Source organism: Streptomyces sp. NBC_00094 (assembly GCF_026343125.1).
Classification (GTDB): domain Bacteria; phylum Actinomycetota; class Actinomycetes; order Streptomycetales; family Streptomycetaceae; genus Streptomyces.
Map to the genome: position 1 here is coordinate 511159 of NZ_JAPEMB010000001.1, position 230686 is coordinate 741844.

Annotated in this window: 170 protein-coding genes, 4 pseudogenes and 2 riboswitches (1 of these 176 cut by a window edge); of the genes and pseudogenes, 100 read left to right on the forward strand and 74 right to left on the reverse strand. The window is 72.8% G+C overall.

Annotated elements, in window-relative coordinates; all coding sequences use genetic code 11:
- From dhaK to OG580_RS02375, 10 genes are all read left to right on the forward strand, one after another.
- Positions 1–151, forward strand: partial view of a dihydroxyacetone kinase subunit DhaK gene (gene dhaK, locus OG580_RS02330; RefSeq protein ID WP_267041957.1) — the 3' portion only. The gene continues 842 nt to the left of window position 1, outside the view; the window shows 151 of its 993 coding nt (coding positions 843–993); its start codon lies beyond the left edge, outside the window; the stop codon is at positions 149–151.
- Positions 152–177: 26 nt separating this feature from the next.
- Entirely contained in the window at positions 178–798 is a 621-nt protein-coding gene (dhaL, locus tag OG580_RS02335) for a dihydroxyacetone kinase subunit DhaL (protein ID WP_267041958.1), read from the forward strand.
- Entirely contained in the window at positions 795–1202 is a 408-nt protein-coding gene (locus OG580_RS02340; RefSeq protein ID WP_267041959.1) for a PTS-dependent dihydroxyacetone kinase phosphotransferase subunit DhaM, read from the forward strand. The genes dhaL and OG580_RS02340 overlap by 4 nt, the downstream gene beginning before the upstream one ends.
- 110 nt (positions 1203–1312) lie before the next feature.
- Positions 1313–1546, forward strand: a riboswitch (cobalamin riboswitch).
- Between the two features lie 28 nt (positions 1547–1574).
- Positions 1575–2273, forward strand: a complete 699-nt coding sequence (locus OG580_RS02345; RefSeq protein WP_267041960.1) for an energy-coupling factor ABC transporter permease — start codon at positions 1575–1577, stop codon at positions 2271–2273.
- Positions 2270–2839: an energy-coupling factor ABC transporter substrate-binding protein gene (locus tag OG580_RS02350; RefSeq protein ID WP_267041961.1), complete on the forward strand. Its 570-nt coding sequence runs from the start codon at positions 2270–2272 to the stop codon at positions 2837–2839. Before OG580_RS02345 ends, OG580_RS02350 begins: the two co-directional genes overlap by 4 nt.
- 6 nt (positions 2840–2845) lie before the next feature.
- Complete coding sequence (cbiQ, locus tag OG580_RS02355; RefSeq protein WP_267041962.1) at positions 2846–3595, forward strand: cobalt ECF transporter T component CbiQ; 750 nt, start codon at positions 2846–2848, stop codon at positions 3593–3595.
- Entirely contained in the window at positions 3592–4470 is an 879-nt protein-coding gene (locus OG580_RS02360; RefSeq protein WP_267041963.1) for an ATP-binding cassette domain-containing protein, read from the forward strand. The genes cbiQ and OG580_RS02360 overlap by 4 nt, the downstream gene beginning before the upstream one ends.
- 96 nt (positions 4471–4566) lie before the next feature.
- A complete protein-coding gene (locus OG580_RS02365; RefSeq protein WP_267041964.1) occupies positions 4567–6600 on the forward strand; it encodes an NADPH-dependent 2,4-dienoyl-CoA reductase in 2034 nt (677 codons plus the stop codon).
- A gap of 66 nt (positions 6601–6666) precedes the next feature.
- Complete coding sequence (locus OG580_RS02370) at positions 6667–7206, forward strand: PadR family transcriptional regulator (protein ID WP_267041965.1); 540 nt, start codon at positions 6667–6669, stop codon at positions 7204–7206.
- Between the two features lie 206 nt (positions 7207–7412).
- On the forward strand, positions 7413–8804 hold the full coding sequence (locus OG580_RS02375; RefSeq protein ID WP_267041966.1) for an NAD(P)/FAD-dependent oxidoreductase: 1392 nt from the start codon (positions 7413–7415) through the stop codon (positions 8802–8804).
- A 28-nt stretch (positions 8805–8832) separates the two neighbouring features.
- Here OG580_RS02375 and OG580_RS02380 read toward each other — a convergent pair whose 3' ends face one another.
- The gene (locus tag OG580_RS02380) at positions 8833–10173 is read right to left on the reverse strand and encodes a DUF2252 domain-containing protein (protein ID WP_267041967.1); all 1341 of its coding nucleotides are present in this window, start codon (positions 10171–10173) and stop codon (positions 8833–8835) included.
- Positions 10174–10354: 181 nt separating this feature from the next.
- Between OG580_RS02380 and OG580_RS02385 the strand changes: the two genes are divergently transcribed.
- A complete protein-coding gene (locus tag OG580_RS02385) occupies positions 10355–11116 on the forward strand; it encodes a GntR family transcriptional regulator (protein ID WP_267041968.1) in 762 nt (253 codons plus the stop codon).
- Between the two features lie 102 nt (positions 11117–11218).
- Here the strand turns inward: OG580_RS02385 and OG580_RS02390 are convergent, their stop codons facing one another.
- Complete coding sequence (locus OG580_RS02390; RefSeq protein ID WP_267047859.1) at positions 11219–13021, reverse strand: rhamnogalacturonan lyase; 1803 nt, start codon at positions 13019–13021, stop codon at positions 11219–11221.
- A 306-nt stretch (positions 13022–13327) separates the two neighbouring features.
- Between OG580_RS02390 and OG580_RS02395 the strand changes: the two genes are divergently transcribed.
- Positions 13328–14836, forward strand: coding sequence for a DUF4246 domain-containing protein (locus OG580_RS02395; RefSeq protein ID WP_267041969.1), 1509 nt, complete (start codon positions 13328–13330; stop codon positions 14834–14836).
- 96 nt (positions 14837–14932) lie between these two features.
- On the opposite strand, the gene OG580_RS02400 is transcribed toward OG580_RS02395, so the two are convergent.
- From OG580_RS02400 to OG580_RS02410, 3 genes are all read right to left on the reverse strand, one after another.
- Entirely contained in the window at positions 14933–16258 is a 1326-nt protein-coding gene (locus tag OG580_RS02400; protein ID WP_267041970.1) for a phytase, read from the reverse strand.
- A 259-nt stretch (positions 16259–16517) separates the two neighbouring features.
- Positions 16518–18047: an amino acid permease gene (locus OG580_RS02405; protein WP_267041971.1), complete on the reverse strand. Its 1530-nt coding sequence runs from the start codon at positions 18045–18047 to the stop codon at positions 16518–16520.
- A gap of 70 nt (positions 18048–18117) precedes the next feature.
- The gene (locus OG580_RS02410) at positions 18118–19092 is read right to left on the reverse strand and encodes a hypothetical protein (RefSeq protein ID WP_267041972.1); all 975 of its coding nucleotides are present in this window, start codon (positions 19090–19092) and stop codon (positions 18118–18120) included.
- A gap of 303 nt (positions 19093–19395) precedes the next feature.
- Between OG580_RS02410 and OG580_RS02415 the strand changes: the two are divergent.
- The 5 genes and pseudogenes from OG580_RS02415 to OG580_RS02435 all read left to right on the forward strand — a co-directional run.
- A pseudogene (locus OG580_RS02415) lies at positions 19396–20826 on the forward strand (FGGY family carbohydrate kinase); the annotation flags it as partial.
- A gap of 233 nt (positions 20827–21059) precedes the next feature.
- Positions 21060–22478 (forward strand): FAD-dependent oxidoreductase, encoded by a 1419-nt coding sequence (locus OG580_RS02420; protein WP_267041973.1) that lies wholly within the window; start codon positions 21060–21062, stop codon positions 22476–22478.
- A complete protein-coding gene (locus OG580_RS02425) occupies positions 22475–23698 on the forward strand; it encodes an FAD-dependent oxidoreductase (RefSeq protein ID WP_267041974.1) in 1224 nt (407 codons plus the stop codon). Before OG580_RS02420 ends, OG580_RS02425 begins: the two co-directional genes overlap by 4 nt.
- Before the next feature lie 125 nt (positions 23699–23823).
- Positions 23824–24294 carry an NUDIX domain-containing protein gene (locus OG580_RS02430; protein ID WP_267041975.1) on the forward strand — a complete coding sequence of 157 codons (471 nt, stop codon included), beginning with the start codon at positions 23824–23826 and terminating at the stop codon, positions 24292–24294.
- Positions 24295–24682: 388 nt separating this feature from the next.
- A complete protein-coding gene (locus OG580_RS02435; RefSeq protein WP_267041976.1) occupies positions 24683–25132 on the forward strand; it encodes an SUKH-3 domain-containing protein in 450 nt (149 codons plus the stop codon).
- Between the two features lie 442 nt (positions 25133–25574).
- Here the strand turns inward: OG580_RS02435 and OG580_RS02440 are convergent.
- Positions 25575–26392, reverse strand: a protein-coding gene (locus tag OG580_RS02440; RefSeq protein WP_267041977.1) for an IS5 family transposase whose coding sequence is annotated in 2 segments (ribosomal slippage) — positions 25575–26050 and positions 26050–26392 — 819 coding nt in all. Because the reading frame shifts where the segments join, the coding sequence is not laid out codon by codon here.
- A gap of 115 nt (positions 26393–26507) precedes the next feature.
- Here OG580_RS02440 and OG580_RS02445 point away from each other — a divergent pair.
- Positions 26508–26933 (forward strand): hypothetical protein, encoded by a 426-nt coding sequence (locus tag OG580_RS02445; RefSeq protein WP_267047860.1) that lies wholly within the window; start codon positions 26508–26510, stop codon positions 26931–26933.
- A gap of 42 nt (positions 26934–26975) precedes the next feature.
- Positions 26976–27355, forward strand: a pseudogene (locus tag OG580_RS02450) (transposase family protein); the annotation flags it as partial.
- A gap of 296 nt (positions 27356–27651) precedes the next feature.
- Here the strand turns inward: OG580_RS02450 and OG580_RS02455 are convergent.
- Positions 27652–28239 carry a hypothetical protein gene (locus OG580_RS02455; protein WP_267041978.1) on the reverse strand — a complete coding sequence of 196 codons (588 nt, stop codon included), beginning with the start codon at positions 28237–28239 and terminating at the stop codon, positions 27652–27654.
- Positions 28240–28292: 53 nt separating this feature from the next.
- On the reverse strand, positions 28293–28472 hold the full coding sequence (locus OG580_RS02460) for a hypothetical protein (RefSeq protein ID WP_267041979.1): 180 nt from the start codon (positions 28470–28472) through the stop codon (positions 28293–28295).
- A gap of 287 nt (positions 28473–28759) precedes the next feature.
- Here OG580_RS02460 and OG580_RS02465 point away from each other — a divergent pair, with 287 nt between their 5' ends.
- On the forward strand, positions 28760–28996 hold the full coding sequence (locus tag OG580_RS02465; RefSeq protein ID WP_267047861.1) for a hypothetical protein: 237 nt from the start codon (positions 28760–28762) through the stop codon (positions 28994–28996).
- Positions 28997–29024: 28 nt separating this feature from the next.
- Here the strand turns inward: OG580_RS02465 and OG580_RS02470 are convergent, their stop codons facing one another.
- Positions 29025–30290 carry a cytochrome P450 gene (locus OG580_RS02470; protein ID WP_267041980.1) on the reverse strand — a complete coding sequence of 422 codons (1266 nt, stop codon included), beginning with the start codon at positions 30288–30290 and terminating at the stop codon, positions 29025–29027.
- A gap of 71 nt (positions 30291–30361) precedes the next feature.
- The gene (locus OG580_RS02475) at positions 30362–32389 is read right to left on the reverse strand and encodes a TrkA family potassium uptake protein (RefSeq protein WP_267047862.1); all 2028 of its coding nucleotides are present in this window, start codon (positions 32387–32389) and stop codon (positions 30362–30364) included.
- 407 nt (positions 32390–32796) lie between these two features.
- On the opposite strand from OG580_RS02475, the gene OG580_RS02480 reads away from it, so the two are divergent.
- Complete coding sequence (locus OG580_RS02480) at positions 32797–34089, forward strand: D-alanyl-D-alanine carboxypeptidase family protein (protein ID WP_267041981.1); 1293 nt, start codon at positions 32797–32799, stop codon at positions 34087–34089.
- 301 nt (positions 34090–34390) lie between these two features.
- On the opposite strand, the gene OG580_RS02485 is transcribed toward OG580_RS02480, so the two are convergent.
- Together OG580_RS02485 and OG580_RS02490 are read right to left on the reverse strand one after the other, a co-directional pair.
- The gene (locus OG580_RS02485; protein ID WP_267041982.1) at positions 34391–36778 is read right to left on the reverse strand and encodes an excinuclease ABC subunit UvrA; all 2388 of its coding nucleotides are present in this window, start codon (positions 36776–36778) and stop codon (positions 34391–34393) included.
- 166 nt (positions 36779–36944) lie between these two features.
- Entirely contained in the window at positions 36945–37187 is a 243-nt protein-coding gene (locus tag OG580_RS02490) for a DUF5133 domain-containing protein (protein ID WP_267041983.1), read from the reverse strand.
- 138 nt (positions 37188–37325) lie between these two features.
- Between OG580_RS02490 and OG580_RS02495 the strand changes: the two genes are divergently transcribed.
- A complete protein-coding gene (locus OG580_RS02495; protein WP_267041984.1) occupies positions 37326–38363 on the forward strand; it encodes an NAD-dependent epimerase/dehydratase family protein in 1038 nt (345 codons plus the stop codon).
- 47 nt (positions 38364–38410) lie between these two features.
- Here OG580_RS02495 and OG580_RS02500 read toward each other — a convergent pair whose 3' ends face one another.
- Complete coding sequence (locus OG580_RS02500) at positions 38411–39274, reverse strand: glutathione S-transferase C-terminal domain-containing protein (RefSeq protein WP_267041985.1); 864 nt, start codon at positions 39272–39274, stop codon at positions 38411–38413.
- A gap of 493 nt (positions 39275–39767) precedes the next feature.
- On the opposite strand from OG580_RS02500, the gene OG580_RS02505 reads away from it, so the two are divergent.
- The 4 genes from OG580_RS02505 (at position 39768) to OG580_RS02520 (ending at position 44011) form a co-directional block, all read left to right on the forward strand.
- Positions 39768–40223 carry an Rrf2 family transcriptional regulator gene (locus OG580_RS02505; RefSeq protein WP_267041986.1) on the forward strand — a complete coding sequence of 152 codons (456 nt, stop codon included), beginning with the start codon at positions 39768–39770 and terminating at the stop codon, positions 40221–40223.
- 276 nt (positions 40224–40499) lie between these two features.
- The gene (locus OG580_RS02510) at positions 40500–41813 is read left to right on the forward strand and encodes an acyl-CoA dehydrogenase (protein WP_267041987.1); all 1314 of its coding nucleotides are present in this window, start codon (positions 40500–40502) and stop codon (positions 41811–41813) included.
- A gap of 238 nt (positions 41814–42051) precedes the next feature.
- Positions 42052–42924 carry a universal stress protein gene (locus OG580_RS02515; RefSeq protein ID WP_267041988.1) on the forward strand — a complete coding sequence of 291 codons (873 nt, stop codon included), beginning with the start codon at positions 42052–42054 and terminating at the stop codon, positions 42922–42924.
- A 139-nt stretch (positions 42925–43063) separates the two neighbouring features.
- On the forward strand, positions 43064–44011 hold the full coding sequence (locus tag OG580_RS02520; protein WP_267041989.1) for a CAP domain-containing protein: 948 nt from the start codon (positions 43064–43066) through the stop codon (positions 44009–44011).
- 17 nt (positions 44012–44028) lie between these two features.
- Here OG580_RS02520 and OG580_RS02525 read toward each other — a convergent pair whose 3' ends face one another.
- From OG580_RS02525 to OG580_RS02545, 5 genes are all read right to left on the reverse strand, one after another.
- Positions 44029–45504, reverse strand: coding sequence for a sigma-70 family RNA polymerase sigma factor (locus OG580_RS02525; protein WP_267041990.1), 1476 nt, complete (start codon positions 45502–45504; stop codon positions 44029–44031).
- 197 nt (positions 45505–45701) lie between these two features.
- Positions 45702–45992 carry a hypothetical protein gene (locus tag OG580_RS02530; protein WP_267041991.1) on the reverse strand — a complete coding sequence of 97 codons (291 nt, stop codon included), beginning with the start codon at positions 45990–45992 and terminating at the stop codon, positions 45702–45704.
- Positions 45993–46111: 119 nt separating this feature from the next.
- Positions 46112–48337 carry an NADP-dependent isocitrate dehydrogenase gene (locus OG580_RS02535; protein WP_267041992.1) on the reverse strand — a complete coding sequence of 742 codons (2226 nt, stop codon included), beginning with the start codon at positions 48335–48337 and terminating at the stop codon, positions 46112–46114.
- Between the two features lie 45 nt (positions 48338–48382).
- Entirely contained in the window at positions 48383–49453 is a 1071-nt protein-coding gene (locus OG580_RS02540) for a phosphatase PAP2 family protein (RefSeq protein WP_267041993.1), read from the reverse strand.
- Positions 49454–49598: 145 nt separating this feature from the next.
- The gene (locus OG580_RS02545) at positions 49599–51449 is read right to left on the reverse strand and encodes a glycoside hydrolase family 15 protein (protein WP_267041994.1); all 1851 of its coding nucleotides are present in this window, start codon (positions 51447–51449) and stop codon (positions 49599–49601) included.
- Between the two features lie 235 nt (positions 51450–51684).
- Between OG580_RS02545 and OG580_RS02550 the strand changes: the two genes are divergently transcribed.
- The 9 genes from OG580_RS02550 to OG580_RS02590 all read left to right on the forward strand — a co-directional run bounded on the left by OG580_RS02550 (position 51685) and on the right by OG580_RS02590 (position 64524).
- On the forward strand, positions 51685–52374 hold the full coding sequence (locus tag OG580_RS02550) for a glycosyltransferase (RefSeq protein WP_267041995.1): 690 nt from the start codon (positions 51685–51687) through the stop codon (positions 52372–52374).
- Positions 52375–52985: 611 nt separating this feature from the next.
- Positions 52986–53735, forward strand: coding sequence for a dolichyl-phosphate beta-glucosyltransferase (locus tag OG580_RS02555; protein WP_267041996.1), 750 nt, complete (start codon positions 52986–52988; stop codon positions 53733–53735).
- 5 nt (positions 53736–53740) lie between these two features.
- A complete protein-coding gene (locus OG580_RS02560) occupies positions 53741–55276 on the forward strand; it encodes a glycosyltransferase family 4 protein (protein ID WP_267041997.1) in 1536 nt (511 codons plus the stop codon).
- Positions 55273–57684 carry a lipopolysaccharide biosynthesis protein gene (locus OG580_RS02565; RefSeq protein WP_267041998.1) on the forward strand — a complete coding sequence of 804 codons (2412 nt, stop codon included), beginning with the start codon at positions 55273–55275 and terminating at the stop codon, positions 57682–57684. The genes OG580_RS02560 and OG580_RS02565 overlap by 4 nt, the downstream gene beginning before the upstream one ends.
- On the forward strand, positions 57681–59540 hold the full coding sequence (locus tag OG580_RS02570; RefSeq protein ID WP_267041999.1) for a glycosyltransferase family 4 protein: 1860 nt from the start codon (positions 57681–57683) through the stop codon (positions 59538–59540). Before OG580_RS02565 ends, OG580_RS02570 begins: the two co-directional genes overlap by 4 nt.
- Positions 59522–60478, forward strand: a complete 957-nt coding sequence (locus OG580_RS02575; protein WP_267042000.1) for a PIG-L deacetylase family protein — start codon at positions 59522–59524, stop codon at positions 60476–60478. Before OG580_RS02570 ends, OG580_RS02575 begins: the two co-directional genes overlap by 19 nt.
- Positions 60475–62145, forward strand: a complete 1671-nt coding sequence (locus tag OG580_RS02580) for a glycosyltransferase family 39 protein (RefSeq protein WP_267042001.1) — start codon at positions 60475–60477, stop codon at positions 62143–62145. Before OG580_RS02575 ends, OG580_RS02580 begins: the two co-directional genes overlap by 4 nt.
- On the forward strand, positions 62132–63247 hold the full coding sequence (locus tag OG580_RS02585) for a glycosyltransferase family 4 protein (RefSeq protein ID WP_267042002.1): 1116 nt from the start codon (positions 62132–62134) through the stop codon (positions 63245–63247). Before OG580_RS02580 ends, OG580_RS02585 begins: the two co-directional genes overlap by 14 nt.
- On the forward strand, positions 63244–64524 hold the full coding sequence (locus OG580_RS02590) for a beta-galactosidase (RefSeq protein ID WP_267042003.1): 1281 nt from the start codon (positions 63244–63246) through the stop codon (positions 64522–64524). Before OG580_RS02585 ends, OG580_RS02590 begins: the two co-directional genes overlap by 4 nt.
- Before the next feature lie 67 nt (positions 64525–64591).
- Here the strand turns inward: OG580_RS02590 and OG580_RS02595 are convergent, their stop codons facing one another.
- From OG580_RS02595 to OG580_RS02615, 5 genes are all read right to left on the reverse strand, one after another.
- Positions 64592–65398, reverse strand: a complete 807-nt coding sequence (locus OG580_RS02595) for a class I SAM-dependent methyltransferase (protein ID WP_267042004.1) — start codon at positions 65396–65398, stop codon at positions 64592–64594.
- Positions 65398–70002: an aminotransferase class I/II-fold pyridoxal phosphate-dependent enzyme gene (locus OG580_RS02600; RefSeq protein ID WP_267047863.1), complete on the reverse strand. Its 4605-nt coding sequence runs from the start codon at positions 70000–70002 to the stop codon at positions 65398–65400. Before OG580_RS02600 ends, OG580_RS02595 begins: the two co-directional genes overlap by 1 nt.
- 256 nt (positions 70003–70258) lie before the next feature.
- Positions 70259–71293: a LacI family DNA-binding transcriptional regulator gene (locus OG580_RS02605; protein ID WP_267042005.1), complete on the reverse strand. Its 1035-nt coding sequence runs from the start codon at positions 71291–71293 to the stop codon at positions 70259–70261.
- A 106-nt stretch (positions 71294–71399) separates the two neighbouring features.
- Complete coding sequence (locus OG580_RS02610) at positions 71400–71729, reverse strand: putative quinol monooxygenase (RefSeq protein ID WP_267042006.1); 330 nt, start codon at positions 71727–71729, stop codon at positions 71400–71402.
- A 45-nt stretch (positions 71730–71774) separates the two neighbouring features.
- Positions 71775–72545 carry an IclR family transcriptional regulator gene (locus OG580_RS02615; RefSeq protein ID WP_267042007.1) on the reverse strand — a complete coding sequence of 257 codons (771 nt, stop codon included), beginning with the start codon at positions 72543–72545 and terminating at the stop codon, positions 71775–71777.
- A 281-nt stretch (positions 72546–72826) separates the two neighbouring features.
- Between OG580_RS02615 and OG580_RS02620 the strand changes: the two genes are divergently transcribed.
- The 3 genes from OG580_RS02620 (at position 72827) to OG580_RS02630 (ending at position 76516) form a co-directional block, all read left to right on the forward strand.
- Complete coding sequence (locus OG580_RS02620; RefSeq protein ID WP_267042008.1) at positions 72827–74566, forward strand: VanW family protein; 1740 nt, start codon at positions 72827–72829, stop codon at positions 74564–74566.
- A 169-nt stretch (positions 74567–74735) separates the two neighbouring features.
- Positions 74736–75767: a serine hydrolase gene (locus OG580_RS02625; protein WP_267042009.1), complete on the forward strand. Its 1032-nt coding sequence runs from the start codon at positions 74736–74738 to the stop codon at positions 75765–75767.
- A 101-nt stretch (positions 75768–75868) separates the two neighbouring features.
- Positions 75869–76516 carry a GNAT family N-acetyltransferase gene (locus OG580_RS02630; RefSeq protein ID WP_267042010.1) on the forward strand — a complete coding sequence of 216 codons (648 nt, stop codon included), beginning with the start codon at positions 75869–75871 and terminating at the stop codon, positions 76514–76516.
- A gap of 28 nt (positions 76517–76544) precedes the next feature.
- Here OG580_RS02630 and OG580_RS02635 read toward each other — a convergent pair whose 3' ends face one another.
- Positions 76545–79517: a BTAD domain-containing putative transcriptional regulator gene (locus OG580_RS02635; RefSeq protein ID WP_267042011.1), complete on the reverse strand. Its 2973-nt coding sequence runs from the start codon at positions 79515–79517 to the stop codon at positions 76545–76547.
- Positions 79518–79652: 135 nt separating this feature from the next.
- Here OG580_RS02635 and OG580_RS02640 point away from each other — a divergent pair, with 135 nt between their 5' ends.
- On the forward strand, positions 79653–81098 hold the full coding sequence (locus OG580_RS02640; RefSeq protein WP_267042012.1) for a glyceraldehyde-3-phosphate dehydrogenase: 1446 nt from the start codon (positions 79653–79655) through the stop codon (positions 81096–81098).
- A gap of 95 nt (positions 81099–81193) precedes the next feature.
- Positions 81194–81288, forward strand: a riboswitch (ZMP/ZTP riboswitch).
- Between the two features lie 34 nt (positions 81289–81322).
- On the forward strand, positions 81323–82480 hold the full coding sequence (locus OG580_RS02645) for a phosphoribosylaminoimidazolecarboxamide formyltransferase (protein ID WP_267042013.1): 1158 nt from the start codon (positions 81323–81325) through the stop codon (positions 82478–82480).
- A gap of 9 nt (positions 82481–82489) precedes the next feature.
- Here OG580_RS02645 and OG580_RS02650 read toward each other — a convergent pair whose 3' ends face one another.
- Both OG580_RS02650 and OG580_RS02655 read right to left on the reverse strand, forming a co-directional pair.
- On the reverse strand, positions 82490–84175 hold the full coding sequence (locus OG580_RS02650) for a glycosyl hydrolase family 8 (protein WP_267042014.1): 1686 nt from the start codon (positions 84173–84175) through the stop codon (positions 82490–82492).
- A 113-nt stretch (positions 84176–84288) separates the two neighbouring features.
- On the reverse strand, positions 84289–85503 hold the full coding sequence (locus OG580_RS02655; RefSeq protein WP_267042015.1) for a S8 family peptidase: 1215 nt from the start codon (positions 85501–85503) through the stop codon (positions 84289–84291).
- Positions 85504–85836: 333 nt separating this feature from the next.
- On the opposite strand from OG580_RS02655, the gene OG580_RS02660 reads away from it, so the two are divergent.
- Positions 85837–86328 carry a GreA/GreB family elongation factor gene (locus OG580_RS02660; RefSeq protein ID WP_267042016.1) on the forward strand — a complete coding sequence of 164 codons (492 nt, stop codon included), beginning with the start codon at positions 85837–85839 and terminating at the stop codon, positions 86326–86328.
- Positions 86325–87152 carry a hypothetical protein gene (locus OG580_RS02665; RefSeq protein ID WP_267047864.1) on the forward strand — a complete coding sequence of 276 codons (828 nt, stop codon included), beginning with the start codon at positions 86325–86327 and terminating at the stop codon, positions 87150–87152. Before OG580_RS02660 ends, OG580_RS02665 begins: the two co-directional genes overlap by 4 nt.
- 18 nt (positions 87153–87170) lie before the next feature.
- Here OG580_RS02665 and OG580_RS02670 read toward each other — a convergent pair whose 3' ends face one another.
- From OG580_RS02670 to OG580_RS02680, 3 genes are read right to left on the reverse strand one after another with little or no spacing between them, the layout of a single operon-like run.
- Positions 87171–87806 (reverse strand): DUF1345 domain-containing protein, encoded by a 636-nt coding sequence (locus OG580_RS02670; protein WP_267042017.1) that lies wholly within the window; start codon positions 87804–87806, stop codon positions 87171–87173.
- 3 nt (positions 87807–87809) lie between these two features.
- Positions 87810–88625 (reverse strand): family 1 encapsulin nanocompartment shell protein, encoded by an 816-nt coding sequence (locus OG580_RS02675; RefSeq protein WP_267042018.1) that lies wholly within the window; start codon positions 88623–88625, stop codon positions 87810–87812.
- Positions 88622–89671, reverse strand: coding sequence for a Dyp-type peroxidase (locus OG580_RS02680; protein ID WP_267042019.1), 1050 nt, complete (start codon positions 89669–89671; stop codon positions 88622–88624). The genes OG580_RS02675 and OG580_RS02680 overlap by 4 nt, the downstream gene beginning before the upstream one ends.
- Positions 89672–89842: 171 nt before the next feature.
- Here OG580_RS02680 and OG580_RS02685 point away from each other — a divergent pair, with 171 nt between their 5' ends.
- On the forward strand, positions 89843–92203 hold the full coding sequence (locus tag OG580_RS02685) for an FdhF/YdeP family oxidoreductase (RefSeq protein WP_267042020.1): 2361 nt from the start codon (positions 89843–89845) through the stop codon (positions 92201–92203).
- Here OG580_RS02685 and OG580_RS02690 read toward each other — a convergent pair.
- Together OG580_RS02690 and OG580_RS02695 are read right to left on the reverse strand one after the other, a co-directional pair.
- Positions 92187–93812, reverse strand: coding sequence for an FUSC family protein (locus OG580_RS02690; protein ID WP_267047865.1), 1626 nt, complete (start codon positions 93810–93812; stop codon positions 92187–92189). The genes OG580_RS02685 and OG580_RS02690 overlap by 17 nt on opposite strands.
- A gap of 220 nt (positions 93813–94032) precedes the next feature.
- The gene (locus OG580_RS02695) at positions 94033–95253 is read right to left on the reverse strand and encodes a molybdopterin molybdotransferase MoeA (RefSeq protein WP_267042021.1); all 1221 of its coding nucleotides are present in this window, start codon (positions 95251–95253) and stop codon (positions 94033–94035) included.
- Positions 95254–95326: 73 nt separating this feature from the next.
- Between OG580_RS02695 and OG580_RS02700 the strand changes: the two genes are divergently transcribed.
- The 4 genes from OG580_RS02700 to OG580_RS02715 all read left to right on the forward strand — a co-directional run bounded on the left by OG580_RS02700 (position 95327) and on the right by OG580_RS02715 (position 99724).
- Positions 95327–95503, forward strand: coding sequence for a hypothetical protein (locus OG580_RS02700; protein ID WP_267042022.1), 177 nt, complete (start codon positions 95327–95329; stop codon positions 95501–95503).
- Positions 95504–95847: 344 nt separating this feature from the next.
- Positions 95848–98178: an FdhF/YdeP family oxidoreductase gene (locus tag OG580_RS02705; RefSeq protein ID WP_267042023.1), complete on the forward strand. Its 2331-nt coding sequence runs from the start codon at positions 95848–95850 to the stop codon at positions 98176–98178.
- Between the two features lie 70 nt (positions 98179–98248).
- Positions 98249–99184, forward strand: coding sequence for a LysR family transcriptional regulator (locus OG580_RS02710; protein WP_267042024.1), 936 nt, complete (start codon positions 98249–98251; stop codon positions 99182–99184).
- A gap of 102 nt (positions 99185–99286) precedes the next feature.
- Entirely contained in the window at positions 99287–99724 is a 438-nt protein-coding gene (locus OG580_RS02715; protein ID WP_267042025.1) for a nitroreductase family deazaflavin-dependent oxidoreductase, read from the forward strand.
- 77 nt (positions 99725–99801) lie between these two features.
- On the opposite strand, the gene OG580_RS02720 is transcribed toward OG580_RS02715, so the two are convergent.
- The gene (locus OG580_RS02720) at positions 99802–100227 is read right to left on the reverse strand and encodes a MarR family winged helix-turn-helix transcriptional regulator (protein ID WP_267042026.1); all 426 of its coding nucleotides are present in this window, start codon (positions 100225–100227) and stop codon (positions 99802–99804) included.
- Positions 100228–100341: 114 nt separating this feature from the next.
- On the opposite strand from OG580_RS02720, the gene OG580_RS02725 reads away from it, so the two are divergent.
- The 8 genes from OG580_RS02725 to OG580_RS02760 all read left to right on the forward strand — a co-directional run bounded on the left by OG580_RS02725 (position 100342) and on the right by OG580_RS02760 (position 110613).
- A complete protein-coding gene (locus OG580_RS02725; RefSeq protein WP_267042027.1) occupies positions 100342–101106 on the forward strand; it encodes a crotonase/enoyl-CoA hydratase family protein in 765 nt (254 codons plus the stop codon).
- Positions 101103–103106: an acetoacetate--CoA ligase gene (locus tag OG580_RS02730; RefSeq protein ID WP_267042028.1), complete on the forward strand. Its 2004-nt coding sequence runs from the start codon at positions 101103–101105 to the stop codon at positions 103104–103106. The genes OG580_RS02725 and OG580_RS02730 overlap by 4 nt, the downstream gene beginning before the upstream one ends.
- Positions 103103–103987: a 3-hydroxyacyl-CoA dehydrogenase NAD-binding domain-containing protein gene (locus OG580_RS02735; protein WP_267042029.1), complete on the forward strand. Its 885-nt coding sequence runs from the start codon at positions 103103–103105 to the stop codon at positions 103985–103987. The genes OG580_RS02730 and OG580_RS02735 overlap by 4 nt, the downstream gene beginning before the upstream one ends.
- Before the next feature lie 20 nt (positions 103988–104007).
- A complete protein-coding gene (locus OG580_RS02740) occupies positions 104008–104868 on the forward strand; it encodes an amidohydrolase family protein (protein WP_267047866.1) in 861 nt (286 codons plus the stop codon).
- 190 nt (positions 104869–105058) lie between these two features.
- Positions 105059–106018: an adenosine kinase gene (locus OG580_RS02745; RefSeq protein WP_267042030.1), complete on the forward strand. Its 960-nt coding sequence runs from the start codon at positions 105059–105061 to the stop codon at positions 106016–106018.
- Positions 106015–107547 carry a GMC family oxidoreductase gene (locus OG580_RS02750; RefSeq protein WP_267042031.1) on the forward strand — a complete coding sequence of 511 codons (1533 nt, stop codon included), beginning with the start codon at positions 106015–106017 and terminating at the stop codon, positions 107545–107547. Before OG580_RS02745 ends, OG580_RS02750 begins: the two co-directional genes overlap by 4 nt.
- Complete coding sequence (locus tag OG580_RS02755; protein WP_267042032.1) at positions 107544–108488, forward strand: aldo/keto reductase family oxidoreductase; 945 nt, start codon at positions 107544–107546, stop codon at positions 108486–108488. The genes OG580_RS02750 and OG580_RS02755 overlap by 4 nt, the downstream gene beginning before the upstream one ends.
- Before the next feature lie 88 nt (positions 108489–108576).
- Positions 108577–110613, forward strand: a complete 2037-nt coding sequence (locus OG580_RS02760; RefSeq protein ID WP_267042033.1) for a radical SAM protein — start codon at positions 108577–108579, stop codon at positions 110611–110613.
- 91 nt (positions 110614–110704) lie between these two features.
- Here the strand turns inward: OG580_RS02760 and OG580_RS02765 are convergent.
- From OG580_RS02765 to OG580_RS02780, 4 genes and pseudogenes are all read right to left on the reverse strand, one after another.
- Positions 110705–113758: pseudogene (locus tag OG580_RS02765) on the reverse strand (alpha-amylase family glycosyl hydrolase); the annotation flags it as partial.
- A gap of 221 nt (positions 113759–113979) precedes the next feature.
- A pseudogene (locus tag OG580_RS02770) lies at positions 113980–117024 on the reverse strand (alpha-amylase family glycosyl hydrolase); the annotation flags it as partial.
- Positions 117025–117095: 71 nt separating this feature from the next.
- Positions 117096–118055 carry a dTDP-glucose 4,6-dehydratase gene (rfbB, locus tag OG580_RS02775; RefSeq protein WP_267042034.1) on the reverse strand — a complete coding sequence of 320 codons (960 nt, stop codon included), beginning with the start codon at positions 118053–118055 and terminating at the stop codon, positions 117096–117098.
- A complete protein-coding gene (locus OG580_RS02780; RefSeq protein WP_267042035.1) occupies positions 118052–119116 on the reverse strand; it encodes a glucose-1-phosphate thymidylyltransferase in 1065 nt (354 codons plus the stop codon). Before OG580_RS02780 ends, rfbB begins: the two co-directional genes overlap by 4 nt.
- Positions 119117–119369: 253 nt before the next feature.
- Here OG580_RS02780 and OG580_RS02785 point away from each other — a divergent pair, with 253 nt between their 5' ends.
- From OG580_RS02785 to OG580_RS02850, 13 genes are all read left to right on the forward strand, one after another.
- A complete protein-coding gene (locus OG580_RS02785; protein ID WP_267042036.1) occupies positions 119370–120671 on the forward strand; it encodes an aspartate aminotransferase family protein in 1302 nt (433 codons plus the stop codon).
- Positions 120668–121693 (forward strand): ATP-binding cassette domain-containing protein, encoded by a 1026-nt coding sequence (locus OG580_RS02790; protein ID WP_267042037.1) that lies wholly within the window; start codon positions 120668–120670, stop codon positions 121691–121693. Before OG580_RS02785 ends, OG580_RS02790 begins: the two co-directional genes overlap by 4 nt.
- Positions 121690–122505, forward strand: coding sequence for an ABC-2 family transporter protein (locus tag OG580_RS02795; RefSeq protein WP_267042038.1), 816 nt, complete (start codon positions 121690–121692; stop codon positions 122503–122505). Before OG580_RS02790 ends, OG580_RS02795 begins: the two co-directional genes overlap by 4 nt.
- The gene (locus OG580_RS02800) at positions 122502–123302 is read left to right on the forward strand and encodes an ABC transporter permease (RefSeq protein WP_267042039.1); all 801 of its coding nucleotides are present in this window, start codon (positions 122502–122504) and stop codon (positions 123300–123302) included. Before OG580_RS02795 ends, OG580_RS02800 begins: the two co-directional genes overlap by 4 nt.
- 8 nt (positions 123303–123310) lie before the next feature.
- On the forward strand, positions 123311–124990 hold the full coding sequence (locus tag OG580_RS02805) for a phosphotransferase (protein ID WP_267042040.1): 1680 nt from the start codon (positions 123311–123313) through the stop codon (positions 124988–124990).
- Positions 124987–127107: a glycosyltransferase gene (locus OG580_RS02810; protein ID WP_267042041.1), complete on the forward strand. Its 2121-nt coding sequence runs from the start codon at positions 124987–124989 to the stop codon at positions 127105–127107. Before OG580_RS02805 ends, OG580_RS02810 begins: the two co-directional genes overlap by 4 nt.
- Positions 127100–128218, forward strand: coding sequence for a sugar phosphate nucleotidyltransferase (locus tag OG580_RS02815; protein WP_267042042.1), 1119 nt, complete (start codon positions 127100–127102; stop codon positions 128216–128218). Before OG580_RS02810 ends, OG580_RS02815 begins: the two co-directional genes overlap by 8 nt.
- Before the next feature lie 12 nt (positions 128219–128230).
- Positions 128231–131287: an HAD-IIB family hydrolase gene (locus OG580_RS36120; RefSeq protein WP_323182546.1), complete on the forward strand. Its 3057-nt coding sequence runs from the start codon at positions 128231–128233 to the stop codon at positions 131285–131287.
- Positions 131288–131355: 68 nt separating this feature from the next.
- On the forward strand, positions 131356–133458 hold the full coding sequence (malQ, locus tag OG580_RS02830; RefSeq protein ID WP_267042043.1) for a 4-alpha-glucanotransferase: 2103 nt from the start codon (positions 131356–131358) through the stop codon (positions 133456–133458).
- A complete protein-coding gene (locus OG580_RS02835) occupies positions 133436–134647 on the forward strand; it encodes a sedoheptulose 7-phosphate cyclase (protein ID WP_267042044.1) in 1212 nt (403 codons plus the stop codon). The genes malQ and OG580_RS02835 overlap by 23 nt, the downstream gene beginning before the upstream one ends.
- Positions 134644–135012: a cupin domain-containing protein gene (locus tag OG580_RS02840; protein ID WP_267042045.1), complete on the forward strand. Its 369-nt coding sequence runs from the start codon at positions 134644–134646 to the stop codon at positions 135010–135012. The genes OG580_RS02835 and OG580_RS02840 overlap by 4 nt, the downstream gene beginning before the upstream one ends.
- On the forward strand, positions 134993–136078 hold the full coding sequence (locus tag OG580_RS02845; protein WP_267042046.1) for an ROK family protein: 1086 nt from the start codon (positions 134993–134995) through the stop codon (positions 136076–136078). Before OG580_RS02840 ends, OG580_RS02845 begins: the two co-directional genes overlap by 20 nt.
- Entirely contained in the window at positions 136075–137019 is a 945-nt protein-coding gene (locus tag OG580_RS02850; RefSeq protein WP_267042047.1) for a sugar nucleotide-binding protein, read from the forward strand. The genes OG580_RS02845 and OG580_RS02850 overlap by 4 nt, the downstream gene beginning before the upstream one ends.
- Before the next feature lie 7 nt (positions 137020–137026).
- On the opposite strand, the gene OG580_RS02855 is transcribed toward OG580_RS02850, so the two are convergent.
- From OG580_RS02855 to OG580_RS02865, 3 genes are read right to left on the reverse strand one after another with little or no spacing between them, the layout of a single operon-like run.
- A complete protein-coding gene (locus OG580_RS02855) occupies positions 137027–137869 on the reverse strand; it encodes an ABC transporter ATP-binding protein (RefSeq protein ID WP_267042048.1) in 843 nt (280 codons plus the stop codon).
- Entirely contained in the window at positions 137866–138966 is a 1101-nt protein-coding gene (locus tag OG580_RS02860; RefSeq protein WP_267042049.1) for an iron chelate uptake ABC transporter family permease subunit, read from the reverse strand. The genes OG580_RS02855 and OG580_RS02860 overlap by 4 nt, the downstream gene beginning before the upstream one ends.
- A complete protein-coding gene (locus OG580_RS02865) occupies positions 138963–140024 on the reverse strand; it encodes an iron ABC transporter permease (protein WP_267042050.1) in 1062 nt (353 codons plus the stop codon). The genes OG580_RS02860 and OG580_RS02865 overlap by 4 nt, the downstream gene beginning before the upstream one ends.
- Positions 140025–140222: 198 nt before the next feature.
- On the opposite strand from OG580_RS02865, the gene OG580_RS02870 reads away from it, so the two are divergent.
- Both OG580_RS02870 and OG580_RS02875 read left to right on the forward strand, forming a co-directional pair.
- Entirely contained in the window at positions 140223–141959 is a 1737-nt protein-coding gene (locus tag OG580_RS02870) for an ABC transporter ATP-binding protein (RefSeq protein WP_267042051.1), read from the forward strand.
- Positions 141960–142000: 41 nt separating this feature from the next.
- The gene (locus tag OG580_RS02875) at positions 142001–143857 is read left to right on the forward strand and encodes an ABC transporter ATP-binding protein (protein ID WP_267042052.1); all 1857 of its coding nucleotides are present in this window, start codon (positions 142001–142003) and stop codon (positions 143855–143857) included.
- A gap of 57 nt (positions 143858–143914) precedes the next feature.
- Here OG580_RS02875 and OG580_RS02880 read toward each other — a convergent pair whose 3' ends face one another.
- The 4 genes from OG580_RS02880 to OG580_RS02895 all read right to left on the reverse strand — a co-directional run bounded on the left by OG580_RS02880 (position 143915) and on the right by OG580_RS02895 (position 161663).
- On the reverse strand, positions 143915–144130 hold the full coding sequence (locus OG580_RS02880) for an MbtH family protein (RefSeq protein ID WP_267042053.1): 216 nt from the start codon (positions 144128–144130) through the stop codon (positions 143915–143917).
- Positions 144127–158874 (reverse strand): non-ribosomal peptide synthetase, encoded by a 14748-nt coding sequence (locus OG580_RS02885; protein ID WP_267042054.1) that lies wholly within the window; start codon positions 158872–158874, stop codon positions 144127–144129. Before OG580_RS02885 ends, OG580_RS02880 begins: the two co-directional genes overlap by 4 nt.
- A 179-nt stretch (positions 158875–159053) precedes the next feature.
- Positions 159054–160070 (reverse strand): iron-siderophore ABC transporter substrate-binding protein, encoded by a 1017-nt coding sequence (locus OG580_RS02890; protein WP_267042055.1) that lies wholly within the window; start codon positions 160068–160070, stop codon positions 159054–159056.
- A gap of 198 nt (positions 160071–160268) precedes the next feature.
- Positions 160269–161663 (reverse strand): lysine N(6)-hydroxylase/L-ornithine N(5)-oxygenase family protein, encoded by a 1395-nt coding sequence (locus OG580_RS02895; RefSeq protein ID WP_267042056.1) that lies wholly within the window; start codon positions 161661–161663, stop codon positions 160269–160271.
- A gap of 248 nt (positions 161664–161911) precedes the next feature.
- Between OG580_RS02895 and OG580_RS02900 the strand changes: the two genes are divergently transcribed.
- From OG580_RS02900 to OG580_RS02910, 3 genes are all read left to right on the forward strand, one after another.
- Entirely contained in the window at positions 161912–162859 is a 948-nt protein-coding gene (locus OG580_RS02900; RefSeq protein ID WP_267042057.1) for a methionyl-tRNA formyltransferase, read from the forward strand.
- Positions 162860–162876: 17 nt separating this feature from the next.
- Positions 162877–163704, forward strand: a complete 828-nt coding sequence (gene ddaH / locus OG580_RS02905) for a dimethylargininase (RefSeq protein ID WP_267042058.1) — start codon at positions 162877–162879, stop codon at positions 163702–163704.
- 165 nt (positions 163705–163869) lie between these two features.
- Positions 163870–164931 (forward strand): winged helix DNA-binding protein, encoded by a 1062-nt coding sequence (locus tag OG580_RS02910; RefSeq protein WP_267042059.1) that lies wholly within the window; start codon positions 163870–163872, stop codon positions 164929–164931.
- Between the two features lie 15 nt (positions 164932–164946).
- Here the strand turns inward: OG580_RS02910 and OG580_RS02915 are convergent, their stop codons facing one another.
- Positions 164947–165846 carry an NAD(P)-dependent oxidoreductase gene (locus OG580_RS02915; RefSeq protein ID WP_267042060.1) on the reverse strand — a complete coding sequence of 300 codons (900 nt, stop codon included), beginning with the start codon at positions 165844–165846 and terminating at the stop codon, positions 164947–164949.
- Between the two features lie 108 nt (positions 165847–165954).
- Here OG580_RS02915 and OG580_RS02920 point away from each other — a divergent pair, with 108 nt between their 5' ends.
- Positions 165955–166305 carry a helix-turn-helix domain-containing protein gene (locus OG580_RS02920; protein WP_267042061.1) on the forward strand — a complete coding sequence of 117 codons (351 nt, stop codon included), beginning with the start codon at positions 165955–165957 and terminating at the stop codon, positions 166303–166305.
- Between the two features lie 177 nt (positions 166306–166482).
- Here the strand turns inward: OG580_RS02920 and OG580_RS02925 are convergent, their stop codons facing one another.
- Entirely contained in the window at positions 166483–167346 is an 864-nt protein-coding gene (locus OG580_RS02925; protein ID WP_267042062.1) for an alpha/beta hydrolase, read from the reverse strand.
- Positions 167347–167644: 298 nt separating this feature from the next.
- On the opposite strand from OG580_RS02925, the gene OG580_RS02930 reads away from it, so the two are divergent.
- Positions 167645–168613: an XRE family transcriptional regulator gene (locus OG580_RS02930; RefSeq protein ID WP_267042063.1), complete on the forward strand. Its 969-nt coding sequence runs from the start codon at positions 167645–167647 to the stop codon at positions 168611–168613.
- 58 nt (positions 168614–168671) lie between these two features.
- On the opposite strand, the gene OG580_RS02935 is transcribed toward OG580_RS02930, so the two are convergent.
- Positions 168672–170042 carry a family 43 glycosylhydrolase gene (locus OG580_RS02935; RefSeq protein ID WP_267042064.1) on the reverse strand — a complete coding sequence of 457 codons (1371 nt, stop codon included), beginning with the start codon at positions 170040–170042 and terminating at the stop codon, positions 168672–168674.
- 545 nt (positions 170043–170587) lie between these two features.
- Here OG580_RS02935 and OG580_RS02940 point away from each other — a divergent pair.
- Positions 170588–171514: a hypothetical protein gene (locus OG580_RS02940; RefSeq protein WP_267042065.1), complete on the forward strand. Its 927-nt coding sequence runs from the start codon at positions 170588–170590 to the stop codon at positions 171512–171514.
- A gap of 127 nt (positions 171515–171641) precedes the next feature.
- Entirely contained in the window at positions 171642–172097 is a 456-nt protein-coding gene (locus OG580_RS02945; RefSeq protein ID WP_267042066.1) for a peptidase inhibitor family I36 protein, read from the forward strand.
- A 115-nt stretch (positions 172098–172212) separates the two neighbouring features.
- Here the strand turns inward: OG580_RS02945 and OG580_RS02950 are convergent, their stop codons facing one another.
- The 5 genes from OG580_RS02950 to OG580_RS02970 all read right to left on the reverse strand — a co-directional run bounded on the left by OG580_RS02950 (position 172213) and on the right by OG580_RS02970 (position 176698).
- Entirely contained in the window at positions 172213–172716 is a 504-nt protein-coding gene (locus OG580_RS02950; protein ID WP_267042067.1) for a DUF6069 family protein, read from the reverse strand.
- Positions 172717–172904: 188 nt separating this feature from the next.
- Complete coding sequence (locus tag OG580_RS02955; RefSeq protein WP_267042068.1) at positions 172905–174158, reverse strand: MFS transporter; 1254 nt, start codon at positions 174156–174158, stop codon at positions 172905–172907.
- Positions 174155–175624: an NAD(P)-binding domain-containing protein gene (locus OG580_RS02960; protein ID WP_267042069.1), complete on the reverse strand. Its 1470-nt coding sequence runs from the start codon at positions 175622–175624 to the stop codon at positions 174155–174157. The genes OG580_RS02955 and OG580_RS02960 overlap by 4 nt, the downstream gene beginning before the upstream one ends.
- Before the next feature lie 226 nt (positions 175625–175850).
- Entirely contained in the window at positions 175851–176234 is a 384-nt protein-coding gene (locus tag OG580_RS02965) for a helix-turn-helix transcriptional regulator (RefSeq protein ID WP_267047868.1), read from the reverse strand.
- A 134-nt stretch (positions 176235–176368) separates the two neighbouring features.
- On the reverse strand, positions 176369–176698 hold the full coding sequence (locus OG580_RS02970; RefSeq protein ID WP_267042070.1) for a metalloregulator ArsR/SmtB family transcription factor: 330 nt from the start codon (positions 176696–176698) through the stop codon (positions 176369–176371).
- A gap of 298 nt (positions 176699–176996) precedes the next feature.
- Here OG580_RS02970 and OG580_RS02975 point away from each other — a divergent pair, with 298 nt between their 5' ends.
- Both OG580_RS02975 and OG580_RS02980 read left to right on the forward strand, forming a co-directional pair.
- The gene (locus OG580_RS02975; RefSeq protein ID WP_267042071.1) at positions 176997–178157 is read left to right on the forward strand and encodes a permease; all 1161 of its coding nucleotides are present in this window, start codon (positions 176997–176999) and stop codon (positions 178155–178157) included.
- Positions 178158–178278: 121 nt separating this feature from the next.
- Complete coding sequence (locus OG580_RS02980; RefSeq protein ID WP_267042072.1) at positions 178279–178806, forward strand: GNAT family N-acetyltransferase; 528 nt, start codon at positions 178279–178281, stop codon at positions 178804–178806.
- A 48-nt stretch (positions 178807–178854) separates the two neighbouring features.
- Here the strand turns inward: OG580_RS02980 and OG580_RS02985 are convergent, their stop codons facing one another.
- Positions 178855–179160 carry a helix-turn-helix transcriptional regulator gene (locus OG580_RS02985; protein ID WP_267042073.1) on the reverse strand — a complete coding sequence of 102 codons (306 nt, stop codon included), beginning with the start codon at positions 179158–179160 and terminating at the stop codon, positions 178855–178857.
- A gap of 263 nt (positions 179161–179423) precedes the next feature.
- Here OG580_RS02985 and OG580_RS02990 point away from each other — a divergent pair, with 263 nt between their 5' ends.
- A complete protein-coding gene (locus tag OG580_RS02990; RefSeq protein WP_267042074.1) occupies positions 179424–179858 on the forward strand; it encodes a VOC family protein in 435 nt (144 codons plus the stop codon).
- Between the two features lie 248 nt (positions 179859–180106).
- On the forward strand, positions 180107–180709 hold the full coding sequence (locus tag OG580_RS02995) for a hypothetical protein (RefSeq protein ID WP_267042075.1): 603 nt from the start codon (positions 180107–180109) through the stop codon (positions 180707–180709).
- Positions 180710–180952: 243 nt separating this feature from the next.
- On the opposite strand, the gene OG580_RS03000 is transcribed toward OG580_RS02995, so the two are convergent.
- The 4 genes from OG580_RS03000 to OG580_RS03015 all read right to left on the reverse strand — a co-directional run bounded on the left by OG580_RS03000 (position 180953) and on the right by OG580_RS03015 (position 183926).
- Positions 180953–181330, reverse strand: a complete 378-nt coding sequence (locus tag OG580_RS03000; protein ID WP_267042076.1) for a helix-turn-helix transcriptional regulator — start codon at positions 181328–181330, stop codon at positions 180953–180955.
- Positions 181331–181417: 87 nt separating this feature from the next.
- Complete coding sequence (locus OG580_RS03005; protein ID WP_267047869.1) at positions 181418–182470, reverse strand: ArsO family NAD(P)H-dependent flavin-containing monooxygenase; 1053 nt, start codon at positions 182468–182470, stop codon at positions 181418–181420.
- A gap of 68 nt (positions 182471–182538) precedes the next feature.
- Entirely contained in the window at positions 182539–183621 is a 1083-nt protein-coding gene (arsB, locus tag OG580_RS03010; RefSeq protein ID WP_267042077.1) for an ACR3 family arsenite efflux transporter, read from the reverse strand.
- Complete coding sequence (locus OG580_RS03015; RefSeq protein ID WP_267042078.1) at positions 183618–183926, reverse strand: helix-turn-helix transcriptional regulator; 309 nt, start codon at positions 183924–183926, stop codon at positions 183618–183620. The genes arsB and OG580_RS03015 overlap by 4 nt, the downstream gene beginning before the upstream one ends.
- A 70-nt stretch (positions 183927–183996) precedes the next feature.
- Here OG580_RS03015 and OG580_RS03020 point away from each other — a divergent pair, with 70 nt between their 5' ends.
- The gene (locus tag OG580_RS03020) at positions 183997–184416 is read left to right on the forward strand and encodes an arsenate reductase ArsC (protein ID WP_267042079.1); all 420 of its coding nucleotides are present in this window, start codon (positions 183997–183999) and stop codon (positions 184414–184416) included.
- Positions 184417–184433: 17 nt separating this feature from the next.
- A complete protein-coding gene (gene trxB / locus OG580_RS03025; protein ID WP_267047870.1) occupies positions 184434–185411 on the forward strand; it encodes a thioredoxin-disulfide reductase in 978 nt (325 codons plus the stop codon).
- A 172-nt stretch (positions 185412–185583) separates the two neighbouring features.
- Here trxB and OG580_RS03030 read toward each other — a convergent pair whose 3' ends face one another.
- From OG580_RS03030 to OG580_RS03045, 4 genes are all read right to left on the reverse strand, one after another.
- Positions 185584–186996: a GH1 family beta-glucosidase gene (locus OG580_RS03030; RefSeq protein WP_267042080.1), complete on the reverse strand. Its 1413-nt coding sequence runs from the start codon at positions 186994–186996 to the stop codon at positions 185584–185586.
- 115 nt (positions 186997–187111) lie between these two features.
- A complete protein-coding gene (locus OG580_RS03035; protein WP_267042081.1) occupies positions 187112–188203 on the reverse strand; it encodes a DUF1996 domain-containing protein in 1092 nt (363 codons plus the stop codon).
- Positions 188204–188345: 142 nt separating this feature from the next.
- On the reverse strand, positions 188346–190469 hold the full coding sequence (locus tag OG580_RS03040) for a discoidin domain-containing protein (RefSeq protein WP_267047871.1): 2124 nt from the start codon (positions 190467–190469) through the stop codon (positions 188346–188348).
- A 247-nt stretch (positions 190470–190716) separates the two neighbouring features.
- On the reverse strand, positions 190717–192912 hold the full coding sequence (locus OG580_RS03045) for a discoidin domain-containing protein (protein ID WP_267042082.1): 2196 nt from the start codon (positions 192910–192912) through the stop codon (positions 190717–190719).
- 214 nt (positions 192913–193126) lie between these two features.
- On the opposite strand from OG580_RS03045, the gene OG580_RS03050 reads away from it, so the two are divergent.
- The gene (locus OG580_RS03050; RefSeq protein WP_267042083.1) at positions 193127–194173 is read left to right on the forward strand and encodes a LacI family DNA-binding transcriptional regulator; all 1047 of its coding nucleotides are present in this window, start codon (positions 193127–193129) and stop codon (positions 194171–194173) included.
- An 18-nt stretch (positions 194174–194191) separates the two neighbouring features.
- Here OG580_RS03050 and OG580_RS03055 read toward each other — a convergent pair whose 3' ends face one another.
- From OG580_RS03055 to OG580_RS03075, 5 genes are all read right to left on the reverse strand, one after another.
- A complete protein-coding gene (locus tag OG580_RS03055) occupies positions 194192–195355 on the reverse strand; it encodes a phosphotransferase family protein (protein WP_267042084.1) in 1164 nt (387 codons plus the stop codon).
- 138 nt (positions 195356–195493) lie between these two features.
- Positions 195494–196888 carry a GH1 family beta-glucosidase gene (locus OG580_RS03060; protein ID WP_267042085.1) on the reverse strand — a complete coding sequence of 465 codons (1395 nt, stop codon included), beginning with the start codon at positions 196886–196888 and terminating at the stop codon, positions 195494–195496.
- Positions 196889–196923: 35 nt separating this feature from the next.
- Positions 196924–197763 (reverse strand): carbohydrate ABC transporter permease, encoded by an 840-nt coding sequence (locus OG580_RS03065; RefSeq protein ID WP_267047872.1) that lies wholly within the window; start codon positions 197761–197763, stop codon positions 196924–196926.
- A 73-nt stretch (positions 197764–197836) separates the two neighbouring features.
- A complete protein-coding gene (locus OG580_RS03070; RefSeq protein WP_267042086.1) occupies positions 197837–198829 on the reverse strand; it encodes a carbohydrate ABC transporter permease in 993 nt (330 codons plus the stop codon).
- An 11-nt stretch (positions 198830–198840) separates the two neighbouring features.
- Complete coding sequence (locus OG580_RS03075; RefSeq protein WP_267042087.1) at positions 198841–200145, reverse strand: extracellular solute-binding protein; 1305 nt, start codon at positions 200143–200145, stop codon at positions 198841–198843.
- Positions 200146–200316: 171 nt separating this feature from the next.
- Between OG580_RS03075 and OG580_RS03080 the strand changes: the two genes are divergently transcribed.
- A complete protein-coding gene (locus OG580_RS03080) occupies positions 200317–201714 on the forward strand; it encodes an ROK family protein (RefSeq protein ID WP_267042088.1) in 1398 nt (465 codons plus the stop codon).
- Between the two features lie 81 nt (positions 201715–201795).
- On the opposite strand, the gene OG580_RS03085 is transcribed toward OG580_RS03080, so the two are convergent.
- The 3 genes from OG580_RS03085 to OG580_RS03095 form a co-directional block, all read right to left on the reverse strand.
- Complete coding sequence (locus OG580_RS03085) at positions 201796–203142, reverse strand: M1 family metallopeptidase (protein WP_267042089.1); 1347 nt, start codon at positions 203140–203142, stop codon at positions 201796–201798.
- Between the two features lie 44 nt (positions 203143–203186).
- The gene (locus OG580_RS03090) at positions 203187–207101 is read right to left on the reverse strand and encodes a Pls/PosA family non-ribosomal peptide synthetase (RefSeq protein WP_267042090.1); all 3915 of its coding nucleotides are present in this window, start codon (positions 207099–207101) and stop codon (positions 203187–203189) included.
- A gap of 199 nt (positions 207102–207300) precedes the next feature.
- Positions 207301–208590, reverse strand: a complete 1290-nt coding sequence (locus tag OG580_RS03095) for an NAD(P)/FAD-dependent oxidoreductase (protein ID WP_267042091.1) — start codon at positions 208588–208590, stop codon at positions 207301–207303.
- 258 nt (positions 208591–208848) lie between these two features.
- On the opposite strand from OG580_RS03095, the gene lanL reads away from it, so the two are divergent.
- From lanL to OG580_RS03115, 4 genes are all read left to right on the forward strand, one after another.
- Positions 208849–211596, forward strand: a complete 2748-nt coding sequence (gene lanL, locus OG580_RS03100) for a class IV lanthionine synthetase LanL (RefSeq protein ID WP_267042092.1) — start codon at positions 208849–208851, stop codon at positions 211594–211596.
- A gap of 47 nt (positions 211597–211643) precedes the next feature.
- The gene (locus OG580_RS03105; protein WP_267042093.1) at positions 211644–211799 is read left to right on the forward strand and encodes a VenA family class IV lanthipeptide; all 156 of its coding nucleotides are present in this window, start codon (positions 211644–211646) and stop codon (positions 211797–211799) included.
- Between the two features lie 135 nt (positions 211800–211934).
- Entirely contained in the window at positions 211935–213032 is a 1098-nt protein-coding gene (locus OG580_RS03110; RefSeq protein ID WP_267042094.1) for an ATP-binding cassette domain-containing protein, read from the forward strand.
- Complete coding sequence (locus OG580_RS03115) at positions 213029–213901, forward strand: ABC transporter permease (protein WP_267042095.1); 873 nt, start codon at positions 213029–213031, stop codon at positions 213899–213901. The genes OG580_RS03110 and OG580_RS03115 overlap by 4 nt, the downstream gene beginning before the upstream one ends.
- A 9-nt stretch (positions 213902–213910) precedes the next feature.
- On the opposite strand, the gene OG580_RS03120 is transcribed toward OG580_RS03115, so the two are convergent.
- Positions 213911–214372, reverse strand: a complete 462-nt coding sequence (locus OG580_RS03120; protein WP_267042096.1) for a VOC family protein — start codon at positions 214370–214372, stop codon at positions 213911–213913.
- Between the two features lie 221 nt (positions 214373–214593).
- Here OG580_RS03120 and OG580_RS03125 point away from each other — a divergent pair, with 221 nt between their 5' ends.
- Positions 214594–214935, forward strand: coding sequence for a WD40 repeat domain-containing protein (locus OG580_RS03125; RefSeq protein ID WP_267042097.1), 342 nt, complete (start codon positions 214594–214596; stop codon positions 214933–214935).
- A 96-nt stretch (positions 214936–215031) separates the two neighbouring features.
- Positions 215032–215370, forward strand: a complete 339-nt coding sequence (locus OG580_RS03130) for a co-chaperone YbbN (RefSeq protein ID WP_267042098.1) — start codon at positions 215032–215034, stop codon at positions 215368–215370.
- Between the two features lie 151 nt (positions 215371–215521).
- Here OG580_RS03130 and OG580_RS03135 read toward each other — a convergent pair whose 3' ends face one another.
- Both OG580_RS03135 and mgrA read right to left on the reverse strand, forming a co-directional pair.
- Positions 215522–217843 (reverse strand): M9 family metallopeptidase, encoded by a 2322-nt coding sequence (locus tag OG580_RS03135; RefSeq protein WP_267042099.1) that lies wholly within the window; start codon positions 217841–217843, stop codon positions 215522–215524.
- Positions 217844–218117: 274 nt separating this feature from the next.
- Positions 218118–219110, reverse strand: a complete 993-nt coding sequence (gene mgrA / locus OG580_RS03140; RefSeq protein WP_267042100.1) for an L-glyceraldehyde 3-phosphate reductase — start codon at positions 219108–219110, stop codon at positions 218118–218120.
- A 138-nt stretch (positions 219111–219248) separates the two neighbouring features.
- On the opposite strand from mgrA, the gene OG580_RS03145 reads away from it, so the two are divergent.
- Positions 219249–220136, forward strand: coding sequence for a LysR family transcriptional regulator (locus OG580_RS03145; RefSeq protein WP_267042101.1), 888 nt, complete (start codon positions 219249–219251; stop codon positions 220134–220136).
- A 187-nt stretch (positions 220137–220323) separates the two neighbouring features.
- Here OG580_RS03145 and OG580_RS03150 read toward each other — a convergent pair whose 3' ends face one another.
- The gene (locus OG580_RS03150) at positions 220324–220833 is read right to left on the reverse strand and encodes a sortase (RefSeq protein ID WP_267042102.1); all 510 of its coding nucleotides are present in this window, start codon (positions 220831–220833) and stop codon (positions 220324–220326) included.
- 331 nt (positions 220834–221164) lie between these two features.
- On the opposite strand from OG580_RS03150, the gene OG580_RS03155 reads away from it, so the two are divergent.
- On the forward strand, positions 221165–222250 hold the full coding sequence (locus OG580_RS03155) for an IS630 family transposase (RefSeq protein WP_267042103.1): 1086 nt from the start codon (positions 221165–221167) through the stop codon (positions 222248–222250).
- A gap of 105 nt (positions 222251–222355) precedes the next feature.
- Here the strand turns inward: OG580_RS03155 and OG580_RS03160 are convergent, their stop codons facing one another.
- On the reverse strand, positions 222356–224017 hold the full coding sequence (locus OG580_RS03160; RefSeq protein ID WP_267042104.1) for an FAD-dependent monooxygenase: 1662 nt from the start codon (positions 224015–224017) through the stop codon (positions 222356–222358).
- A 232-nt stretch (positions 224018–224249) separates the two neighbouring features.
- Here OG580_RS03160 and OG580_RS03165 point away from each other — a divergent pair, with 232 nt between their 5' ends.
- The 7 genes from OG580_RS03165 to OG580_RS03195 all read left to right on the forward strand — a co-directional run bounded on the left by OG580_RS03165 (position 224250) and on the right by OG580_RS03195 (position 229562).
- Entirely contained in the window at positions 224250–225371 is a 1122-nt protein-coding gene (locus OG580_RS03165) for a SchA/CurD-like domain-containing protein (protein ID WP_267042105.1), read from the forward strand.
- Positions 225372–225436: 65 nt separating this feature from the next.
- A complete protein-coding gene (locus OG580_RS03170; protein WP_267042106.1) occupies positions 225437–225907 on the forward strand; it encodes a cupin domain-containing protein in 471 nt (156 codons plus the stop codon).
- Entirely contained in the window at positions 225904–227172 is a 1269-nt protein-coding gene (locus OG580_RS03175) for a beta-ketoacyl synthase (protein WP_267042107.1), read from the forward strand. Before OG580_RS03170 ends, OG580_RS03175 begins: the two co-directional genes overlap by 4 nt.
- On the forward strand, positions 227169–228416 hold the full coding sequence (locus OG580_RS03180) for a ketosynthase chain-length factor (RefSeq protein WP_267042108.1): 1248 nt from the start codon (positions 227169–227171) through the stop codon (positions 228414–228416). The genes OG580_RS03175 and OG580_RS03180 overlap by 4 nt, the downstream gene beginning before the upstream one ends.
- A gap of 24 nt (positions 228417–228440) precedes the next feature.
- Entirely contained in the window at positions 228441–228701 is a 261-nt protein-coding gene (locus tag OG580_RS03185; RefSeq protein WP_267042109.1) for a phosphopantetheine-binding protein, read from the forward strand.
- Between the two features lies 1 nt (position 228702).
- Positions 228703–229182: an SRPBCC family protein gene (locus tag OG580_RS03190; RefSeq protein ID WP_267042110.1), complete on the forward strand. Its 480-nt coding sequence runs from the start codon at positions 228703–228705 to the stop codon at positions 229180–229182.
- A gap of 47 nt (positions 229183–229229) precedes the next feature.
- On the forward strand, positions 229230–229562 hold the full coding sequence (locus OG580_RS03195; RefSeq protein ID WP_267042111.1) for a TcmI family type II polyketide cyclase: 333 nt from the start codon (positions 229230–229232) through the stop codon (positions 229560–229562).
- 93 nt (positions 229563–229655) lie between these two features.
- On the opposite strand, the gene OG580_RS03200 is transcribed toward OG580_RS03195, so the two are convergent.
- Positions 229656–230684, reverse strand: coding sequence for a methyltransferase (locus OG580_RS03200; protein ID WP_267042112.1), 1029 nt, complete (start codon positions 230682–230684; stop codon positions 229656–229658).
- Between the last annotated feature and the right edge of the window lie 2 nt (positions 230685–230686).

Consider the following 230686-nt stretch of genomic DNA (forward strand, 5'->3'; position numbering starts at 1 on the left):
CCGGGTCCCGGTGGCCCGGACGCTCGTCGGGAACTACGTGACCTCGCTCGACATGGCCGGCTGTTCGGTGACCCTGTGCGAGGTCGACGAGGAGCTGTTGCGGCTGTGGGACGCGCCCGTACGGACTCCCGCGCTGCGGTGGGGTCGGTGAGACGACGGATGCCGGAGGGGAGCGACATGGGCGAGACGTTCGGCGCGGAGTTCCTGGTGCGCTGGCTGGAGGCGACGGCCGGTGCCGTCGACCGTGAGGCCGACCGGCTCACCGAGCTGGACTCCGCGATCGGGGACGCCGACCACGGGGCCAATCTGAAGCGCGGGTTCGCCGCCGTGACGGAGCTGCTGGCGAAGGAGCCGCCGGCGACGCCGGGCGCGGTGCTCGTCGCCGCCGGGCGGCAGCTGATCTCCACGGTGGGCGGGGCTTCGGGGCCGCTGTACGGGACGCTGCTGCGTCGCACCGGGAAGGCGCTCGGCGAGGACGCGTACGTCGGCAGGGAGCGGCTGGCGGAGGCCTTCGCCGCCGGTGTGGCCGCCGTGTCGCAGTTGGGCGGCGCCCAGGTCGGCGACAAGACGATGCTGGACGCGCTCGTCCCGGCCGTGGAGGCGCTGCGGAGCTCGTTCGGGGCGGCGCGCGCGGCGGCCGAGGAGGGCGCCCTCGCGACCGTACCCCTCCAGGCCCGCAAGGGCAGGGCGAGTTATCTCGGGGAGCGGTCGATCGGGCACCAGGATCCGGGGGCGACCTCGTCGGCGCTGCTGTTCGCGGAGCTCGACGGGACGGCCCGGGCGGAGGGGGTCTCGTGAGTGCGGCGCAGGTCGGCATCGTGCTGGTCTCGCACAGCGCGGCGGTCGCGGCCTCGGTGGCCGCGCTCGCCCAGGGGCTCGCGGGCGGCGGCGGGACGGCGCCGATCCTGCCGGCGGGCGGGCTCCCCGACGGCGGCCTGGGGACGAGCGCCGAGCTGATCACCGCGGCGGCGAAGGCCGTCGACCGCGGTGCCGGGGTGGCGCTCCTGGTCGACCTGGGCAGCGCGGTGCTGACCGTGAAGGTGCTGCTCGCCGAGGGGGACGAACTGCCCGAGGGGTCCCGTCTGGTCGACGCGCCGTTCGTCGAGGGCGCGGTCGCCGCGCTGGTCACGGCGAGCGCCGGCGGGGATCTCGACGCGGTGGCCGCCGCGGCCTCGGAGGCGTACGCCTACCGCAAGGAGTGAGCGCGGGCGATCCGGCGGGCGGGGTGGTGGCCGTCGCCCGCCGACACGCGTCGCGTTCGGTGCGGTCGCGGGCCTGACGGCACCACTCCGCGCTACCGCCCGGGAACGCCGCGTTGTGATGTACCTGGTCAACGCACTAGTGTCGCAGGGCCTTGGTGTACGGGAAACCGGTGCGGTACCGGTGCGGCCCTCGCCACTGTGATCGGGAGTTCCGGCTCCACACCCGGGGGAGACACCCTCGGGCAAGCCACTGGACCGATGCGGGAGACCGCCGCGGTGTGGGAAGGCGGAGCCGGGGCGTATGACCGTCAGCCAGGAGACCGGCCAGGGTGCGTTGTCCATCCACGAGGTGCTGGAGAGGGTCTCCCGACCATGCATATAGCCGAGGGGTATCTGCCCCCCGCACACGCCGCCGCCTGGGGTGTCGCGGCCGCTCCGTTCATCGTCCACGGGGTCCGCGCGCTCACCCGCGAGGTGCGGTCCAACCCCGAGTCCACCCTGCTGCTCGGCGCCTCCGGCGCCTTCACGTTCGTCCTGTCCGCGCTCAAGCTCCCCTCGGTGACGGGCAGTTGCTCGCACCCGACGGGTACGGGTCTCGGCGCGATCCTCTTCCGGCCGCCGATCATGGCGGTCCTGGGCACGATCACCCTGCTCTTCCAGGCCCTGTTGCTCGCCCACGGCGGGCTGACCACGCTCGGCGCGAACGCCTTCTCGATGGCGATCGTCGGTCCGTGGGCCGGGTACGGGACCTATCTGCTGGTCCGCCGGTTCGGCGCGCCGCTGATGGTCGCCGTCTTCTTCGGCGCGTTCGTCGCCGATCTCTCCACCTACTGCGTCACGAGCGTGCAGCTCGCACTCGCCTTCCCGGACCAGGGCAGCGGCGTGATGGGGGCCCTGGCCAAGTTCGGCGGCATCTTCGCCGTCACCCAGATCCCCCTGGCGGTGAGCGAGGGCCTGCTCACCGTGCTCGTGATGCGACTGCTCACGCAGTCCAGCAAGGGCGAACTGACCCGGCTGGGTGTCCTGGGGCGGACGGCCACGAAGCGACGCGAGGAGGCGACGGCGCGATGAGCCTCACCGTCAGCCGGAACACGAAGATCAACGCCCTGCTGCTGCTCGTCGTCGCCGCACTCGCCGTGCTGCCGCTCGCGCTGGGGCTCGGCGACCACAAGGAGGAGCCCTTCACCGGGGCGGACGCGGAGGCGGAGACCGCCATCACGGAACTCCGACCGGACTACGAACCGTGGTTCAGCCCCTTGTACGAGCCGCCGTCCGGGGAGATCGAGTCGGCGCTCTTCGCCCTCCAGGCCGCGCTGGGCGCCGGCGTCCTCGCGTACTACTTCGGCGTGCGGCGCGGACGCCGACAGGGCGAGGCCCGCGCCGTGGCGTCGGCTGCTGCCCCCGGGACGGATGTCCCGAAGGCAGCCGGTGCATCGGACACCTCGACGGCCGCCAGTGGAGCGCGTACCTCGACGGCCGCCGGTGAAGCTGATCCCTCGACGGCCGCCCGTGAAGCTGATCCCTCGACGGCCGCCCGTGAATCGGGCGCCTCGGCGGCCGCCGGTGCCCCGGGCGCCTCGGGCGCCCCTGGGAGCGCCTCGTCCAGCGCCTCCCCCGTCAGTGGCAAGGACGCGTAGCCGACCATGCTGCCGATCGACGCGGCGGCGCACAGCAGTCGCTGGCGCCGCCGCCATCCCGCCGAGAAAGCCCTGCTCGGCTTCGGTCTGACACTGTGCGCGGTCTGTCTGCCGCCGTGGCCGGGTGCTGTGCTCGTCGCGGCGGCCACCCTCACGGTGCTGCTCGGGCCGGCCGGGGTCGCGGGCCGTCAGTTGTGGCGGGCGTTCCGTGTGCCGCTCGGTTTCTGCGTCACGGGAGCGGTGCCGCTGCTCTTCGAGGTGGGCGGGGCGCGCGGGTTCGTGGCCCTCGCCCCCGGCGGTCCCGTCCACGCCGGCGAGCTGCTGCTGCGGACCGCTTCGGCCTCGCTGGGGGTGCTCCTCTTCGCGTTCACGACGCCCGTCTCCGACGTGCTCCCCCGGCTCGTCCGGGCGGGGGTGCCGGCCCCCGTGGTGGACGTGGCGCTCGTGATGTACCGGATCATCTTCCTGCTGCTCGACTCCCTGTCCAAGATCCGGCAGGCGCAGGCGGCGCGCCTCGGGCACACCACGCGGGCGGCGACCTGGCGTTCGCTCGCCGGGCTCGGTGCCACCTCGTTCGTCCGGGCCTTCGACCGGGCGCAGCGCCTGCAGTCGGGGCTCGCCGGACGCGGTTACGACGGGACACTGCGGGTCCTGGTCCCCGCCGCCGCGGTCTCCCGCCGGTTCCTGGCGACGGCGGCCGGGCTCCTCTGCGGGCTCGTCGCCCTCACCCTCGTACTCGAAAGGTTTCTGCCGTGACGTCTCCGACGACCTCCCCGACGGCCTCTCCGCTGCCCGTCGTGGAGCTGGTGAGGGCGGGTTTCGCCTACGAGGACGGGCCGGCGGTCCTGTCGGGTGTGGACTTCGCCGTGCCGGAGGGGCGGGCGATCGCGCTCCTCGGGCGGAACGGCAGCGGCAAGACGACGCTGCTGCGGCTCCTCAGCGGGGGCCTGCGGTGCGGGAGCGGGGGGCTGTTCCTGGACGGGGCGGAGGTGTCGTACGACCGGAAGGGGCTCACACGGCTGCGGACCACGGTGCAGCTGGTGGTGCAGGACCCGGACGACCAGCTCTTCGCGGCCTCGGTCGGGCAGGACGTGTCGTTCGGGCCGATGAACCTGGGGCTGCCCGAGGAGGAGGTACGGCTCCGGGTGCGGGAGGCCCTGGAGGCGCTGGACATCGTGGCCCTGGAGGACCGGCCGACGCATCTGCTGTCGTACGGGCAGCGCAAGCGGGCCGCGATCGCGGGCGCGGTGGCGATGCGCCCCCGGGTGCTGATCATGGACGAGCCGACGGCGGGGCTCGACCCGCACGGGCAGGAGCGGCTCCTCGCCGCCCTCGGGCGGCTGCGCGCGTCCGGTACGACGGTGGTGATGGCGACGCACGACGTGGATCTCGCGCTGCGCTGGGCGGACGAGGCGGCGGTTCTCTCCCCGGCCGGCCTGCGGACCGGGCCGGTCGCCGAGCTCCTCGCCGACGACGCCCTGCTCGACGCGGCGCGGCTGCGACGGCCCTGGGGCACCTCCGTGGCCCGGCTGCTCCGCGCCCACGGTCTGCTCCGCCCGGGCGCGCCCGAGCCCCGTACGCCGGAGGAGCTGGACGCCTGGTCGGCTGTCGCACCACTTGCTACCGAGTAGTAGATATCACGTCCCGAATCTTCTGCAACTAGTTGCACAACGGTCGGGGGTCCCCTAGAACGGAGTCGACCGATCCTGCGCGAGGAGGCGCCCCTCATGACCGTGACCCCGTCCCCCACCCCGTACCCGCATCTGCTGAGCCCGCTCGACCTCGGGTTCACGACCCTGCCCAACCGCGTGATCATGGGCTCGATGCACATCGGTCTGGAGGAGACGGAGCACGGCTTCGAGCGCATGGCCGCCTTCTACGCGGAGCGTGCCCGCGGCGGCGTCGGCCTCATGGTCACCGGCGGCATCGCGCCCAACGAGGCCGGCCGGCCCTGGGACGGCGGCGCCAAGCTCACCACCGCGGAGGAGGTGGCCGAGCACCGGCTGATCACCGACGCCGTGCACGGGGAGGGCGGCCGGATCGCGCTGCAGATCCTGCACTTCGGCCGGTACGCGTACCACCCCGCCCTCGTCGCCCCCAGCGCGATCCAGGCGCCGATCAGCCCCTTCGTACCGAACGAGCTCAGCGACGCCGAGGTCGAGCAGACCGTCGAGGACTACGTCCGCTGCGCCGAGCTCGCCAAGGAGGCCGGGTACGACGGCGTCGAGGTGATGGGCTCCGAGGGCTACCTGATCAACGAGTTCATCGCCGCGGCCACCAACCGGCGCACCGACCGGTGGGGCGGCTCGTACGAGAACCGCGTCCGCTTCCCGCTGGAGATCGTCCGCCGGATCCGCGAGCGGGTCGGCACGGACTTCATCCTCGTCTACCGCCTCTCCATGCTGGACCTCGTCCCCGGCGGCTCCACCCTGGAGGAGGTCGTCCAGCTCGCCAAGGAGATCGAGGCGGCCGGCGCCACCATCATCAACACCGGCATCGGCTGGCACGAAGCCCGCATCCCCACCATCGCCACCTCCGTGCCGCGCGGCGCCTACACCTGGGTGACGAAGAAGCTGATGGGCGCGGTCTCCGTCCCGCTCGTCACCAGCAACCGCATCAACACCCCCGAGATCGCCGAGGAGATCCTCGCCGACGGCCGTGCGGACCTCGTCTCCCTGGCCCGCCCGTTCCTCGCCGACCCCGCCTTCGTCGCGAAGGCCTCGGCCGGCCGCGCCGACACGATCAACACCTGCATCGGCTGCAACCAGGCCTGCCTGGACCACACCTTCAACCTGAAGACCGCCTCCTGCCTGGTGAATCCGCGCGCCTGCCACGAGACCGAGCTCGTCCTCTCCCCCACCCGCCTCGCCAAGCGCGTCGCCGTGGTCGGCGCGGGCCCGGCCGGACTCGCCTGCGCGGTGTCGGCGGCCGAGCGCGGCCACACCGTCACCCTCTTCGACGCCGCCGCCGAGATCGGCGGCCAGCTCAACATCGCCAAGCGCGTGCCGGGCAAGGAGGAGTTCGACGAGACCCTGCGCTACTTCCGCGTGCAGCTGGCCGAGCACGGCGTCGAGGTGCGCCTGAACACCCCGGTCGACGCGGACGACCTGGACGGCTACGACGAGGTCGTCGTCGCCACCGGCGTCTCCCCGCGCACCCCCGGGATCGCGGGCGTGGACCACCCGAGCGTCGTCAGCTACCTGGACGTCCTGCGGGACGGCGCGCCGGTCGGCGAGCGGGTCGCGATCATCGGCGCGGGCGGCATCGGCTTCGACGTCGCGGAGTTCCTCACGGACGGCGGCGAGGGCGCGAGCCAGGACCCCGAGACGTACTTCCGCCAGTGGGGCGTGGACACCTCGTACGAGAACCGGGGCGGCCTGCGCGCCCCGGAGCGGAACGCGCCGCCGCGCCAGGTGCACCTCCTGCAGCGCAAGAGCTCCAAGGTCGGCGCCGGCCTGGGCAAGACGACCGGGTGGATCCACCGCACCGAGCTCAAGCACCGCGGCGTCGCCATGGTGGCGGGCGTGTCGTACGACCTGATCGACGACGAGGGCCTGCACATGACGATCGACGGCGAGGCCCAGCTGCTGCCGGTCGACACGATCGTGCTCTGCGCCGGCCAGGAGCCGCGGCGGGACCTGTACGAGAAGCTGGTGGCGGCGGGCCGTTCGACGCACCTGATCGGTGGCGCGGACGTCGCCGCGGAGCTGGACGCCAAGCGGGCGATCGACCAGGGCACGCGGCTCGCCGCGGCGCTGTGACCGCGGACGCCCCGTGACCCCCGCCGTACCGTGATCCGCGTGGCCGGCCGAACCTAGGATGCGAGCATGTCCCTCCCGCACGCGATCCTCACCGCGTTGCTCGAGAAGCCGTCCTCCGGCCTCGAACTGACGCGCCGCTTCGACAAGTCGATCGGCTACTTCTGGTCGGCCACGCACCAGCAGATCTACCGCGAGCTGGGCAGACTGGAGGAGGCGGGGCACATCCGTGCCCTGCCTTCCCCGGTACCGGCGCGCGGGCAGCGGAAGGAGTACGAGGTCCTCCCGGCCGGCCGGGCCGAGCTGGGCGACTGGGTCGCCAGGTCCGAGGACCCGAAGCCGATGCGGTCCGCCCTGCTGCTGCGGATGCGGGCGGCGGCGATCGTCGGGACGGCGGGGCTCCGGGCGGAGCTCGAGCGTCATCTCGCGCTGCACCGCGAGCAGTTGGCGGAGTACCTCGCGATCGAGGAGCGGGACTTCCCGGCGGAGCGGCGCCACACCGAGCCGGACCGGCTGCGCCACCTCGTCCTGCGGGGCGGGGTGGACCTGGAGCGGTTCTGGGTGGAGTGGCTGTCGAGCGCGCTGGCCGAGCTCGGGCCTGAGGCGTAGCGCCGTCCGAGACGTGGCACCGTCTGAGGCGTGGCACTGGCCGTCTTCTCTCGACGGTCATCGTTTCCATGTGGCGCGCCGGGGCGCGCGCGAGGCGTGCGCGACGCATGGGACGTACGAGGTCAGACGAGCCCTCGCGGTACGCGACGCCACCCGCATCGCCGTGGATACTGGACAGTTGTTGTTCCACGAACGAAAGGGTGGGCATGGCGGACGACTTGGGGCACCGCGCGACGCGTCACGCGGTGGTCATCGGGGGAAGTCTCGCTGGACTCCTGGCCGCACGGGTGCTGGCGGAGCACGCCGAGCGGGTGACGGTCGTCGAGCGCGACCGCTACCCGGAGGGCCCGGAGGCCCGGCCCGGCGTACCGCAGGGCCGGCACCTCCACGTCCTGATCACGGGCGGACAGCAGGCGTTCGACGCGCTGCTCCCCGGCTTCACGGACGAGCTGAGGGAACTCGGCGCGCCCAAGGTGGGCATGCCCGAGGACATGGTCCAGTGGCAGAGCGGCAAGTGGTTCAGCCGGACCCCCGCGACCGCGCACTACTACTCGGGCGCGCGCCCGCAGCTGGAGTGGCTCGTACGGAAGCGGGTGTTCGCCGACCCGCGCGTCGAACTGATCGAGGGCCACGAGACCGTCGGGCTCACCGGCGACTCCTCGCGCGTCCGCGGCGTACGACTGCGGGAGCGCGGCGCGGGCTCCGAGAAGGAGACCCGGGTCCTGGAGGCCGATCTGGTCGTGGACGCCTCAGGGCGGTCCACGAAGGCGGCGGACTGGCTGGCGGGGATCGGTGCCGAGGCCCCGCACGAGGAGACCATCGACACCGGCCTCGCCTACGGGACCCGGGTCTACCGGGCCCCCGCCCAGCCCCTGGACAGCGACGCCGTCGGCTACTTCATCGTGCCCGACCCCGGCCAGGAGTACGGCGGTGTGGTGCTGCCCGTCGGCGACGGCACCCATCTGGTGACGCTCTCCGGGCTCCGCGGCAACGAACCGCCCACGGACGAAGGCGCGTTCGAGGAGTACGCGAAGCGGTTGCCGCATCCGGTGATCAGCGACTGGCTGGCGACGGCCGAAGGGGTGTCCCCGGTGTACGGCTTCCGCGCGACCTCCAACGTCCGGCGCCGCTACGACCGTCCGGGCCGCCGCCCGGCCGGTTTCCTCGCCACCGGCGACGCGCTCTGCGCCTTCAACCCGATCTACGGCCAGGGCATGGCCGTCGCCGCCCTCTCCGCCGTCGCGCTGCGCGAGGCGCTCGCCGACCCGAAGCGCACCCCGACCACACGGCGGGTACAGGGCGCCCTCCTCGACGCCTCCCGGCAGGCCTGGGACATCTCGACGGGCGCCGACAAGAAGATGCCCGGCGCCCTCGGGGACGCGGCGACGCCCGGCGCCCTCGACAAGGCGGTCGAGTGGTACATGGGCCGGGTGCAGCAGCGGGCGGCGGGCGACCCGGTCGTCGGCGCGCCCTTCCGCAGGGCGCTCACCCTGACCGCCCCGCTCACGACGCTGTTCGCCCCGGCGGTGGCGAAGGCGGTGCTCTTCGGCCCGGTGCCCGAGACGCCCGCGGAGCCGCCGCTGCGCCGCGACGCGTAGGGAACGGCCGCCCCGGGCCCAGGACGGTTCAGGCGCCCGGGGCGGCCGCCACCATGCCGGCCGCGATGGCGGCGCCGAGCGCCGCGTAGTCGTCGGCGTTCTGGCTCGCGTAGGCGAGGGAGAAGTCGGCGATGGAGCGGTCGAAGACGTCCGAGCCTCCGAGGTAGCCGGCGATGGCGATCCGGTCGCCGGAGCGGGCGTGGGCGCGGGCCAGGGCATAGCCGCAGAGGCGCGCGTAGCTGCGGAGCGTGGCCGGGGACATGGTCTCGACCTCGGCCGATCCCTTCATGTCGCGCAACTGCCGCCAGTAGAAGTGCCGCTGACCGGGTCCGGTCATCCAGCCGAGGAAGATGTCGCTGGCGGCCTGGGTGAGGCGCTGGCCGGAGACGACGCGGCGGCCCTGGTGGTCGTGGGCGGTCGGCGTCAGGTAGGGCTCGAGGACGGAGGGGCCGGCCTCCTTGATCTGGAGGAAGAGCGGGTCGTCGGCGTCGCGTCCTTCGAGGAGGAGGACGAAGCAGCGGGTCCCGACGCTGCCGACCCCGACGACCTTCCGGGCCGCGTCGACGAAGCGGTAGCGGTCCAGCAGGAGGCGGCGCTCCTCGGAGAGCGAGCTGCGGTAGTCGCTGAAGACCTTGCCTATGGTGACGCGGTCGATGTCCGCGGCCCGCTCCAGGAGCGGCGGGTCCTCGACGATGCGGCGGACTCCGGATCCGTCGGTCGCGGTGAGCTTGGAGAGGGCCTGGAGGCTGGTGCGGCGGCGGGCCCGGGCGAGCCGGTTCGCGTAGCGGGCACGGTCGTCGCGGCGTACGAGGGGAAGCACGTCGTCCGCGGCTATCCGCTCGTACCAGACCGCGAGTTCACCGAGCCCCGCGAGACGGATCATGTTCGTGCGGTACGCCTCGGTGGCCACGAGAGCGGCGCGGTGGGCCTTGGCCTTCGTGCTGCCGTTCTGGAGGGCCGCGACGGTGACGCTGGCGGCGAGCCGCTTGACGTCCCACTCGAAGGGGCCGGGGAGGGTCTCGTCGAAGTCGTTCACATCGAAGAGAAGAGCCCGTTCGGGTGAGGCGTACACGCCGAAGTTGAGCAGATGGGCGTCTCCGCAGAGCTGGACGGTGAGTCCCGTGTGGCGCTGGGCGCCGAGGTCGGCCGCCATGACGGCGGCGGCGCCGCGGAGGAAGGCGAAGGGTGAGACGGCCATCCGGCCGTAACGGAGGGGCACCAGGTCGGGCAGTCGGCCGACGGACTCGCCTTCCAGTACGGCCAGCGGGTCGGGGCGCTGGGATGCGGGGATCCAGCGGCCGTGCGAGGAGCGGGGGACGCGCTTGCGGGCCGCCCGCCCCCGCTCGGCACGCTCCGACGGTGTCGTCATCCGGCCTCACCCGTCCTCTTCCCCAGCCGCGGACCGCCCCGCCGCCTGGACCCCATTACACGGCGCGGCGCTCCTTTCGGCCACTCTGCGGGGCCGCCCTAGCGAAATGGTTTAGACCAATGATAGGAATTGATCACCGATACGGCCCATGCGGTCACGCTGTGCTTAGAGAGGGTTGATCATGGCCGAGCCCGATGCCGAGGCGGCGGAAGTGCCGCTCTATCTCCGGGTCGCCGCCGTCCTGCGCGAGGATCTCGCCCACCGGCGCATCTCCCCCGGGAGCCGGCTCCCTTCGGAACGGTCCCTGTCCCAGCGCTATCACGTCAACCGGCAGACGGTACGCAGCGCGCTCCAGCTCCTGCGCGACGAGCGCCTGGTGGTCACCGACCGCCGCGGCACCTTCGCTGCCGCCGGCGGCACCGATCCCGAGCCCGCCGCACCCGCGCTCCCGGTCCGGCGGCCGGCCTTCCCGGGTGGCCCACGGGTGAGTGAGGCCCTGGTGCGGGCCTCGCTCGCCTGGGAGCCGCCACCCACCCCGCTGGCCTCCCGGCTGCTGCTCGCCCCCGGGGAGCCGACGCTCGTCCACCGCCATCTGGTGCTCGGGCCCCAGGGGGCGGCGCTCCAGCGGGCGGTGTCGTGGTTCTCCCGGCCCGCGGTCCACGAGATCCCCCAACTGGCCCGCTACCGGCGGGTGAAGGCCGCCCATCACCAGCCCGACCTGCGGCTGCTGTACCACTGGATGCACCAGGCGGGACTGCGGATCACCCACCGGGAGTCGGTCGGCGTACCGTCCGGACCGGGCGGGCCGTACGACGCGTCCGGCGGCGCGGCCCGGCTGGTCGTCCACCGGGTGGTGAGCGACCAGCACGGACACGCGCTGGAGATCACGGACATCGATTTCTCGGCCGCCTCGGCCGCCTGGACCTACGAGTTCAGTGCCTGAGGAAGACCGGGTCCCGCGAAGACGATCCCGGAGGGTGTCGTGCCCTCAGGGCCAGGGGGTGCCGTGCCCTCGGGGGTGTCGTGCCCCGGGCGGTCTCGTCCCCTAAGGGGTCGTGATCAGCGGCCTCGGCGGGGTCCGCATGCCGTTGCCGATGTGGAAGCTCGGGTGCGGGGGCTGGTTGTAGGCGGTGTTCTGCCAGGCCAGCCCCGTGCGGTACATGGTGTCGTGCAGCAGCGTCGTGATCCGGGTCCCCGTCTCGTACGGCGTCGAGTAGATCCGCAGCGCGGTGTTGTCGCCGGTGCGCCACACCACCTCCTCGCGCCAGTCCCCGAGGATGTCCCCGGAGAGCGCGGGCGTGGCCTTGGTGGTGTTGTTGGACGCCACCGAGGCACCCGTCAGCAGCCGGGTCTCGCCTGACGTTCCGTACTTGTCGATGCGGGTGCCGTCGAGGAGCTCCCGGGTGGTGTCGCCGTCCCACCAGCTCAGGAAGTTCGTGGACGAGGGCTCGCGCCCCTTGGTGGCCCCGGCCTCGTCCCGTACCGACGTGTCGGACGAGGACCACACCTCGGCACCGTCGTTCCCGGCCCAGATGTCACCCGCGACGCCGCGGCCGTTGTCGCAGCAGGCGGCGAGCTGCCAGCGTACGGCGCCGTTCGCCGGGTTGATGTACAGCTGGGCGGGCTGCGAGGAGGACTCCGACACCTTGAAGTACTCCAGGCCGGCCGTCCCCGGGTCGAGGTCGCCGAGGTGCTGGGCATCGCCATGACCCGTGCGCGTGGTCCACAAGCCGCTGCCGTCGTCGTTCACGGCCATCGCGCCGTAGACGATCTCGTCCTTGCCGTCCCCGTCCACGTCGCCCACGGACACGCTGTGAGAGCCCTGGCCGTCGTAGCCCTTGCCGGCGTTCGTGGAGCTCGACGAGTCGAAGGTCCAGCGTCGGGTGAACGCGCCGCCGCGCCAGTCCCAGGCGGCGATCACGGTACGCGTGTAATAGCCGCGCGCCATGATCAGCGAGGGCCGGGCTCCGTCGAGGTAGGCGGTGGCCGCGAGGAAGCGGTCGACCCGGTTGCCGTAGCTGTCACCCCAGGAGGAGACGGTGCCGCGCGCGGGGACGTAGGCGGTGGTGCCCATGGCCGCGCCCGTGAGCCCGTCGAACATCGTCAGGTACTCGGGTCCCGCCAGGACGTACCCGCTGCTGTTGCGGTGGTCGGCGGAGGCGCTGCCGATCACCGTGCCGCGCCCGTCGACGGTCGCGTCGGCGGTCTTCATGGCCACCTCGGCCCGGCCGTCGCCGTCGTAGTCGTACACCTGGAACTGTGTGTAGTGGGCGCCCGAGCGGATGTTGCGGCCGAGGTCGATCCGCCACAGCCGGGTGCCTTCGAGCGTGACGCCGTCGACGATCGTGTTGCCGGTGTACCCGGACTGCGAGTTGTCCTTGGCGTTCGTGGGCTGCCACTTGAGGACGAAGTCCAGGTCGCCGTCGCCGTCGAGGTCGCCCACGGAGGCGTCGTTGGCCTCGTAGGTGTAGGCGACCCCGTCGGGGGTCGTACCGCCGGCCGGCGGGCTGATCGGCACGTCCTTGTAGCCGGTGCGGAACTGCACGGCATGTACGGAGTCGCTCTGCTCGACGCCGCCGACGACCGCGCGGACCGTGTAGTCGGCCGTACTCGGCGCACCCTCGTGGAAGTAGTTGGTGGACGCGGTGACGGGTGTGGCGTTCACCTTCGTACCGGCCCGGTAGACGTTGAAGGCGACGGAGTCCGGGTCGGTGCCCAGCCAGCGCCAGCTGACGAGGTTGCCGGTCCCGGTGTGGACGCTCACCACGCCGCGGTCGAGCCGCTCGGCCTGCCGCGCGGTGGCGGCGGAAGCGGTCCCGGTGGTCGCGGTGAGCGCGGCACAGGTCAGGACGCCGGCCGCGAACGCGGCGGCCAGTCGGCGGGCGACGACGGGGAAATGCGGGTACTGCACGAGTCCTCCTGCGGGGGGGAAGAGAGCCGTTGCGTACCTCCCAGTCGTCGCCGCGCCCGGATCGGTTGCCCGTCGGCCGGTCGTCCCTCGGGCGATTGCCCGTCGGCCGGTCGTCCCTCGGGCGATTGCCCGTCGGCCGGTCGTCCCTCGGGCGGTTGCCGTCGGTGAACCTCCGCAGCTGCGGTGTCAGTCCGCTGACGTATCCTTCCGGCCACCGCACACCGACTCGGAGGACCGAGAGAATTGACCGGCCTGTCTGCTTTCCCGCTGCCCTTTCGTGTTTCCCGTTCCCTGCCGTTCGCGACACCCCGAACGCTGCGGGAACTCCAGATGATGCAGTGCAGCGCGCACATTCGGGCGAAGCCCGGGTGGTTCGACAAGATGAACGACGCCGACATCGTCGCCCGGTGGACGCAGGAAGCGGCCGCGCAGGGACTCACCGAAGCGCAGGTGCGATACGTCCTGGCCGAACTCGCGCACTACGCCGCGCTGCGGGACGGACGCACGGGCATCGAGGTGTCCGCCGTCGATGGGGTGTGGCAGTCGGACACACTGGTCGACGACAAGCTCAGGTCCCGACTGCGCGAGGCGGTTCGGGTTCTGGAGCAGGTCCCCGACGCAGAACAGGACTGGCATCCCGGATCCGACGGCCAGGTGCTGGATCTGGTGCATCCCTCACTGTTCTGCCTGGTGAGAGAGGTGAGCGGCGGGCCCGAGCGGGCTTGGCTGAACCCGACGGAACGCTACGCGAAGTACGAGTTCTCGGAGAAGTTCCAGTGGCTGCCCACGGACGTCGAGGTCGGTGACGACGGCGACGTCGCCTTCCGTTCGTACGTCAACAACGTCCACCCCGAGGCTCATCACGAACTGGCCTCCGTCCTGCCCGATCTGTTCGCGCGCATGCGCCCGCTCCTGGAGAACGTGCTCACCGATCTGCGCCATCCGCGGCCCCTGCGGATCGAGGCCGATCCTTACGGGTGGTACGACTCGGAGCCGGAGCATCCGGACAAGTCCTCCTACAGTGACGACGGGGCCTACGCGGAAGCCCTCGACGCATGGGAAGTGGCCCAGGAGGACTGGTGGGACAACCGTCGCCCGGTCATCCCGGACGCCCCGGCCTTCACCCCGCCCGAGCCGCCCGACGCATCCGCCCGAGTCGACCTGCGCGGCCGCCGCCTCCAGGTCATCGTCAAGCTCGCCACGATTCATCTGACCCCGGAGGATCCCGAGTACCCCGGCGGTTCCTGGCATGTCGAGGGGATGATGAACGAGCGGATCGTCTCGACCGGCATGTACTACTGGGACAGCGAGAACATCACCGAGAGCCGACTGGGTTTCCGGGCGGCACTCGACGACCCGGCCTACGAACAGAACGACGACAACGGCCTGCGCGAGGTCTACGGCCTGGAGAACGAAGACGCACTGAACCAGGTGCTGGGATCGGCGTCGACCCCGGCGGGCCGCTGCCTGGCGTTCCCGAACATCCTGCAACACCGCGTCGACTCATTCAGCCTCTCGGACCCCACCCGCCCGGGACATCGCAAGATTCTCGCGTTCTTCCTGGTCGACCCCTCGGAAAAGATCGTCTCGACATCCGATGTGCCACCGCAGCAACCGTGGTCCGACACCTCGACCATGACGCTTGAACAGGCCAAGAGCTACCGCGAACAACTCATGCAGGAACGCAAGTTCTTCGTCGACGAACACAACGAGCAGCTCTACGAACGGGAATTCTCCCTCTGCGAGCACTGAACCCCCTCCAGCCCTGTGTCCCGGGATGAAAGGGGTTCAGTCGACGGCCCGTCAGGCGCCTGTCAGTGAGGCGCTGATCCGTGAGGCGCCCGTCCGTCAGTCGGTGTCGCGCGGGTCGAAGGACTCGGTGTCGACGGTCAGCGGCTCGGAGAAGGCGCCGGCCACCGACTCCCACGGGGTGAACTTGAAGTTGGTGCCCTCACGGTCGCCGTCGGCGGGGGTCGCCTCGCCGTCGTGGGTGATCAGCAGACCCTTCGGGAAGTTCCGGCCGAGGGGGACGTTGACCACGGTGCTGCCGTCGGAGTGCTGCACCCCGTCGGTGGCCGGGCCGTCGCCGATCGCGAAGGAGCCGAGGTAGGCGTTGCCGCCCTCCCGGTCGTAGGCGGCGAAGGTGTTGTCGCCCTGGCTGGAGGCGAGGACGTAGCCCGCGCCGTCGCCGGCGTGGTAGACGGTGACGCCTTCGGCGTCCGCGCTCAGGTGCTCACCGCCGAAGCCGGGGTCGTGGGCGGTGTCGACGACGCATTCCTCCTCCTCGGAGTCGTACGTCCACGGGGTGCCGTACTCACGGACGCGGTCGAGGAGTTCGGGCTCCTCGAACTCGGCGTCGTCGAGCTCGACGCGCCAGAGGCCCACGGCCTCCTGGGCCGCGTAGAGGACGTGCTCCTCCTGGTCGACGGCCATCCCCTCGACCTGCGGGCGCTCGCCGGGGTCGGCGCAGGGCCGCCAGGACGTCCCGTCAGGGAGGGGGAAGGAGCTGGGCAGGTCGAGGGTGTCCTCGGTGCGGTAGCCGACCCGGCCGCCGCGGTCCTCCAGTTCGAGCAGGCGCAGGCTCGTCTCCTCGCGCCGCGAGACGACGACGTAGGCCTCGTCGTCGTCGCTGTACGCGGCGAGACCGTACGTGGTGTGCTGCTCGTCCACCTCGGACTCGTCGGCGGCGAAGACCGGCGCCACGTCGGCGGCGGTCACGTCGCGCAGGGGCGGGAGGCCGGCGGCGACGGCGGCGGGGTCGATGGCGTAGGCCCGGACCCGGTCGCGGCCCCGGTCGCTGACGAGGGCCAGGTCGGTCTTCCGGCCGGCCAGTTCGAAGCCGTAGACGATGTCGACGTTGTTGAAGCGGCCGGGCGCGGCCTCCTCGCCGGGGGCCTGCGGTGCGGCGATGTGCTGGAGCCGCCGTCCGTCGAGGCCGTAGACGTCGAGCCCGGCCTCCTTCAGCGTGCCGATCACGAGGCTGCGGCCGGGGCGCTGGGGGTCGACCCAGACGGCCGGGTCGTCGGCGTTGGCGTTGCCGCCCGCCTCGTCGTCGTACACGGCGGGCGTCTCCACGCGTGCCGTGACGGAGACCGGGCCCGGCTGGGGGGTGACGGAGGCCGCGGTGACCACCGCGAGGGCGGCGGCCAGAGCGGTCAGAGCGGAAGCGCTCACGATACTCCTCGGTAGCGATTGCGGACGGGCGCGACGCTACGGGCGCCGGGTGGATCGCCGGGTACACCGTCGTGAACACGGGGTGCACCGTGAACCCCCGCCACATGTGCGGGGGTTCACGGGTGCGACGGGACGGGTGTGCGTGGGGAGTCCGCACACCCGGGGCACTCGGGACGCCGGGACCCCGCGACCCCGGACCCCGGGGCGCCGGGACGCCGGGACGCCGGGACGCCGGGACGCCGGGACGCCGGGACGCCCTCTAGACGATGCCCTCCGTGATGTCCGCTTCCTCGCGAGCCGTGCCGTACGCCGTCGGGGTGCCGTACGAGCGGCGGGCGACGTACCACCAGACGCTGGCCAGGACGAGGACGACGGCGAGCGCGATCACGGCGTAGTTCATCGTGTCGACGGTCACCGGGGACTTCTGCGGCAGGCAGAACAGCACGGTCACCAGGGCCACCCAGACGACGGCGGTCCAGCCGATCGGCTTGCTCCAGCGGCCCAGGCTCCACGGGCCGGGGGTGAACCGGTCCCCGGCGCGCAGGCGGAGGTAGATCGGGATGGCGTACGCGGGGGTGATGCCGATGACGTTGATCGCGGTGACGGCGCCGTAGGCGGTGGCGGAGTACAGCGAGGGTACGGCGAGCAGCGCGGCCACGACGACGGCGAGCCAGACGGCCGGGACCGGGGTCTGCGTGCGGGTGCTGACCTTCCGCCAGATCGCGCTGCCCGGAAGGGCGTTGTCGCGGCTGAAGGCGAAGACCATGCGGCTCGCCGCGGCGACCTCGGCGTTGCCGCAGAAGAGCTGGGCGACGATCACGACGAGCAGGAGGGCGGTGGCGCCGCCGGATCCGAGCGCGTCCAGGAGGATCTGGGCGGGCGGGACGCCGGTGGCGCTGTTCTGCGTGGCGGCGTAGTCCTGGATGGCGAAGCTCAGTCCGGCGAGGAGGGCGAAGCCGGCGATCCAGGAGACCCAGATGGCCCGCACGATGCCCTTGGCGGCGGTGACGGAGGCGTTGGACGTCTCCTCGGAGAGGTGGGCCGACGCGTCGTAGCCGGAGAAGGTGTACTGGGCGAGGAGCAGGCCGATCGCGGCGACGTAGAACGGGTTGGCCCAGCCGGTGTCGTTGACGAACTCGGTGAACACGAACTCGACGGACTGGTGCCGGTCGGGGACGAACGCGAGCGCGCCGACGATGACCGCCACGCCGGCCAGGTGCCACCAGACGCTGATCGAGTTCAGGACGCTGACCAGGCGGACGCCGAAGAGGTTGAGGACAGCGTGCAGCAGCAGGATCGCGAGGAAGATGAGGAAGGTGGACTCCGGGGTGGGGACGAAGCCCCACTGGAGGTTGAGGAAGGCGCCGGTGAAGAGGGCGGCGCCGTAGTCGATGCCGGCGATGGCGCCGAGAAGGCCGAGGAGGTTCAGCCAGCCGGTGTACCAGCCCCAGCGGCGGCCGCCGAGCCGGTCCGCCATGTAGTAGAGGGCGCCGGAGGTCGGGTAGGCGCTGGTGACCTCGGCGAGGGCGAGGCCGACGCAGAGCACGAAGAGGCCGACGCCGGCCCAGCCCCAGAGCATGACGGAGGGGCCGCCGGTGCCCATCCCGAAGCCGTAGAGGGTCATGCAGCCGGAGAGGACGGAGATGACGGAGAAGCTGATGGCGAAGTTGCCGAAGCCTCCCATCCGGCGGGCCAGGACCGGCTGGTAGCCGAGCTCTCTGAGGCGCGCCTCCTCGTCCTGGGCGGGTGGTGGCTTGCGTATCGCGTCGCTGGGTGCCGTGCGGGCCATGGGGTACCTCCGGGGGACGGGCGGTGAGCGGGGGTGGGGGTCGTACGTACGGGGGCGCCGCGCGGGCGCGTCAGTCGGTGAGACAGCGGCTGCGGGCGCGCAGGAAGACCTCTTCGGCGAGGGCCCGGTCGTCCGGATGGCCGGTCCGGTAGGCCCACGGCAGCGTCACGTAGTACGGGCCGAGCGCCGCGAAGACCCGGGCCGCGTCGTCGAAGCGGAGGGCTCCGTACAGGGCGTGCGCCAGGTGGTTCAGGTCGAGCAGGGAGGCCTCTTCCGTGGCGCAGAAGAAGAACCAGGTGTCCAGCGCGCGCTCGGCGTCCCGTACGGCGTCCTCGGCGACCCAGTGGAGGTCGAGGGCGCGCTCGTGGCCGCGCTCGCGCCGGTAGCGCTCGACGCGCACGTAGAGCGGGAGCGCGTGCAGCGCGGAGCCGACCGGTGCGGAAGAAGCGGCCCACTGGGCGTAGTTGACGGCCTCGGAGAGCGGTCCGGGGCTGCGGGCGTAGACGAACTGGAGCATGCGGTGGTGGGCTTCGCGGTTGTACGGGTCGCGCTTCTCCGCCTCGGCGAGCAGCCCCCAGGGGCCGGGGGCCAGCATGGGGGCCGGCGGGGAGATCCGGTGCTCGGCCATGCGCTGGCGTCCGTCGAGGGCGGCGAGGGCGAGGAGGCCCACCCAGGGCACGGGGTCGGCGGGGGCCAGTTCGGCGGCCTCACGACAGGCGGTCCAGGCCTCCTGCCAGAGCTCACGCGTGCGGGCGTGGCCGGCACGGTGGGCGCGGACGGCCCGCTCGACGGCGACGCGGCTGCGCATCACGCCGGCGGCGATGCTCCCGGGCTGCTCGGTGCGCCAGATGTGAACGACGTCCGTGCCCGCGGCGACGGTGGCGAGGACCTGGGTGCGCCGCGTCCAGCTGTCCCACCCCGAGGTCTCGTCGAGCAGTCGGGCCATGGCCACCCAGCGGCCGGTGCGCAGGTCCTGGACGGCGGCGCGCAGGGCGTGGTCGTGTCCGGCGGGGTGGTAGACGGGCCGGAAGCCGTGCGCGGCCATCAGGGGGTGGGGCGTGGTGTGGGTGACATGGTTCCTCGGTGGATGGAGGGGGTGGTCAGTCCCCCGACGGGCGTCCCTGCCGTTGATCGGCGATCACTATAGAGGGCCCTGGACTCGACCACTCCACGCTCTTCCGTGACAGTAACTATTAAGACAGCGACTGAATTTGACTTACTGTCAGGTAGGGGGAGGCGACCTGACGGTGTTGATCGCGGACGCTTGACGAGGGGCCCCGACGACGGCACCCTGACCCTTTTCGGTGATCGGACGATCACCCTCCGAACCTGCGACAGGAGCACCAGAATGACGGCCGGCCCGGTACTCGCCGTCGACCAGGGCACCTCGGGCACCAAGGCGCTCGTCCTGTGTCCCGAGCGGGGGGTGATCGGCAGCGGCACGGCCCCGGTCCGGCCCCGATACCTGCCGGGCGGCCTCGTCGAGGTCGACCCCCGTGAGCTGTACGACTCCGTCGTCGCGGCCGGGCGGGAGGCGCTGGCCCAGGCGGGCACCCCGGTCGAGGCGGTGGGCCTCGCCAACCAGGGCGAGACCGTGCTCGCCTGGGACCCCGCCACCGGCGAACCGCTCACGGACGCGCTCGTCTGGCAGGACCGCCGGGCCGCCTCCGTCTGCGACGGACTCGACGAGCACGCCGAGCTGCTGCGCCGGCTGACGGGCCTGCCGGTGGACCCCTATTTCGCCGCGCCCAAGATGGCCTGGATCCGCCGTCACGCCACCGGCGCCGGAGTCGTCACCACGAGCGACTCCTGGCTCGTCCACCGGCTGACGGGCGCCTTCGTCACCGACGCGGCGACCGCCGGCCGTACGGGACTGCTCGATCTCGACTCGGTCGCCTGGTCGGACACGGCCCTCGACCTGTACGGCCTGGGCGGCGAACGGCTGCCCCGTGTGGTGGACTGCGACACGCCGGTCGGCACCACGACAGTGTTCGGGCCGCCGCTCCCGCTCACCGGCCTCCTGGTCGACCAGCAGGCGGCGCTGCTCGCGCAGAGCGCGAGCGACCCGGCCGCCGCCAAGTGCACGTACGGCACGGGCGCCTTCCTCCTCGCGCAGACGGGGCCCGCGCCCCGGCGCTCCACCACCGGCCTGGTGAGCTGCGTCGCCTGGCGGCTCGGCGGGCGCGTGGCGCACTGCCTGGACGGCCAGGTGTTCACGGTGGCCTCGGCCGTCCGCTGGCTCACCGATCTCGGCGTCCTCTCGGGGGCCGGGGAGATCGACGCGGTCGGCGGGGGCGTGCCGGACGCCGGCGGGGTCACCTTCGTCCCCGCGCTCGCCGGACTCGCGGCGCCGTGGTGGCGGGGCGACGTGCGGGGCTCGCTCACCGGACTCGGCCTGGACACCGGCCCCGGCCATCTGGTCCGCGCGCTGTGCGAGGGCATCGCCGCCCAGGTCGTGGAACTCGCCGCGGCGGCGGAGGCGGACCGGGGCGCCCCCCTCACCTCACTCCGCGCGGACGGGGGCCTGACCCGGTCCGCGTTGCTCATGCAGACCCAGGCCGACCTGCTGCAACTCCCCGTGGAGGTCTCGTCGTTGCCGGACGCCACGGCCCTCGGCGTGGGCGCGGTGGCCCGCCTGGGGCGGCACCCGGGGCTCTCGCTCCGCGAGGCCGTGCCCGACTGGAAGCCTTCGGCGGTGTACGAGCCCCGGATCTCGGGCGACGAGGCGGCCGCGCGCCTCGCCCGGTTCCGTACGGAGGTGTCGGCACTGCTCGACCGCGGGGAGGCGTCCGGCGGCGACACGGGCGGAGCGGGCGCGGGCGGAGCGAGTGGCATGAGCGCGGATGGCGCGGGCGCGGATGGCGCGGGCACGGATGGCGCGGGCACGGGTGGCGCGGGCACGGGTGGCATGGGCGCGGGTGGCGCGGGCACGGGTGGCATGGGCGCGGGTGGCATGGGCGCGGGTGGCATGGGCGCGGGTGGCATGGGCGCGGGTGGCGCGGGCGGCCTCGGATGAGTGTCACGCGTACGGGACCGTTGCCCGTCGGCGAGGAGGCGGAGTACGACGTCGCGGTCGTCGGCGCGGGTGTCGTCGGCTGTGCCGTCGCCCGGGCCCTGGCCCGCCACCCCCTGCGGGTCGCGCTCGTGGAGGCCGCGAACGACGTCGGCGACGGTACGTCGAAGGCCAACACCGCCATCCTGCACACCGGTTTCGACGCCGCGCCCGGCACCCTGGAAGCACGGCTCGTCCGCGACGGGCACCGGCAGCTCGGCGCGTACGCCCGGGAGGCCGGCATCCCCGTCGAGCCGCTCGGCGCGCTCCTCGTCGCCTGGGACGAGGAGCAGCGCGCCACGCTCCCCCGCCTCGCGGAGAAGGCGGAGCGCAACGGGCACCGCACGACCCGACTGCTCACCGCCGACGAACTCCGCTCCCGCGAACCCCACTTGGGGGAGGGCGCGCTCGCCGCGCTGGAGGTGCCGGGCGAGTCGGTGATCTGCCCGTGGACGACCACCCTCGCGTACGCGACGCAGGCCGTCCGCTCCGGGGTCGACCTGCATCTCGACTGCCGGGTGGAGAAGGTGCGGACGGGTGATCCGTGGCACCGGCTCGTGACCCGGCGCGGAGTGCTGCGGACCCGCCTCCTCGTCAACGCGTGCGGCCTCCACGCCGACGCCTTCGACGCGCTCCTGGACCGCCGCGACTTCACCGTGACCCCGCGCAGGGGCCAGCTCCTCGTCTTCGACAAGTTCGCCCGCGACCTGGTCCGACACATCCTGCTCCCCGTCCCGGGGCCGCTCGGCAAGGGCGTGCTCATCTCGCCCACGGTGTACGGGAACGTCATGCTCGGGCCCACCGCCGAGGACCTCGACGACAAGACCGCCACCGGCACGACGGCGGAGGGGCTCACGGGCCTGCGCGAGCAGGGCGGTCGGATCCTTCCCACGCTGCTCGACGAGGAGGTCACAGCCGTCTACGCGGGGCTGCGGGCCGCCACCGGGCAGGAGGACTACCGGTGCACGGCCCACCCCGGCCTGCGGTACGTGACGGTGGGCGGGATCCGCTCCACCGGGCTCACCGCGTCGCTGGCGATCGCCGACCACGTGCTCGGGCTCCTCGCCGACTGCGGCCTCGATCCCGGGCCGGAACGTCCGCTCGCCCCGGTCCGCATGCCGAATCTCGGCGAGGCCTTCCCCCGCCCGTACCGGGACGCCGAACTCATCGCCCGGGACCCCGAGTTCGGCACGATCGCCTGCCACTGCGAGCGGGTGACCCGAGGCGAGATCCGGGCCGCCTTCGCCTCGGCCATCCCCCCGGCGGGCCCCGACGGGCTGCGCCGGCGCACGCGCGCCCGGGGCGGCCGGTGCCAGGGCCACTTCTGCGGCGCGGAGGTACGGGCGTTGAGCGAGGAGTACGGGAAGGGGGCCCGGTGAACCGTACGGTCGACGTCCTCGTCGTGGGCGCGGGCCCCGCGGGCCTCGCGGCCGCCGCGCGGCTCGCGGCGGCGGGCGCGGGCCGGGTCGAGGTCCTGGAGCGGGAGCGCGCGGCCGGGGGCGTACCACGGCACTGCGACCATCCCGGGTTCGGCGCGGACCACCGGGGACGACCACTGGACGGCCCCGCCTACGCGCGCCGCGCGGTACGGTCGGCGCTCCGAGCCGGAGCGGTCGTCCGCACCGGGGTCTCCGCCACCGGCTGGGCCGGACCGCTCACGCTCGACGTCACGGCCCCGACCGGGCTCGAACGGATCAGGGCCCGCGCCGTGGTTCTGGCGACGGGCGCACGCGAACGTCCGCGCAGCGCCCGGCTGGTGCCGGGCACGCGCCCCGCCGGGGTCCTGACGACCGGCGAACTCCAGCAGACGGTCCGGCTGTTCGGCCCGCCCGACGCTGCCGCGCGCGAGCGCGTCGGGCGGCGGGCGGTCGTGGTCGGCGGCGATCCGGTGGCCGGCCACGCGGTGCGGACGCTGCGCGCGGCGGGCGTGGAGGTGGCGGCGGTCGTGACCGAGCTGCCGCGAGCGGCTCCCCACGTCGGGGCCGTACCCGTCCTGACGCGCACGGTGGTGACCGAGCTGCTCGGACGGGGCCGGCTGACGGGTGTCGCGGTCCGGGCGCGCGACGGCCGGACGTCCGTACTGCGCTGCGACACGGTGGTGTTCACCGGCGACTGGATCCCCGACCACGAACTGTCCCGAACCCGCGGCCTGCCCCCTGCGCCGGGCACGCGCGGACCCGCGACGGACGGCGCGTACCGCACGGCCGCGCCCGGGGTCTTCGCCGTCGGCAATCTGCTGCGCGGGGTGGAACCGACGCAGGTGGCCGCCGCCGAGGGGCGCGCGGTCGCCGCCGCCGTCCTCGACCTCCTGGCGGGGCGCCCCCGGCCGGCCGCCGGGGTGCCGGTGACGACGACGGGACCGCTGCGGTGGGTGACGCCGGGTCTCCTCGGCCCCACGGCGGCGCCCTTGCTCCTCCGTCCGGACCGACGGCTGATCCGACCGGTCCTGACCCTCACCCAGGACGGCACCCCCCTGCGGCGAGAGCGACTGCGCGGGGAGCTCGCGCCCTGGCGATCGGTACGGCTCGGACCCGAGTGGACCAGCGGCATCGACCTCGCGGGCGGGCCGGTGCTGGTCGGCGCGGAAGAAACACCCTAGGGGGTGTCTTGCCTATCAGACCGGGCTCGCGGGGTCTGGCCTGATCGACAAGACACCCCCGAGAAGTTGCTCCAGAGCGTGACATGTCACGACGGAACCTGGAGCCGATCGGCCAGACTGGGTGCATGTCGGACAAACGCAGCGCGGGTCTTCTGGTCTTCCGTCGTACGACGGGCGGGGGTGTCGAGGTCCTCATCGGGCATATGGGCGGGCCCATCTGGGCCTCCCGGGAGCAGGAGGCCTGGTCGATTCCCAAGGGGGAGTACGCGCCGGACGAGGCTCCCGAGGCCGCCGCGCGACGGGAGTTCCTGGAGGAGCTGGGGCTGCCCGCTCCCGACGGCGCGTGGATCGACCTCGGTGAGGCTCGGCAGCGCAGCGGAAAGCTCGTCACCGTCTGGGCGGTCGAGGGGGAGATCGACCCGACCGCCGTCGTACCCGGCACCTTCACCATGGAGTGGCCGCCCCGGTCCGGCGTCCGGCAGGAGTTCCCGGAGATCGACCGGGTCGGCTGGTTCACCCCGGAAGCGGCCGCTCCGTTGCTCGTCGTCGGGCAGCGGGTGTTCCTGGAACGGCTGGCCGAGCACCTCCGCGGCTAGGGGGTGTTGACGAAAGCCGAAGGACGGCAGTGACTGTCGGCCGCCGCCAAGTGGTGGTTCCCGGAGCGCCGGGCGGGATTGCGGTGGGCGGGTCAGAGGCGTTCGTAGGCCGTGAAGGGCTTGAGGGGGTCCCGGTAGGCCCCGTAGCGGGCGACAACGAGGTGCGTGCAGATGCACGGCAGAGGAGGGGACCATGCCAATCCCGCATGCCCAACGGCCGGCCGGTGGGCATGTGCGGCGGGCCCGAGATGTGCACGAACGCTCTGAACGGCGATACCGATCTGAAGAACCTCGCTATCGTGATCGGCAATCACAAGGGCAAGAGGTTCCCCGTATGCAAGAGCTGCGGGGCATGGGTGCCAGGCATTCCCAGAGAGGTGCACACCGGATGAGTGACGAGCAGAGCAGCGCGAGGGAGGAGTCCCTCCGCAGGGCATTCGCCGGTGCCCTGCGCGTCGAGTGCGGTCCCGTGGACGTCGAGGCGGCCCGCCTGGTCTACCAGGAGGCGGGATTCGACGTCACCGACGAACTCGTTGAGTTCCTGGGAAAGTACGGCGAGACGGCGGTCTTCTGGCCATCGCATGTCACCGGGAACGAGACGTCGCTGACGATCTCGGCCGCGGAGGCATTCGCGCCGAACGTGCGGTACTTCGAGAAGCGTCTCGGCATGTCCGCCCTGCCGGTGGGCATCGCCTTCTCGACCGAGGAGATGGTTCTGCTCGCAGAGAACGGTGACATCGTCCTCGGTGGTGACGCAGGAGTTCAGCGGGTCGCGCACGGGTACGAGGAAGCCGTGCGGGCCCTGATCTCGGGCGACTGGGACATGACATTCTTCTAGGACTTGTCCGGCCGATCCAGGGTCCAGCCGATGTAGCTTGGTCGGGGACGCGTGGTCCCTGTGTTCACAGCCCCTCTGACTGAGAAGGCCCTTCAACGGGAAATCTGTGGGTGCCAGGTCTGCCGGAGACGGGCAATGCGGTCCAGCCCTGGCGCCGATAGCCTTCCTGCAGGAGCGGCAAGGCGACACCTGCCAAGAGTTGATCCAGGGGGTAGCAGTGACAGCGTTGTTGGTGCTGTTCGGAATATTCGGTGCGATTGCTGCTGGTCTCATTGCTGTCATCTTGAGACGCGGGAACAATCGCCCCGACACCGTCGACGGCCTCCTCATCGAAGAAGAGGCTCGGCAGCGAGCACATCGCTCCCGTGTCTCCTTCAACTCACGTGCGGCACACAGTTCTCTTCCGACCATGGGCGACAGTCAGCGACGCTAAGAGGATGTCTCACGTGGCGAGCTTCGCCAGTCTCTTGTAGCAGGTCAGGGCTGCGGCGAGGCCGAGGAAGGCGAGGAAGTGGCTGCCCTTTCGTTCGTACCGGACGGTGAGGCGGCGGTAGCCGAAGAGCCAGGAGATCGAACGCTCGATCTTCCAGCGGTACCGACCGAGCCGCTCGCCTGACTCGATACCGGGACGGGCGATCCGCGCGACGAGGTTCCGGCTGCGGAGCCAGCGGAGGTGCTCTGCCGAGTAGTACGCCTTGTCGGCGCGGACCTTCACCGGCTTCCTCCGACGTGGTCCCCGCCAGGACCGGACGGCGGGGATGCCGAGAATCAACGGCTTGAACGCCTGGCTGTCGTGCACGTTGGCGCCGGACACCGCGACGGCCAGCGGCAGGCCCTGGGCCTCGGACAGCACGTGCAGTTTGCTGCCCTTCTTGCCGCGATCGACCGGATTCGGCCCGGTCAGCGAACCCCCCTTTTCGCCCGCACCGACGCGGCATCGACGATCGCGGACGTCCAGTCCAGCTCACCCCTGGCGCCGAGCTCGTCCAGCACCGCCAGGTGCAGCCTGCGCCACAGCCCGACCTCGGTCCACGCGGTGAACCGACGGTGCGCGGTGGCCGGCGAGACACCGAACGACTCCGGCAGATACCGCCACGCACACCCGCTCGTCAGCACGTACACCACGGCCGCGAACACCGCCCGTTCATCCACCGGAGCAGTACCACCGCCCTGCGGACGGGACGTGAACCTCGGCATCAACGGAGCTGCCAGCTCCCACAGTTCGTCGGGAACCAACCGACGCGACAGATCAACCCTCACGGTGCAGCATCATGCCGCACCACCGAAGCACCACGTGAGACATCCTCTAAGGCTTGTCCCGTATAAGGGTGTGAGCTGGGGCTCTGCCTGACGGTACGGTCGTCGGGTGGAGTCGATGAGAGTGAGCGAGTGCCCGTTGCACGGGGTCGGTGTGCGTCCTGATTACCTGGTCGGGCGGCGGCTTGAGCAAGTGGTGGCTTCGTGGCATCTGTACGGCTCGGAGGCTCCGTCCGGCCCGCTGGACGTGTGGCTGATCGACAGTGAGGCGGTCGCCACGCACATCACGACCGGTTCGGACTGGTGCCTGATCGTGGAGACGTCGACCCCCTCCGCGGGATACGACATGGCGGAGTCAGGTCGCGTCGAGGTGGCGCCGATCAGCGGCGAGACCCCGTTCGCGGATCACCTCGGCGAGACGGTACTGGCAGTCAGCGAAGAGGGTGCCCCGGACAGCGGGCGGCTCGCACTGGAGATCTCCTTCGCCTCTGGCCGTGTCCGGTGTGAGACCTGGTCCGGAGATCTCCGCCTGTCCAGCAAGTGATCAGCACACCAGCCACGGCGGGAACCGTGTGAGGCTCCCGCCGTGGCTGGTGTGATCACGGCGTCGCAGCCGTCCTGGATAGCCCCGTTCACCGGGTTGAGCCCCCGCCGTTTCGGCACGTTGGTGACACAGCTGCGGCACGAAGGAGCTGACGCGGTCCGCAGAGGCCGGCCGTGGAGCCTGCCGCTGGAGGACCGGGTGCTGCTGGTCACGGCGTACTGGCGCACCAACTTGACGTGCGGCAGCTCGCGCCGCTGTTCGGCGTCTCAAAGTCCGCAGCTGACCGGATCATCAGCCACCTCGGTCCCCTGCCCGCGCTCAGGCCCCGCAGGCGGTTCCGTAAGGACACCGTGCTCATCGTGGACGGAACCCTGGTCCCCACCCGCGACCACACCGTGACCGAGCGGTCGAAGCACGATCGTGGAGTCGACCGAGATGTCCCAGCCGATCTCACCCGCCGCATCGGCCGCGGCCATTCCCGCCGCCGGCACCCGCACCGACCCGCCGCCAGTACCCGCCTCAAAGGGGGCCGAACCGCCAGAACATCAGGGCGAAGCCGCGTGGCAGTCGATGTCCGTCGCCGCAGGCGGCTGCGCCCACACGGTCGTTACCGGCCGCAGTCCTTCAAGAAGGGTGGTCAGCACCGCTGATCCGGGGCCACTTCCAGCTTGCAGATCTCCTGGGCGATCGCCCGCTTGGGTAACGACCTCGTGCATGGTCAGCCGTCGAGGAGGAAGTCCACCGCCATCACGGCGTGGAGGACGATCACGGCGCTGCAGCAGAAGACCAGGACGGCGCCCGCGTAGGTGTTCGCCAGGTGCGTGATCGGCAAGACGCCCCCTAGCACGTCCGCTGGGTCCTCCGGGGGTGGGCCACGGTGATCGTGGGTCCGGCCTCGCCGTGCAGGAAGCCGCGGTACGTCCCGGTCGCGTCCCGGGTAGATGTACGCCCCGCGGGACATCGTGGCCCGGGTGGCGGTCACCATGACGCCGTGCCGGTACAGCAGGCGTTCCCGCCGCGCGCGGATCACCCCGTACAGGCCCAGCCAGGCGAAGCCGCCGATCGGGACCGTGAGGAGCACCAGGTCCCACTTTCCCAGCGAGCCGGCCACCACGCAGAGGACGACGAGCGCCAGCAGGTGCCACAGCGTGCCCCGCAGGATCCGGCGGTGGAACCTCGTCCGCCAGGTGGGGGCGAGCGAGCGGACCACGGCGAACGGGGCCCCGTCGACGTCGTCGCTGTCCGTCCGGTTCGCCAGGATCGCGTTGACCCCGTCGGCGAATGCGGTGGCCGCTGCCTCGTCCACGTCGTCGATGCGGTGGACGCGCGGCGTCGCCCCGGCCTTCGCCCGCAGCTCGATCAGGACCGAGCGGCCCTCGGCGCGTATCCGGCCCGGCCGGCGGGTCCGGCGCGGCTCCGGGGCGCGCTGGTCGTGACAAGTGCGGCGCCGTCGGGCGCCGGGGTGTCGGGGAGGGCAGCGGTGACGGCTCCAGGAGGGCGCCGCGCGGCATGCCGTTCGGTGGCGGGCGTGGTCGTCACGGTCATCCTGTCAGCTGCCTTCCAGGCTGGAGGTGACGCCGGCCTGGTGAGTCGGACAGGAGATTGAGGGGGCCTCTGGCCAGGCTCTTATCAGGTCGTGTTCCACCTGGCCGGAGCCATGGAGAACGGATCCCGGCGGCCGGACCGAACAGTCGCAGGACAGCCCGGCAGGACGTCGGTCAGACCCTGGGCCACGACCGCCGAGACCCGCTACGAGCATCAATGTCAGACCCATGCGAGAGGGTGGTGAGCGCCGAACTGTCGAGAGGGAGCCCGACATGATCACGATGACCGCCAGTGAGCGTGCGGCGGCGCAGGCGTACCTGCGCCTGCTCGAATCCACTCAGGCCGTGCTGACCGACCCGCAGCTCGCCCCGTACGCGGGGCTGATGCTCACGCATCCGATGGCGGAGGCCGACGAGGCGCTCCGTGCGGCGGGGCTCTCGGGGAACGAGGACCGGCTGCTGCGCCTCGTCTCCTCCCTGCGGGCCTCCCCCGCGAGCGCCTGGGGGCGGAGTGGTTAGGAGGGGGAGCGGTGAGGAGGCGGGGTGGTTAGGAGGCGGGGTGGGTGCGGACGGGGAGTGTTCTGACGCTGTTGCCGACGAAACCGGAGTGGCGGGTCAGCTCGGGCTCCGGGATCGCCAGGTCCAGGTCGGGGAAGCGGGTGAAGAGGGCCTCCAGGGCGATCGCGGCCTCCATGCGGGCGAGCGGGGCGCCCAGGCAGTAGTGGGGGCCGTGGCCCAGGGAGAGGTGCTTCGTCGCCGTCGCGCGGCTGCCGCGGGTGATGTCGAAGCGGTCGGCGTCCGGGCCGTGTGCCTTCTCGTCGCGGCCCGCCGCCGAGTATCCGGCGAGGACGGGGGTGCCCTTGGGGATGAGGGTGCCGTCGACCGTGAGGTCGCGCGTGGGGTAGCGGAACGGGAAGTAGCTGACCGGGCTGTCCCAGCGCAGGGTCTCCTCCACCACGTCCGCCCAGGAGGCCCGGCCTTCGAGGACGAGGGCGAGCTGTTCGCGGTGGCCGCAGAGTGCCCGTACGGCGTTGGTGACGAGGTTCAGGGTCGTCTCGTGACCCGCGATGATCATCAGGAGAAGCGTGCCGATCAGCTCGGGCTGGCTCAGCCTGTCGCCGCCCTCGTCCCGGGCGGCGATGAGCGCGCTGGTGAGGTCGTCGCCCGGCTCACGGGTCTTGTCCCCGGCGATGGAGGCGAGGAGCTCGACGAGTTCGCGGTTGGCGGCGACGGCCTGCGCGGGTTCGGTGTCGGTGGCGACGACGACGCTGGAGAGGTGGTGGAGCCGGCCCTGGTGGGCCGGGTCGACGCCGAGGAGTTCGCAGATGACCCCGAGTGGCAGCGGCAGGGCGTAGTGGCGGCGCAGGTCGGCCACGCCTCCGCCGGAGCGGGCCGCCTCGGCCAGTCCGTCGAGGAGCGCGGCGGTGAGGGCCTCGACGCGCGGCCGGAGCTCCTCCACCCGTCGGGCCGTGAACGCGCTGCTGACCAGGGCGCGCAGTCGGCGGTGGTCGGCGCCGTCCGCCGTGGTCATGCCCGGCACGGTGGCGAAGGTCCGCAGCGGCCAGCCGTCGGGTATCCGGCCCTCGGTGAGGGCCGTGAAGTGCTGGGCGCCCTTGGCGACATCGGGGTCGGAGAGGAACTCGCGCAGGGCGTCGTGGCCGAGGACCGCCATGCCCTCGATCTCGCCGGGCAGGACCACGGAGGTCACGGCACCCTCGGCGAGGAGCCGGGCGTTGGCCGCGTGCGGGCAGCCGCCGGCCGAGTCCATGCGGTGCGGCGGCCTGCCGGGGGCGGCGCTGTGCTCGGTGTTCACGGAAGGCACTCCTGACTACGGCGGGGGGGGTGTGGCGGGGGCGATGCGGCGGGCGGTCAGATCCTAGGAGATCAACCCGTGCCTGGTTGTGCGGTGTTGGCGGAGGCATGGCCCTCGGCGCCGCGGGGGCCCGTCGTGTGCCCGCGGCCGAGGAGTTCCGCCAGGCCGCGGCGGGTGGCGGCCACGATCACCCGGTCGCCCGCGCGGAGGACCCTCCCGGGTTCGAGGCGCCAGCCCTGCCCCCGGGCCGCCGCGCCGGAAGCGGAAGCGGAAGCGGAAGCGGAAGCGGAAGCGGAACCGTCCGGGACGCCGTACGCGCCGTACGCGGTGCTGCTCCGGTCCAGGGCGATGACCCGCCAGGATCCGGGCCGGAAGGCCTCGGCGACCGTGCGGTCCTGCAGCAGCGAGTGGTCCGCGACGTCGACCGCGGCGAAGAGCAGGACCCGGCGCTCGACGGGTACCGCCCCGAGGACCTGGCGACCCATCATGGCCCCGGCGAAGGCGGGCGCCGCCAGGTGGGAGACGCTGCGGCTGCGGGTGAGGGCGGCGGGGTGCGCGGTCCGCAGGGTGCGGTAGACGGCGGTGGCGAAGTCGTCGTCGTACAGCCGGAGCACGACCCGCAGGTCGGGGGTGACGGACCGGGCGGAGAGCGCGGCCTCCAGGTTGGTGATGTCGACGCTGGTCAGGGCGAGGAGGGCGCTGGCCCGGTGGATGCGGGCGGCTTCCAGGACGCCTTCCTCCGTGACGTCGCCGATGACCGTGGGGACGCGGAGCCGCCGCGCCACGGCGACGCCGCGCGCCTCCGGGTCGGACTCGACGCATACGACGGGGATGTCCATCCTGCGCAGCCGGGCGAGGACCCGGGTGCCGACCTTCCCCAGGCCGAGGAGGACGACATGGCCGGAGAGCCCGCGCGGCGGCCGGCGCAGGGTCGTCGCCGTACGGAACGTACCGAGGCCTTCGAGGAGGGCGGCGACGATCACGGGCAGCAGGAGCAGCCCGACGAACCCGGCGAGGATCTGCAGGACCTGACGGCTGGTCGGCTCGCCGACGGCCGGGTCGCCGATGGCGAAGATGTCGAGGAGCGTCACATAGGCGGCGTGCAGGGGATGGTCGCCGGTGGTGAAGGTGGAGGCGAGGGCCAGGGCGAGGACGGCGGCGGCCGCTCCGGCGAGGGACCAGCGCAGGCGCCGGGAGAAGAGCGAGGCGACGGGCAGTCCGGAGCCGCCGAAGCGGCCTGCCGGGAGACCCGGTCCGGCCGGGGTGACCGCTTCGAGGGTGACCGAGGCCCGGCCGGTGGCGGCGGCCACCGTACGGTCGTCCGGCAGGAGGCGGGGGCCCTCCTCGCCGCTGCGCTCGGAGCCCTCGCAGCCCGCCGGGTCGCCGGCCGTGGCGGAGAGCAGCGCGAGGGTGCAGAGGCCGGGGTCGGGGGCCTGGCCCGCGGCGGGCGGGGTCCGCTCGACGGCGTGCAGCAGCAGTCCGCCCGCCTGGACCACCTTGCTGGTGCCCGCGACCGCCGCCGCGGCGAGCCCGGGGGCGGCCGTGTCGGCGTCGGAGAGGACCGTGGTGGCGGCGTCGAGCTTCTCGGGGTCGAGGCCGGGTTCGGCGACGGCCGCGGCCTGGTCGAGGAGGGTTTCGAGGTGCTGGCCGAGCTTGCGGTTGTAGAGCCGGATGACGAGGCGCAGCCGGGGGTTGAGGCGGCGGGCGGTGAGCGCGGCCCGGATGTTGGTCTCGTCGTCCTCGTGGACGAGGGCGAGCGCGGCGGCGCGCTCCACCCCCGCGTCCACCAGGGCCCGGTCGTCGGCCTCCGGGGACTCGACGATCCGCAGGGAGCCCGCGGGCTCGCCGGCGTCCGCGTCGGTGCCGGAGGCCCGCGCGGTCCCGGCCGTCGGCGTCGCCCCGGCTCCGGCCGCCGTGGTGGTCCGCGTGACGGCGGCGGTGACGCGGCCGAACAGGGCGAGCGCCCGGCCGGTGCGGGCGAGGGGCGTGCGGGGCGCGTCGGGCCGCGCCGGTACGAGGAGGGTGACCCGCTCCCCGTACACCCCGTGCAGTTCGCCCGCGAGGCGATGGGCGAGGGCGTCGCCCCCGCAGACGATCATGTGCCCGGCGGGAGCCGTACGGGGCTGTCGCTCGGTCCGGAAGGCGGGCGCGGCGAAGGGACCGGCGAAGGACCCGCCGGCCGGGGGCGCCGACGGCGGGCCGCTCGGTGCGCCGCCGGGCGGACTCCCCGGGGCCCGCGCGGGACCGGGCACCGGCCGGGATGCCGGCTCTGCGGGAGGCGCTCCCGCGCTCTCGGGCGGAACGGCGTTGCTCTGGTGGGGGTGTGAGGGCACGTCACCAGCATGCCCTGTGCCACCGACACCGCGTGCGGCGGCCGTTGCGCCCCGCTCGTCGCCCGGCCCCTCCCCCGGGCGGACGCACGACGCGCCCCCGTACGCCGCACGTCGCTACGCCGGTCGGCGCACTCCGCCCTGCGCGCACCCCTCCTTCTTCCTACGGTGACTGAATGATCGTCACGTCAGCTGTCCGTCATGCTGCCGCCGGTACCGCGGCGCTGCTGTTCGTGCTGCCCGTTCCGGCGGCCACGGCCTCCCCCGCCTCTCCCCTCTCCGTCGCCTCGCCAGTCGCCTCGCCAGTCGCCTCCTCCGTCGACGAGCCGACTCCTCCCGCGCGGCGGTTCGTCGACCCGGCCCGGCTCGACCGGCACGGCACGCAGGTGCAGCGACTGCCGGGTGCGCCCGCCGTGCCGTCGCTCTCGGCGCTGTCCTGGGTGGTGGCGGACGCGTCCTCGGGCGAGGTGCTCGCGGCGCGGAACGCGCACCGGAAGCTGCCGCCGGCCAGCACCCTCAAGGCCCTGTTCGCCCTCACCGCGCTCCCCCACCAGGACCCCTCCGAGCAGCACACCGTGGCCGATTCCGAGCTGACCGGGATCGGGGCGGGCAGCAGCCTGGTCGGGGTCAAGGAGGGGTACACGTACAAGGTGTCGGACCTGTGGAACGGGGTCTTCCTCAGCTCGGGCAACGACGCCGTGCACGTCCTTGCCGCGATGAACGGCGGCTGGGAGTCGATGTCCCGGCAGATGCAGGAGAAGGCCAGGTCCCTCGGCGCCCGGGACACCCATGTGGTCTCCCCCGACGGGTACGACGCGCCGGGGCAGGTGTCCTCGGCGTTCGACCTGGCGGTCTTCGGGCGGGCCGGGCTCCAGGATCCGGCGTTCACGCGGTACTGCTCCACTCCGTACGCGGACTTCCCCGCGGGTTCCTGGTCGTACGGCATCGCCAACACCAACCGTCTCCTCACGGGCGCGGACGGGGTGGCCCGCTACCCGGGGCTCCTCGGCATCAAGAACGGCTACACGACCAACGCGGGCAACACCCTGATCTCCGCCGCGCGCCGGGGCGGCCGGACGCTGGTCGTCTCGGTGATGAACCCGCAGGGCGGCGGCGGTCTCACCGTGTACGAGGAGGCGCGCTCGCTCCTCGACTGGGGCTTCGAGGCGGCGGGGCGGGTCCAGCCGGTGGGCTCGCTGCTGCCGGGCCGGACCCAGGGCGCGGCCGAGGCGGGCGGCCGGGCCCGGTCGGCGGGTCGGGACGGCGACGTGGCGGTGGCCGCGGCCGGGGCGGCCGGCAGGGCTCCCCGAGCCGGGGCGGAGGCGGCGGCCGCGCCCCGTGGAAGCTCCGCGGGCGAGGAGGCGCCGTCGGGTCCCTCGGCGGGGCTGCCGCTGGCCCTGGTCGGCTCGGCCTGCGCGGCGGCTCTCGCGCTGTGGGGATGGCGCCGCAGGGCGGCCCAACGGCCCTGACCGCACCGGGCCCGCGGGGGCGGAACACGCGGGAGCGGGGGGCGAGGACCGCCGGTCGTGCGGCGCCACTGGAGACATCGGACGGTCGTGTCGGCGACCGCCCGGTGGGCGCGCCGCACGGTCGGCTCACCGCGTCGGGGGCCCGCCGCGGAACGCAGGGGCCGGGCCGACGCAGCACGCCCGGGGGCCGACGCGGAACGCCCCGGTGCCCGACGCGGAACGCAGGGGCCAGCCGAGGGCCGACGCGCGGAACGCCCCGGGGCCCGACGCGGAACGCCGGCCCCCCCCCGGGCACCCCGTGTCAGGCCCCCACGTACTCCGCGAGGTGCTCGCCCGTGAGGGTCGAGCGGGCGGCGACGAGGTCGGCGGGGGTGCCCTCGAAGACGACCTTGCCGCCGTCATGGCCGGCGCCCGGGCCGAGGTCGATGATCCAGTCGGCGTGGGCCATGACCGCCTGGTGGTGCTCGACGACGATGACGGACTTCCCGGAGTCGACGAGCCGGTCCAGGAGGCCGAGGAGCTGCTCGACGTCGGCGAGGTGGAGGCCGGTGGTCGGCTCGTCGAGGATGTAGACGCCGCCCTTCTCGTTCATGTGCGTGGCCAGCTTGAGGCGTTGCCGCTCGCCGCCCGAGAGGGTGGTGAGCGGCTGGCCGAGGCTGAGGTAGCCGAGGCCGACGTCGGCGAGCCGCTCCAGGATCTTGTGCGCGGCGGGCGTACGGGCCTCTCCGGCGCCGAAGAAGGCCTCGGCCTCGGTCACCGACATCGCGAGCACCTCGCTGATGTCGCGGCCGCCGAGGTGGTACTCCAGCACCGAGGCCTGGAACCGCTTGCCCTCGCAGTCCTCGCACGTCGACGCGACGCCGGTCATCATCGCGAGGTCGGTGTAGATGACGCCCGCGCCGTTGCAGGTGGGGCAGGCGCCTTCGGAGTTGGCGCTGAACAGTGCCGGCTTCACGCCGTTGACCTTGGCGAACGCCTTGCGGATCGGTTCGAGCAGTCCGGTGTACGTGGCGGGGTTGCTCCGGCGTGAGCCGCGGATCGCGCTCTGGTCGACGGAGACGACGTCCTCGCCGACCGGGATCGACCCGTGCACGAGCGAGCTCTTGCCGGAACCGGCGACACCGGTGATCACGGCGAGCACCCCGAGCGGGATGTCGACGTCGACGTCCCGGAGGTTGTGGGTCGACGCTCCGCGGATCTCCAGCACGCCGTCGGGCTTCCGCACGGACTCCTTGACGGAGGCCCGGTCGTCCAGGTGGCGGCCGGTGATGGTGTCGCCGGCCCGCAGCGCCTCGACGGTGCCCTCGAAGCAGACGGTGCCGCCCTGCGTACCGGCACCGGGGCCGAGGTCGACGACGTGGTCGGCGATCACGATCGTCTCCGGCTTGTGCTCCACGACGAGCACGGTGTTGCCCTTGTCGCGCAGGCGCAGCAGCAGGTCGTTCATCCGCTGGATGTCGTGCGGGTGCAGGCCGATGGTGGGCTCGTCGAAGACGTAGGTGACGTCGGTCAGCGAGGAGCCGAGGTGGCGGATCATCTTGACGCGCTGCGCCTCGCCGCCCGACAGCGTGCCCGCGGGCCGGTCGAGCGAGAGGTAGCCGAGGCCGATCTCCACGAACGAGTCGAGAGTGTCCCGGAGGGCGTCGAGCAGGGGCGCCACCGACGGTTCGTCGAGGCCTCGGACCCAGACGGCCAGGTCGCTGATCTGCATGGCGCAGGCGTCGGCGATGCTGACCTTCTCGATCTTCGATGCCCGGGCGCCCTCGCTGAGCCGGGTCCCGTCGCACTCGGGGCACGTCGTGAAGGTGACCGCCCGGTCGACGAACGCCCGGATGTGCGGCTGCATGCCCTCCTTGTCCTTGGCCAGGAAGGACTTCTGGATCCTCGGGATCAACCCCTCGTAGGTCATGTTGATGCCCGCGATCTTCATCCGCGTGGGTTCGAGGTGGAGGAAGTCGTGGAGTTCCTTCTTGGTGTACTTGCGGATCGGCTTCTCGGGGTCGAAGAAGCCGGACTCGCTGTAGAGCCGGTAGTTCCAGCCGCCCGGCGTGTAGCCGGGGATGGTGAGGGCGCCCTCGGAGAGCGACTTGGAGTCGTCGTAGAGCTGGGTGAGGTCGATGTCGGAGACCGAGCCGCGGCCCTCGCAGCGCGTACACATGCCGCCGGTGCGCTCGAAGGTCGCCTTCACGGCCTTCTTGGCGCCGCGCTCGACGGTGATCGCGCCGCTCGCCCGGACCGAGGGGACGTTGAAGGCGTAGGCGCTGGGCGGGCCGATGTGCGGCTTTCCGAGGCGGCTGAAGAGGATGCGCAGCATCGCGTTGGCGTCGGTGGCCGTGCCGACCGTGGAGCGCGGGTCGGCCCCCATCCGCTGCTGGTCGACGATGATCGCGGTCGTCAGTCCTTCGAGGACGTCGACCTCCGGTCGCGCGAGGGAGGGCATGAAGCCCTGGACGAAGGCGCTGTACGTCTCGTTGATCAGCCGCTGCGACTCGGCGGCGATCGTGTCGAACACCAGGGAGCTCTTGCCCGAGCCGGAGACGCCCGTGAAGACCGTGAGCCGGCGCTTCGGGATCTCGATGCTGATGTCCTTGAGGTTGTTCCCGCGCGCGCCGAGTACCCGGATCGTGTCGTGGCGGTCGGCGGCGTGCGGCGCGGCGGACTGCTCGCCCGTCCTCGGGGCCTGGCTCATCGTGTCTCCTCTGTCGGACGGGGGTGTGAATGCGTGATCATCGCATCGCGCCGTCTCCGACGTCGGGAGAATCGCGATGCCCACGCCCCGCCACGCTATCCGGGGCCCGATGGCCACGCTTCTCGATTCCTGATCGATCGGCCGCCTCCCGCCCCGTCCGCAGAGGTCAGGCCCCTTGCAGTCCTTCCAGGGCCTGCCGGGACGCGGGCCGGCCGTGGGAGACGTACCGCTCGGCGGCGCGGACCGCCTCGTGGGCGGTGCGCTCTCCCATCAGGACGCACAGGGTGTACGCCGTGTCCTCGAAGCGCCGGCGGACCGACAGGTCGCACGGCCTGGCGAGCACGGACCGCTCCTGCGTGCGGTAGTGCCGCAACAGCCGGTCGACCGTGTTCCTGTCGGGCAGCAGCATCGCGCTCTCCTGTCACCTGTCTCCCGAGTCGCTCCATCCTCCCGGTCGTCGCCCACGCTCGCGACCCGCGCGGGCACGCTCCGTGACGGAGCGGGCTCCGGAGTGCGGTTCCGTCGCCCATGGCGGAGGGTCGAAGACATGAACCCGAGCACGCGACAGCGGGTGGTGGTCACCGGCGCCACCGGCAATGTCGGTACGAGCCTGGTGCGGGCGCTGGCCCGTGAGCCACGGGTCGGTTCCGTCCTCGGCCTCGCCCGCCGCAGGCCCGGTCTGGAGCTGCCCGGTGTGGAGTGGGCCGAGGTCGACCTGTCCCTGGAGGGCGACGAGCCGCGCCTCGCCCAGTACGTGGCGGAGGCGGACGCGGTCGTCCACCTGGCCTGGCGGTTCGGGCCGACCCACGATCCGGTGGAGACCTGGCGGACCAACGTGCTGGGCGCGGTGCGCGTCTTCGACGCGGTCGCGGCGGCGCGGGTGCCGGTCCTCGTGCACGCCTCCTCGGTGGGGGCGTACTCCCCCGGCCCGCCCGGCGGAGCGCCGGTGTCCGAGTCCTGGCCGACGCACGGCTGGCCGGGCGCCGCGTACACCCGGGAGAAGGCGTACCTGGAGCGGGTCCTCGACACCTTCGAACGCGACCATCCGCTGACCCGGGTGGTCCGGATGCGCCCGGCCTTCCTCTTCAAGGAGGAGTCGGCGAGCGGGCAACGGCGGATCTTCGCCGGACGGTTCTTCCCCGGGCAGCTGGTGCGGCCCGACCTGCTGCCCCTGCTGCCGGAGTTCACGGGACTCCGCTTCCAGGTCCTGCACACGGAGGACGCCGCGGACGCCTACCGGAGGGCGCTCCTCAGGGACGTCCGCGGCGCGTTCAACCTCGCCGCCGAACCGGTCATCGACGCCGAGACCCTCGGCCGGCTCCTGCACGCCCGGCCGGTGAAGGTCCCGGCCGGCGCGGTGCGCGGCGCCCTGTCGGCGGCCTGGCGGCTGCGCCTCGCACCGGCCTCCCCCGACCTCTTCGACGCCTTGCGGCAGATGCCGCTGCTCGCCACCGAGCGGGCCCGGCGGGAGCTGGAGTGGGAGCCGTCGATGACCTCGCTGGAGGCCCTGGAGGCGTTCCTCCGCGGGGTCCGCACGGGCGCGGGCGAGGACACGGCCCCCTTGGCGGGCCACCGCGTCGGCTGACCCGGCCGGGGCGGACCCCTCGATGACAGGGCGTCGGCCCCGGTGCCTCAGCGCGTGGCGGACGGCCAGTCGACGATACGTATCCCGGCGCCCGCGGCCTCGCGGCCCCGGCAGTGGGAGCGATGGCGGCGCAGTACGGCATCGATGTCGAGGTGGCGGGCGAACTCGGGCCGGGAGGCGAGCCGTTGGGCGTACGCCCAGAGCTGCGGGTGTCCGGCGACCCGGTCCATCGCGGCGGCGTCCAGGTGCCAGCGATGGACGGTGTCGAGCTGGACGAGGGTGACCCAGACGTGCACGTCGGCGGCGGTCGGCGCGTCACCGAGGACGTACGGGCGGCCGGTGAGTCGGCGCTCCAGGGAACCGAGCGCCGCGAAGAGGACGGTCAGCGGGTCGCGGTGGGCGGCCTCGCCGTCGAGGCCGAGCTCGCCGGCGCGCTGGGCGGCCCGGTTGACACTCCGCTCGCAGAGGTCGGCGACGGCGTCGATCTCGGCCCGGTGTTCCTCGGGCAGCAGGTCGGGCCCTTCGCCGCGGAAGCGCAGGGCGAGGTCCCGCAGGATGTCGGGAACATGGGTGCTGACGATGCGCCCGGTCCACCCGTCACTGAGTACGGGCGCGGCGGCCGGCCCGTCGTACAGGTGGGCGCTCGCCTCGTACAGCGGACGGAGCGCCTCGTACCCGCCGTCGGGGGTGTCGGGGGTCTCGGGGAGCACGGTCAGCGGCAGCGTGTCGTCGAGGCCCAGGAGGCCGTGGGTCAGGGCGATGCCCAGACAGCCGGGACTGGACGGTGCCAGATGGAGGCGGTAGCGGTGCGGTACCGCGTAGTGGCCGCTGTGCTCGTCACGGCCGATCCGGCCGCGGAAGGCGGGCACGGCGGAGGCGGGCAGGAGCGAGGAGGGGACGACGACGGACATGCTTCTCCCTGGAGGGTGCTCGGTGCCGGGTCGGGGCGGCGCGCGGCGGCGACGGTCGCGAGGACGCGACCGCGGCGGCCACCGCGCGGGGCCCGGAGGCGGCAGGGGTACGGGAAGGAGGAGACGGGCGGTACGCGCTGCGGCCGTGCCCGGTCCCGTGCGCCGGAACGCGGCGGTACGGGGCGGGACGGGAGCGGTACGGGTGGGCCGGCCGGTTCAGCGGACGGGGTGGACACCCCGGCGGGAACGGCGACTCGCGGCGCTGCAGACCCGCAGCAGATCGATGTGGCGGCGGGAGGTGAGCGGCAGGGGGCGAGGGAGGGGTGCGGCGTGCGAGCTGTCTCGCCGGCCGGTGCACCCCATGGTTCCCTACCCGTCCACTCGGAATTCCCGTCCATGAGTCTCCGACCGGTCGGCCGCGCCGTCAAGGGTGCGGGACGCGCCACCTGCCGGACGTACGGATCCCGTGGGGCCCGTGCGGAATAATGCGCGCATGCGCATTTCAGCCAAGGCCGACTACGCGGTGCGGGCCGCCCTGCAGCTCGCCGCCGCCCGGGACTCCGGGCCGTTGAAGGCCGAGGCGATCGCCGAAGTCCAGGGCATCTCGCACAAGTTCCTGGAGGGGATCCTCGGCGACATGCGCAAGGGGGGTCTCGTCCAGAGCCAGCGCGGCGGCAACGGCGGATACTGGCTGGCCAGACCGGCGGAGTCGATCTCCGTCGCGGACGTGATCCGGTGCGTGGAGGGCCCCCTGGTCTCCGTACGCGGGGAGCGACCGCCGGACCTGTCGTACACGGGGCCCGCCGAGTCCCTGCTCCCGCTGTGGATCGCGCTCCGGGCCAGCGTGCGCGCCGTGCTCGGGGTGTCGCTCGCGGAGGTCGCGGCGGCCGAGCTGCCGGCCGGCATCACCGCGCTCGCGGCCGACCCGGAGGCCTGGACCAACCCCTGACCGGCCCCTGACCCACCCCTGACCCACCGCTGACCGGCCCCTGACCACCCCTGATCGGCCACGCGCCCGCCCGGGTCCGTGGTCAAGACTCCGCGGCACCCGTCGACTTGACCCTCCCTCACCCCCACCCCCCTCACCCCTCACTCCCTCGCCCCTTCAGGTCTCACTCACCAAGACACGCATGTCCAGCCTGCGGACGCCTCTTGGGGCTGAGGGATGACGTCTGCCACTATCCCTATCGTTCCAGTGGGAATACTAGGGATCGGATGAGGTGACGTGACTACGCCGAGGAAATCGCCGAGGAGAACCGCGATACGCGCCACCTCCGCACCGGCCGACCGGCCTGCGGACGACGCGATCTGGCCCCGCGTCACCCGGGAGGTCGCCGACGACCTCGCCGTCGACGCACCCGCCAGGGACCGGGCCGGCAAGGCCCCCTTCGACGAGGTCGCCCGGCTCCAGGAGGCCGGGCTGCCCGCTCTCCTCACGGCGCCGCGCGCCGACCGGCGGGGCGCGGACTGGCGGGCCGCCTCCGCCGTCGTCCGGGAGATCTCCGCCGCCGACAGCTCCGTCGGCGAACTCCTCGCCCACCACTACGTCCTGTCCTGGAGCAGCCGCTTCTTCGGCCCCGCGCCGGACACCGGCTCCGTGCCCGCGCTCGACGCGCGGACGGCCCAGGAGCACTGGCTGCTCGCCGGCGGCGTCGAGCCGCCCCGCACCGGGACCGACCCCGGGCTCACGCTCACCCCCGCCACGGGCGGCTGGATCCTCGACGGGCGCCGCGCGTTCACCTCCGGCGTCGCCGTGGCCGACCGGCTGGTCGTCGGCGCCCGGCCCGGCGGCACCGGCGACTGGCTGGTCGTCCTGGTGGACCCGGCGCATCCCGGGGTGTTCACCGACCCCGGTACGGAACGGGTCGGACAACGGCTCTCCGGCGCCGGCACCGTCACCTTCGACCACGTCCCGATCCCCGCCGAGCACGTGCTCGGCCTGCTCCCGTACGACGAACACGCCGTCGCCCCCTTCGCGACCCTCGCCCCGCTCGCCCTGCGCCTGCTCCTCGTCCAGGTCGGACTCGGCATCGCCGAAGGGGCCCTCGCCGAAGCCCGGGACGTCAGCCGCGCCGGCCAGGCCGGGCCGGTCCCGGTCCCCCTGGAGCGCGACGGTTCGTCCGTCGCCGGCGCCGATCCCGTGGGGCCGGGCGACGACCCGTACCTCCTCCTCGCGTACGGAGAGCTGGCCACGGCCGCGCACGCCGCGTCGGCGGTCGTGGAGCGGGCCACGGACGCCCTGGCCCGCGGGCTGCTCGCCGGACCCGCGCTGGGCCCGGAGGAACGGGCCGACATCGCCGTGCTCGTCGCCGCGGCGGAGACGCTCACCGGCCGTGCCGCCGTACGCATCACCACCCGCGTCCTCGAACTCGTCGACGGCGCGGAGGGCGCCGACGCCCAGGGGGGCGGACCGGGCTTCGACCGCTTCTGGCGCAACGCCCGCGCGCTCACCGCCCCGACACAGCCGGCCCTCCGGCTCCGCGACATCGGCGACCACTACCTGAACGGCACGCACGCGCGGCTCACCCTGCCGGCCTGACGTCGACGGCACGACGGCGGCCGACCGGGGAAGACGACCGGCCACGGACCACCGGCCACAGACCACCGACGGCAGATGGCCTGACGGCTTGGCGGCCTGACGGCGCCGCAGAAGGGACCGACGGTCCGGCATGTCGGGACGTCCGTCCCTCTCCTCGGGCCCCCCTTGGGCCCAAGCTGGTGGGAGGAGGGCCCGGCCGCGTCGGCGGGCCCGGCACGCTACTGACGGAGGCAGTCCGATGAGTCGTGAGATCGTCGCAGGAGTGGACGGTTCCCCGGAGAGCATCGCCGCGGCCGACTGGGCCGCGCGCGAGGCCCTCCACCGGGGGCTCCCGCTGCGGCTCGCCCACGCGTGGCGCTGGGAACCCCTCGACATCCCCCTGGTCCAGGACCGGGCGAGTCAGGAACGGGCCGCCGACGAGGTCCTGCGGGAGGCCGAGGCGACGATCGCGCGGAGCCATCCGGACGTGACCCTCACCGCCGAGGTCATCCGCGACACCCCGGTCGCGGCGCTGCTGGGCACCGAGGAACGCGCCGAGATGCTCGTCATCGGCTCGCGCGGTCACGGGGCCGTGGCCGGTTTCCTGCTCGGCTCGTACGGACAGCAGATCATCGCCGCCGCCACCGGGCCCGTGGTGGCCGTCAGGTCCCGCGACGGCCGGCCCTCCGAGCCGCCGGTGGGTGACGTCCTCGTCGGGCAGCTCGGCAGCCCGGAGGACAGCGCCGCGGCACTCGGCTTCGCCTTCGCGACCGCCGCCGCGCGCGGGGCGTCGGTGCGGGCCGTCCGTGCCTGGAGTCTGCCGCCCCTCTACGCGTACAGCCCGGCGTCGATGCGGCTCGCCGACGAGGCCGGCGGGCTCGTCCCGTACGAGGAGAAGGCGCTGCGCGAGGCGTTGGCGCCCTGGCGGGAGCGGTACCCGGAGGTGCCGGTGACCGAGCACGTCGAACTGGGCAGTGCGGGGCAGGTGCTGCTCTCCGCCGCGGGGGCCGCCCGGCTCCTGGTGGTCGGCCGGCGGGCCAGGCGCGGCGCCGTCGGTCCGCGGATCGGTTCCGTGGCGCACGCGGCGCTCCATCTCGCGCCCTGCCCGGTGGCGGTGATCCCGCAGGGCTGAAAAGCTCCTCCGTGGATTGACGCGCCGGATTGACGAGGAGTGTCGGGGCGGCCTGAGCCGGAAAGTGTTACCGCCGTCGCCCCGGTGGCTCTCCCCAGCGCCGGACCGTCCGGCGACCTCGGCGAGAGAGCGGAGCTCCATGCGGCACCACGACCACCCCGGCCATCCCGACGAACCTGAACGCGTCGACCACCTCGACCTTGTCGGCCATCGTGAGCAGCCCGATCACCCTGCGCGGGACGGCGGGCGGCACCGCAAGAGCCCCGGGGCGCGGCGGCGCGCTCCGCGCCGGCCGGGCTTCCGTACCGCTGTCAGCGTCGCCGGGGCCGTGGCCGTCGTCCTGACCGTGGCGGCCGGGGTGTACGTGGCGTCGCCCGCCCCGGCCGCCGGCCCGTCGACCGTCGCCGCCACTGCCGCTGCCGCTGCCCCCGCCCCCGCCGGATCCGCGTCCGCCGGGTCCACGTCCGCCGGGTCCACGTCCGCCGGGTCCACGTCCGTCCCGGCCGGTCAGCGCCGGGAGGTCGTGGCCGCTCCCCCGGCTCCGGCGACGAAGGCCGGATCGCAGCCGGAATCCGTGTCGGCGCCGGATGCGAAGCCGGAGTCCGTCTCCGCACCCGCACCCGCACCCGCACCCGCACCGGAGAAGCAGACCGAGCGGCGGACCGGCGAGACCACCGACACCGACGCGGCTGCCGGGAAGGGCTCGGAGTTCGTCCAGGAGGTCGTCGCCCTCGCCAACGCCGAGCGCCGGAAGGCCGGTTGCGGTCCGCTGCGCTCGGAGGGCCATCTGCGGACCGCCGCCCAGGGCCACGCCGACGACATGGCCGAGCGCGACTACTACGAGCACGACAGCCCGGAGGGCCGTGACGCGGGCGACCGGATCACCGGCGCCGGGTACACGTGGTCGACGTGGGGGGAGAACATCCATCGCGGGCCGAAGACCCCGGCCCGGGCGATGGAGGACTGGATGGACAGCCCCGGCCACCGCGAGAACATCCTCAACTGCTCGTTCAAGGACATCGGTGTCGGGGTGACCCTCACCGCCAACGGCCCCTGGTGGGTGCAGAACTTCGGCGCCAAGCGCTGAGCCCCGCCCGTCCGGGTTCAGGAGGCGGGGGCCGCCAGCTTCTGCACCCAGATCGTGCCGCCGGGACCGGGCGCCGACGCCACACCGGTGTCCCGGTACCGGCAGTCCAGCATGTTCTCCTCGTGCATCGCCCCGTCGGTCCAGTCCTCGACGACCGCCGTCGGGTCCTTCGCGCCCTGGGCCAGGTTCTCGGCCCAGGCGCTCCAGTCGTACCCGGCGGCGGTGATCCGGGCGTCCGCGAACTCGCCCTCCGGGCTGCTGTGCCCGTAGTAGCCGCGCGCCGCCATGTCGCGGGCGTAACCGCGGGCCGCCGCGACGAGCCGGGGATCGGTCCGCAGCGGGGCGCAACCCGCCGTCGCGCGGAGCCTGTTGACCTGTGCGGTCACGCGTTCCCCGGTGGTGGTCACGGCGGTGGGGGACGCGGTGGGGCGGGGTGTCGGGGTACGGGTCGTGGGCGCCGCGGCCGGGGTCGTGGCGGGCCGGGTGGCCGGGGCGGCCTCGGTCGTCGCGGGTACGGCCGCCGGTGACACGGGCGCCGGGGGCGCGGCGTGGGGACGGTCGGGTGTCACCCGTACCTCCGGCGCCTCCGGTACGAGGAGGGTGAGCGCGCCGAGGACGGCGACGGTCGCGGCGCCGGCGAGGCAGGCACGGCGTACCGGGGTCCAGCGGCCCACGGGCTCGGCGGCGAAGGGTTCCGCGCTCCGGCCGGCGGCGACCGTCGCCGCGAGCGGCGGTACGAGGCCGATGCCGACGAGCAGGCCCTCGACGGGGACCGGTCCGCGACGCCCGGCCGCGTGGCCCGTGCAGGCGGCACAGGCGCGCAGGTGGCGGGCGGCCCGTTTGCGCCAGAGCGGCGAGGGCCGGCCGTCCCAGGAGGACAGGGTCCCGGCGAGTTCGGGGCACGGCGGGTCGGCGTCGAGGGCGCCGACCACGGCCCGGCCGGTCTCCAGGCGCTCCTTCATCCGCTGGACGCGGACGGCGGCGTGCTGCGGGGAGACGCCGAGGCCCTCGGCGAGTTCGGCGCGGGTCAGTTCGCCGGCGGCCTCCAGCCACCACAGGGAGAGGAGCTCGCGGTCCTCGTCGTCGAGCCAGCGGGTGGCGCGGGCCACGTCGCGCCGCTGTCCCGAGAGGCCGAGGCGGAGGATGGTGAGCTCGGTGAAGTCACCCGACGGGTCGGCGAGTTCCGCGGCCCGGTCGAGGCCGGGCACGGGAGCCTGTCGCCGTTCGTGCCAGCGGCGGCGTATCCCGTTCATGGCGATGGCGACGACCCACGAGCGGAACCGGGCCGGGTCGCGGAGACCGGCGAGGCCGTCGAGGGCGCGGACCATCGTCTCCTGGACGATGTCGTCGGTGTCGGCGTGGCCGTCGAGGGCGCGGCCGACGACGTTGTGGACGAGGGGCAGGTAGGCGCGCACCAGCTCGTCCCTGGCGCGCGCGTCACCGGACCTGGCCGCCTCCACCAGTGCCGTGGTGCGGCGCTCGTCGCTGTGCATGAGTCTGCTCCCTCAACCGTGGTCGGAGTCCCCCGTCGTTCGGAGATCCCTGGGAGCGGGAGGGATAACACTTCTTTGTCGGACCGGCGGCCCGCGGCCGTCGCGGGCCGTGCCGGTGGCCGCCGTGCCGGTGGCCGCCGTGCCGGAAGCCCCTGCGTCGGTGGCCGCCGGCGTCACCGCTACACCGGTGGTCGCCGCTACACCGGTGGTCGGGGCAGCGACGGGACCGTGGCCCCGTTCCCCTTCCGTACGGCCTCCACCACCGCCTCGTGGAGCTCGCGGCTATCCTCCTCCGTCGTACACGGAACGGGACTACCCGACATGGTGAACCAGTCGGATGCGCCGCTGTACTGCACGGCCACGCGTGCCTCGGACTCGGCCCAGGTCGTGTGCACGGTCAGATCGCCCGTGACGACACCGCCCTCGTCGGTCAGCACCCCACCTCGCCCGGTGTAGACACCGGCGGTCGTCCAAGATGCCCAGCTCATCCATCCAGGTTCACACCCGGACGTCATATGCGCCACCGACGGGACCACCCCGGCCGGAATCGTTCCGGCCGGGGCGGTACGCGGCGCCGCCCGAGCGGGGCCGTGTGTCGCGCGCCGGATCAGGCGAGGGACGCGAGGGCCTCGTTCAGGGTGGCGGACGGGCGCATCACGGCCTCGGCCTTGGCCGGGTCGGGCTGGTAGTAGCCGCCGATCTCGGCCGGGGAGCCCTGGACGGCGACGAGCTCGTCGACGATCTTCTGCTCGTTGGCGGCCAGCGTCTCGGCGAGCGGGCCGAAGGCCTTGGCCAGCTCCGCGTCCTCGGTCTGGGCGGCCAGCTCCTGGGCCCAGTACAGGCCGAGGTAGAAGTGGCTGCCGCGGTTGTCGATACCGCCGAGGCGACGGGTCGGCGACTTGTCCTCGTTGAGGAAGGTGCCGGTGGCGCGGTCGAGGGTGTCGGCGAGGACCTGGGCGCGGGAGTTGCCCGTGGTGGTCGCGAGGTGCTCGAAGCTGGCGGCCAGGGCGAAGAACTCGCCGAGGCTGTCCCAGCGGAGGTAGTTCTCCTTGACGAGCTGCTGGACGTGCTTCGGGGCGGAGCCGCCGGCGCCGGTCTCGAAGAGGCCGCCGCCCGCCATCAGCGGGACGACCGACAGCATCTTGGCGCTGGTGCCCAGCTCCAGGATCGGGAAGAGGTCGGTCAGGTAGTCGCGGAGGACGTTGCCGGTGACCGAGATGGTGTCCTCGCCGCGGCGGATGCGCTCCAGCGAGAACTTGGTGGCCTCGACCGGGGAGAGGACCTTGATGTCCAGGCCCTCGGTGTCGTGCTGCGGCAGGTACTGCTCGACCTTGGCGATCAGCTGGGCGTCGTGGGCGCGCGCGGCGTCCAGCCAGAAGACGGCCGGGGAGCCGGTGGCGCGGGCGCGGGTGACGGCGAGCTTGACCCAGTCCTGGATGGGCAGGTCCTTGGTCTGGCAGGCGCGGAAGAGGTCGCCCTCGGCGACTTCCTGCTCCAGGACGACGTTGCCCGCGGAGTCGACGAGGCGGACGGTGCCGGCCTCGGCGATCTCGAAGGTCTTGTCGTGGGAGCCGTACTCCTCGGCCTTCTGCGCCATGAGGCCGACGTTCGGGACGGAGCCCATGGTCGACGGGTCGAAGGCGCCGTGGGCGCGGCAGTCGTCGAGGACGACCTGGTAGACGCCCGAGTAGCTGTGGTCCGGGAGGACCGCGAGGGTGTCGGCCTCCTGGCCGTCCGGGCCCCACATGTGACCCGAGGTGCGGATCATGGCCGGCATCGAGGCGTCGACGATGACGTCGGACGGCACGTGCAGGTTGGTGATGCCCTTGTCGGAGTCGACCATCGCCAGGGCGGGGCCGGCGGCGAGCTCGGCGTCGAAGGAGGCCTTGATCTCCTCGCCGAGACCGTGCGGGAGGGACTCCAGGCCCTTGAGGACGCCGCCGAGGCCGTCGTTCGGGGTGAGACCGGCTCCGGCGAGGACCTCGCCGTACTTGGCGAACGTCGCCGGGAAGAAGGCGCGGACGACGTGGCCGAAGACGATCGGGTCGGAGACCTTCATCATCGTGGCCTTGAGGTGCACGGAGAAGAGCACGCCCTCGGCCTTGGCGCGGGCGACCTGCTCGCTGAGGAAGGTGCGCAGCGCGGCGGCGCGCATGACGGCGGCGTCGACGACCTCGCCGGCGATGACCTTCAGCGGCTCGCGGAGCTCGGAGACGGTGCCGTCGGCGGCCGTGAACTCGAACCGGAGGGTGTCGTCCTGCGCGATGACGGCGGACTTCTCCGTGGAGGCGAAGTCGTTCTCGCTCATCGTGGCGACGTTCGTCTTGGACTCGGGGGTCCAGGCGCCCATGCGGTGCGGGTGGGCCTTGGCGTAGTTCTTGACCGAGGCGGGGGCGCGACGGTCGGAGTTGCCCTCGCGCAGGACCGGGTTGACGGCCGAGCCCTTGATCTTGTCGTAGCGGGCGCGGACGTCCTTGTCCTGGTCCGTCTGCGGGTCGTCCGGGTAGTCCGGGAGGGCGTAGCCCTGCGCCTGGAGCTCGGCGATCGCGGCCTTCAGCTGCGGGATGGACGCCGAGACGTTCGGCAGCTTGATGATGTTGGCGCCGGGCGTCTTGGCGAGCGCGCCGAGCTCGGCGAGGGCGTCGGCGATGCGCTGGCCCTCCTCCAGGAACTCGGGGAAGACGGCGATGATGCGGCCCGCGAGGGAGATGTCCCGCGTCTCGACCGTGACGCCGGCCTGCGAGGCATACGCCTGGATCACGGGCAGGAACGAGTACGTCGCCAGGGCGGGCGCCTCGTCAGTGTGGGTGTAGATGATGGTCGAGTCAGTCACCAGGGTTCTCCAGCTCCACGTCTGCGTATGCGAGATTGCTCGACATCAAGATATCTCGTGATCGCGGTCCTCCGTAAAGGGCCCCACGGGGACGTCGTCGTGCGGGACCCCGGAAGCCTCCACGAAGGGGCCGCCGAGCCGGTACGGGGTGGGGGCTCCGTCCACGTCGACGCGGCGGAGCAGGGCGAGCAGGATCAGTCCGGCGGCTGCGGTGACGCCTGCGGCGAGGGCCTGTCCGCAGCGGTGGGCGAGCCGGAGCTCGGCCGGGTCGTAGGGGGCGGTGGCGGGCAGGGCGAGGGTGTCGCCGAGGAGCCAGAGGCCGGCGGCGAGCCCGGCGGCCGCGAGGGCGGCGAGCGGGACGGTCGCGAGGAGGGCGCGCGGGAGCGGGCCGCGGGGGGCGGGGCGGACCTTGCCCTTGCGGGCGAGGACGGCGAGCAGGCCGCAGAAGACGGCGAGGACGACGAGGGCGGCGGCGATGAGGTCGCCCGGGCGGTGGTCACCCGCCGCGACGGTGTACGCGCCGACGGCTCCGGCCCAGACGGTGCCGGCGAGGACGGTGAGTCCGCGCAACCGGTACGGGACGACGAGCACGAGGCCGAAGGCGGTACCGAGGGCGAGGGTGGTCTGCGCGCTGGGGAAGCCGCTCTGGAGGAGTGCGCCGCCGGCGTCGAGGAGACGGGGGCGGGGCGCGTACCGCTGGAGGAGTCCCGTCAGCGCGAGGGAGGTGACGACGGCGCCCGCGACGGCGCCGGTGAGCGCGTACCGCTTGCGCAGCAGGCCGACGGCGAGCAGCAGGACGCAGCCGAGGACCAGGGAGAGCGTGGTGAGGCCGGCGAGCGAGGGGTGCTCGCGGAGCACGGTGGCGGCGGCGGTGTCGGCGCGCCGCCCGGTGAGGGCGGCGTCGCCCCACCGGCGGCCGGTCGCGGTGAGCACGAGGCCCGCGTAGACGACCGTGAGGAGGAGGACGGACCCGAGGCAGGCACGCCGGGTCCGGGCGCGGACCCTGGTGCTGAAGGAGCCGGCGGCCTCGCCGGCCACGGCGGCGTACCACCAGGTGTCACCGGTCTCCAGCGGCCTCGGGGAGCCGCCGGCGCGGAGCCTGTCGTAGGAAGCCATGCCCCGATTCGAACCCACGCGCGGCCACCTCGCCCGCTGGGCTCACCCGAACGACACGCCGAAGGCGGGAACCGCCCTGGCGGGGCGTGCGCCTGCCCGGGCCCGCGCACGTCTTCTCCGGAGGGGGAGGGACGTGTCTCGTCGATCAGGCCGCGGTGAGACGGCGGGGGGCCGTACGGTCGTGGCGGCGCGTGCCGTACAGAGTGAAGGCCGTGTTCACGAGGGCCACGTGGCTGAGTGCCTGCGGCGTGTTGCCGAGCTGGCGGCCGGCCACCGGGTCCCATTCCTCGGACAGCAGTCCGACGTCGTTGCGGATGGCGAGCACCCGCTCGAAGACGGCACGGGCCTGGTCGCGGCGGCCGGTCGCGGCGAGGGCGTCGGCGTACCAGCACGTGCAGGCGACGAAGGCCCCTTCGGTTCCGCCCAGGTCGTCGAGGCGGTGTCTCCCGCCGTCCCGGACGTCACCGTACCGGCGGAGGAATCCGCGCTCGTCGAGCCGCCCCATCGCCGCCACGGTGCCGAGGACCCGGGGGTCGTCGGCGGGGAGGAAGCCGAGCCGGGGGATCAACAGGGCGGTGGCGTCGACCTGGTGGCTTCCGTAGTACTGCGTGAAGGACTGCTGTTCCTCGCTCCAGCCGCGGGCGCAGATCTCCGCGCGTATGTCGCCGCGCAGCGCCTGCCAGCGGCGTACGGAACCGCGCAGACCGGCGACGCGGGCGAGGCGGACGGCGCGGTCGGCGGCGACCCAGGACATCACCTTGGAGTGGACGAAGTGGCGGCGTGAGCCCCGGACTTCCCAGATCCCCTCGTCGGGTTCCCGCCAGCGCTTGCCGACGTACTCCAGGAGCGCGGCCACCAGGGCCCAGGCCGGCGGATCGAGGGCGACTCCGGCCCGTACCGCCGAGTAGACGGTGTTGAGCACCTCGCCGTAGATGTCGAGCTGGAACTGGTCGACGGCCGCGTTGCCGAACCTGACGGGGCGTGAGTTCTCGTAGCCGGGAAGCCAGTCGGCGTACGTCTCGGGGAGCCGGCGCTGTCCCTCGACCCCGTAGAGGGGCTGGAGGTCTGCGGGATCGCCCGCGACGGCCCGGAGCAGCCAGTCCGTCCAGGCCAGTGCCTCCCGGCGGAATCCGCCGCGCAGCAGACAGGAGAGGGTGAAGGTGGAGTCGCGCAACCAGCAGAAGCGGTAGTCCCAGTTGCGCTGTCCGCCGACGCTCTCGGGAAGGGAGGCCGTGGCGGCCGCGACGACGCCGCCGGTGGGGGCGTAGGTGAGGGCCTTGAGGGTGAGGAGGGAGCGGAGGACGGCCTCCCTGGCCGGCCCTTCGTAACGGAGCCCGGACGCCCAGTCGTTCCAGAAGGCGAGGGTGCGCAGGAGGGTGGCGTCGATCTCGGCGGGCGAGGCGGTGGGGGGCACCGCGGTGTGCGAGGGGCGCCAGTCGAGGACGAACGCGACGCTGCTCCCGGCGGTGACGGTGAACTCGACGGTCGTACGGTCCAGGGTGACGACCGGGTCGGCGCCCGGGCCGCAGGAGAGGTACACGGCGTCGGGTCCGGCGACGGAGGCGACGGTCCGCCGGTCCACCGCGCGGGTCCAGGGCACGATGCTGCCGTGGTGGAACCGGAGTCTCAACTCGCCCCGCATGGCCACCCGTCCGGCGATCCCCTCGACCACGCGGACGATTCTGGGCGCGCTCTCGCGCGGGGAGGCCGGGAAGCGCGGGGGCATGAAGTCGGTGACCCGCACGGTGCCGCCGACGGACTCCCAGAGCGTGTCGAGGACGAGCGTGTCGCCCCGATAACTCCTGCGTGTGCAACGGGTGTTGCCGACGGGGGCGAGGATCCACCGGCCGTGACCGGGATCGCCGAGGAGGGCCGCGAGACAGGCAGGCGAGTCGAAGCGAGGCGCGCACCACCAGTCGACGGACCCGTCGGTCCCGATGAGCGCAGCCGTCTCCAGGTCTCCGACGAGGGCGTAGTCCTCGATTCGCCCTGCCATGACCGGATTGTATGCCGTTCAGAATTCTCGCGCAGAAATGAGGCAGGGCATGCTTTCGCGGTGCGCCGCATATTCTTCCCTTTTCCTTGACGGCGTCGCCTTCCGCGCAGGATTCTGAAGTGCGCGGGTTCGCCGCAATGCGCGGTTCGCCGCGCGGAAAGCCGCACCCATGAGCAGTGACGCGCACCCTCTCCGCCGGTCGACAGACCGGGCGCCCGGTTCCGGCACGCGCACCGTGAGTCTCGTCCTGACGGTCCGCCCCGACGGACGGGACCCGGGACACGCCCTCGACCTGCTGCTCGACCAGGTTCCGGAGGACGTGCGGGACGTGGTCCTGATCGGCGGAGCGACGGGCGTGGGACCCGCGCGGGACGGCATGACCGTCCGGACGCTCGGGGCCTGGGACTTCACGCGGGGTGACATCCCGCACGCGGGACTGCGCGCGGCCACCGGGGATCTGATCGTGCTGATGAACGCCGACGGCAGCATGTCGCCGCACGAGATCCCGCACTACCTGCATTACCTGGAAAGCGGATTCGATTTCGTGAAGGGTTCCCGTTTCATCGCGGGCGGGGACGTCGCCGACTATCCGCTCGCACGACGCCTCGGCCACCGAGCCCTGCTGCGCGTCGCACGCCGGCTGTACGGCCAGCAGCTCACCGATCTCTGGTACGGGTTCTGCGCCTTCCGGCGGGGCTTCGTCGACCTCCTCGATCTGCGCGAGGACGGCGTCGAACTCGGAGCCGAGCTCGTGACCCACGCCCTGCACTACGGGCTGCGCGTCGCCGAGGTGCCCAGTCGCGAACTGCCGCGCCTCCATGGCCCGTCGCACCCGCGCACGGTCCGCGACGGCGCCCGCATCCTCGGCACGCTCCTCGAAGAGCGGCCGCACAACGCCCTGTCCCGATTCGCCCACGGTCGCTGACGGCGCCCCCACGGCTACCCCGGCCCTCCTCCGGTTGACGAATCACACCCGAGAGGCTAAGGGTGGAAACAGCATCATTTCATCCCAGAGCAGACCCTCGGTTGGGTCGGTTGCCGGAAGAGGCTCGTCGTGACCTCACTCCACATCAACCGCGCGCCGGCGGCACTCGCTCCGCATCCCCTGCGGCGGGTGACCGACTGGCCCCTCGCCGAGGCCCGGCGCCGTCCGGCCTGCCGCGCCCCCCACCGCCCGACCGCTCACCCGGCTCGCCGGGTCTCCGACCGGCTCCGCGCCGGCGCCCCCACACCCCTCAGCAGGGCGTGCAGGCCCCGGGGCGCCGCCCGCCGCCGACGCGCTCGTACGGTCAGGACGCACGCCCCGCGCCGCGACGGTTCCGGCGGCCCAACGGGATCCGGCGATCCCTCGGAGTCCGGCGATCCCTCCGGGTCCGACGGCCCACGCAGGCCGGCCGGCCCTGACGGGTCCGGCGGCCCGCCCGCCCCGGCCCACGGCAGCAGCCGTCTCCTCGGCCGACCCGCCGCCCCCGCCCTGATCCCCCGCCCGACCGCGCGACCCGCGCGCCGCGCCTTCCCCCGAGGAGGCGAGGCGTGATGGCGACCTCGCGCACCCACGAACCGCTCCCCCGCCGGCTCGTCCGCCCGCCGGTGGAACTGGAACTGCTCATCCCCGCCTTCAACGAACAGCGCCGCCTGCCGTCCACGGTCAGCGCCACCGTCGACTACCTGAGCGAACGGCCCTGGTCCTCGGCGGTCGTCGTCGTCGACAACAACAGCGCCGACGGCACGCTCGACGTCCTCGACCGCTTCGCCGACTCCCCCGTGCCCGTCCACGCCATCGGCTGCAGCGACCAGGGCAAAGGCGCGGCCGTCCGGCGCGGCATCGAGACCTCCTCGGCCCGCTTCATCGGCTTCGCCGACGCCGACAACGCCACGCCCGTGGACACCCTGGACCGGGTGATGCTCCTGCTGCGGGCCGGCCACGGTGCCGTCATCGCCTCGCGCCACATGCCCGGCGCCCGGCTCGACGTGGAGCAGTCGGCGCTGCGGCGCGGCGGCGGCCTGCTCTTCCGGACACTGGCGCACCTGTCGCTGCCCGGCGTCGCCGACACCCAGTGCGGCTTCAAGTTCTTCAACGGCCCGCTCGCCCGCGCGATCGCGCCCCGGTGCCACATCGACGGCTTCGCCTTCGACGTCGAACTCCTCGCCCAGGTCGTGCGCGCCGGGCGCGACGTCGTGGAGGTGCCGGTCGTCTGGCACGACGTACCGGGGTCGACGTTCTCGGCACGGCGCGACGGACTGCGCTCGATGGCCGACCTCCTCCGGATATCCCTGGCCCGGTGATTCCCGTGACCGCACCGACTCCCGCGACCGCACTCGACCGGCTCGCCCGCACCGACCTCGCCTTCCTCAACTGGCGTGACCCGGCGCACCCCGACGCGGGCGGGGCCGAGGCGTACTGCTGGGAGATCGCCCGGCGGTTCGCCGCGGCCGGCGCCCACGTCACCCTCGTCTCGTCGCGGTACCCCGGCTCGCGCGCCCTGGAGTACCGCGACGGGATCCGCATCGTGCGCGGCGGCGGGACGTTCGGCGTGTACGCGGCGGCCGCGGCGCACCTGCTGCGGAACCGGCACGCGTACGACGCCGTGATCGACTTCCAGAACGGCATCCCGTTCTTCTCCCCGCTCTTCACGCCCCGCTGGACCGCGGACATCTGCGTCATCCACCACGTCCACCAGCACCAGTTCGACACACGGTTCCACTGGCCGATGAACGCCGTGGGCCGGGTCCTGGAGAAGCAGGTCAGCCGGCGGGTCTACCGGGGACGGCCGGTGGTCGTCGTCTCGCCCTCGACCCGCGAGGGCGCCCGGCGCGAACTCGGCTTCGGCAACCCCCTCCACATCGTGCCCAACGGCCGCCCGGGGGCGGCGGCCTCGGCCCCCGCCGGGCGGCGGTCCGACGGCCCCGCGGTCACCGTCGTCAGCCGGCTCGTCCCGCAGAAGCGGGTCGACCTGATCCTGCGGGCCGTGCCCGCGCTGCTGCGGCGACGGCCGGAGCTGCGCGTCGACATCTGCGGGGACGGCCCGGAGGCGGAGGCGCTGCGGAAGCTCGCCGCCGGTCTCGGCATCGCCTCGGCCGTCGTCTTCCACGGGCACGTGACGGAGGAGCGCAAGCAGGAGCTGTTCCACCACGCGTGGCTGACGGTCGTGCCGTCCGTGGCGGAGGGCTGGGGGCTCGCCGTCATCGAGGCGAACACCGTCGGCACCCCCGCCCTCGCCTTCGACGTGCCGGGGCTGCGCGACGCGATCAGGCCGGGCGTCAACGGCTGGCTGCTCGACCCGGACGCGGAGCTCGCGGACGGGATCGCCGGCGCCCTCGACGAGCTGTCCGCGCCGGAGGCGCGGCGGCTCGCGGCGGCTCGCTGCCGTGCCTGGGCCGCGGCCTTCTCCTGGGACCACAGCGCGGAACGGCTCGCCCAGGTCGTCCTGGAGGACCTCCAGCGCATCCACCGGCACCGTCGCTCCCGGCGCTCCGTGAACGACCTGTCGGTCGTGACCCGTTTCTCCTCCCCCGACCCCGACGCCACGGAGCGGGCGGTGCGGAACTCCCTGCGTCAGACGGACGCCTGGAGCCGCGACGGGAACGTCTTCCGCGTCCTGCTCCACGGCTGCGACGAGGTGCGGGCGCTCGGCGCGCTGCGCCGACTGGACGTCGCGGAGGCCGACGTCACCCTGGCGAGCGGCCACGACGTCCTGGTGGGTTCGGCGGAGACCGGCACGACCCACTCCTCCCGGCCCGGCCCGACCGGCACGACACAGCCCGGCACAACCCGCTCCCCTCAGCCCGGCCCGACCGGCACGGCACCTCCCCGGGGGCCGTCGTGACCTCCGTCGGCCGTGTGGCGTCGCGCCCGCCCGTCCACCAGGACGAGGTCAGGGCCGTCCACGGCGCGCGCTGGATCGCCACCGCCGCCGTCGCGGTCGGCGCGCTCAACTACGCGTACGCGCTGGTCCTCACACGGCTCCTGGACGTCTCCGAGTACGCCACGTTCGCCGCGGGTCAGGGACTCCTGGTGTGCACCGCGGCCATCGCCGTCGTCACCGTGCCGTGGATGCTGGCGCAGGCGCTCGCCCGGGCGGGTTCGGACACCGAGCGCGCCGAGGCGGTGCGCTTCGCCGTGATCACGTCGGTCGCGGGCGGCGCCCTGGCTGCGGTCGTGGTGGCCTGCGTGGCACAGGAGTTCGCCGGCCCGGTGACGACCCTCGTCGTCGCGTGCGCCACCTTCGCCGTCTACGTGACCAGGGTGAGCGCCGGATGGCTTCAGGGCACCGAGCGGATGCGGACCCTCGCGGTCCTCAACACCACCGAGGCCTGCCTCAAGTTCGGTGTGGGGCTGTTCTTCGTCGTGGCCCTGGACCTCGGCGAGGCGGGCGCGCTCGCGGCCTTCGGCATCGCCGTCCTGCCGTTCGCGTTCTTCCTGCCGCACCGGTTCCGCGGGGCACCGCGGCGCCCCTGGCGGTCGGTGACCGTCGACCGGGAGCTGTGGCGGCGGGCGGTCGGGATCGCCTCGCTCCAGGGTGTGGTGGCGCTGCTCGCGGCCGTGGACATCGTCCTCGTCGCGATGCTCCCCACCGACCGTGCGGCGGCGGCCAGTTACCAGGCGGCGGTGATGCTCGGCCGGATCCCGCTCTTCCTCGCGGGTGCCGTCTCGATCGCCTTCCTGCCCGCGCTCTCGCGGCGGCGGGCGGGCGACCCCCTGACCGCCGCCGCGCTGCGGATGTACCTCACGGTGGCGCTGCCCCTGACGGTGGTGGCCGCGACGGCGCCCGGGGCGCTCCTGACGGCGGTGTTCCCGGCCGGCTACACGACAGTCTCCACCCTCATGGCCTGCACGGCGACGGCGGGTCTCGCGCTCGGCGCGCTCGCCCTCCTCGTGACCTTCGCCCAGGCCGTGAACGACTACGGGTGTCTGCGGACGCTGCTCGCCGGGCTGGTCCTGTACGTGACCGCGCTGGTGACCGGCTGGGCCGTCGGCGGTGTGCTCGGCATGGCGATCGGCGGACTGTGCGGGACGGTCGCCACCCTCGTACTGATCGCCGTACGGCACGCCCGACGGCACGGTTTCGGGATCGCGGAGCGGCCGTTCGGCCGCGTGGTGGTGCCGATGCTCGCGCTCGCCGGAGCGCTCGTGCTGATCCGTCCGTACACCCTGGTCTGGCTGGCCGCCGCGGTCGCGGTCACGGGCGTCGCGCTGTGGCGGTTCTTCGGCCGGCGGGGCGACCCGGTCCAGGCCGGAGAGCCCGGCGGGGCGCCCCCCGCTCCGCTCGCGGGTTCCGTGCCGTACGAGCCGGGGGCCCGGGCCGCGGTCCACGACGAGCACGCCGTGCGGCTCCTCGTCGACACCGTATGGCGGGGCCTGGTCCGGCCCGCCGGTGACGAGGAGCTGCGCGACGCGCTGGCCGCGGCCCGGCGCAACCAGGTCGAGGGCCGGCTGGCCCGCGCGTACCCCCGGCAGCTCGCGGCGACGGTCGCCGAGGTGGAGAGCGCGACCGCCCTCTTCCGCCGGAACCTCGTCGAGTCCACGGGTCGGCTGCGGGCGGCGGGCATCCCCACCGTCCTGATCAAGGCCGATCTCGACGGCGACTACGTGTACGGCAACTTCGACCTGGTGGTGCCGCCGGGACGGCTGCGGGCGGCTCAGGACGCGCTCGACGGCTGGTACGTCCAGCGGTCGACGTACTGGCTGGAGCGGACGACGAAGGTGCTCCTCGAACCGCCGAGCGGCCCCGCGGCGCATCTGCACGGCGCGGTCTGCTGGTTCGGGGTGCCGGTGGTGCCCACCGAGCGGCTCTTCGCCCGGGCCGAGCACCCCGATGACCCCGGCTCCTCCGACGGCCACGCGTGGCTGACACCGTGCCCGTCCGACCGGCTGCGCATCTGGCTGGCGCACGCGCTGTTCCAGAACCTGACGCTCGACCTCTCCGAACTGCTCGCGCTGCGGTCGCTGCTGCGCCCCGACGTCCTGGCGGAGGCGCGCCGCGAGACCCTCCGCGAGGGCTGGAGCGCGGGCGGCCGACGGGCGCTCGACACCGCCGTCGCGGCGATGGCACGGCTCGACAGGGGCGAGTCCGTCCCGCTGCCGCTGCCCCTTCCGGTGGCGACCTCACTGCGGGTCGGCGCCGAACACTCCGGTCATCTCCTCGTCGAGGGCCGGCTCCGCGCCGCGACCCGCGAGGCGTCACTGCGGGTACCGCTCGTGGTGGCCAAGAAGCTGAGGAGGCGGGTGCCGTGACGACCTCACGAAGCGTCCTGCTCGTCGCGGTGTCCGGTCCGGACGGCGCGGGCAAGTCCTCGCTCGTCCGCAGGCTCGCGACGCTGCTCGGCGAGCGGGGGATCCCGGTCGTCACCACGCACTGCTACGGCTGCTTCCTGTGCCGCAGGTTCCCGGTTCCGCCACGGGTGGGGGAAGAAGGAGAACACGGTGAGCGGTGGGCACGGCGGGCCGCGGATCCCGAGCGCCGGGGATCCCTGCCTCGCCGTGCCCACGCGTTCCTCGACGCCACCGAACTGGCGGTCCGGATCGCGGCGGCCCGGCTGGCGGCGACCGCGCGGGCCCGCGGCCGGCAGGCCGTGGTCGTGACCGACCGGGGGCCGCTGGACGGGCTGGTGAAGTTCGACCTCCCCGTGTCGTCGGCGGCGGCGGGCACCTTCCGCCGGATCGCCGGCCGCTACGGTCTGACGGTCCTCGTGGAGACCGGGCCCGACACGCTCCTCGGGCGCGGCTGGGAGGAGGGCGCCGGCTCCCCCGCCGCCTGGTGGGCCCGCTACCGGGCCTGGTCCGTACGGCTGCCTCGGGTGGCGCGCGTCGACGGCGAGCGGGCCCCGTCGCTCGTCGCGGCCACCACCCTGGACCAGATCCTCGACGTGGTGCGGGAGCGGACGGCGAGTGACGGGATGGGGGAGGAGGCCGGCGGAGGCCCGGAGCGCGGAACCGACGCGCGACCGCACGTGGTCGTGTCGATCTACGACGACGCCGACAACCCCGACTACCGGGGCGGCGGTGCCCTGGTCGTCGGCAAGGTCGCCCGCAGGCTCGCGGACGACTTCCGCGTGACGGTCGTGACGGCGGGCCGCCGCGCCGGGACCGAGTACCGCGACGGCATCCGCTACGTACGGCTGCCGGTGTGCCGGGCGGGCCCGCGCGCCGGGCAACTGGTGTTCCTGACGCTGCTGCCGTTCGTGGCCCGCCGCATCCCGCACGACCTGTGGCTGGAGAGCTTCACTCCCCCGTTCTCGACCAGCTTCCTGCCCCTGGCGACCCGCGCCCCCGTCGTCGGCATCGACCAGGGCCGCAGCGCCGAGGCGTTGTGGCGCCGCTACCACCTGCCGTTCTTCCTGGTCGAGCGGCTCGGGCTGCGCTGCTACCGGCACATCGTGGCGATGAACGCGGCCGACGGCTCGGTGATCCGGCGGCTCAGCCCCCGTGCCGACGTCCAGGTCATCGCCAACGGCGTGGAGCCGCGGCTCCTCGACGAGTCCCGGCTCGGCAACGGGCAGTTCATCCTCTTCCTGGGACGGATCGACACCTGGGTCAAGGGCCTCGACCTGCTCCTCGACGCCTACGACCGGGCCAGGCCCCCGCTGGAGCTGCTGCTCGCGGGCAGTGGCACGCCGGCCGAGGAACGCCGGCTCGCGGCGCTCGTCGCCGCCCGCACCCGCGGGCGCGAGCCCCGGATCCACTGGGTGGGGTACGCCGAGGAGGAGCGCAAGCGGCAACTGCTGCGCGACAGCGCCTTCCTCGTGGTTCCCTCCCGACACGAGACGTTCGGGCTCGTGGCCCTCGAAGGCATGTCGTACGGCAAGCCCGTCCTCCACTTCGACCTGCCCGCCCTGCGCTGGATGCGCGACGGCGGCGACGTGGCCGTCCCGCCGTTCGACGTGGCGGCCCTCGGCGAGCGCATGGACGAGCTGGCCCGCGACGAGGCACTCCGCCGCGGCCTGGGACGGCGCTCCGCGCTCGCCGCCAAGCACTACACGTGGGACGAGATGACGGGCCGCTATCTGGCCCTGGCCCACCGGCTCCTGGACACACCGGCCCCCGCGCGGCGGCCGAGGAAGAGGGGTACGTCATGGCAGACGACCCGCTGACCGGCTTCGTCCGGACCGTCGTCGGATCCGGCGCCCCGCTGCTCGTCCTCTCTCCGCACCTGGACGACGCCGTACTCTCCTGCGGCGCGCTGCTCGGCTGGGCGGGACGGCGGGCGCCGGTGACGGTCGCCACGCTGTTCACGGAGGCCGCGCCACCGCCGTACACCCTCTCGGCCCGGCAGTACCTGAAGCAGACGGGGGCCGTGGACGCGGAGGAGCTGTTCGCCGACCGGCGGGCCGAGGACCGGCGCGTCCTGGCTCTGCTCGACGTCGGATCGCTCCACGTCGGCCTCGTCGACGGGCTGTTCCGCCGCCTTTCGCGCCCCCGCGCCGGTACGGAGCGGCTCGCCCGGCTGCTGCCCGAACTGGCCCATGTGTACCCGACGTACCGGCTCCACCTGTCCCGGGGCCGGGTCTCCCCGCGCGACGCCGACACCCTGCGCGCGGTCGGCGAGACCGTCGAGGCGCTGCTGCCCGCGCGCTCCGGCGGCGTGGTCCTGGCGCCGCTGGGCGTCGGCGGACACGCCGACCACGTCCTCGTCCGTACCGCCGCGGAGCGGAGCGGCCGCCGGGTCGTGTACTACAGCGACTTCCCGTACAACCAGTACGCCGCCGCCGACGCCGGATTCACCGGGCGTCACCGGCTCGTGGCCCGTGCCTGGGAGCGGGGCCTCGACCGGAAGGCCGAGTTGATCCGGGGCTACCGGACGCAGGCCGACGCCCTGTTCCCCGAGGGGCGGATCCCGTGCGTGGCCGAGGTGTACATGCTGCCCGAGACCGATCCCGAAGCGGCCGCGGATCCGGGCGACGCGGAACCGGGCGGTACGGCACCGGGCGACGCGGAGGCGGCCGGTACGGAACCGGCCGCTTACAGGTCCGCACGTGACGCCGCCCCGGAGGATGCCCGCCGGGCTCGTACCGCCGGAGGTGTGTCGTGACGATCCCGCGGACGATCCCCTCCGCCACCACCGACGCGACACGGCCGGCGACGATGCCCCGGGAACCGCGCCCCCGCACCGTACGCATGCCGGTGCCGACCGTCGTCTGGGCGGCCCTCGCCGCCGTCGTCGCGACGACCCTGCGCCTGGTGCGGATCGGGCGCGCGGGCGACCTGTTCGTCGACGAGACGATCTACCGGCAGCTGGGCGTCAGTGCCGGCCAGGGCGGCTTCCCGCGTACCGACGAGGGTCTGTTCTTCCTCCACCCGCCCGGCCACTTCTACATGGAGGCCGGCTGGATACGGCTCGTCGGGGACCACCAGGACGTGATCGCGGGCGTGCACTCGATGCGGGTCCTCAACGCGCTCCTCGCCGGGGTCACGGCGGCCCTCGTCGTCTTCCTCGTCGCCCGGGTCCGCTCGCGCGGCGCGGGCCTGGCCGCCGGACTCGTGTTCGCCCTGGACCAGTTCTGCATCCGGCAGAACAACCGGGTGCTCCTGGAGACCGGCACGATGGTGTGGGTCCTCGCGGGCTTCCTGGTCCTGGTCGGGCTCACCCGGCCCGATCCGCCCCCGTGGGCCCGGGGCCGAGCCCTGCTCGCCGGGCTGTTCCTCGGCCTCGCGGTCCTGACGAAGGACCACGCGGCGCTCATCACCGTGCTGCCGCTGCTCGCCGCCCTCCTCCTCGGCTGGGGTCCGCCCCGGCGGCTCGTGGCCCTGGCACTCGGGACGATCGTCGTCATGTACGGCGTGTACGTGTCACTGATCGCCGGGTTCGGGCACTTCGACGCCTTCTGGGACGCGAAGACGCACGGCGTACGGCGACTGCTCGGCCTCGTGCAGGAGACCGGCTTCAACGCCCCGGGCACGCCCTCGCTCGCGGGGCGGCTCCTCGACGAACTGCCGGGGTACGGGACGACCTATCTGCTGCTCGCGCTGACGCCGGTGGCGTTGGTGCTGCTGCTCCGCCGCAAGGAGCCGGTCTACCGGCTGCTCGCGCTCTTCCACGCCTCGGCGATCGTCACCCTGGGGTACGCGCTGGGCGTCGGAACGCTGGAGGAGCAGGCGCTGTACCTGCTGTTCGTACCGAACCTGGTGGCCCTCGCCGTCACCGTGCCGGTGCCGCGGGCTTCGCGGCGCTGGCTGCGGGCGGCGTTCGCCGGTGCCCTGGCAGCGGTGCTCGTGATGCCCGCCGTGGTGTACGCGCAGGACCGGTGGACGGCCGACGACGGCTTCGACCGGCTGCGGACGTACCTCCTGACGCACGTGCCGGCGGGCAGCGGGATCGTCACGGTGGACGGGCAGCGGACGCGCGGCGTGACGAACTGGGCCCTCGACGACACCTACCGGCTCGGTAACTGGACGACGCCCGAGGCGCGGGCCGCGCAGAACGCCACGTATCTGATCGTGCCGTGGCGGGTCATCGAGCAGGGGTACGGGCGCTCCTCCCTCGCGGAGGTGCGGGAGCTGACGGACGGGCTGCGGCCCCTGTTCACGTTCCACGGGCCCACGTACGGCACGCTGGCGCTGTACCGGCTGCCGTCGCCACTGCCCGGACCGGACATCGCCCGGTCGGCGGTGCCCGCGACGGGACCCGTGCTCCCGGCCCCCGGCCCGGTGGGTCCGGCGCCGTCGGGGGCGGCGGAGGTGCGTGATGGCCCGCCGTGAACGGCCCCCCGCGCGGCCCCGTACGCGGCCCCGGGTCCTGCTCCTCACCAGCAGCCCGCTGGACGGGGCGGAGGGCTCGGACATGCGGCTCGCCTCCGACGTCCTCGACGCCCTGCCCGACGTGGACTTCGTCTGGTTCCGCCAGTGGCCCTGCCACCGGCAGGAGCGGCCGCGGCGCGGGCGCCCGGTCCGCATCCTCTCCCGGGACGGGGTTCCCCATGTCCCGCAGCGGGTGCAGGCCGCGCTCGCCGGGGCCGTCCTCGCCCGGCGGGTCGACCTGGTGCACGCCTTCCTGACCGTAGGCCGCACCTTCCCGGCGTTCTCCTGGCTCCGTCCGCTGCTCCTCGGAGGGCGGCCGGTCGTCCACACCGTGCCCGGAGTCATGGACTCGCGGTTCCTGTCGCACACCAGGCCGCTGGGGACGACGGTTGCTCTTTCGGAGTCGATGGCGCGCCGGCTGCGGGCCGCGGACTTCGGCGACGTACGGGTGATCCCGCCCATGATCGACCTCGACGCGTGGCCGTACCTGCCGCGCCCGAAGGGGTATCCGGTGGTCCTCTACGCCGGGCACCACGATCCGCGGGGCGGGGCGGAGACGGCGATCGACGCGGCGGCGACGGCGTGGCAGGAGGGGGCCAGGTTCCGGCTGGTGCTCGCCATGCGCGCGCGGCCCGGGCAGCACGCCGACCTCCTGGACGAGGCGCTGCGCGAGCGGGCCGGCGCGGCGGGACTCCCCGACGTCGAGGTCCGCGGCTACGTCGAGGACATGCGGGCCCTGATCGCCTCGGTCCACGTGCTGCTGTTCCCGCCGGTGGTGCTCGGCGGCAAGGCCGACATCCCGCTCACCGTGCTCCAGTCGCTGGCCTCGGGGCGGCCGGCGATCCTCAGTGACCTGCCGCAGTTCGCGGACTTCGGCCACGCCGTACTGCGCGCCCCCACGGGCGACGCGCGGCGCACCGGGCAGCAGCTGGCGTGGCTGCTCGACCAGCCGCGCTCCTGGGACATGCTCGCGGAGCGGGGACGGAGGCTCGTCGAGGACCGCTTCGGTCCCGAACGGTTCGCCGCCCGGTACGCGGCGCTCTACCAGGAGCTCCTGTCATGACCGGCATCCGGCGGGCAGGCGTGCTCGCGGCCCTCGCCGTCCTCGTCGTCGGCTGTCTGCTCGCGCTGCTCACGGGCGCGCTCGGCGGGGTCCGCCGGGACGATCCCGAACCGGTCCCCGGGCCGTACTGGTACGGCACGCTCCAGACCGATCCGGACAAGGCGCGCACCGAGTACGAGCACGGCATCCGGGTGGCCCACCTGCAGATCGACTGGGGCAGGTTCGAGCCCGAGCAGGGCGTGTACGACGAGGAGTACGCGCGGGAGGTCGCGGACCGCCTGAAGGTCTTCCTCGACGCGGGGCTGCGGGTCGAGGCGGGGCTCGGCCTCAACCATCCGCCGTCCTGGCTGCCGGACGCCTTCCCCGAGTCGGTCTTCGAGAACCAGTTCGGCGAGCGGTCCGAGTCCACGCCGAACATCGTGTTCAGCGAGCCCGTACGGGAGCAGGTCGCCGACTACGTACGGGCCGTGGACCGGCTCGTCGGTCTGGAGAACATCTGGGCGATCCGGGTCGGCGTCAACGAGAGCGGCGAGTTCGCGTATCCGGCGCCGCTGTCGGAGGGCGGCGGCCGGGGCGAGTTCTGGGCCTACGACCGCCACGCCCAGGAGAGCGCCCCGTTCCCGGGGTGGCGGCCGGGAGAGCGCACGTACGAGGGGAAGCCGTTCACCCGGGCACAGGTGGCGCGCTGGTACGACTGGTACGCCGGGGCGCTGGCCGGGGCCGTGAACTGGCAGCTCGACCTGTACGCCTCGCTCGGTCACCGGGGCCCGCTCAAGGTCCTCGTGCCGGGAGCCGGCTTCTACCCGTCGGACCTGCGGGCCGCGCTCGACGCGCGGCTCGTGGACTCCCCGTCGATCCGGCTGGTCGGGCGCGCCGCCGGCTTCTTCGTGACGCTCGGCCTGATCGAGCACCGGGACGAGGTGCGGATCGTCACGACCGCCCTGGTCGACGGCACCGGCGACCCCGACGACAACGGCTGCGCGCCCGGTGACGCGCGGATGGACGTACGGAACCCCGACGACGCCGTGGTGCGGGACTGGTCGTCGTCCCGGTGGGTGGTGGCCGTGGCCCGGAGCGCGGGGTTCACCAAGCTGACCGGGGAGAGCGCGGGTCCCCAGGTGGCCGGATACCGGCCGGGGGTGACGGAGACCGCGTACGAGCAGATGGCCTCCTGCGGTCTTGAGGGCATGATGTGGGCCTTCGACTGGCAGCTCTACGACGGCACGCCGGGCTCCTCGCTCGCGGAGTACGCGGAGACGATCAGGCGGCATCCCTGAGGCGTCACCCCCGATCGGAAAGGCGCCACCCGTCGAGCGGCGAGGCGTCACCCTTCGATCGGCGGCGTCACCCTTCGGTCGGCGGCGCCTCCTCGTGACGCCGCAGCGCCGTCAGGAGCAGGACGCCGGTGTCGCCGTACTCGGGCAGGGTGCGGTCCTTCGCGAGCCCCTCGATCCGCAGGCCGGTGGTACGGGGCGCGAAGACGGCCCGCAGCGCGGCCCCGTCGACCGGGCAGGCCGGCCAGACCGGTCCCGTACCGATGCGGTAGCTCGGCATGCGTTCCATGAAGGAGGCGACGAGCCGTCCGCCGGGGCGGACCGCCCGGACGAAGGCCGAGCAGACGGCGGTGAACTCGTCGAAGTCCTCGGTGACGCTCTCGGCGACGAAGTTCATCGACGCGAGGGCGTACGTGCCGTCGGCCAGGTCCTTCGCGGCGCCGTGGACGACCCGGACCCGGCGGAGCGCCTCCGCGCAGCTCTCCGGGAGCGCGGGGTCGAGGCTGCGGCAGAGGGTGTAGAAGGGCTGCCAGCTGCTGTCCGGGCCGTCGTCGAGCTGTTGCCGCAGATAGCGGACGTTGGCGGCGCTCGGTTCCAGGGCGTCGACGCGTCGGCTGGCGGCGCCCGCCAGCATGAGGGGGTAGAGGTTGGGGCCCGCGCCCAGTTCGAGGGTGCGGGAGAGGCTGCCGGGGGCGATGCCCCGGTAGACGGCGGCGTGGTGGCGGATGACGCCGACGTCGCAGGGGTGGAGCCTTCGGTAGTTCTCGGCGAGGTAGTCGGCGACGGGCCAGTCGTTCCAGTCGGCGTCCCGGTTGCGGCGCGGCCCCGCCTCCCGGTCCTGCGGAAGCGGCGGAACGAAGCGCCCGGTCGTGTCCATCACCTCTCCGGCGGCCGGCGGCCGGCCGTGACGGCGCCGGGGTGCGGTGCCTCGCCGTGCTGGAGCGTGAACCGCTCGGCGAGCGCCGTGAGGGCCTCGCACAGCTGGTCGATCTCCTCGTCGGTGTTGGCCGCGGTGACCTGGATGCGGAAGCCGACCCGGTCGCGCGGCACGAGCGGGTAGGAGGCGAGCGTCACGTAGATCCCGTGCTCCCAGAGGAAGGCGGCGACGGCGTCGAGGTCGGCCGCGTCGGCGAGCGGGATCTCGATGATGGGGAGGCCGTCCGTGTTCGGGGTGGCGAGGCCGAGGCCCCGGACGTGGGCGAGGACGCGGGCGGTCTTCCGGTGGAGATCGGCCCGGATCTCGTCGCCGCGCTCCTCGTTGACGTCGAGACCGGCGAGGGCGGTGGCGAGCGAGGCCGTCGGCGAGGGCCCGGAGTAGAGGTACGGGGCCGCCGCCACCTTCAGGTGGTCCTTGAGCCACTTCGGGACGGCGAGGAAGGCGAGCAGCGAGGAGAACGCCTTGGAGAAGCCGCCGACCAGGATCAGGTCGTCGTAGGTCTCGCCGAGGTGGCGGACGATGCTGTTGCCCCGCGAGCCGTACGGGCTGGTCTCGTCCGGGCCGCGCTCCCCGATGACGCCGAAACCGTGGGCGTCGTCGACGTACAGCAGGGCGCCGTTCTCCCGGCAGATCCCGGCCAGGGCGGGCAGGTCCGGGAAGTTGCCGGTCATGCTGTTGACGCCGTCCATGCAGACGAGCCGGCCCGCGTCGCCGGGCGCGCCGCGGAGCAGCATCGCCAGTTCCTCGGGCCGTTCGGCGCGGAAGCGGTGGATCTCGGCGCCCTGGCCGCGGGCGACGACGCAGCCGTCGTACACGGTGCGGTGGGCCTGCGCCTCGACGAAGACCTGGCCGGTGCCGGCGAGGAGCGGGATGACGGACTGGTGGATGAGCGTGATCGTGGGCAGCAGGAGGGTGTCGGGGGCGCCGAGGAGCTCGGTGAGCCGCTCCTCGATGCGCGGGTAGAGCCGGGGACTGCCGATGAGCCGGGACCAGCTGGGGTGGGTGCCCCACCGTCTGACCTCCGGTTCGATCGAGGCCATGATCGTGGGGTCGAGGTCGAAGCCGAGGTAGTTGCAGGAGGCGAAGTCGACGAGCCAGTCCTCGCCGACCCGGATGCGGCGGCCGTCGACCTCGTCGATGACGGCGTCGCACATGAGGCTGGTCCGCTGGAGGTGCTCCAGGTCGCGCCAGCGGGAGGGGCGCGGCGGCCGGCCGCCGCGTGCGTGGGCGGGGACCACGCCGGCGGCGGTGACGGAGGGGGTGCCGGCGGCCGGGGCGGTCGCGGAGGGAGTCACGGCGGCCGGGGCGGTCGCGGAGGGAGTCACGGCGACTGAGGCGGTCCCGGAGGGGGTCACGGCGACTGAGGCGGTCGCGGAGGGGGTCACGTTGGTGGCCGGGGAGTCGGGTGGGGCGGGGCGGACGGCGGGGTGGGCGCTCGGGGGCGGGGCGCGGTGCAGGTACGACTGGGCCTGGTGGGCGGTCATCGGCCGGGCGAAGAGGAAGCCCTGCCCGTAGCGGCAGCCCATCTCGGCGAGGAGCTCCCGCTGCTCCTCGTGCTCGATGCCCTCGGCGACGACCATCAGGCCGAGGACGTCGGCGATGCGCACGATGCCCTCCACGAGGGCGACCTGCTGGGGGTCGGTCGTGATCTCGTCGATGAACGACTTGTCGACCTTGAGGATGTCGATCGGGAACTCGCGGAGATAGCTGAGCGAGGAGAAACCGGTGCCGAAGTCGTCGATGGCGATGGAGACCCCGAGGTCCTTCAGGGCCGCCATGGTCGTGCTGATCTGGGCGTCCTGGCGCATGAGGACGGTCTCGGTGAGTTCCAGGACGAGCGAGCCGGGAGCGAGCCCGGACGAGCGGAGGGTGCTCCGTACCCCTTCGAGGAACCCCGGGTCGCGGAACTGACGGGCGGAGACGTTGACGTTGGCGTACAGGGGCGGCCGGCGCGGGCGGGAGCGCTGCCAGCGGGCGATGTCGAGCGCCGCGTGTTCGAGAACCCAGGCGCCGAGCGGCATGATGTGGCCGCTCTCCTCGGCCAGGGTGATGAACTGGTCGGGCGGCACCATCCCGCGTCGGGCGTGCGGCCAGCGGACGAGCGCTTCCATGCCGGCGGGGGCGCCGTCGGCGACCTCCACGATGGGCTGGTAGCGCAGGGCGAAGGCGTGGTCGGCGATGGCCGTGTCCATGCCCGCCTGGAGTTCGTGGCGGGCGACGAGCCGGGAGTGGAGCTCGGGGTGGAAGAGCCGCCACCGCTTCTTGCCGGCCGCCTTCGCCGCGTACAGGGCGAGGTCGGCGTGGCCGAGGAGCTCCTCGGCGTGTGCGCTGTCGAGGACGGTCGCGATGCCGACGCTCGTGGAGACGGAGACGGCTCCGTCGGTGAGGTGGAAGGGTTGGCTGAGAGTGTGCACGATCTCGGCGGCGAGGGTCTCGGCGTCGCTGGGTTCCCTGGCCCCTTCGATGAGGACGGCGAACTCGTCGCCGCCGAGCCGGGCCGCCGTGTCGGTGAGCCGCAGTACGGAGGTGAGGCGGCGGGCCACGGCGACGAGGAGTTCGTCGCCGACGGAGTGCCCCATGGTGTCGTTGACGACCTTGAAGTCGTCGAGGTCGACGAAGAGCATGCAGGTCAGGGTGGACTCGCGGCGGCCGCGGAGCAGGGCGCGCTCGATCCGTTCGAGCAGCAGGACGCGGTTGGGGAGGCCGGTGAGGGAGTCGTGGAAGGCCCGGTGGGTGAGCTCCCGTTCCAGCTTCCGCTGTTCGGTGACGTCCCGGAGCGTGAGGACGAGACCGTGCACGGTGCTTTCGTCCCGGAGATTGCTGCACCGGACCTCGACCTGGAGGTCACCCGAGCCGCCCGAGCCGCCGTGGAGCAGCTTCCAGTCGTCCCGGGCGTCGACCACGTCGCGTGAGCGGGCGTCGGCGAGGACGCGTAGGGCACTGGCCTTGTCGGCGGGGGCGAGCAGCTCGGTGAGCGGGGTGCCCGGGAGCAGGGAGTGGCCGAACACGGACTCGGCGGACGGGCTCGCGTACCGGACGGTGTCGTCGTCGTCGACGATGAGGATGACGTCCGAGGTGTTGTGCACCAGGGTGCGGAAGTAGGCCTCGCTCGTCCTGCGGTTGACCTCCTCGCTGAGTCCGAAGCGTTCCAGGGCCAGGGCCGCCTGGGAGGCGAGGGACTGGGCGGAGCCCGCGATCTCGGAGAGCTTCTTCTCGTCGGGGCCCGCGAGGAGCAGGACGCCGAGCAGCGGTTCGCGTCCGGCCGGGGTCTGGAGCTCCAGGGGGCAGAGCAGGGCGTGGGAGGAGTCGGGTGCCACCTCCGCGGCGACGGCGGGGTCGAGCCGGGTCACGGGGAGGAGCCGGGTGCCGTGGGCGACGAGGTCGGGCCAGGCCGTCGCGGGAGGACGGGTCAACTGGTCGGTGTGGCAGCTCCAGGGGTGGACCACGGTGGCCACGGCGTTGAGGCCGCCCCGCCGGTCCCGGGTGAAGAGCAGGACCCGGTGGTCGGTGCCGGGTCCGAAGAGGGTGGCGGAGGCCGTCTCGACCGCTCCGGCGACCTCGCGCGGGCTGAGGGCGGCGACGAGGGAGGCGGCGGCGACCCGGAGGCTGCGCTCGCGCGCCTCGGCCTTGCCGTGGTCGTTCATCATGCCCCAGAGCCGGCCGAGGACCAGCAGGAACATGATGGCCGAGAAGATCGCGATGACGGCGATGTCCTGGTCCTGGTCGTGGCGCAGCGACTGGAGGAGGAGCAGGGCGGGGGCGATGAGCGAGGCGCCGGCGAGGAGCGCGAGGCGTCTCTCGGCCATGCGCGGGGCCGGTTCGGGGGCTCGCTCGGTGAGCCCGGTCATCGAGGGGTGGAGGGCGGCGAGGCCCCAGGCGGTGAAGAACACGACCCAGCCGATGTCGAGGGGCGTGCCGACCTGCCAGGTGCCCTTGATCTGGAGGGTGCCGTAGATGACGTCGGAGGCGAGCATGCCGCAGGTGCCGAGGGTGAGGAGCTGGACCGACCGGGAGCGCAGGTCGCCGGGGACGAGCAGCCGGGCGAGCATCGCGAGCATCAGCACGTCGCCGAGGGGATAGGCGATGGAGATGGCCTTCTCGGTCCAGGTCATGTCCTCGCTTCTGGCCAGCGGGGTGATGAGGTTGACCCAGGAGAGCAGCGCGAGTCCCGAGGTGAGGATCAGCGCGTCGAGGACGACCGCGAGGTCGCGGCCGGCGGCCCGGTAGCGGATGAAGCCGAACAGGCCGATGGCGAACAGCGGGTACGTGGCGAGGTACAGGGCGTCTGCGACGGAGGGGAAGGGTCTGGTCTGCCCGAAGAAGGCCTCAAGGGCGTTGTAGGCGGTGTCTCCGGCGACGAAGGCGAGGTTGGCGGCGGCGAGGACGAGCCAGGGCCAGCGCCGGGCGGGCCGGTGCAGATGGACGCCGACGAGGATGGCGACGACGCCGCCGAGGCCTATGAGTGCCCAGAAGATGGTGTGGCGGGCGGGGAACTGCAGGTACGCGACGGTCAGCAGGGTCATGGTCACGAGGTAGACCAGCATCCATGTGCGGAGCGAGCGGGACACGCTGTGTGACCGGATGGGCTGACGCAACGCCATCGTCGACCGCCACCTTGCCGGGTCGGACGGACGCCGAGGGGAGCGCCCTGATCGCGGATACGAACCCCGTACGGAGTCCATTCTCCGGGGGCCCGGAGACGGCTGCATCTCGGCCGGGCGGGGCGCCGCGTCAGGAGGCGTCTCAGGAGGAGCCGGGCCGGGAGGAGGTCCGCCGGGCGGAGGCGCGTCGGTCGCCGCGTCAGGAGGAGGCGCGGACGATCAGTTCGGTGGGCAGCATCTGGCGGGGCTGCTCGTCCGGTTCGCTCGGCGAGGCGATCTCCTGGAGCAGGAGGCGCGCCATCGTGCGGCCCATCTCCTCGATGGGCTGCCGGACGCTGGTCAGCGGCGGGTCCATGTGCCGGGCGACGGCCGAGTCGTCGACGCCGACGAGCGCGACGTCCTCGGGAACCCGGCGGCCTGCCTCGCGGAGCGCTCCGCGCGCCCCGGCCGCCATCACGTCCGAGGCGGCGAAGACCGCGTCCAGGTCGGGCCTGCGGTCCAGGAGCTCCCGCATGGCGCGCCGGCCGCCCTCCTCGGTGAAGTCGCCGTTGGCGACGAGGTCCTCGTCGGGGGCGAGCCCGGCCTCCGTCAGGCCCTCGCGGTAGCCGTCGAGCCGGCAGCGGGCCACGTACATGTCGAGGGGGCCGGTGATGGTGGCGATCCCGCGCCTGCCACGGGCGGCGAGGTGGGCGACGGCGGCCCGGCCCGCGCCGGTGTTGTCGGAGTCGACGAACGCGACGCTCTCGTCCTCGCGGCGGCGGCCGTTGAGGACGGCCGGCAGGCCGAGGGCGCGGACCTGGTCGGGCAGCGGGTCGTCCCCGTGTACGGAGACGAGGAGGACGCCGTCGACGCGCTGGGCGGCAAGGTACTGCTCGAAGCGCAGCCGTTCCCGGTCACTGCGGATCAGGGTCAGCAGCAACTGCTTGTCGGCGTCGGCCAGTTCGGTGCTGACCCCGCGGATGATGTCGAGGAAGTACGGCTCGGCGAAGAGCCGGGCCTCGGTCTCGGGGATCACCAGGGCGACGGCGTCGGTCCGGCTGCCGGCGAGTGCGCGGGCGGCCCGGTTGGGGACGTAACCGAGGTCGGCGACGGCCCGTTCGACGGCGGCCTTGGCCTGTTCGCTCACCTTCGGGGAGCCGTTGATGACCCGGGAGACCGTGCCGCGGCCCACTCCGGCCCTCGCCGCGACCTCCTCCAGGGTGGGCCTGCCGGTCTGCCGTCCGCTCGCCGCCATGTGCCGCTTCTCCCCTCGGGCCCGCCGCCCCGCCTGCGTTTCCCGCGAACCTATCAGGCGGGACGGCGGCCCCAGCGGCGTACGGGCCCGGGGGTACGGAGACGGGTCAGGCGCCGGTCGGGGCGAGCTCGGCCATGGCGCCCCAGCCCTGCTGCGGGACCTCGACGTTGATGATCTCGGGGGTGGAGGCGATCGCTCCGGCCATGGCGGCGAGGCCGGCCGTGAAGTGCGCGGAGGCGACGTGGGCGGCGCCGGCCTCGGCGTCGGCGAAGGCCTCCAGGAGGACGAAGACGTTCGGGTCGTCGACGCTGCGGGACCAGTCGAAGAAGAGGTTGCCGGGCTCCTCGCGGGTGGCGCGGGTGAAGTCGGCGACCAGGTCGAGCCAGTGGTCGGCGTGGTCGGGGCGGGCGGTGAACCGGACGGCGATGAAGATCATGCGTCCAGCCTGCGCCGCCCCGCCCGGCGGGACCAGCCGGGCGGGTCAGGATTCCGACAGGGCCGGAAACTCGGGGACGGCGCGGGCGAGCGCCGCCCGGATCTCCCCCTGCCGCCGCTCGAAGCCGGCGGTGGGCAGCGAGACGGAGAGGGCGTGGACGATACCGTCGCCGCACTCCGGCAGGGCCACGGCCAGGCAGGTGTACGCGAGGTCCGCCTCGCCCACCGACACGGCGAAGCCCTGGTCGCGCACCCGGGCGGCCTCCGCCTCGAAGCGCTCGGCGCTGGTGATCGTCCGCTCGGTGAAGCGGGCCATGCCGTGCTCCGCGAGATAGCGGCGGCGCAGCGGGCGCGGGAGCGCGGCCAGCAGGGCCTTGCCGTGGGCGGTGGCGTGCGCGCGGTCCTCGGGGCCCGGCGTGAAGGGGTGGGTGGCGTCGGTCACCGGGGCGGTGGTGTCGACGACGGTGATCAGGCCGCCGCGGTAGGCGGTGTGGTACGCCTCCGCCCCGGTGGCCCGCCGCAGCCGGCCGAGGAGCTCGCCGGTGCCCGCGCCGAGGCCGTGGTGGCGCTGGTGGGAGCGGTGCAGGGCGGGGACGCGGGGCCCGGGCGCGTACCCCTCGGCGGTCCGGACGAGATAGCCGCGCGCGAGGAGGGGCCCTGTGACGTGGTAGACGGTCGAGAGGGCGCATCCGAGGCGCCGCGCCAGGGCCTTCGCGCCGACGGGCCGGTCGGCATCGGCGACGGCGTCGAGCACGGCGAGCGCCCGGTCGACGGACTGGGGTCCGGGGCTGAGGCTGGGGCTCGGTACGGCGGGCATCGCCCCATTTTAGGCGCCGCCCGCGGCCGCCCGCGGCCGCTCCGGGCGTCGGCCCCGGCCACTTTGCGCGTCGGCCCCGGCCGCTTGAGGCGCCGGTCCCGGCTGGTCCGCGCGTCCGCCCCTGCCGTGTGAGGCCGCCGCTCCCGGCCGGTCCGCGTAGCGCTCCGTACCGCCCTCGTCCCGCTCCGTATCCCCGCAGGTCATCGCAGCTTTATGTGCATTTGACACTCTTTCGGCGTACCGTCGTGGAGATCCCCTTCCTCGACGCACCGGGAGAGCGTGTGCCCCGCTCCACGACCGACCATGCCCCGACGCCCCCCAGGGGGCGCAGTCCGCGCCTCCGGACGGCGGCGATCGCGACGGGTGTGGTCGCCGTCGCCGCGGGCGGGCTGTACGTCGCGGGACTGCTCACCACCGGCGAGGACATATCCGCCGGCACGAGCGTCGCCGGCGTGGACGTGGGCGGCATGAGCCGCGCCGAGGCCGGGGCGAAGCTCGCGGCCGGGGCCCCGGCGGCGTGGAGCGCCCCCATCCCCGTGAAGGTCGGCGACCGCACGACGACCGTCTCCCCGGCCGCCGCCGGACTGACCGTGGACGTGGAGAAGACCGCCGACCTGGCGGCCGACCCGTCCCGCGACCCCGTCACCGTCATCGGCCGGCTCTTCTCCTCCGGTGAGCGCGAGATCCGGCCGGTGTTCGCCTACGACGAGGCCAAGGCGCGGGCCGCCGTCGCCGAACTGGCCGAGAAGAACGACCGGAAGGTCCGCGAGGGCTCCGTCGCCTTCCGTGACGGCGAGGCCGTCGCCACCCGGGCCGTGACCGGACAGAAGCTGGACACCGGGCGGGCTGTGGAGACCCTGCGTGCGGCCTACCCCGTGGCGTCGGGCGCCTCGCCCGTGAACCTCGCCGTCACGGTGACCGAGCCGAAGCTGGGCGACTCCGAGGTCTCCCGCTTCCTCGACACGTACGCGAAGCCCGCCGTCTCCGGCCCCGTGACGCTCACCGCCGGTGCCGAGCGGCTGCGGATCTCCCCCTCGACGCTCGGCGACCACCTCGCCGTGAAGGCCGACAACGGCAGGCTCAGCGCCGCTCTCGACGCCGACGCCCTCCTCCGCGACCCCGACGTCGCGCAGCCCCTCGCCTCGATGACGGGCGCGCCGGTGGAGGCGACCCTCGGCGTCCGGGACGGCAAGGTCGTCGTCGAGTCGGAGGGCAGGCCCGGGCACGAGGTCACCGCGAAGGCCCTCGGCGAGGCCGTGAGCCCGCTGCTCACCCAGACGGGCGCCACGGCCCGTACGGCCGCGGTGGCCACCACGGTCACCCAGCCCGAGCTGACCGCCGACTCGCTGGCGCGCCTCGGCATCACCGAGCAGATGTCGACCTTCACCGTGGACTTCCCCACCGCTCCCTACCGGACGACGAACATCGGCCGGGCAGCCGAGCTCATCAACGGCTCGATCGTGCAGCCCGGCGAGGTGTGGAGCTTCAACAAGACGGTCGGCGAGCGCACCGCGGACAACGGCTTCGTCGACGGCACGATGATCCTCGACGGCCAGTACCGCTCCGCGCCGGGCGGCGGCGTGTCGGCCATGGCCACCACCGTCTTCAACGCGATGTTCTTCGCCGGGGTGAAGCCCGTCGAATACGGCGCCCACTCCTTCTACATCGAGCGCTACCCGGCCGGCCGGGAGGCCACCGTCGCCTGGGGCAGCCTGGACCTGCAGTTCCGCAACGACTCGGGCAAGCCGATCTACATCAAGGCGGGCGCGACGGACTCCTCGGTCACCGTGAGCTTCCTCGGGACGAAGAAGTACGACTCCGTGGAGGCCGTTTCCGGCCAGCGCACCAACCTCAAGGAGCCCTCGAAGCGCGAGGGCACCGGCGAGGCCTGCGTGCCGCAGCCGCCTCTGGAGGGCTTCGACATCTCGGTGGACCGGGTCTTCAAGGACGGCGGCGCCGAGGTGAAGCGGGAGACCTTCAAGACCCACTACACCCCGCGTGACGAGGTCACCTGCAAGTGAACTCCTGGGACAGGGGCTGACGGAAGGGTGTCTTCCCGCACGGCGGGGGCATGACTTCGGAGCGCGGCCCGTCAGGTCAGGGAGTGGACGGGCCCGCCCCGTCGGTACCCGGACGGGTCCGCCCCGTCCGTTCGCGGACGGGTCCGCCCCGACCCGCCGGAGGCACGCCTTGGTCCTGTGCAGCGACCCCTTCGAGCGGCTCCTCGGCGACGGGGTGCGCGCGGGCGTGTACCCCGGAGCCGTGTGGGCCGTGGGCGACGCCCGGACGACCCTCTCCGACGGAGCCGTCGGACCGCTCGATCCCGCCCGGCCGGACGGGCCGATGCTCCGGGAGACGCTCTTCGACGTCGCCAGCCTGACCAAGATCCTCGCGGTGTGGTCGGTGATCGGCACCCTCGTCGACGCCGGGAAGCTGGACCCGGCCGCGCCGCTCGGCACGTACTGGCCGGAGGCCGCCGGCCGGCCCCTCGCCGGGGCGACCGCCCTCGATCTCCTCACCCACACCGCAGGGCTGCCGCTCCGCGCCAATCTGCGGCACCTCTACGGCTCCGACCCGCAGGACGTCCGGGACGGGGTCCTCGCCGAGCCCCTGCGGCACCGGCCCGGGGAAGCCGTCGCGTACACCGACAGGGCGGCGCTGATCCTCGGCTACCTCGCCGAGCACCTCACCCGGCAGCCGCTCGCCGTGCTCGCGCGGGAGCGGGTGTGGACGCCCCTCGGCATGACGGCGACCCGGTACGGTCCGCTGCCCGCCGCGGTCCGGGAGCGCTGCGCGCCCACCGAGTACGACGAGGAGAGCGGCGCACCGCTCCAGGGCACCGTCCACGACTTCTCGGCCCGGCTCCTCGGCGGTGCCTGCGGGATCGCGGGCGTCTTCACCACCGCGGGCGACATCGGCCGCTTCCTGCGGCATGTCCTCGCCCCGGTCCCCGGCACCTTCTCCGCCGAGTGGACGGCGGCCTCGCTGCGCGTCCGTACCGGCGCGCTCCGGCCGCCGCGCGGCCTCTTCTGGCACCCGGCGCCGGGCACGGACCCGGTGGACGACGTCTGGGCGCACTTCGGCTTCACCGGTACGGGCCTGTGGGTCTCGCCGTCGCGCGGCCGCTGGGCGGTCCTGCTCACGAACCGGCTGTACGTCACCCGCGACCCCGGCCCGCTGGCCCGGGTGCGTGACGTGTTCCGGACGCTCGCCTTCCCCTGACGCCCCGGAATATCGAGGTGCCCGGCCGCCCGGGCTCTGACAACCTGCACTCCGATGGGACGATCTTCGACGATCCCGACACGTACACGGAGTGCAGAGCGATGGGTTCGATACTGGAAGGGCCGGTCCTGGAGGGCGCGTTCGTGCGCCTGGAGCCGCTGGGACACCACCACGCCGCCGGTCTCGCCGCGGCCGCGGACGAGAACCGGGGCTCGTACGGGTTCACCTGGGTGCCGGGGCGGGAGGAGATGGGGGCGTACGTCGACACCCAGCTCGGCCGCGCCGCCGACGGCAGGCTCGCCCCGTACGCGCAGGTGGACGCGGCGACGGGGCGGGTCGTCGGCGCGACCTCCTTCTGGGACCCGCGTTATCTCCCTTCCGGCGGGCGCCTGTGCGCGGTCGAGATCGGCTTCACCTGGCTCGCGGCCTCGGCCCAGGGCACGGGCGTGAACGCCGAGGCCAAGTACCTGCTCTTCCGGCACGCCTTCGAGAGCTGGGACGTGGCACGGGTGGACCTCAAGACGGACGCGCGCAACGCCCGCTCACGGGCGGCGATCGAGCGCGTGGGCGCGAGCTTCGAGGGCGTGCTGCGGAACTGGTCCGTCTCCTGGGCCCCGGGCGAGGAGGGCCGCCTCCGTGACTCCGCCGTCTTCTCGATCATCGCCGAGGAGTGGCCCGAACGCCGCGCGGCCCTGGAGCGGCGCCTGACCGGCGTCCGGGAGCGGCGCGGGGCGGCGGAGCGCCCGTAGCGGGCCGGGGCGCCCGGTCGGACAGGCGCTACCGCACGCCCGCCGGACCCGGGCGGCCGGTAGCGGCCGCCGGACAGGCCCTACCGGCCCCCTGGTCCTTCGGGAGTGCGGCCAGGCCTGCGCGGCACTCCTCGATCCGCTGGGTCAGGTGGTGCTTGTGCGCGAGCTCCAGGCATGTCCGCCAGGTCGCCCCTGCGGCCGCCCACTCCCCGAAGTGGTGGTGGGCACGGGCCGTGAAGACGAGGCAGTCGGCGGTACCTCCGTGGTCGCCCATCCGATGCCGGATCCCGAGGGCCTCCTCCAGGGCCCCGAACGCCTCGTCCCGGCGCCCCAGCCCGCGCAGGACGTCGCCGTAGTTGGTGAGGGCGGTGGCCAGGAACACCCCGTGGCTGCCGCCCCGCAGCAGGTCGATGACCTGCCGGTAGTCCGCGGCCGCCAGGTCGAGTTCACCGGTCAGTCTGCGGGTGTCCGCGAACCGGCTCAGGAGCAGCGCCTCGCCCCGGGCGTTCCCCGAGGCGCGGTACAGGTCGCGGGAGAGCTCGGCGTGGACGAGCCCCTGCTCGGCGTCCCCCATCTGCAGGTACAGCGCCGACATATTGCCGAGGATCGAGGCCCGGGCCGCGAGGTCGCCCCGCTCCGTGAACAGTTCCAGGGCCGTCCGCAGGTGCTCCAGACAGGCTTCGTTGCGGAACGCCATGCCGTGCGCGACGGCCAGCCGCCGGTGCAGCCAGGCCTGCCCGAGCCGGTCGTCCCGGGCGCGCGCGATGACCATCGCCTGCTCCAGACAGGCGTCCCACACCCCCGTCCACCAGTGGGTGGAGGCGTAGCCGAAGAGACCCACGGCGAGCCGCCAGGCCATGTCGGAACGCCCCAGCTCCCCGGCGACGGTCACCGCCTGCTGGAGCGCGGGAAGCTCCCGCGCGCTCCAGCGGATCGCCTCCTCGTCGTCGGCGAACTCCGGCAGCGACAGCGCGGGCCCGCCGCCCGGGGGCCCTTCGTCGAGCGGCGGCGGGGACTGCGACTCGCGGGTGGCGGCGCGTGACGCGGCGCCGACGGCCTCGACGTACCAGGTGAGCAGGCGCAGGAGGGCGGCCTTCCGGTCCTCCGGGGTCTCCTCCTCCTCGCCGCGCTGCGCCGCGTACTCGCCGAGCAGGTCGTGGAAGGCGTACCGGTCGGGTTCGGGGTTGAGGAGGAGGTGGGCGTCGGCCAGGACGTCGAGTACGGCGGCGGCGCGGCCCTCCGTGACGTCCAGGAGCGCGGCGGCGGACTGCGGGGTGACCGGGAGGCCCGACCAGAGCCGGCCGAGGAGCCGGAAGGCCCTCGCCGCCTCGCGCTCCAGGGACAGGTGGCTGTCGCGCACGGCCAGGTAGCTCATCGCGAAGGTGCGCTGGACGTCGACGGTGCCCATCGCGAGGGTCTCCAGACGGCCCTGGTGCGGGGTGAGCCGCTTGGCGAGGAGGGCGAGCGGCCACGAGGGCCGGGACGCCAGCCGGCCGCCGACGATGTGCAGGGCCAGGGGAAGGCCGCCGCACGCGGCCATGATGTCGGCGAGGGCCTCGGGCTCGCTCCGTACGCGCGCCGCGCCGCAGAGCCTGGCGAGGAGCGCGTGCTGGTCGGACTCGGCGAGCGGGGACAGCGGGACCTTGACGGCGCCGGGCAGATCGGCGAGCAGCTGCCTGCTGGTGATCAGGGCGGCGCTTCGGCCGCCGGCCGGGAGGAGGGGGGCGACGTGGGCGGCGTCGCGCACGTTGTCGAGGACGAGCAGCACGCGGCGCTCGGTGAGCGCGTCGCGGAGGAGGAGCGCCCGGTCGTCCGTGTCGTCGGGGAGGCTGTCGTGGCGCATGCCGAGGTCCGACAGGAACCGGGCGAGCAGCTCGTGCGCCGTGCGCGCGCCGCCGACGCTGTAGCCGCGCAGGTCGGCGTAGAGGACACCGTCGGGGAAGGCCTCGCGGGCGCGGTGGGCGACGTGGACGGCGAGAGCGGTCTTGCCCACGCCCCCCATGCCGGAGATGACGACGGGCCTGATGTGGCGCGGTCTGCCGGCGGGGCCGGGCCGGGCGCCCCCGGTGCCCGCCGTCGCGTCGAGCAGCGCTCGCAGGGTCGCCACCTCGGACTCCCTGCCGGTGAAGGAATCTCCCTCGTGGGGCAGTTGGAAGGGTGGACGCGCCGGTTCCGGGCGGGGGCGCGGACGGGGGCGGGTGCGGGGGTGCGGGGCTCCCGCCAGTACCTCCTGGTGGGCCTGCTGGACGGCGGCCCCCGGCTCCGTACCGAGCTCGTCGACCAGGTTCCGGCGCAGTCGGTGGAAGACGGCGAAGGCCTCGGCCTGCCGGCCGGCTCTGTGCAGGGCCAGCATGAGCCGCTGGTGGAACCCCTCGCGCAGCGGGTGCTCGGCCGCCAGGGAGGTCAGCCGCGGGATCAGGTCCTGGTGCCGTCCCAGGTGGAGCTCGGCGTCGCAGCCCCACTCCAGGGCCTGGAGGCGCGCTTCCACGAGCTGGTGGACGCGGAGCGCGGGTCCACCGGTCTCGGAGAAGGGCGCCAGGTCCGCCAGGGGCGTACCGCGCCACAGGCTCATCGCCCCGGCGGTCTCCCGGAGGACGCCCTCCCAGTCCTCCTGCTCGTGGGCGTGGCCCGCGGCCCGTATCCGGGTCTCGAAGACGTCCGCGTCGAGCTCGCCCTCGTGGACGAGCAGCCGGTAGCCGGGGGCCACGGTGAGCAGGCGCCCTCCGGTCCCGGCGTCGGTGGGGGCGGCTCCGGCCGGGGGCCCGTCCACGGTGGCGAGGACCCTGCGCAGCCGGGTGAGGTGGTTGGCGAGGGAGGCGTCGGCGCTGGCCGGTAGCGAGTCGCCCCAGAGCGCCGCTTTGAGGGTGTCCTTCGGGACGGTGTGCCCGGCGCCGAGGAGCAGGGCGGCGAGGAGGACGCGGACCTTGGGGCCGGTCACGGGTCGCGGTTCCGTACCGTCGTGGACCACGAGCGAACCGAGCAGTCCGAACTTCACCACCATGCCCCCGCATCCGGTAGACGGGCCCGCCCTGCGGCGGATCCCGGCGCCGTCCATCGTACGGTTCGGCCCCCCCTTGATTGATCAAAGCGGCCGGGGGTTACCATATGAGCGCCGCCTAGCTCGAAAGATAAACTTGTGACTGTCAATGACGACTCGTTCACCAGCTGGAAGAACCGCGAGGAGATCGCGGAGTCGATGATCCCGATCATCGGGAAGCTGCACCGGGAGCAGGACGTCACCGTCCTGGTCCACAGCCGCTCCCTGGTGAACAAGTCGGTGGTCAGCATCCTCAAGACCCACCGCTTCGCCCGGCAGATCGACGGCGAGGAGCTCTCGGTCACCGAGACGCTTCCGTTCCTCCAGACGCTCACGACGCTCGACCTGGGCCCGTGCCAGATCGACATCGGCGTGCTGGCCGCGGACTACAAGACCGACGACCGCGGTCTCTCCGTGGCCGAGTTCACCGCCGAGGCCGTCGCCGGCGCCACCGGCGAGAACAAGATCGAGCGCCGTGACGGCCGCGACGTCGTCCTGTACGGCTTCGGCCGCATCGGCCGCCTCGTCGCCCGCCTCCTCATCGAGAAGGCCGGTTCCGGCAACGGTCTGCGCCTCCGCGCGATCGTCGTCCGTGGCGGTGGCGAGCAGGACCTCGTGAAGCGCGCCTCGCTGCTGCGCCGCGACTCCATCCACGGTCAGTTCCAGGGCACGATCACGGTCGACGAGGCGAGCAGCACGATCGTCGCCAACGGCAACACGATCAAGGTGATCTACGCCAACGACCCGTCCGAGGTCGACTACACGGCGTACGGCATCGACAACGCCATCCTGATCGACAACACCGGCAAGTGGCGGGACCGCGAGGGCCTCTCCAAGCACCTGCGCCCCGGCATCGACAAGGTCGTCCTGACCGCGCCCGGCAAGGGTGACGTGCCGAACATCGTGCACGGCGTCAACCACGAGACGGTCAAGCCGGACGAGAAGATCCTGTCCTGCGCCTCCTGCACCACCAACGCGATCGTCCCGCCGCTGAAGGCCATGGACGACGAGTACGGCGTGCTGCGCGGCCACGTGGAGACGGTCCACTCGTTCACGAACGACCAGAACCTCCTGGACAACTACCACAAGGCCGACCGCCGTGGCCGTTCCGCGCCGCTGAACATGGTGATCACCGAGACCGGTGCCGCCTCGGCCGTCGCCAAGGCCCTGCCGGACCTCAAGGCCCCGATCACCGGCAGCTCCATCCGCGTGCCGGTTCCGGACGTCTCGATCGCGATCCTGAGCCTGCGCCTCGGCCGCGAGACCACCCGCGAGGAGGTCCTGGAGTACCTCCGCGACGTCTCGCTGCACTCGCCGCTGAAGCGCCAGATCGACTTCACCACGGCCCCCGACGCCGTCTCGATGGACTTCGTCGGCTCGCGCCACGCGTCGATCGTGGACGCCGGCGCGACCAAGGTCGACGGCGACAACGCGATCCTCTACCTGTGGTACGACAACGAGTTCGGCTACTCGTGCCAGGTCATCCGGGTCGTCCAGCACGTCTCCGGCGTGGAGTACCCGACCTTCCCGGTCCCGGCGGTCTGATCCTCGGGATTCCCGAGCTCACCACCGCACGACCGCGCGCCGCACGTCCCGTACGGGAGGTGCGGCGCGCGGCGTTTCCGTCGTGCGGGTAGCATCGTGCCCGCCGCGACTGGCGAAGGTGGATCACCACCGGGGAGCGGCAGTTGATCCCGCTGTTCCCGCGTGAGCGTCGACCGCCTGGGCGCCTGCGTCAGTGATGTCCCGCTGACCCAGGAGGTCTTGAGATGGAACTGCGTTACGGCATCAATCCCCAGCAGCTGGTGGCGACCACCGCGCCGGTGGTGCCCGGGAACCTGCCGGTCAGGGTGGTGAACGGCAGCCCGTCCTACATCAACCTGCTGGACGCGCTGAACAGTTGGCAGCTGGTACGGGAGGCGAGCGCCGTCCTCGGACGGCCGGCCGCCGCCTCCTTCAAGCACGTCTCGCCGGCCGGGGCGGCGGTGGCCGGCCCCGTCGACGAGGTGACCGCCGAGCTGTACGGCGTCGACCGCGACCGTGTCGGTGCGCTCACCAGCGCCTATCTCCGGGCCCGTGACGCCGATCCGAAGTCCTCGTACGGCGACTTCGCCGCCGTCTCGCACCCGGTCGACGCCGAACTCGCCGAGCTGCTGACCCGGGTGGTCTGCGACGGTGTCATCGCCCCCGGCTACGCTCCCGGCACCGTCGAGACCCTCAGCCGGAAGAAGAGCGGCCGCTTCCTGGTCATGGAAGCCGACGAGACCTTCACCCCGCCGGGCCAGGAGGCCCGGGAGGTGTTCGGTGTGCGGCTGACGCAGCAGCGCGACGACGTACCGCTCTCCCCCGCGCTCCTGGACGACGTCGTGTGCGGTGAGCTCACGACGGCGGCCTCGGAGGACCTCCTGCTCGGACTGGCGGTGCTGCGCTACACCCAGTCCAACTCGGTCTGTTACGTACGCGGCGGGGCGACGCTCGGGATCGGCGCCGGGCAGCAGTCCCGGGTGGACTGCACCCGGCTGGCGGGCGCGAAGACCGACACGTGGTGGCTGCGCCGCCACCCCGCCGTCCGCGCGCTCGCCTTCCGGCCCGGTGTCCGCCGCCAGGACCGGATCAACTGGCAGATCCGGTTCGTCGAGGGCGACCTCACCCCGGACGAGCGCGAGCGCCTGTCCGGGGCCCTGTCCGTGCCCGCCCCCGACCTCACCGACCGGCAGCGCACCGAGTGGCTCGCGGAGCTGACCGGGGTGGCGTTCGCCTCGGACGGCGCGCTGCCCTTCCGGGACAACGTCGACCACGCGCGCCGGCACGGCGTCACCGCCGTCGCCGAACCCGGCGGGTCGATCCGCTCCACCGACGTGGAGGACGCCTGCCGCGAGCACGGGATCACGCTCGCGCGCACCGGGCTGAGGCTCTTCCACCACTGATCGGCGCGCTTACGGGACCCAGTGGTTCCCGGAGGCCGTGATCATGACCTGGAGCTGGATGCTGGCCGAGAAGTAGCTGCTCGTGTCGACCGGCGTGGCCAGCATCTTGTTCCAGAGGGCGTCCAGCCATGCCTGGCTGCCCGGGTCCGTCATGGCCGCCACGGCGAACGGGGCGAAGAAGGCCGCCTCGCTGCCCGCCGAGATCTGGGTGCCGTTGAGCTTGTAGCCGATGGCGATCTTGTTCGGGTCGCCGCCGGTCTTCGTCTTGATCCAGGTGTTCAGCTTCCGTGCGGCGGCGAGCGACGTGGCGTCCCCGCTGGTCACGGCGTCGTCGGCGATGCGCCACGGGGTACGACAGGCGTTCCACCAGTACGCGCCGTCGTTGGGGTCCTCCAGGACCTGGCCCGGGGCGGGCTTGGGCGTGGTGTTGGTGTCGACGACGAAGTCGGGAAGCAGTCCCGTACCGGAGGCGTAGGTCGACTGGAGGCGGGAGATCTGGGTCTGGTGCGCGGTGCGCACGGCGTCCCAGGTGGTGTCGCCGGAGGCCGTACGGAAGGCGCGGAAGTGGTCGACCATCCAGTCGGAGGTGCGGCTGATGTAGTAGTACTGGTCGCCTGAGCTGCTCCAGTCGCCCAGCTTCAGGAGCTTGGTCGTCGGGTTGAGTTCGTCCTTCTTGATCGCGGCGATGTGCTTGAGCGCGAGGTCCTTGTAGTTGTAGGTGCCCGCACTCCCCCACTGCTTGTCGGCGAGGAGCAGACCGTAGGCCACGTCCATGTCGCCGTCGGTGGCACCGTCACCGCCGTTGACGCTCTTGCAGGCGGTGTCCTGCTCGGCCGCGAGGAGGTTCGGGTTGATGGAGGACGGGTGGTCGATCTTCCACTTCACCAGACCGTCGAAGATCTTCTTCGCGTCGGGGTCGGCGCCCGCCATGGTCGCGGCGACGACCATGCCGTACCCCTGGGCCTCGGCGACGTACGGGTGGTCGGCGTCGGGCGAGATGATCTGGTACCAGCCGTTGCCGCAGTTCTGGCGGACGAAGGCGGCCTTCCACTTGTTGTAGTACTCGACGACCTTCTGGTCGAGCGTGGCCTGCGCGCCGGAGGGCTTCAGCGTTCCGGCGGTGTACGGCCTGAGGTGGCTGCCGAAGGGGACGGCCGTCCCGCCTCCACCGCCGCCGCTCGGGGTCCCGTAGACCTCGAACTCCCAGAGGGAGTAGCCGTACGGCGTGCCGCGCGTGGTCCCGTACATGCGGAGGTACCGACCGGTGCCGGAGAGCGTGAGGTCGTCGACGCCGCCGTCACCGGTGGTGGTGGAGTAGACGTCGGTCCAGGTCGACCCGTCGGCCGAGGTCTGTATCCGGTACGCCTTGCCGTAGGCGGCCTCCCAGGTGAGCTTCACCCGGGAGACGGTGTGCGTCGCGCCGAGGTCCACGCGGACCCACTGCGGGTCGACTCCCTCCAGGCTGGCCCAGCGGGTGGTGGCACTGCCGTCGACCGCACGGCCCGGTTCGTACCCGGCCGCCTCGACGGACGAGGCCGTCGCCGGCTTTCCGGCGGACACGAGGGCGTCGGCGGCGGCCGCCGCCTCCTGCACCCGTGCCTGCGCCGGTGGTTGGGCGTACGCCGTCGGAACGGATGTCAGGGGCAGCACCAACAGGCCGGCGAGTCCGAGAAGCGAGGCGCTTCGTCGTCGCATGACAACTCCCTCTCTCTGAAGGCCCATTGGTTAGGAAGTGTTCCTAACCAATGAGCCCGGAGAGTAGAGCGGGCCGGGGGCCTGCGCAAGACCCCCGACCGATCGCGCGGTGGTTACGGGACGATCCGCAGGAGGCGGTTGGGCGAGCCGCTGCCCGGGCTGGTCACCTTGTTCACGGTGGCTCCGTTCACCAGAGCGGTCGCGACCTGCGCCGGAGTGGCGGAGGTGTGGCCGGCGAGGTAGACGGCGGCGGCGCCCGCGACGTGCGGGGTGGCCATCGAGGTGCCAGAGATCGTGTTGGTGGCCGTGTCACTCGTGTTCCAGCCCGCGGTGATCGACACACCGGGGGCGAAGAGGTCCAGCACGGAGCCGTAGTTGGACCAGCTCGCCTTGGCGTCGGTGTTGCTCGTGGCGCCGACGGTGATGGCGGCGGCGACCCGGGCGGGCGACGTGGAGGAGGCGTTGACACCGGAGTTGCCCGCGGCGACGGCGTAGGTGACGCCGTCCGCGATGGAGTTCTTCACCGCGTTGTCGAGCGCGGTGGAGGCGCCACCCCCGAGGGACAGGTTGGCGACGGCCGGGGCCCCCGCCGCGTGGTGGGAGGTGACCCAGTCGATGCCCGCGATGACCCCGGCGGTGGTGCCGGAGCCGGCGTTGTCGAGGACGCGGACGGCGACGATCTTCGCGGCCTTGGCCACGCCGTACGTCGATCCCGCGATGGTGGTGGCGACGTGCGTGCCGTGCCCGTTGCCGTCCTGGGCGACCGTGTCACCCTCCACGGCGTCGTACCCGTTCACGGCCCGCCCGGCGAGCTGGGCGTGACTGATGCGGACTCCGGTGTCGATCACGTACGCGGTGACGCCGGCGCCGGCGGTGTCGGGGTACGTGTACGTGCCGGAGAGCGGGAGGTTCGCCTGGTCGATGCGGTCCAGGCCCCAGGGGGCGTTGGTCTGCGTCGCGTCGGCGCGGAATATGCGGTTCTGCTCGACGGAGGCGACGGCCGGGTCGGCGGCGAGGCGGCGGGCCTCCTCCTCGCCGAGGGTGGCCGTGTACCCGTTGAGCGCGGAGCCGAAGGTCTTGCGGACCGTGCCGCCGTAACCGGCTATCAGGCTCCGGCCCTTGGCGGAGGCGGCCTTGAAGCCCGCGCCCTGCTTCAGGGTGACGACGTAGCTGCCGGGCACCGCGTCGGGCGAGCCGGCCGCGAGGACCACCCCCTCGGCGGGGGCCGCCTGGGCGGGGACGGCGGCGAAGGTGCCGAGCAGGGCGGCCGCGGTCGCGGCGGACACGGTCAGCGCGAGACGGGCCTTGGTGTGCTGCGGGAGTGCCATGCGAGGGAGTCCTCCTCTTCGGCGTCGCGCCTCGTGTGGGGGCGGCGCGACAGTGGGGGGCGCGTGTGGTCACACGCACGGCCGGGAGCCGTGTGGGGCGATCCGGCGTGATCAGCAGACTGTCCGGTCTACGGGCGTAGCTCAAGGGAGTTGGGGTCTTGTCATGCATCTGCCACACTGCCGCAATCGAACTCCCGTCGAACCCGCAGAAAACACCCACGGACTGACGGCACGTCGGAAGGGGGGCTTCATGTCCGGATCCGACTGATATGTTCGGAATGCCGTAATGGATCAGCGACACGCATCCGTGCCGCCCGCTCGACGGGATCAGACATGACCGGTGGACCCGAGCCCCTCAGCGCCGTCGGCCGCGAGGCCTTCACCCGCGAACTCGTCGACCTGCGCACCGAACGCGAAGCCGTCGCCGTGACCTTGCGGGAAGGCGGTGGCGACCAGCCGGGCGACCGGGCCGACCAGGCCGACGAACTGCAGCGCGTCACGGAACTCCAGCGCCTGGACTCCCGCATCGCCGAGATCGAGGGGCGGCTGCGCGAAGGGGCCGTCGCGGGGCCGCCGAGCACCGACACGGTCGGCGTCGGCAGCACCGTGACCGTACGGTTCGCGGACGCCACCGAGGAGACCGTCCAGATCGCCGAGGTCGCCGAGGTCCTCGACGCGACCATGGTCACCGCCGACAGCCCGCTCGGCGCCGCACTGCTCGGTCACCGGGCCGGCGACACCGTCACGTACGACACGCCCGAGGGCCGGACGACCGCGGCCGTGGTGTCGCTCGGCACCCGCGACGGCCAGGGCGACGCGTCATAGAGCAGCAGGCGGCGGAGGCCGACCGCAAGGGCGGTCCGGGGCACACCGTCCTGGTCGCCCTCGCCCTCGCCGTGCCCATCACGAAGGTGGCCTACACGGTCGGGGGCGGCGACGCGGTCCGTGACGTGCTCGTCGGCATGGAGCCCCAGAACTGGCCGGACGTCCTGCTGGGCATGGTGATCACCGATCCCCTGCTCGGATCCGTACTCGCCGTCGTCATCTCCCGTGTGGTGTTCGCCCTGTTCGCCGCGCGCGGCGCGGTGCCGTTGGGCGGCGGGTTCGCCGGAACGGCCCGGCGGGCCGCGCTGACGATCGTCAACCCGCTCGCCGTGGCGGTGATCGACGCCTGCTTCTTCGGCCCCTGGTGGGGGCTGGCCACCGGACTCGTCGCGTTCGCGCTGCGGCAGGGCGTCGTCGTGGAGTACCGCACGGGCCGCCGCCGGTCGCGCCGCGGCCACCAGCGCACGCACGAGCACGACCGTGACGAGGAGCCCGGTGGGACCCCCCACCGGGACGCGGGCTACCGACCGCCCTCCTGGCTGCGCCGGGCCGCCGCCGTCGAGCAGTGGGTGGCGCTGTCCCTGACCGTGCTCGTCCTGCCGTGCCTGGCCTTCGTCTCGGCGCTCGACGGGCAGGCCTGGACCTCGATCGTCGAGTGCCGGGTCACGAACGGCACGGAGACAGGGAACGACCGGCTGATCGAGCTGGGCCGCAAGGGCGACGGCGTCGTCGGCTGGAACCTCGACTCCGAGGAGGTCTCCAACGGCCTCGGCTGTACGAGCGACGAGAGCCGCTACGTCCGCGAACCGTGGTGGCGCGGTTGAGGAGCCGCCCCTTCCGGGTCAGCCGGTGACGATGCCGGCCACCAGGTTGATGGTGGTGGCCAGGATGCTGGCCCCGAAGACGTACGACAGCAGGCAGTGCCGGAGCACGATCGCGCGGATCGACGACTTCGAGACGTTCGTGTCGGAGACCTGGTAGGTCATGCCGAGGTTGAAGCTGAAGTAGAGGAAGTCGCTGTACCGGGGCGGATCGTCGGAGTTGAAGTCGATCCCGCCGCCGGGGCTCAGGGCGTAGTAGTCGTACGCGTAGCGGGCCGCGTACATGAGGTGGAGCGCCGCCCAGGACATGAAGACGCCGCAGAGGGCCGTCGCGGCCGCGGCGTGCCCCAGGCCCGAGTGGCCGACCAGGAGCATCACGATGATGCCGACGAGGCCGCACACGGCGGTTCCGACGACGACGAGCTCCTCGACGGCGGGGCGGAACTCCTCCCGCCGGACGTTGCGGTGGGTGGTGGCCGCGTCCATGGGCCAGAGCACGAACCAGCCCGTGACGACGAAGAGCGTCTCCGCCGTGGCGATGCCGGCGAGGGCGCCCATCGGCGCGCCCGCCAGTGCGCCGACGACCACGCCCGCCACCGCTCCGACGAGCGTCGCCCCGACGAGCCGCGGAACGGCGTCGACCAACCGGCGATTCACGGCTCAGGCCTCCAGGACCACCACGGCCTCGTCGGTGTACGTGCGGAAGGTCAGCGTCTCGTGGAAGTACAGGTCGATGCCGTGCGCGTCGTGACTCGTGTAGCCGATCGCCACGTCCTGGCCGAGCAGCAGCGCGAAGTCGCCGCCACGGGTGGAGACGACGAAGCCGCCGCTGAGGGCCGGCGCCCAGATCGGCGCGCCGTCGAGCATCCGGCCCAGGTGGGCGGCGATCGGGTAGCCGTGGTCGGAGGTCTCGCTGACCGCCCGGTACTGGTCGGCCCCGAGCAGCAGCGCGTACGGCCCGTCGACGCCGACGAGCCGCAGCGCCGTCAGGGCCCGGCTGATCGCGTCGGGGTACTCGCGCGGCTCGGTCGGCAGGCGCAACACCGGGTTGGAGGACCGGGCGCGCAGTCCGTCGACGCCGGCGGCACCGTACCCGTCGAAGATCGTCCGGTCCTCGGCGTACGCCATCGTGCGCGCCGCGTCCTTGACGGGCTGCCAGTCGGAGTCCTTGGAGCCGCGCTCCACGTCGTCCACGGCGGCCCGGGAGACGGTGAACGGCACGCGCAGCTCGACGATCGGGGCCGCCTGGCGCAGCCGGGCCGAGACGCCGGCCGCCGGGGGCTCGATGTCGGTGAGGTGGCCGACGCCGACCGCGGCGAGGCCGGGGCCGGCCGGGTCGGGGACGTCGACGACGCGGCGGCCCGCGACGTGGCGCCGGAAGGTCCGGCGGGCCTCCTCCTCGATCTCCGCCCAGGCCGCGGGGGTGATGGGGGCGAGTTCGCGGTGCAGGTTGTTCGACACGTCGGGAGTCGTCATGACGCTGGGGCTCCTTTCAGACTGCCGATGCCCAGGGACTCCCCGGGGCTCGCGGCGCCCGGGGGCGGGGACGGGGCGGCGGCCGGGGACGGGGCGCCGGCCGGGGCGGCGGTCTCGGCCGGGGCGGCGGGGAGGTCGGCGAGCAGGTCGGCGCTCGGGACGAAGAAGAGGCCGCCGGTGACGGCGCGGGAGAAGTCGAGGATGCGGTCCGTGGTGCCCGGGGGATCTCCGAGGAACATGTGGCGGAGCATCCGTTCGGTGACGGCGGGCGTGCGGGCGTATCCGATGAAGTACGTGCCGAACTCGCCGCTGCCGACCTGTCCGAACGGCATGTTCGCGCGCACGATCTTCTGCTCGACGCCGTCGTCGTCGACGATCGTGTTGAGCGCGACATGCGAGTTCGCCGGCTTGACGCCGTCGGGCAGTTCGACGTTGGCCTGCTTGGTGCGGCCGATGACGTGTTCCTGCTCCTCGACGGTGAGGGAGTCCCAGGCGGTCATGTCGTGCACGTACTTCTGCACGACGACGTAGCTGCCGCCCCGGAAGCCCGGGTCCTCGTCGCCGATGTGCACGGCGTCGGCGGCGGCCGTGCCCGTGGGGTTCTCACTGCCGTCGACGAAGCCGAGCAGGTCGCGCTCGTCGAAGTACGTGAAGCCGTGGACCTCGTCGACGACCGTCACCGCGCCGCCCAGCCGGTCCAGGATCAGCCGGGCCAGCTCGAAACAGAGGTCCATGCGCCGGGCGCGCAGATGGAACAGCAGGTCGCCCGGGGTGGCCGGCGCGAGGTGGCGGGGGCCGCGCAGGGGTGTGAACGGGTGCAGGTCGCGCGGGCGGGGACCACCGACGAGCCGGTCCCAGGCCTCCGCGCCCAGTCCGACGACGCAGCCGAGCCCGGAGTCGGGGGAACGGAACGCCACCGAGCGGGTCAGCCCCGCCAGGTCCTGGAGCGCCTCCCGTACGGCCGCCTCTCCACCGGGGGCCACGGTGGCCACCAGGAAGACGGCCGCCGGGGAGGGGGGCGTGAGGACGGGCTGGGCGACGACCATGGGACTCCCGTCGAGAGGAACCGCACAAAACGGATTAATGGGGCGGCGTCAGCGTATCCGCGCGCGGAGGATCCCGCCCGGCCTCCCGGGAGGCCGGGCGGGATCGAGTGGCAGGCCTTCCTCACCGGACCTAGCCTGCGGAAGAGAGCCGTTTCCCCTGCCTGTGCACGCATGCCTGAAGGGTGGAGAGTCGTGAACGCCGACAGCGACGACCAGGAACGCCCGAAGCAGCCGGAGCACCCGGAGGCACGTGTGGGGCGTGTGGGTCCCACCCCCGAGGGTGAACCGGAGTTCCACCCCTACCACCACCCTGCGGCGGGCTGGGGCGCGGCCAAGAGCGTGACGCGCTTCCTCGTCGCCGAGGGCGCGCTGGTGGACGGCCCCCGCGCGATCATGAAGATGAACCACGAGAACACCGGGTTCGACTGCCCCGGCTGCGCGTGGCCCGACGACACCAAGGGCCTGCACCTCGACATCTGCGAGAACGGCATCAAGCACGTCACCTGGGAGATGACGAGCAAGCGGGTCGGGCGTGAGTTCTTCGCCGCCCACTCGGTGACCGAGCTGGCCGGGTGGACCGACTACGACCTGGAGAACCAGGGCCGCCTCACCGAGCCGATGGTCTACGACCCCGGGACGGACCACTACGTCCCGATCAGTTGGAAGGACGCCTTCGAGGTGGTCGGCCGCGCGCTGCGCGAGCTGGAGAGCCCGCATCAGGCGTCCTTCTACACCTCCGGCCGGCTCGGGAACGAGGCCACGTTCCTCTACCAGTTGATGGCCCGCGAACTCGGCACGAACAACCTGCCGGACTGCTCCAACATGTGCCACGAGGCGAGCGGCCGCGCCCTCCAGGCGTCCCTGGGCACAGGAAAGGGGACCGTCGACCTCAAGGACTGGGAGAGCGCCGACGCGCTCTTCATCCTGGGGGTCAACGCCGCCTCGAACGCTCCCCGGATGCTGACCGCCCTCGCGGAGGCGTACCACCGCGGCGCGCAGATCGTGCACGTCAATCCACTCATCGAGGCGGCGGCCACCCGCACGATCGTGCCCCACGACTTCCTCGACATGGCCCTCTTCAAGACGACGAGAACGAGCACCCTGAACGTCCAGCCGCGCATCGGCGGCGACATGGCGCTGCTGCGCGGCATGTCCAAGGCGATCCTGGAGCAGTCGGAGACCGATCCCAAGGCGCTGGACCGCGAGTTCATCGAGCGTCACACGAGCGGCTTCGACGAGTACCGCGCGCTGTGCGAGGCCACGCCGTGGGAGGAGCTGGAACGGCAGTCCGGGCTGAGCCGCGCCGACATCCTCGCGGCGGCGCGCGTGTACGGAGAGGCCGACCGCTCCATCGTCAGCTGGTGCCTGGGCGTGACCCAGCACGAGCACGGCGTCGACACCGTCCGGGAGATCGTCAACCTCCTGCTGCTGCGCGGCAATCTGGGGCGCGAGGGAGCGGGCCCCTCCCCCGTACGCGGGCACAGCAACGTCCAGGGCAACCGCACCTGCGGGATCGACCACCGTCCGAGCGACGCGTTCCTTGACCGTCTGGCCGAGGCGTGCAAGATCGACCCTCCCCGCGAACACGGCCTGGACACCGTCCGGACGATCCCGGCGATGCACAGCGGCGACATCAAGGTGTTCGTCGGCATGGGCGGCAACTTCGCCCTCGCGGCGCCGGACACCCCGTACACGTACGCCGCACTGGGCAACTGCGACCTCACCGTGCAGGTGAGCACCAAGCTGAACCGCAGCCACGTCGTCCACGGCCGGAACGCCCTGATCCTGCCCTGCCTCGGCCGGACCGAGAAGGACCATCAGCGCAAGGGCGTCCAGAGCACGTCCGTCGAGGACTCGATGAGCATGGTCCACCTGTCCGTCGGCATGAAGCGCCCCGCGTCGCCGCACCTGCTCTCCGAGCCGGCCGTCGTCGCGGGCATGGCGCGCGCGGCGCTGCCCGACAGCGAGACGCCCTGGGAGTGGTACATCGAGGACTACGACCGGATCCGCGACACCATGTCCCGGGCTCTCGACGGCTTCGAGGACTTCAACCGGCGGGTCCGGCTTCCTCTCGGCTTCCGCATCAAGCAGCCGGCCCGCGAGCTGGTCTTCCTCACCCCGTCCGGGCGCGCCGAGTTCTCCTCGGCCGCCCTGCCCGACGTCGTCCCCGCCGCCGGCACGCTCGCCCTGGGCACCATGCGGTCGCACGACCAGTGGAACACCACGATCTACTCCGACAACGACCGCTACCGGGGCGTCAAGAACCTCCGCACGCTCGTCTTCATGAACCGGGCCGACATGCGCGAACGCGGCATCCCCGACCTCGGCCCCGTCGACATCACGAGCACCGCGAAGGACGGCAGCCAGAGGTTCCTCAACGGCTACCTCGCCATCCCGTACGACATCCCCCGGGGCTGCGCGGCCGGCTACATGCCGGAGATGAACGTACTGTGCGCGCTCGGCGACTACAGCACCCAGAGCGACCAGCCGATCATGAAGCACGTCAAGGTCACCATCACTCCGGCGGCCTGACCAGCCGTTCCAGGAGCCGGTACGCGCGCTGCTCCGCGGCGGCGAGTTCGGTGGGGTCCATCTCCGCCGGCCAGAGCTCGCCCGCCGCGGCGTCGTCGGCCTCGCGCAGCTCCACGACGGCCGCCCCGAGACGTGCCTGTACGAGCGGGAACGACGCCTCCCGGCCGCCGGCCACGGCCCGTTCGGCCCGGTCGGCGGCCGCCGTGCACGCGGCCAGCGCGCGCTGTGCCCGGACCGCCGCCCGGTCGTGGACGACGAGCAGCGCACAGACCAGGGCGATACCCATCCCGAGGACGCTGCTCAGCGCACGGTCCCGGACGAGCGCTTCGGCCGGGGAGTCGGCGGCCAGGTCGGTCAGCAGCAGGGCGAGCGGGGTCAGGAAGACGACGCCGAGCCCGTAGTTGCGGGCGACGACGTACTCGAGCAGGAACTCCAGGAGCACGATCACCAGGACGAGCACCACGGGTTCGGGGTGCGCGGCGAGCACGCCGAGGGCGAGCGCCAGGCCGACGACCGTGCCCAGGGTGCGCTGGACCGCGCGCTGTGTCGCCGTACGGACGTTGACCGAGTGCAGGACCGCGGCGGCGGACACGGCCGCCCAGTAGCCGTGACCGAGGCCGAGCAGCAGGGCCGCGCCGCCCGCGAGCCCGGTGCCGAGGACCATCCGCAGGGCGGGGACGAGCAGGACCGAGGTGTGCGTGGAGGCGCCGCCCGTCAGCAGGTCCGCCGCGCGGAGTTCGGCCGCGCGGCGGGTGGTGGGGTCGGGCGGCGCCGGGTCGGGGGCGGTGTCGTCCCGTGCCAGGGCGGACAGCAGCGCGAGTTCGGGCAGGAGCCGGGGGACCCGTCGACGGCGGCTCACGAGCAGGCGGACCTGGGCGCGGAGGGCGCGAGCCAGGTCGGCGGGCTCCTCGGGCGGGCGGCGGGCGAGGCCGATGAGCAGCGACCAGGCGAGGTCGGCGAGGCGCACGCAGGTGCCGCCCCGGTCGCCGTCCGCGGCACGGGCGGCCGTCGGGGGCACTCGGCCCAGTGTCCGGTACGCCTGGAGGACGGCGGCGGTCGCGCGGTGGCGCGGGAGCCCTCCTCCGTACGCCGTGCCGGTTCCCTCCTCGACGTCCAGGAGGTCCGCGAGCTCGCGGAGGGCCGCGGCCACGGCGAGGCGCTGCGGCCGGTCCGGGTGGACGAACCATCCGGCCACGGCGAGGACCCAGGCCACGGCCGCGCCCGACGCGGCCAGGGCGGTGTGGGGAAGGACGTCGGCCGTGGTCGAGGAGCCGTTGGCCGCCACGGCGAAGGAGAAGAGCAGCAGCACCGCGCCGAGGCCGCTCAGGCGCGCCGCGTCACAGGCGAACTTGGCCGGCCCGGCCACGACGGCCGTCGCCGCGACCACCACGGCGGCGCCCGCTCCCCCGCCGGTCGGATCGGCCCACGCGGCGAGCGCCGAACCGCCGCCCACACACGCGGTCATGGCCACCGCGACCAGGGCGAGCACGCGGGCGCGCCGCGCGTACGGCAGATTGCGGCCGAACGTGGTGGTGAAGGAGCCCAGCATGGCGTAGACGGCCTGATCCGCCCTCCCCGCCAGGGCCATCGGCAGCGCGGGCAGCGCCATGGCGAGGGCGGCCCGCAGCGCGAAGGACAGGGCGCCGTCCACGCTCTGCAGGGCGAGCGCCCCGCGCGGGGAGAGCGCGCTCCGCGCACGGGCCGCCGTACGCCGCAGGCCGTTCAGCACGCGCCGACCCGCTCCTCCGCGCCGACTGCGGCCGCGGGGTGGTCGGGGTCGACGAGGTGGGACGTCATCGGGGTCTCCGCCACGGTGTGTCTGCTGACGCTCACGGCCCCGGTACCTCCAGGACCTCGGCGTCGGCCCCGGCCGGCACACCGCCGGGCGGGACGACCGCGAGACCGTCCGCGACCGCGAGACCGCGCAGCATCGCCGGTCCGTCGAACGGGAGCGGCGCGACCCCGTGCGCCACGCGCCGCACCGGGAGGAGCCGGGTGTCGTGCGGGTGCCCGGGCAGGGCCGCGACGGCGGTCGTCCGGTACGGCTCCGGGTCCGCGTGGCCGCCCAGGCGGCGCAGCAGGGGTACGGCGAGGGTGACCGTGCCGGCGACGGCGGCCAGCGGGTTGCCGGGCAGACCGACCAGGAGGCGGGGGCGGCCGTCGGGGGACGGCGGCAGTTCGGCGAGGAGCATGGGGTGTCCGGGCCGTACGGCGACGGAGTCGACCAGGAGCCGGGCGCCCGACTCGCGGAGAGCGGCGTGCAGATGGTCCACGGGCCCGGCGGCCGTACTGCCGGTGGTGAGGACGACGTCGGCGGTGGAGTCGCGCAGGGCGTCCCGCAGCCGTGCGAGGTCGTCCGCCACGAGACGGCGGCCGGTCACCTCCGCGCCGTGGCGGGCCAGCCACGGCGGAAGGAGCGGGCCGAGCGCGTCGCGGACGCGACCCTCGCGGGGCGCGCCGGATGTCAGCAACTCGTCGCCGAGGACGAGGAGTTCCACCCGGGGGCGACGGTGCACGGCCAGCCGGTCGTAACCGGTCGCGGCCGCCAGGCCGACGACGCCCGGGGTCACGTCCGTCCCGGTGGGAAGGAGAACCTCACCCGCACGGCACTCCTGCCCCCGCGCGCGGACGTCCCGGCCGGGGTGCCCCGCGGCGGAGCCGGGGTCCCCGCTCACGCCGCCGCCTCCCGGGTCTCCTGAGCGCTCGCGCAGCATGGCACCGCCCGCTTCGAACTCCCCGTGCTCCCTGCGCAGTACGGCGCTCGCTCCCGCCGGCAGGCGGGCGCCGGTGGCGATCGCGACGGCGGCGCCGTGGCGCAGGAGTTCGGGCTGCTCGCCGGCGAGCACGCGACCGTCCAGCAGCCGCCACGGCCCGGGTCCGGCGACGGCCCAGCCGTCCATGGCGGAGGTGTCGAACGGCGGCAGGTCGGTGAGGGCCGTCAGCGGTCCGGAGAGGGCGTGGCCGAGGGCCGCGTCGAGCTCGCGGGTGACGACGGGCAGCGGCTGTCCGGCACTGTCACGGGCACGGGCACGGGCCTCTTCCCATGTCACGGCGTGCCCCGCCGGCCCACCTTGGGGTCGCTTCCCTGTCGCGGGGCTCGGTACGTCGGGCACCGAAGCGGCCGTGCGTGCGTCCTCGGGTGTGGACGCGGGCGCGGTGGTCGACGCGGGCGAGGCGGTCGACGCGGGCGAGGGCGACGCGGGCGAGGGCCTCGCCGGTACCCGCGCGGTGGTCGAGCCGCGCAGCCTTTCGAGGGCGAGTTCCCGGTCCAGTTCGGCCTCGGCCTCGGCGATCCATTGACGCATCCGATACATCCGGCTCCCCATCTCCTCGGGTCCTGTCCTCGTGCGTCAGCCGCCGATGTCCCGGTGCCGGAACTCACCGCCATTCCCGACCGTCGACGAAACCGGAACAATCACCGCCGATCACCTTCGGCGCATTTCCTCAGGAAGTCAAAGAGGGATTCTCGATGACGTCATCGGCGGCGCCTATCCGACCACATACCCGCTGTACAAAGCCGTGCGACACATCGATAGGCAGGGCCTGTCACCTCATCGGAAACACCTCTTTGACATTCCCCGGGAAATCCCACGAGGCTTCCTCCGCAGCGCGAGCCGGAAATTCGGAAAGAGGCGGAGCGGAACATGAGTGACATCGAGGACCCGAGCGACGATCTGAAGGTCACCGCGCCCAAGACCTGGGCTACGGGTCTGCCCGCCGTGACGCACGCCCTGGAGTACTCCCTCGGCCAGACGTCCCCGCGCCGCACCGCACTGACCCTGCTGAACATCAACCAGCCGAAGGGCATCGACTGTCCGGGCTGTGCATGGCCGGAGCCCGCGCCGGGCGAGCGGCACCGGAACGAGTACTGCGAGAACGGCGCCAAGCACATCAACGACGAGGCCACCTCGCGGCGCGTCACCCGGGAGTTCTTCCGCGAGCACTCGATCGCCGAGCTGGACCGGAAGTCCGACTACTGGCTCAACCAGCAAGGCCGGCTGACCGAACCGATGGTGAAGCGCCCCGGCGCGACGCACTACGAGCCGATCGGCTGGGACGAGGCGCTCGGGCTGCTCGCCGCGGAGCTCAGGGCGCTGGCCTCCCCCGACGAGGCCCTCTTCTACGTCTCCGGCCGGCTCAACAACGAAGCCGCGTTCCTCCTCCAGCTCCTCGCCCGCGCGTACGGCACCAACAACCTGCCGGACTGCTCCAACATGTGCCACGAGTCGAGCGGTTCCGCGATGTCGGAGACGCTCGGCATCGGCAAGGGCAGCGTCTCGCTGGACGACATCCACCACGCCGACCTGGTCTTCGTCGTGGGCCAGAACCCGGGCACCAACCACCCGCGCATGCTCTCCGCCCTCGAGGAGACCAAGCGCAACGGCGGGCAGGTCGTGGCCGTGAACACACTGCCCGAGGCCGGACTCCTGCGCTTCAAGCACCCGCAGAAGGCCCGGGGGATCATCGGCCGGGGCACGCCGATCGCCGACCAGTTCCTGCACATCCGCGCCGGCGGCGACCTCGCGCTCTTCCAGGCGCTCAACCTCCTGCTCCTGGAGGCGGAGGACGCCGCGCCGGGCACCGCACTCGACCACGACTTCATACAGGCCCACACCACCGGCTTCGACGAGTTCGCCGAGCACGCGCGGAAGACGTCCTGGGAGGACGTCCTACGGGCGACCGGGCTGCCCCGCGGGGAGATCGAGGAGGTGCACGAGCGGGTCCTGCGGAGCGAGCGGATCATCGTGTGCTGGGCGATGGGGCTCACCCAGCACAAGCACGGGGTCCCCACCATCCGTGAGGTCGTCAACTTCCTTCTGGCGCGCGGCAACATCGGCAGGCCGGGCGCCGGCGTGTGCCCCGTGCGCGGCCACAGCAACGTCCAGGGTGACCGCACCATGGGCGTGTGGGAGCGGATGCCGCAGGAGTTCCTCGACGCCCTGGGCCGCGAGTTCGGCTTCACCCCGCCCACCCGGCACGGGCTCGACGCGGTGAACGGCATCCGTGCCATGCACGAGGGCCGGGCCCGGCTCTTCCTCGGCGTCGCCGGGAACTTCGTCCGGGCCACGCCCGACAGCGCGGTGACCGAGGAGGCGATGCGGAAGTGCCGGCTCACGGCGCACGTGTCCACCAAGCTCAACCGCTCCCACACCGTCTGCGGCGACACGGCCCTCATCCTGCCCACCCTGGGCCGCAGCGACCGGGACGTGCAGGCGGGCGGCGAGCAGTTCGTGACCGTCGAGGACTCCATGAGCGACGTCCACGCCTCCCGGGGGAAGCTGCCGCCCGCCTCTCCCCACCTCCTCAGCGAGGTCGCGATCGTCAGCCGGCTGGCCCGGCTGACGCTGGGCGACGAACCGTCCATGCCCTGGGAGGAGTTCGAGGCCGACTACGGCACCATCCGCGATCGGATATCCCGTGTCGTGCCGGGGTTCGAGGACTTCAACGCCCGGGTGGCCGTACCCGGCGGCTTCACGCTGCCCAACCCGGTGAACGCACGGGTCTTCCCCACCCCGAGCGGCAAGGCGGTCTTCACCCGCAACGCGTTCACGATGCCGCACGTCCCGGAGGGGCACCTGCTGTTGCAGACCCTGCGCTCGCACGACCAGTGGAACACCGTCTGGTACGCGCCGAACGACCGCTACCGGGGCATCCACGACGCGCGCCGCGTCGTCATGGTCAATCCGGCCGATCTGGCCGCCCTCGGCCTCGCCGACCGTGACACGGTGGATCTGGTGAGCGTCTGGCACGACGGGAGGGAGCGCCGCGCGGAGGGCTTCCGGGTCGTCGCGTACCCCGCGAGCCGCGGTTCGGCCGCGGCCTACTACCCCGAGACGAACGTCCTGGTGCCGCTGGACAGCGTCGCCGACATCAGCAACTGCCCCACGTCCAAAGGCGTGCTGATCCGCCTTGAGCCCGCCGGGCCGCGCTCCGGGGAGGGGAACCGGCCGGGCGCCTTGGCCTCGTACCCGTGACCTGACCGGGGTTCCGCCGGGCCGGTGACGCCGATTGGCGTTCCGGCGGGCGGTCGGGTACACCCGTGAGGTGCTGTTCCGTCAACTCGAATACCTGGTGGCCCTCTCCAGGGAGCGTCACTTCGCGCGCGCCGCCCAGGCCTGCCACGTCTCCCAGCCCGCGCTCTCCGAGGCCGTACGGAAGCTGGAGGAGGAGCTGGACGTCCCGCTGGTCCTGCGCGGCCGTACGTACGAGGGCCTCACGCCCGAGGGCGAGCGGATCGTGGTGTGGGCGCGGCGGATCCTCGCCGACCGCGACGCCCTCACGAGCGAGGTCGGCGCCCTGCGCGGCGGGCTCGGCGGCAGGATCCGGATCGGCGCGGTGCCGACCGCGTCCGGGGCGGTCGCCCAGCTGACCGCCCCGTTCTGCCTGGCGCATCCGCTGGTCACGGTGGAGGTGAGAGCGGACCTCCAGTCGGAGGACGTGCTCCGGCAGTTGCGGTCCTTCGAGATCGACGCCGGGATCACCTACCTCCACAAGGGGCTCTCCGAGGGCTTCCGGTCGATCCCGCTGTACGAGGAGCGGTACGTGCTGCTGACCGACGCCGCCGACAGCCTCGTCCACCGGACGACGGCGACCTGGGCGGAGGCCTCGCGGCTGCCGATATGTCTGCTGACCGAGGCCATGCAGGGGCGTCAGGTGCTCGACGAGGTGTTCACGGAGGTCGGGGTGCGGCCTTCGCCACGGGTCGAGACCGATTCGGTGGCGGCCCTTTTCGCCCACGTCCGCACGGGCCGGTGGGCGAGCATCGTGCCGCACACCTGGCTGCACGTCTTCGGTGTGCCGCACGGGATGCGGGCGGTGCCGCTGGTCGAGCCCGCGCGCACGGTGCCGGTCGGCCTGGTGACCGTCGCCCGGGAGCCCGGCTCGGTCATGGCCCGGGCGCTCATCGAGGTCGCCCGCCACACGGACGTCGCCGCGGCGCTCGAACACCTGCCGGGAGATCCCGCGCCGCGACCGCTGTAGGAGGGGCGCAAACGGCGGGGCGTCGGATAGCGTCGCGGGGCGAGCGGAGCCGGTGTCCTGACGCCGGCCGCCGCCGCAGACGGCACAGACGAAAGGACAGTCATGCCCCTCGAAGGTGAGTACGAGCCCAGCCCGTCGACGTGGGTGCGCAACCAGGTCGAGCTGTACGAGTCGTCCGGCGGCACGAAGGGCACCACGATGCGGGGCCTGCCCGTGGTCCTGGTGACGAACCTCGGCGCGCGCAGCGGCAAGCTCCGCAAGACGCCGCTGATGCGCGTGGAGCACGAGGGCGCGTACGCGCTCGTGGCGTCGAACGGCGGGGCGGTGAAGCACCCCGTCTGGTACCACAACCTGGTCGCCACTCCCCTGGTCGAACTGCGCGACGGAACGCGGACCTGGGACATGAAGGCCCGGCTGGTCATGGGCGAGGAGCGGCAGGCGTGGTGGGAGCGGGCCGTCGAGGCCTTCGCCGACTACGCGGACTACCAGCGGAAGACGGACCGCGAGATCCCGGTCTTCGTGGTCGAGCCCATCAGCTAGGGCCGGTCCGACCATCATCCGCCGGACAGGGGCCTGGCGTCAGGGGGCCCCACCTTCCGTCCAGGGCCTGTCCGGCGTCAGCCCAGCGCCGCGCGGGAGCGGTTGAGGAAGTCGCGGAAGGCGGTGCGTTCACGGGCCGTGAAGCCCGTGAGCATCTCGTCCTCCAGTTCCTTGACGGCCTGGGCGTGGAGGGCGAGGAGGGCGCGGCCCTCGCCGGTGAGGCTGATCACGTGGCGGCGGCGGCTGGCCGGATCCGGGGACCTGGCGATGAGGCCGCGCCGCTCCAGCGCGCCGACCAGGTCGGACATCGACTGGGGCGTGACGAAGGAGTTGCGGGCGAGCTCGGCCGAGGACATGCCGTCGCGGCGTTCGAGCACGGTCAGCGCCGTGTACTGGAGGGCGGTGACGCCGGACGGCTTGAGCAGCTCGTCGAGGCGGGCCCTGGTCGCCAGTTCCACCTGCTTCACCGAGTACAGCAGAGACGGCGGCGCGATGTCCGTCATGTCCCCTCCCCCTCTCCATCATCAGGAATCCTGTCGAAAATTCTAGCGCAACCCCTTGCCCGGCGACGGGGCATCCTCCGATACTCAGGATTCCTGATGATTGAGGAGTCCTTCTTGAGCACGCTTTCGATCGACCGCCGCGACGGAGTGGCGGTCCTGACGCTCTGCCGGGCGGCCAAGCGCAACGCCCTCGACGACGCCACCGTGCTGCGCATCGAGGAGTTCTTCCGGAAGCCGGGGCCCGACGTCCGGGCCGTCGTCCTGGACGCCGAGGGCGACCACTTCTCGGCCGGACTCGACCTCGGCGAGCTGACCGAGCGGTCCACCGAGGAGGCCCTGGAGCACTCGCTCATGTGGCACCGCGTCTTCGACACGATCGAGGGCGGCCGGGTTCCCGTCGTCGCCGCGCTGAAGGGCGCGGTCATCGGCGGCGGCCTGGAGCTGGCGGCCTCCGCGCATATCCGCGTGGCCGAGCCGTCGGCGTTCTACGCGCTGCCGGAGGGGCAGCGCGGGCTCTTCGTCGGTGGCGGCGGCTCGGTCCGGATCCCCCGGCTGATCGGCGCGCACCGGATGGCCGACATGATGCTCACCGGCCGCGTCCTCGACGCCGCCGAGGGCCAGGCCGTCGGCCTCTCGCACTACCTGACCGACGAGGGCGGGGCGCGGGCCAAGGCCCTGGAACTCGCGGAGCGGATCTCGGCCAACGCACCGCTGACCAACTTCGCCGTACTCCAGGCACTCCCCCGGATCGCCGAGGCCTCGCCCGCCGGCGGCTTCCTGATGGAGTCCCTCATGGCGGCCGTCGCCGCCGGCAGCGACGACGCCCAGGCGAGGATGCGGGCGTTCCTGGACGGCCGCGCCGGAAAGGTCACCCGATGAGCGAGATCCTCAGCGCCCCGGGGCCCGAGGTCCGCGACGCGTCGGAGATCGGGCGCTACCTCCGCTGGCTGGAGTCGGAGCGGCAGCTGTCCTTCCCGGACTACGAGAGCCTGTGGCAGTGGTCCGTCACGGACCTGTCGGGCTTCTGGTCCTCGATCTGGGAGTTCTTCGACGTCCGCCCGCACACGCCGCCCACCGCCGCCCTGGGCCGCAGGTCGATGCCGGACACCGAGTGGTTCCCCGGCTCGACCCTCAACTACGCCGAGCACGCCCTCCGGCGCGAGGGGTCCGCCGACGACGACGCCGTCGCGGTCATCGCCCACTCCCAGACGCGGGCACCGGTCGAGCTGACCTTCGGCGAGCTTCGCGATCAGGTCGCGCGGGCCCGCGCGGGGCTTCTCCGTCTCGGGGTCGGCAAGGGCGACCGGGTCGTCGCCTATCTGCCGAACGTCCCCGAGACACTGGTGGCCTTCCTCGCCACCGCGAGCATCGGGGCGGTCTGGGCGGCGTGCGCGCCGGAGTTCGGCGCGCGCAGCGTGGTCGACCGGTTCGCCCAGCTCGAACCGAAGGTGCTGCTCACGGTGGCCGGCTACCGGTACGGGGAGCGGGACGTCGACCGTCGCGCCGAGGTGGCGGAGATCGCCTCCAAGCTGCCCACCGTGGAGCGGGTCGTCCACGTCCCGTACGGCCCGAACGTCCTGCCCGACGCGCTGGGCTGGGAGGAACTGCTCGCCGAGCCGGCCGAACCGGCCTTCGAGCCCGTGCCGTTCGACCACCCGCTGTTCGTGCTGTTCTCCTCCGGCACCACCGGCATCCCCAAGGCGATCGTCCACCGGCACGGCGGCATCCTCCTGGAACACCTCAAGAACAACGCGCTGAGCTGGGACCTGAAGCCGGGCGACCGGATGCTCTGGTTCAGCACGACCGCCTGGATGCTGTGGAACACCCTCGTCTCGGCACTCCTCGTCCGCGCGTCGATCGTCATGATCGACGGCAACCCGGTCCACCCGGACCTGCGGGCGCAGTGGCGGATCGCCGAGGAGACGGGGGCGACGCTCATGGGCGTGAGCCCCGGCTATCTGATGGCCTGCCGCAAGGCGGGTATCCGGCCGGCCGAGGAGTTCGACCTGTCACGGCTGCGGCAGCTCGGCGCTGCGGGCAGCCCGCTCGCCGCCGACGGGTTCCGCTGGGTGGCCGAGCAGTTCGGCGACCGGGTGCTCCTGAACGTCGGTTGCGGAGGCACCGACGTGTGCACCGGCATCCTGCAGGGCGGCCCGCTGCAGACGGTACGCGCGGGGGAGATCTCCGGCCCGTGCCTCGGCGTCGCCGCGTACGCCTTCGACAGCGCGGGCGAGCGGGTCGTCGGCGAGCTGGGCGAGCTGGTGATCACCGAGCCGATGCCGTCGATGCCGGTCGGCTTCTGGGGCGACACCGACGGCTCCCGCTACCGGGCCGCCTACTTCGAGGAGTTCCCGGGCGTGTGGCGGCACGGCGACTGGGTGCGGTTCGCGCCCGAGGGCCACTGCGTGGTCGCCGGGCGTTCCGACGCGACCCTCAACCGGGGCGGGGTCCGGCTCGGCACCGCGGAGTTCTACGCCGTCGTCGAGGACCTGCCCGAGGTCGAGGACAGCCTGGTCGTCCACATCGAGGACCCCGAGGGCGGCAACGGCGAGCTGCTGCTCTTCGTCTCCGGCTCGGTCGAGCTCGACGACGCCCTCCGTACGAGGATCGCCCGGGTGCTGCGGTCCGCGCTGTCTCCGCGGCACGTCCCGGACGTCATCGAGCGGGTGCCGGCCATCCCGCGCAACCGCACCGGCAAGAAGCTGGAGGTCCCGGTCAAGCGGATCCTGCTCGGCGCGGCGCCCGAGGCGGTGGCGAGCACCGACGTCCTCGCCGACCCCCGCTCGCTGGACGCCTTCGTCGCGTACGCCGCCACGCGCGGCGCCGCCGCGGACAGCGGTGACACGCGCGACGCCACGAGGCACGGGAGCGGGTCATGAGGATCGCCGTCGTCGGGACCGGCGTCATCGGCGCCTCCTGGACCACGCTCTTCCTGTCGTACGGACACGAGGTCGTCGCGACCGACCCCGCGCCCGGCGCGGAGGCCCGGCTCCGGGCCGCCGTCACCGCCGACCAGGCCCGGCTGACGTTCACCACGGACCTCGCGGAGGCCGTCGGCGACGCCGGCTTCGTCCAGGAGAACGGCCCCGAGCGGCCCGAGCTGAAGGACGAGGTCTTCGCCGTCCTCGACGCCGCCGCCCCGCCGGGGACGGTCCTGGCGAGCAGCTCCTCCGGGCTGCTCCCGTCCCGGATCCAGCAGGCCTGCGCGGCCCATCCCGAACGGGTCCTCGTGGGGCATCCGTTCAACCCGCCCCACCTCATCCCGCTGGTCGAGGTCGTGCCGGGCGAGCGGACCGGCGAGGCCGCCGTCGAGAAGGCCATGGCGTTCTACCGCGGTCTCGGCCGGCAGCCGATCCGGCTGCGCCAGGAGCTGCCCGGGCACGTCGCGAACCGGCTGCAGGCGGCGCTGTGGCGCGAGGCGTACTCGCTCGTCGACCGGGGCGCGGCGAGCGTCGCCGACATCGACACGGCCATCGCCCACGGCCCCGGTCTGCGCTGGGCGCTGCTCGGGCCGTTCCTCAACCAGCACCTCTCGGGCGGGGCCGGCGGCATCGCGCACGTCCTGGAGCACCTGGGCCCGCCCATGGAGGAGTGGTGGGCCGACCTCGGCACGCCGAGCCTCACGCCCGAGCTGACGCGGAAGATCACCCAGGGCGTCGCCGACGAGCTGGGCGGGACCGCCGAGGCCGATGTCGTCGCCGCGCGCGACGCCCTCCTGACCCTCCTGCTCGACGCGAAGAACCGGACCGACCACCTGTGAGCATCCCGATGAGCACCCCGATGAACCCCGCCGATCTGACCGCGATCGACTTCCATGTCCATGTGGAGCAGGACGCCCACGGCCACCTCGCGCTCGACGCGGAGCTGATGGACGCCTCCGCCGCCTACTTCAAGTCCGGCCAGGACCGCACGCCGACCGTCGAACGACTCGCGGCCTACTACCGCGAGCGCAGGATGGCCGCCGTGATCTTCACGGTGGACGCCACGACGGGCCTGGGCCACCCGGCCCTGTCCAGCGAGGAGATCGCCCGCGCGGCGGCCGACCACCCCGATGTCCTCATCCCGTTCGGCTCCGTCGACCCGCACCGGCCCGACGCCGTCGACCGGGCCCGCTCACTCGTGCTCGACCACGGCGTCCGCGGCTTCAAGTTCCACCCGAGCCTCCAGGCGTTCGCGCCGAACGCGCCCGAGCACTACCCGCTCTACGCGGCGCTCCAGGAGCTGGGCGTCCCCGCGCTGTTCCACACCGGCCAGACCGGGATCGGCGCGGGCCTGCCCGGCGGGCGGGGCATCAAGCTGCGCTACTCGGACCCGATGCTCCTGGACGACGTGGCCGCCGACTTCCCCGGTCTGACGATCATCCTCGCGCACCCGTCGGTGCCGTGGCAGGACGAGGCGATCTCCATCGCCACGCACAAGGCCAACGTCCACATCGACCTGTCGGGCTGGGCGCCGAAGCACTTCCCGCCGCAACTCGTGCGGGCGGCCGGCTCCTTCCTCCGGCACAAGGTGCTGTTCGGCTCGGACTTCCCCGTGGTGACGCCCGACCGCTGGCTGGCCGACTTCGAGGCCCTCGACATCAAGCCCGAGGTCCGCCCTCTGATCCTCAAGGAGAACGCCGTCCGCCTCCTCGGCCTCTGACGGCGACGGCCGTCCACCCACACGAAGCGCGCGGAGCACAGGGGGCTCCGCGCGCTTCTCCGTTCCCCCCGCCCGCAACGACTTGCTGAAACATTCTGCAAGATCTTGCCCTGCCCGTCACCGGCTGCTTAACTCACGTCCGATCAGCGGAAGTTGTCCGACCACCGCGATCCCGGCGAGAGGAACAGCGATGACCAGCGAGTACGACGTCCTCGTCCTAGGAGGGTCGGGCGTCGACACGATCGTGTACGTCCCCGAGCTCCCCCTGCCGTACGCCGACAGCTACATGATCCGGCCGGGCATCGAGACCCGGGCAGGGCAGACCGGTGACTTCGTCGCGCTGGGACTCAGCTCCCTGGGCCTGCGGACGCACCACCTCGACATGATCGGCGACGACCCCTCCGGCGACCTCCTCCGCGCCTTCCACCGCGACCGGGGCATCGGGTTCACCGAAGTGCCCCTGCCCGGCGGCACGAAGCGGGCCGTCAACCTCGTCGGCCCCGACGGCCGCCGCCTCTCGCTCTACGACGACAGCCGCTCCCGGGAGTCCGACCGGCTGCCCGAGGAGCTCGTCGGCTCCCTGGCCGCGGCGAGCCGGCACGCACACGTCTCCATCACCTACCCGTGCGCCTTCACCCTGCCCCAGCTGCGCGCGGCGGGCCTCACCATCTCCACGGACCTGCACAACTGGGACGGCGAGAACCCGTACCACGAGCCCTTCGCCTACGGCGCGGACATCGTCTTCGTCTCCACCACGGCCCTGGTGGACAAGGAGAAGACCATGCGCCGGATCCTGGAGCGGGGCCGGGCCGAGGTCGTGGTCGCGACCGCCGGGGCCGAGGGCGCGTACCTGCTCACCGCCGACGGGCTCGTGCACGTCCCGACCGTCACGCCGCGCGCACCGGTGGTCGACTCCAACGGCGCGGGCGACGCCTTCGCCTCCGGTTTCCTCTACGGCCGGCTGACCGGCGAGGACCTGGACCGCTGCGCCCTGTACGGGGCGGTGGCCGGCGCCTACGCCTGCACCGTACCGGCGACCGGGAGCGACGCCATCGACCGTGCCGGGCTCCTCCGGGAGGTGGCCGAGCTGACGGCGCCCGGCGGCGCGGCGGGCAGCGGTGCCGACGGCCCGGTGGAGGAGGCCCGATGACGTCCGCCCCCCACAGGGTCCCACCCGCCGTCCCGTCCGGCGGCTCGTACGACGTCGTCGTCCTCGGCGGCGGCGTGGCCGGCTGTGTGCTGGCCTCGCGCCTCAGCGAGGACGCCGGGCGCTCCGTGTGCCTCGTCGAGGCGGGTCCCGACTACGGCCCTCTTCCCGACGACTGGCCCCGCAAGGTGCTCGACGCCCGCGCGCTCGCCCGCGACGACGTCTGGGAGCGGCACGCGCCCGTCCACCGCATCCGGGGCCGTGTCCTCGGCGGCTCGTCCTGCGTCAACGGCTGCTGGAACACCTGGGGTTCGACGGCCGACCACGACGAGTGGTCCCGCGCGGGCGGCCCCCGCTGGACCGCCGCCGCCATGGAGCCGTACCGCGAGCGAGCCGTCCGCCGGATGGGGCTGCGCGAGGTGCCCGACAACGAGCTGTCGGCCTGGAGCGGTGCGGCGCTCGAAGCGGCCCGCGAACTCGGTTACGCCGAGGTCGACATGGCGCTCCCCGGCGCCCCCGGCTACGGCACACCGCTGCTCAACGCGGTGGACGGCCGCCGCTGGAACGCCGCCTTCGCCTACCTCGACGCCGAGACCCGGGCCCGTCCGAACCTCACGGTCCTGGACCACGCCGTCGCCGACCGGCTGGTCCTCCACGACGGCCGGGTGGACGGCGTGGTCGTCCACGGCGACGGCGGCCCGCGCACCCTGGACGCGGGTCTGTACGTGGTGGCCTGCGGCACCTTCGGCTCGCCCGCGCTCCTGATGCGCAGCGGCATCGGCCCCGCCGACCACCTGCGGGAGTCCGGGGTCTCCCCCGTGCTGGACCTCCCCGGCGTGGGCGCCAACCTCAGCGACCAGCCCGGCGTCTTCCTGCCCCTGGTCCCCACGCCGGAGCTCGACGCGGCCCTCGCGGCCCAGGACGAGCGGGGCGAGCTGTACGTCAGCCGGATGCTCGTCCGGGTGGCGAGCGAGCGGTGTCCCGAGGGCGCCTGGGACGTGCACGTGCTGCCCTCCGCGGGCGATCCGCTCTTCGGTTCGCTGCCGCCGGGGAGGTACGAGGCCGGGATCTCCGCCTTCCTCCTGAAGCCCGTCTCCCGTGGCGGTGTGCGGCTGCGGTCGGCCGACCACACCGTCCCGCCGGACATCGACCCGGGATTCCTGTCGGATCCCGGCGGGCACGACCTGGCCGTGCTCCGGTCCGGCCTCGCGACCGCCCGCAGGATGGCCGAGGCCAAGGCCTTCCACGGGCTGGCCGCGCTTCCCCCGGGCACGCCCGCGCACGAGCTGCCCGAGGCGGAGCTCCGGGCCCGGCTCGGCACCTACTGGCATCCCGTCGGGACGTGCGCGATGGGCCCCGAGGGCGATCCGGCGGCGGTGGTGGACGGCGGGGGCCGCGTCCACGGCGTGGCGAACCTGCGGGTGGCCGACGCCTCCGTCCTGCCGACCGTCCCGGCGGCCAACACACAGCTCCCGGTCCTCGCCCTCGCCGAGCTCCTGGCGGACGCGATCGCGACGGAGGCCGTCGCATGAGCGCGCGAACGAACACCGCCGACGGCACGCCGCTCTACGGCTGCATGGGGCTCGGCGGCGGCTGGGACACCACCCCGTACGGCCCCGCCGACATCGCCCACGCGGAGGCGGCGGTCGAAGCGGCCCTCGACACGGGCATCACCGCCTTCGACCACGCCGACATCTACCGGTACGGCAAGTCCGAGGCCGTCTTCGGCGAGGTGCTGTCCCGGGCCGCCGGGCTGCGCGAGCGGATCACCCTCCAGACCAAGTGCGGCATCCGCCTCCCGGAGGACGGCCGCCCCGGCCTGTACGACCTGCGGGGACCGACCATCGCCCGCCGCGTCGAGGAGAGCCTCGCCCGGCTGCGTACCGACGTCCTCGACGTCCTGCTGCTGCACCGCCCCGATCCGCTCGCCGACCCCGCGGAGATCGCCGCGACGCTCACCTCCCTGCACCGCCAGGGCCTGGTGCGCCGCTTCGGCGTGTCCAACATGAGCGCGCCGCAGATCGCGCGCCTCCAGGCCCATCTGGAACTCCCCCTGACGGTGAACCAGCTGGAGATGAGCCTGCACCGCCGCGACTGGGTCGAGGAGGGCGTGCTCGTGAACACGTCGGCCGGGGCCGGCGTCGGCTACCCCGCCGGCACGACCGAGTACTGCCTGGCCCACGGCATCCGTCTCCAGGCCTGGGGGGCGCTCGCCGGCGGACGGTTCGCCGACTCCGAGGCGACGCCGGCCGGCCGGCTCGTCGCCGAGCTCGCCGCGCGCAAGGGCACCAGCCCGGAGACCGTCGTGCTGTGGTGGCTCCAGAGGCACCCCGCCGGCATCGCCCCGGTCATCGGGACCACCCGCCCCGCGCGCATCCGGGCCTGCCGCGACGCCGTGGCACGGACGCCCGAGCTCAGCCACGAGGAGTGGTACGAGCTGTGGACCGCCGCGCGAGGAGCCCCGCTGCCGTGACCTCGCTCCCCCGCAGCACCCGCAACATGCGCACCGCCCGCACCGCCCGCACCACCCGCACCCCCGCTCCTCAGGACGGAGACACCCCGTGACCCCCACCGCCACGACCGTGGCGACCGTGGCGGGCTCCTTCGAGTCCGCCCGGTTCTACATCACCTTCCGCTGCAACTCGCTCTGCGGCTACTGCAACGTCTGGCAGGACGACAAGTTCAAGGGGTACGAGGAACTCACCCTCGAACGCGGCCGGCAGATCCTCGACGAACTCCACGCGCTGGGCGTGCGATACGTCGACTTCACCGGCGGCGAGCCCGTCCTGCACCCGCACATCGACGGCATCGTCCAGTACGCGAAGTCCCTGGGCATGACCGTCGAGATCACCAGCAACGGGATCCGCTTCGCCAAGCACATCGACGCGATCGTCCCGCACGTCGACACCATGAACGTCTCCCTGGACACCCTCCGCCCCGAGCGGTACCGGGCGATCCGCGGCGTGCCCACGCTCGACCGGGCGCTGGACGTCATCCGGGGCGTCGTCGCCTCCGGCGCGGGCAACCTCAAGCTCATCTGCGTGGTGACCCGCGAGAACGTGGACGAGGTGGCGGACCTGCTGGCCTTCGCCCAGGAGAGCCGGGTGACGGTCTACTTCTCCACCATGTTCGCGTACTTCGACGAGCAGGACACCGTGCGCGACGTCCGCCGCACGGCACGGAAGCTCAAGGTGATCGAGCAGAACGGCAAGCCGGTGGGGGGCGCGCCCGCCTGCGGAGCCGCCCCCGCGGAGACCGAGACGCCGGGAACGTCCGACGGGCCGTCCATACCCGACCTCCTCCTCGGCCTGCTCTACGAGCCCTTCTCCCTGATCAACCTGCACTTCCGCAAGTACGTGGAGGCCCAGGACCCGACCGCTCCGACACACTGCTACGCCAACAAGCGCATCCTCACCGTCGGGCCGGACGGCCGGCTCGTCCTCCCCTGCTACCACGCCTTCGACAACTCGGTGCCGTGGGACCGGAACCTCGCGGAGGTGGTCCAGGACGAGGAGTTCCTGCGCGTCCGCGACGAGGAGGTCGGCTTCCGGCCGGAGTGCCGGGGCTGCACCGTCTTCCCGTACATCGGACTGTCCTTCAGCTACCGCTTCGACAAGGTCTTCCTCTACCAGGCCCTGTCCGAGGAGATCGCCAAGTTCAAGGGGCGGTTCGTCGATCCGCTCCACCCCCGGATCACGGTGCCCGCCGAGGCGCTGCTGCGGGAGTTCGCGGCGCTGGAGCGGTTCGTCGACGACAAGCTGCCGGTGCCGCGCGCTCCGCTGTCCGAGGACCACCTGTACCGCTTCGACGTCACCGCGTCCGGCGTCCGCACGGACCTCGTCGCCGGTGAGCTCGGCGTCGAGGAGCTCCTCGCCGACCACGTACGGGAGCAGTGCTGGAACGTGCAGCGCTCGCCGCACACCTGGCTGCGGCTGGTCTACCGCGAGCTCGTCCCGCTGCTGCGCGAGCTCACGGACCAGGGACTGGTGGAGCGGAGCGCGTACGAGCAGGTGGTGGCGGAGCTCTACGGCGTGCAGCTCGCGTGGTGGCACGGCTACCTCGGCCGGTACTTCCGCGGCGGCGACGCCCTGGACACCGGAGCGGCGCTCGGCGTCGTCGCCGGGTTCCTCTCCCGGACGGGCGCGCTGCTGCCCGCGGGTCCGGCCGCCGACCGCATCCGTCAGATCCTGCTGCACGCGGGCTGTGTGCTCGGGCTCCCGGCGGCGACGCTCGCGCCCCTCGCGGTCCGCGAGCCCTTCCCGGAGTCGGCCCTCCTGGCGAAGCACGTCCTGCTCGTCGCACCGGACGAGGAGCTGGCGGCGTACGCGGAACTGCTCCCGGCGGCGGCCGCGGCGCTCCTCCGCCTCGAAGGCCCCGACGGGGCCGGCGACGACGAGCTCGACCGGCTCCTCGCCGGGGCGGGGGCCCTCGACGAGGCCTCGGTCGTCGGTCTGATCACCGCCGTGCGCGCGCTGACGGCGGACCGGCCGCGTGACGAGGGACCCCGCGACGACCTGGCCGCGCGCCTGCTCGCGCGGGAGCTGCGGGCGCCGCACCTCGTCCGCCGCCGCGGCGAGGAGCTGCGCGTCGGCCGCTGACTCCCCCGTACAGCACTGTGCCCCTCGAACCGTTTCCCGGGTTCGAGGGGCACTGTGCCGTACGGGTGGGTCAGCGCGCGTCCGCCGCGCTCACGCCCGTCGCCGCCAGGAGCGCGCCGGCGGTGTTCCGCTGCGTGGCGACGAGCTGGCCGAGCCGGGCCTCCGGCACGCGGTCACGGTCCCGGGGGTCCACGGCGAACATCTGGCGTCCCGCCAGCTCGGGGTGGGCGGCCAGTTGCTCCTCGGTCGGCGCGACCGGGAGGAGTCGCAGCCACCGGCCCTCGTCCGACAGGGCGCCGTCCTCGATCGTGATGCTCCCGGTGGGGGCGTACACGAGCTGCTGGCTGGTGGAGTCGGTCGGCTTGACGTCCCAGACGACCGTGGTGGCGTCGAGCCAGGTCGCCTCGGAGCGGGAGAGGTCCAGGTCCGGGGTGGTCCTGGTGCCGGGCAGCAGGTAGCCGGTGGCGCCGCCGATCAGCCACACCTCCTTGCCGTACGCCCCGAACTCCAGCGACCGGTCGCTGGGAAGGTCCTTCTCGTCGCCCCGGTGGACGATGTAGCTGAGCGAGGTCGCCCCCTCCGAGAGGGGTACCTCGTACACCGCGCCGAACGCGTCCGTGCGGACGGGCGTGAGCGGCTTCGCCCAGTCGGTCGGGGCGGCGGCGCCGGTCCAGGTGTGCAGCCCCCAGCCCGTGTAGTCGCCGTCGGGCCGGTAGTAGTGGATGACGGCCTTCCGCTCGTCCTGCGGCGGGTAGACCCCGGCCGGGACCGACTCGGACTGACCGGCACCGCCCTGCTCGATCCACACCTCGCCGGTGCGGGCGAGTTCCACGGTGCGCTGCGGCCCGTCCGCCACTCCGGCCTTCTCGACGGTGTACGGCACGCCGGTCGCCGTCCGGTCCACCGCCACCCACGCGAACGCGCCGAAGGCGTCCCGGCCGGTGAACTCCGCCGTCGTCGCACCGGACGTGATCCGCCAGCCCGTGTAGTCGCCGTCGGGGCGCCGGTAGTGCACGACCGCGTAGTCCCGCTCGACGGCGCTGGGCCGGCCGGGGACGGCGGGGCGCCCGGCGGTGGTCGAGGCGAGGTCGCTCGCGGTCCGCCCCCGGGCGTCCACGACCACGGCCTTGTACCGCAGCGGCGTGCCCTCCGTCAGGCCGGCGGGCAGGTGCTGGGTGACCTTGTACGGGGCGTGGTCGGCCGAACCGAGCACCTTCCAGGGGCCGTTGCCGACCTGTGCGGCGAAGACCACACGGCTCAGCTCGCCGGCGCCCGCGACGGCGTCCACGTTCGCCGAGATCTCCACGTCGCCGGTGGCCCCGGCCGCCGGGGCGACCGCGGTGACGGCGGGGGCCGTCCGGGGGTGCTCCTGCGGTCGGCGGGACTCCAGGACGACGGCCGCGCGCGCCGGGACGGTGACGGTGACCTGTCCGGTGCGGTCGCTGCGTACCGACGCCGTGTTCCCGTAGAGGGGGGCGAACGTCGTCCGGGCGGTGCCGGTGCGCAGGGTGACGGTCCTCGGCGCGTCGGCGTTGTTGACGGCGACCAGGTACTCGGTGCCCTTCCGCCGCTCGATGCGGGAGAAGGCGTACACGCCGGTTCCCTGGTCCGCGTACCGCTCGATCTGGACGCCGTCGCGGAGCGCGGGGTGCTCCTTCGTCAGGCGCGACAGCCGGGCGATGGATCGGTACAGCGGGTGCGTGGTGTCGTAGGCGTCGGTGGCGTGGGTGCGGTCGGTGCCGAGCTGGTCGTCGTCGAGGTAGTCGGCGACCTTGGAGGCGAACAGCGTCTGGCGGGCGTCCTTGTCGCCGCCGGCGCCGGTGAAGCCCTGCTCGTCGCCCGCGTAGACCACGACGTTGCCCCGGGACAGGAACATCACCTCGTTGGCGAGGCGTGCCCGGTCGAGGAGTTCGGCGCCGTCGGCCGACGGGTTGTCCTTGACGAGGAAGCCGCCCATGCGGCCCATGTCGTGGTTGCCGAGGAAGGTGACCTGTTCGTAGGCGTTGGCCTTGTCGGTGGTGTAGCGGTAGTCCTGGGCGAAGACGTTCCCGAGGGCGGACGCGGGGCCGTTCAGCGAGGCGAAGCCGCGGACGGCCTGCTGGATCGGGAAGTCGAGGGTGGCGTCGAGCCGGCCGCGGGTGACGTAGGGGGCGGTGACGGAGGGGTCGGAGGAGAGGACCTCGCCGAAGATGAGGAAGTCCTCGCGGCCCCGCTTCGCGGCGTAGGCGTCGAGGGCCGTCGCCCACTGCGTCCAGAACTCCATGTCGACGTTCTTGACGGTGTCGACGCGGAAGCCGTCGATGGCGAAGTCCTCGACCCAGCGCCGGTAGATCTCGGCGAGTCCCTCGACGACCTCGGGGCGCTCGGTCCAGAGGTCGTCGAGGCCGGTGTGGTCGCCGTACAGTCCGCTCTCGCCGACGAAGGTCGAGTCGCCGCGGTTGTGGTACATCGTGGGGTCGTTGAGCCAGGCGGGCTTCTTGACGTCCTTCTCCGCCGGGGGGACCAGGGGGGTGTAGGCGAGTCCGTCGGCGTCGACCTCGGCCGTCCGGGTCGCGTCGTCGAAGGGGCGGCCCGTGCTGTCGAGGTAGGGGTAGGCGCCCTTGCCCCGGTAGACGTAGCGGTTCTCGGCGCTCCGGATGACGTCGGCGGTGTGGTTGGTGATGACGTCGAAGAAGACCTTCATGCCCTTGGCGTGGGCGGCGGCGATGAGCTTCTTCAGGTCGTCGTTGGTGCCGAAGTGCGGGTCGACCTGGGTGAAGTCGGTGATCCAGTAGCCGTGGTAGCCGGCCGAGGCGTCCTTGCCGACGCCCTGCACGGGCTTGTTCTTGAAGATCGGCGCCATCCAGATGGCGGTGGTGCCGAGGCCCTTGATGTAGTCGAGCTTCTGCGTCAGGCCCTTGAGGTCGCCGCCCTGGTAGAAGCCCTTGTCCGTGGGGTCGAAGCCGGTCTGCGTACGGCTGCCGGTGAGGCCGCCGCGGTCGTTGGAGGTGTCGCCGTTGGCGAAACGGTCCGGCAGGACGAAGTAGAACTGCTCGCGGGTCAGGTCGTGCCGGGCGGGCTGGGCCGCGAGCGCCTGGTCCGACGGGGGCGGCGGTGTCCGGTGGGTGGCCGAGGCGGGGAGCTGCGCGGTCACCGTGGTCGCCATGAGCGCGACGGTGACGGCGACGGCGAGCCGGGCTCCGTGACGTCCGCGGGGGCGCACAGGCCGTGCGGGGGCGTGTGCTTCGTTCACTGCTGGGGTCCCTTCCCGAGGGGGTGGTGTGTCGGTACGAGGTGGACTAGAGGGTGTCCAGGGGGTGCCTTGTCGATCAGGCCGGATCAGGGAGCGGGGTCTGGTCGGAAAGACGCCCCCTACGGCCACAGGGCGACGCCGGTCGCCCCGAGCAGGGCGCCGTCGGCGGCGCGCTGGGTGGCGATGACCCGGCCCCGCCGTGCCTCGGCGGCACGGTCGAGGTCGCGGGGGTCGACGGTGAAGGCGGACCGGCCTTCGAGCTCGGGGTGGAGCGCGAGCTGCGCGGGGGTGAGGCGGGTCGGCAGGAGGCGGAGCCACCGTCCCTCGTCGGAGAGGGAGCCTTCGATGAGGGTGATGTCGCCGGGCGTGTACACGAGTTGCTGGCTGGCGACTCCGGTGCCCGCTCCCCGCCACACGACCGTCGTCTCGTCGATCCAGGCGGCGTCGGTGCGGCCGAGGTCGCGGGGGAAGGCGCCGCCGAGGGACGGCGACAGATACGCCGGGTCGCCGGCCAGTCGCCAGACCTCCCGCCCGTGGAGGCGGAAGTCGAGTGCCTCGTCGCCGGGGACGTCCTTCTCCTCCTTCTTGTGGAGGATGTAGCTGAGGGACCCCGCGCCCTCTCTCAGGGGGACTTCGAAGACCAGGCCGAAGGCGTCGGTGCGGACCGGCCTGATGGGGTCGTTCCACTCGGGCGGGTGGGCCGCTCCGGTCCAGGCGTGCAGGCCCCAGCCCTCGTAGTCGCCGTCGGGGCGGTGGTAGTGCAGGACGGCCTTCGTGGGGTCCTCCGGGGCGTAGGCGGCGTCGGGCCGGGTCGCGTCGACGAGGGTGGAGCCCTGTCGGGTCCAGACCTCGCCCGTGGCGGCGGTGTCGAGGACGCGCTCGGGGCCGTCGGTCGTCCCCGCCTTCTCCACGGTGAAGCGGAGCTGTGTGCCGCCGCCCTCCGGAACCGGCAGCCAGGCGAAGGCGCCGTAGGCGTCCCGGCCGGCGAACTCCGCGGTCACCTCGCCGGAGCGCAGAACCAGGCCCTCGTAGTCGCCGTCGGGCCGCTGGTGGTGCACGACGGCGTGGCGCCGGTCGGCGGTCGGCTTCGCGGGGCGCGGGACCTCACCGGTCGTGGTGTCGCCGAGGGCGCTCGCGGTGCGGCCGGCGCCGTCGACGACGACCGCCTTGTAGTGGACGTCCGTGCCGGCGGGGAGGGTCGCGGGAAGCTGGTGGGTGACCTTGTACGGGGCGTGGTCGGCCGAACCGAGCACCTCCCAGGGGCCGTTGCCGGTCCGCGCGGCGAACACCACGCGGTTCAGGGGGTCTCCGCCCGTGGCGGCCGTGATCTCGACGGTGCCGCGTGCTCCGGCGGGCGGGACGGTGAGCGTGACGGTCGGTGCGGCGGCGGGGACGGGCAGGGCCTCGCGGGCCTTCAGGACGACGGCCGACAGGGGCGGCACGGTGACGTTCACGGTGCCCGTCGGTCCGCTCGTGAGCGCGCGCCCGGTGCCGTACAGCGGCAGGAACTGCCGGCCGGGGGCGCCGGTCGGCACCTCCGCCGTGGCGGGCTCGCGGGCGTTGTTGACGGCGACCAGGTACTCGGTGCGGTCCTCGGCGTCGATGCGCGAGAAGGCGTACACCCCTTGGCCCGGGGCGACGTGGCGCTCGATCTGCACGCCGTCGCGGAGCGCCGGGTGCCGTCGGGTGATCCGCGAGAGCCCGGCGATGGCCCGGTAGAGGGGATGTTCCGTGTCGTACGCGTCGGTGGCGTGGGTGCGGTCGGTGCCGAGCTGGTCGTCGTCGAGGTAGTCGGCGACCTCGGTGGCGAAGAGGGGCTGCCGCGCGTCGGCGTCGGCTCCCGCGCCGGTGAAGCCCTGCTCGTCCCCGGCGTACACCACCGGGTTCCCCCGGCCGAGGAGCAGCAGTTCGTGGGCGAGCCGGTCGCGTCGGAGCAGTTCGGTGTCGGTCGCCTCGGGGTTGTCCTGCCGGAGGAAGGTGCCGATCCGGCCCATGTCGTGGCTGCCGAGGAAGGTGACCTGCTCGTAGGCGTTGGCCTTGTCGGTGGTGTAGCGGTGGTCCTGGGCGAGGACGTGCGCGAGGTCGCCCGCGGGGCCGCCGCGGGACACGTAGTTCCGTACCGCCGCCTGGAGGGGGAAGTCGAGGGTGGAGTCGAGCCGTCCCCGGGTCACGTAGGGCGCGGTGATCGACGCGTCCGCCGAGAACGCCTCGGCGAACAGGAAGAAGTCCTCGCGGCCCCGCTTCGCGGCGTGCGCGTCGAGGGCGGTGGCCCACTCCGTCCAGAACTCCATGTTCACGTTCTTGGCCGTGTCGACGCGGAAGCCGTCGATGGCGAAGTCGTCGACCCATGTCTCGTAGATCCGCTTCATGCCCTCGACGACCTCGGGGCGCTCGGTCCACAGGTCGTCGTGGCCGAAGAAGTCCCCGTACAGGCCGCTCTCCCCGACGAAGGTCGAGTCGCCCCGGTTGTGGTACATCGTCGGGTCGTTGAGCCAGGCGGGGACCTTGCTGCCGGCCTTCACGACGGGGGTGTACGGGAAGGAGTCGGCGTCGACCGGGGGCATCACGGCCGTGTCGTCGAAGGGGCGGCCCGTGCTGTCCAGATAGGGGTGGGAGCCCTTGGGACGGTAGCCGTACTCCTTCTCCGCGTAGTCGACGGTGTCGGCGGTGTGGTTGGTGATGACGTCGAAGAAGACCTTCATGCCCTTGGCGTGGGCGGTGTCGACGAGCGTCCGCAGGTCCTCGTTGGTGCCGAAGTGCGGGTCGACCCGGGTGAAGTCGGTGATCCAGTAACCGTGGTAGCCGGCGCTGGGGTCCTTGCCGGATTCACGGGCCTGCACGGGAAGGTTCTTGAAGACCGGGGCCATCCAGATCGCGGTGGTCCCGAGGCCCTTGATGTAGTCGAGTCGCCGGGTCAGGCCCTTGAGGTCGCCGCCGTGGAAGAACCGTTTGTCGGTGGGGTCGAAGCCGGTCTCCAGGCGGTCGCCGGTGAGGCCGCCGCGGTCGTTGGCGGTGTCGCCGTTGGCGAAACGGTCCGGCAGGAGGAGGTAGAACTGCTCTCGCGTGAGGTCGTGGCGGGCGGGCTCGGCCGCGAGCGCCCGGTCGGACGGGGGCGCGGGTGGCGCGGGCAGGGGTGTGGTGGAGGCCGTCGACGGTGTGCCGATGAAGGCCGTCGACAGCAGGGCGACCGCGAGGGAGAGGGCGGCGCGCCGGGGGTGTCCGGTCACTGGTGAGCTGTTCCTCTGATGTGTCAGTGGGTGACGGGAAGGCGGTCCGCGTACCAGCGGACCGTGTCGGAGAGCGCCCGGTCGAAGTCGGTACGGGGCCGGTATCCGAGCTCCCGCCGGATGCGGGTGTCGTCGACGGCGTACCGCTGGTCGTGCCCCTTGCGGTCCGTCGCCGGTGCGACGCGCTCGGGCCCGGCTCCGCACAACGCGAGGAGGCGTTCGGTCAGTTGGAGGTTGGTCAGGGCGGTGCCGCCGCCGATGTTGTAGACCCGGCCCGCGCGGCCGCCGGTCCTGACGAGTTCGATCGCGGTCACGTGGTCGTCGACGTGGAGCCAGTCGCGGACCTGGGAGCCGTCGCCGTACAGCGGCACGTCGCCCCCGGTGAGCAGGGCGGTCACGAAGCGCGGGACGAGCTTCTCGGGGTACTGGCGCGGCCCGAAGTTGTTGGAGCACCGGGTGACGCGGACGTCGAGCCCGTGGGTGCGGTGGTAGGCCAGGGCCATGAGGTCGGCGGCCGCCTTGGAGGCCGCGTACGGGGAGGTGGGCCGGAGCGGGGCCTCCTCGCTCGCGGCGCCGGTGGCGATCGAGCCGTAGACCTCGTCGGTGGAGATCTGGACGTACGTCGACACGCCGTGCCGCAGGGCGGAGTCGAGCAGGGTCTGGGTGCCGAGGACGTTGGTGCGGACGAACGGCGAGCCGTCCTCGATGGACCGGTCGACGTGGGACTCCGCCGCGAAGTGCACGATCTCGTCGTGGCCCCGCACGATCCGGTCGACGAGGAGCGGGTCGTCGACCGCGCCGTGGACGAAGCGGAACGCCGGGTGGCCGGCCACCGGGTCCAGGTGGTCGAGGCGGCCCGCGTAGGTGAGCTTGTCCAGGACGGTCACCGCTACGTCCGGCGGCCCGGCCGGTGAGAGCAGGTGGAGGACGTACGCCGAGCCGATGAAGCCGGCGCCGCCGGTGATGAGGATCCGTCGCGTCATGGGTTCAGGTGCACCTTGCTGTGGTCGCCGAGGACGAGTCGGTGGGCGTAGGGGAACGGCGGGGCGGCGACGACGGCGTCGCGCCCGATGAAGGACCGCTCGATGCGGCCGGCGTGCTCCACGTCCGCGCCGTCGAGGAGGACCGACGCCTCGATGGAGCTGTCGCGTACCCGGCAGTTGGCGCCGATGGAGGTGTACGGGCCGATGACGGCGTTGCTGATGACGCTGCCGGGCCCGATGATCACGGGGCCGACGATCCGCGACCCGCGGACGACGGCGCCCTCGGCGAGGCTCACGCGGCCCACGACGGCGCTGTCCTGGTCGACCTTGCCGTCGAGGCGTCCGGTGAGACCGTCCAGGACGTGGCGGTTCACCTCCAGCATGTCGTCGACGCTGCCGGTGTCGCGCCAGACGGAGGTCGTGTTCTCGGCCCGTACGTCGAGCCCGTGGTCGATCAGCCACTGGATCGCGGTGGTGATCTCCAACTCCCCGCGGGCCGAGGGCCGGATGGCGCGCACGGCCTCGTGCAGGGCGGGGGTGAAGGCGTACACGCCGATGAGCGCGAGGTCGCCGCGCGGGCACGGGGGCTTCTCCTCCACGCGGACGACGAGGCCGGCGCCGTCCACTTCGGCCACGCCGAAGGCGGTCGGGTCGGGGACGGGGGTGACGAGGAGGCGGGCGGCGGCGGGCTCGTCGGCGGCGCGGCGGACGAACTCCGCGATGCCGTCCTGGAGGTAGTTGTCGCCGAGGTAGACGAGGAAGTCGTCGTCGGCGAGGAACTCCCGTGCCACGAGCACCGCGTGGGCGAGGCCGAGGGGCCGCTCCTGTCGTACGTAGGTGATGCGGAGCCCGAAGGACGCGCCGTCGCCGACCGCGCGGCGGATGTCCTCGCCGTACTCGCCGACGATGAGTCCCACGTCGTGGATGCCGGCTGCCGCGATGGCCTCCAAGCCGTAGAAGAGCACGGGTTTGTTGGCGATCGGCAGGAGCTGCTTGGTCCCGGTGTGGGTGAACGGGCGGAGTCGGCTGCCGGTTCCGCCGGCCAGGACCAGGGCTTTCACATCGACTGCCTTCGTTCGAGCGCGGTCCGGGGGTGTCTGTGCACAGTCCCTCCTCGTGATCGAGGCATATGTCTGCGGTCGTACCCGCCGACTCAAGCAGAGCCTGACGAGGCACCGCAAGACGTCTCTGAAAGTTTCTGCAATCTCTTGCTAGGGGTCCCGTCGGGGTGCTTCACTCTCACCTCGAATCGATCACTCGAACGATCAACTGACCGGATATCCACTTCAGTTCGACCACTCCATGGGGGCACCGGTGGCAGGTCACCAGCAACAACAGCTGGTCAGAGAGGCGCGGCATCTGGCTCCCGGCGCCTCCGAGGAAGCAGCGCTCGGCGGCCGGGTCTTCGCCGAAGGGCGCGGTGCGGTCCTCACCGACCTGGACGGCAACCAGTACGTGGACTTCGCCGCGGGCACGCTCACCCAGTCCCTGGGCCACGGGCATCCCGAGGTCGTGGCGGCGCTGACGCGCCAGGCCGGACTTCTGTGGAACGTGCACGACAGCTCGACACCCGAACGGGCCGAGTTCTTCGAGCTGTTGGCCCGCCTGCTGCCCGAACACCTCAACACCTACGCCCTGTTCTCCACCGGCGCCGAGGTCGTGGAAGCGGCCCTGCGCGTCGTCCAGTCGACCGCCGAGCCCGGCCGCAACCGCGTCGGGGCCCTGCGCCACGGCTTCCACGGCAAGACCATGGGCGCCCGCATGCTGGTCCACTGGGACGTCGGCCACCAGGCCTTCTCCGGCAACAGCATCCTCGGCTACTCGCCGTACTGCTACCGCTGTCCCCTCGAACTCACCTACCCCTCCTGCGATCTGCGCTGCGCGACCCTCGTCACCCGGCACATCGCGCAGAAGCCGAACGTCTCGGCCCTCGTCTTCGAGCCCGTCCTCGGCGCGGCGGGCGTCATCGTGCCGCCCGCCGGCTACTGGGAGCGCGTGTCGGAGGCCTGCCGGGAGAACGGGGTCGTCCTCGTCGCCGACGAGGTGCTGACCGGCGGCGGCCGTACCGGCGCCTTCCTCGCCTCCGAGCTCGTCGGCGCCGAACCCGATCTCGTCGCGATGTCCAAGGGCATGGCGAACGGTTTCCCCTTCGCCGTCCTCGCCGGCCGCGACGAACTGCTCCGCGCGCCCGCCGCCTCCCCTGCGGGGGCCTACGCCTCCACGTACGCGGGGAACCCCCTCGGGATCGCCGCCGCCCGGGCGACGCTCGAAGTCGTCGCCCGCGACCACCTCATCGACCGGGTCCGGGTCCTCGGGGAGCGGCTCTCCGAGCAACTCGCCGCGCTGCAAGCCCGGTTCGACGTCCTCGGCGACGTGCGCGGCATCGGTCTGCTGCACGGCCTGGAGTTCGTCCGCGACGGCTCCTCCCGCACCCCCGCCCCGGAGATCGCCCGCGCGGTGTACACCACCGCGCTCGACCTGGGCCTGCGCACCTCGGTCGGCGGCCACATCATCCGGCTCGCGCCCCCGTTCACGATGGACGAGGCACTCCTCGACGAGGGCGTACGGCTCCTCGAACGGGCCATCGAGCTCGCCGTCGAGCAGGTGCCCGAGTGATCGTCGCCGAGAACCTCACCAAGGACTTCCGCCTGGTCGAGCGGCGGCCGGGACTCCTCGGCAGCCTCTCCACCCTGTTCACGCGCGACTACCGCACGGTGCACGCCGTGGACGGCATCTCGTTCCACGTCCGCGCAGGCTCCAAGACCGCGTACATCGGCGCGAACGGCGCCGGGAAGTCCACCACCATCAAGATGCTCACCGGCATCATGACCCCGACCTCGGGCCGGTGCCTGGTCGACGGCGTCGAGCCGTACCGGCAGCGCCGGCTCAACGCCCGCAACATCGGCGTGGTCTTCGGCCAGCGCAGCCAGCTCTGGTGGGACCTCTCCGTCCCGGACTCCTTCCAGATCCTGCGCAGGATCTACGAGATCCCGGACGCGGTCTACCGGCGCAACCTCGCCCTCTACCGCGACCTCCTCGACATCGACGCCCTGGGCACCACCCCCGTACGCCAGTTGAGCCTCGGGCAGCGGATGCGCGCCGAGATCGCGGCGAGCCTGCTGCACGACCCGAAGGTCGTCTTCTGGGACGAGCCCACCATCGGCCTCGACATGGTCCTGAAGGAGGCCGTCCGCACCCTGGTCAACCGGGCCAACGCCGAACTCGGCACGACCGTGCTGCTCACCAGCCACGACCTCTCCGACATCGCCGCCATCTGCGACGACGCCCTCGTCGTCGACGGCGGCCGGGTCGTCCACGAGGGCACGCTCCACGACCTGCTGCGCCGCGCCGACCGGCGCTCGGTCGTCTTCGACCACCGCGGCGGCCCCGCCGTGGAGACCGCCGCCCTGCGCATCGAGGCGGGACTGCCCGGCGCCTCGGCCGGCGTCACACAGGAGGGCCGCGTCCGCGTCGACTACCCGGCCGACGCGTTCTCCTCCCGGCACGTACTCGCCTTCCTCCTGGACCACTTCGACCTCGTCGACTGCTATGCCCCCGAACCCGACCTGGAGACGGTGCTCCGCCAGACGTACCGGACCGGCGGCGTCCCGGCAGCCCGGGACGGCGGTACCCCGTGAGGCTCCCGCTCCGCGCCGGAAACTACCTGCCCTTCGCCACCAGCGGCCTCCAGTCCCTGCTCCAGTACCGCTCCACGTTCCTGATCACCGGCGTCACCGCGGCGGCGGGCGCGGCGGTGACCGTCTTCCTCTGGCGGGCGGTGTACGCGGGGTCCCCGGGCCCCGGCCCGGGCGGCTTCACCCCGGCGAGCATCACCACCTACCTGGTCGTCGCCCAGGTGCTGGGCGTCGTCCACGCGAACCGGGTCGACGACGAGGTCGCCGCCGAGGTCTACCGGGGCGACATCGCGGTCATGCTGGTCCGCCCCGTCAGTTACCCGCTGGTCCGCTTCGCCGCCTCCCTGCCCGTCATCGGCGCCAACGCGGTCCTGGTCGGCGTCCCCCTGCTCGTGCTCTTCGCGGCCTTCGTCCCCCTCACGGCCCCCACCCCGGTGGACGCGGCCCTCTTCCTCGGCTCCACGGTGCTGTCGGCCGTCATCGCCTTCTGCGTGAACCTCCTGACGGGCATGGCCGGCTTCCTCACCACGAACACGTGGGGCGTGCGCATGGTCAAACAGGGGGTCGTCGCCTTCTTCGCGGGCCAGATGGTCCCCCTCGCCCTCATGCCCGGCGCCCTGCACACCCTGGCCATGGTCCTCCCGTTCCGGGCCATGGCGGACGGCCCGCTCACCCTGCTCCTCGGGCGGTACGAGGGCGTGGGCGGCGCGGCCGCCGTCCTCGGGCACCAGCTCGCCTGGTCCGTGGGGCTCGTCCTGCTCTGCGCCGCACTGTGGCGGTCCGCCGTCTCCCGCCTGGAGGTGCTGGGCGGATGACCCGGACCGTACGGCGCTACGTGGGACTCGCCTTCTTCCTCGGCGGGGTCGGTCTGCACCGGCTCACCTCGTACCGCCTCGACTTCGTCCTCGGCTCGGGGGCCTTCCTGGTCCGGGTCGGGCTCCAGACCGTGGCGGTGGCCCTGGTCTTCACCCACGTCCCGGCCGTCGCGGGCTGGTCCTACCACCAGGTGCTCTTCCTCCTCGGCTGCTCCCTGCTGCCGCGCGGCGTCGACCACCTCTTCACCGACCAGCTGTGGGAGCTGGGCCGCAAGCTGGTCCAGCGGGGCGAGTTCTACCGCTACCTGATCCGTCCGGTGAACCCGCTCTTCTCGCTCCTGTCGGAACGGTTCTTCCACCCCGACGGGTTCGGCGAGGTGATCGTCGGCGCCGTCCTGGTCCTGTGGGCGGGATCCGAGCTGGGCGTCGACCCCACCCCGCTGCAGTGGGCTCTCGTCCCCCTGATGGTCCTGTGCGGCGCGCTCATCCACACCGCCGTCAAGCTGTTCTTCGCCTCGCTGTCCTTCTGGACCGTGACGAGCATGCCGGCGATGCAGACGGTCACCCAGGTCTCCGAGTTCGCCGGGTACCCGCTCGACCTCTACCACCCGTCGCTGCGCGCGCTCCTCACCTGGGTCCTGCCGTTCGCCTTCACGTCCTACGCGCCCGCCGTCTACCTCCTCGACGGCGACACGAGCCTGGTCCGGTGGCTGCCGCTGGTGACGGGCCTTGCCCTGTTCGCCGCCCTGTCCGTCTGGCGGCGCGGACTTTCCAGATACGAGATGACCGGGAGTTGACGAACTGCGTGACCAGCGACATCCCGCACCCCACCCCGCACGGCGCCCCACACGACACCGGGCACGACACCCGGCTCCGCGCACTGCTGCGCGGCGCCCCCTGGATGCCGGAGGACGCGCGCCGCGCCGACCGGTACGAGCTGGTCGACGAGGCCGACCTCGGCCCCGGGACCGCTCTGCTCATCGTCTCCCCCGTCGGGGGCCCCGCGCACGGCCGGCGGCTCTTCGTCCCGGTCCGCACCGACGACACCGGGCGCCTCGGCGAGGCGCAGGGCACGATCGCCTTCGACCGGGCCTGCGTCCGGCTCGTGACGTCCGGCGGACGCGTGCCGACCGCGCGCGGCGGCCTCGTCGAGTTCCGCGGCGGCGGCGCCCCCACCCGTACGGTCGAACCGCTCCCCTTCGAGCAGGGCTGGTCGTCGAACTCGCTCTCGCTCGTCGCCGTCGACGGCCGCCCGCACCTCCACAAGGCGTACCGCGCGCTCGGTCCCGACGTACGGGAACCGGAGCTGCTGCGTCTGATGGACGGCAGCGGCCGCACCCCGCGCTGGTTCGGCGACTACAGCTACCTGCCGCCGGACGGGGGCGAACGGCTGCCCCTGGGCGTGATCTACACGTACACGCCGGGCAGCGGCATCGACGCGCCACTGCGCGAGAACCTCCGCTCGCTCTGGCCGGCGCTGCTCGGTGACGGAGCGGGGGACGGGCCGGACCGCGTGGACGGGTCGGCAGACGGGTACGGGTCGGCAGACGGGTACGGGTCGGACGGCGTGGGCGGGTCAGCCTGCGTGAACGGGTCATCCCGCGTGGACGGTTCGAGCCACGTGCGCGGTTCCGACGGCTCGGTCGACGCCCTCGTACGCCGTCATCTGGAACCTCTCGCGGCCCCTCTCCACGCGGCCGGGCGCTTCCTGCTCGCGTTCCACGAGGACCTGCGGGTACGACTCGGCGCGGGCACACCGCCGCCCGACTACCCGGTCGCCGACGCCCTGCGACGCGCCGGGGAGCGGGCCGCCGCGCTCGCCGAACGGGCGAGGACGGAACCGCGGCTCCCCTCCCCCGCCATCGCCGAGGGCTTCCGGGCGATCCGCGTGGAGATCGACCTGCTGCGGGCCTCGTTCGAGGCCTCGGAGGCACGGTGGGCAGCCGGCCCCTGCCACGGCGACCTCCATCTGTCACACCTGCTCTGGGACCCGCCGCGGCTCATCGACATCTCCACGCCCAGTACGGGCCCCGGCGAACCCGGCTGGGCCGAGCAGTCGCCCCTGGAGGACGTCGTCGCGCTCCAGCGCGCGCTGGAGTACTTCAGCGCCGACGAGGCCGCGTTCGAGAGCGCGCGGCTCCTGGGCGTCGACTCGACGGAGACGATGCTCGGCGCACTCGACGGGGCCACCGGCCGGCCGCCCCGTGAACGGGCCCTGCTCCTGCTGGTCTTCGAGGCGGCGGACGCCTGGCGGCGACGCGTCGCCGAGCTGCTGCTCGCCCCCGCCGTCACCGACGACCCCGCCGACGCGCCGCTGCGCCGGCTCCTGTACCTGCGCCGGCTGCTGCACGAGCTGGACTACAACTTCGCCCACGCCCGGCCGTACCACGCCGCGATCGACCTGCGGCACGCGATCGCGCTCGGGACGCCCCCGCTGCCTCCCCTCCCCTCTGGCCCGCCCTCTCACCACGAGGAACTGACGTGAGTGACGTGACCGCCGAACCCCTGCACATCATCGAGACGTACTTCGAGTGCTGCGGGTTCGACCACACCTTCCTCCAGGGCGGCACCTCGGTGTACCTCTGGAACCTCTCCCGCGCCTTCGCCCGCCGGGGACACCGGGTGTCGATCGTGACCCCCGCGCACGGCCGCCTGGACGACCTGCGCAGCCGCCACGACGTCGAGGACCTCGACTACGACGACCGGTACACGCTGCCCCTCGTCCTCGACCCCGAGGTGTGGAAGGGCTTCCCCGCCGAGGTCCCCGTGGAGCTGCGGACGACGGCCCACCGCATCCGCCGGGAGGACGTCGACCTCTACTTCCTGTCCAACGCGTACCTGGACCGGCTGCCCGACACCTTCTACCCGCCGTACGGGGCGAAGGGGAACGACCTCACGTTCTTCAAGCCGCTCGTCTTCCAGGTCGACAGCGTCCGCTTCCTGCGGAGCCGGTTCGCCGACGAGCGGGCCGTCGTCCACGCCCACGAGCCGTACTACCACTACCTGTTGCCGCCGGCGCTCAGCGGTGACCCGCTGAAGAGCGTGGTGACCACCGTGCAGAGCAACATGCCGATCACGAAGAAGGTGTACGGCCCCGAGGTCCGCCGGCTCCTCGCGGAGCTCGGCGCGCCGCCGCTGCCGCACGAGGCCCCGGCGCTGCCGGCCGGCGAGCGCGAGGCCCAGCGTCAGTACCAGGAACGCACCCATCTCCACTACGAGTACCGCTCCGACCACCTGACGGTCTACGACCTCGTCGCCGACCATTCCGACCGCATCGACTTCCTCTCGCCCGGGCAGCGGGACTTCTACAGCGGCTTCCGGGACACGCCCTTCCAGGACCTGTTCGCGGCGCTTCCCGTGGCCGGCACCGTCCGGCGCAACGCGCACAAGCAGTTCGTCGGCGGCTGCGCGATCTCCGACTCGTGGCTCGCCGGGGACCCCGACGCCGTGGACCGTGCCGAGGTCCTGACCGGGCTCGGTCTCGACCCCGAACGGCCCACGTTCTTCCACAACGCCCGGTACGCGGTGCATCACAAGGGCCAGGTCGAGCTCCTCCGGGCGATCGACCGGGTCCTCTCCGAGGGCCTCGACGCCAACTTCGTCCTGCGCTGCATCTCCCCCACCGGCATCGACGACCCGTACGTCCACGACGTCGCCAAGCGCCACCACGGGCGGGTGCACCTGGAGTGGGAGCGGGTCGACGAGAGCCGGGTCTTCGCCTACGCCTCGTCGGCCGACTTCTGCGTCTTCCCCTCCAAGTTCGAGATGGACACCTTCCTCATCGCCCAGGGCGAGGCCATGGCCTGCGGGGCGGTACCCGTCGCCACCGCCCAGTGGGGCATGGCCCACTTCCTGCACGACGCCCCGAAGGAGACGGGGACCGGCTTCTCGGTCAACCGCTCCTTCGCCGAGGACGACGCGCTCCTCGTCGCCGCGCTCGCCGACCGCTTCCGGGAGGCGGTGGCCCTCTTCCGCGACCGGCCCGAGGAGTACCGGGCCCTGTCGGCCCATGCGCGGGAGGTGGCGCGGAGCTTCACCTGGGAGCGGTGCGCCGACCTCCACCTGGAGGTGTTCTCGGCGCTCTGGCGCGGCGAGCCCGCCGTGCTCGGCGCCGACGACGCCCTGCGCCAGGGCTGGTTCGACCTGCTCCCGTCCCCCGTCTGGTCCGAGCGCCCGGAGGACGTACGCGCGGCCGCCGTCGCGGCGGGCGACCTCGCCGCCGTCGAACGGCTCGGCCCCGTCACGGCCGAGATCGGCCGCCGGCTCTTCGACGCCGCCTGGGAGCGTGCCGACTTCGCGGTCTGCGAGGAGGTGGTACGGCGCCTGCCCGGGCTCCCGGCGGAGCTGACCGCGCCGCTGCGCGACCGGTGCGTGCCCGGCGCGGACGGTCTCGTCTACCGGCTCCCCCACGCGGAGCGGGTCGAGCTGGTCGTCCCGTCACCCCGGGCCCCGGAGGGCCGGGCGTCTGCGGAGGTCACCGCGTGGACCAGGACGGGCCCCGGGGAGTTCACGGGCGCCGCGCCGCCGGCAGGGTCCGCGGCGCGTCTGCTCCTCACCCTGTCGAACGGCCGGGTCGCCTGGGACGAGGTGCACGGTGGCTGAGTACGACTCCGTCCGCACGGTCCTGCTCGCCGGCGGGCGCGGTGAGCGCATGGGCCGGCTCGGTACCGGCCGGCTGAAACCCCTCGTACCGTACGGCGGTGCCTGCCGGCTCATCGACTTCAGCCTCGCCAACGCGCGCGACTCGGGCATCGGCGAGGTGCTCCTCCTCTCGCAGTACGAGGAGCGGCAGCTCATGGACGACCTGCACATCGCCTGGAACACCGCCTCGCCCGGCTTCCGGGTCCACTTCGGACCGTACGACGCGGCCTACCGCGCCGCCGGCGAGGAGCTGCCGCCGCACCTCCCGCAGCGCGACTGGCCCCTCGAACGCGGCACGGCCGACGCCTTGATCCGCAAGGGCGACCACATCTTCGGCCCGGGCACGAAGCACGTGATGGTGCTGCACGCCGACCACGTCTACCGCTTCGACTACGGGCCGCTGATCCGGCGGCACGTCGAGAGCCGGGCGGCGCTGACGATCGCGTACCAGCAGATCGACCCGCGCTGGGTGCACCTCTTCGGCATGGTCGACTTCGACGCGGACGGCTGTCTCACCACCTTCGTCGAGAAGCCCGAACACCCCACGACGGACCTGGTGTTCGCGGCGTTCTGCGTGTTCGACGCCGAGGTGCTGGAGCGGTACCTCCGGGATCTCGACGGCACGGACTGGCAGCACGACATCAGCCGGGACGTGATCCCGGCGATGCTCGCGGCCGGGGAACGGATCCGGGGGCACAGGGTCGAGGGGCACTGGGAGGACATCGGCACGGTCGAGCGCTACCACCGCGCGCACCTGGCGATGACCCGGCCCGGCGCCGCCCTCCCGGTGAGCGCGCTGCCCTGGACGGTCTCGCCCTATCTGTCCCGCAGATGGGTCGAGGACGCGCCGGGCGTCCAGCGCTCGGTCGTCCCCTTCGACCTGGTCAGCCACGGGCAGGTCGAGGACAGCGTCCTCTTCCCCGGGGTGCGGATCGGTGCGGGGGCCCGGGTGCGGCGCAGTGTGCTGCTGCCCGGCACGGTCGTTCCCGACGGGGCCGACATCGACTCCGCGGTCGTCCTGGAGGACGGCTTCGTCCAGCTCGTCGAGCCGGCGCCGCACGCCGCACGCTGAGGGAGCACACCCATGCACATCATCAACTTCGCCTACGAGTGCGGGGGTTTCGACACCCGGCTCATGCGCGGGGGGCTCTCGCCACTCGTGTGGAACCTCTCCCGCGAGTACGCGTCCCGGGGCCACCGCGTCTCGATCGTGACGCCCGCGCACGGTCATCTCGACCGGCTGCGCGAGACGCACGCGATCGAGGACCTGGACTACCGCCGCGACCACACGGTGCCGCTGGTCCTCGACCCCAAGACCTGGCCGGGGCGGCCCGCCGAGGTGCCGCTCGCGCTCACGACGCGGGCACACCGGCTCCGACTGGACGGCGTGGACGTGTACTTCCTCTCCGACGCGCAGCTGGACCTGCTGCCGGACCGGCTGTATCCGCCGCCCGGCTCCGAGGGGCACGACCTGTCGTTCTTCAAGCCGCTCGTCTTCCAGGTCGCCGGGCTGCGCTTCCTCCAGGAGTGGGAGGAGTGGCCCGTCGCCGAACCCTCCGTCGTCCACGGCTTCGAGCCCTCCTACCACCACCTCGTGCCGATGGTGCTGCGCGACGACCCCCGGTGGCGCTGTGTCAGCACGGTGGCCGCCAACGCGCCGATCACCCACAAGGTGTACCGGCCACAACTCGACGCCCTGCTCCGGCTGTTCGGCCGGGACCCGTCGTCGCGCGCCGGTCTCGACGCCTGGGAGGACATGCCGCCGCCCGAGGACTCGCCCGAGGCCGCCATGATCCGGGCGCTGGCCGCGACGCGCCTGCACACCGAGTTCGGGCCCGACCACGTGTCCCTCTTCCCGCAGGTTCTCGCCCACGCCGATCTCGTGGACTTCGTCTCGCCCGGGCAGCGCGACTACTACAGCACCTTCGCCGACACCCCGATGGAGCGGTACGTCGACTCGCTGCCGGTCGCGGGGCTGCTCAGGGAGCAGGCGGGGAAGCTGTTCGACGGCGGCTGCGGGGTGTCGGACGCCTGGCTCGCCAGGGATCCCGCGACGGTCGACCGGGACGCGGTGCTGCGGTCCATGGGACTCGACCCCGCCCGGCCGGTCTTCTATCACGCCGCCCGGTACGCGGTGCACCACAAGGGCCAGCTCGAGCTGATCCGGGCCGTCGAGGAGGTGCTGGCCTCCGGCGCCGACGTCAGCTTCCTCCTGCGCTGTGCCACGGGCGCGGGCGGCGCGGCCGAGGCGCCCGCCGCCAACGCGTACTTCCAGCGGGTGGCCGACGCCTACCCGGACCGGGTGCGGCTCGACTGGCGGCTCGTCGACGAGGACACGCTGTTCACGGAGGCCGCCTGCGCCGACTTCTGCGTCTACCCGTCGAAGTTCGAGCTCGACGGCTTCCTCATCGCCCAGGCCGAGGCGATGGCCTGCGGGGCCGTCCCGATCGCCACCGCCCAGCGGACCACGGCCCACTTCGGGCACGCGCTGCCGCCGGAGGACCCGGAGGCGACGGGCTTCGCCGTGCGCGGCTCGTTCCGCGACGACGACACCGGACTGGCCCGGCTGCTCGCGGAGCGGATCGGGGAGGCGGCCCGCATGTTCCGGGAGGCGCCCGAGGCGTACGCCCGGCTCTCCGCCGCGGCCTCCCGGACCGCCCGCCGTTTCACCTGGAGCGACAGCGCGACGCGGCGGCTCGCCGTCTTCAGGGAACTCCTCGACGGTACGCCCCGGCGCCTGCCGGCGGAGGACGCCGTGCGGTACGGCTGGTTCGAGCTCCTCGACGAGGAGGCCTGGACCGAGCACCGCGACGCGATCGCGCGCCGCGCCGAGGCCCTCGGCGACGCGGCGGCCTACGGCCGGTGCGCGGAGCTGGACGCGGCGGCGTACGAGCGGCTGTTCGCGGCGGCGTACCGGCGGGCCGACTTCGCCCGCTGCGCCGCGCTTGCGGAGGCGGCGGGCCGCGAGGAGCTGATGGCCCCCGTCCGGACCCGCTGCCGGATCGCTCCGGCCCGGGACGGCGCACCGCACCGGGTGGAGTACGAGCATCCCCGGGTGGCGGCGGTCGACGTCGTGGTCGAGGCGGACGGGCGGGACGCCCCCTGGCGTACGGAACGGGCCGAGTCGGCGGCGGAGGCCGCGCTCTCGGACGAACCGGTGCCCGGGAGCGGGACGACGGAACTCGCCGCGCTGCGCCGCGACGCCGACGGGGTCTTCCGGGGCTCGTTCGGCGCCGGTTCCCTGCGGGGCGGTCTCGTCCTGCGGCTCACGCTCGACGACGGCCGGGTCACCTGGGACGACGTCGCGGTGCCGGAGGTCCCGCCGTACCTCGTGGTGGCCACGGACCTGGACGGGACGCTGCTGCGCGGCGACCTGACCGTCTCGGACCGGACCCGCCGGGCCCTCGGCCTGGTGGCCGCGTCGGGCGCCCGGCATCTGGTCGTCACCGGCCGGCCGGCCGCCGCGTGCGGGGAGCTCCTCACGTCCCTCGGCTACTCGGGGATCGCCGTCTGCGGTCAGGGAGCCCAGCTCTACGACGCCGACGCGGACCGGCTGCTCTCCTCGGCGACCCTCGACAGGGACCTCGCGCGGTCCGTGGTCGAGCGGATCGAGGCCGTCCTCGGCGGACTCGAACTGGGAGTGGTCACCTCGCCGCCCGAGAGCCGGTTCAAGGTGACACCGGGGTTCGGGGAGCGCGTCCGGCACGGCTGGGACGTCACCTCCGACCGCGCCCTGCTGTGGGACGCGCCCCTCGACAAGCTCGTGCTGCACCACCGCGCCGTCGGGGACGACGAGCTCACCGAGACGGCACGCCGGCTGTGCGGCGACGAGGTGACGATCGTCCACTCCGTGCAGGGCATGGTGGAGGTGCTGCCGCTCGGCGTCACCAAGGGCACGGGTGTCATGCGGGCCCTGGAGCTGCTCGGCTGCTCGGGGGCCGAGACGGTGGCGTTCGGCGACATGCCCAACGACATCCCGCTGCTCGCGCTCGCGGGCCACGGGGTGGCGGTGGCGAACGCCCATCCGGCGCTCCGCGCCGTCGCGGACGAGATCGCCCCCGCCAACGACGCCGACGGCGTGGCCTCGGTGATCGAGCGCCTGTTCGGCGCGGCCGTGACGCGAAGGGGTGACGTCTCGTGAGCGCCGGACGTCACGTGAGCACGGGACGTCACGTGAGCACCGGAGATCCCGTGGGGACCGGACGTCCCGTGAGCGCCGACGGAGGGCGCCCCGGCAGCGATCCCCTGGACCGTCTCGCCGCCGCGCTCGGCGTGGCGGCGGAGTACCGCACCGACCGGGGGCGGCAGGTCGCCGTTCCCCGGGACACCCTCGTCGCCGTGCTCGCCTCCTTCGGCGTCGACGCCTCGACCCCGGCCGCGGCCGAGGCCGCGCTCGCGGCGCACGGGGCGGCGCGGGCCGCGCGGCTCGTCCCGCCGTGCGTCGTGGTGAAGGGGCCGGGCGGCCCCCGCCCCGCCTTGCCGGACGGCGCCCGGGCCGAGGTGGTCTGCGCCGACGGCCGCGTACGGGCGTACGAGGGGCCCCTGCCCGTGGGGCGCCACACCCTGACCGTCGAGCGGGCGGGCCTGCGGGATGCCGCGGTCCTGCTCGTCGCACCGGAGCGACTGGCCCCGGCACCGTACTCCTGGGGCTTCCTCGCCCAGTCGTACTTCCTGCTCTCCCGCAGGTCCTGGGGCATGGGCGACCTCGGTGACCTCACCGACCTCGTCTCCTGGGCCGGCCGGGACCTGGGTGCGGACTTCGTCCAGCTCGGGCCGCTGCACGCGATGGAGCCCGGCCCGCTGCCGGACCCGTCTCCGTACCGGCCGAGCAGCCGCCGCTTCCCCGACCCGATGCACGTGCGCGTCGAGGCCGTACCCGAGTTCGCGTACCTGCCCGACGAGCCGCGCCGACGGGTCCGGGAGCTCGCGGCCCGGGCCGCGGCCCTCAACGCGTCCGTACTGAGCGGGGACGCGCTGATCCGGCGCGAGGAGGTGCGGGAGCTGAAGCACCGCGCCCTGCGCGAGGTGTACGAGGTGCCGCGCGGCCCCGGCCGGGAGGCGGCCTTCGCCGCGTACGTCGCCCGGGAGGGCTCCGACCTCACCGACTTCGCGACGTGGTGCGCCCTCGCCGACGTGCGCGGCCCGTCCTGGCGGTCCTGGCCGGCGGCGCTGCGCGATCCCCGGTCGGCCGCCGTGGCCGAGGCCCGCCATGTGCTGTCCGGTGAAGTGGACTTCCACCGGTGGCTGGCCTGGATCACCGACGAGCAGCTCGCAGGTGCGCAGCGGGCGGCCCGTGAGGCGGGGATGCCGATCGGGCTCGTCCACGACCTGGCGGTGGGCGTGGCCCCCGAGGGGGCCGACGCCTGGGCGCTCCGGCACTGCCTCGCCGAGGGCATGTCGGTGGGCGCTCCGCCCGACGACTTCAACCCGCTGGGGCAGGACTGGGGGCAGCCGCCGTGGCGCCCGGACGCGCTGGCCGCCGAGGGCTACCGGCCGTTCGCCGCGCTGCTGCGGGCGGGGCTGCGGCACGCGGGCGCCCTCCGGGTCGACCACGTGATGGGGCTCTTCCGCCTCTGGTGGGTGCCGGAGGGACGGCCGCCCTCGGAGGGGACGTACGTCCGCTACGACGGCGACGCGATGCTCGCGGTCCTCACCGCGGAGGCCGAGGCCGCCGGGGCGTTCGTCATCGGCGAGGACCTGGGGACGGTCGAACCCCGCGTGCGCGCGGAGTTGGCCGCCCGGAACATCGTCGGGACCGCCGTGCAGCGCTTCGAGTACGAGGGCGGCTCCGAGGGCAGACTCGGCCCCCTGCCGCCGGAGCGGTGGCGGGAGAACTGCATGGCCACGCTGACCACGCACGACCTGCCGAGCACGGCGGCGTGGCTGAGCGGCGAGCACGTCGACCTGCGGGCCTCGCTGGGGCTGCTGACGCGTCCGGAGGAGGCGGAGAAGGCCGAGGCAGCCGAGGAACGCGACGGCTGGATGGCCGAGTTGGAGCGTCTGGGGCTGCTTCCCGACCCCGCAGGCGAGGTCGCGGCGCTGCACACGTACCTCTGTCTCACCCCGGCGCGGATGATCGGCGTCTGGCTCCCGGACGTGACGGGAGACCGCCGGCCGCAGAACCTTCCGGGCACCGCGGCGGTGCACCCCAACTGGTGCCTGCCGATGTCCGACGAGCGCGGCCGCCCGGTCTCCGTCGAGGAGCTGACCGGCGCGCCGCTCGTCCACCACCTGGCCCGGACCTTCGGGAAACGGTCGGAAGCACACCGAGTGACTATCGAGGAGAGACATGGCAAGCCTGGTTCTTGCTGACGACGTCGTCGACGCGCGACTTTCGGGTGTACGGGAGGACGCCGACGGTTTCAGCCTGCTCGCACCGGACGGCACGGGGTACCGGGCGGATCTCGTCCCCGGGGTGCTCTCGCCCGCCAATCCGGCGCTGGCGCACGCGATCGGCGGACGGCGCGTCGTCGCGTTCGTCGGGCCGACGGTCGGCCGCCTCTACGGGGAGGCGCTGCGCGCCTACCTGGAGGCGACCCTGACACCGGGGTCGTGGACGGTCCACACCATCGACACCGGGGAGAAGAACAAGACCCTGGCGACGGCGGAGCGGGCCTGCGCGCTGGCCAAGGCCGCGGGACTCGACCGCCACGGCGTCATGCTGGCCCTGGGCGGCGGCATCGTCTCCGACGTCGTGGGCTTCGCCGCCTCCATGTACGCGCGGGGCATCCGGTACGTCCGGATCAACACGACCCTGGTGGGGCAGGTGGACGTGGGTGTCGGGGTGAAGACGGGCGTCAACGCCCTGCGGACGAAGAACATGTTCGGCGCCTACCACCCGGCGCACGCCTCGCTGAGCGATCCCGCGTTCCTCGGCACGCTGCCGGTGCGCGAGATCCGCTGCGGCCTCGCGGAGATCGTGAAGATGGCCGTGATCCTCGACGAGGAGCTGTTCGGCGCCCTGGAGCGGTATCCGGACGCGTTCCGGCCGGGTGGCGTGCCCACGCCGCCGGAGGTGGAGACGTACGTCCTGCGGACCTCGATGCGGCTGATGATGGAGGAGCTCTGCCCGAACCTGCGGGAGAAGCAGCTCGCCCGTCTCGTGGACTTCGGCCACACGTTCAGCCCGGTGATCGAGACGGCCGGCGACCACCGCCTGGAGCACGGGGAGGCCGTCGCCGTCGACATGGCGCTCTCGGCGTGCCTCGCCCTGCGCCTCGGTCTGGTCGACGAGGACGCCTGCGACCGGATCATCGGACTGCTGACCCGCATCGGGCTGCCCGTCTTCGACGAGGCCACGTGCACACCGGAGTTGATGGCCCGCGCGCTGGACGAGTCGTGGGAGCGGCGCGGCCGCAGGCTCCATCTGGTGGTTCCGACCGCCGTCGGCAAGGCGACGTTCGTCGACGACCTCGCGGACGTCCCGCGCGAGGTGCTGCACCGCGCGCTCGACGACCTGGCGCTGCGGGCCCGCCGCGCGGGGGAAGGGGTGCGGCCGTGACCGCCGGCATCGTCAACCTCCGTGCGCTCCTGGCGCCGAAGCCGCACGACCACGGCGGCGAGGGAACCATCCTCGCGCACCGTGTCTTCGCGAGGGGCGGGGGGACCGGGGCCGAGTTCATCGACCTGGCCGTGCTGCCCCCGGGCACGTCGATCGGGCGCCACCGGCACGGCCACGACCACGAGACGTACGTGGTCCTCGGCGGCAGCGGCGTCATGTACCGCGACGGTGAGGAGTTCCGCGTCGGCGCGGGGGACGTCGTCGTGAACGCACCGTTCGGCGAGCACGGTCTGCGCAACGACTCCGACGCCGATCTCACGCTGCTCGTCTTCGAGGAGGCCGGTCATGACGACCCCGACAGCTGACGTCACCGTCATGGACGTCGGGGGGACGACGCTGCGCGTGGGCTCCTTCGACACCTCGGCCACGGGCGGTCTTCACGGTGTTCGGCGGACGCGTGTGGACGGCATGGTCGCGCATCCGGGGGACTCCGTGGCCGGGATCCAGCGGCGCGTGGTCGAGCAGATCGTGCGCGAGGCGGAACGGCAGCACGACACGGGCGCCGGCTCCGGTCCCGGTCGCGCGCTCGGTATCGCCTTCGCCGGGCCGGTCGGCCGCGACGGCACCGTCCTCGGCGCGCCCACGGTGTGGGGCGAGGGCGGTGCGCCGCTGCCGCTCCAGGAGATCCTGAGCGCCCGGCTCTCCGTACCCGTGGTCGTCGTCAACGACCTCACGGCGGCGGCCTGGCGGTACGCCACGGCCGAGCCCGCGCCCTTCTGTCTGCTGACCGTCAGCTCCGGCATCGGGAACAAGGTGTTCCGCGACGGGGACGTGCTCCTCGACGCCGAGGGCCACGGCGGCGAGCTCGGCCACTGGACGTACGACCGCTCGCCCGACGCCCCCCTGTGCGACTGCGGCGGGCGCGGGCACCTGGGGGCGATCGCCTCCGGACGCGGGGTCCTCGCCGCGGTGAAGCGGGCGGCCGCGGCCGATCCCCTCGGGTACGCGGGCTCGTCGCCGGCCCGGGCCGGTACGACCGACCCGGGGAGCCTCACCAACCCGGAGGTCGCTGCGGCCGTCCGGAGCGGCGACCCGTTCGTCACCGCCGTCCTCCGCTCGACCCTCGTCCCTCTCGCCGCCGCCGTCTGCGCGGTGTTCGCCTCGATCGGGGTCCGCCGCTACGTCCTCATGGGCGGCTTCGCCCTGGCCGTCGGCGCGCGCTACCGCGAGCTGCTCGTGGAGGAGCTGGTCGGGCAGGGCTGCTTCGGGCTGACGGCGGCCCAGGTCGACGCGATGGTGGTGCTGGGCGCGGAGGACGACGACCACGGCCTCATCGGCATGGGCCGGCTGGTGGCCCGCCGACTCGGAGAGCACGGCGGGCCCAGGGAGCACGAAGAACACGGACGTACGGAGAGGGTGACCGTCCCATGACACGAGAAGCAGAAGGTTCCGCTTCCCGCCCCGTCCTCGTCGTCGGCAGCGGGTTCGTCGGCACGGAGATCGCCCGCCGCCTCGCCGCCGAAAACCGGCCCGTGACCCTCGCCTCCCGGGGGCGGCCGACGGCCGATCCCGGGGCGTACGGCGCCCGGTGGACCGCGCTGGACGCCACCGACCCGGCGGCGTGCGCGCGCGTGGTGGCGGCCGTCGCGCCCCGGGCGGTCGTCCTGGTCCACGGCCCGTCCGACGTCACCTGGTGCGAGTCCCATCCCGAGGAGGCCGCAGCCGCGCACGCGGCGGCGACCGCGAACTTCGCCGCCGTGCCGGGCCTGGACCGCGTGGTCATGATCTCGACGGACAACGTGTTCGACGGGGCGTCGCCGCACAACGTCGAGACCACCCCCGTCTCCCCCGCGAACGCGTACGGTACGGCCAAACGGCAGGCCGAACGGCTGCTGCTGGACCGGGCGGCCTCCCCGGCGACGGTCCTCCGCGTCAGCCTCGTCTACGGCCACGAGCCGGCCGGCCACGAGAAGTGGCTGAACTTCTTCTCGGCCTGCGCGCACCGGCTGGCGCAGGGCGAGCCGGTCGAGGCCCCGGACGACCAGTGGACCACCCCGGTCCTCGTGGACGACGTGGCCGCGGTGACGTCGACGCTCCTGCGCCACCCCGGCGCCCTCCCCCCGCTGCTCCACCTCGGCGGACCCGAGCGCGTCTCCCGCGCGGAGTGGGCCCGGGTGATCGCCGACGCCCTGGGTGCGCCACGGGGCCTCGTGACGGCGGTGCCCCGGGCCTCGGGCCGCTACGCGTCGAGACCGGAGAACACCTGCCTGGCCAGCACCCTCCTCGGCTCCGTACCGGGGATGACGGAGACGCCCCTGCACGACGTGAGATCGGCGGCCGAGGCGCTGGCCGCCCTGTTCCCCCGGGGGTGAGGCGCGCTCAGGGCGTCGGGGCGAGCGCGGTGGCGGGCGCGTACCGCTTGGGTGCCGCCGGCACCATCAGGGGCGTGCCCGTCTCCGGGTCGTCGATGATGCGGCAAGGGAGGCCGAACACGTCCTCGACCAGCTCGGCGGTCATGACGGTCGACGGGTCGCCCTCGGCCGCGATCACGCCACCGGGCCGCATCACGACGAGGTGTGTGGCGTAGCGGCAGGCCTGGTTGAGGTCGTGGAGGACCGCCACGATCGTGTGGCCCTCGCGGGCGTGGAGCTCGGCGCACAGGTCGAGGACCTCGACCTGGTGCGCGATGTCCAGGAAGGTCGTCGGCTCGTCGAGGAGCAGGATCGAGGTCTGCTGCGCCAGGACCATGGACAGCCAGACGCGCTGGCGCTGGCCGCCGGACAGGTCGTCGACGGGACGGTCGGCGAGTTCGAGGACGCCGGTCTGCCGCATCGCCTCGACCACGGCCGTCTCGTCGTCGGCGGACCACTGCTTCAGCAGGCCCTGGTGCGGGTACCGGCCGCGGGCGACGAGGTCGCCGACGGTGATGCCACCGGGCGCGGTGGAGGACTGCGGGAGGAGTCCCAGGCGGCGGGCGACCTCGCGGGACCGGTACGAGGCGATGGCGCGGCCGTCGAGGAGGACCTGTCCGGCGCGGGGCTTGAGCATCCGGGCGAGGGCCGTGAGCAGGGTGGACTTGCCGCAGGCGTTCGGGCCGATGATGACGGTGAACGAGTGGTCGGGGATGCCGACGGTGAGGTCGGTCGCCACCGTCCGCTGGTCGTAGGAGAGGGTCAGGTTCTCGGCGCGCAGGCGGGGGGCCGGACGGTTCGTTGCTGTCATGCGCGGCTCTTTCGCGACTCGGAGACCAGTAGCCAGATGAGGTAGAGCCCGCCGACGCAGCCGGTCGCCGTGCCCACGGGCAGGAGCGCGGGGGCGAAGAGGCGCTGCACGGCGAGGTCGCTCAGGGCGAGCATGACCGCGCCCATGAGGGCGGACGGCAGCAGGGCGGGCCCGGACGAGCGGGTCAGCTTGCGGGCCACCTGGGGCGCGGCCAGGGCGACGAACCAGATGGGGCCGGTGACGGCGGTGGCGAACGCGGCGAGGGCGACGCTGATGACGAGGAGGACGGTGCGGGTGCGTGTCACGTCGACGCCGAGGGCCATGGCGGTGGTGTCGCCCATCTCGACCATGGAGAGCCGGCGGGACAGGAGGAAGGCGAGCGGCAGCAGGACGGCGACGGCGAGGCCGATGGCGTTCGCGTGCGTCCAGAGCCGGTTGCCCAGGCTGCCGATCAGCCAGGCCTGGGCTTCCAGGGCCTCCTGGAAGGTCGCCCGGGTGATCAGGTACGAGGTGACGGCGAGGAGCAGGGCGCTGACGCCGATGCCGACGACGACGAGCCGGAAGCCCTGGATGCCGCGGCCGAGCATGAGGAGGTGCACGGCGAGGGCCGTGGCGAGGCCGCCGATCAGCGCGCCGAGCGCGATCTGGGTCATGCTGCCGTGCAGGACGACGATGACGACGAGCGCGCCCACCGCGGAGCCGTTGGTGAAGCCGATGATGTCGGGGCTGCCGAGGGGGTTGCCGGTGATGCTCTGCAGGATGGCGCCGCTGACGGCGAGTGCGGCGCCGACGCACAGGGCGGTCACCAGCCGGGGCATGCGCAGGGTGTTGACGACGAAGTCGGCGATGCCGGAGTCGTTGCCGGTGAGCGCCCGGAGGACGTCCGGGACCGAGAGGTCGAAGTCGCCGGTGGTCAGGGTGACGCCCATGACGGCGACGAGCGCGGCGAGGAGGGCCGCGGTGACGGCGACGGTCCGGCCCCGTACGAGCACGGAGACGGCCCCCGCGCGCGTACGGACGACCCGGCCGGTCACGACGCGGGGCGGGGCCGGGGCGGGGCCGGGTGCGGAGGCCTTCGCCTCCCGTACGGGCGTCACAGCATGACCAGCTTTCGGCGGCGGCACAGGGCGATGAAGAGAGGGGCGCCGACGAAGGCGGTGACGATGCCGACCTGCACCTCGCCGGGGGCGCCGAGGACCCGGCCGAGGACGTCGGAGCCGAGGAGGAGGACGGGGGCGATGAGCATCGAGTACGCGAACACCCACCGCTGGTCGGGGCCGACGACGAAGCGGGCGACGTGCGGTACGGCGAGCCCCACGAAGCCGATGGGTCCCGCGGCGGCGGTCGCGGCGCCGCACAGCAGCATCACGGCGATGGCACCGAGGGCGCGGGTCCTGCCGACGTTCACGCCGAGGGCGCGTCCCATCTGGTCGCCCATGGCCAGGGCGTTGAGCGAGGGCGCGAGGACGAGGGCGACGACCAGACCGACGGCGATGAAGGGCAGGGCCATCAGGACGACGTCGTAGTAGCGGCCCGCGAGGGAGCCCACCGTCCAGAAGCGGAACTGGTCGAAGGCCTCCGGGTCGAGCAGCAGGATCGCCCAGTTGAAGGCGTACAGCACGGCGGTCACGGCGGCGCCGGCGACGACGAGCCGCTCGGGCGAGGCGAGTTTCCGGCCGGAGGAGCCGAGCAGGTAGACCCCGACGGACGCGGCGGCGGCGCCGGCGAGGGCGAACCACACGTAGCCGAGGGGGGCCGCGACGCCGAAGAAGGCGATGGCCACGACCACGCCGGCGGAGGCGCCGAGGTTGACGCCGAGCATGCCGGGGTCGGCGAGCGGGTTGCGCGTCAGGGCCTGCATCAGGGCGCCGGCGAGGCCGAGCGCCGTGCCGACGAGGATGCCGAGGAGCGTCCGGGGGATGCGGTAGTCATGGATGATCACCGACGTCTCCGACCCGTCGGGATTCCACAGGACGTCCCAGGTGGCGGTGAAGGGGATGCCCCGTGTGCCGACCCAGACGCTCAGGAGGGAGACGAGGACCAGTGCCGCGAGGCCGATCAGCAGTCCGAGGCTCCGGAGTGTCGTGCCGGTGCGGCCCGAGGGGGGCGCGGCGTCGACGGCCTTCCCGACGTGTTCGCGGGATTCGACGGACAACGACAGCTCTCCTGACGGCAGTTGACGCGTGGGGCGAGCCCCGCGACGCACGGACTGACGGGTCGATACTTAGGTGAGGCTAACCGAAGGCGAACGGCCGGTCAACGCGCACCGCGACCCGGCCCCGACCGCCCCGGACGGCCGCCGGGTGAGAGTAGGCTTACCTAACCATTCGCTACCTCTACGTGGAGGAGTCACATGCCAACGGGCGGACCGACAGGGGCGCTTGTCCTCAGTCGAGCGATCAGAGGGCAACGCCGCCGCGTCGTCGCGGCGTCCGTGCTCGGCATGACCCACCAAGGCTGTGAGGCCCTCGTCCCGGTGGTCATCGGCGTCATCATCGACACGGCGGTGGCCACCGGCTCCACCGAAGCCCTGCTACGCCGGCTTCTCGTCCTCGCGGCCCTCTTCCTCGTCCTCTCCACCTGTTACCGCACGAGCGCCCGGATCACCGAGGGCACGGGGGAACACGCCGCCCACCGGCTCCGGATGGAGCTCGCCGCGCGTGTCCTCGACCCCCGGGGCGGCACCGAGGCGAACCGGCTCCCCGGCGCCCTGACCAGCATCGCCACCAACGACGCCCGCCGGGTGGGCTCGGTGGCCACCGTCATCTCGTACGGCGTCTCGGCGGTCGCCGCCCTCGTGATCAGCGCCGTCGCACTGCTGAGGATCTCCGTACCGCTCGGCCTCCTCGTCCTCCTCGGGATCCCGCCGCTGCTGTGGCTCGGACACCGCATCAGCCGTCCCCTCGAACGGCGCAGCGAGACCGAGCAGGAGCACGCCGCCCACGCCTCGGGCGTCGCCGCCGACCTCGTGTCGGGCCTGCGCGTCCTCAAGGGCATGGGCGCGGAGTCGGCGGCCGTCGCCCGCTACCGCACCACGAGCCAGGACTCGCTCGCCGCCGCCCTGCGCGCGGCCCGCAGCCGGGCCGGGCACGAGGGCGCGATCCTCGCGCTGACGGGCGTCTTCATCGCGGTGATCGGCATCGTGGGCGCGTACCTCGCCATGGACGGCAGCATCAGCGTCGGCGAACTCGTGGCGGCCGTGGGCCTCGCGCAGTTCCTGCTCGGACCGTTCCAGCTCCTCACCTACGTCAACGCCGAGCTGGCCCAGGGGCGGGCCTCGGCCCGCCGGATCGCCGAGGTGCTGGCCTCGCCCGTCACCGTCGAGGGCGGGCAGGACGCCCCGGCCGAGCCGGTCGCAGGGCACCTCGCCCTGCGCGGGGTGTCGCTCGGCGCGCTGCGCGGCGTCGACCTCGACCTGCCGGCCGGCGGTCTGACCGGCATCGTCACCAGGGACCCGGCGGCCGCCGCCGACCTGCTGCTCTGTCTGGCCCGGGAGAAGGACCCCGCCGAGGGCACGGTCGAGCTCGACGGCGCGCCCCTGACGGGGCTCGACCCCGACGCGCTGCGCCGGGCGGTCCTCGTCGCCCACCACGACGCGGACCTGTTCGAAAGCACCCTCATCGACAACGTCCGGGCCGGCGCGGGAGCCGACGCCCCCCGTGACGGCGACGGCGACGGCCCTCCCGGCGAGACCGCCGCGGTCGAGCGTGCCCTCCGGGCCTCGGCCGCCGACGATGTCGCCCAACTGCTCCCGGACGGCGTGGACACCCTCCTCGCCGAACGCGGCAGGTCACTCTCTGGCGGCCAGCGCCAGCGCGTGGCGCTCGCCCGGGCTCTCGCCACCGACCGGCCCGTGCTCGTCCTGCACGACCCGACCACCGCCGTCGACACCGTCACCGAGTCGCGGATCGCGAGCCGCCTGCGCGAGGTCCGCCGGGGCCGCACGACGATCCTGGTGACCACCAGCCCCGCACTCCTCGCGGTGACCGACCGGGTCGTGGTCCTGGAGGACGGCGCCGTCCGGAGCGACGGCCACCACAACGACCTCCTCGCCGCCGACGAGTCGTACCGCGCGACGGTGCTGGCATGACGTCCGACGAGGGACCCCGTACGAGGGAGACGGAACAGACCATGAGCGGAACCCGCCCGGAGCGCGCGCTCCTGCCGACCGCCACCGGCGCCGAGTCCATGGCGGCGCTCCGCACCATGCTCCACGGCCACCGGCTCCTGGCCGTGTCCGCCGTCGCCGTCCTGGTCGCCGGCACCGCCGTCGGCCTGCTGACCGCGCCCCTCCTCGGTCACATCGTCGACCTGGTGGTGGACCGGAGGGGCGCCGGGGCCCTGACGGTGCCGCTCGTCCTGCTCATCGTCGTCGCGGTGGTCCGCGGCGCGGCGACCGCCCTGGGCGGCACCCTCGTCGCCCGGCTCGGCGAGACCGTACTCGCCGCCCTGCGCGAGCAGTTCGTCGAGCGGGCGCTGCGGCTGCCGCTGGAGCGCGTCGAGGCGGCCGGTTCCGGCGACCTCGTCTCCCGGGTGACGAGCGACGTGACGATGATCGCGAAGTCGGTGCGCCAGGCCCTGCCCGAGTTCAGCCGCTCCGCGCTCACCATCGTGCTCACCTTCGCCGGACTCGCCGTCCTCGACTGGCGGTTCCTGCTCGCGGCGCTCCTCGCCGCGCCGGTCCAGGTGTTCTCCGTCCGCTGGTACATGCGCCGCTCCTCCCCCGTGTACGGGGAACACCGCATCGCCACCGGAGCGTTGCAGCACCAGCTCCTGGACAGCGTCGGCGGTGCGCGGACCGTACGCGCCTTCCGGCTCGGCGCCCCGCACACCGGTCTCCTGGAGCGGCGGTCGGAGGCGGCGCGCGACCTCGGACTGCGGGGCATCCACCTCGTCACGGGCTTCTTCTCCCGGTTGAACCTCGCCGAGTTCATCGGCCTGGCCGCGGTGCTGGCCACCGGCTTCGTCCTGGTCGACGGCGGCTCGGCGAGCATCGGTACGGCCACGGCGGCCGCGCTGTACTTCCACAGCCTCTTCAACCCGATCAACGCGACGCTGTACCTCCTGGACGACGCGCAGTCCGCGGGCGCGAGCTTCGCCCGCCTGGTGGGGGTCTCGGCCCTCCCGGTGGAGGCCGCGCCGCAGGGGGCGGACGCCCCCGTGGACGGTTCGGTCACGGTGTCGGCGCTCAGCCACGCGTACGGCAACGGGGCTCCGGTGCTGCACGGGATCGACCTCGTCGTGCGCAGCGGCGAGCGGGTGGCGCTGGTCGGCGCGAGCGGGGCCGGCAAGACGACCCTCGCCAAGGTCATCGCCGGGGTCCACGAGCCGGCCTCGGGGTCGATCACGCTCGGCGGGGTCCCCGTCGGGAAGCTGGGCCCGGCCGGGGTACGGCGTGCGGTGGCCCTCATCAGCCAGGAGGTCCACGTCTTCGCCGGGCCGCTCGCCGAGGACCTGCGCCTCGCCCGGCCCGACGCCGATGACGAGCGGCTGCGCGCGGCCCTGGACCGGGTGGGCGCCCTGGAGTGGGCCGAGGCGCTGCCCGAGGGCCTGGCCACGGTCGTCGGGGAGGGCGGGCACCGGCTGACGGTGACGCAGGCGCAGCATCTCGCGCTGGCCCGGCTGGTCCTCGCCGACCCGCCCATCGCCATCCTCGACGAGGCGACGGCCGACGCGGGCAGCGCGGGCGCGCGCGTCCTCGAGGACGCGGCGGCGCGAGCCCTTGAGGGCCGTACGGGGCTGATGGTCGCCCACCGTCTCCCGCAGGCCGCGACCGCCGACCGCGTCGTCGTCCTGGACCAGGGCCGTGTCGTGGAGAACGGCACCCACGAGGAGCTGATCGCCGCGGGCGGCCGGTACGCCGATCTGTGGGCGGCGTGGTCCGACAGCCGACGGCAGCCGGTGGAGACGGACGCGGCACGGGAGCCCGCGGAAACGGTGCCGAGGCCGGCCACCGACTCGGACACCCCGGTCGCACCGTCCCGCTGAGGGACGGCACGAAGGAGGGGCGCCACGACGGTTCGTCGTGGCGCCCCTCCTTCGTGTTCAGCCCTGCCGGCCGACGAGGCTCGCGGGGCGCAGGTCGGTCCAGTGGGACTCGACGTACTCCAGGCACGCCTCGCGGGTGTCCTCACCGAAGACGGTCCGCCAGCCGGCGGGCACCTCGGCGAAGGAGGGCCACAGCGAGTGCTGGTTCTCCTCGTTGACCAGGACCAGGAACCGGCCGCGGCCCTGCGGGTCCTCGAAGGGGTTGGTCGTCATGCGTTCTCACTCCTCGTGGATATGACGTCGAACAGCGTGGACAGCGGCTGTCCGGCGTCGGTGGTCACCGTACGCAGCAGGGTCCGGAGTTCTTCGGCGAGCCGGCGGGCCCGTGCCGCGCCGATCCGCTCGTGGGCGTGGATGATCGCGCAGTGCACGGGTCCTTCGCCGCGCGGCTCGTGGAAGGAGAGCGTCAGCTCCGCCCGCGCCGAGCCGGTCGGCACGGCCTGGAGGGCGCCCACGCCGCCCTCCAGCCGGTCGAGGTCCGCCTGTTCATGGTGGATCACCATGACCTGCGGGCCCTCGGGTCGAAGACCGGCCGCCCGGACGACCGCGTCGAACGGGACGTCCTGCCGGTCCAGGGCGCTCAGCGTGGTCTCCCGTACGCGGGTGAGCAGTTCGGCGAAGGTCGGGTCGCCGGCGGTGTCGGTGCGGAGCAGGACCGTGTTGAAGAGGCAGCCCACCAGGTCGGCGAGCCGGTCGTCGGTGCGCCCCGCGACCATCGTGCCCATGGGCAGGTCGGTGCCCGCGCCGTGGGCGGTGAGCAGCGTCGCGAGGGCCGAGTGCAGGACCATGAACATGCTGGTGCCGGTCGCCCGGGCGAGCCGGTCCACGTCCGCGTGCAGCTGCGCGTCGAGGACGAACTCGACGTGCCCGGCCGCCCCTCGGGCCACGCGCCCCTCGGCCCGGACGCTGGGCACGTCGGGTCCTGCGCTCGGCACGTCCGGTGCCGCGTTCGACACCTCGGGCGCTGCGCTCGGCACCTCGGGCGCTGCGCTCGGCACGTCGGCCGGCAGCGCGATTTCGCGCGGGGCACCCATGAGCGTCCGCCGCCAGTAGGCGAGTTGACCGCCGCCTCGGCTGCCCGGGTCGTCGAGGTCACCGAGGAGCTCGCTCGCCCAGCGGCTGTAGTCGGCGTACGTCACCGGGAGCGGCTCCCAGGCGGGCGGCAGGCCGGCCGCGCGGGCGGTGTAGGCCGTGGTGAGGTCACGGAAGAGCGGGACCACCGACCACTCGTCCGCCGCCAGGTAGTGGAGGGTCACCAGAAGGGCCTGGGCGCCGTCGGGTCCGGTGAGCAGCCGGACCCGCAGTGCGGGCTCCCGCTCCAGGTCCGGTGCCCGCGTGGCCAGTTCGGCGATGCGGGCGTCCAGGTCCGCGCAGCGCTCCGAGGTCGGCACCGGTGCCTCGACGGCCCGTCGGAGTACCGTGCCGTCGCGCTCGGTGAAGGCGGTGCGCAGCGGCTCGTGCCGGGCCGTCACATCGGCGAGGGCCGCGGCGAGGACGTCGGCGTCGAGGCCGCCGGGCGAGCGCAGGACCAGCGCGTGGTCGAAGCCCGGGCTGCGCCGGTAGGCCTCCCACTGCCATCGCTGGACGGGCGCCACCGGCCGGTCGGTGCCGTCGGCCGTCGTGTCCCGTGCCGGGCGCAGGGCGGGCCGCGCGGCGGAGGCGCCGTCCAGCTTGCCGGCGATGCCGGCGACGGTCAGCGCGTCGAAGACGTCCCGGATGCTCAGCTCGACGCCGAACTCCGCGCGGATCCGGCCCAGGAGCCGCATCGAGGCCATGGAGTGGCCGCCGAGCGCGAAGAAGCTGTCGTGCGCACCCACGCCGTCCAGCTTGAGGATCTCGCAGAACAGCTCGGCGAGCCGGGCCTGTGTCCCGGTGGCGGGGCGGGCGTCGCCGGTCATCGCGGACCACTCCGGCGCGGGCAGCGCCTTGTGGTCGAGCTTGCCGTTGGGGGTGAGCGGCAGCGGGCCGTCCAGGGCGACGACGAGGGCCGGGACCATGTACTCGGGGAGCTGCCCGGCGACATGGGCGCGGAGCTCCCGCGGGTCGAGTGCGCGCGGGGCGCCCTCCACGGTCTCGGGTACGGCGTAACCGACGAGCCGGACGATGTCGCCGTCACGGTCGGGCAGGACGGCGGCCTGGGCGACGGACGGGTGGCCGGCGAGCGCGGCCTCGATCTCGCCGAGCTCGATGCGGAAGCCGCGGATCTTCACCTGGGTGTCGACCCGGCCGAGGAAGTCGAGGTTCCCGTCGGCCCGCCAGCGGGCCCGGTCGCCGGTGCGGTACATCCGGGCGCCGGGCGCGCCGAACGGGTCGGCGACGAACCGTTCCGCGGTGAGCCCCGGCTGCCCGAGGTAGCCCCGGGCGAGGCCGCGCCCGGCGACGTACAGCTCACCGACGACACCGGGCGGCACCGGCCGCAGGTGCTCGTCGAGGACGTAGCAGCGGGTGTTGGGGTCGGGGCGGCCGATCGGCACCCGGCCGGAGGCGCGGCCGCCGTGTTCGCGGGCGGGCCACAGCGTGGAGTTGACGGTCGCCTCGGTGAGTCCGTAGGCGCAGATCAGGTCCGCGGTCGCGCCGAAGCGTTCGAAGAGGTCCGGCGGCACGGTCTCGGTGCCGACCAGGACGGTCGAGCCCTCGGGCAGGACGCAGCCGGGGGGCAGCGCCGACACCAGCGAGGGCGGCAGGATCATGTGGGTGATCCGCTGGTCCGCGAGGAAGTCGGTGAGCGCGGGGCCCGCGACCCTGGCCTCGTCGGTGACGAGCACGAGCCGCCCGCCGTGGCAGAGCGCCATGGCGAGTTCGAAGGCGAAGACGTCGAAGCCGATGGAGGCGAACTGGAGGACGCGGCTGTCGTGTTCGAGGCCCATCCGGTCGACGGCGGTGGCGACGAGGCTGGCGATGCCCTCGTGCGGGACGACGACGCCCTTGGGGCGGCCGGTCGAGCCGGAGGTGTAGATGACGTACGCGGCCTGGTGCAGGCCGACGGGTCCGCCGGCGTGCGGCGTCCCGGGCAGCGCGGCCAGCTCGGCGGCGGTGTCCGGGTCGTCGAGGAGGACCACCGGGACGCCCGTGACGTCGGGGATCTTCCCCGCGACCGGCTCGGTGCCCACGACGACGGCCGCTCCCGAGTTCTCGATCATGTACGCGAGGCGGTCGCCGGGGTGGACGAGGTCGAGCGGCAGGAACGCGGCGCCCAGCTTCAGCGCGGCGACGACCGTCGCGATCATGTCCACCGAGCGCGGCACGGCCACACCGACCACGCTCTCGGCGCCGACGCCCCGGGCGGCGAGCAGCCGGGCGAGGCGGTTGGCGCGGGCGTCCAGCTGGGCGTACGTCACGGGCCGGGAGCGCTCCACGACGGCGACGGCGTCCGGGCGTTCGGCGACCCACCGGGCGAAGAGGGCGGGCAGGGTCTCCTCGTCGACCTCGCGGGGCAGGCCGTTGAAGCCTTCGAGGACGAGGCCGCGTTCCTCCGCGGAGAGGATCTCGGCCCGCGACACCGGCTGGTCGGGGGCGGCGACGAGTGCCCCGACGAGCCGGCGGAGCCGGTCGGCGATGAGCTCGGCGGTCGACCGGTCGAAGAGTTCGGTGGCGAACTCCAGTCGGCAGCCGAGGAAGTCGCTGTCGGCGCCGTCGGTGGAGGTGCGCTCGGTGAAGCTGAACACCAGGTCGAACTTGGCGGAGCCGGTCCGGAACGGCACGTACCGCGCCTGGAGTCCGGGCAGCCGCAGCTCGTCGTCGGTACGGGCGTGATAGCCGACCATCACCTGGAACAGCGGGTTCCGGGAGAGGGAACGGGTCGGGTTGAGCTTCTCCACGACCGCTTCGAAGGGGACGTCCGCGTGGGAGAACGCGGCCAGGTCGGTCGTGCGCACCCGGCGCAGGAGTTCGGTGAAGCCGGGGTCGCCGGACAGGTCCGTCCGCAGCACCAGGGTGTTGACGAAGAAGCCGACCAGCTCGTCCAGGGCCTCGTCGCCGCGGCCGGCGATGGGTGCGCCGAGGGGGATGTCGGTGCCCGCGCCGAGGCGGTGGAGCAGGGCGGCCACGGCCGCGTGCACCACCATGAACATGCTGGCGCCGGTCTCGCGGGCGAGCTTCCTGAGGCCCTCGTGGACCGTGCGGTCGAAGGTGACGTCCAGCTCGGCGCCGGTGAACGCCGGGCGGGCGGGCCGCGGCCGGTCGGTGGGCAGCTCCAGCTCCTCGGGCGCGCCGGCCAGGACCGTGCTCCAGTGCTCCAGCTGCCGGGCCGCGAGGCTCGCCGGGTCGGCCGGGTCGCCCAGGAGGCGCTGCTGCCAGAGGGCGTAGTCGGCGTACTGGACGGGCAGCGGCTCCCAGTCGGGGGCGGCGCCGTCGAGGCGGGCCGTGTAGGCGGCGGTCAGGTCCCGGAGGAAGGGCCGGTCGGACCACTCGTCGGTGGTGATGTGGTGCAGGAGCAGCACCACGACGTGGTCGTCGGGCGCCACCTCCACGATCGTGGCGCGGACCGGCAGTTCGCCGGCGAGGTCGAACGGCCGCCGGACGGCCGCGTCGACGATGCCGGGCACCTCCTCCTCGGCGGCGCGGAGGTGCTCCACGACGGGTGCGGCTCCGGCGGGCAGGACCCGCTGGAACGCGTGGCCGTCGCGCTCGGCGAAGACCGTGCGGAGCGCTTCGTGGCGGTCGGTCACGTCGGCGAGGGCGGCGCGCCAGGCGTCACGGTCGAGGGCGCCGCGCAGCCGCATGACGAGCGGGAAGTTGTACGCGGCGGAGGTGCACTCGATCTGCTGGATGACCCACAGGCGCTGCTGGGCGTGGGACAGCGGCAGTTCACCGGGCCGCCCGTCCGCCGGGCCGGCCGTCAGGGCGGGTCGGGCGGCGCCGCGCGAGGCCGCCGCGCGCTCCACGAGCTCGGCGACGGTGGGCGCCTCGAAGAGGTCGCGGATCGCGAGCTCGGCGTCGAGCGCGGTGCGGGCGCGGCTGACGAGGCGGGTGGCGAGGAGCGAGTGCCCGCCCAGGTCGAAGAAGTCGCTGTCGATGCCGACACCGCCCTCGGCGAGGCCGAGGACCTCCGCGAAGAGCGCGCAGAGCGTCTCCTCCTGCGGGGTGCGCGGCGCGCGGGTCCGGCCGGTGCCGACGAGGTCGGGTGCGGGCAGGGCCCTGACGTCCAGCTTGCCGTTGACGGTCAGCGGCAGGGTCGCCACGGTGACCAGCGCGGACGGGATCATGTAGTCGGGCAGGCCGGTCTTCAGGTGCTCGCGCAGCCGTGGGACGAGCGTCTCGTCGGGTTCGGCGGAGTCCTCCCGTACGAGATAGCCGACCAGCCGCTTCGTCCCGGCGGTCTCGTGGACGACCACGGCGGCGTGGGCGACCTCCGGGTGCGCCGACAGGGCCGTGGCGATCTCACCGAGCTCGATGCGGTAGCCGCGGATCTTGACCTGGTCGTCGGTGCGGCCGAGGAAGTCGAGCAGGCCGTCGGGGCGCTGCCGTACGAGGTCGCCCGTGCGGTACATCCGCTCCCCGGGCTCGCCGAACGGGTCGGCGACGAACCGCTCGGCCGTCAGGGCGGCCCGGTCCTGGTAGCCGCGGGCGAGGCCGGTTCCGGCGATGTACAGCTCGCCGGGGCAGCCCGGGGGGACGGGGCGCAGCATCGCGTCGAGCACATGGGCGCGGGTGTTGCGGATGGCCGTGCCGACCGTGGACGTCGCGCTCTCGGTGGTGGAGCCGCCGAGCGTGTTGATCGTGTACTCGGTGGGGCCGTACAGGTTGTAGCCGTACGTTCCCTCGGTGTCGCGCAGCCGCGTCCACACGGTGTCGGGCACGGCCTCGCCGCCGAGCAGGACCAGGGCGGGCCGGTGCCGGCCCGTGGCCTCGTCCCGGTCGAGCAGGCCCTCCTCGATCAGCAGCTGGGCGTAGGTGGGGGTCACGTTGACGACGTCGACGCGGTGTTCGTCGCAGTACGCGACGAGGGCCTCGGCGTCGCGGCGGAGTTCCTCGTCGCAGACGTGCACCTCGTGGCCCTCGACGAGCCAGAGCAGCTCCTCCCAGGACATGTCGAAGGCGAAGGAGACGGTGTGCGCGATGCGCAGTCGTCGGCCGCCTGCCGAGGCGATGGCCGGGGCGAAGACCTCCTTCTGGTGGTTGAGCTGCATGTTCGTCAGGCCCCTGTAGGGGGTGACGACGCCCTTCGGCCGGCCGGTGGAGCCGGAGGTGTAGATGACGTACGCGGGGTGCTCCAGGCGGCCCGGCACACCGCGGGCGAACGCGGGCCGCTCGGCGTCGGTGATCTCGCCGTCGGGCAGTGCCGCCAGCTTGGCTGTCACGTGCGGGTCGTCGAGGAGGACCTCGGGGGCGACGGGTCCGTCCGCGCCGCGCAGCGTCGGGGCGACGGCGGTCGTGGACAGCAGGCACAGCGGTCCGGTGTCCTCGGCCATCAGGCGCAGCCGGTCGGCCGGGTGGTCGAGGTCGAGCGGCAGGTAGGCGGAGCCCGTCCGCAGGACGGCGAAGAGCGCGGCGACCATCTCGATGGACCGGGGCAGCGCGAGCGCCACGACCTTCTCGGGTCCGGCGCCACGGGCGAGCAGCAGCCGGGCCAGGCGGTTGATCTGCGCGTCCAGTTCGGCGTACGTGAGGGAGCGGTCACCGAAGACGAGCGCCACCGCGTCGGGGGTACGGGCGACCTGGGCCGTCAGCATGTCGGCGACGGTCTCGTCCGGCACCTCCTCGCGGGTGGCCGCCCGGCCGGAGACCAGCGCGGCCCGCTCCTCGGGCAGCAGCAGGTCCACTCCGGCGGTACGGGGAGCCGGGCCTCCCCCGGCCTCCCCGCCTTCCCCGGATCCCCCGGATCCCCCGGATCCCCCGGCTTCCAGGGCTTCGCCCAGCCGGTCGAGGACCGTCGTGAACCGGGCGAGGATCGTGCCGGCGGCCTCCGCGTCGAACAGGTCGGGCCGGGCGGCAAGCGTCACCCGCAGCCGCGCGCCGGGGGTGACGATCAGCGTGAGCGGGAAGTGGGTGCCGTCGACGTTCGACACGTCGGTGATGCCGTGCCGCGCCCGCAGCTCCGCCGCGCGCTCCTCGCCGTCGGCCGAGCGGAGCACGAACAGGGTGTCGAAGAGGCGGCGGTGGCCCGTCTCCTGCTGGAGCGTGCCGAGTCCCACGTACTCGTACGGCATGACGGACACGCGCTCGGACTGGATCCGCCGCAGCAGGTCGAGCAGGGGCTCGCCCGGGGCGAAGGCGATCCGGGCGGGGACGGTGTTCAGGAACATGCCGATGATGCCGGCCACGTGCGGGACGTCCGTCGGACGCCCGGCGACCGCCGTGCCGAAGACCACGTCTCCACGGCCCGTCAGCGCCGAGAGGACGAGCCCCCAGGCCGCGTTCAGCACGGTGTTCAGGGTGAGTCCGTGCCGCCGGGCGAGGGCCCGGAGCCGGTCGCTGCTCTCCTCGCCGAGGAGGGCGTCGAAGTCGGCCGGGATGACCGGTCCCGCGTCGCGGCCGGCCGGGGCGACGAGCGTCGGCTCGTCGAATCCGGCGAGGGCCGTGCGCCAGGCGTCGAGGGCGGCCGCGGTGTCCTGGGCGTCGAGCCAGGCCAGGTAGTCGCGGTACGAGCCGGGCAGCGGCAGTCCGGTGGCGTCGCCGGCCCGCTCGTACAGGGTGAACAGCTCCTCCAGGAACAGCCAGGCGGACCAGCCGTCCCAGAGGATGAGGTGATGGGTGAGGACGAGCCGGTCCCGGCCGTCGCCGAGACGGATCAGCAGCAGGCGGCAGAGCGGCGCGGCGGACAGGTCGAAGCGCCGCCGGCGGTCGGCGGCGAGCAGCTCCTCCACCCGGGCCCGCCGCTCCTCCTCGGGCAGCCCGCTCAGGTCCACCTCCACCAGGGGGATCTCGGCGCCGTCCACGATGAACTGGACGGGCCGGGGCAGGCCGTCGCTGGTGAACCCGGCGCGCAGGCCGGTGTTGCGCGCGAGGAGGGTGCGGCAGGCGGCCCGCAGCCGGTCGGCGTCGACCCGGCGGTCGAAGTCCAGGGCCTCCTGGGACTGGTAGACGTCGAGTGCGTCGCCCGCGTCGTAGGTGGCGTGGAAGTACATGCCCTCCTGCAGCGGGGAGAGCGGCCAGACGTCCGCGACGGGCAGTCCGGCGGCGGCGTGGACGCGCGCGGTCTCCTCGGCGGTGAGGACGAGTCCGCCCAAGGGGGCCGGGACCGGGGCCGGTGGCTGCGGGGGCGCGGCGGCGGTCAGCTGGTCGAGCAGGGCCTTGAGGGCCGGGTCGACGGCGGCGCCGGACTGCTGCTGGAGGGCGAGGACGGCCTGGAGGGCGGCGGCGGCCTGCCCGGCGTCGGATGCGGAGACGGTCACGCCGTCGGGCTGCACGGGTACCTCGGCTGTCTGGGCTGTCTGGGGTGTCAGGGGTGCGGCCGGGTCGGCCGGGGCGGGGGCGGGGGCCGCGTGTGCGGCCGCCTCGGCGAGGGCCGCGGGGGTGCGGCAGGCGAACACGTCACGCGGGCTGAGCGTCAGCCCCTGTTCGCGGGCCCGGGTGGCGACGGTGATGGAGCTGAGGCTGTCGCCGCCCAGGACGAAGAAGTCGTCGTCGACGCCGGTCCCCGGCACACCCAGGACGTCGGCGAAGATCGCGCACAGGATGCTCTCCCGCTCGTCACGGGGCCCGCGTCCGCCGGCCCGGGGCACTGCCTCGGGGGCGGGCAGGGCGTTCTGGTCGAGCTTGCCGCTGGGCGTCAACGGCAGCTCGGCGACGACCACGACGACGCTCGGCACCATGGCGGCGGGCAGCGCTTCGGCGAGCGCGGCACGCAGCGACGCGGAGTCGGGGACGACGGCGGACGCGGGGGCGGGAACGGAGGCGGACGCGGGGGCAGGGACGGAGGCGGACGCGGAGGCAGGGGCGGAGGCAGCGGCCGTGGCCGTGGGTACGTCGGGCGCCGGGGCGGCTCCGGCCGGGGTCGGGACCGCGTACGCGACGAGGGCCCCGTCGCGGACGATCACGGCGGCGCGGGCCACCCCCGGCAGGGCCGCGAGGGCGGTCTCGACCTCGCCCGGTTCGACGCGGTTGCCGCGGACCTTGACCTGGCGGTCGGTGCGCCCGAGGTACTCGACCGCGCCGTCGGAGCGGCGCCGCACGAGGTCGCCCGTGCGGTACATCCTCTCCCCCGGCGCCCCGAACGGATCGGCCACGAACCGCTCGGCGGTCAGCCCGGGCCGGTCGTGGTAGGCCCGTGCCAGCTGGACGCCCGCGAGGTACAGCTCGCCCGGCACCCCGTCAGGGACCGGGCGCAGGAACGGGTCCAGGACGTACAGCCGGGTGTTCCACACGGGCCGGCCGATGGGGACGGCCGGTTCCGCACCGCCCTCGTACGGGAAGTACGTGACGTCCACGGCGGCCTCGGTGGGGCCGTAGAGGTTGTGCAGCGGCACGGGTCCCCGGCCGGGGGCGGTCCGCGCGGTGAGGTCCCACCAGCGGCGGGCGTCGGCGCCGGTGAGCGCCTCGCCGCTGCAGAACACCCGGCGGAGGCTCGCCGCCCAGTCGGGAAGGTCCGTGGCGGTCTCCATGACCTGGACGAACGCCGCCAGCATCGACGGCACGAAGTGGACCGTGGTGACGGCCCGGTCGTGGATCAGACCGGCCAGGTAGGCGGGGTCGCGGTGGCCGTCGGGGTGGGCGAGGACGACGGTCGCCCCCTCGGTCAGCGGCCAGAAGAACTCCCACACCGACACGTCGAAGCTGGAGGGGGTCTTCTGGAGGACCCGGTCGTCGGCGGTCAGCCCGTACGTGTGCTGCATCCAGGCGAGCCGGTTGACCACGGCCCGGTGGGTGACGGCGACGCCCTTGGGACGGCCGGTGGAGCCCGAGGTGTAGATCAGGTACGCCGGGTGGTCGGGGCCCGCGGGATGGTCGGGGTCCGCGGGATGGTCGGGGCCCGCGGGCCGCGCGGGTGCCTCGGAGGCGGGCCCGCCCCGTCCCTCCTCCCCCACGACGAGACGGTCGAGACCCGGCACGACGGGCAGCCGCCCGGCCGCCTCCTCGGTCGTCACGACCAGCCGCGCGCCCGAGTCGGTGAGCATGAAGGCGACCCGGTCGGCCGGGTAGTCGAGGTCGACGGGCAGGTAGGCGGCGCCCGCCTTGAGGACGCCGAGGAGCGCGACCATCAGTTCGGCGGAGCGGGGCACCGCGACGGCGACGTACTGCTCGGGGCCCGCGCCGCGCGCCCGGAGCCGACGGGCCAACTCCTCGGCACGCACGTCGAGTTCCGCGTACGAGAGGGTGGTGCCCTCGAAGACGACGGCCGGGGCGTGCGGGGTCTCCGCCACCCGTGCGGCGACGAGCGAGGCGAGGGTCGCCCCGGCGACGGGGTGCCCGGTCGCGTTGAGCTCCGCGAGGTGTCCTTGCTCGCGGACGGAGAGCACCCCGGTGCGCCCGACGAGGCGGTCGGGTTCCGTGACGACGGTCCGCAGGAGGGCCGTGAACCGGCCGGCGAGGACGGCCACCGCGATCCGGTCGAGTCGGGCCGCGTCGTGCTTGAACCGCAGCAGCAGACCGCCGTCGGCCGGCTCGACGACGAGCGCGAGCGGGTAGTGCACGGCGTCGAGGATCTCGGCGCCGGTGACGCGGAGCCGGTCGGGTTCCGCCTGCCCGGGCCCGTCGCCGGTCGGGTGGTTCTCCCACACCAGGAGCGTGTCGAAGAGTTCGCCGCCGCCCGCGATCCGCTGGATGTCGGCGAGGCCGAGGTGCTGGTGGTCGAGGAGGGCGCTGTGCTCGTCCTGGACGCGCCGCAGGAGGCCGGTGAGCGACTCGTCGGGGCGCAGGGTGACGCGGGCGGGGACCGTGTTGATGAAGAGGCCCACGGCGGAGTCGAGGCCCGCGACCTCCGTGGTCCGCCCGGACACGGTGGTGCCGAAGACGACGTCCTGGCGTCCGGTCAGGGCGCCGAGGAGCAGACCCCAGACACCGTGGAGGACGGTGCTCAGGGTCAGGCCGCGGCTCCGGGCGTAGGAGGTCAGCTCGTCGGTGAGGCCCTGGGGAAGCCGGGTGTCGACGCGCTCGGGCCGGGCGGTCACGCCGGCGGTGCCCGTGGCGGAGAGGTCGGGCAGCAGGGTCGGGCCGGCGAGCCCGTCGAGGGCCTCGCGCCAGGCCTCGCGGGCGGCGTCCCGGTCCCGGCCCGCGAGCCAGGCCAGGTACGGCTCCGGGGCGACGGGCTCGGGGAGGTCGGCGCCCTCGTACGCGGCGGTCAGTTCACGGAGCAGCACCGCGACGGACCAGCCGTCGGCGACGATGTGGTGCAGCGTGAGGAGGAGCCGGTGGCGCTGCCCGTCCCTGACGAGGGTGGCGCGCAGCAGGGGCGGCCGGTCCAGGTCGAACCGCTCGGCGCGGTCGGCGCGCAGGAGTGCGTCGAGTCCGGTGGTGGCGGTGTCGGCCTCCCGCCACGGCAGGGTCACGTGCTCGGCGAGCCGCTGGACGATCTCGCCTCCGGGCAGCTGGCGGAAGGAGGCGCGTAGCAGCGGGTGCCGGTCGAGGAGGAGTTGGAGCGAGCCGCGCAGGCGGTCGGGGTCGACGGGGCCCGTGAGGTCGAGGAGTTCCTGGACGAGGTAGAGGTCGGCGGCGCGGTCGTCGAACTCCGCGTGGAAGAAGAAGCCTTCCTGGAGCGGGGAGACGGGCAGGGCCTCCACGTCGAGTTCCGCGTGGGTCGCGGGGGCGGGTGCGGTGGACTCGCCGGCGATCCGGGCGAGCGCGGCGACGGTCCGGTGCCGGAACACCTCGCGCGGGGTGATCACGAGTCCGGCCTCCCGGGCCCGGTACACGAGCTGGATGGCGACGATGCTGTCCCCGCCCAGTTCGAAGAAGCTGTCGTGGACGCCCACCGACGGCAGGCCCAGGACCTGGGCGAAGAGTGCGGCGAGCACGGTCTCGGCCGGGGTACCCGGGGTACCCGGGGTGTCGGCACCGGTCAGGGCCGTCCACCGTGGCTCCGGCAGCGCCTTGCCGTCGAGCTTGCCGTTGGGGGTCAGCGGGAGCGGGCCTTCGAGGACGACGACGGCCGACGGGACCATGTGGTCGGGCAGCGTGTCGGTCACCCGGGCCCGTGCGGCCGTCACGGCGGCCTCGGCCTCCGCGCCTCCCGCCTCCGCGACCAGGTAGGCCACGAGCCGCTTGACGCCCCGGTGGTCCTCGCGGGCGAGGACGGCGGCCTGGGCGATGCCCGGGCAGGCCATGAGGGCGCTCTCGATCTCGCCGGGCTCGATCCGGTGGCCCCTGATCTTGATCTGGCCGTCCGCGCGGCCGAGGAACTCCAGGTTGCCGTCGGCGCCCCAGCGGACCCGGTCGCCGGTGCGGTACATCCGGGTGCCGGGCTCGCCGTGGGGGTCGGCGACGAACCGCTCCGAGGTCAGCCCCGCGCGGCCCAGATAGCCGCGCGCGAGGCCGCGCCCGGCCACGTACAGCTCGCCCTCCGCTCCGACGGGGACGGGGCGGAGCGCCGTGTCGAGCACGTAGGCGCGGGTGTTGGGGTCGGGTCGGCCGATGGGCGCGGGGCCCGGCCGGTCGGGCTCGGCGAGCCAGAGGGTGGAGTTGACGCTCGCCTCCGTGAGGCCGTACGCGACGACGACCCGGAGCCTGCCGTCCCAGCGGGCGATCAGCTCGCCGGGAACCGCCTCGGTGCCGACGACGAGCACGGCGCCCGGGGGGAGTTCGCACTCCTGCGGCAGTGCCGAGACCAGCGAAGGCGGCAGGATCATGTGGGTGGCGCCGTGGCGCGCGATGTAGTCGGTGAGCGCGGGGCCCGCGACGCGCCGCTCGGCCGGGACGACGATGATCCGGCCGCCGACGCAGAGCGACATGATCAGGTCCCACACCGTCACGTCGAAGCCGACGGAGGCGAACTGGACGACGCGGCTGTCGGCGGTGATGCCGATCCGGTCGGTCGCGGTGGCGATGAGGCTGCCGACGCCGTCGTGCGGGACGACGACGCCCTTGGGGCGGCCCGTCGAGCCGGAGGTGTAGATGACGTACGCGGCCTGGTCGAGGTCGACCGGTACGCCCGGGTCGGTGTCCGTCTGAGCGGCGAGGGCCTCCGTGGTCGCCCGGTCGTCGAGCAGGAGGTGGGTGACGCCCTCCGCCGCGGGGAGCTCACCGGCGAGCGCGCGCACGGTCACGACGGTGCGCGCCCCGGCGTCGGCCAGCATGTAGGCGAGCCGGTCGCGGGGGTGGTCCGCGTCCAGCGGCAGGTAGGCGGCGCCGGCCTTCATCACGGCGAGCAGGGCCACGACGAGTTCCGGCGAGCGGGGCAGGGCCACGCCCACCACGTCCTCGGCGCCGACGCCCCGGGCGGCGAGGAGGCGGGCGAGACGGTTGGCGGCGGCGTTGAGCTCGGCGTAGGTCAGTTCCCGGTCCTCGCAGACGAGGGCGACGGCCCCGGGCCGGCGGTGGACCTGCCGCTCGAAGGCGGCGGGCCAGGAGAGCTCGGTCACCTCGCGCGGCGCGACACCGAACTCGTCGAGTACCAGGGTGCGTTCGGCGGCGGAGGTGAGTTCGAGGTGGCCGACGGGCCGGTCGAGGTCCTCGGTGAAGGCATGCAGCAGGGCGAGGAAACGGCGCTCGTGGTCGCCGAGTTCGGCCTCGTCGCAGACGTCCGCGTCGGCGTCGAGGTGGAGGGTGAAGCCCCGGCGATCCCGAGCGTCCTGGCCGTCCTGGCCGCCTTGACCGCCCTGGCCGCCTTGACCGTCCCGACCGTCCTGACCTCCTTGACCGTCCCGACCGTCCTGACCTCCTTGACCGTCCTGGCCGCTCGCGCGGTCCTCGGTCTCCGCGAAGGTGAAAGCCAGGTCGCTGACCGGCCCGAGCCACTCCGGGCACAACTCGGCCCGGACGTCGGCCTCCCCGCCGAAGCGCAGGCCCTCCGGGCGCGGCAGGACGTTGACGGTCGGGCCGACGAGTTCCGGTACGCCGTCGACGAGGCCCAGCTCCCTGGCCAGGTCCTCGGCGCGGTAGCGGCCGTGGGCCACCGCGTCGGCGACCGCGTCGCGCACCTGGGCGACGAGGGCGGCGGCGGTGTCGGCGGGCCCGACGGCCAGCCGCAGCGGCACGATGTTGGACACCATGCCCGGGACGGCCGCGGAGACCTCGTCCCGGCGGGCGGCGATCGGGAGGCCGAGGACGAGGTCCTGTTCGCCGACGGCGCGGTGGAGGTAGGCGGCGACGGCCGCGAGGAGGACGCGGGACGGTCGGACGCCCGCGCTCCGGGCGGCGGCGTGGAGACGGTCGACGACCTGCGGGGGCAGTTCCGTCGTACGCCTCAGGCGTCGGGTCATGGGGGCCGTGCCGCGCTCGACGAGGCGTACGGGCTCGGTCCGGCCGGCCATGCGGTCGGCCCACCAGGCGCGGTCCTCCTCGTGCCGGGCGGACGTGCGGTACGCGCGGTCGGCGGCGACGAGGCCGGCGAGGGACGGGCCGTCCGGGGCCGCCGGGGCCTGGTCACCCGCCGCGCAGTACTCGCCGGCCCGGCGGGTGATGAGGGCGACGCCGGCGCCGTCGACGACGATGTGGTGGTAGCGCTGGACCCACAGGAGCCGGTCGTCGGAGAGGCGCAGCAGCGCGTGGGCGAAGAGGGGGCCGCGGGCCGGGTCGACGGGCCGGTCCCGGTCCGCGGCGGTCCACGCGGCAGCGGCCTCCTCCGGGTCTGCGGCGGTGCGCAGGTCCACGACGGTGACGTCGACGGGGAACGGGCGGGGCACCTGCCGCGGTCCCTCAGCGCCCTCCACGACGGTCACGTGCAGGCACTCGGCCTCCTCGACGGCGCGGCGGACGCCGGCGGTGAGACGGCCGAGGTCGACGGCGCCGCGGACGTCGAGCGTGAACACGATGTTGTAGGCAGAGCTGTCCGGATCCAGTTGCCGGGCCCGCCAGATACCGGACTGCCCGCCGGTGAGGGGGATCCCGGAAGCGGACGTCCGGTCCGACTCGACGTCAAACATCGTACGAAGTGGCCTTTCCCTGGAGGGGCTTCGGTGGGGGTGGTCGCGGGCGCGGCTCGGCACCCCTCCGTGCGCGGGGTGCGTCTCGACCACCGGCGGCGTGGCGGGACCGCCACGCCGCCCGTTCGGCCGCACGCTCCCTGACGTTGCGTCAGTAGGCTGTCAGCGGCGCGTCGTCGTCACTTGACGGCCGCGAGGAGCGGCTCGATCTCGTCGATGGCGTACGGGATCGACAGCACGGTGTTGAAGGAGAAGGCGGCGCCGATGTCCGGGTCCTGGTACGGCACGAACAGGTCGCGCTTCTCCTGGTTGACCTTGAGCTTCTTGTAGAGCGGCTCGGCCTTGATGCGGTCGTTGGCCTCGGTGCTCGACGTGACCCAGACCAGCCGGTCGACGTCGAGGACGTCGAGCTTCTCGGCGCTGAGTTCGGCGACGTTCCACCCGGGCTTGGCCAGGGTGTCGATCTCCGGCTTCAGTGTGAAGCCGAGGCCGGCGAAGAAGATCGCCTTGGGGTCGGTCTTGGTGAACGCCGAGTACTTCCCGGCCTCGAAGCTGTCGGCGACGGTCAGCGTCTTCTGCGCGAACTCGGGGTGCTTGTCGCGGACGGCCTTGAAGCGGGTGTCGATGTCGGCGATCAGCTTCTCGGTCTCGGCGCCCTTGCCGAGCGCCTTGCCGATCTGCCGGGTCATGACCTGCCACGGCGCCGCGTAGTCGGCGTGCTCCTTGGGCTGGGCGACGACCTTGGTGAACTTGGAGAGCGTGTCGTACTGCTCCTTCTTCATCCCCGAGTACTGGGCGATGACCAGATCCGGCTTGAGCGCCGCGATCTTCTCGATGTTGTACTCGTCGCGCTCCCCCACGATCACCGGCTTCGTGGAGCCCCACTTGTCCTTCGTCCACGGCCACTTGCCGTACGGCTGCTCCTTGAACCAGTCCACGGAGCCGGCCGGCTTGACGCCGAGCGCGAGCACCGCGTCCTGGTCGGACAGGCCGAGCGTGACGACCGTCTTCGGCTCCTTGTCGATCGTCGTGCTGCCGTACTTGTGCGCGACGGTGACCGGGAACGCGGAGGACGAGCCGGCTCCGTCGGCCGGCGTCGCCGAGGCCGGGGCCGAGGGCGAGGAGGAGGAGCCGGACTTCTCCGTCCCGCCCCCACAGGCGGCGAGGGCGAGCGCCGCCACGGCGGCGGCGGCCACGCGGGGAGCGGATCTGGCGTACCGCGACAGAGCGGGACGTGCACCAGTGGACACAGACGTTCCTTTCACGGGGATTCACAGTGCGTGCCACGACGGCCGGGGACGGCGGTGCCGTACCGGTGGGCGTGACGAGGAGCGTGGGGGGGGGTGACGGTGGGGGGACGGCGAGGGCGTGACGGCGAGGGGACGCGGACGGCGCTAGCGGGCCGTTCCGACCCCGTCGGCGACGGGCCGTGCCTCTCCCGAGGCGGACGCGGGCGCGGGAAGGGTTCCGGCGGGCGCGGCCGCGGTCACGCCCGCGCGGCGGTCGACGACCGAGTCGAGGATCTCCCCGACCCTGATCGCGGTGTTGGAGAGCAGCGACGACGTGATGCCGTGGGTGTGCTCCGTACCGCCCTGGAGGTAGATGCCGCAGCGCAGTTCGGGGTCGGTGGCGATCCGGTAGTCGCGCTCGACGCGAAGCCGGCCCTGCTCGTCGCGGTGGCAGCGGTCTGCGACCTCGCCGAGCAGGCCGAGGGGGTCGGCGGGGCTGTAGCCGGTGGCCAGGACGACGACGTCGGCGTCCAGCGCGGTCTCCTCGCCGGTGACCAGGGACCTGACGAGGGCGCGGACCCCGTCCGGGCCGTCCTCGACGCCGGTGAGCCGGGAGACGTTGAGGAAGCGCAGCCGCTCGGCGCCGAGGACCTTCTCCTGGTACGACTGCCGGTACAGGTCGTCGATGAGGTCGATGTCGACCACGGAGTAGTTGGTGTTGCCGTGGTACTCCATCAGCTTGCGCTTGATGTCGTCGGGGGCCGTGTAGTACTCGTCGACCGCGTCGGGGTCGAAGATGCGGTTGGCGAAGGCGCTGTCGTCGGCGGGGCTGTATCCGTAGCGCGAGAAGACGGCGCAGACCTCGGCCGCGGGGAAGCGACGGTGCAGGTAGGCCACGTTCTCCGCGGCACTCTGGCCGGCGCCCACGACGACGAACCGCTCGGGGTCGGTGCCCTCCAGGGAGTCCACCTTGGCCAGCAGGTCGGAGTTGTGCCAGACGCGTTCGCTCCGCTCGACGCCCTCCGGCATACGGGGACGCAGTCCGGTGCCGAGGACGAGGTTGCGGGCGCGGTGGACGACGATCTCCGTGCCGGCGCGGGCGGTGACCTCCAGGTACTCGACCACGCCGTCCTGGACGACCGGTTCGACGGCGATGATCTCGTGTCCGTACGAGACCATGTCGTCGACCTTGGCCGCCGCCCACTCGAAGTAGTCGTGGAACTCCACGCGCAGCGGGAAGAGGTTCTTGTGGTTGACGAAGTCGATCAGCCGGCCCTTGCTCTGCAGGTAGCAGAGGAAGCTGTACTCGCTGGACGGGTTCCGCAGCGTCACCAGGTCCTTGAGGAAGGACACCTGCATGGTCGCGTCGTCGATCAGCATGCCGCGGTGCCAGCCGAAGCACGGCTGCCGCTCGAAGAAGTGCGCGGTGACCGCCTCCTCCCTGCCGACGCGTGCGTTGTGCTCGCCGAGTGCTAACGCCATGGCCACATTGGACGGCCCGAAGCCGATACCTATGAGGTCGTGGACCAGAGGGGTGTCACCAGGAAGAACCTGCGACATGTCACTCCCATCGTGCGAGCCGCCTGTGGGGGGCGTGGCCGGGAACGGGGCATCGGGGCGCACCGGAGAGGGCGACCCGAGCGGAACTTAGGTAAAGCTAACCTGATCTGACGGCGCCTGTCGACGGGCCGTCGCGAGCAATGACGGAACATTGGCCGTGAACGGCCTTGAAACTCCGCCCAGTTGTGATGTTAGGTAAGCCTTGCTTTACTTGGCGCCGATCAATCGCTCTTCCGAGGAGGAAGCCCATGCGGGTCGTCATGTTCGGTTATCAGACCTGGGGCCATCGCACCCTCCAAGCGCTCCTGGGCTCCGAGCACGACGTGGTCCTGGTCGTGACACACCCCAAGAGCGAGCACGCGTACGAGAAGATCTGGAGCGACTCGGTCGCCGACCTCGCGGCGGAACACGGAGTCCCCGTGGTCATCCGCAACCGGCCCGACGACGAGGAGCTGTTCGAGCGGCTCAAGGAGGCCGATCCGGACATCATCGTGGCGAACAACTGGCGGACCTGGATCCCGCCGCGCATCTACACGCTGCCACGCCACGGCACGCTGAACGTGCACGACTCCCTGCTGCCGAAGTACGCCGGTTTCTCGCCCCTCATCTGGGCGCTGATCAACGGCGAGCCCGAAGTGGGCGTGACGGCCCACATGATGGACGAGGTGCTCGACGCCGGCGACATCGTGCAGCAGCGGGCGGTGACCGTGGAGCCGACCGACACCGCGACCGACCTCTTCCACAAGACGGTCGACCTCATCGCCCCGGTCACGATCGGCGCACTCGGTCTGATCGCCTCCGGACAGACCGAGTTCACCCCGCAGGACAGGTCGCAGGCCAGCTTCTTCCACAAGCGGGCCGAGGAGGACATCCGGATCGACTGGAGCTGGCCCGCCGAGGTTCTCGAGCGTCTGGTCCGCGCCCAGTCCGATCCGTATCCGGCCGCTTTCACCTTCCACAAGGGCAAGCGGCTCGAAGTCCTCGGCGCCGTCGTCTCCACGGGCCGTTACGGCGGCACGCCCGGCCGGATCTTCTACCGGGAGGGCGACGGCGTCGTCGTCGTCGCCGGAGCCGACGCCCGCACAGGCCGCAACCACGGCCTCGCCATCACCCGCGTACGAACTGACGACGGCCGGGAGTTGACGGCGGCCGAGTACTTCACTTCGATGGGTGGCTACCTCACTAACCGCCCCTGATCACGAGGACCCTCACCATGCGTACCGCACGGCCTCGGCACTACCTCATGTGCCGGCCCACCTTCTTCGACGTGGTCTACTCCATCAACCCCTGGATGGACCCGGCGAAGCCTGTCGACACCCAACTGGCCATCACCCAGTGGGAGAAGCTGCGCGAGGTCTACCTGACCCTCGGGCACACCGTCGACACGATCGAACCCCTCCCCGGCCTCCCCGACATGGTCTTCGCGGCCAACGGCGCCACGGTCATAGACGGCCGGGCGCTCGTGGCGAGATTCCGCGACTCCGAGCGCATAGCGGAGGGCCCGGCCTACCACGCCTGGCTGCGCGACAACGGATTCCCGGACCTGCGCACCGCCGACATCGTCAACGAGGGCGAGGGCGACTACCTGTTGGTCGGCGAGTGGCTGCTCGCCGGTACCGGCTTCCGCAGTGATCCGCGCTCGCACGACGAGGCGCAGGAGTTCTTCGGACGCCCCGTCATCGGGCTGACGCTCGTGGACCCGAACTACTACCACCTCGACACCGCGCTGACGGTGCTCGACGAGCAGACGATCGCGTACTACCCGCCGGCGTTCTCGCCGGGCAGCCTCGCCGTGCTGCGGCGCCTGTTCCCCGACGCCGTCATCGCCACGGCGGAGGACGCGGCGGTCTTCGGACTCAACGCGGCGTCGGACGGCTACAACGTGGTGCTGGCGCACAACGCCACGGGAATGGCCGAACAGTTGCGCGCACGGGGCTTCAACCCCATCGGCGTGGACCTCTCCGAGCTCCTCAAGGCCGGCGGCAGCGTCAAGTGCTGCACGCTGGAACTGCGCCCGGCCGAAACGCCCGACGCCTCCTGACCCGGGGCGCCCCGGACGGTCCCGGGGCGCTTCGGCGGCCGCCGCCACGACGATCGACGATCCGCGTGGCGGCGCCCGTCACCGCACAACTTAGGTTCACCTCACCCACCTTCTCCGCCGGCCGGTCTCCGCTCCCCCGTACACACCGACGCCAAGGAAGAGTTCATGGAACAGCCGGTCGCCTCGGGAACGGCACACGACCCGGAAGGCCCGCACGTCGCCCTCGTCGGCATCTCGACCGTGCCGACCGACTGGGCGCGGGTCGTCAAGGTGTTAGCCGACGCCGGCCTGACGCTGGTCACGGCACCCGGCGGCTCCCCCGCCGAGCCCACGACGACGCTCCCCGCGTCACCCACCGCGACGCCGCCCGCCACACCCCCCGCGACCCGCGTGACGCCGCCGAGCGTGCTCGACCTCCACGCGTACCTCCTGACCGCGATCGGCAAGGCAGCGCGACGGCGGCTCACCGACAGACTGACCACGCGGGGCCTGCGCCTGTGGCACCTGACCGTACTGGCGCTGCTCCACGACCTCGGCCCGCAGATGAAGACGGCCCTCGCCACGCGGCTCGACATGAACGCCAGCGACCTTGTGAAGATCGTCAACGATCTGGTCAAGGCCGGCCACGTGGACTGCGTCCGGGACCCCGCCGACCGGCGCCGTGTCGTGGTCCGGCTGACCGGTGAGGGCCGGACGGCCCTCACCGAGCTCAGCGCGGAGATCGCGTCGACGGACGACGACGTCCTCGCCCCCCTCAGCCCGGCGGAACGCGAGCAACTGGGCTCCCTCTTACGCCGCGTGCACCGCCACCTCGAACCCGCGCCGGCCGGCGTGGTGTACGAGCGCCCGAGCAGCGACCGGCCCCGCGCGCACGGCGGCTCCGACGTCCCCGTACACCCCCACTCCGTCGAGGACGGCCGGATCGACTGGACTCTCCCGGCCGAGACCCTCGCGCGACTCGTCGCCGCACGGCGCCACGCGTACCCCACCGCTTACACCCACCACGACGGCCGGCGCCTCGACATCCTCGCTGCCGCGGTCACCCACCACCCCTACGCCGGGACGCCCGGTCAGGTCCTCCACACCGAGGACGAGGGGGTCGTCGTCGTCACGGGAACCGACACCCACACGGGCCGCAACCTGGGCCTCGCCCTGACCCGCGTCCGCACGGAGGACGGGACCGAGCTCCCCGCCGAGGACTGCTTCGGTCCGGCGAGCCCGGCCTGATCGACAAGACGCCCCCTAGCGGCGGCTGAGGACCTCGGCGATCCGCGAGAACCCCTCGGTGCCGTGCCCCAGACCCACGGTGTGGCGCGCGAGGATCTCGGCGGCGCGCATCACGCTCGCGTCGATGCCGTGCGCCTCGGAGGCGTGGACGATGTGCGCCATCGTCGACACGGCGGACGTCAGCGGATTGCCCTCTCCCGAGTAGCCGCCGCTCTCGACGTCCTCGGCCAGCTCCTGGAACAGCGGCGGCAGGATCGCGCCGATGCCCTGGGCGAACGGGGCAAGATCAGTCGGCGAGATGCCCTCCGCACCCGCCACGGCGAGCGCGTGCACGTACCCCGACATCGAGGTCCAGAAGATGTCGAGCAGCGCGATGTCGTACGCCGCCGCACGGCCCACGTCCTCGCCGAGGTGCGTGTGGACGCCGCCCAGGGCGTCGAGCACCGGACGGTGCTCGCGGTACAGCTCCTCCGGCCCGCTGTGGAGGAACACGGCCTGCGGCGTACCGATGCTCGGGGTCGGCGTCATGATGGCGCCGTCGAGATAGCGGATGCCGTGGTCGTCGGCCCAGCGGCCGGTGTCCCGGGCCCGCCCCGGGGTGTCGGCGGACAGGTTCACCAGGGTGCGGCCCTTGAGGGCGGCCGTGACGGCGTCCTGCCGCAGGACGGCGTCCGTCGCGTCGTAGTTGACCAGGCAGACGACGGTCAGCGGGCTCGCGGCGACCGCCTCCGTGGCGCTCCCGGCACCGATCGCACCCCTCGCGACCAGCTCGGCGTCCCGGCCCGGCGTACGGTTCCACACCGTGGTGCGCACGCCGGCCGACACGAACGCGCCGGCCAGCGCACGGCCCATGGGACCGAGTCCGAGGACCGTGACGGACGGACGCCCGGAGGGCGAGACCTGGGAAGAGGACATGGCGGAACTCCCTTGTACATGAGGTAAGAAGAAGGACATGACCGAAGAGACGGACGGGACGGGGACGGACATGACCGAGGGACGAGGGCGAGAGCGGGGACCCCTCCGATGACGCGCGGGCGCGCCCGTGACACGGACGTCTGCGGCGTGACCGCCGCCGTCGCCGTGATCGACGGAAAATGGAAGACCCTGCTGCTCTGGCTGCTCGAGACCGGCCCGCAGCGGCCCGGTGAACTGCGCCGGCTGATCCCGGCGATCAGCGAGAAGGTGCTGACCCAGGCCCTGCGGGAGATGGAGGCGGACGGTCTCGTGCGCCGCGAGGTGTACGACGTGGTGCCGCCGAAGACCGTCTACTCGCTGACCGACTTCGGCAGCGAGCTCTCCGAGGCGCTGGCACCCCTCTCCGACTGGGGCCACCGCCGTCTGGACCGGCTCGCCGAGGAGCGTGCCGCGTCCTGACCGTTCGTCCGTCTCCTTTCTCTCGGCCACCACCAGACTCTCCCGGGGCCGTGACCCCGACAAGTACCCACAAAAAAGTGGGTGGGTACGGGGTTCACAGGATCTGGACGAGACGCGGCTCGGCGGCCGTCCTGAGCGCCCCGCACCCCGGGCGGTCCGGGGTGCGGGGCGGGTGTCTCAGACGAGGCCCGTCAGCAGCTCGGCGAAGGCCCGCGGCCGGCTGAAGTAGCCGACGTGCGAGGCCTCAAGGGTGTGCACGTCGAAGGGATGGTGCGGGGTCAGCGCGTCCGCCGACCGGATCATGTGGTCCTGGACGGCCAACGGGAGGCTGCGGTCGGCGGAGAGCCGGACGTACGTGTGCGGCACCAGCCCCCACGCGTCGGCCCGGACCAGCGCCCCCGGCTCCAACGCCGAGTAGGTCTCGTCCGGGTCGAGGGAGTCGAGCAGCAGCCGGAACTGGTGGTCCGTCGAGTCGGCCATGACCGCGGCCTTCAACGCGGCGAACAGGTCCGGATCGGCGTGGGCGGCCCGCCAGTTCAGCCGGACCACCCCCGGGTCGCGTACGTCCGGCACGGCGATCCGGGCCACCGCGGCGTCCAGCAGGTTGTCGTCGACGACGTCCCACGCCTCGGTGAGCATGGCCGGATCGCTGAGGCAGAGGGCGGAGAGGTAGACCACCCGGTCGAGCAGCTCCGGTGCGGCGTTGGCGACGGCGCTGATCGTCAGGCCGCCGAGGCTGTTGCCGACCAGGACGATCGGCCCCGAGGCGGCGAGCCGCCGCAGGGTGTCCACCACGTGGCGCACGTTGTCGCGCAACGTGACACCGCGCACCGGGGAGGGCGCGGCGGCGAGTGCCGTGACGTCCTGGGGTTGCCGGTAGTAGGCGGCGGGGGTGTCGGCGAGGTCGCCGTGACCGGGGAGGTCGACGGCGTGCGAACGGTACCCGAGCAGGGCCAGCTCGTTCTGCAACGGGCCCCAGGCCCGGGCGTTGCTGGAGCCGCCGTGAACGCATACGAAAATGGGGCGCGAGTCTGCGCGCATGGTGAAGATCCTCGTCATCCAGAGGTGAACGGTGGACGTGGGACCCGGCGTCGGCGACGGCCGACACCACGGTCAGCGCGTCGACCGGGTGCGCAGGGCCTGCCAGTTGTGGATGACGGAACACATGCGGACGACCGTAGCAGCCGACTTCCCACCGCGCGCGGTCATTTCACGCCCCGTCAACCCGAGGCCGCGACAACCTTCGGGAGAGTGAGTTCGGTTGCCACCGCGATTCGCCGCACCCTAGGGTTCCGACCTGCTGGAACACCGTTTCGACACCTTTCAGAAGGACGCCATCATGGCTGCCGACCGGCCTGACGACGACGATCCGGCCCGCGCACTGGGCAGGGCGCTGCGCGACCTCCAGCGACGCTCCGGGTGCACCCTGCGGTCCCTGGAGACGAGTGTCCGCATCAGCGACTCGTCGCTCTCCCGGTACTTCCGCGGCACCACCGTTCCCCCATGGGCGACCGTGCGCGACCTGTGCGAGGCCCTCGACGGCGACCCCACCGCGTACCGCCATCTATGGGAGGCCGCCGACCGAGGCCAACGCCGCCCGGTCCAGGGCACGGTCCAGGGCACGGGCCCGGATACGGGTACGGATTCGGGCACGGGGAGGGATTCGGGTACGGGTACGGGTACGGGTACGGATTCGGGTACGGGTACGGGTACGGGCACAGGTTCGGGTCCCAAGGAGGTGGACGCGCCGAACGCCGGTGACGCTCCGCCCCGGGCGCCACGGCGCCGTCTCTCCCTCCGGAGCGGGCACACGGTCTGGGCCCTCGCCGGGGCCGTCCTCGGCCTGGTGCTCGGAGTCACCGGTACGGCACTCGTCCAGCACCGGACCCCTGCAGCCGACGCGCCGAAGGTCCTGCACGGCGCGCCCGCCGCGTCCGCCGTGCCGGACCATCCCAGGATCTTCGTGAGCCGCGCCACGGGGACCTGTCTCGACGACAGCCTCGACAAGGGCACACGTTCCTACGCGTGCAACGGCCTGTCGTACCAGCGGTGGACCGTCGGTACGGTGACGACGGACGGCAGCGTGCGCCTCAGGAACCACGCGACGGGCAGATGCCTGGACCTCGGTCCCGCCGGGCTGTCCGCCGCGGCCTGCGGCCCTTCCGCGTCGCAGCGATGGACCGTCACCGCGCGCGACGACTCGGCGGTCGAGATCAGGGGCGCCGGGACGCGCCGCTGCCTGGCCGACGGCGCGGGAGGCCTCCGGGTGCTGCCGTGCGACCGGGCACCACACCAGCAGTGGGCGTGACGCCGGTCCTCACGGCCGGGAAGGTGGGCCAGGGCGCCGCCGGCCCGAGGTGGCGGACCTACGCCACCTCCACGGCGTCCAGCTCCGTGTAGCGCTCCCCCTTCGCGAGGCGGACGGTGTTCCACCCCGCCCGCAGCTCCACCGGGACCTCGCGCGTCCGCCACTCGTCCCAGCCGGTGTACGGGTAGTCGACGGCGCCCGCGTCGGCGCCGTTGACCGTGAGCCGGTGCGTCGCGGCGGCCGGTGCGCCGGCTGCGTCCAGGGAGCCGTTGCCGTACCGCACGCTGAGCGTATGCGGCCCGGGAGAGGCGGCGAAGACCCGGAACTCCACGGAGCTGTCGGGTTCGTCGATGTGCCCGACGGCCCGGTCGCCCCAGGCGTCCCTCGCCTGGCGGACGGTCGCCCGGTGCACCCGGGCGAGCTCCGCCTCGTGGCGCGCCTTGCTGCCGCGGACGACGGGCCGGCCGTCCGCGAACCCCAGGTCGGCGACGTACAGCATCCGCCGTGAGCGGTCGGCGCCACGGCCGTGGAAGAGGATCCGGTCCTGCCCGCCGGGGCCGGTCACGACGTCCTGGCCGCCCGGCCCGGCGATCGCTCCGGAGAAGGATTCCGTGGTGAGGAGCGGCAGGTCCCCCTTCACGTAGGGCCCGGTGAGGGTGTCGGCGGTCGCCCAGCCCGTCGCGTACCCGTCGTAGCGGTAGTCGCCGGCCGAGTACAGGAGGACGTACCGGCCGTTCCGTCGCACGAGCGTGGGCGCCTCGACGACTCGGTCCTCCCAGGTGCGGTCCTGCTTGATCAGGCGGACCGGTTCGCCGGTGACCCGGGTGCCGTCCCAGGAGACGGGCTGGAGGTGGATCCAGGTGTCCTTCTCGCAGCAGTTCCCGTCGGTCTTCCAGAGCAGATGGCGGGTGCCGTTCTCGGTGTGGACGGACGCGTCGATCGCGCCGCCGTCCTCGGTCGGACAGACCAGAGGGCCCTCGCCGACCGGCCGGAACGGGCCGTCGGGCGAGGAGGCGAGGGCGGAGCCGACGCACTGACGCCCGCCGGCGCGGTCGCGCGCCGTGTACAGGAGGGTGAACCCGTCGCCGTTGTCGAAGACTTCCGGCGCCCAGACGCGGCCCGGGGGATCCAGCGTGACCCACGCTCCGACGTCGGGCAGCACGTCCGTCGCGTCGACCGTCCAGCGGACGAGGTCGGTGGAGGTGGCGTGCTGGATGTTCCGGCCGTGGGCGTTGGTGGCGTACGCGTGGAAGACCCCGCCGACCTCGACGACGTCAGGGTCGGCGAACTCCTCGTCGATGACGGGGGTGGTCGGCGAGGGTGCGGTCGGCGACGGGGCGGTCCGCGCGGGGGCGGCGGGCACGGGGGCCACGGCGCCTGCGGGCAGGGCGGCGAGGCAGGCACTCACGCCCAGCAGCACGGCTGCCACCCGCCCTGGGCCTCGGCCAGCCCGTAGCGCTCCGATCCGCACACGCGCGTGTCGTCCCCGCGCGTCCCCACGGCGGAGAATTCCTCCGCCTCCTGGCTCGTTCCGGTGGTCCACGGATCTCCTCGGCTCGGGCCGTCCCGCCGTCGCGGACGCGGCGGCGGTGTCGTCGTCGATGCGCTCCGCGTCCTGAGGGCGGGGCACACATCGAGAACGACACGGTCGCCGCCGCGTTGCGCCGCGTCCCTGCGTCGCCAGGAGGCCGGGGACCTCCGTGTCCCGGGCCTGCCCGTATCCCGGGACAGGAACGTCCTCGCAGGTCAGCGGGGTGGGAATCCCGACTTCGCCGAAGCACCCGGGACACGGTTGCGGGCCGCTTCCCGACCGGCACAGACTTCGGTTGTCCAGCCGCCGCACCGCTCGACGGCAGCACGGCGACACGCCCTGGACATCGCACCGTTGCGCACCGAGCCGGCTCCTTCCGACTCCCCTTCGCGTCACCGGCCCCCTGGTCTCTCCCCCTTCCCGTCCCCCGCAGGAGCTCCCCCATGCCCCGTACCACCCATGCCCGCAGTTCGCTCCTCACCGCCGGCCTGGCGGTCACCGGCGTCACGCTCGCACTCGCCGCGACGCTGCTGACCGGCCTCGGACAACCGGCCGCGGACGTACGGCCGCCCCCGTCGCGTCCCGGCGGCGCCACCGCGGACGACCGGCTGCTGCACGACGCCCGGCAGCTCCTCCTCCGCGACTGCATGCACCGGCACGGATTCGCGTACCGCGTCTTCCCGCTCGACGAGGAACCGGAGACGAGTTCCTTCCCCTACGTCCTCGACGACGCCGTCTGGGCCGGCCGGCACGGTTACGGCTCCGAGCTGCGGCGGCGGCGCGAGGCGACGGCCCGGATCGACCCGAACCGCGCCTACTTCGCCGCCCTGCCGGCGGACCGCAAGGCCGAGGCGCTGGTCGCCGCCAACGGCCCGTCACCCGACGGGCTGACCGTACGGCTCCCGGGCGGCGGGATCCTGCGGCGCAGCGACCGCGGCTGTGTCGCGGAGTCCGAGCGGCGGCTGTACGGAGACGTCGGTGCCTGGTTCCGCGCGTCGACCCGGGTGGACGCCCTGGAGCGGATCCGCCGCGGCCGCGTCACCGCCGACCCCGGCTACCTGGAGCGGCTCGACGCGTGGCGGACGTGCATGCGGCGCGCCGGGCACGCGTACGCCACTCCGGCCGCCGCCCGGGCCGCCGCGCTCTCCCCCGTACGCCCCCTCGGCAAGGAGCGCGAGGTGGGCCTCGCCCTGGCGGAGGTGCGGTGTGCCGAGGAGTCGGCGCTGTCCGGCACCGCCCGGAAGCTCGACGCCCACCACGGCAGGGTCCTGGCCCGCGAGTACCGCGCGGACGTCCAGGCGCGGGACCTGCTGAGGTCCGCCGCGCTGCCCCGCGCCCGCCGGGTCCTGGAGGGCACCCCGCGACCCTGACCCGCCGACCGCCGGGCTTCCCCACCCGGCCCCCCGACCCCGCCGCGTGACACCGGTCGCCCGGCGGTCCGACGGTCGCGCCGCGAACGCCGGCGCGGCCACCACCCCACCGAAGAGGAGACACATCATGCGAACCACGCGCGCGCTCGTGACGGCACTCACCGTCGGCGCCCTCACCCTGCTGACCGCCCCGGTGGCCGACGCCCGCACGACCGGACCCGAGACCGCCGCGCCCCCGTCGGTCTCGGCGCCGGCCGCCGTACCCGGCCCGGACGGATACCTCTACGCCTGGGAGCACCCCCACGCCGGCGGGTTCCACTGCCGGTGGAACGGGAACAACGCCAACTGGGCGGGCTGCCGCAACAAGGTCTCGGACATCTGGAACAACGGATACCCGGGCCGCGCCGAGGACGTCCGGCTCTTCTACGGCCTGGACTGGAGCGGCTCGTGGGTCTGCCTCCACCAGGGGCACTCCCTCCCCGACCTGGGCCTCTCCGGCCTGAGGTTCTTCGGCGCCGGGGCGGGCAAGGGCCAGTTGGTCAACGACAACGTCTCGTCGCACGACTGGGTCGACGCCTGCTGACGTCGTCCGTTCACCGCGCCGGCCCGACGGGGACACCCCGCCGGGCCGGCGCCGTCACGTCCCTAGGGCCTGTCGACGCCGCGTCCCAGGCGGGACTTCGACGACAGGCCCTAGGTCACCGCCCGCGGCGTACGGCTCCACGCGCGACAGCGGTCAGCAGGGAGCCGATGGCGATGCCGATGACGAGGTAGACGGCGGCGGTGCCGACCTTCGCCGCCGGTGTGGCCTCCGTGGTGAAGGGGAGCAGCATCATGACGGCCGTGACCAGTCCGACGATCCACGAGAAGAACCGAACGGGTCCCGGTGAGGCGATGATCAGGACGTGCATGAGCCCCGTCGCGGCCAGCCCGGCGACGAAGGCCCCGCCGGCGAGCAGACCGGTGGAGACGTCGCCCATGGCGCCGTTGCCCTCGGGGGCGAAGACGGGAATGCCGAGGACGCCGCGGACGAGCAGGACGGCGACGACGGCCGTGAGCGCCGCGACGACGGCGGTCATCAGACCGCCCACCCAGAGCCGTTGGGCGTCCAGCGAGGGGCTCGGCGTACCGGGTGGGCGACCGGGGTACGGGGTGGCGGGACCGTCGGTCTCGTATCCATACGGCGATTGAGGCGTCTCCACGCTCGGCTCCCTGCGGGGGTGGGTTGCACGCGAACCTTTCGGGGCCCGTCGGACCATGCAAGTTCACCCCCGGGCGAGCCGCCACTCGGGTGAGGCAGACGAGTCGATCGGGCGTTCCGCCGAGGGGGTTCCGTGTCCATGGCCGGGACGGCCCCTCGCGCGGCGCACCCCGGACGGCGGCCTCGTGGTCATCGGCCGCGCGAAGGACGCCGCCCGGCCCGGCCCTTGGCGGTCGGGGTGCCTCCGGCGGCGACCAGCGCGGCGAGCGCCCCCAGGCCGGCGAGTACGCCGAACAGTGCCGGGTAGCCGCCCAGCGGTACGGCGAGCAGGGCAGCCGCGAAGGGCGCGAGGGCCGACGCGGTCATGGCGGGGGCGCCGAGGATTCCCGAGAGTCTGCCGTAGTGCCGTGCGCCCCAGCGGTCGGTGACGGCGGTGGCCTGGAGCAGGGTGAGGTTGCCGCGGACCATGCCGGCCGCGATCGACACGGCGATCACGAGGCCGTAGGGACCGGGGGTGACGGCGAGGGCGGCGGTGGTCAGGCCGCCCAGGGCGATGAGGACCGTGGTCCGGACGGTGGGGCCGGTGCGACGGGCGAGCGGGGCGTAGAGGGTACGGCCGAGGGTCTGGCCCGCGCCGCCGAGACCGAGGGCCCAGGCCGCCTGGGCGGTGGTGTAGCCGCGTTCGACGAGGAGCGGGACGAGGGTGACGACGACCGCGTACATCGCGAACGACGACAGGGTGAGGGCGGCCCCGAGCAGGAGGAACGGTCGGCTGCGGACGATCGTCCGGGGCGTCTCGGCCGTGTCGGCCGGTGCGTCCGGGGCCGCGGGCCAGGGCGCTTTGAGGGCGAGGGCGTGGGCCGGGATCGTGACGGCGGCGAGGATCGCGGCGAGTACCGCGTAGGTGGCGCGCCAGGAGAGGTGATCGGCGAGGACCGCCGTGAGGGGGGCGAAGACGGTGGAGGCGAGGCCGCCGGCGAGGGTGACCACGGTGAGGGCGCGGACGTGGTCGGGCGCCCACCAGCGGGTGAGGGCGGCGAACGCCGGCTGGTAGAAGGTGGTGGCCATGGCGAGGCCCGCGAGGGCCCAACCGGCGAAGAAAACCGGCAGGTTGGGGGCGAGGGCCACGATCACGAGGCTCAGGGACCCGACGGCCGAACCGGCGGTCATGACCGTGCGGGGACCGCGGTGGTCGATGATCCGGCCGACCCGTATGCCGGCCAGGCCCGAGACGATCAGCGCGAGCGAGAACGCCGCCGTGGTGGTTGCCGTGGACCAGCCGGTGCCGGCCGTGATCTGCGGGTTCAGGACGGGGAAGGCGTAGTAGACGATTCCCCAGCTGGTGATCTGCGTGGCGCAGAGCGCCGGCAGCGCGGCGCGGGGCCGCGACCGGACCCCCGTCCCGGTCGTGGCCCCGTCGGTACGGGTGCCGAGGTCGGTCACGAGCCGCAGGAGGGCGCCGGTGTGGCGGTGCCGAGCTGGATGAGGGCGGGGGCGGAGACGAGGGTGGGGGTTGAGGCGAGGGTGGGCGCGCAGCATCCTCCGCCGTCGGTCCCCTGGTCCGCGTTCGACTCGTCGAAGAGGCCCGAGCCGCCGCAGACCCCGGTCTCGGGGAGTACGAGCTCGACGCGCTCGGCGGACTCGCGGTCACCGGCGATCGCGGCGACGACGGAACGGACCTGCTCCTGGCCGGTGAGGGCGAGGAACGACGGGGCGCGGCCGTAGGACTTCATGCCGACAAGGTAGACGCCCGGCTCCGGGTGGGAGAGCTCGTTGACGCCGTGCGGGTAGACGGTTCCACAGGAGTGCTGGTTGGGGTCGATGAGCGGAGCGAGCGCGGTCGGCGCCTGGAGGCGCTCGTCGAGGCCGAGGCGGAGCTCGTCGAGGAAGGAGAGGTCGGGGCGGAAGCCGGTCAGGACGACGACCTCGTCGACCGGGTCGAGGCGGCGGCCGTCCTCGGCGACCAGGACCAGCCGGTCTCCGTCCCGCTCGATCGCGTCCGTACGGAAGCCGGTCGCGGCGTCCGCGTGCCCGTCCTCGACGGCGGCCTTCGCCGCGAGGCCGAGGGCGCCCCGGGCGGGCAGCTGGTCGGACGCGCCCCCGCCGTAGGTGGAGCCGGAGATGCCCCGGCGCAGGATCCACGACGCGTGCGTACCGGCGCCGTCCTCGGCCGTGGCGAGGTCGGCCAGCGTGGCGAGCGCGGTGAAGGCGGAGGCTCCGGAGCCGATGACGGCGACGCGCTTGCCCGCGTAACGGGCCCGTACGGCAGGGTCCTTGAGGTCGGGGACGCGGTAGGAGACCCGGTCTGCGGCCGCGCGCTCACCGAGGGCGGGCAGTCCGTCGCCGCCCGCCGGGCTCGGAGTGCCCCAGGTGCCGGAGGCGTCGATCACCGCGCGGGCGAAGAACCGCTCCTCGCGCCCGTCGGCGTACCGCACGTGCACCGTGAAGGGCTGCAGGTCGCGGTCGGCGTCGACGACGCGGTCACGGCCCGCGCGGGAGACTCCGGTGACGCGGGCGCCGAGCCTGATCCTTTCGCCGAGGACGTCCGCGAGCGGCTGGAGGTAGGCGGCCGCCCAGTCGCCTCCCGTCGGGTACGCGGTCGGTTCGGGCTTCACCCAGCCGGTCGGGGCCAGCAGCTTCTCGGCGACCGGGTCGGTGACCTCGGCCCACGGCGAGAAGAGCCGCACATGCGCCCATTCCCGTACCGCCGCGCCCGCCTGCTCGCCGGCTTCCAGCACCAGCGGCTCCAGGCCTCGGTCCACGAGGTGCGCGGCGGCGGCCAGGCCCGCCGGGCCGGCTCCGATGACGACGACGGGCAGCTGTCGGTCGGCGGCGGTCACGGCAGGGGCGGAGGCGGGGGCAGCGGTGTTCACGGCGATTCCCTCTTTGCTCTTTGTTTCGACGTTCATCGATCTCTTGGACATCAGCATGGCACCTGATTCGACGAGCGTCAACATAGACATTCATCGAAGTTCGACGGTGGAGTCGGCGCCGGCGCGAGGTGGTGGTGGTGTGCGGGGTCGCGTCGATGCCGCCGCGGGGTCGACCCGAGCGGAATCGGCGTTCATGGATGAGGGAACGACACACGGTCGGCCCCGCCCGAGGGGCGGAGTCGTCGACCGGCAGATGCGAGCGTCAGACGGCCCGGCCCGAGCGGGAGGACTCCTCCGCGCCGGCCTGATCGGTCTCCGTGAGGAAGACGCCGAGGGAGGCGAGCACGCCGGGCGCGAGGCGGTAGTACACCCACGTACCGCGCCGGTCGGAGGTGAGCAGGCCCGCTTCCCTGAGCTTCTTCAGGTGGTGGCTGACCGTGGGCTGCGAGACGCCCACGTCGGCTATGTCGCAGACGCACGCCTCACCGCTGGGATGCGAGGCGACACGGGAGAGGAGGCGGAGCCGGACGGGGTCCGCCAGCGCCTTGAACATCGCCGACATCACCTCGGCGTCCGCCTCGGACAGCGCCGCGGTCACGAGGGGCGGGCAGCAGCGGGGAGCGGGCACGACGGGCACGGGCGACACGACGGGCGCCGCGGGCGCGGGCGACACGGCAGGCACGACGGGCGCGGGCGACACAGCGGGCACCGCAGGCACCGCGGACGCCGGGGATACGGTCACGGATGCGCGGCGCGACGGCTCCGCCATGGGCCCGGGGCTCACACGGAGGCCGCGGGGCGGCCCATGACGGCGTCGGCGGCGCTCGGGAAGCAGGCCACGCAGGCGACGTTGATGGAGTAGAGCATCGACGTGCCCTGACGTTCACGCAGCACGAACCGCACGTCGGCGAGCAGCTTCAGGTGATGGGACACCGTCGACTGTCCGACGCCCATGCGGTCCACGATCTCGCCGACGCTCATCGGCTCGGGAGCGAGCGCGAGGAGGTTGAGGATCTGCACGCGTGTGGGATCGGAGAGGGCCTTGAACCAGGTCGCGTAGGACTCGGCCGTGCTTCGGTCGATCAGCTGGGCATTCATCGTACCGCTCATGATCTATCGATGATAATCGATGACCACCGGCGAGGGCAAGCTTCGACCCGCGATACACCCCCCCCTGCAGGGGTCACCTGCGGTCACCCGCGCCTCACCCACCCCCACGAAAGCCACGATCCCGCGCCGGCGCCGGGCACCCCTGAACCCCGTTGCCGCACCCTTACTTAATCGTCTATCATCGATATTCGATAAACGGAGGTGCCGCCCGCATCTCCCACGCGGTTCGCCACGACTCCCGTACGCCCCCTCACGGCGCCGCGCCCCTCACGTGCCACCGTCTCAGAGAGGTTCACCCGTGGACGAATTGCGGGCCCTTGGCCTGTTCATCCTGTTCGAGGTGCTGCACTACCTCCCGTGGTTCCTGGTCGCCATCGTCCTGGGGATCGCCGTACAGCGATTGTCGATCGACGTCGTCGCGCGCCGCAGCTTCGCCCACGGGCGCAAGGGCGTCCTCGGCATCGCCATCGTCACGGCCATCGGAGCGTTCAGCCCCTTCTGCTCCTTCACCGTGATCCCGCTGATCCGCCGCTTCCTGATAGCCGGCGTCCCGCTCTCGGCGGTCATGTCGTTCTGGATCGCCTCCCCCTCCATGGACCCGGAGATCTACGCGCTCTCCGCCGCCCAGCTGGGTCTCCCCATCGCCACCGCCCGCCTCATCGGCGCACTGGTGCTGAGCTTCGGCGCGGGCCTCATCGTGCTCCTGCTCGAACGGCGCGGCCGGTTCGCCGACCCACTGATCGCATCCACCGAGGAGAAGGCGCCCGCGAAGAGCTGCTCCCAGGAGACGGTGACCGTCCCCGAGTCCGCGTGCTCCGCGACGAAGACGACCGTGCCCGAGACCGTCACGGTCGGCGGCGGGAGCAGCGGCGGCAGCACCGGAAGCGGTGGCGGCAGCGGGTCCTCGGGAGGATGCGGCGGCTCCGCCCAGGAGACCACCGAGCCCGCGGATGCGAGCGCGGCCGGTGGATGCTCCGCCGCGCCGCAGAGCGGTGACGCGGACGACGACGGCACGCCGTGGCGCGTGCTCGTCCGGCGCGACATCAAGAACCTCCGCGCCGGCGAGATCCTCAAGGAGATCGTCAGCGACTCGCTGATCCTGGGCAAGTGGCTGCTCCTCGCCATCGTCCTCGAAGCCCTGATCGTCCGCTACGTGCCCACCGACTTCGTCTCCGGCCTGCTCGGTACCGACGGCGTCTTCTCCGTCCTTCTCGCGGGGCTCATCAGCGTCCCGCTCTACCTCAACGGCGTCGGCGCCATCCCCGTCGTCGAGGGCCTCCTCGACCAGGGCATGGTCGCGGCCGCGGGCGTCACCTTCCTCCTCGGCGGCGCCATCACGACGATCCCGGCGATGGTCGCCGTCAAGAGCGTCGTCAAGACGAAGGTCTTCGCCTTCTACCTCGCCGTCGGCCTCCTCGGTAGCGTGGGCATCGGCCTCGTCGCCCTGCCCCTGCTCTGACCCCGAAACCCTCCTCCACACCCCCCACCGCGCTCCTGCGGCGGTCCCCCGCCGCCGCAGGAGCGTCGTCACGCCCGCCCTCCGCTCACGCCGCCGAGGGCTCCCGAACAAGGAAGCGAGCATGACCGCACCCGTACCGGCATCCCCGCACGACGGCGTACCCGTCCTGGTGCCGATGACCGACGACCACGCGCCGGCCGTCATGGCGATCTACCAGCAGGGCATCGACGAGGGAAACGCCACCTTCGAGACGTCCGCGCCGCCGTGGAGCGCCTTCGACACCGCCAAGCTGCCGGCGCACCGGCTCGTGGCGCTCGACCGCCTCGGGCACGTGGTCGGCTGGACCGCGGTGTCCCCCGTCTCGACCCGGCCCGCGTACGCCGGGGTCGTCGAGCACTCCGTGTACGTCTGCCCCACGGCGCGCGGAACGGGCGTGGGGCGCACGCTTCTGGAGGCGTTGACCGCCTCCACGGAGAAGGCGGGCATCTGGACGATCCAGGCGGGCATCTTCCCGGAGAACACGGCGAGCCTCGCGCTGCACACGTCCACGGGATTCCGCGTCATCGGCCGCCGGGAACGCGTGGCCCGCCATCACGGCGTCTGGCGGGACGTCCTGCTCGTGGAGCGTCGCAGCCCGGTCGTGGAATGACGCTGTCGGTCACCGTACGGACGCTCCGCCGAAGCAGCGGCCCGGGGTTCAGCCGCAGGGGCGCCTGACCACGGCCACCCGGTCGCCGTCGGCGAGGTCACCGAAGAACGCGGCGAGGTCCGCGAGCACCTCGGGGCGCAGCCGGTAGTAGGTGAAGCGCCCGCACGGTTCGGTCTCCACGACGCCGGCTTCCCGGAGGACCCGCAGGTGGTTCGACAGGTTCGTCTGCCGTGCGCCCGTCTCCTCGACCAGGTGAGTCGTGCACAGGGACTCACGGGCGAGCAGGCACACGATGCGGAGCCGCAGAGGGTCCGCGAGGACCTTGAGCAGTTCCGCGTTCACCGACGTCAGCATGGCCCGATCGTGACACACCGAGCACGCGCGGCGTCAACCACCACCGCGCGAACACCTCTGCTCCGCACCCGACTTGAGTCCCCTGTCGTAACGCATGATCTGGGGGGGTGGTGTCACCGGACACCGGAGGCACCGCCGGATCTCCGGCTCCTCCATCCGCGGCGAACCTTCTACGAATCACGACCCGCAGCGGCCACCTGACACGCATCGGGAAGTTCCGCAACGGGCCCGGGCAAGGACTCGAAGGACGGTTAAATGAACCCATGGAACCGCGTATCAGTCTGATCACACTGGGTGTCTCCGACCTCGGACGCGCCCGGTCGTTCTACGAGGCCCTGGGCTGGCAGGGCCAGACGGTTCAGGAAACCGTCTTCTTCCAGGCGGGTGGTCTCGCGCTGGTCCTGTGGGATCGAGACAAACTCGCGCTCGACTGCGGCGTTGAAGATCGCCAGTCGGCTGGGTTCGGCGGGATCGCGCTCGCTCACAACGTGCGATCCCCGGCCGCAGTCGACGAGCTCATCGCTACGGCGGAGCAAGCAGGCGCTACCGTCACGCGTCCTGCGGCCACCACGTTCTACGGCGGCTACGCAGGAGTCTTCGTCGATCCTGACGGCCATGCCTGGGAAGTCGCTCACAATCCGGGGTTCTCACTCGCCGCAGACGGATCAATCACCGTCCCGGACTTCGACAGTCTCTAGGATCAGCCACCGCCCCTGGGCCAGGAGACAGGGGCACCCCCGGTTTCCGACCGGTCACGAACGCAGCCATGAGTTCTCCCGGCCGGGAGGTCGTTCCCAGCCCGAGCGGGGTGACGCACCACCTGTTCTGGCGAAAGTGACCTGACCGGTCCTCAGGGCCGGCCCCGGCAGGCTGCCGTGCCTCCCGGGGTCGGCCTCGCACCGTATCTCGGTCGCCGGGGCGGGTCGGGCCTGGCAGGGTGTCCGTCATGAGCTCCGAGCCCGTGCACCCCCACCCGGTCCGCCACCACGACCACGGCACGTGGCTCGTCCGGTTCACCGGCCGGGTGCTGGTGGTCTGCCCGAGGTGCGGTGGCCGCGCGCTCGTCGTACCTGTGCCCGGCACCCCGGCGCCGAAGTACTTCAGCGCCTTGCTCTTCCAACCCCGCCGCCTCGCCTGCGCCGGCTGTGGCGCGGTCGCCGACTGGACGGCCGGGGAGCGGGGCGCCGGTCTGGTCGGCGCCGTGCCCGGCGGCACCGAGGACCCGTTCTTCCGTCGGCCGCTCTGGCTTCAGACCCGTTGTGCGGGACGGATTCTGTGGGCCTACGACGAGGAGCACGTCGACGCCCTCGCCGCCTACGTGGGCGCCCGGCTGCGCGAGCGTCACGCCTCCCCGACGATGGCGATGTTCGCCCGGCTGCCGGCCTGGATGAAGTCCGCCGAGCGTCGTGACGAGGTGCTGGCCGGCCTGGCGACCCTCCGCGCCCTTGCCGGTCTCTCGACCCCCGCGGACCGTTCCGACGCGGCCCACGAACGCGGCGACCGCCCGCGCCACCACGGCAGCATGCTCTTCCGCGGCGGCCCGTACTAGGGCCTGTCTGACAATTGGCGTCGGATAGGCCGGGTCGTTCGGTGCGTGCGATCGGCGTGCGGCCGGGGCGTCCTCGTAGCGGTGGGGGTACCTCCCGTGCCCGAAGGGCTACGGGGGACTACGGGGGCGTCACGGCCGTGCGGCGAGCGTGCGGGCCGGGCGGGCCGGACCCGACGGGAATTGTCAGACAGGCCCTAGGGCCGCCTGTCCGGCGGATCATGACCGGGGTCGAACGCTTCCTCGTCAGAAGGAGGCGCCGCTGCCTTGTGGGAACGCGCGCTTACGCAGCTCCCGCAGGGCGTCCCAGCGGATCGAGAACCAGGCCCAGGTTCCCCGCTGTTCGCGCCGGAGCAGCCCCGCGGTCGTGAGGATCTTCAGATGCCTGCTCACGGTCGGCTGGGCCAGGTCGAGGGATTGGGTGAGGTCGCAGACGCAGAGCTCGCCGGCCGGCGCCTGGTCGATCAGATGGATGATCTGCAGCCGGGTCTGGTCGGCGACCGCCTTCAACTGGGCCGTCAGCGACTCGACTTCGTCCCGGTCGAGGAGCCATCCCGGAGTGCACGGGACACAGCGGTCCGCGCTCACGTCCTCGATCGGTATGCCCGCCAGCGGAGTTGCCATCCGGACACCTTACGAGCCGACGCGATCACACGGCGAATCCGGGGTGCATGTATGTCAGGCGTTCACCATCCGTTCACGCCCGCGGCCCTACCCCAGCAGGGCCGCGATGCTGCGGGCGGCCTCGCGTGCGGGGCGGCCGACACCCACGAGGGTGGCCGAGGCGGGGCCGGTCCAGTCCCCGTATCCGAGCAGGTGGAGACGGGGCTCGCCGACCGCCTCGGTGCCCTGCGTGGGAATGTGCCCGCGCAGGGTCCTGAGCCCGAGGGGCGCCAGGTGGGCGAGGGCCGGGCGGAATCCGGTGCACCAGACGATCGCGTCGGCCTCGGCCCGCGTCCCGTCGGCCCACTCGGCACCGGTCCGCGTCAGACGCGCGAACATCGGCTGCGCCTTGAGCAGTCCGGCGTCGCGGGCTTCGCGCACGGGCGGTACGGCGACGATGTCCCCGAGCGAGGCCACTCCCCCACCGTCGGCGCGGCCTTCGTCGAGGGCGCGGCGGCGGGCGGTGGCGTGGTCGAAGAGCGCACGCCCGTCGATGTCGTCGGCGAGGAACCGCGCGGGCCGTTGCGTGACCCAGGTGACGTCGGCCTCGTACGCGAGATCGGCGGCGACCTGCGCTCCGGAGTTCCCGCCTCCGACGACGAGGACCCGCGTTCCGGCGAACTCGCCGGGTGCGCGGTACTCGACGGTGTGGAGCTGCCGCCCCCGGAACGCGTCGCGGCCGGCGACGGCGGGCAGGAAGGGGCGCGACCAGGTTCCGGTGGCGCTGACGACGGCACGGGCACGCCAGGTGCCGGAGTCGGTCTCGACGTGGAGGCGCTCGCCGTGACGGCGGACGGCCGCGACGCGTACGGGCCGGTGGACGGGGAGCTCGTACCGCTGCTCGTAGTCGGTCAGGTACGCGACGACGTGGGCGGCGTCGGGGTACGTCTCCCCGGGCTGCGGCGGCATCAGACGGCCGGGCAGGGAGGAGTACGCGGCCGGCGAGAAGAGGTGGAGCGAGTCCCACGTGTGCCGCCAGGCGCCGCCCGGGGTCGGCTGGGCGTCCAGGACGACGAAGTCGAGGCCGCCGAGGCGGCGCAGGTGGTAACCGGCGGCGAGTCCCGCCTGGCCGCCGCCGATCACGACGACGTCGATGTCGATGCCGCCGTCGGGGCCGGTGTCGGCACCGCCGGGTGCCGCGGGTTCCGCGTGGCGGCTCGGCGGCCGGTTCACCGCGTCACCGCGAACTTCCGGCGCCAGGCCAGCGACACGTACACCAGCGCCACCAGGACGGGGACCTCGATGAGGGGGCCGACGACGCCGGAGAGCGCCTGCCCGCTGGTGACGCCGAAGGTGGCGATGGCGACGGCGATGGCGAGCTCGAAGTTGTTGCCGGCGGCGGTGAAGGCGAGGGTGGCGGTGCGGTCGTAGGTCAGACCGATGGCCTTGCCGAGGGCGAAGGTGCCGAACCACATCACCGCGAAGTAGACCAGCAGCGGGAGTGCGATCCGGACGACGTCCAGGGGCTGCGAGGTGATCGTCTTCCCCTGGAGGGCGAAAAGGATGACGATCGTGAAGAGCAGGCCGTAGAGGGCCCAGGGACCGATCTTGGGCAGGAACTTCTGCTCGTACGACTCGCGGCCCATCTTCTTCTCGCCGATACGGCGGGTGAGGAAGCCGGCAAGAAGCGGGATGCCGAGGAAGATGACGACGTTGAGGGCGATCTTCCCCATGGAGATGTCGAGGGTCTCGCCTTCACCGAGGCCGAGCCATCCGGGCAGCAGGTCGAGGTAGAACCAGCCCAGCAGGCCGAAGGCGATGACCTGGAAGACGGAGTTCAGCGCGACGAGGACGGCGGCGGCCTCGCGGTCGCCGCAGGCCAGGTCGTTCCAGATGATCACCATGGCGATGCAGCGGGCCAGGCCGACGATGATCAGGCCGGTGCGGTACTCGGGCAGGTCCGGCAGGAAGATCCAGGCCAGGGCGAACATGAGCGCCGGACCGAGGATCCAGTTGACGACGAGCGACGAGACCATGAGCTTCCGGTCACCGGTGACGGCGTCGAGCCGGTCGTACCGGACCTTGGCGAGCACCGGGTACATCATGATCAGCAGCCCGGCGGCGATCGGCAGCGAGATGCCGCCGATCTCGACCGCGGCCAGTGCGTCGTTCAGGCCGGGGATCAGCCGGCCGAGCCCCAGACCCAGGCCCATGGCGAGCAGGATCCAGACGGCGAGGAAGCGGTCGAGCGTCGACAGCTTCGCGACGACCGAGGAGTCCTCGGTGGCGGTCGCGGGAGCGGTGGAGGTCACGGACAGGCCCTCTTGGAGTCGGCGGAGGCGCGGGCAACAGCGGCGAGAGCGGCGAACTGTCCGGCCAGGGCTTCGATGACGTCCGGCTTCAGGCGGTAGTAGGTGAACCGGCCGCAGGGCTCGGTCTCCACGACGCCGGCCTCGCGCAGCACCTTCAGGTGGTTGGAGAGGTTGGTCTGTCTGGCGCCCGTCTCCTCCACGAGGTGGGAGGTGCACAGCGCCTCGCGGGCGAGCAGGGTCACGATCCGGAGCCTGAGCGGATCAGCCAGAACCCGAATCAGATCAGTATCGACTGACGTCATCATGGGCTGATACTGTCACATCACCTGGCGCTGATACCAGCCGGCGCTGACCTTTCGCCGCGAGGACCCACCGATGACGACCGCCCCGCTCGCCTCCGTACTCTTCGTCTGCGTCCACAATGCGGGCCGCTCCCAGATGGCCGCCGGATTCCTGGACCACCTGGCCGGCGACCGCGTCGAGGTCCGCTCCGCCGGCTCGGTCCCGGGCGACCGCGTCAACCCGGCCGCGGTCGAGGCGATGCGGGAGGTCGGCATCGACATCTCCCACCGGAAGCCGAAGGTACTGACCACCGAGGCCGTCCAGGCGTCCGACTACGTCATCACCATGGGCTGCGGCGACGCCTGCCCGGTCTTCCCCGGCAAGAAGTACCTCGACTGGGCCCTGGAAGACCCGGCCGGCCAGGGCGTCGAGGCCGTCCGCCCCATCCGCGACGAGATCAAGGACCTCATCGAGGGCCTCATCGCCGAGATCGATGCGAAGCAGGAGGCGTGACCTCAGTGACCGAGCCCATCACCGACGACGTCCGTGAGGTCATCGTCATAGGCTCCGGCCCCGCCGGATACACCGCCGCCCTGTACACGGCCCGCGCCCAGCTCAAGCCCCTGCTCTTCGGCAGCTCGATCTTCGTCGGCGGGTCCCTCACCACCACGACCGAGGTCGAGAACTTCCCCGGCTTCCCCGCCGGCATCGACGGCCCGGACCTCATGGACGACATGCGGGCACAGGCCGAGCGCTTCGGCGCGGAGATGGTCGACGACGACGTCATCTCCGTGGACCTCACCGGCGAGATCAAGGAAGTCACCGACTCCGAGGGAACCGTCCACCGCGCGAAGGCCGTGATCGTCGCGACCGGCTCCGGATACCGCAAGCTCGGGCTCCCGAACGAGGACGAGCTCTCCGGACGCGGCGTCTCGTGGTGCGCCACCTGCGACGGCTTCTTCTTCCGCGACCGCGACATCGTCGTGGTCGGCGGCGGCGACACCGCCATGGAAGAAGCCACCTTCCTCACCCGCTTCGCCCGCTCGGTCACCGTCGTCCACCGCCGCTCGGCCCTGCGCGCCTCGAAGGCCATGCAGAACCGGGCCTTCGCCGACGACAAGATCTCCTTCGCCTTCGACAGCGAGATCGCCGAGATCAAGGCCGACAACGGCATGCTCGCCGGCGTCACCCTGCGCGACACCTTCACCGGCAAGACCCGCGACCTGGCGGTCACCGGCCTGTTCATCGCCATCGGCCACGACCCGCGCACCGAACTCTTCACCGACCAGGTCGACCTGGACGACGAGGGCTACATCAAGGTCGAGGCCCCTTCCACCCGCACGAACCTCCCCGGCGTCTTCGCCGCCGGCGACGTCGTCGACCACACCTACCGCCAGGCCATCACGGCGGCCGCCAGCGGCTGCCAGGCAGCTCTGGACACGGAGCGCTTTCTTGCCGCCCTCGCAGACGGTGCCAAGACCCCGGAAAGCGTCCCGGCCACGGCCTGAACCCCACCGCAGCGACCGGTGGCCGCGGAGCCCACGTCCCTGGGCGCCTCCCCATCGGCCCCCGCCCCCTCGACCCCAGGGCCTGTCCGTCGCGTTGGCGGACGCGACGGACAGGCCCTGGCCCCACCGGACCGCGCCACCGGCCGCGCGCGTGGGGCCGCCAGGACGGGCGTCACTCCGCGCGCCGCACGCGCCCGGCCGTGTCGCGGAGCCACAGGGCGCTGCGCTTCGGGGTCCGGGTCTGGGTGGCGTAGTCGACGCGTACGAGGCCGAAGCGCTTGGCGTAGCCGTAGGCCCATTCGAAGTTGTCCAGGAGCGACCAGGCGAAGTAGCCCCGGACGTCGGCCCCTTGAACACGGGCCCGGGCGACCGCGGCCAGATGGGCGGCGAGGTAGGCGGTGCGTTCGGTGTCGTCGACGTGGCCGTGGACGTCGGGGTGGTCCTCGTACGCGGCGCCGTTCTCGGTGACGACCATCGGGGTGCCGGGGTAGTCGCGGGAGATGCGGAGCAGCAGCTCGGTGAGGTCGTGGGGCATGACCTCCCAGCCGAGGCCGGTGACCGGGAGACCACCGTGCGGAAGGTTGCGGGTGACGGGGAGGCCCCGGGCGTCGGTGGTGTCGCCGTGTTCGTCGGCTCCTGACGTGCGCATGGAGCGGTAGTAGTTGACGCCGAGCGTGTCGACGGGGCTCGCGATGATCGACAGGTCGCCGTCCTGTACCGGGATCTCGACCCCGTGGACGGCGAGGTCGTCGATCAGGTCCTGCGGGTACGCGCCGCGCAGGATCGGGTCGAGGTAGAAGCGGAAGCCGATCGCGTCGGCCCGGCGGGCCGCCTCACGGTCGGCGGGGCTGTCGGTGGCGGGCCTGCTGGTGCCCAGGAGGTGGGTGACGGCCAGGTCGAGCGGACGGCGGGCCGCGGCGCGCAGCCGCCGGACCGCGAGGCCGTGCGCCAGGTGGAGGTGGTGCACGGCCCGTACGCCGTCGGCCAGGGAACGACCGCCCGGCGCGTGGATCCCCTCGACGTGACCGAGGACGGCCGAGCAGAAGGGCTCGTTGAGCGTGGTCCAGTGGGTGACGCGGTCACCGAGGCGCTCATGGACGAGTTCGGCGTAGTCCGCGAAGCGGTACGCGGTGTCGCGTGCGGGCCAGCCGCCGGCGTCCTGGAGCTCCTGCGGCAGGTCCCAGTGGTACAGGGTCAGCCAGGGGGTGATCCCGCGCCCGAGGAGCTCGTCGACCAGCCGGTCGTAGAAGCCGAGCCCCGCCTGATTCGCCGGGCCGCGGCCGCCCGGCTGGACCCGGGGCCAGGAGACGGAGAAGCGGTACGTGTCGAGGCCGAGCTCGGCGAGCAGGGCGACGTCCTCGGGCATGCGGTGGTAGTGGTCGCACGCCACGTCCCCGGTGTCGCCGTTGTCGACGGCTCCGGGGACGCGGCAGAAGGTGTCCCAGATCGAGGGGGTGCGGCCGTCCTCGGCGACGGCTCCCTCGATCTGGAACGCGGACGTGGCGGCGCCGAAGCGGAAGTGCGGCGGCAGGAGATCGATGAGCTCGTCGTGCTGGGCGGTGACGGACGGGGCGGTGGAGGTCATGGGCTGCTCCTGAGGCCGGAGGGAGGAGAGAGGTCGGGCGGGCTGCCGGTGAGGCGCGGGCGTGAGGACGGCCCGGACGCCGTCGCGGGCGTCCGGGCCGTGCGGGGGTGACGGGTCAGGGCAGTCGGTGGTCTGCGTTCAGTACGGCACCGCGTTCGGGGCGGTACAGGTCGAAGCCCCGCGTGTCGCACTGCAGGCCGCCGACGATGCAGTGGTCGACCATGGCCTTGAGGGTGCGCTCCTCCCACGCGTTGAAGAAGTCGTAGTGGAAGGAGTAGCCGCGGCCGCTGGCCAGGCGGACCTGGGACATGTCGCCGTTGACCGGCCATGCCATCTTGAACTCGATCATCGGCAGGGCGACCGGGTGGGAGGCCGGGCACATGTTGTCGTTGGTGCCGGGCTTGACCACCGGGTAGGCCATGTGGCTCTTGTGGTCCGGGGTGTCGAGGTACAGGCCGTTCCAGCAACTGGGAGCCTGCATGCGCAGGTTGAGCTGGACGTCGGGCCGGCTCGGACAGCTCGCCGGGAAGTCGGTGTTGAAGAAGCTGTCACCGCATTCCCAGCCCTCGACGAAGCCCTTGTGGGCGCGGAACTCCTCGGCGCTCTGCATCGGGTTGCCGACGACGAACCGCAGACCCTTGGGGAAGGGCCGCACGCTCCGGTAGTCGGTGACGCCCGCCTTGTAGTAGATGACCTGCGGGCCGACGGGCAGGATCTTCTGATCGCCGTTGTACAGCGAGGGCATCCAGTAGGCGGAGGCGTCCGCGGGCGCCTTGCAGGTGGTGTTGCCCCCGTAGAGCGAGCCGGTGGTGCTGGCGGCGTTGGTGGAGGTGTTGCCCATGAACGTGTGGTCGTGGGACCTGCCGAACTGGCCCGGGTAGACGATCGGGTCGTCCGGCGCGGTGTGGGTGACGGCGCAGCCGGCCTGGAACTCGTGATGGTAGGCCGGGGGCGGGGTGGCGGTGGACGGTGTCACACCGGTGACCTGGGGTACGGCCGGGATGTAGCCGTCTCCGTCGGCGTCGTCGCCCGAGGCCTGGGTGGACGCGGCCATGACGTGTCCGGTGTGAGCGCCGGCCGCGGCGGCGGGGGGCGAGGTGCCGTTGTCCGCGCCCGCGGCGGAGGCGATGGTGCCGATGCCGAGGGCGCCGGCGATGAGGGCCGTGCCGAGGAGGAGTGCGGGGAGCCGCTTCGGACTCGATCTCATGGGGATCTCCTGCCCATGGGGGTGGTTTCGCGTGAACGCGAGGACGCCACGCGACTGGTGTGATGGATTCCCGTGCGGTGGTGCAGGGGTGGCGGGGTCCTGCTGCGGGCCCCGCCACCCCCGTTCAGGGAATCCGGCGTCGTCAGCTGTAGACGCCGAACTCGTGGAGGGAGTAGCCCCACCCGGTGCCGCGCGCGGTGAGCTGGAGCTTGACGTACCGGGCGGTGGTGGCGGTCTCGACGGTGTCGATGTCTCCGTTGCCCGTGGTGGTGGTGTGGACCGTCCGCCAGGTGTTCCCGTCGTCGGAGACCTGCACGTCGTAGGACTTGGCGTAGGCGGGGTCCCAGACGAGCTGCAGGGTGCGGATGGGCTTGGCCGAGCCGAGGTCGACCTGGATCCACTGCGGGTCGCTCCAGTCGCTGGCCCAGCGGGTGGTGGTGTTGCCGTCGGTGGCGTTGGAGGCGGGGCAGGGGCAGTCTCCGTAGGAGGCCTGGGCGGACGAGGCGGTGGTGGGCCTGTTCAGGGCGATGTTCGTGCCGGTGACGGGCGGGGCGACGACCTTGACGGACTTCGTCTCGATGCCGGCGTTGCCGCGGCCGTCCTCGGCCTGGATGTAGACCTTCCACACACCGAGCTTCTCGGGCGCGGTGACGGCGAAGGTGCCGTTGCCCAGGGAGCGGTACTGCGCGTCGACGAGGCGCTTGTCGCCGTTGGCGTAGTTCCCGCTGAGGTAGATCTTGGGGGTGACCTGGTCTCCTTCGGGGTCACGGATGTCGGCGCGGACCGTGAACTCACGGCCTGCCGGGGCCGCGGAGGCCGGGCTGACGGTCATGTTCGTGATGACGGGCGGGGTGTTGTCACCCGCGGAGCCGGTGTACGCCTTCTTCACGGCGTAGTACGACAGTCGCTTCAGGCCGTCGGGCAGCAGGTTGAACCAGACGCCGCCGAAGTCGTGCTCCAGGCCGTAGTGGAAGAGGGTGGCGCCGAGGGCGACGCCCTGGTGGCCGGTGACGCAGCCCCAGGCCTTGGTGTAGCCGTCGGCCTTCTGGACGTCGGTGGGCTCGTCGGGGATGCCGTTGACGTCGTCGGGGACCTCCCACTCGCCGGCGGGGCCGCCCTCGGTGATGATGTACGGCTTGTCGTAGCCGCCGTCGATCCAGTCCTGGCGCACCTTGCAGAGGTTGCCGTAGGAGTTCATCGAGTACAGGTCGAGGTCCGGGGCGTTGCGCTTGTAGTAGGGCCAGGCGCCGGTCCACGCGTCCGTGGAGGTGACGGGGTGGTCGGGGTCGATGGTGTGGATCTTCTTGGCGACGTCGTTGACGAAGGTCGTGTACGCGTTGCGCTGGGCCTCCAGCTCGGTGCCGCCGTAACAGTTCTGCAGGCCGAGGACGGACTCGTTGCCGACGTTCCACATCAGCGTCGCCGGGTGGGACTTGTAGGTGTCGACCCACTTGGCGAACTCGGTGAGCATGGTGTTCTTGTACGTCGTGTCGGTGACGTAGTTGACACACCCGCCGGCACCGGGGCCGCCGCCGGGCTGGAGCCAGAAGCCGTTGACGACCTTCAGCCCCTGGGCGGCCGCGGCGTCCAGCAGGGGCTTGCTGGAGGCATCCGTCCCCCAGGTCCGGACGGTGTTGACGCCCATGGACTTCAGGTCCGGCATGTAGCGGGGAGCATCGGCCATCGCCGGGCCCCAGGTGAGGCCCTTCACCGTGTACGGCTGCCCGCCGACGGTCAGCTGCCAGTTGCCCTGCGAGCCGGTGATCCTGACCGCGCCCGCCGGCGGAGGATTGGTCCCGCCGTCGGTGCCGTAGACCTGGAACTCCCACAGGGAGTAGCCGTAGCCGCCGGAACGTGCGAGGCCCTGCATGCGGACGTACCGGCCCGAGCCGGAGACGGCGAGATCGTCCGTGCCGCCGTCGCCGCCCGACACGGCCTTCAGGGTCCGCCAGTCGGTGCCGTTGTCGGACGCCTGGATCTCGTACGCCTTGCCGTAGGCGCCCTCCCAGTTGAGCACGACGCGGCTCAGGTTCTTGCTCGCACCGAGATCGACCTGGATCCATTCGCCGTCTCGCCACTGGCTCGCCCACCGGGTACCGGTCAGGTTGCCGTCGACGGCGGCGCCGGCGGTGAACGCCTCACCCTCCTGGGAGGAGGCGGTGGCCGCCTTGCCCTGGGAGAGAAGCGTCTCCGCGGCCTGTGCCTGCGGGGACAGACTCAGGGTGAGCGAGGACGCCAGAAGGGCGCCGAGCGTCACGAGGGACATTCCGTTGCGCCCACGGGAACGAGTGGGCGCGGAGGGGGGACTGGACACGTGTGTGCTCCTGGCTGATTCATGACGCCGGGCGCGTGGGGCCGGACCGTCGGACCGGCTCGCGTGCGGCGCCGCTTGTGGAGGGGGATGCACGGTCTTGTCGTGCGAGCCCTTCCGGGCCGGGCCGCGGGGACTTGAGCATCCGGCCCGGAAGGGAATCGAGGGCCTCACCGCCGTACGGCGGTGAGGCGAGGACGTCTCAGGGGAAGGAGACGACGGTGGACGGCACGGTCGAGGTGCCGGCGGGGATGGTGGACGCCCCGGTGTCGTTGATGACGTGGTTGTAGTGGCCCATGCCGCCGAGGGACACCACCAGGAGGCTGTGGAACTTCACCCCCGGCTTGACGGGTGCCTTGAAGCCGTGGTCCTGGACGATGGTCGGGTCCACGTTGTAGTTGCAGTAGCTGCCCAGGCCCCACGCCTCGTGGGTGTTCACCGAGTCGTCGACGCGGTAGGCGGCGTACCCCTTCGTGGTGCCGTTCTGGATGGCGGCCTGGTTGGGGGCGTCGTACGCCTTCTCGTTCTGGTAGAAGATCGTGCGGCCGCGCTCGCCGTACCACTCGACGTCGTACTTGTTGAAGTGCTCGACGAACAGGCCGGTGGCGAGCACGTCGTCGCCGTTCACACGGACGCCGTAGTCGGCGCGGTTGGTCTCCCAGCCCCAGCCCTCGCCGTGGTCGGCACGCCACACCCAGGTGTGGTCGATGATGGCGTCGTCACTGTTGACGACCACGCTGGTGGTGGCCTTGCCGGCGCCGGCGCCGCCGATGCGGATGTACACGTCCTGCACGGTGGTGGGGTTGGCGGCGTGGTCCGCGCCGGAGTTCTGCGGTCCGAGCTCCAGCAGCGTCGGGGAGTTGACCGGTCCCGCGTCGATCAGGAAGCCGGCGAGGCGGACGCCGTCGACGTCGGCGACCTTCATCGCGGTGACGCCGTTGTCCGGGATGATCGTGGCGAGGCCGAGGCCGAGGACGATGGTGTTCGCCCGGTTCACGTGGATCGTCTGGTCGACGTGGTAGACGCCCGGGGTGAAGAGCAGGTGCAGGCCCTGCGCGAGCGCCTGGTTGATCGTGGCGGCGGTGGCACCCGGCTTGACCACGTAGAACTGGCTCAGCGGGACGGACTCGCCCTGCGGAGTGCCGTTGGCCCAGCTGGTGCCGCGGGCGTTGACGCGCTTGGCGGGCGCGAAGACCTTGTACTCGTTGCCGTCCAGGTAGAGGTAGGGCTTCTCACGGGAGATGGGGGTGGTGTCGAGCGTGGTGTAGCGGGGCTCGGGGAAGGAGGTGGCCGGAGCGCCCTCGACGCCGGAGAAGGTCTGGTTCCACACGCTGTTGGACCAGCCGCCGATGGAACTGTCCCGGGTGTACCACTGCTGCTGCGAGTAGTTGCCGACCTGGCCGTCGACCTTCGAGTCGGCTATGTAGCCGCCGCTGGCCCAGCCGTAACCGTTGGGGGCGAGGTTGAGGCCGCCCTTGACGTGCATGCGGCGGAAGGAGGATGCCTGGGAGACCGCCCACCGGTTGGTGCCGTTGACGGGGTTGAGCGTCAGGCCTTCGGCGCCGCGCCAGAAGTTCTGGGTGGCGTTGCCGTTGAACCAGCCGGCGTCGACGGTCACGTCACCGTTGATGGTGGTGTCGCCCGGGCGCAGGCCGAGACCGGCTATCTGGGTGTAGAAGCCGATCTGCGCGTTCAGGCCGTTGTACGTGCCGGGCTTGAGGAGGAAGGCGTGGCGGCCGGCGCCGAACTGGGCCGACTCCTGCTCCTGGAAGACCTGGTCCAGTTTGGCCTGGATGTTCGGGGTGGACGGGTCGAGGACGTGGACGTTGGGGCCGAGGTCACCGCCGCCCGGGAGGGTCGGACCGCCGCCGTCGGTGGAGCCGTACACCTGGAACTCCCAGAGGGAGTAGCCGTATCCGGTGCCGCGGGTCAGACCGTTCATCCGGACGTAGCGGCCGGTGCCGGAGAGGGTGACGTCGTCGGTGCCGCCGTCGCCGCCGGTGACGGTCGTGACGGTCCGCCAGTCGGTGCCGTTCTCGGAGGCCTGGATCTGGTAGCTCTTGCCGTAGGCCCCCTCCCAGGTCAGGAGGGCGTGGCTGAGGGTGGCGCTCTGGCCGAGGTCCACCTGGACCCACTGGGCGTCGGTCCACTGGCTGGCCCAGCGGGTTCCGGTCAGGTTGCCGTCGACGGCGGCGGACGCGGCGTAGGCGGCCCCTTCCGTGGACGAGGCGGTGGCCGTCTTGCCCTGCGAGAGCAGGGTGGGTGCGGCGTGTGCGGTCGCCGCGGGGAGGACGGCGAGCAGGCCGCCGGCGAGCGAGGCGACGAGTGTGCCGACGGTGGCCCGTCTGGCGGCTGAAGCGGGGCGCCGGAAGGCCGGTGGGGACCCGACGGAGGACATGGGGGCTCCTTGATGTACATGACGGAAACATGGGAGAGCGCTCTCCGAAACCTTGCCCGGCGCGCGTATTGACGGTCAAGCCATGCGACATGGCTTTTCTTTTGGCTTTCATTAAGTGGCGTCCGCATGTGGTGCGCGTCGACGCGGATCCGTACCACCACCGGACACACGGCCTCGATAAGGTGCGCACGTGGCGAATCGGGAGGGTGCGTACGTGGGGAATCGAGGACCGACGCTCGAGGACGTCGCACGTGAGGCGGGGGTCTCGCGGGCGACGGTGTCCCGGGTCGTCAACGGCGTGCGCAACGTGGCTCCCGACATCCAGCAGGCCGTACGCGCCGCGATCGCCCGCACCGGCTACACGCCCAATCAGGCCGCCCGGTCCCTGGTGACCCGTCGCACCGGCACGGTCGCCCTGGTGCTCTCCGCGACCGGGAAGGCCTTCGCCGCCCGGGTGTTCTCCGACCCCTTCTTCGGGCGGGTGGTCGACGGCGTGCTCCCGGTCCTGCGCGAGCGGGCGATCCAACCGGTCATGCTGGTCGCGGAGTCGGAGCAGGCAAGGACCCAACTGGTGGAGTACCTGCGGCAGGGGGGCGCCGACGGCGCGCTCGTGGTCTCGCTCGACGCGGACGACCCGCTGCCGGCGATGCTGGTGGCGGCCGGGCTCCCCACGGTGCTGTTCGGCCGCCCCCACGACGCGCCGCGGTGCGGCTTCGTCGACCTCGACAACGCCGCGGGCGCCCGGCTGGCCGCCGAGCACCTGTGGGCCACGGGCCGGCGGCGACCGGCCGTCATCGCCGCACCGGTCACCGCCCCCACGGCGCGCGAACGCCTCGACGGCTTCCGGGAGGCGTTCGCGGCCCGCGGGGTGACGTCCGTGCCCGTCGTACGGGGCCGGTTCACCGTCGACAGCGGCAGACGCGCCATGGCGAGACTGCTGCAGGACCACCCGGGGATCGACGCGGTGTTCGCCGCGAACGACCTGATGGCTCAGGGCGCCTGCCAGTACCTGTGCGAGCGGGGGGTGGCCGTCCCCGGCTCCGTGGCCGTGGTGGGCTTCGACGACTCGGTGGCCGCGCGGAGGGCGCGGCCGACGCTGACCACCGTGCGGCAGCCGGTGGAGCGGATGGCGGCCGCCATGGCCGGGCTCCTGGTCGAGGAGCTCGACGGCGGCCGGACCGGACGGGCCCCGGCCCCGAAGCCGTCCGAGCCCGCCTCGAAGGTGTTCGAGCCGGTGCTCGTCGTCCGCGAGTCCGCCTGACCCCGCCGCCCCGGGGCGTCACGCCTCCAGGGCGTCCAGTGCGGCGAGTTGCCGCGTGAGGCGCTCGGCGGACCAGGAGTCGCGCGAGGCCGCGAGTTCCCCGTCGTAGGCCCGGGGGACGGCTTCCACACGCATGATGAGGGTGAGGTAGACCCGGTAGAGGGCGAGTCGTACCCGGGCGCCGGTGTCGATGGTCAGGCCGGGTGCGAGGGTGCGGTAGCCGGCCATGAGGTCGGGATCGTCCTCGGCCGAACCGAGCGGGTCGAGTCCGACGAGTTCGGCCAAGGGGTCGCCGAAGAAGGCGCGTTCGCCGTCGATGAGGCCGCCCAGGTGCCACGGGCCGGTCCCGGTCCGGGCGAGGACGATGTTGCCCTCCCAGGCGTCGAAGTGGACGAGCGCGGGGCGGCGGACCTCGGCGAGCCGCCGGCCGAAGCGTACGGGCAGGTCGGCGAGGAGCCCGGCCGGTACGGGCAGGGCCACCTCGAACCGGATCGCGTCGGCGAGGACGGCGTGCAGCATGGTGGTGAACGCGGAGGGCCAGTCGGGGCCGGAGAGGGCCGGTCGCGGGTAACCGTAGGCCGGTCCGGTGACGGTGGAGATCCGGGCCATGGACTCCCCCAGCCGGTGACGCAGCGCGGCGCGGTCGGCCGGGGTGAGCCGGTCGCGGGCGGCGTCCCAGGTGGTGCCGTCGACGTAGGTGAGGAGCAGCCATTCGGCAGGGGTTCCCGGGCCGGCGGGCTCGTGGTGGAGGACGGTGGGTACGCGGGCGCCCGCCCGGGCGGCGAGGCGGTGGAAGAGTGCCTCGGTGGCGAGGAGGTCCTGCTCGTGGGTGAGGGCGAGGGCGCTCGCCCGGGGGGCCGTCTTCAGCACCAGCCGCCGCCCGTCGGCGAGTTCGAGCAGACGGGCGGAGTTGTAGAAGCCCCCGCTGAGGACGGTGTCCCGGACGACCGTCACCGGACCGAGCACGTGGCGCAGCCGGTCGGCGACGAGGTCTTCGGCGCCGGTGTCGGTGTCGGTGTCGGTGTCGTTGTCGGTGTCGTTGTCGGTGTCGTTGTCGGCGAACTCGCCTTCCTCGACCGCCTGCGGATCGCGGCCGGCGTCGTTGTCGGCGAGCTCGTCCGTGCCGTCGTCGGCGTCGTTGTCGGGCCCCTGGGGAAGGGACGGAACGGCGGTGTCGGCCATGGGTCGCTCCTGTACGGGAAGCCTCGGACGGGGACGGTGGGGCGACGGCGGTGTTCTCCGGAAGGCCGCCGCGGCGAGGCGAACGCCTCGGTGCCGGGGCGGCCTTCCGGAGTCCACGAGGGCGCGCGGGCCGCCCGGTCAGCCGGCGGTCGCCTCCCGGTGGGCGCGGATGATGTCCGCGTACCGCCGCCCGCTCGTCTTCACGGTCCGCTTCTGCGTCGCGTAGTCGACGTGGACGAGCCCGAAGCGCTTGTCGTAGCCGTAGGCCCACTCGAAGTTGTCGAGCAGCGACCAGGCGTAGTAGCCGGCGAGCGGGGCGCCCTTGCGCAGGGCACGGGCGCAGGCCGCGAGGTGCTGCTCCAGGTAGCGGGTGCGGTCGGGGTCGTGGACCTCGCCGTCGGGGCCCACGGTGTCGGGGAAGGCCGAGCCGTTCTCGGTCACGTACAGCTCGCGCACACCGTACTCCTCGGTGAGCCGGAGCAGGAAGGCCTCCAGGCCGCCGGCGTCGATCTGCCAGTCCATGCCGGTGCGGGGGACGTCGGGGAGGCGGACCTCGCGGGCGTACGGGACGGGGCCGGCCGGGTCGTCGGCGACGGTGACCGGGAAGTAGTAGTTGAGGCCGTGCCAGTCGAGCGGGGCGGCGATGGTCTCGGCGTCCCCCGGCCGTTCGGGAAGCTCGACCCCGTACAGCTCACGCATGTCGGCGGGGAAACCGCGCCCGTAGACCGGGTCGAGCCACCAGCGGTTGGTGTGACCGTCCATGCGGGCGGCCGCGGCGACGTCCTCGGGACGGGTGGAGGCGGGCGCGACGGTCGAGTGGTTGGTGACCAGGCCGATCCGGGCGCCGGGGGCGGCGGCGCGGATGGCCTGGGTGGTCAGTCCGTGGCCGAGGAGCAGGTGGTAGGAGGCACGGACGGCCGCGGTGAGATCGGTGTACCCGGGGGCCATCCGGCCTTCGAGGTGGCCGATCCAGCCCGAGCAGAGGGGTTCGTTGAGGGTGGCCCAGCGGGTCACCCGGTCGCCGAGGCGTTCGGCGACGACGGAGGCGTACGCGGCGAGGTGTTCGGCGGTGGCCCGCTCGGTCCAGCCGCCGCGGCTGTCGTGGACCCGGTCCTGGAGGGCCTGCGGCAGGTCCCAGTGGTAGAGGGTGACGGAGGGCGTGATCCCGGCGTCGAGGAGTCCGTCGACGAGCCGGTCGTAGAAGTCGAGCCCGGCCTTGTTGACGGGTCCGTCGCCGCCGGGGACGACCCGCGGCCAGGCGACGGAGAGCCGGTACGCGTCGGTGCCGAGCCCCTTCATCAGGGCTATGTCCTCGGGCCAGCGGTGGTAGTGGTCGCAGGCGGTGTCGCCGTGGTCGCCGTTGTCGACGGCGCCGGGGGTACGGGAGAAGGTGTCCCAGATGGAGGGGGCGCGGCCGTCCTCGGCGACGGCGCCCTCGATCTGGTAGGCGGAGGTCGCCGTGCCCCAGGCGAAGGACGGCGGGAAGGCGTCGAGGTCGAGCGTCGTGGGGCGGGGGTCGGTGGATTCGGACACGGAGGACCTCTTCGTGGTCGGAGCGGAGAAGGACGTCACTTGACCGCACCCGCGGTGAGGCCGGCGACGAGGTAGCGCTGGAGGAGGAGGAAGCCGACGACGACGGGGACGCTCACCACGAGGGAGGCGGCCATCACCTGGTTCCAGTACACGTCGTTCTGGGTGGCGTACCCCTGGAGTCCGACGGCGAGGGTCCTGGTGGTGTCGTTGGTCATGACGGAGGCGAAGAGGACCTCGCCCCAGGCGGTCATGAAGGCGTAGACGGCGACGGCGATGATCCCGGGGGACGCCGCCGGGACGATCACCCGGAACAGGGCCCTGATCGGCCCGCAGCCGTCGACCTTGGCGGCCTCGTCGAGTTCGCGCGGGATCGAGTCGAAGTAGCCGGTCAGCATCCAGATCGAGAACGGCAGCGAGAACGTCAGATAGGTGAGGATCAGGCCTTCCCGCGAGCCGAAGAGCGCGATGCCGGTGGCGTTGCCGATGTTGACGTAGATGAGGAAGAGGGGCAGCAGGAAGAGGATGCCGGGGAACATCTGCGTCGACAGCACCGTCACGGTGAAGACGCGCTTGCCGCGGAACTCGTAGCGGCTCACGCCGTAGGCGGCGAAGATCGCGACGACCACCGAGAACACCGTGGCCGCGCCCGCCACGACGAGGGAGTTCACGAAGTAGTCGGCGAGGGGGACGGTCTCCCAGATGTCGAAGTACGGGCGGATCGTGAGCCCCGAGGGGATCCACCGGAACTTCCCCGAGACGTCCTCCAACGGCTTCAGCGAGCTGGAGACCATCACGAACACAGGGAGCACGACGAAGGCCGTGAGCAGGGTGAGGAAGATCCGCCGGGCCCACAGGAAGGACCGGGGCGCCGCCATCGGGGAGCGTGGGGCGGTGCGCCCGCGTGCGTGCGCCGTGCGCCCGCGCACACGCGGGGACGTCTCGGAGATCTCAGCCATCGGAGGTCTTCCTTCCGCGGGTGGTGAGCAGGAGGTAGACGCCCGTGACGACGAGGAGGAAGAGCAGCAGCAGGACGGACATGGCCGAGCCGGTGCCGAAGTTCCACGTCTGGAAGGACGACTGGTAGATGTGCAGCGAGATCAGGTCCGCCGCCTCGGGGGCCGCCTTGCCGAACAGGACGAACGGCGTGTTGAAGTCGTTGAACGTCCACAGGAACAGCACCAGGACGAGGACCTGGTTGACCGGCCGCAGGGACGGCAGCGTGATGTGCCGGATCTGCTTGAGGACGCCGGCGCCGTCGAGGGCGGCCGCCTCGTACATGTCCCGGGGGATGTTCTGCAGTCCCGCCATGACGGTGAGGAAGGCGAACGGCCAGCCCTTCCACACCGAGACGACGAGCAGGGCCCAGAAGCTGTTGTCGCCGATGAGCCAGAAGGCGGGGCTGTCGCCGATGCCCAACTGGTCGTGCAGGACGTGGTTGACCAGGCCGTTGTCCCGCTGGAACATGAACGCCCAGGTGATGACGGCGGCGTAGACCGGCAGGGCGTACGGGACGAGGAAGAGGGTCCGCAGGATGGCGCGGCCCCGGAACTCCTCCTGGAGGAAGATCGCGGCGGCCGTCCCGAGGAACCAGCACAGCCCTACGGAGAGGGCGGTGAACACGCACGTCCGCAGGAAGGACGCGAGGAGTGCCTGGCCGACGGGGGCGTCGAAGTCGATCGAGACGGCGTAGTTGCCGAGGCCGGCCCAGGGGGCCTCGGACCAGTTGCCGATGAAGAACTGGGTGAGCTCCTTGAAGCTCATGCCGATGCCCATGAGCATCGGGACGAGGTGGACGAGGAGTTCGAGGAGCAGGGCGGGCAGGAGCAGCAGGTACGGCAGTGCGATGCGGCGGCGCCCGGAGCGGCGTGGTGCGGTTGCCTCTCCGGGTGCGGCCTTGCGCACCGCCGGCTCACTCGTGGGAGTGATGGCGGTTCTGGTCATGGAGGGGCGGCCTACTTCTTGGGCATCTGCTGCTGGGCCTTTTCGAGCTTGGCCCGCACGGACTCGGTGGTGACGGGCCGGCCGGCGGCGGCGTCGGCGAACAGCTCCTTGACGGCCGTGCCGACCACGGTCTCGAACTGGGACTCCTCGGGGACCTGCGGCAGGGCGGCGGCGCTGGTGGCGAGGGTGTCGCGGATGACGGTGAGCGAGGGGTCGGAGAACCCGGGGTCCTGCTGGGCGCTCTTGACCGGCGGCACCGAGCCGTAGGCCTTGTTGAGCATGATCTGCTCCTCGTCGCTCGTCATGAACTTCACGAACTTGAGGGCGCCGTCGAGGTTCTTGGTGTTCTTGAAGACGGCCATGTTGATGCCGGCGACCATCGAGTTGGTCTGCTTGCCGGAGCCGGGCTTGCCGGCCGGGACCGGGGCCGGGACGACGCCCCAGTCCTCGGGGGCCATGCCCTGGGAGGCGAAGGTCTGCTGGGGGGTCTGCCACAGGACCATGCCCGTCCGGTCCTTGGCGAAGTCGCTCAGGGACTGGTTCTGCGCGTACTCGGCGTTGCCGGGGGCGGCGATCTTCTGCGTGGCCATCAGGTCGACGTACTGCTTGACCGCGGCGACGGCTCCGTCGGAGGTGAAGTCGGCCTTGCCGTCGGCGGTGAAGAAGTCGGCTCCGTGCTGCTTGGCGAGGACGAAGACCTGGTGGATGTTGTTGGACAGGTTGGATCCCTCGACTCCGAGGCCCCACTTCCCGTCCTTGCTCAGCTTCTTGCCGGTGGCGATCAGCTCGTCCCAGGTGGTCGGCGGCTTGGTGATGCCGGCGGCCTTGAACATGTGCTTGTTGTAGTAGAGCGCGTACGCCATCGAGTAGAGCGGGACGGCGGCCGGGTCCTTGCCGGGGGTGCCCGTGGAGCCGAGCGCGGACTCGACGAACCGGTCCTTGCCGCCGATGGCCTCGAAGGCCTTCGCGTCGAAGGGCAGCAGCGCGCCGGTGGACTGGAGCGAGGCGCTCCAGGTGTTGCCGATGTTGAGGACGTCGGGGCCCTGGCCGGAGGTGGTCGCGGTGAGGATCCGGTTGAGCAGGTCGGACCAGGGGATCACCTCCAGCTTGACCTTGATCCCGGTCTCCTTCTCGAACTGGTCGAGCTCGGGCTGCAGGACCTTCTTGTCGACCTCCAGGCTGGCGCCCTGGTTGGTGGCCCAGTAGGTGAGGGTCTTCGGCGTCGCCTGGCCGTTCCCCCCGCCACCGCAGCCGGTGGCGGCGAAGGCGAGGGAGAGGGTGACGGCTCCGGTGACTGCGGCTCTGAATCTGCGCATGGCTCCTGGGCCCTTTCGGGGGGATGACGGGGATGCCGTCGCGGGGAGCGCCTGAACCACTCCCCGCGACTGGGCTTAATTTAGGATGTGAGTTAAACCGCACGGGAAGGTCGCGTCAAGGCCTGTACTGCGGGTATGTTGCAACGAACGACTTCAGAGACGGGGACCAAAGTGCATGCGAGAACTGGCCGCACGGTGCGTGACCTGCGGCGCGAGAACCGCACCGCCGTCCTGCGCAGGCTGTACTTCGACGGACCCAAGAGCCGCCTCATGCTCGGCCCCGCGACGGGCCTGAGCTCCGGCTCGGTCAGCAACGTCGTCGCCGAACTCCTCGCGGAGGGCCTGGTCGAGGAGGCCGGCAGCGTCGACTCGGCCGGCGGGCGCCCCCGTACCCTGCTGCGCATCACCCCGGGCAGCGGATTCATGATCGGCGTCGACATCGGCGAGACGCGCATCAGGATCGAGCTCTTCGACCTCACCCTCACCGAACTCGCCCGCACGGAGCGGGCGCTGGCCTGCTCGGGGCCCCGCACCGACCGCTACGACGTGGACCTGGTCGTCGCCCATCTGCGCGACGGCATCGCCGAGGTGCTGCGCGCCGCGAACGTCCCCGTCGAACGCCTCCTCGGCATCGGCGTCGGGGTCCCCGGCATCGTCGCCCACACCGAGGACGGCGCCGTCGTCCACGGCCAGACCATCGGCTGGGACTCCGTCCCCCTCGAACGGCTCCTGCGTCAGGCCGTCGACCTGCCCGAGACCGTGCCCTACTGGATCGACAACGGCGCCAAGACCCTGGGCCAGGCGGAGATGTGGTTCGGCGCCGGCCGCGGTGCCCGCAGCGCCGTCGTCGTCCTCTTCGGCTCCGGTGTCGGTGCCTGCTCCGTCAGCGACCCGATGGAACCCGGGCGCGCGCTCGAATGGGGCCACCTGACGGTACGGGTCCGGGGCCGGCGCTGCCGTTGCGGCTCCCACGGCTGCCTGGAGGCGTACGCCGGCGCCGAGGCCCTCCTGGAACGGTGGCGCGAGGCCGGGGGCCGGCCCCCGGCCGGCGCGGACGAGGAAACCGCCCTCACCGCGATGCTCGCCGCCGCCTACCCGGCCGACCCCGCCTACTCCACCGATCCGGCCGCCCCGATCGACCCGGCCGCCCCGACCGACCCGTCCGATCCGGCCGCCCCAGCCACCCCCTCCGCCCCCTCCGCCCCGTCGACGGAGCCCGACGCCACGGCCCTCGCCGTCCTGGACGAGACCGCCGAGTACCTCGGCGCCGGCTTCGCCGACCTCATCAACCTCTTCCAGCCCGAGCGCATCCTCGTCGGCGGCTGGGCCGGCCTCCAGCTCGGCAGCCGCTTCCTGCGCACCGTGATCCGCTACTCCGACGCGTACGCGCTCCGCTACCCGGCGAGCCGTACCCGCATCGACCTGGGCACCCTCGGCCCCCAGGCGGTCACCGTCGGCGCCGCCCTCCTCCCCCTGGCCGACTTCTTCGCCCGGGGCGGCCGCTCCCCCGAGACCGAACCGAGCACCCCCGCCCCCGCCTGGCAGGCAGCGCTCCAGGACCGCGTGTGAACGACGGTGGAGCCGCGACGCCCGGGTGGCTCGCCGGTCCCGGCGAGAACGTCATCCGGGTACGCCCTCCGCTCCGACCCGCTACGCGGAATCGACCTCCGGCCGCGGCGAGGGCAGCGGCGGGAGCGACGGCTCGTACAACCAGGCCGAGAAGAGGTCGTCCAGGGGCTCCGCCGTGTAGCGGGCCGCGTGGGTCGTGAAGCCGACGGTGTTCACCACGCCGTGGCGGTGCACGGTGGCCCAGTCGCGCAGCATCCGGAGGAAGGCCCTCTCCCCCAGCGCGCAGCGGACCGCGTGCACGGCCAGGCCCCCGCGCTGGTACAGGCGGTCGTCGAACATCAGCTTGCGGCCCGGGTCCGCCAATCGCAGATCCTGGGCCTGCGTGGCCAGCAGCCGGTGCGCGCCGGCCGCGAGCTCGTGCGCGGTGCGGCCGCCGGAACGCTCCGACCAGAGCCATTCGGCGTACTTCGCGAAGCCCTCGTTCAGCCAGATGTGCCGCCAGTCGGCGATGGTCACGCTGTTGCCGAACCACTGGTGCGCCAGCTCGTGGGCGATCAGGCGCTCGGAACCTCGGACGCCGTCGACGTGGTTGACGCCGAACAGGGAGAGGCCTTGGGCCTCCACGGGGACGTCGAGGTCCTCGTCGGCGACGACGACCACGTACTCGCCGAAGGGATAGGGCCCGAAGAGTTCCTCGAACAGCTGCATCATGGCCGGCTGCCGGGCGAAGTCGCGGGAGAAGCGCGGCAGGAGGTGCGACGGCACGTGGGCGCTCTGCGGCACACCGCCGAGCCCGGGGTCACCGAGCAGCACCGTCTGGTGCATGCCGATCGACAGGCCGACGAGGTAGCTGGAGGTCGGCGCGGTCTGCTCGTACACCCACGTGGTCGTGCTGGCCCTCGTCGTCCGGGTGAGCAGCCGGCCGCCGGCCACCACGGTGTAGGCGGACGGGGTGTTGACCGAGATCTGGTACGAGGCCTTGTCGGCCGGCCGGTCGTTGCAGGGGTACCAGGAGGGTGCGCCGACCGGCTGGCTGGCCACCAGCGCGCCGTCGGTCAGCTCCTCCCAGCCGAGGCCGCCCCAGGGGCTGCGGACCGGCTTGGGGTTGCCGGCCCAGTGGACCTCCACGGTGAAGGCCGCGCCGGCGGGCAGCGGCTTGGCCGGCCGGACGCGGAGTCTGCCGCCGCGATGGGTGTAGTGCGGCGCCTTGCCGTCCACCAGCACCCTGCCGACCTTGAACTCGGAGAGGTTGAGGTGGAACTCGGTGAGCGGGGCCCGTCCGGCGATCGCGCTGAGCCGGGCCGTCCCGGCCAGCCGGTTGGGGCCGGGACGGTATTCCAGGGAGATCTCGTACCGGTGCACCCGGTAACGGGGATCACCGTTGGCCGGAAAGTACGGGTCCGATGCCGCTGTCCGCTGGCCGCTCACTGCCGCTTCCGCTCCCTGCGCTGTGCTCGTACGCCGTGGCCCTCTCAGGACCGCCACGCCTCGATCGGATTGCCCAGCCAGCGGGTGTCGGCGGGGACGGATTCCCCGGCCATCACGAGAGAGGCGGGACCCAGCGTGCTGCGGGCCCCGACCGTACTCCCCGGGAGGACGATTCCGCCCGGACCCAGGGTGGCGCCCTCGCGGAGGACCACAGTATCCGTCCTCAAGATCCGGTCGTGGAAGAGGTGGGTCTGCAACACACAGCCGCGGTTCACGCTGACCGCGTCGCCCAGGACCACCAGGTCGGTCTCGGGCAGCCAGTAGCTCTCGCACCACACGCCCCGGCCGATCCGGGCGCCGAGTCCACGGAGCCACAGGGTCATCAGCGGCGTACCGGGCACGGATCCGACCAGCCACGGCACGGCCAGCACCTCGACGAAGGTGTCGGCCAGCTCGTTGCGCCAGACGAAGCCGCTCCACAGCGGGTGCTCGCCCGTCCCGTGCCGGCCCACCAGCAGCCACTTCGCGGCCACGGCGACCGCGCAGGCGGCGAGACCGGCGGCGAGCAGGATCACGCCGGACAGCAGCGCCGCTCCCCAGATCCCGAGGTCGCTCGCCGCGGCCAGCGCGCACAGCGCCCCCACGGCCAGGACGGCCAGCGCGGCCGAGCAGAACACCGGGACGAGCCGGCACAGCTCCACCAGGCCGCGCGCCCACAGCAGACGGGCGGGCGGGGCGTACGTCCGGCTCCGGTCGGCGTCGGCCGCGGAGCGCGGCAGTCGGACCGGCGGCAGGCCAAGGTACGAGCTGCCCTTCTTGGCCTTCTTCGGGGTGGCGGAGAGGACGCCGACGAGCCCGTCGTCCGGCACGGCGCGGCCCGGCGCGGTCATGCCGGAGTTGCCGAGGAACGCGCGCCGGCCGATCTCGGAGTGACCGATCCGCATCCAGCCGCCGCCCAGTTCGTACGGGGCCGTCAGGGTGTCGTCGGCGAGGAACGCGCCGTCGCCCACGGTGGTCAGGCTCGGCAGCGCGAGCACGGTGGACACCTCCGCGCCGCGGCCGATCCGCATCCCGAGCAGCCGCAGCCACACGGGCGTGACCAGCGCGGCGTACAGCGGGAAGAGCGTCTCCCGGGCGCGGTCCATCAGCTGGGTCACCGTCCAGGCCTGCCAGCCGACCCGGCTGTGCGTCGGATGGAGCCCGGTCCGCAGCCCGATGCCGAGCAGTCGTACGGAGATCAGCAGGAGCAGCGCGTACGTGAGGCCGAAGGCGAGCGCCCCGGGCACGACGGCGAGGAGCGCACCGCGCAGTGCCTCGGCGAGTCCGGCACCGGCGGGCACGAAGCGGCTCGCCACGAGCAGGGCGGGCAGAGCGGCGAGGACGGGCAGGGCGGCGAGGGCGAAGCCGGTCGCTCCGTACACGGCGCGCCAGCGCACCGCACGGGGCGGACGTTCCTTGGGCCAGTTCCGCTTGGCCTTGCCGAGCTTGCCGGCGGGGGCTCCGGCCCAGCGCTGGCCGGTCGGGATCTGGCCGACCACCGCGGAGCCGGGGGCCACTTCGGCCCGCTTGCCGACCCGCGCGCCGGGGAAGAGGATGCTGCGGGTGCCGACCACGGCGCCCGCGCCGACCTTGACCGGGCCGATCTCCAGCCGGTCGCCGTCGAGCCAGTGTCCGGAGAGGTCCACCTCGGACTCGACGGCACAGCCGCGGCCGAGCTTGAGCATGCCGGTGACCGGCGGCAGGGAGTGCAGGTCCGCCTCGGGGCCGATCTTGGCGCCGAGAGCGCGCGCGTAGCGCTGCAGCCAGGATCCGGTGAGCGAGGTGGCGCCGGCGCACTCGGCGAGCCGCTCGGCCGTCCACAGCCTCAGGTGGACACTCCCGCCCCGTGGGTAACGTCCCGCCGTGACGCCGCGCAGCAGGAGGCGCGCACCCCCCGCGGCGATCGCGAGCCGTCCCGGCGGGCTGTGCAGGACCGCCGCTCCGGCGGCGACCACCCACCACGAAGCGGTCGGCACCCATGGGTAGGGGCCGAACCAGTGCAGGACGTTGCCGAGGGCGAGCAGCGCCACGGACCAGCGCAGGCCGATCAGGGTGAACAGCGGGACCAGCAGGAGCGACTGCGTGACCCCGGAGCGGAGCGGGACCGGCTCGACGGTCCGGACCGCGCCGTCGTCCTGTACGGACTTCTCCAGCCGCCGGGCCAGCTTGCGCAGGGTGGGCTGCTGGTAGACGTCGAGTACGGCCGCGCTCGGGTAGCGGGTGCGCAGCCGGGTGGTGAGCCGGGCGGCGGCGAGGCTGGTGCCGCCGATCGCGAAGAAGTCGTCGGCGGCGCCGGTGACGGCCACGCCGAGCGTCTCGGTCCACTGCTCGGCCAGCCACGCCTCCGTGCCGTACAGCGGCTCGGCAGGTCCGGTGGTCTCCGCTTCGGGCAGGGGCCAGGGCAGTGCGTCCCGGTCGACCTTCCCGGAGGTACGGGTCGGCAGTTCGTCGACGGGAGCGAGCAGCGGCACGAGGGCCGCCGGCAGCTCGGCACGGAGCCGCTCGACCGCCGCCGCCCTGTCCCAGCCGTCCTGGGTGACCAGGTAGCCGACGAGCAGCTGGTTGCCGCCGCGGGCCGTGCGTACGGCCGCCGCGGCGGCGGCGACGCCGGGCAGGGCCTGGAGTGCGGCGTCCACCTCGCCCAGTTCGATCCGCCGGCCGCCGAGCTTGATCTGCTCGTCGCCGCGGCCGAGGAAGACCAGTCCCTCCGGCTCCGCGCGGACCAGGTCGCCGCTGCGGTAGGCGCGCTGCCAGCCGAGGGATTCCAGGGGGGCGTACTTCTCGGCGTCCTTCTCGGCGTCGAGGTAGCGGGCGAGGCCGACTCCGCCGATCACCAGCTGGCCGCTGCCTCCCATGGGCACCGGCTCGTCGGACTCGTCGACGACCGCCAGTTCCCAGCCGTTGAGCGGGAGCCCGATGCGGATCGGTTCCTCGCCGGTCAGCAGGGACGCGCAGGCGACGACGGTGGCCTCGGTGGGGCCGTACGTGTTCCAGACCTCGCGGCCCTCGGTGACCAGACGCTGTGTCAGCTCGGGCGGGCAGGCCTCGCCACCGAAGATCAGCAGCCGCACCTCGTCGAGGGTCCCGGGTTCCCAGAGCGCGGCCAGCGTGGGCACGGTGGAGACGATGGTGATCTCCTGCTCCATCAGCCAGGGGCCGAGGTCGGCGCCGCTGCGCACCTGGGAGCGGGGCACGGGCACGAGGCAGGCGCCGTGGCGCCAGGCCAGCCACATCTCCTCGCAGGAGGCGTCGAAGGCGACGGACAGCCCGGCCATGACGCGGTCGCCGGGCCCGATGGGCTCCTCGGTGAGGAACAGCGCGGCCTCGGCGTCCACGAAGGCGGCGGCGCTGCGGTGGGTGACGGCGACGCCCTTGGGCTTGCCCGTGGAGCCGGACGTGAAGATGATCCAGGCGTCGTGCTCGGGGCCGGGCCGTGCGGCGCCCTCCCGGACCTCCGCTCCGCCGGTCACGCCGACGACGTCGATGCGCTCGCCCGCGCCCAGCACGGCCCGTACCCCCGCCTCGCCGAAGACGAGCTCGGCCCGCTCGTCCGGGTCCTCGGCGTCCACGGGCACGTAGGCGGCGCCCGCGGCGAGCACCGCGAGGACGGCCACGTACAACTCGTTCGTACCGGAGGGCACCCGTACGCCGACCCGGTCTCCGCGCCCGACGCCGGCGGCCGCCAGGGCGCGCCGCCGGCGCTCGACCTCGGCGGCGACGGCGCGGTAGGTCAGCCGGACGGTGCCGTCGTCCAGGGCCGGCTCGTCGGGGTACGACCGTACGGATGCCTCGAAGACGTCGATCAGGGTGCGGATCGGAGCGGCGGGTCCGGCGGAGAACCGGGCGGACTTGCCGGACTCCTCGGGCGACTCCCCGTCGTCGAGCAGAGTGTGGTCACCGAGCTCAGGTGTGGCTGCCATCGGCCCTCGCGTCTCGCTCCCGGGAACGTCCGGGTCGCCGGCGGAGCCCGGGTCTGCCCAGGTTGTTCCGCTCCGGCGCCAAACAGCCCGTCAGTCTAGTGCGTGGACAAGGAAATTCCTGTCGACACCTTGCGCGTGGCTGGGAGGAGACGGTATTGAGGGCCGCGAGGCCGAGTGGGACGGGCAGGGATCCGGCCGGTCACGACCCCGTCCGTGACAGCTGCGCGGGTGGCACGGCGGCCCGGCGATGCCTGATGTTGACGACCGAGGCCTTGGCCAGCGCCAGGGGGTTCAGGAATCGCAGCGGACCGATCAGGCGTGACCCGAACAGGTGCATGTGCCGCGCCAGCGACGCGTCGCGCGCCGCCGCCGAGAACATCAGCCGTTCCATGGGGTTGAACGGACGGCCCTTGGCGAAGTCGGCGCCCAGGTACGCGTGGCCTCGGAGCCGGCGCCGGTGTACGCGTGCGTACGCCGCGAGCGACCGGTCGAGGTCGCCCCGACCGGTCGCGGCCGCCGCGACCGCCTCGGTCAGCCACGTCGCGGACTGCAGGGCCCATCCGCAGCCCACTCCCCACAGCGGATCGCCGGTCAGGGCGGCGTCGCCGAGGAGCGCGACGCCCGGCGCGGTCGGCTTGCGACTGTGCAGCGGGTAGTCGACCATGCCGATGATCTTCGAGACGCGCTCGGCGGAGTCGATGGGCGGCGCCTCGGGCAGGGCGCGGACGAAGTCGAGGAAGCTGCCCTCCAGGTCCTCCCGGAAGTCCGGCAGCCGCTTCTTGTCCGGGAGCACCGCGAGGACCGTCACCCCGTCGTCGTTCGGGAACGCGTACGCCATGTCGGGCTCGAGGAACCAGGTCTGACCGATCCCGCCGTGCAGCGGAAGGTCGCGGAAGTGCGCGAGATAGCCGAACCGCCCGTTCTCGTACACGCGGGCGGGTATCTCGGCGAACTTCGCCACGGCCGAGTCCTTGCCGTCCGCGCCGACCACCAGCCGGGCCCGGATCTCCCGCTCGCCCTGCGGTGTCGACGCGCGCACCCCCACGGTCCGCCCGGCTTCCCGGACCAGCCCGGTCACCTGATGGCCGAGGAGCAGGTCGACGCCCGGTGTTCCTGCCGCGTGGGACCTGATGAGCGGGTCGAGGGTGCTGCGCCGGATGTTGTACGCGTACGGCAGCTCGGGCCCGCCAGGCGCGGCCTTCGGTTCGATCCACCCCCAACGGGTGTACCAGCGGGCCTCGTTGCGGACGGCTCCCGCCTTCTCGAGCGCGGGGACGAGGCCGAGTTCGTCCAGCACCGGGTAGGCGCAGGCCGTGAGGGAGTGGGTGCACAGCACCTTGTACGTCTCGGGGTCCGAACGGCGTTCCAGCAGGGCGACGCGGACACCGCGTCGAGCGAGCAGGATCGCCGCGGCACAGCCGGCGAGACTGCCTCCACTGATGACGACGTCGTAGTCGTGGTCGGGCCCCGCGCTCTCAGGCTTGGTCATGCCTCATCGCTCCGTTCGTGGGTTGGTGCACCACTGCTGTCAGGAACATGACTGGTTGTCAAGAGCGCTGGATCAAGCCCCCTCGCGAGGTCGACGACGAACGTCCGTGCGCCGTCACCCGCGCCGGGCGCGCCTACAGGTGGGACAACAGAGCCGCGCGCTCGCTGGTTCAAGTGAATCCGGATGCCTGTGTGTTGGTCTGCTTATGTCACCGGGCACGTTCCGACCAGCGGTTCCCACCGTGGAGAGGGACAGGTCATGACGAGCCACGCCACCGAAGTCGAGCTGGAGGACCTTCTCCGCCACGCGCTGCAATCCTCGGACACGGGGGCGCGCTGGACGGTCGATGCGGACGAGATGTGGTGCCGCGTGGCGCCCCCGTCCGGCACGCGACGCGAGCAGGGGTGGAAGCTGCACGTGTCGGCGACGGCCGCCTCCGCGCCGGCGGTCCTCGAAAAGGCCCTGGGGGTGTTGCTGCGGGAGGGGTCGGCGTTCAAGTTCGCCCGGTCGATCGAGCAGGTGAGCGCGCTCAACTCCCGTGCCACGCCGCGGGGAAGCTCCGGCAAGTTCATCACCGTCTACCCGCGCTCCGACGCCGACGCGGCTCGGCTCGCCCGGGACCTCCACCGCGCCACGGCGGGGCTGACCGGCCCGCAGATCCTGTCCGACCGGCCTTACACGCCCCACTCCCTGGTGCACTACCGCTACGGCTCCTTCGTCGGCCGGCGGCGGCTGTCGGACGACGGTCTGCTGGTCTGGTTCATCGAGGACCCCGACGGCAATCCCGTGGAGGACAAGCGCACGGGCGCGTACTCCCCGCCCCCTTGGGCGGTCTGCCCGTTCCCCGCCTCCGTACCCGCCTCCGTACCCGCCTCGTCGTCACCGTCCCGGTCGGCGGATACGGACGCGGATACGGACGCGGCCAGGGATACCGACGCGGCGAGCCGATCGGTGCTGCTCGGTGGTCGATTCGCGGTACGGGAGGCGATCCGGCACACCAACAAAGGCGGCGTCTACCGGGGCGGCGACGTCCGTACGGGCGCCCTCGTGGTGATCAAGGAGGCCCGGCCGCACGTGGAGGCCGACGCCTCCGGCCGCGACGTCCGCGACTGGCTGCGCGCCGAGGCCCGGACGCTGGAGAAGCTCAGGGGTACGGGGCTGGCCCCGGAGCCGCTGGCGCTGTTCGAACACGGCGGGCACCTGTTCCTGGCCCAGGACGAGGTCCCGGGCGTCACCTTGAGCACCTGGGTCGCCGAGCACTTCCGCGACGTCGGAGGCGAGCGCTACCGCGCCGACGCGCTCGCGCAGGTCGTGCGCCTGGTCGACCTGGTCACGGCGGCCCATGCCCACGGCTGCGTCCTGCGGGACTTCACCCCCGGCAACATCATGGTCCGCCCCGACGGCGAGCTGCGCCTCATCGACCTGGAACTCGCCGTCCTGGCGGACGAGACCGCTCTGCCGACCCGCGTGGGAACCCCCGGCTTCAGCGCCCCCGAACGACTGGCAGACGCACCCGTCCACCCGACGGCCGACTACTACAGCCTCGGCGCCACCGCGTGCTTCGTCCTGGCGGGGAAGGTGCCGAACCTGCTGCCCGAGGAGCCCGCCACCAGGGCCACGGAGCAGCGGCTCGCCGCATGGCTGACCTCCTGTGCCGGACAGCTTCGGCTGCCGGACGGCCTGCCGGAGATGCTCCTCGGGCTGATGAGGGACGATCCCGCCGAGCGGTGGGACCCGACCAGGGCCCGCGCGGCCCTCCGGAGGGCGTACCCGGCGAGTCCGGTGAACCACCCCGTCTCCCCCGCGGCGCGGAACCACGCCGGCCCCCGCTCCGCGCGGAACGACGGCCCGCACGACGCGGTGGCCGGGCTCGTGGACCACCTCGTCGACTCGATGACCCCGGCGGACGACCGGCGGCTGTGGCCGGTGTCCACCATGGCCGGGGAGACCGACCCGTGCACCGTGCAGCAGGGCGCGGCCGGTGTCCTGGCCGTCCTGACGCGGTACGGGGAACTCACCGGCGACGCACGCCTGCCCGGGCTGATCTCCACGGCCGGACACTGGATCGCACGGCGTACCGATCTCCGCTCCACACGCCCGGGCCTGCATTTCGGCGGCCGCGGAACCGCCTGGGCGCTGTACGAAGCCGGGCGTGCCGTCGACGACCGCCGACTCACGGACCACGCGCTGGCTCTGGCCCTGGCCCCGCAACAGGTGACACCCCATCACGACATCACCCACGGCACCGCGGGCAGTGGGCTGGCCGCCCTCCACCTGTGGCACCGCACGGGTGATCCGCGCTTCGCCGAACTGGCCGTCGACGCGGCCGACCGGCTGACCGCCGCCGTACAGCGTGACGCGACGGGAGTGAGCTGGCCGGTTCCCGCGGAAGCCGTCTCGTCGGAAGGCGGCAAACGCTACCTCGGCTTCGCCCACGGAACGGCCGGCATCGGTTGCTTCCTCCTCGCCGCCTCGGCCGTCTCGCGGCGCCGGGAGCACAGGGAACTGGCGGTGGAGGCCGGCGAGCACCTGCTGGCGAGCGCCGTACTCGTCGGCGAGGCCGCCCAGTGGCCGGCCCAGGCCTCGGACGTGCCCACGGCACCGTACTGGTGCCACGGCGCGGCGGGCGTCGGATCCTTCCTCGTACGGCTGTGGCAGGAGACCGGGGACGACAGGTTCGGCGACCTCGCCCGCCGTGGTGCGCACGCCGTCGCGGAGCGCTCCTCCCGCGCCGCCCTCACCCAGTGCCACGGCCTGGCGGGCAACGGCGACTTCCTCCTGGACATGGCCGAGGCCACCGGTGACCCCGTGTACCGCGCCATGGCCGAAGACCTGTCCCGCCTCCTCCTCTGCGAGAGGGTCCACCGCCGTGGCCACGTGGTCTTCCCCAACGAGTACGGGGACGTCTCGACCGGCTGGAGCGACGGGTCCGCCGGAATCCTGGCGTTCCTCGTCCGGATCCGGCACTCCGATCCCCGGCACTGGATGGTCCAGCAGCCGGCCTGAGCGGCAGGAAGTCTGCCGCCACCCCCCGGAAAGAAGGAGTACACCCCATGGAGAACAAGGACCTCGACCTGCTGGCCCGTCTCCACGCCCTGCCGGAGACCGACCCCGTCGGCGTCGACGGAGCGCCGTTCGCCGCGACGTGCGAGTGCGTCGGCCTGCTGACCCTCCTCAACACCGTCTGTATCGGCATCAGTTGCGCCTAGGGGGTGTCGTGTCGATCAGCCCGGCGAGTCCGGCCTGATCGGCGAGACGCCCCGAAGGACAGGTGGCACCATCCGGCCGGCGGCTGTCCCGGGACAGCCGCCGGCCGGAGCCACGGCCTGAGAGGACCAGAGCACATGCAGCTCCACGCGGATGAGGGCGGCCTCGCCCCGACAGCCCTCGTGACGGCCGCCGTCACCGGCCCGCACACCCCGCCCCACGCTCCCGAGCCCCCGTACGCCATCAGCACGCGCGGGCTGGTCAAGAGCTACCCGGGCCCACAGGGCACCACCATCCATGCCGTACGCGGCCTGGACCTGGACGTGCCACAGGGCGAGACCTTCGCCTTCCTCGGCCCCAACGGTGCGGGCAAGTCCACCACCATCGCCCTGCTGTGCGCCCTGGCCCGCCCCACCGCCGGTCACGCCACGGTCGCCGGAGCCGACGTGCTCACCCGACCCCACCACGTACGGCGACACGTCGGGATGCTCTTCCAGCACAGCACCCTGGACGCGGACCTCACGGTCGAGCAGAACCTCCACATCCATGCGCGCCTCTACGGAATGCGCCGCATCCACGCCCGCCGACGTGCCGCGGAGGTCCTCGACACGGCCGGGCTGACCGACCGACGGCGCTCCCCCGTACGCACCTTGTCAGGCGGCACGAGGCGGCGGCTGGAGATCGCCCGTGCCCTGCTGCACTCCCCCCGCGTGCTGTTCCTCGACGAACCGACCACCGGACTCGACCCCCACGCCCGCGCCGAGGTCTGGGAACACCTGCGCGCGCTGCGCGACCGGCACGGCAGCACGCTCTTCGTCACCACCCACTATCTGGAGGAGGCGGAGAACTGCGACCGCATCGGCATCATCGACCGCGGCCGCCTGGTGGCACAGGGCACACCCCTCGCGCTGAAGGCCGCGATCGGGGACGACCGGGTCGTGCTGCGCACCGGCGACGACCCGAGGGCGCGACAGGTCGTGCGCGGCATCGTGCCACCGGACCACGCCGTCACCGTGGACGCCGACGGGATCCGTCTGCGGCTGCCGGACGGCAGCGCCTGGATTCCCCGACTCTGCGCGGCACTGGAACGCCACGGCATCGCCGTCCGCGCCGCTGCCGCGGCCCCGCCCACGCTCGACGACGTCTTCTTCCACCACACCGGCCGCAGCCTCCACGCGGCCAAGCCCCACCCCACCCCGAGCGAGACCACGACACGAACGGGCGGCGGCCGATGACCGCACTCACCCTGCGGGCCCCCGACGCCCCGGACGCCCCCGGTACCTCCGCCGGCGGACGGCCGGCCCGCCTCCGCCACGAACTCCGCGCCGTCCACGCCCTGGTCTACCGCGACCTGCTGCGTCTGTCCGGCCAGCGCGCCCACACCGCGCTGATGCTGCTCCACCCCGTGTTCTACCTCCTCGTCCTCGGAGGCGGCCTCGGCGCCCTCATCCCCCGTTCCTCCCTGGGCGTCGGCTACCAGACCTACCTCTTCCCGGGCATGCTGATGATGACGGTGCAGACACCGGCCATCATGGTCGGCATCCGTCTGATCACCGACCGGCAGAGCGGCTACCTGCGAGAACTCCTCATGGCCCCCGTCAGCCGCTCGACCCTCCTCCTGGGGCTCTGCGCCGGCGGCACCCTGACGGCCGCGGCCCAGGGCGCCCTGCTTCTCGGCCTCGCCGGCGTGGTCGGTCTGCCCTACGACCCGGTTCTCCTGGCGACGCTCCTCGCCGGCATGATCCTGGCGTCCTTCACCATCACCGCCCTGTCGCTGGCCCTGGCGGTGACCCTCCGCAGGGCGGAGACGTTCCACACGCTCCTCGGCGTGGTGATGATGCCGCTGCTGTTCCTGTCCGGGGGCTTCTTCCCCCTGGACACCCTGCCCGGCTGGGCCCGCGCCCTCGCCGGCGTCAACCCCCTGGCCTACGCGGTGGACCTCCTCCGCCGCTGCGTCACCCCTCACGTACCCGCCGGCCGGGCGACCCCGGGCATCGAATGGGCCGGCTGGCAACCCCCGCTCCTCCTCGAAGGCGCCCTCCTCCTCGCCGGTGGCGCCCTCGCCCTGCTGTGGGCGGCACGACGCTTCAACCGCCCGGAGTGAGAAGACCCCTCAGTCCAGGCAGAACTCGTTGCCCTCGGGGTCGGCCATCACGATGAATCCGGCACTCATCGGGGGCTCCGGCTCGAAGCGGCGGAACCGGCTCGCGCCCAGCGCGACGAGCCGGTCGCACTCGGCCTCCAGCGCGGCCATCCGCTCCTCCCCCTGGAGTCCCGGGGCCGCGCGGACGTCGAGGTGGACGCGGTTCTTGGCGACCTTGTCCTCCGGGACCTGCTGGAAGAACACCCGGGGGCCGTTCCCGTCCGGGTCCTCGATCGCCGATCGCGTGTTGCGCTCCTCCTCCGGCACACCCATCCGCGCGAGGAAGTCGTCCCACGCGGCCAGCGGATCGGCGCCCTCGGGCAGATCGACCCCGGGCGGACCCGGATGGACATATCCGAGCGCGTCGCGCCAGAAGGAGGAGAGCGCCCGCGGGTCGTGGGCGTCGAACGTGACTTGGAAGTGGCGGCTCATCGAGTTGCTCCGTTCACAGCGGCTCGCGTACACGGGGAAAGGCGGGCGACGGGCACACTCCCGACACGGTGTCCGATCCCAGTCAAGGTCGTCCGCGCCCACGGAGCCACCCTGACACCGCTTGCGGACAGATACGGTCCGCAAGGTGCCATTCCTCCGGCGAGCTCGGCCGACGGAGCCGCCCGTTTCCCCCGTCGCCGGTCGACACGCGGTCGTTGCCCGTGTCGGCCGTCGCGTACTCCCCGGACGGCTCCTGGCTGTTCGGCGGCGGCAAGGACGGAACCTTACGTCCGTGGAACCCGCGCACGGGTGCCTACCGGGGCCTGCGCACCGGCAACGACAGCCCCCTGCACGCGGTGGCCGCGTCCCCCGACGGGCAGTGGATCGCCACGGCGGGTGAGGACGCCACCGTACGGGTGTGGGACCGCGCCGGCGGACAGGTGGTGGCCGCCCAGCGCACCGAGGGCACGCTGCGGTCGTGCAGCCGGCGCCCGGACGGTCAGGGTCTCGCCGTCGGCGGCGACCGCGGCCTCTACGTCTACCGCTTCCGGCCCACGCTCTGACACCGAGACGCCCCACCCGGCCACGGGCCGCCGGTTGAGGTGCCGGCACGGGGGATGATGGGCGTGAAACGACGGAACACGAGGTCAGGAGCTTCCATGGCGAAGCCGGTTCACCAGCCCCGTGAGGACGCGGAGTTCGATTTCATCCTCAGGATGAGCGGAGTCCCGGTCCTCGCGTACTTCACCGGGACATGGCCCAAGGCCATCGAGCCCTGCCGGGCGATGGACCTCGTCGTGGGTGGCATCGCCGACGAGTACACGGGCCGCCTGACGGCCGTCCGCACCGACATCACGCGCTGTCCGGCCGCGACCGAGCGATACGGGGTCACCGGAGCCCCGTCCTACGTCCTGCTGAAGGAGGGAGAGGCGGTGGCACACGCCACGGGGCGCATGACCACCGCCGAGCTCCGGGAGCTCCTGAACGGCCACCTCTGAGCGGCACCTCCGAGTGGCCACCTCCCAGCGGCTACCTCTGAGCGGCTACCTCTGAGCTGTCGTCACCGGGCGGCCGTCATCGGGCGACTGTCATCGGGCGGCCGCCCGGGAGAAGGTTCGCCGGTGCCTGGCGGGCCCCGGCGAACCCGTTTCACTTGGACTGCGTGGAGAGGCTCACACCACTGAAGCTCTGCGCGGCGGCGAGGCTGAAGTAGACCCAGCCGGACGGCGGGTTGTCGATCGTCAGCGTCTCGCTGTTCCCGGCGTTGGTGGACTTCGCCTGGTAGCTGCTGGTGGTGGCCCAGCTGCTGCCGCCGTAGTACAGGTCGGCGTTGCCCGTGCCACCGCTGCTGGTGATCGTCAGCTGCTTGACGCCGGCCGGCAGGTACACGAAGTGGTAGCTGTAGTTGCCGGTGGTGGCGGCGAGGTTGTCCCGCCGGCAGTTCTGGTCGAACTGACGGGGGTCGCTGATGGTGCAGAGAGCGGCCGGAGCGGCCGAGGCCTCGGGCAGCGAACCGCAGTCGTCGGTCGCGCAGTCGGTCGTCAGCCAGGTCGCGAAGTCCGCGTCGTAGCGGGTGCCGATGGTCTGCTTCAGGAAGGTACGGGCCCCGGTCCAGTCACCGGCGCGGTACTTGTCGAGCACGGTCTGGACGTCGGCGGGGTGCTTCTGGAGCATGTAGCGGACCGCGAGGAAGCCCCAGCGGTAGACCCGGTTCGAGTTGACCTCGGGGTCCTGCTCCTGGCCGTAGACGGTGTCGAACAGGTCGCTGATCTTGTACGTCTTCTTGCCGGCCTCGGCGATCGCGTCGGCGTTGCGCTCGCCGCGGTAGCCGAACGAGATGTTCTCGGCGATGCCCTCGACCCACCAGATGGTCGGCGTGGTCATGCCCGCCTCGAAGTCGCCGTACATGTTGTAGCGGCCGTCGAGGTAGTGGGTGTACTCGTGGTTGAGGTTCCAGATCTGGAAGTCCGGGCGCAGCCAGTGTGCCTCGTGGGCGATGAAGCGGGCCTGGTTGCCCGAAACGGCCGGGTTGCCCTCCTCGTACATGCCGCCGTTGTCGACGTCGATGTTGTAGATGGCCCAGGCGTACAGCGCGTACTGGGTGTAGTCGTCGAAGACGACGACCTCCAGGTTGGTGTTCACGTCACCGGGGATCGCGCCCTTGTCGCCGATGATCCGGTGGAAGTACGCGTCCTGGTTGACCAGGCTCGTACAGGTGCTCGCCAGCTGGTCGGGGGACACGTCCTGGGCGCGGATCTTCAGCTCCGGGGTGCACGTGTGCTGGATCGGCAGGACCGCCGGCAGCACCCGCTCGCCCAGGTCGCAGATGGCGTAGGCCGCGCAGTTGCCCCTGTCGTACTGGCGCGTGTACCAGCCCAGGTTCATGGTGATCGGCGCGGTGGGGCCGACGTTCGGGTACCGGTTGATCAGGTCCTTCAGCAGCGGCCGGACCCGCTCCTTGAGCTCGGGCACGTCGAGGGCGTAGCCGAGGTAGCGGCCGACGTTGCTGACGACGTCCAGGCGGTTCAGCTGCGCGCCGTTGCGGGTGATGAAACCGGCCCAGGTGTCGAGGATGGCGGGCTTGGCCTTGAGTGCGGCCCGCCAGCCGCGGCCGTCGTTCTCGGCCTTGAAGCCGTTCTCGACGACCCACTCGACGTGCTGCATGGCGAGGTTCATCTGACCGGGCCACGTACCGTCGTAGCTGCCGAGCATCCACTCCACGACGGGGGCGTACCGGCCTGCTTCGTGGGTGCTGTCGATCAGCGTGACGACCTCGTTGAGGATCTCGCCGTTGGCGTCGGTGACGTCCTTGCTGCGCGGGGAGGCGAAGAACGCGTCCAGCGCGCCGCGGGCCGCGCCCTCCAGCGCCGTGCCGTAGTCGCCGACGACGTCCGCGTTGTTGTCCTGCACGTAGTAGCCGGCGCGCAGGAACAGCACCAGCTGCCCGATGGAGGTGCTGTTGTTGCCCGCGTACGTGGCGGATCCGTCGCGCAGCGCGTTGGCGACGGTCACCATCTGGGTTTCGCGGAAGGCCTTCCGCGCGTTCTCCCCGGTGAGGTTGAACAGCGGGTAGGTACAGCTGATCTGGGGGAGGTTCTTGAGCTCCTGGATCAGCGCGCTGCCCGTGGCGTTGATGACGCCGGAGAGGTCGCCGCACGCGTCCGCGGCAGCGGCCGACGACCACTTGCTCACCTTGGCGGCGGCGGGTGCGGGTGCCACGGGGGACTCGTCGGCGCCGTCCTGCGAGGAGAGCCGGAAGCGGGGGTTGTCGCTCATCGCATGGGGCGACTTGGGGACCGGGATCGACCGCGGCGCGGCCGCGGTGCCCCGTGCGTTCTCGCCGCCCGGAGCCGCGGCGCCGACGGGGGCGGCCTGGCTCTGCGGCGCGAGCAGACCGAGCGTGATGAAGACGGCCGCGCCGAGGACGGGAAGTCTTCGCGCGCGGGTCTTCGATATCCGGAAGGGAAGCATCTGTGGGGGCCTCCGGGGCCGTTGTGGCCACGTGCTGGGGAGCACGGGCGGCTGACACGTGACATGTAAAATTTCACATGTCGCATTGTTCCGGAAGCCTTCTGACCGGATTCGTCGATCCACGCAACGACGAAATCGCCGACTCCCCACCCGGACCCGCCGCCCCAACGCCCCGCTATGACCGCTTGGATGACGTTTGCGGCACCCAAGCGGTCGCGGGACGGCTCGCGCGCGTCAGGAACGGCTCTCGCGCGTCAGGAACGGGTCTCGCGCCTCAGGGACGCGTCAGCGCGTCGACGAGGGTCAGCTCCTCGATGGCGAAGTCGAGGTTACGGAGGGCGGCCACGCTGTCCTCGACCTGTCGCGCACTGCTCGCCCCCACCAGGGCGGAGGTGACGCGACCGCCGCGCAGGACCCAGGCGAGGGCGAGCTGGGCCAGGGTCTGCCCGCGGGACGCGGCGATGTCGTTCAGGGCGCGCAACCGGGTCACCAGGTCCTCGGTGACGGCGTCCCGGTTCAGGAAGGGGCTGTCGCTCGCGGCCCGCGAGTCCTCGGGGATGCCGTCCAGGTAGCGTCCGGTGAGCAGGCCCTGTTCCAGCGGGGAGTAGGCGATGGAACCGACCTGCAGGTCGTCGAGGGCGTCGAGCAGACCCTCGTCCTCCGGGCGCCGGTCGAGCATCGAGTAGCGCGGCTGGTGAAGGGTGAGCGGCGTGCCGAGCTCGCCGAGGATGCGGGCGGCCTCGCGGGTCTGCGCGGGCGAATAGTTGGAGACGCCGACGTACAGCGCCTTCCCCTGCTGGACCGCGGTGTGCAGGGCCCCCATGGTCTCTTCCAGGGGCGTCTCCGGGTCGAAGCGGTGCGAGTAGAAGATGTCGACGTGGTCGAGGCCGAGCCGGCGCAGGCTCTGGTCGAGCGACGACAGCAGGTACTTGCGGGAGCCCCATTCACCGTACGGCCCGGGCCACATCAGGTATCCGGCCTTGGTGGAGACGACCAGTTCGTCGCGGTAGGGCGCGAAGTCCGTCCGCAGGAAGTCGCCGAGGGCGGACTCCGCCGAGCCGGGCGGCGGGCCGTAGTTGTTCGCCAGGTCGAAGTGGGTGATCCCGAGGTCGAAGGCGCGGCGCAGGATGGAGCGCTGGGTCTCCGCCGGGCGGTCCGGGCCGAAGTTGTGCCACAGCCCCAGGGAGAGCGCGGGGAGCTTCAGGCCGCTGCGCCCGCTCCGTCGGTACGGCATGTCGGCATAACGGTCGGAATGTGCGGTGTACAACGCGACTCCATGGCGGACGGCACCCGTTGGTCGGGGTGCGGCGGGAGGGTTTGTCGTGCCGTGACCAATCTCCCCTGACCTGTGGCCATGGATCCAACAGGAGAATCCGATGGGATTCAGCGACTAGGCTTCTCAATCATGGAACTGCGGCACCTCCAGCACTTCGTCGCCGTCGCCGAGGACCGGCACTTCACGCGGGCCGCGGAGCGGCTCATGGTCTCCCAGTCCGGCCTCTCGGCATCGATCCGGGCCCTGGAGCGGGAGTTGAGGGCGCCGCTGTTCGTACGGAGCACCCGCCGGGTGACGCTGACGGAGGCCGGGCGGGCGCTGCTGGCCGAGGCGGAGCGCGTCCTGGCGCACGTACGGGCCGCGCACGAGGCGGTGGCAGCGGTCCAGGGCGTGCTGCGCGGCACGCTCTCCCTCGGGACCGAGCAGTGTGTCGCCGGGGTGCACGTGGCGGGGCTGCTGGCCGCGTTCAGGCGGCGGCACCCGGACGTGGAGATACGGCTCCGCCAGGAGGGCGGGCTCGCGTTGGCCGAGGACGTCGCCGCCGGGCGACTCGACCTGGCCTTCGCCTACCGCACCCGGGCGGACTCCGACCAGCTGCGCTCGGTGCCGCTGGCGGCCGAGCCGATGACACTGCTGTGCCACCCCGGGCACCCGCTCGCCGCGACCGGGCCGGTCCTCGCGCTTCCGGACCTCGCCGGGGAGGTCTTCGTCGACTTCCACCCCGGCTGGGGACCACGCCGCGCCACGGACGCCGCGTTCGCCGCCGCGGGCGTACCACGAGCCGTGAGCCTGGAGGTGAACGACGTGCACAGCCTCCTGGACCTGGTGGAGGAGAACCTCGGCGTCGCCGCCGTACCGCGGCACTTCCGGCACAAGCGGGACTCCCTGCACGCCATCCCGCTCACCGACACCGGCGAGGAGGTCTACGAGACGGTGGCCCTGCTGCCACCGCCCCAGGCCACCAGCCCGGCGGCCCGCGCGCTGATGACGCTGCTGGAGCGGGAACCCGCCCGCTGACGGTACGGGGGAACGCCCGCCGCTCCGGACGCGCACCGGGTGTGGGGCGGTCGTCGGCCGGCACGGACCGTGGGACGCGGATCGAGGACCCCCGCTCCTCCTCTGGATCCTGCCCTCCGGTGGACGCTCAGGGCCCCGGATCTCCTCGTGGAGCCGGGGCCCTGAGCGGGGGTGTGGAGGTGGGGGATCAGACGGAGTTCCGGGCGGCGGCGCGGCGGCGCCTCACGATCAGGGCGCCCGCGGCGGCGCCGCCGAGGAGCAGCGCACCGAGGGCGTACGGGCCGGCGCCGTCGTCCCCGTCCGCGCCGGCGCCTGCGGCCCAGCCGAAGCCCGCTTCCACGGCACCGATCGGCCGGCCGGAGATCTGGTAGGTGACGGTCTGCTTGATGCGCGGCGGGCACTTGAGGGTCACGGTGTCCTGGCCGGAGGCGACGTCCAGCGGGAGCGTGAACTTACCCACCAGGACGCCCTTCCGGTCGCCCGGCAGGAGGTGGAACTGCCCGCCCGCCTCCGACTCGCCCTTGCCGTACGTCTCCTTGCCGCAGGCGGTGGTGCTGACAGTGACGGTGGTTCCGGGGGCCGCGTTCTCCGGATTGACCCGGACGTCACCGGAGGGCGCCGCGACGGCGGAGGGTGCGGACAGAACGAGGGCGACCAGGGCCAGGGCGAGCTGGGGACCCGTACGTGCGAGACGCATGCTTCTTCTCTCCTCTTCGGCGGAGCTTTCCCGGCCGGCTGTCGCGCGGCTCCTGTGCTGTGCTCCGTGCACGAGGAGATACCTGACTGGTCGTCACCGCAACGGGAAGTTCGCGCGCGCTGTCCCCCGGTCGGCGTCTTGATCCTCCGCGCCGGTGGTCGACGCCGCAGGTCACAGCGGCCCGCACGGTGCTCGGGAAGGAACGGTCGTCCTGCGGCGAACGGGCTAGTGATCTGGTTGTGAGTTCGCTGGGCACCACGTGAGTTGCTTTGCGTACCACTTTCGTGGGTTTGGCTGACGGGTGTCGGTTGGCTTCGGTCTGCTGTGGGTTGTGGGTGACAACAGGCTGGAGCCGCTGGTCCTGAGTGAGACCGAGCGGCAGGTGTTGAACAACTGGGTCAAGCGCCGGACGACCGCGCAAGGTCTGGCCCTGCGGGCTCGAATCGTGCTGGCATGTGCGGAGAGTGGCCCCAACCTGGCGGTCGCCGCCCGCCTGGGAGTCAGCCGGGGCACCGTCGCCAAGTGGCGCACGAGGTTCCTGCGGGCCAGACTCGACGGACTCGCCGACGAGCCGAGGCCCGGGGTGCCGCGGACCATTACAGACGCCCAGGTCGAAGACGTGGTGGTCCGCACTCTGGAGGAGACGCCTCCGGGCGGAACCCACTGGTCCAAGCGGGAGCTGGCCAAGGCCGTGGGCATCTCGCCGGCCAGTGTCCTGCGGATCTGGCACGCCTTCGGTCTGCAGCCATGGCGGACCGAGACGTTCAAGATCTCCCCGGACCCGTTCCTGATCGACAAGATCCGTGACGTCGTGGGCCTGTATCTCGCCCCGCCGGCGAACGCGGTGGTGTTCGCGGTGGACGAGAAACCGCAGATCCAGGCCCTTCAGCGGACCGCGCCGGTGCTGCCCATGGTCCCGGGAGTGCCCGAGCGGCGGAGTTTCGACTACATCCGGCACGGCACCGTCGACCTGTTCGCCGCGCTGAACACCGCCACCGGCAAAGTGATCACGAAACTGTCCGCCCAGCACCGGGCCGTGGACTTCCGCGACTTCCTCGACAAGATCGACCGCCAGACCGATCCCGGCCTGGCGGTCCACGTGATCTGCGACAACCTCTCCGCCCACAAGGCACCCGTGGTGCACAAATGGCTGCTCGCGCACCCCCGGTTCCAGCTCCACTTCACCCCGACCTACTCGTCGTGGATCAACCAGGTCGAGCGGTGGTTCGCCGAGCTGGAACGGCGCTGCCTGGAGCGTGGGGTGTTCTGTTCCCTCGACGACCTGAAGGCCGCACTCGAGGACTGGATCAAGGTCTGGAACGACGGGGCCCGGCCCTTCAAGTGGACCAAGACCGCCGACCAGATCCTCGACCGCATCTGCCGCTACTGCTCACGTATCTCCGAACCGGGTCACTAGAGCGTGTCCGGCGGATCAGGGCCTAGCCGTCCTGACCACGGTCGCGTGCCGACCGTTGACCGGGTGCCCGGGGGCGACCCGGTCGTGTCGGCGACGGGAAAGGGGTCAGCCCCGGCCCAGGATGGCCGTGAGGGCCTGCCGCAACGTCGCTCCGGGGTTCTCCGAGGCCCCTTCGGAGCGCCACGCGACGAACCCGTCGGGGCGGACCAGCACCGCGCCGTCCGTGGTGACGCCGTGCGCCTCCGCCCAGTCCGTGTCGCTCTCCGGGGAGAGCTCCGCGTCGGGGCCTTCGCCGATCCGGTACGAGTCGAGCGGCACCGACAGCTGCTGCCCGACCTGTGCCGCCGCGGTGTGCCACCCGCCGGCGCCGTCCGCGGAGCTCAGGAGCACCAGGGACCGCTCGTACAGGTCGAGGGTGGAGATCCGGGCGCCCGCGCGGTTCACCCACAGGTGGGGTGCCCGGCTCCCGGGTTCGCCCGTCAGGCGCAGTCCGTCGGGCACGACGGGCAGCGACCGGTCGGCGCCCAGGACGGCGCCCTGCGGATAGCGGTAGCCGAGCACCTGGTTGAGAATGCCGCCCTTCCCTCCCTTGGGGCCGCCGGATCCGGGGCCGGGGGCGTACCCGGGGTGGCTGTGTTCGACCGACCGCGACGCGGCGCGGGCGCTCGTCGTCTCCGCGACCGGCCGGCGCTCCGCGTCGTAGGACGCGAGCAGGCCGGGGCCGGCCCAGCCGCCCAGTACGGCGGCGAGCTTCCAGGCGAGGTTGTGCGCGTCCTGGATACCGGTGTTGGAGCCGAACGCCCCGGTGGGCGGCATCTCGTGGGCCGAGTCGCCGACGAGGAACACCCGGCCGTCCGCGTACCGTTCGGCGATCCTCTCGGCCGCGTGCCAGGGAGCTCTGCCCGTGATCTCCACATCGAGGTCCGGCACCCCGACGGCCCGCCGGATGTGGTCGATGCACCGCTCGTCGGTGAACTCCTCCAGCGTCTCGCCGTGTTCGGGGTGCCACGGAGCGTGGAACACCCAGCGCTCCCGATTGTCGACCGGCAGCAGGGCCCCGTCGGCCTCCGGGTTCGTCAGGTAGCAGACGATGAACCGCCGGTCGCCGACGACGTCCGCGAGGCCGCGGGAGACGAAGGTGACGCTCACGTTGTGGAACAGGTCGCCCTGACCGCTCTGCCCGATGCCGAGCCGCTCGCGAACGGGGCTGCGCGGGCCGTCCGCCGCGACGAGGTAGTCCGCGCGGATGGTGGTGTGCTCACCGGTGTCGCGGCTCTTGACCTGCGCGGTCACTCCTTCGGCGTCCTGGTCGAAGGACATCAGCTCCGTCGAGAACCGCAGATCCCCGCCCAGCTCCCCGGCGCGCTTGAGCAGCACCGGTTCGAGATTGTTCTGGCTGCACAGGCACCACCCGGCGGGGCTGAAGCGGGCGAGGCCGCCGCCGGGGTCGATCTCCTTGAACAGCCACTCGCCGACATCACCCACCAGGCTCGGCGTCTGCAGGATGCCGTTGTTGCCCGCCAGGACCGACGCGGCCTCCTGGATCTGCTGCGTCACCCCGGCACTGCGGAACAGCTCCATCGTGCGCACGTTGTTGCCGCGGCCGCGCGGGTGGATCGAGGTGCCCGCATGGCGCTCGACCAGGGTGTGCGGCACTCCGAGGCGCCCCAGGAACAGCGAGGTGGACAGGCCCACCAGCGAGCCGCCGACGATGAGTACGGGCGTGCGGTGACCGGCTGCTGCGCCGGCCACGTCGAATCGGTTCATTGTTCGTCTCCGGCGTCACCTGCGACGCGAATCGGGGATGGGATGCAGATTCATGCCCTTCGGCGCCGGGTCCGCGTGCCGGGGGCACCCGGATGACACGCGGTTCACTCGTCCGCTCGTTCGGGCTCGCGCGCCGTCGGCGCTCCTGTCAACTATCGACACATCACGACCCCGGCGTTTCCGCCCCGTAGGTCGTCCCCGCCCCCCACCGAAACAGAAAGAGGTGTGCCGGATGGCCCCCTCGGGACGCATCTCGCAGTCGGCCTTCGACGGCTCCAAGCTGCGGGTGATCCTCCTGCTCGACCTGTACGAAGGAGCTCAGCAGCAGTTCCTGGACGCGTACGAACTCATGCGCAAGCAGGTCGCCTCCGTTCCCGGTCACATCAGCGACCAGCTCTGCCAGTCCATCGAGAACCCCTCGCAGTGGCTCATCACCAGCGAGTGGGAGAGCGCTCCGCCGTTCCTCGCGTGGGTGAACAGCGAGGAGCACGTCGAGACCGTCAAGCCGATGCACAGCTGCGTCCGGGACACCCGTTCGATGCGCTACAGCATCCTCCGGGAGACCGGTCCCGGTCAGCAGGCCTCGCAGGGCACGGCATCGGCGGGCACACAGGTGGCCGCCCGCGTGGGCGACGGCGCGGCACGCCACGCCCTCACCTTCACCGTCAAGCCGGGCTCCGAGTCGAAGGTGGCGGAGATCCTGGCCGGGTACGAGTCGCCCCGGGCCCAGGTCGACGAGACCACACGGCTGCGCCGTACCTCCCTCTTCATGCACGGCAATCGCGTCGTGCGGGCCGTGGAGGTGGAGGGCGACCTCCTCGCGGCACTGCGGCACGTCGCCCGTCAGCCCGAGGTACGAGCGGTCGAGGAGGCCATCAACCCGTACCTGGAGCAGGACCGGGACCTGACCGACCCCGAGTCGGCGCGCGTGTTCTTCACCCGTGCCGCGCTCCCGGCCGTCCACCACGTGGTGTCCGACCGGCCGGCACCGGCCGACCTGCGACGGCACGCGCTGTACTACCCGGCCAAGGAAGGCCGCGGGATGGAGCTGGCCCGGCTACTCGCCCATCAGGACCAGGCCGCGGCGGACGATCCGGACAGCCCGGTGTACGGCAGCACCGTGTTCCATCGCGACGACATCGTGGTGCGCCTCATCGACATCACGGGCGAACCCGACCTCGACCCCGTCGCCTCCCTCGGGATCAAGGGCGCCGGCAAGGCCGCGGAGCTGGAACACCTCCTCGACGGCGCCGCGATCGGCGTCGAGGGCTCCCTGAAGACGGAACGCAACGTCAACCGGCTCCTGTCGCACGCCGACATGCTGCCCGTCACCGACCGCTCGGCGGATTCCTGACAGCCAGTCGCGGCCCCGCCGCAGTCGCTCCCCAGCACGTCACTGCCACATCCGGAGGTATCAGCATGCTCAAGCAGCGTCCACGCATCGTGAACCTGAGCGAGACGGAACCCAACCGCAGGCGGGGAGGTGACCTGCGGGCCATGCTCACGCCGGCCACGGTGGGTTCCACCAGCGGCTTCATGGGCCTGGCCATCGTCCAGCCGGGCGAGCGCATCGGCGAGCACTACCACCCGTACTCCGAGGAGTTCGTGTACGTCGTCTCGGGCGCGCTGGAAGTGGACCTGGACGGCGACACGTACGCGCTCCGGCCCGATCAGGGACTCCTGATCCCGATCGACGTGCGGCACCGCTTCCGCAACGTGGGCGACGTGGAGGCCCGCATGGTCTTCCACCTGGGCCCGCTCGCCCCCCGGCCGAGCCTCGGCCACGTCGATACGGAGGTCACCGACGAGGCGCAGCTGGCCGCCGCGGGTCCGCACCTGACCGTGGGCGATCCGGGACAGGTGTCCGAGCGAAGCGGGGCCATCGAGTGACCCGGCGAGTCGCCGTCACCGGTGTCGGTGTGGTCGCTCCGGGCGGCACCGGAGCGAAGGCGTTCTGGGACCTCCTCGCCGCCGGCCGTACCGCGACCCGCGGCATCACCCTGTTCGACCCGGTCGGGCTGCGCTCCCGCATCGCCGCCGAGTGCGACTTCGACCCGGCGGACCACGGACTGGACCCGGACCTGAGCCGCCACGCCGACCGGTACATCCAGTTCGCCGTCGTCGCCGCCGGGGAAGCCGTCCGCGACTCCGGACTCGACACCGGCACCGAGGACCCCTGGCGCGTCGCCGTCTCCCTGGGCAGCGCCGTCGGCGGCACCACCCGGCTCGAACACGACTACGTCCTGGTCAGCGAGGGCGGCCGGCGGTGGGACGTGGACCACCGCGCGGCCGACCCCAAGTTGCACATGGCGTTCTCGCCGAGCACGCTCGCCTCCGTCGTGGCCGAACAGTTCGGCGCCCGAGGCCCGGTGCAGACCGTCTCCACCGGATGCACCTCCGGCCTCGACGCCGTCGGCTACGCCTTCCACACCATCGAGGAAGGCCGGGCGGACGTCTGCATCGCGGGCGCGTCGGACTCCCCCATATCCCCGATCACCATGGCCTGCTTCGATGCCATCAAGGCCACCTCGCCCGACAACGACGACCCGGAGCACGCCTCCAGGCCCTTCGACAACAACCGCAACGGTTTCGTCATGGGCGAAGGCGCGGCCGTCCTCGTCCTGGAGGAGTACGAGCACGCCAGGGCCCGCGGTGCGCACATCTACTGCGAGATCGGCGGCTACGCCACCTTCGGCAACGCGTACCACATGACCGGTCTGACCGGCGAGGGCCTGGAGATGTCCCGGGCGATCGACTCGACGCTCGACCAGGCCCGGCTCGACCCCACGCTGGTCGACTACGTCAACGCGCACGGCTCGGGCACCCGGCAGAACGACCGCCACGAGACCGCCGCCGTGAAGCGGTCCCTGGGGGCGCACGCCTATGACACGCCCATGAGCTCCATCAAATCCATGGTGGGGCACTCGCTGGGCGCGATCGGCGCGATCGAGGTGGCCGCCTGCGTTCTCGCGCTGAAGCACCAGGTCGTCCCTCCGACGGCGAACTACGAGACCCCCGACCCCGAGTGCGACCTGGACTACGTGCCGCGCACCGCCCGCCCCCGGAAGCTCAGGAACGTGCTCTCCGTGGGCAGCGGATTCGGCGGATTCCAGTCCGCGGTCCTCCTGACGGGGCCGGGCGGGAGGACACGATGAGCACTGAGCGCTCACGGCGCGCGGTCGTCACCGGCATCGGTGTGATCGCCCCCAACGGACTGCGTGCCGACGCGTACTGGAAGTCCGTCCGGGAAGGACTCGGCGTACTGGACCGGATCACCCGTGAGGGGTGCGAGGACCTGCCGCTCAAGGTCGCGGGCGAGGTCCGTGGCTTCGACGCCTCCGCTCTGATCGAGGAGCGCTTCCTCGTCCAGACCGACCGTTTCAGCCACTACGCGATGGCCGCGGCCCAGCTCGCCCTCGACGACGCCGGCCTCGCCCACGACGGACAGGAGGACCCGTTCTCGATCGGCGTCGTCACCGCGGCCGGTTCCGGCGGTGGCGAGTTCGGCCAGCGAGAGCTCCAGAAGCTCTGGGCCCAGGGATCCAAGTTCGTCGGCCCGTACCAGTCCATCGCCTGGTTCTACGCCGCGAGCACCGGCCAGATCTCCATCCGGAGCGGGTTCAAGGGGCCGTGCGGTGTGGTCGCGAGCGACGAGGCGGGGGGCCTGGACGGCATCGCCCACGCGGCCCGGGCCGTACGGCGTGGGACCGGCGCGGTGCTCGTCGGAGCGGCGGAGGCGCCCCTCGCCCCGTACTCGATGGTGTGCCAGCTCGGATACCCGGAGCTCAGCACCGTCGAGGACCCGGACCGCGCCTACCGGCCCTTCACCCGGGCAGCCTGCGGCTTCGTCCCCGCCGAGGGCGGTGCGATGCTCGTCGTGGAGGACGAGTCCCGTGCCCGCGACCGGGGGGCGGCCGTCCGGGCCGTCGTGGCCGGCCACGGCGCCACGTTCACCGGCGCCTCCCGATGGGAGGAGTCCCGGGAGGGACTCGCCCGCGCCATCCGCGTCGCCCTCGACGAGGCCGCGTGCGCGCCCGAGGAGATCGACGTCGTCTTCGCCGACGCCCTGGGCGTACCGGAGGCGGACCGTGCCGAGGCACTGGCGATCGCCGACGTCCTCGGGGCACACGCCACGCGCGTGCCCGTCACGGCGCCCAAGACGGGCATCGGCCGCGCCTACTGCGGGGCGCCCGTCCTGGACACCGCCGCCGCGGTCTTCGCGATGGAACACGGCGTGGTCCCCCCCACCCCCAACGTGTTCGACATCTGCCACGACCTCGATCTGGTGATGTCCCGCGCTCGCCCCGCCGAGCTGCGCACGGCCCTCGTCCTCAGCCGGGGACTCATGGGATCCAACGCGGCGCTGATCGTGCGCCGCGGCGACGACTCCGCCTGGTAGGACCGGGCGGGAAGGAGAGCACAGATGATCACCACCGCACTGACCTTCGACGAGCTCGCCGCGCTGATGAAGCAGGCGGCCGGGGTCACCGTCGACGCCCGGGAGCTGGAGAAGGCGCCGGACGCGCCGTTCACCACCCTCGGCCTCGACTCGCTCGGTCTGCTCGGGATCGTCGGCGAGTTGGAGAACCGGTACAGCGTGGCGCTGCCCACCGACGCCGAGCGTTGCAAGACACCCGCCGAGTTCGTCGGCCTGGTCAACAACACCCTCAAGACGGGAGTCTGACGTGTCCGGCCACACCGACAACAGCGTCACCATCGACGCCCCTCTCGATCTCGTCTGGGACATCACCAACGACATCGAGAACTGGCCCGATCTCTTCAGCGAGTACGCCTCCCTCGACGTGCTGTCCCGCGAGGGCGACTCCACCACCTTCCGTCTGACCATGCACCCGGACGAGTCCGGGAAGGTCTGGAGCTGGGTGTCGGAGCGCACCGTCGACCGCCCCGGGCGGACCGTCCGCGCCCGCCGCGTCGAGACCGGCCCGTTCGACCACATGAACATCCGGTGGGAGTACGAGGAGACACCGGCCGGCGTCCATATGCGCTGGGTGCAGGACTTCGCGATGAAGCCCGACGCTCCGGTCGACGACGCCTGGATGACCGACAACATCAACCGCAACTCCCGCACGCAGATGGCTCTCATCCGGGACCGCGTCGAGCAGGTCGCCCGCGACCTGCGGAGCGCCCCCGTCCTGCCCGGCTGACCTCAGCCGGCCGCACACCCGCAGCCCACACCTTGGAAGGACGCTCGATGCACCACGCCCTGATCGTCGCCCGCATGGCGCCCGGTTCGGCTCCGGCGATCGCCGACGTGTTCGCCGCCTCCGACCGTGGGGAACTCCCGCACCTGGTCGGCGTCACCCGGCGTCGCCTGTTCCAGTTCGGCGACGTGTACCTGCACCTCATCGAGTCGGACCAGGACCCGGGGCCGGCCATCGCGAAGCTGTCCGGGCACCCGGAGTTCCGGGACGCCAGCGAGAAGCTGTCGGCGTACGTCACCGCGTACGACCCGGAGACGTGGCGAGGCCCCAAGGACGCCATGGCGCAGTGCTTCTACCGCTGGGAGCGCGACGCGGCTTCCTGACCCCCCGAGGCACGCACGGCAGGGAAACCCGAGGCCGCCCGCCCCGCGAACGACGCGGAGCGGGCGGCCTCGGGTTTCCCTCCTTCGGCCCCGTCAGACGGGGACGGTGCACTCGAAGGCGTGGAGGTACGCGTTGACCGGGCGGATCTCGCCGATGACGAGCCCCGCGTCCGTCAGCCGGTCGACCATGCTCTGCCGGGTGTGCTTCGCACCGCCGACATTGAGGAGCAGCAGCAGGTCCATGGCCGTCGTGAACCTCATCGAAGGCGTGTCGTCCACGAGGTTCTCGATCACGACGACCCGGGCGCCGGGGCGCGCTGCCTTGCGGACGTTGGCGAGCGCCCGGCGGGTGCTGTCGTCGTCCCATTCCAGGATGTTCTTGATGATGTACACATCAGCCTGGATCGGGATGTCCTCGCGGCAGTCACCGGCCACGACACGGACCCGGGGGCTCAGCGCGCCGCCGTCCCGCAGGCGCGGGTCGGCGTTCTCCACCACTCCCGGCAGGTCGAGCAGCGCGCCCTTCAGGGAGGGGTGCTTCTCCAGCAGACTCGCCAGGACGTGCCCCTGTCCGCCTCCGATGTCGGCGACGCAGGACACGTCCCCGAGGTCGAGAAGGTCCGCCACGTCCTGCGCCGACTGCTTGCTCGACGTCGTCATGGCTCGGTTGAAGACGTAGGCGGACTCGGGCGCGTCCTCGTTGAGGTACGCGAAGAACTCCCGGTCGTACACGTCCTCGAAGACGTTCCGTCCGGAGCGCACCGCCTCGTCGAGCTTCGGCCAGACGTCCCACGTCCACGGCTCGGTGCACCACAGCGCGATGTACCGCAGGCTGTGCGGATCGTCCTCGCGCAGGAGCCGGGACATCTCCGTGTGGGCGAAGGTGCCGTCGGCGTGCTCGGTGAAGACCCCCTGGCAGGACAGTGCGCGCAGGAGCCTGCGCAGTGTCAGCGGCTGGGTCTTCACCGCCGCCGCGAGGTCCTCCACGGTCATGGGCGTGTCGCCCAGGGCGTCGGCCACGCCCAGGCGGGCGGCCGCACGGACGGCGGCGGCGCACGCCGCCCCGAACACGAGTTCCCTCAGCCGCATGGGCGGGGCGGGAGCCGGATCAACCGTTGTCATCT

What these genes read in the sequence shown, in the direction of transcription:
- dhaL (WP_267041958.1), top strand. Translation starts at nt 178, where the DNA reads ATGGGCGAGACGTTCGGCGCGGAGTTCCTGGTGCGCTGGCTGGAGGCG.
- OG580_RS02345 (WP_267041960.1), top strand. Translation starts at nt 1,575, where the DNA reads ATGCATATAGCCGAGGGGTATCTGCCCCCCGCACACGCCGCCGCCTGG.
- OG580_RS02350 (WP_267041961.1), top strand. Translation starts at nt 2,270, where the DNA reads ATGAGCCTCACCGTCAGCCGGAACACGAAGATCAACGCCCTGCTGCTG.
- cbiQ (WP_267041962.1), top strand. Translation starts at nt 2,846, where the DNA reads ATGCTGCCGATCGACGCGGCGGCGCACAGCAGTCGCTGGCGCCGCCGC.
- OG580_RS02365 (WP_267041964.1), top strand. Translation starts at nt 4,567, where the DNA reads ATGACCGTGACCCCGTCCCCCACCCCGTACCCGCATCTGCTGAGCCCG.
- OG580_RS02370 (WP_267041965.1), top strand. Translation starts at nt 6,667, where the DNA reads ATGTCCCTCCCGCACGCGATCCTCACCGCGTTGCTCGAGAAGCCGTCC.
- OG580_RS02375 (WP_267041966.1), top strand. Translation starts at nt 7,413, where the DNA reads ATGGCGGACGACTTGGGGCACCGCGCGACGCGTCACGCGGTGGTCATC.
- OG580_RS02380 (WP_267041967.1), bottom strand. Translation starts at nt 10,173, where the DNA reads ATGACGACACCGTCGGAGCGTGCCGAGCGGGGGCGGGCGGCCCGCAAG.
- OG580_RS02385 (WP_267041968.1), top strand. Translation starts at nt 10,355, where the DNA reads ATGGCCGAGCCCGATGCCGAGGCGGCGGAAGTGCCGCTCTATCTCCGG.
- OG580_RS02405 (WP_267041971.1), bottom strand. Translation starts at nt 18,047, where the DNA reads ATGGCCCGCACGGCACCCAGCGACGCGATACGCAAGCCACCACCCGCC.
- OG580_RS02410 (WP_267041972.1), bottom strand. Translation starts at nt 19,092, where the DNA reads ATGGCCGCGCACGGCTTCCGGCCCGTCTACCACCCCGCCGGACACGAC.
- OG580_RS02420 (WP_267041973.1), top strand. Translation starts at nt 21,060, where the DNA reads ATGAGTGTCACGCGTACGGGACCGTTGCCCGTCGGCGAGGAGGCGGAG.
- OG580_RS02430 (WP_267041975.1), top strand. Translation starts at nt 23,824, where the DNA reads ATGTCGGACAAACGCAGCGCGGGTCTTCTGGTCTTCCGTCGTACGACG.
- OG580_RS02435 (WP_267041976.1), top strand. Translation starts at nt 24,683, where the DNA reads ATGAGTGACGAGCAGAGCAGCGCGAGGGAGGAGTCCCTCCGCAGGGCA.
- OG580_RS02445 (WP_267047860.1), top strand. Translation starts at nt 26,508, where the DNA reads ATGAGAGTGAGCGAGTGCCCGTTGCACGGGGTCGGTGTGCGTCCTGAT.
- OG580_RS02465 (WP_267047861.1), top strand. Translation starts at nt 28,760, where the DNA reads ATGACCGCCAGTGAGCGTGCGGCGGCGCAGGCGTACCTGCGCCTGCTC.
- OG580_RS02475 (WP_267047862.1), bottom strand. Translation starts at nt 32,389, where the DNA reads ATGATCGTCTGCGGGGGCGACGCCCTCGCCCATCGCCTCGCGGGCGAA.
- OG580_RS02480 (WP_267041981.1), top strand. Translation starts at nt 32,797, where the DNA reads ATGATCGTCACGTCAGCTGTCCGTCATGCTGCCGCCGGTACCGCGGCG.
- OG580_RS02485 (WP_267041982.1), bottom strand. Translation starts at nt 36,778, where the DNA reads ATGAGCCAGGCCCCGAGGACGGGCGAGCAGTCCGCCGCGCCGCACGCC.
- OG580_RS02490 (WP_267041983.1), bottom strand. Translation starts at nt 37,187, where the DNA reads ATGCTGCTGCCCGACAGGAACACGGTCGACCGGCTGTTGCGGCACTAC.
- OG580_RS02495 (WP_267041984.1), top strand. Translation starts at nt 37,326, where the DNA reads ATGAACCCGAGCACGCGACAGCGGGTGGTGGTCACCGGCGCCACCGGC.
- OG580_RS02500 (WP_267041985.1), bottom strand. Translation starts at nt 39,274, where the DNA reads ATGTCCGTCGTCGTCCCCTCCTCGCTCCTGCCCGCCTCCGCCGTGCCC.
- OG580_RS02505 (WP_267041986.1), top strand. Translation starts at nt 39,768, where the DNA reads ATGCGCATTTCAGCCAAGGCCGACTACGCGGTGCGGGCCGCCCTGCAG.
- OG580_RS02515 (WP_267041988.1), top strand. Translation starts at nt 42,052, where the DNA reads ATGAGTCGTGAGATCGTCGCAGGAGTGGACGGTTCCCCGGAGAGCATC.
- OG580_RS02520 (WP_267041989.1), top strand. Translation starts at nt 43,064, where the DNA reads ATGCGGCACCACGACCACCCCGGCCATCCCGACGAACCTGAACGCGTC.
- OG580_RS02525 (WP_267041990.1), bottom strand. Translation starts at nt 45,504, where the DNA reads ATGCACAGCGACGAGCGCCGCACCACGGCACTGGTGGAGGCGGCCAGG.
- OG580_RS02530 (WP_267041991.1), bottom strand. Translation starts at nt 45,992, where the DNA reads ATGAGCTGGGCATCTTGGACGACCGCCGGTGTCTACACCGGGCGAGGT.
- OG580_RS02540 (WP_267041993.1), bottom strand. Translation starts at nt 49,453, where the DNA reads ATGGCTTCCTACGACAGGCTCCGCGCCGGCGGCTCCCCGAGGCCGCTG.
- OG580_RS02545 (WP_267041994.1), bottom strand. Translation starts at nt 51,449, where the DNA reads ATGGCAGGGCGAATCGAGGACTACGCCCTCGTCGGAGACCTGGAGACG.
- OG580_RS02555 (WP_267041996.1), top strand. Translation starts at nt 52,986, where the DNA reads ATGGCGACCTCGCGCACCCACGAACCGCTCCCCCGCCGGCTCGTCCGC.
- OG580_RS02575 (WP_267042000.1), top strand. Translation starts at nt 59,522, where the DNA reads ATGGCAGACGACCCGCTGACCGGCTTCGTCCGGACCGTCGTCGGATCC.
- OG580_RS02585 (WP_267042002.1), top strand. Translation starts at nt 62,132, where the DNA reads ATGGCCCGCCGTGAACGGCCCCCCGCGCGGCCCCGTACGCGGCCCCGG.
- OG580_RS02590 (WP_267042003.1), top strand. Translation starts at nt 63,244, where the DNA reads ATGACCGGCATCCGGCGGGCAGGCGTGCTCGCGGCCCTCGCCGTCCTC.
- OG580_RS02595 (WP_267042004.1), bottom strand. Translation starts at nt 65,398, where the DNA reads ATGGACACGACCGGGCGCTTCGTTCCGCCGCTTCCGCAGGACCGGGAG.
- OG580_RS02600 (WP_267047863.1), bottom strand. Translation starts at nt 70,002, where the DNA reads ATGCTGGTCTACCTCGTGACCATGACCCTGCTGACCGTCGCGTACCTG.
- OG580_RS02605 (WP_267042005.1), bottom strand. Translation starts at nt 71,293, where the DNA reads ATGGCGGCGAGCGGACGGCAGACCGGCAGGCCCACCCTGGAGGAGGTC.
- OG580_RS02610 (WP_267042006.1), bottom strand. Translation starts at nt 71,729, where the DNA reads ATGATCTTCATCGCCGTCCGGTTCACCGCCCGCCCCGACCACGCCGAC.
- OG580_RS02615 (WP_267042007.1), bottom strand. Translation starts at nt 72,545, where the DNA reads ATGCCCGCCGTACCGAGCCCCAGCCTCAGCCCCGGACCCCAGTCCGTC.
- OG580_RS02630 (WP_267042010.1), top strand. Translation starts at nt 75,869, where the DNA reads ATGGGTTCGATACTGGAAGGGCCGGTCCTGGAGGGCGCGTTCGTGCGC.
- OG580_RS02635 (WP_267042011.1), bottom strand. Translation starts at nt 79,517, where the DNA reads ATGGTGGTGAAGTTCGGACTGCTCGGTTCGCTCGTGGTCCACGACGGT.
- OG580_RS02645 (WP_267042013.1), top strand. Translation starts at nt 81,323, where the DNA reads ATGGAACTGCGTTACGGCATCAATCCCCAGCAGCTGGTGGCGACCACC.
- OG580_RS02650 (WP_267042014.1), bottom strand. Translation starts at nt 84,175, where the DNA reads ATGCGACGACGAAGCGCCTCGCTTCTCGGACTCGCCGGCCTGTTGGTG.
- OG580_RS02655 (WP_267042015.1), bottom strand. Translation starts at nt 85,503, where the DNA reads ATGGCACTCCCGCAGCACACCAAGGCCCGTCTCGCGCTGACCGTGTCC.
- OG580_RS02660 (WP_267042016.1), top strand. Translation starts at nt 85,837, where the DNA reads ATGACCGGTGGACCCGAGCCCCTCAGCGCCGTCGGCCGCGAGGCCTTC.
- OG580_RS02675 (WP_267042018.1), bottom strand. Translation starts at nt 88,625, where the DNA reads ATGACGACTCCCGACGTGTCGAACAACCTGCACCGCGAACTCGCCCCC.
- OG580_RS02680 (WP_267042019.1), bottom strand. Translation starts at nt 89,671, where the DNA reads ATGGTCGTCGCCCAGCCCGTCCTCACGCCCCCCTCCCCGGCGGCCGTC.
- OG580_RS02685 (WP_267042020.1), top strand. Translation starts at nt 89,843, where the DNA reads ATGCCTGAAGGGTGGAGAGTCGTGAACGCCGACAGCGACGACCAGGAA.
- OG580_RS02690 (WP_267047865.1), bottom strand. Translation starts at nt 93,812, where the DNA reads ATGGCGCTGCCCGCGCTGCCGATGGCCCTGGCGGGGAGGGCGGATCAG.
- OG580_RS02705 (WP_267042023.1), top strand. Translation starts at nt 95,848, where the DNA reads ATGAGTGACATCGAGGACCCGAGCGACGATCTGAAGGTCACCGCGCCC.
- OG580_RS02715 (WP_267042025.1), top strand. Translation starts at nt 99,287, where the DNA reads ATGCCCCTCGAAGGTGAGTACGAGCCCAGCCCGTCGACGTGGGTGCGC.
- OG580_RS02720 (WP_267042026.1), bottom strand. Translation starts at nt 100,227, where the DNA reads ATGACGGACATCGCGCCGCCGTCTCTGCTGTACTCGGTGAAGCAGGTG.
- OG580_RS02730 (WP_267042028.1), top strand. Translation starts at nt 101,103, where the DNA reads ATGAGCGAGATCCTCAGCGCCCCGGGGCCCGAGGTCCGCGACGCGTCG.
- OG580_RS02735 (WP_267042029.1), top strand. Translation starts at nt 103,103, where the DNA reads ATGAGGATCGCCGTCGTCGGGACCGGCGTCATCGGCGCCTCCTGGACC.
- OG580_RS02740 (WP_267047866.1), top strand. Translation starts at nt 104,008, where the DNA reads ATGAACCCCGCCGATCTGACCGCGATCGACTTCCATGTCCATGTGGAG.
- OG580_RS02745 (WP_267042030.1), top strand. Translation starts at nt 105,059, where the DNA reads ATGACCAGCGAGTACGACGTCCTCGTCCTAGGAGGGTCGGGCGTCGAC.
- OG580_RS02750 (WP_267042031.1), top strand. Translation starts at nt 106,015, where the DNA reads ATGACGTCCGCCCCCCACAGGGTCCCACCCGCCGTCCCGTCCGGCGGC.
- OG580_RS02755 (WP_267042032.1), top strand. Translation starts at nt 107,544, where the DNA reads ATGAGCGCGCGAACGAACACCGCCGACGGCACGCCGCTCTACGGCTGC.
- rfbB (WP_267042034.1), bottom strand. Translation starts at nt 118,055, where the DNA reads ATGACGCGACGGATCCTCATCACCGGCGGCGCCGGCTTCATCGGCTCG.
- OG580_RS02800 (WP_267042039.1), top strand. Translation starts at nt 122,502, where the DNA reads ATGACCCGGACCGTACGGCGCTACGTGGGACTCGCCTTCTTCCTCGGC.
- OG580_RS36120 (WP_323182546.1), top strand. Translation starts at nt 128,231, where the DNA reads ATGCACATCATCAACTTCGCCTACGAGTGCGGGGGTTTCGACACCCGG.
- OG580_RS02835 (WP_267042044.1), top strand. Translation starts at nt 133,436, where the DNA reads ATGGCAAGCCTGGTTCTTGCTGACGACGTCGTCGACGCGCGACTTTCG.
- OG580_RS02845 (WP_267042046.1), top strand. Translation starts at nt 134,993, where the DNA reads ATGACGACCCCGACAGCTGACGTCACCGTCATGGACGTCGGGGGGACG.
- OG580_RS02850 (WP_267042047.1), top strand. Translation starts at nt 136,075, where the DNA reads ATGACACGAGAAGCAGAAGGTTCCGCTTCCCGCCCCGTCCTCGTCGTC.
- OG580_RS02855 (WP_267042048.1), bottom strand. Translation starts at nt 137,869, where the DNA reads ATGACAGCAACGAACCGTCCGGCCCCCCGCCTGCGCGCCGAGAACCTG.
- OG580_RS02870 (WP_267042051.1), top strand. Translation starts at nt 140,223, where the DNA reads ATGCCAACGGGCGGACCGACAGGGGCGCTTGTCCTCAGTCGAGCGATC.
- OG580_RS02875 (WP_267042052.1), top strand. Translation starts at nt 142,001, where the DNA reads ATGAGCGGAACCCGCCCGGAGCGCGCGCTCCTGCCGACCGCCACCGGC.
- OG580_RS02880 (WP_267042053.1), bottom strand. Translation starts at nt 144,130, where the DNA reads ATGACGACCAACCCCTTCGAGGACCCGCAGGGCCGCGGCCGGTTCCTG.
- OG580_RS02885 (WP_267042054.1), bottom strand. Translation starts at nt 158,874, where the DNA reads ATGTTTGACGTCGAGTCGGACCGGACGTCCGCTTCCGGGATCCCCCTC.
- OG580_RS02895 (WP_267042056.1), bottom strand. Translation starts at nt 161,663, where the DNA reads ATGTCGCAGGTTCTTCCTGGTGACACCCCTCTGGTCCACGACCTCATA.
- OG580_RS02900 (WP_267042057.1), top strand. Translation starts at nt 161,912, where the DNA reads ATGCGGGTCGTCATGTTCGGTTATCAGACCTGGGGCCATCGCACCCTC.
- ddaH (WP_267042058.1), top strand. Translation starts at nt 162,877, where the DNA reads ATGCGTACCGCACGGCCTCGGCACTACCTCATGTGCCGGCCCACCTTC.
- OG580_RS02910 (WP_267042059.1), top strand. Translation starts at nt 163,870, where the DNA reads ATGGAACAGCCGGTCGCCTCGGGAACGGCACACGACCCGGAAGGCCCG.
- OG580_RS02915 (WP_267042060.1), bottom strand. Translation starts at nt 165,846, where the DNA reads ATGTCCTCTTCCCAGGTCTCGCCCTCCGGGCGTCCGTCCGTCACGGTC.
- OG580_RS02920 (WP_267042061.1), top strand. Translation starts at nt 165,955, where the DNA reads ATGACGCGCGGGCGCGCCCGTGACACGGACGTCTGCGGCGTGACCGCC.
- OG580_RS02925 (WP_267042062.1), bottom strand. Translation starts at nt 167,346, where the DNA reads ATGCGCGCAGACTCGCGCCCCATTTTCGTATGCGTTCACGGCGGCTCC.
- OG580_RS02930 (WP_267042063.1), top strand. Translation starts at nt 167,645, where the DNA reads ATGGCTGCCGACCGGCCTGACGACGACGATCCGGCCCGCGCACTGGGC.
- OG580_RS02940 (WP_267042065.1), top strand. Translation starts at nt 170,588, where the DNA reads ATGCCCCGTACCACCCATGCCCGCAGTTCGCTCCTCACCGCCGGCCTG.
- OG580_RS02945 (WP_267042066.1), top strand. Translation starts at nt 171,642, where the DNA reads ATGCGAACCACGCGCGCGCTCGTGACGGCACTCACCGTCGGCGCCCTC.
- OG580_RS02960 (WP_267042069.1), bottom strand. Translation starts at nt 175,624, where the DNA reads ATGAACGTCGAAACAAAGAGCAAAGAGGGAATCGCCGTGAACACCGCT.
- OG580_RS02970 (WP_267042070.1), bottom strand. Translation starts at nt 176,698, where the DNA reads ATGAGCGGTACGATGAATGCCCAGCTGATCGACCGAAGCACGGCCGAG.
- OG580_RS02980 (WP_267042072.1), top strand. Translation starts at nt 178,279, where the DNA reads ATGACCGCACCCGTACCGGCATCCCCGCACGACGGCGTACCCGTCCTG.
- OG580_RS02985 (WP_267042073.1), bottom strand. Translation starts at nt 179,160, where the DNA reads ATGCTGACGTCGGTGAACGCGGAACTGCTCAAGGTCCTCGCGGACCCT.
- OG580_RS02990 (WP_267042074.1), top strand. Translation starts at nt 179,424, where the DNA reads ATGGAACCGCGTATCAGTCTGATCACACTGGGTGTCTCCGACCTCGGA.
- OG580_RS02995 (WP_267042075.1), top strand. Translation starts at nt 180,107, where the DNA reads ATGAGCTCCGAGCCCGTGCACCCCCACCCGGTCCGCCACCACGACCAC.
- OG580_RS03000 (WP_267042076.1), bottom strand. Translation starts at nt 181,330, where the DNA reads ATGGCAACTCCGCTGGCGGGCATACCGATCGAGGACGTGAGCGCGGAC.
- OG580_RS03015 (WP_267042078.1), bottom strand. Translation starts at nt 183,926, where the DNA reads ATGATGACGTCAGTCGATACTGATCTGATTCGGGTTCTGGCTGATCCG.
- OG580_RS03020 (WP_267042079.1), top strand. Translation starts at nt 183,997, where the DNA reads ATGACGACCGCCCCGCTCGCCTCCGTACTCTTCGTCTGCGTCCACAAT.
- OG580_RS03030 (WP_267042080.1), bottom strand. Translation starts at nt 186,996, where the DNA reads ATGACCTCCACCGCCCCGTCCGTCACCGCCCAGCACGACGAGCTCATC.
- OG580_RS03035 (WP_267042081.1), bottom strand. Translation starts at nt 188,203, where the DNA reads ATGAGATCGAGTCCGAAGCGGCTCCCCGCACTCCTCCTCGGCACGGCC.
- OG580_RS03040 (WP_267047871.1), bottom strand. Translation starts at nt 190,469, where the DNA reads ATGTCCCTCGTGACGCTCGGCGCCCTTCTGGCGTCCTCGCTCACCCTG.
- OG580_RS03045 (WP_267042082.1), bottom strand. Translation starts at nt 192,912, where the DNA reads ATGTCCTCCGTCGGGTCCCCACCGGCCTTCCGGCGCCCCGCTTCAGCC.
- OG580_RS03055 (WP_267042084.1), bottom strand. Translation starts at nt 195,355, where the DNA reads ATGGCCGACACCGCCGTTCCGTCCCTTCCCCAGGGGCCCGACAACGAC.
- OG580_RS03065 (WP_267047872.1), bottom strand. Translation starts at nt 197,763, where the DNA reads ATGGCGGCGCCCCGGTCCTTCCTGTGGGCCCGGCGGATCTTCCTCACC.
- OG580_RS03070 (WP_267042086.1), bottom strand. Translation starts at nt 198,829, where the DNA reads ATGACCAGAACCGCCATCACTCCCACGAGTGAGCCGGCGGTGCGCAAG.
- OG580_RS03075 (WP_267042087.1), bottom strand. Translation starts at nt 200,145, where the DNA reads ATGCGCAGATTCAGAGCCGCAGTCACCGGAGCCGTCACCCTCTCCCTC.
- OG580_RS03090 (WP_267042090.1), bottom strand. Translation starts at nt 207,101, where the DNA reads ATGGCAGCCACACCTGAGCTCGGTGACCACACTCTGCTCGACGACGGG.
- OG580_RS03095 (WP_267042091.1), bottom strand. Translation starts at nt 208,590, where the DNA reads ATGACCAAGCCTGAGAGCGCGGGGCCCGACCACGACTACGACGTCGTC.
- lanL (WP_267042092.1), top strand. Translation starts at nt 208,849, where the DNA reads ATGACGAGCCACGCCACCGAAGTCGAGCTGGAGGACCTTCTCCGCCAC.
- OG580_RS03105 (WP_267042093.1), top strand. Translation starts at nt 211,644, where the DNA reads ATGGAGAACAAGGACCTCGACCTGCTGGCCCGTCTCCACGCCCTGCCG.
- OG580_RS03110 (WP_267042094.1), top strand. Translation starts at nt 211,935, where the DNA reads ATGCAGCTCCACGCGGATGAGGGCGGCCTCGCCCCGACAGCCCTCGTG.
- OG580_RS03115 (WP_267042095.1), top strand. Translation starts at nt 213,029, where the DNA reads ATGACCGCACTCACCCTGCGGGCCCCCGACGCCCCGGACGCCCCCGGT.
- OG580_RS03120 (WP_267042096.1), bottom strand. Translation starts at nt 214,372, where the DNA reads ATGAGCCGCCACTTCCAAGTCACGTTCGACGCCCACGACCCGCGGGCG.
- OG580_RS03130 (WP_267042098.1), top strand. Translation starts at nt 215,032, where the DNA reads ATGGCGAAGCCGGTTCACCAGCCCCGTGAGGACGCGGAGTTCGATTTC.
- OG580_RS03135 (WP_267042099.1), bottom strand. Translation starts at nt 217,843, where the DNA reads ATGCTTCCCTTCCGGATATCGAAGACCCGCGCGCGAAGACTTCCCGTC.
- OG580_RS03145 (WP_267042101.1), top strand. Translation starts at nt 219,249, where the DNA reads ATGGAACTGCGGCACCTCCAGCACTTCGTCGCCGTCGCCGAGGACCGG.
- OG580_RS03150 (WP_267042102.1), bottom strand. Translation starts at nt 220,833, where the DNA reads ATGCGTCTCGCACGTACGGGTCCCCAGCTCGCCCTGGCCCTGGTCGCC.
- OG580_RS03160 (WP_267042104.1), bottom strand. Translation starts at nt 224,017, where the DNA reads ATGAACCGATTCGACGTGGCCGGCGCAGCAGCCGGTCACCGCACGCCC.
- OG580_RS03165 (WP_267042105.1), top strand. Translation starts at nt 224,250, where the DNA reads ATGGCCCCCTCGGGACGCATCTCGCAGTCGGCCTTCGACGGCTCCAAG.
- OG580_RS03170 (WP_267042106.1), top strand. Translation starts at nt 225,437, where the DNA reads ATGCTCAAGCAGCGTCCACGCATCGTGAACCTGAGCGAGACGGAACCC.
- OG580_RS03180 (WP_267042108.1), top strand. Translation starts at nt 227,169, where the DNA reads ATGAGCACTGAGCGCTCACGGCGCGCGGTCGTCACCGGCATCGGTGTG.
- OG580_RS03185 (WP_267042109.1), top strand. Translation starts at nt 228,441, where the DNA reads ATGATCACCACCGCACTGACCTTCGACGAGCTCGCCGCGCTGATGAAG.
- OG580_RS03195 (WP_267042111.1), top strand. Translation starts at nt 229,230, where the DNA reads ATGCACCACGCCCTGATCGTCGCCCGCATGGCGCCCGGTTCGGCTCCG.
- OG580_RS03200 (WP_267042112.1), bottom strand. Translation starts at nt 230,684, where the DNA reads ATGACAACGGTTGATCCGGCTCCCGCCCCGCCCATGCGGCTGAGGGAA.